We start from the raw sequence: 228,921 nt of genomic DNA, 5'->3' as shown, positions 1-228,921 counted from the left end.
CACGGCGTCCGAGCCCACCGCCCCGAAGACCTCCGCGCCCGCGAACGCCGCCGCCCCGAACACGTGGTCGAAATGGGGGTGGGTGAGCGCGAGATGAGTCACACGCGCACCCGTCAGCTCCTCGGCCTCGGCGCGCAGCCGCGCCCCTTCCGCCAGGCTGGATCCGGCGTCCACCATCAGCACCGCGCCCGCCCCGACGACCAGCCCCGCCGTGCAGTCCCAGCCCGGCAGCCGCACCCGGCCGACACCCTCCGCGAGCCGCTCCCATCCGAACTCTTCCCAAGTCACCGTCATACCGCGACGCTAGCTGCAACGCCCCGGGAAGGGCCGACCTTGCCCTGGGTGTACCCCACAGCCGTACACTGGGCCGGGGAACGCTGGCACTCGGATGTGAAGAGTGCCAGACGAGACGCCCAGGGGACTGGGGGACGAGATCTTGGAGGTGCGCGCGGATGCTGAGTGAACGCAGGCTGCAGGTTCTGCGCGCCATCGTCCAGGACTACGTCGGCACCGAGGAGCCCGTGGGGTCGAAGGCGCTCACCGAGCGTCACAACCTCGGCGTGTCCCCCGCGACGGTCCGCAACGACATGGCCGCCCTGGAGGACGAGGGGTACATCGCCCAGCCGCACACCAGCGCCGGGCGCATCCCCACGGACAAGGGCTACCGGCTGTTCGTCGACAAGCTGGCCGGCGTCAAGCCGATGACCGGCCCGGAGCGGCGGGCCATCCAGAACTTCCTCGACGGCGCCGTCGACCTCGACGACGTCGTGGCCCGCACGGTACGGCTGCTCGCACAGCTCACCCGGCAGGTCGCCGTCGTGCAGTACCCGTCCCTGACCCGTTCGACCGTGCGGCACGTGGAGCTTCTCTCGCTCGCGCCCGCGCGCCTGATGCTCGTGCTGATCACGGACACCGGGCGGGTCGAGCAGCGGATGGTGGACTGCCCGGCGCCCTTCGGCGAGTCCTCCCTGGCGGACCTGCGCGCGCGGCTCAACAGCCGGGTCGCGGGCCGCCGGTTCTCCGACGTGCCGCGTCTGGTGGAGGATCTGCCGGACGCCTTCGAGGCGGAGGACCGCGGCACGGTCACGACGGTGCTCTCCACCCTGCTGGAGACGCTCGTCGAGGAGAACGAGGAGCGGTTGATGATCGGCGGCACCGCCAATCTCACCCGCTTCGGACATGACTTTCCCCTCACCATCCGGCCCGTCCTGGAGGCGCTGGAGGAGCAGGTCGTGCTCCTCAAGCTCCTTGGCGAGGCGGGGGATTCGGGCATGACCGTACGCATCGGTCACGAGATCGCCCACGAGGGGCTCAACTCCACTTCCGTGGTGTCGGTCGGCTACGGTTCGGGCGGCGAGGCAGTCGCCAAACTGGGCGTGGTCGGACCGACCCGCATGGATTACCCGGGAACGATGGGAGCGGTACGAGCGGTGGCACGGTACGTCGGACAGATCCTGGCGGAGTCGTAAGTGGCCACGGACTACTACGCCGTCCTCGGCGTGCGCCGCGACGCGTCGCAGGAAGAGATCAAGAAGGCCTTCCGGCGGCTCGCGCGCGAGCTGCACCCGGATGTGAACCCGGACCCGAAGACCCAGGAGCGGTTCAAGGAGATCAACGCCGCTTACGAGGTGCTGTCGGACCCGCAGAAGAAGCAGGTCTACGACCTCGGCGGCGATCCGCTGTCCCAGTCGGGCGGCGGTGGCGCCGGCGGCTTCGGGGCCGGCGGCTTCGGGAACTTCTCCGACATCATGGACGCCTTCTTCGGCACGGCGTCCCAGCGCGGCCCGCGCTCGCGCACCCGCCGCGGCCAGGACGCCATGATCCGGCTGGAGATCGACCTCGAAGAGGCGGCCTTCGGCACGACCAAGGACATCCAGGTCGACACGGCGATCGTCTGCACCACGTGCAGCGGTGAGGGCGCCGCGCCGGGCACGACGGCCCAGACGTGCGACATGTGCCGCGGCCGCGGCGAGGTGTCGCAGGTGACCCGGTCCTTCCTGGGCCAGGTCATGACCTCGCGACCGTGCCCGCAGTGCCAGGGCTTCGGCACCGTCGTGCCGACCCCGTGCCCGGAGTGCGCGGGCGACGGGCGGGTCCGCTCGCGCCGCACGCTGACGGTGAAGATCCCGGCCGGCGTCGACAACGGCACCCGCATCCAGCTCGCGGGCGAGGGCGAGGTCGGCCCCGGCGGCGGCCCCGCCGGCGACCTGTACGTGGAGATCCACGAGCTGCCGCACGCCCAGTTCCAGCGGCGCGGCGACGACCTGCACTGCACGGTGACCCTCCCGATGACGGCGGCCTCCCTCGGCACGAAGGTGCCGCTGGAGACGCTGGACGGCCTGGAGGAGGTCGACATCCGGCCCGGCACCCAGTCCGGCCAGTCGATCCCGCTGCACAGCCGGGGCGTCACGCATCTGCGGGGCGGCGGCCGCGGCGACCTCATCGTGCACGTCGAGGTGCAGACGCCGACGAAGCTGGACCCGGAGCAGGAACGGCTGCTGCGCGAGCTGGCCAAGCTGCGCGGCGAGGAGCGGCCCCTGGGCCAGTTCCAGCCCGGCCAGCAGGGTCTGTTCTCCCGGCTGAAGGACGCCTTCAACGGGCGCTGAGCGGTGCCTGAAGGGCGTCGGGAACACGGTCCCGGCGCCCGCGCTGGCGGGTCGCGGGGCCGATTCGGACTTGTTCGGAGGACGTGACAACATGCCGTCATGTCCTCCGCACTGACCGATCTCCTCCCGCACCCGATCGTGCAGGCCCCCATGGCGGGCGGTGTCTCCGTGCCCCGGCTCGCCGCCGCCGTGGCCGAGGCCGGCGGACTCGGTTTCCTCGCGGCCGGGTACAAGACGGCCGACGGCATGTACCAGGAGATCAAACAGCTGCGGAGCCTGACCGGCCGTCCCTTCGGCGTGAACCTCTTCATGCCGCAGCCCGACCACCCCGGCGCGAACCCCGGCTCCCAGGCGGCGCCCGGCGCCCCCCTGCCCGCCGCCGGCGCCATAGAGGTCTACGCCCACCAGCTGACCGGCGAGGCCGCCTGGTACGAGACCGAGCTGGGCGACCCGGACAGCGGCCGCGACGACGGCTACGACGCCAAGCTCGCCGTGCTGCTGGACAACCCGGTGCCGGTGGTGTCGTTCCACTTCGGCGTCCCCGGCGGCGACACCCTGGAGGCCCTGCGGCGCGCGGGCACGTTCACGCTGGTCACGGTGACCACCGTCGAGGAGGCCGCCGCGGTGGAGCGGGCCGGCGCGGACGCGGTGATCGCGCAGGGCGTGGAGGCCGGCGGTCACCAGGGCGCCCACCGCGACAACCCGGAGACCGACGGCAGCGGCATCGGACTGCTCTCCCTGGTCGCCCAGGTCCGCGAGTCGGTGCGGCTGCCGGTCGTCGCCGCCGGCGGCCTGATGCGCGGCAGCCAGATCGCCGCCGTTCTCGCGGCGGGCGCGAGCGCGGCCCAGCTGGGCACCGCGTTCCTCGCCACGTCCGAGTCCGGCGCGCACGCCGTGCACAAGCAGGCCCTGACCAACCCGCTCTTCGTGCGCACCGAGCTGACCCGCGCGTTCTCCGGCCGCCCGGCCCGCGCCCTGGTCAACCGCTTCCTGCGCGAGCACGGCCCCTACGCGCCCGCCGCCTACCCGGAGGTCCACCACCTGACCGCGCCGCTGCGCAAGGCGGCGGCCGCGGCGGGCGACGCGCAGGGCATGGCGCTGTGGGCCGGACAGGGGCACCGGATGGCCCGCGAACTGCCCGCGGGGCGGCTCGTGGAGGTCCTGGCGGCCGAACTCGCCGAGGCGCGGACAGCGTTGTCGCGGTTCCCGGCCGGGGACGGAGGCCGCTCATGACCGCCCCTGTCTTCGTCGTCGGCGAACTGCCCGGTCCGCAGCCCGCGTTCGTGCTGGACGGTCCCGAGGGCCGGCACGCCGTCTCCGTGAAGCGGCTGCACGCCGGCGAGGAGGTCGTCCTCACCGACGGCGCCGGACGCTGGGCGCGCGGCGAGGTCGTCACGGCCGAAGGCAGGGACCGGCTGGTGGTGAGCCTCGCGGAGGTGACCGAGGAGCCCGCCGAGTCGCCCCGGATCACCGTCGTCCAGGCACTGCCCAAGGGCGACCGGGGCGAGCTGGCCGTCGAGACGATGACCGAGACCGGCGTCGACGCGATCGTGCCCTGGGCGGCCTCGCGCTGCATCACCCAGTGGAGGGGCGAGCGCGGACTGAAGGCGCTCGCCAAGTGGCGGGCCACCGCCCGCGAGGCCGGCAAGCAGTCGCGCCGGGTCCGCTTCCCCGACATCGCCGAGGCGGCGACGACCAGGCAGGTGGCGGCCCTCCTGGCGCGGGCCGACTTCGCCGCCGTCCTGCACGAGGACCGCGACTACCCCAGTGCGGCCCTGGCCACCGCCGAACTCCCCGCCTCGGGCGAGATCGTGCTCGTCGTGGGGCCCGAAGGCGGGGTCTCCCCCGAGGAGTTGACGCTGTTCGAGGAGGCGGGCGCGAGGGCCCACCGCCTCGGTCGCAGCGTGTTGCGCACCTCGACCGCCGGCACGGCGGCCACCGCCCTGCTGCTCGGCCGCACCGGCCGCTGGTCCTGACCTCGGGGGGACACCGTGGAACTCGCCCAAGTCCGGCTGCTCGTCACCGACTTCGCCGCCTGTTACCGCTTCTACGCCGACGTCCTCGGCCTCAAGCCGCAGTCGGGCGCGGTGGACGGGCCGTACGAGAAGTTCAGCCCCGTCACCGGCTCGGCCGGCATCGCGTTGCAGGATCGGGCGATGATGGCCGCCGTCCTCGGCGAAGCGGGCGACACGGCGAGCGGGCACCGCTCCCTGGTCGTGCTGCGCGTCGACGACCTGGACGCGTACTGCGCGCGGATCACCGGCCGGGGCGTGGTCCTGCTGCGGGGGCCCGCGCCGATGACCGACCGGATGCGCGTCGCCCACCTCAAGGACCCGGAGGGCAATCTGGTGGAGCTCCAGGAGTGGCTGTTGCTGCGCGGCTGAGCGCCACCGCCTCGACGACCGCCGGGAACAGCTCCCAGCCGTCCAGCTCGCCGCCCCGCCCGAGCAGTTCACGCCTGGCGGCCTCGTCGACGAAGGCGCGCACCACACCGGGCTCGTGCAGGTTGAGGTAGTGCTCGCGGTCGCTCACTCCGCCGCTGTGCCCGTACCCGCCGCCCCCCGAGGAGCGCCCTTCGCCGTCGGGGAAGACGATGCGGGTGCGCCTGCCGTCCCGGCCCAGGGTGAGGATCTCCCGGCACGGCTGCCCGTCCCCGTGGCGGTGACGGACCGTCCACACGTAGGCGGTCGTCGCATTCACGACGAGGGTTCTGCGGCGGCGGCGGTCGCTCATGCCGACACGGTAGGCCGTGCACGGAGCCGGCCGGAACCGGGTTCATGCAAGGCAACTCGAGGGAGCACGGCGGAACATGACCGCATTCGGGCTGTCGGACCGGCTGCCGGAGTGGCACGCTGCCCTCCATGGGGGCTTTGAGGCGGATTCGGCTTCTCCCGGCGGCGGCCGTGGCCGCGCTGGGCGTCGTGGCCTGCGAACCGGGCGGGCTCAGCAGCATGTCGATCGCGTACACCACCGACCAGGCGGCGACCGCGGAGATCCAGCGGCGGGACGTGAACGTGCGCTGGCTGACCTGCACGGCACGCTACGAGAACCAGGGCAGGCCGGGGGCCGTCGCCGCCGTCGACTGCCAGGGCGAGACCGGCGACGGGCGGGACATCACCGTCACCGGCAAGGTCGGCCGGGCCGTCGACGGGGCCTGTGTGCGCGGGGACCTCACCGCCGTCGTGGGCAGGAAACAGCTGTTCCGGGTGAGCGGGCTCGGCGACTGCCGCGACGCCACGCCCTCCCCGGTGGGCCGGTCGCCCGGCCGGCCCGCCAAAACCGCGCGCCCGGACGTGCGGCCCACGGTCACCGTCACGGTGACCGTCACCGAGACCGTGCGCGCGGGCGCCGACGGGAAGTGATCGAAACCCCTGACCAGCCGCCCCGCCGTTGCCTACAGTGAGGCCGTGACCCAGCCCGCGACGCCCGGCGCGTACCTCAGATTCCCGCACCTGCACGGCGAGTCGGTGGCCTTCGCCGCCGAGGACGACATCTGGCTCGCGCCCCTCGACGGCGGCCGCGCCTGGCGGGTCAGCGCCGACAACGTGCCGGTCTCCGTGCCGCGCATCTCGCCCGACGGCGCCACCGTCGCCTGGACCTCCACCCGCGACGGCGCCCCCGAGGTGCACATCGCCCCCGTCGACGGCGGCCCCTCCACCCGCCTGACGTACTGGGGGAGTTGGCAGACCCGGGTGCGCGGCTGGACACCGGACGGCCGGGTGCTCGCCGTCAGCAGCCACGACCAGGCCACCCTGCGCCGCACCTGGGCCCGCGCCGTCCCCGTCGACGGCGGCCCGGCCGAGACCCTGCCCTACGGGCCCGTCGGCGCCGTCGCCCACGGCCCGCACACCGTGCTCCAGTCCGCGCCGATGGGCCGCGAGGCCGCCCACTGGAAGCGCTACCGGGGCGGCACGGCGGGCAAGCTGTGGATCGACCGGGACGGCGACGGGGAGTTCGTCCGGCTCCACGAGGACCTCGACGGCAACATCGAGTGCCCGGTGTGGGCGGGCGGGCGGATCGCGTTCCTCTCCGACCACGAGGGCGCCGGAGCCCTCTACTCCTCCCTCGCCGACGGCTCCGACCTGCGCCGCCACACGCCGCTCGGCGGCTTCTACGCCCGCCAGGCCGCCGGCGACGGCACCCGCATCGTGTACATGTCGGCGGGCGAACTGTGGCTGCTGGACGACCTGGACGGCGCCGAGCCGCGCCGGCTCGACGTCCGCCTCGGCGGCCAGCGCGCCGACCGCCGCCCCCACCCGGTCGCCGCCTCCCGCTGGCTGGGCGGCGCCGCCCCCGACCACACCGCGCGCGGCAGCGTCGTCGAGGTGCGCGGGGCCGTCCACTGGGTCACCCACCGCAGCGGGCCCGCCCGCGCGCTCGCCGCCGAACCCGGCGTCCGCGCCCGGCTGCCGCGCGCCTTCCGCACCGAGGGCGAGGAGTGGGCGGTCTGGGTGACCGACGCGGAGGGCGAGGACGCGCTCGAGTTCGCCCCCGCCACCGGACGGATCCCGGGCGCCGCACCGCGCCGGCTCGCCGCCGGACGGCTCGGCCGGGTCCTGGAGCTGGCCATGGCGCCCGACGGCAGCCGGGCCGCCGTCGCCGCGCACGACGGACGGCTGCTGCTCGTCGAGCGGGAGAGCGGCGACGTCCGCGAGGTCGACGCCAGCCCCGACGGCGAGGTGTCCGGCCTGGTCTTCTCGCCCGACTCGGCCTGGCTGGCCTGGTCGCATCCCGGCCCGCGCCCGCTCAGCCAGCTCAAGCTCGCCAACGTCACCGACCTGTCGGTCACCGAGGCCACCCCGCTGCGCTTCCGGGACTACGCGCCCGCCTTCACCCTCGACGGCAAGCACCTCGCGTTCCTGTCCGCCCGCGCCTTCGACCCGGTCTACGACGAGCACGTCTTCGACCTGTCGTTCGTGGCCGGCGCCCGCCCGCACCTGATCACCCTCGCCGCGACGACCCCGTCCCCCTTCGGCCCGCAGCGGCACGGCAGGCCGTTCGAGGCGCCCGACAAGGACGAGACGCCCGACAGCGAGGGCGCCCCGGCCACCCGGATCGACCTCGAGGGCCTCGCCGACCGGATCGTGCCCTTCCCGGTCGAGGCCGGCCGGTACTCGGGGCTCGCCGCGGCCAGGGACGGCGTCCTGTGGCTGCGCCACCCCGTCCGCGGCGTCCTCGGCGCCTCCCGGGCCACCCCGGACGACCCCGACCCGCACACCGAGCTGGAGCGCTACGACCTCGTCCAGCGGCGCGTCGAGCACCTCGCCGCCGACGCCGACGGCTTCGAGGTCAGCGGCGACGGCAAGCGGCTGCTGCTGTGGACCGACGGCAAGCTCAAGGTCGTCCCCAGCGACCGGCGCGCCTCGGGCGACGAGGACGGCGACGGCAACGTCACCGTCGACCTCGGCCGCGTGCGCCGCGTCGTCGACCCCGCCGCCGAGTGGCGGCAGATGTACGACGAGAACGGCCGCATCATGCGGGACAACTTCTGGCGGCCCGATCTCGGCGGGGTCGACTGGGACGGCGTCCTGGACCGCTACCGGCCCGTGCTGGAGCGCGTCGCGACCCACGACGACCTCGTCGACCTGCTCTGGGAGGTGCACGGCGAACTCGGCACCTCGCACGCCTACGTCATGCCGCGCGGCGGCCACGGCCGGGGCGCCCGGCAGGGCCTGCTGGGCGCGGACCTCTCCCGGCACGAGGACGGCGTCTGGCGCATCGACCGCGTCCTGCCCTCGGAGACCTCCGACCCCGACGCCCGCTCCCCGCTCGCCGCGCCCGGCGTCGCGGTGCGGGCCGGCGACGCGATCCTCGCCGTCGGCGGGCAGCCGGTCGACCCGGTCACCGGACCCGGGCCGCTGCTCGTCGGCGCCGCGGGCAGGGTCGTGGAGCTGACCGTCTCGCCGTCCGGCGGCGGCGAGCCCCGGCACGCCGTGGTCGTGCCCGTCGCGGACGAGGAGGCGCTGCGCTACCACGCGTGGGTCTCCGACCGCCGCGCGTACGTGCACGAGACCTCGGGCGGCCGGCTGGGGTATCTGCACGTGCCCGACATGCAGGCGCCGGGCTGGGCCCAGATCCACCGGGACCTGCGGGTCGAGGTGGCGCGCGAGGGGCTGATCGTGGACGTGCGCGAGAACCGGGGCGGCCACACCTCCCAGCTCGTCGTGGAGAAACTGGCCCGGCGCGTCGTCGGCTGGGACGTCCCGCGCGGCGTGCGCGCCTCCAGCTACCCGGAGGACGCGCCGCGCGGGCCCGTGGTCGCCGTCGCCAACGAGTTCTCCGGGTCCGACGGGGACATCGTCAACGCGGCGATCAAGGCGCTCGGGATCGGTCCGGTGGTGGGCACGCGCACCTGGGGCGGGACGGTCGGGATCGACAGCCGTTACCGGCTGGTCGACGGCACGCTCGTCACCCAGCCCAAGTACGCGATCTGGCTGGAGGGTCCCGGCTGGGGCGTGGAGAACCACGGCGTCGACCCGGACGTCGAGGTCGTCTGCGCCCCCCAGGACCACGCGGCCGGCCGGGACGTCCAGCTGGACGAGGCGGTGTCACTGGCGCTGGCCGCGCTGGAGACGACTCCGGCCAGGACGCCCCCCGAGCTGCCCTGACCGCCGCGGCCCCCGGATACGATGCCCCGTACCGACCGACCGACTGTCCGAGGAGGACCCGCATGGCAGGGGAACCGCAGGACGACTGCCTGTTCTGCAAGATCGTCTCGGGGACGATCCCCGCGACGATCGTGCGGGAGACCGGCACGACCGTCGCCTTCCGGGACATCAACCCGCAGGCGCCCACCCACGTCCTGGTGATCCCGAAGGCGCACTACCAGGACGCCGCGGCCCTCGCCGCCGAGGCCCCCGAACTCGCCGCCGACGTGCTGCGCGAGACCCGTGAGGTCGCGCGGGAGGAGAAGCTGGAGAGCTACCGCACCGTCTTCAACACCGGCGCCGGCGCCGGGCAGACGGTCTGGCACGCCCACGCGCACGTCCTCGGCGGCCGCGGCCTGCACTGGCCCCCCGGATAGGCCGTTCGTGTCCGTACGCGAACTCGTCGTCCTCGGCACCGCCAGCCAGGTCCCCACCCGGCACCGCAACCACAACGGCTACTTCCTGCGCTGGGACGGCGAGGGCATCCTCTTCGACCCGGGCGAGGGCACTCAGCGCCAGATGGTGCGCGCCGGCGTCGCCGCGCACGACATCCACCGGATCTGCGTCACCCACTTCCACGGCGACCACTCCCTCGGCCTGGCCGGGGTCATCCAGCGGATCAACCTCGACCGGGTCCCGCACCCGGTCACCGCGCACTACCCGCGCTCCGGGCAGCGCTTCTTCGAGCGGCTGCGCTACTCCACCGCCTACCGCGAGACCGTCGGCGTCACCGAGGCCCCGGTGGACGGCGACGGCGTCCTGGCGACCGCCTCCTCCTACCGCCTGGAGGCCGCCCTGCTCTCGCACCCCGTCGAGTCCTACGGCTACCGGCTCGTCGAGCCCGACGGGCGCCGCATGCTGCCCGAGCTGCTGGCCGCGCACGGCGTGCGGGGGCCGGACGTGGGCCGGATCCAGCGGGAGGGCTCGGTCGGCGGGGTGTCGCTCGACGACGTCAGCGAGGTGCGCCGCGGACAGCGGTTCGCGTTCGTCATGGACACCCGGCTCTGCGAGGGGGTGCACGCCCTCGCCGAGGGCGCCGACCTGCTCGTCGTCGAGTCGACCTTCCTCGACGAGGACGAGCGGCTCGCCGTCGACCACGGGCACCTGACCGCCGGTCAGGCGGCCCGGGCGGCACGGGACGCGGGAGTGCGGCACCTCGTCCTCACGCACTTCAGCCAGCGCTACTCCGAGCCCGCGGAGTTCGAGCGGCAGGCGCGGGCCGCCGGCTTCGAGGGAGAACTGACCGTGGCGCACGACCTCCAACGAGTGCCGGTTCCGAAACGCAGCTGAAGCGGCCGTACGATGCTCTGATGCCCATCCCCAAAGCTGAACTGCACCTGCACATCGAAGGCACCCTGGAGCCCGAGCTGGCCTTCGAGCTGGCCGCCCGCAACGGGGTCGCGCTGCCGTACGCCGACACCGAGGCGCTCCGGGAGGCGTACCGGTTCGAGGACCTGCAGTCCTTCCTGAACCTGTACTACGAGCTGATGGCGGTGCTGCGCACCGAGCGGGACTTCGAGGACCTCGCGAACGCCTACCTGGCCCGGGCGGCCGCCCAGGGCGTGCGGCACGCCGAGATCTTCTTCGACCCGCAGGCCCACCTCGCGCGGGGCGTCGGCATGGGCACGGTCGTGGAGGGGCTGTGGCGGGCGCTGGGCCGCAGCGAGGACGTCCACGGCGTCTCCACCCGGCTGATCCTGTGCTTCCTGCGCGACGAGACCGCCGAGTCGGCGCTGGAGACGCTGGACGCGGCGAAGCCCTACCTCGACCGGATCACCGGCGTCGGGCTGGACTCCGCCGAGGTCGGGCATCCGCCGGCGAAGTTCCGCGAGGTGTACGCGGCGGCGGCCGCGCTCGGGCTGCGGCGGGTGGCGCACGCCGGCGAGGAGGGGCCGCCGCGCTACATCACCGAGGCGCTGGACGTCCTCGGCGTCGAGCGCGTCGACCACGGCCTGCGCTGCATGGAGGACCCGGCGCTGGTGGAGCGGCTGGTGCGGGAGCGGATCCCGCTGACCCTGTGCCCGCTGTCCAACGTCCGGCTGCGCACCGTCGACGTCCTCGCCGAACACCCGCTGCCGGCCATGCTCGACGCGGGGCTCGTCTGCACCGTCAACTCCGACGACCCCGCCTACTTCGGCGGCTACGCGGGCGACAACTTCGACGCCGTCCGCGCGAGCCTCGGCCTGAGCGAGGAGCGGCTGCGCGAACTGGCCCGCAACTCCTTCGTCGCCTCCTTCCTGGAGGACGACGAGGAGCGCCGGGCCCGGTGTCTCGCCGAGGTCGACGCCTACACCTTCTGACCCGACCGAACGCCCTGCAACGGCCCCGGAGCCCGGCTCCCGGAGCCGCGCCGGAGCCCGCGCCCGCGCCGAAGCCGGGACCGGGCGCGGCGGCCGTCGGCCGGGACCCGGCTATCGCCAGTCCGCGCCGCCGGCGGAGTCGGGCGCCGTCGACTCGATCGCGGCCCTGATCTCCCGCATCACCGCGACGATCCGCTCCTCGTGTCCGGGCGTCAGCCGGGACACCGGCACCGAGCAGCTGATCGCGTCCTGGGCGGGGACGTCGTAGCGCAGGGCGAAGCCGAAACCCACGATGCCGGGGACGCCCTCCTCGCGGTCCACGGAGTGGCCGCGCGCCCGCACCTCGGCGAGGTCGGCCAGCAGCGCCTCCCGGCTGGTGCGGGTGTGCGGGGTGAGCGCCTCGTAGGGCCCCTCGGGCAGCTCGCCGTCCGGCCGCTCCGCCAGCAGCGCCTTGCCGAGCGCGCCGGCGTGCGCGGGCAGCCGCCGTCCGACCCGGCTGAGCGTGCGCCGGTATTCGTGCGACTCGCGCGTCGCCAGATAGGCCACCCCCCGGCCGTCGAGCCGCCCGAGGTGGATCGTCTCGCCCAGCGACTCGGACGCCTCGTCGAGGAAGGGCCGCACCAGGCGCACGCGCGGATCGGAGTCGAGGTAGCCGGTGCCGGTCAGCAGGGCGTGGATGCCGATGCCGTAGAGCGAGCCGGTGACGTCCGTGCGCACCCAGCCCCGGCCGACCAGGGTCTGGAGGAGCGCGTACATCGAGCTGCGCGGCACCCCCAGCTCGTCGGCCAGCTCCTGGAGCCGCGCGGGCCGGTCCGCGCGCGCCGCGAGCAGTTCCAGCAGCTCGACCGTGCGCGCCGCGGACTTCACCTCGCGCACGCCCCCTGTCTCCGACATGCGTCGATGGTAAGCGCGGGAGCGGCCGCATTGACGAGCGACGTTCGTGTATCTAACCTCCATTTCCATACATGGATGACGTCTACATAGGGAGATGGCGAGGGTGACCCTCGAAAGAGACGCGACCGACGAGCCGGTCCGCGACACGGTCCGGCGCCTGCGGGACGGCATGGCCCGCGGGGTCCTGTCCTTCCCGCTCACCAGCTTCCACGACGACGGCTCCCTCGACCCCGACGGCTTCCGCGCCCATGTCGCGGCCCAGATCGCCACCGCCCCCGGCGCCCTCTTCCCCGCCTGCGGCACCGGAGAGTTCTTCTCCCTCGACGAGGACGAGTACCGGCAGGTCGTCACGGTCGCCGTCGAGGAGGCCGGCGGCCGCCTCCCCGTCGTCGCCGGCGTCGGCTACGGCTGGGCCCAGGCCGCCCGCTTCGCCCGCATCGCCGAAGAGGCCGGCGCCGACGCCCTCCTCGTCCTGCCGCACTACCTCGTCGCCGCCCCGCAGGACGGCCTCGTCGCCCAGCTGGAGCAGCTCGCCGCCCGCACCCGGCTGCCCCTCATCGCCTACCAGCGCGGCCAGGTCGCCTACACCGCCGCGTCCCTGAGACGCATCGCCCGCATCCCGAACGTCATCGGCCTCAAGGACGGCCACAGCGACCTCGACCGGCTCCAGCGCCTCACCCTCGCCGCCCCGGACGGCTTCCTCTTCTTCAACGGCGCCGCCACCGCCGAGGTCCAGGCCCGCGCCTACGCCGCCGTCGGCGTCCCCGCCTACTCCTCCGCCGTCCACGCCTTCGCCCCCGAGATCGCCGACGCCTTCTTCACCGCCCTGCGCGACGGCGACGGCGCCCACGGCAAGCCGGTGGAACGGCTGCTGCGCGACTTCTACGTCCCCCTCGTCGAACTCCGCGACCGCGTGCCCGGCTACGCCGTGTCCCTGGTCAAGGCGGCGGCCCGGCTGCGCGGCCGACCCGTCGGCCCCGTCCGCGCCCCGCTCACCGAGCCCTCGCCCGCCGACCTGGCCGACCTCGGAGCCCTCCTGGAAACCGGCCTCGACCTCGTGGGAGCCACCCTGTGAGCCCCGACCTCACGATCACCGACGTCCGCCTCACCCCGATCCTGGTCGCCGACCCGCCCCTGCTCAACACCCAGGGCGTCCACCAGCCCTACACCCCCCGCCTGATCGTCGAGGTCGTCACCGCGGCCGGGATCACCGGCGTCGGCGAGACCTACGGCGACACCAAGTACCTCGAACTCGCCCGCCCCTTCGCCCAACGCCTGACAGGACGCCAGGTCAGCGATGTGAACGGCCTGTTCGCGATCGCCGACGACGTCGGCGTCGACGGATCCCGGATCTCCTCCCAGGTCGACGTCGGCGGACTGCGCGGCGTGCAGACCGCCGACAAACTGCGCCTGTCCGTCGTCTCCGCCTTCGAGGTCGCCTGCCTCGACGCCCTCGGCAAGGCACTCGGCCTGCCCGTGCACGCCCTGCTCGGCGGCAAGGTGCGCGACGCCGTCGAGTACAGCGCCTACCTCTTCTACAAATGGGCCGCCCACCCCGACGGCGTCCCCGCCGAGAAGGACGACTGGGGCGCCGCCCTCGACCCGGCCTCCGTGGTCGAGCAGGCCCGCCGCTTCAAGGAGCGCCACGGCTTCACCTCCTTCAAGCTCAAGGGCGGCGTCTTCCCGCCCGACGAGGAGATCGCCGCCGTCCGCGCCCTCGCCGACGCCTTCCCCGGCCACCCCCTGCGCCTCGACCCCAACGGCGCCTGGTCCGTGGACACCTCGCTGCGCGTCGCCCGCGACATCGGCCACCTCCTCGAATACCTGGAGGACCCCGCACTCGGCACCCCGGCCATGGCCGAGGTCGCCGCCCGCACCGACGTGCCGCTCGCCACCAACATGTGCGTCACCACGTTCGCCGAGATCAAGGAGGCCTTCGCCCGCGACGCCGTCCAGGTCGTCCTCTCCGACCACCACTACTGGGGCGGACTGCGCAACACCCGCGAACTCGCCGCCGTCTGCCGCACGTTCGGCGTGGCCGTCTCCATGCACTCCAACACCCACCTCGGGATCTCACTGGCCGCGATGACCCACGTCGCCGCCACCGTCCCCGACCTCCGCCACGCCTGCGACTCCCACTACCCCTGGCAGTCCGAGGACGTCCTCACCGAACGGCTCGTCTTCGACGACGGCAGGGTCGCCGTCTCCGACGCGCCCGGCCTCGGCGTCGAACTCGACCGCGACCGGCTCGACCTCCTCCACCGCCGCTGGCTGGACGACGACGGCGCGCTGCGCGAACGCGACGACGCCGCCGCCATGCGCGTCGCCGAACCCGGATGGGTCACCCCCGCCGTCCCCCGCTGGTGACCCCCCACCACCCCGCACGCCCTCCCGCACCCTGACGCCGACCGCCGCGGGCGCCGGGCCCCGAGCCCGGGCCGCGCCCCCGGCGTGACGCACCGCCCGCTGTCGGCCCCGTGGTGCACACTGGCCGGATCGGCACCACGTCAGGGAGCGCACCGTGACCGCGTCATACGCGTCCGCCGGAGAGGGACACCACCACCGCACCGGCCAGCACCGCCCGGCCGCCCGGGTCGACCCGCTGGCCGCCCGACGCGCCCCCGACGATCCGCCCTGGGACGTCTACCTCACCGGTGACGTCTTCCTCGACATCGTCTTCACCGGCCTCGACTCCGCCCCCGTGCGCGGCACCGAGTCCTGGGCGCGCGGCATGGGATCGAGTCCCGGCGGCGTCGCCAACATGGCCACCGCCCTCGCCCGCCTCGGCCTGCGCACCTCCCTCGCCGCCGCCTTCGGCGACGACCACTACGGCGAGTACTGCTGGGACGCCCTCGAACACGGCGAGGGCATCGACCTCAGCACCTCGCGCACGGTCCCCGGCTGGCACTCCTCCGTCACCGTCTCCATGGCCTACGAGGGCGAGCGCACCATGGTCTCGCACGGCCACGAACCGCCCCCCGAGGAACCCGCGCCCGAGTTCCCCCCGCACGCCCGCGCCGCCGTCGCCTCCCTCACCCCCGGCCGCAGCGCCCCCTGGATCGCCCAGGCGGCGAGCCGCGGCACCCGCGTCTTCGCCGACGTCGGCTGGGACGACACCGGCGCCTGGGACCTGGCCGGCCTCACCGACCTCGCGCACTGCGAGGCCTTCCTGCCGAACGCGGAGGAGGCCATGCGCTACACCGGCGCCACCTGCCCCCGCGCCGCCGCCCACGCCCTCACCGCCCATGTGCCGCTCGCCGTCGTCACGCTCGGCGCGGACGGCGCGTACGCCGTCGACCGGCGCACCGGCGAGTCCGCCGAGGTCCCGGCCATCGCCGTCGAGGCCCTCGACCCCACCGGCGCCGGTGACGTCTTCGTGGCCGGCTTCGTCACCGGCACCCTGGCCGACTGGCCGCTCGCCGACCGCCTCGCCTTCGCCGGCCTCACCGCCGCCCTCTCCGTCCAGGAGTTCGGCGGCTCCCTCTCCGCCCCCGGCTGGTCCGAGATCGCCGCCTGGTGGAGCAAGGTCCAGTCGGTGCGGGGCCAGGACCCCGAGGCGCTGCGACGGTACGCCTTCCTGGACCGCCTGCTGCCTGAACTCCTCCCGAAGACGCGGGACACCGCCCCCTGGCCGCTGCGCCGGGCCGTTCCCACGATCGGTTTCGGCCGCTCGGCATGACCGCCGCGACGGTCGACCGGGCATGACAAAACCACTACGGCGTTGTCAGCCCCCTGGCGTACCCTTGAACTCGCCAGGCCGCCCTCGTGGCGAGCGAGACGCATCCGGGAGGACGCAGAGGCCTTCGGGCCGGTCTATGACTGAGACACCCACAGCTCAGACGCCCGCGCAGGGCAAGGCGAGAGCACAGTTCACCGTTCCCGCCCAGCACCCCATGGTGACCGTGCTGGGATCCGGCGACTCCCTCCTGCGCGTGATCGAGACGGCCTTCCCGGCGGCCGACATCCACGTCCGGGGCAACGAGATCAGCGCGACCGGCGACGTGCGGGAAGTCGCCCTCATCCAGCGCCTGTTCGACGAGATGATGCTGGTGCTCCGCACCGGGCAGCCGATGACGGAGGACGCAGTGGAACGCTCGATCGCCATGCTGCGGGCGAGTGAGAACGGGACGAGTGACGGCCAGGAGACCCCGGCCGAGGTTCTGACGCAGAACATCCTGTCCTCACGCGGCCGCACCATCAGACCCAAGACCCTCAACCAGAAGCGGTACGTCGACGCGATCGACAAGCACACGATCGTCTTCGGCATCGGCCCCGCGGGCACCGGCAAGACCTACCTGGCCATGGCCAAGGCGGTCCAGGCCCTCCAGTCCAAGCAGGTCAACCGCATCATCCTGACCCGCCCCGCGGTCGAGGCCGGCGAACGCCTCGGCTTCCTCCCCGGCACCCTGTACGAGAAGATCGACCCCTACCTGCGTCCCCTGTACGACGCCCTGCACGACATGCTGGACCCGGACTCGATCCCGAAGCTGATGGCGGCGGGCACCATCGAGGTCGCGCCGCTGGCGTACATGAGGGGTCGCACGCTCAATGACGCCTTCATCATCCTGGACGAGGCCCAGAACACGAGCCCCGAGCAGATGAAGATGTTCCTCACCCGGCTCGGCTTCGACTCGAAGATCGTGATCACCGGCGACGTCACGCAGGTCGACCTGCCGGGCGGCGCCAAGTCGGGTCTGCGGCAGGTCCAGGACATCCTCGAAGGCGTCGACGACGTCCACTTCTCCCGCCTGTCGTCCCAGGACGTCGTCCGGCACAAGCTGGTCGGCCGTATCGTCGACGCGTACGAGAAGTACGACAGCGACAACGGTACGGAGAACGGCGCCCACAAGGGCGGCCGCACCAAGCGGAAGTAGACAAGTCAGCACCATGTCGATCGACGTCAACAACGAGTCCGGAACCGAGGTCGACGAGCAGGCGATCCTCGACATCGCCCGCTACGCCCTCGCGCGGATGCGCATCCACCCGCTCTCCGAGCTGTCGGTGATCGTCGTGGACGCCGACGCCATGGAGCAGCTGCACATCCAGTGGATGGACCTGCCCGGCCCGACGGACGTCATGTCCTTCCCGATGGACGAGCTGCGGCCGCCGTCCAAGGACGACGACGAGCCCCCGCAGGGCCTCCTCGGCGACATCGTGCTGTGTCCCGAGGTCGCCGAGCGGCAGGGCAAGGAGGCGCCCACGGAGCACTCCATGGACGAGGAGCTGCAACTGCTCACCGTCCACGGAGTGCTGCACCTCCTCGGCTACGACCACGAGGAGCCCGACGAGAAGGCCGAGATGTTCGGCCTTCAGGCCGCCATCGTGGACGGCTGGCGTGCGGAGAAGGGTATGACCGGTCCCTCCCCGGCCCCGACCGTCTCATGAGCCCCACCCTCGTCGCCGGCGCCATCGCCCTGGTCGTCGTCGCCTGGCTCGCCGCCTGCGCGGAGGCGGGCCTCGCGCGCGTCTCCAGCTTCCGCGCCGAGGAGGCCGTGCGCTCCGGGCGGCGGGGCAGCGCCAAGCTCGCGCAGATCGCCGCCGACCCGACCCGCTACCTCAACGTGGCGCTGCTGGTCCGGGTGGCGTGCGAGATGGCGGCCGCGGCACTGGTCACCTACGCCTGCCTGCGGCAGATCGACGGCACCGCCCCGGCGCTGCTCGCGGCGATCGGCGTGATGGTCCTCGTCTCGTACGTCGCCGTCGGCGTGTCCCCGCGGACCATCGGCCGCCAGCATCCGCTGAACACCGCGACGGCGGCCGCGTACGTGCTGCTCCCGCTGGCCCGGATCATGGGCCCGATCCCGTCGCTGCTGATCCTCATCGGCAACGCGCTGACCCCCGGCAAGGGCTTCCGCCGCGGCCCTTTCGCCTCCGAGGCGGAGCTGCGCGCGCTGGTCGACCTGGCCGAGAAGGAGTCGCTGATCGAGGACGACGAGCGCCGCATGGTGCACTCCGTCTTCGAGCTGGGCGACACCCTGGTGCGCGAGGTCATGGTCCCGCGCACCGACCTCGTGGTCATCGAGCGGTTCAAGACCATCCGCCAGGCCCTGACCCTCGCCCTGCGCTCCGGGTTCTCCCGGATACCGGTGACCGGCGAGAACGAGGACGACGTCGTCGGCATCGTGTATCTGAAGGACCTGGTCCGCAAGACGCACATCAGCCGCGACGCCGAGGGCGAGCTGGTGTCGACGGCGATGCGGCCCGCCGCGTTCGTGCCGGACACCAAGAACGCCGGCGACCTGCTGCGGGAGATGCAGCAGGACCGCAACCACGTCGCCGTCGTCATCGACGAGTACGGCGGCACGGCCGGCATCGTCACCATCGAGGACATCCTGGAGGAGATCGTCGGCGAGATCACCGACGAGTACGACCGCGAGCTGCCGCCGGTGGAGGAGCTGGGCGGCGACCGCTACCGGGTCACCGCCCGTCTCGACATCACCGACCTGGGCGAGCTGTACGGCCTGGAGGAGTACGACGACGAGGACGTGGAGACCGTCGGCGGACTGCTGGCCAAGGCCCTGGGCCGGGTGCCGATCGCCGGGGCGTCCTCCGAGGTGGAGCTGCCCGACGGGCGCAAGCTGCGGCTGACGGCGGAGGCCGCGGCCGGCCGCCGCAACAAGATCGTGACGGTGCTGGTGGAGCCGGTCGATCCGGTGGATCCGCCGCAGGAGGAGACGAGTCCCGAGTGACGCCCCAGGAGCTGCGGTCCTTCTGTCTGTCCTTCAACGCGGTGACCGAGGAGTTCCCCTTCCGCCCGGAGATCCCGGTCTTCAAGGTCCTGGGCAGGATGTTCGCGCTGAGCTGGGCGGGCGAGCGGCCGCTGAAGGTCAACCTCAAGTGCGATCCCGAGGACGCGGTGCGGCTGCGCGCGGACCATCCGGACCTGATCGGCCCCGGCTACCACATGAACAAACGCCACTGGAACACCGTCACGGTCGACGGCGGCCTCCCGGACCGGCTGGTCAGGGAGCTGATCGAGGACTCCTACGACCTGGTGGTGGCGGGTCTGCCGCGGGCCGAGCGGCTGCGCCTGGACCGGTCGTGACGCGACGCCGTCCGGCGGGGGCCCGCCCACCCCGCGTCCGGTCGGGCGGCCCGCCCCTTCGTATGCTCGGGGCATGACCGACAGCAACGCGCTCGACCCCGAGGACCGCAAGATCGTCACCCTGGCCCGTTCCGCGCGGGCCCGCAACGGCGTGCCAGAGGGCGCCGCCGTGCGGGACGACACGGGACGCACCTATGTCGCCGCGACGGTGGAGCTGCCGTCCCTGCGGCTGAGCGCGCTGCGGACGGCGGTGGCGATGGCGGTGGCGTCCGGCGCGGGGTCGCTGGAGGCGGCGGCGGTGGTGACGTCGTCGGAGGAGGCGGCCGAGGACGATCTCGCCGCCGTGCGCGATCTCGGCGGCCCGGGAACCCCGGTCCTGCTCGCCGCACCGGACGGCACGGTCCGCCACACCCTCTCGGCGGGCTGACCCCCAGGAGTGGCCACCCCTCCCGGCGCGCCCAACCCCCGGAGACGGCCGCCCCTTTCCGCGGGCTGAACCCCACCGGCGGCCGTCCGGCGTGGCCCGCCGCCCGGCACGGCGGCCGTCCGGCTCGGCGGCCGTCCGGCTCGGCGGCTGACCTCACGGGCAGCCGGCCGCCGCCCAGGTCCGACGGCGCCGGCGGTCGCCCGGTCTCGCGGGCCCGCTGCCACGGGCGGCCGCCCCATTCCGCGGCCTGAACCCCACCGGCCGCCGCCCGGCACGGCGGCCGACCCGCCTGGGCCCGCTGCCACGGCGGCCGACCCGGCCTGGACCCGTCGGCATGGCCGCTGACCCGGCCTGGGCCCGCTGCCATGGCGGCTGACCCGGCCTGGGCCCGCTGCCATGGCGGCTGACCCGGCCTGGGCCCGCTGCCATGGCGGCTGACCCGGCCTGGGCCCGCTGCCATGGCGGCTGACCCGGCCTGGGCCCGTCGGCATGGCGGCTGACCCGGCCTGGGTCCGTCGGCATGGCGGCATGGCGGCCGACCCGGCCTGGGCCCGCTGCCATGGCGGCCGACCCGGCCTGGGCCCGTCGGCATGGCGGCATGGCGGCCGACCCGGCCTGGGCCCGCTGCCACGGCGGCCGACCCGCCCTGGACCCGTCGGCATGGCGGCATGGCGGCCGACCCCGCCTGGGCCCGCTGCCACGGCGGGCGACCCGCCTGTGGGATCACCGGCATGGGCACAAGCGCAGCCCTTCGGGCCGGGTGTCGTAACTAGGCCGGAAATCGGCCTTGCCGTCGCACGGTCCGGCCCGCGTCAATGAGACCGTACGTTTCCGACGGACCGTCAGATCACCCCCACCGGCACCGGTGCCCGCACCCACCCGTCCCGTTTTCGGCCGTCCGTCTCCCCACATCCGGGAAGGAGCCGGAAACACCATGAGAGGCAAACGAATCGGATCAGGTGCGGCACTGCTGGCCGGGACCCTCGCGGTCACCGGGCTGGTGTTCGCGCCCTCTGCCGCCGCCGTCACGCCGACGACGGCCACCACGACCGCGAACTGCGGTCTGTTCGGCGGCGGCGCCGCCACCCTCACGGCCACCCAGAGCGGCACCGCGGCCACCCTCACCCTGTCCTCCACCGCGATCACCGCGCCGATCCCGATCGGCGCGAACAGCATCAGTTCGACGCTCACCATGGCGAACTCGACCGGCGCCGCCCGCGTCTTCAGCGGCACGGTCAACCCCGCCATGCCCACCGGCGCCCCGATCGTGGTCGGGCCGCTCAACGGGACCGTGGCCGCCGGTGACAGCCTCGACTTCTACAAGGGCTCCCTGAAGATGGTCGTCTTCGGAATCACCGTCACCTGTACCTCCTCCGGGCCGCAGGCGCCCGGACCGTTCGTGTTCTGACCGATCGCTCCCGGGAACAGCGCCAAGGGACCGTCGGCTTCCTGCCGCAACAGGAAGCTGACGGTCCATCAGTTGACCGCGCCGTCTCCATTGACTTCTCGTGCGGCGGGCATCTCAATGCCCCCTGTCGGCGCAGAAGAGCCGCTGCGCCCGCACTCCCCGGAGGAGGGGGCAACCATGGCTTCACCCCTGAGGTCCCGAAGTACCCGAGGTCCGCGAAGACGGCGCTGGGCGTCCCTGCTCGGGGTCACCGTGCTCGCGGTGACCGCGGGGGGCGCGCTGGCGTGTCCCGCCGGCGCCGCGACCGACGTCGCTTTCCCCACGCACTGCATCCCGCCGGCGATCGCGGGCCTCCCGCCGATCGACGGCACCACCACCGCGAAGGTCACCGCGGACAAGACGAGCGCCAAGGTCGGCGACACCGTCACCGTGACGTACACGGTGGTCACGCCCGCCGCCAACAACCCCACCGATCTCGCCCTGCCGGCCGACATCATGACGCCCACGGGGAAGGTGACCCTGGGCGGCGCGCAGACCGGCAGCGTCACCGTCACCGGCCCGAAGAAGAACGACCCGGTGCCCGGCAAGGGCGTCTTCCCGTCGTTCTCCATGACCGGCACGTTCACGGTCACCGCGCCCGGCGCGATCTCCCTCTCGCCCGGCGACTACAACATCCACACCAGCTACATCCTGGAACTGGACACGCCCTGCACGGTGACCGACCCGCCGGCCCCGGTGTCGGAGACGGTCACGGCGGCCGACGACCCGCCCGCCAACGCCCGTGCCCTCTCGCTGGGTTCGGCGTCGGGCGGTCCGGGCGCGGCCGTCGCCGTCACCGGCAGCGGCTTCACCCCGGGCGCGTCGGTGACGCTGGCCGGGCGTTCCGGGGCGGCCCAGACCGCGGACACGGCGACCGTGACCGCGAACGCCCAGGGCGCGATCTCCGGCTCGCTCGTCGTCAACGACCTCACCACGACCGGTGTGGTGGCGTACGAGGGCGGCGCGTGGAGCGCGGACCTCGGCGCGGGGCCGGTCGCGTACGTCGTGATCGACGATCATCCCGTGCCGGCGGGCAGCCAGAAGGTGACCGCCACGGTCCGGGCGGGCACGCTGTCGATGTCCCAGGCCGGGGACGCCGTCCAGCTGTCCGCGGTCCAGTTCGGGCAGGGCGGCGCCTCGACCGGCGCGTTGCAGACCGTCACCGTCAAGGACTTCCGCGGCGGACCCGCGGGCTGGTCCCTGACCGGCAAGGTGACCGACTTCAGCGGCCCCGGCGCGAAGATCGACGCCGGCAAGCTGAGCTGGACGCCCGCGTGCACGACGAAGGCGGGCAGCCCGAGCACCTGTCAGGCCGGTTCCGCGGGCGCCGTCGGCTCCGCGGGGGCGACCCTGGCGTCCACGCCCGACGGCACGGCCACCGGCGGCGAGTTCACCGCCGACGCGCAACTGTCCCTCGATGTACCGGCGTTCACGCCCGCGGGCAGCTACGCCGCGGTCCTGACCCTGACGCTCACCTGAGCGTACGCATCACGTCCACCGGTGGCCGGGCGTCCCCCCACAGGGGGCCGCACCCGCCCGTCCACCCAGTCGGTGAGGGGCCCGCACCCATGCGCAAGCCGCACGCCCTCCTCCTGCCCCGCCTGCCCGTCCTGCCCCGCCTGTCCGTCCTGCCCGTGCTGTCCCTGCTCGCCTTCGCGCTCTGCCTGCTGCCGGCCGCGCCGGCCCGGGCCGCCGACAACGGCAGCTGGTCCGTCTACCCCGTCTCCTCGGCCGTCGCCGCGCGGCCCTACTTCTACGTCTCCGCCGATCCCGGGCAGACGATCGAGGACAAGGTCGTCGTCGCCAACAAAACGGCCCGCCCCCTGTCGTTCCGGCTGTACGCGGCCGACGCCTACAACACCGCGCGCGACGGCGGGTTCGCCGTGAAGTCGCCGGGCGAGCGGATGCGGGGCGTGGGCGCGTGGGCGCGGCTCTCGCGGGACCGGGTCACCGTCCCCGGCGGCAAGGCCGTCACCGTGCCGTTCACCGTCGTGGTGCCCGAGGGCGCCGAGCCCGGCGACCACCCGGGGGCGATCGTCGCCCTCGACGAGCGGGTCGACGACGGCGGCGGCTCCCTGGCGCTCGGCGTGCAGCGGGCGGTCGGCGCCCGCGTCCACCTCCAGGTCGGCGGCCCCACCCTGCCCGCCCTGGCCGTCGAGAACGTGCGGGTCGACCACCACCAGCCGGTGATCCCCGGTACCGGGGACAGCACGGCGACGATCTCCTACACGCTGCACAACACGGGCAACGTCACCCTGGAACCGGCCGTGCGGCTGACGGCGCGCGGTCTGTTCGGCCGCACCCTCCTCAGCCGGGACCTGAAGAAGGTCCCCTCCCAGCTGCTGCCGGGCCAGCGCGTGCGCCTCACCGAACGCTGGGCCGGCGCCCCCCAGCTGGACCGGACCGACGTCAGGCTGACGGCGACCGCCACGCACACGAACGAGTCGGCGACGGCGTCCTTCGTGGCGGTGCCCTGGCTGGTGGTGGCGTTCGTGGCAGCGGCGATCGCGGCCGGGGCGGGATTCCTCGTCAGACGGCGGCGTGGGCGGCGAGGGCCCGGAGGGCAGAGCCGCCGGGTGGCGCGGGGAACGGCGCGACCCGCCCCTGCGCAGCCGCAGTCGAAAGCCGGCCGGCCCGCCGGAGGCTGACGCTACAGCGCGTCCGGACCCCGCTCGCCGGTGCGCACCCGCACGACCGTCTCGACCGGCACCGCCCACACCTTGCCGTCGCCGATCTTGCCGGTGTGGGCGGCGCGCACGATCGCGTCGATGACGGGCTCGGACTCGGCGTCCTCGACGACGACCTCGATCCGGACCTTGGGCACGAGGTCGACCTGGTACTCGGCGCCCCGGTACACCTCGGTGTGGCCGCGCTGCCGGCCGTAGCCGCTGGCCTCGGTCACGGTCAGACCGTGCACGCCCAGCTCCTGCAGGGCCGTCTTCACTTCGTCGAGGCGGTAGGGCTTGACGATCGCGGTGATGAGCTTCATGCCTGTGGCTTGACCTTCTGGGCGGAGACGACGGAGTGCGCGGAGACCGGGGCGCCATGGCCCAGGACGCCGTGATCGTATGCCGTCTCGGCGTGCACCGTAAGGTCCAGCCCGGTGTGCTCGTGGTCCTCGTCCGCCCGTAGTCCGATCACCGCGTCGAGCAGTCGGCCGATGCCGTAGGTCACGGTGAAGGCGTACACGGCCACGACGGCCACCGCGACCAGCTGCCGGCCCAGCTGGGCGAGCCCGCCGCCGTACAGCAGGCCCTGCGCGCCGCCGGTCATGCCGTCCACCGCGAAGACGCCGATCAGCAGCGTGCCGATGACGCCGCCGACCAGGTGCACGCCGACCACGTCGAGGGAGTCGTCGTAGTTCAGCTTGAACTTCCAGCCCACGGCGTACGAGCAGACGACGCCGGCGGCCAGGCCCACGACCAGCGCGCCGAGCAGCGAGACGGTCCCGCACGACGGGGTGATCGCCACCAGGCCCGCGACCGCTCCGGAGGCCGCGCCCAGCGTCGTGGGGTGGCCGTCGCGCTTCTGCTCGACGAAGAGCCAGCCCAGCAGGCCGGTGCAGCCGGCGGCGAGGGTGTTGAGGAAGGCGGCGGCCGCCAGGCCGTTGGCGCCCAGGGCGGAGCCCGCGTTGAAGCCGAACCAGCCGAACCAGAGCAGACCCGCGCCCAGCATCACCATGGGCAGGTTGTGCGGGCGCATCGCGTCCTTCTTGAAGCCCAGGCGCGGGCCGAGGACCAGGCACAGGGCCAGACCGGAGGCGCCGGAGGTGATCTCGACCGGGAGGCCGCCGGCGAAGTCCAGCGCGCCGAGCCGCTCCAGAATCCAGCCGCCGGGGCCCCAGACCCAGTGCGCGACGGGAACGTATACGAGGAGCGTCCACACGGGCACGAAGACCAGCCACGCCCCGAATTTCGCCCGGTCCGCGATCGCGCCGCTGATCAGGGCGGCGGTGATGACAGCGAAGGTGAGCTGGAAGGTCGCGAACAGGAGGGTGGGGACGGTGCCGTGGAGGCTGTCCGGGCCCAGCCCCGCCATGCCGGCGTGGTCCAGGCCGCCGATCAGCCCGCCGGCGACGTCGTCGCCGAAGGCGAGGGAGTAGCCGGCCGCCAGCCACACCACGGTGACCAGAGCGATCGACACGAAGCTCATCATGAGCATGTTGAGGACGCTCTTGGTGCGGACCATGCCGCCGTAGAAGAGCGCCAGACCGGGCGTCATCAGCAGGACGAGGGCGGTGGCGGCGAGCAGCCAGGCGGTGTCACCGGTGTTCGCGTGGGCGGCGGCCAGAGTCACGGGGTCTCCAACGGTGCGGGGGCTCGTCAGAGGGTCACCGCCCCGCGTTTCCGGTTGTGTACGGACATGTTTCCGTGACGTTTCGTTGCGTGGAGGTTTCCGGGGGCTCACCGGAGGGGGCCCTGCCGCTCGTGTGTACGGCGGGGCTTCGTGAATCAGGGAGAATGGGGGCCATGAGCGTTCGCAACCTGTCATCCGAGCAGTCGGCCGAGTCCGCCCACCGTGCCGGCTTCGCCTGCTTCGTGGGCCGCCCCAACGCGGGCAAGTCCACCCTCACGAACGCTCTGGTCGGGAAGAAGGTGGCGATCACCTCGAACCGTCCGCAGACCACCCGGCACACGGTCCGGGGCATCGTGCACCGCCCCGAGGCCCAGCTGATCCTGGTGGACACCCCCGGTCTGCACAAGCCGCGCACGCTGCTCGGCGAGCGGCTGAACGACGTCGTGCGCGCCACCTGGGCCGAGGTCGACGTCATCGGTTTCTGCCTGCCGGCCAACGAGAAGCTGGGCCCCGGCGACCGGTTCATCGCCAAGGAACTGGCCGGGATCAAGCGCACCCCGAAGATCGCGGTCGTCACCAAGACGGACCTGGTGGACTCCAAGACGCTCGCCGAGCAGCTCATCGCCATCGACCAGCTCGGCAAGGAGCTGGGCATCGAGTGGGCGCAGATCGTGCCGGTGTCCGCCGTCGCGGGGGAGCAGGTCGAGCTGCTCGCCGACCTGCTGATCCCGATGCTGCCGGACAGCCCGCCGCTGTACCCCGAGGGCGACCTGACGGACGAGCCCGAGCAGGTGATGGTCGCCGAGCTGATCCGCGAGGCGGCGCTGGAGGGCGTCCGCGACGAGCTGCCGCACTCCATCGCGGTCGTCGTCGAGGAGATGCTCCCGCGCGAGGACCGTCCCGCCGACAAGCCGCTGCTGGACATCCACGCCAACATCTACATCGAGCGCCCCAGCCAGAAGGGCATCATCATCGGCCCCAAGGGCAAGCGCCTGAAGGACGTCGGCATCAAGTCCCGCAAGCAGATCGAGGCCCTGCTCGGCACGCCCGTCTTCCTGGACCTGCACGTGAAGGTCGCCAAGGACTGGCAGCGCGACCCCAAGCAGCTGCGCAAGCTGGGGTTCTAGACGCGACTGGACGGCGCGGGTTCCAGACGCGTCCTAGGCGGTCTGCGGGGACATGTCCTGGAGCCCCACCACGCGCAGCAGCCCGAGCCGCGCGTGGGCCTCGGTGCCCGGGCGGGCCGTGTGGATCACCAGGAGCTGGTGGTGCTCGTGGCTGAGCAGGACCTCGCAGTCCAGCTCCAGCAGGCCCACCACGGGGTGCAGGAAGCGTTTCGTCGCCCGGTGGCGCAGGGACACCTCGTGTTCCTCCCACAGCCGGGCGAACTCCTCGCTCCCGGAGCGGAGTTCGGCCACCAGCGCGGCCGGTTCCGGATCGTCGGGGCGTGCGGCGGTCACCGCGCGCAGGTTGGCCACGTGCACGCGGGCGTGCTCCTCCCGGTCCTCCCGCGGGAACAGATCGCGCGCCTCGCGGTCCAGGAAGTAGCGGCGGAGCAGGTTGCGCTCGCGCCGGGGGCGGGACATCACGTCGAGGGTCAGCGCCCGGGCCATCGCGTTCTGCGCCAGGACCTCGCCGCAGTCGGTCACCACCTGCGCGGGGGTGTCGTCCAGCCGGTCCAGGATCAGCAGCAGCCCGGGCGTCACGTGCCGCGACGCCGTCCCGTGGCGCGGCGGCTCCTCGCCGGCCAGGTGGAACAGGTGGTCGCGTTCGACGTCGGTGAGGCGCAGCGCACGGGCCAGCGCCGCCAGCATCTGCCGCGACGGCCGCGGTCCCCGGCACTGCTCCAGCCGCGTGTAGTAGTCCACCGACATGCCGGCCAGCTGTGCCACCTCCTCACGCCGCAGCCCCGGCGTGCGGCGCCGGGCGCCCGGGGCGAGACCCACGTCCGAGGGGGCCAGGCGGGCACGCCCGCGGCGCAGGAAGTCGGCGAGTTCGGTGCGGTTCACCTCTCCAGACTGCGCCAGGCAGCCCGTCTTATCCAGGGACCGCCGGTCCCCTGATCGACGGGTCTCTCCCGCCCCGGCCCGCTCCGTCCGAGGCTGGGAGCACCGGACAAGAGGAGTGGACGACGATGCTGACACTGGTGACGGGCACGACGGGACAGGTCGGCCGGAGGTTCGTGCCGAGGCTGCTGGCACAGGCCCGGCCGGGGGAACGGGTGCGGGTGCTGGTGCGGGACGCCGCCCGCGCGGAGCCCTTCGCGCAGCTCGGCGCCGAGGTGCTGACCGGCGATCTGCGGGACGCGGAGGCGCTCGGCAGGGCGGTGGCCGGGGCGGACGCGGTGGTGAACATCGCGGCGGCGTTCCGGGGCGTCCCGGACGACGAGGCGCGGGCCGTCAACCGGGACGCGGCCGTAGAACTCGGCCGCGCCGCGCTCGCCGCCGGCGCCCGGCGCTTCGTCCAGGTCAGCACGGGACTGGTGTACGGCCTCGGCCGGGGCCGCCCGCTGACCGAGGAGGACGAGACGCGGCCCGGCGGCGCGTGGTGGGGCGCCTACCCGGAGGCGAAGGCGCAGGCCGAGCGGCAGCTGCTCGCCCTGGAGGGCCTGGACGTGGGCGTCGCCAGGCTCCCCTTCGTCTACGGCGAGGGGGACCCGCATCTCGCCCAGGCGCTGACCTGGGCCGGGCGGTGGGCGGCGGCCCAGCGGCTGCACATGGGCCACCATGCCGACGTGGCCCAGGGCCTGCTGCGCCTCCTGCACGCGCCGGGCATCGCCGGCCGGATCTACAACGTCGCCGACGACGCCCCCGTGACCGCGGTCGAGCTGCACCAGCTGAACGGGGCCGCCGTCCCGGCCGAACTCCACGAGCGCTCCGACCCCGACCCGTTCTTCCAGGTGATGTCGACCGAGCGCATCCGCCGTGAACTCGGCTACCGCCCGCTGTACCCGAGCGTCTACGCGGCCCGCGCGGCCGGAGCCCTCTGACCGCCCGATCCCGGGTGACCGCCCGCCGGACCCCGTGTCCGGCGGGCGGACCAGCTCTAGTCCACCCCCCGGATCCGCCGCACCAGCACCGCCCCCGCGAGCCCGACGGCCGCGGCCACCAGGTACAGCGTCCGGTAGCCGCCCAGGTGGGTCACGATCGGCGCGGCGAGGGCGGGGGCCGCGACCTGGGGGAGGGAGTTGGCCACGTTGATGACGCCGAGGTCCTTGCCGCGGTCCCCGGCCGCGGGCAGCACGTCCGTCATCAGCGCGAAGTCGACCGAGGTGAACACGCCGAAGCCGATCCCCAGCACCGCCGCCGCGACGATCGCCCCCGGCCAGGTCTGCCAGACCGCCAGCGCCGCCGTCGCCACCGCCATCAGCGCCCCGGACCAGATCACGAACGGCTTGCGCCGCCCCACCCGGTCCGACCAGACGCCGCCGACGACGACCGTGGCCAGCAGCGTCAGCCCGTTCACCGCCGTCAGGACCAGCACGCCCTGCTCGGGGTCGGCGTGGTGCAGGCGGTCGCGCAGGTAGTACAGGAGGTACAGCAGCACCAGCGCGTTGCTCAGGTTCATCAGGAAGCGGGTCAGCCAGGCCCAGCCGAGGTCGGGGTGGCGGCGCGGGCTCAGCCAGAAGCCGGCCGCGAAGCCCCGCCACGACCAGGGCGGCCGGTCCGCCTCCGCCAGCCGCAGGTCCTCGTACCGCACGACGTACGGCAGCACGCCGGCCAGCGTGAACACCGCGCAGGCCGCGTACCCCGATCCGACGCCCCCGGCGACCGTGGCGAGCCCGGTGCCGCCGACCACGCCGAGGATCTGCGCCGCGCCCAGCCAGCCGCCCACCGAGCCCCGCTGGAGCCGGGGCACCTGGTCGGGCACGGCCGCCGTCACCGCGGCGAAGGACGCGTTCAGGGTCAGCTGGACCAGGCACCAGCCCAGCGCCATCGTCCACACACCGTCCGCGCCCGCGAGCAGCAGCAGGGACAGCGCGCCGCCGGCCGCCCCGGCCGCGATCCACGGGGTGCGCCGGCCCCGGCGGGACGTCGTCCGGTCCGACAGGGCGCCGAAGACCGGATTGGCGGCCAGCGAGACGACCGCGCCGGCGCCGGTCACCCAGGCCAGCATCGTCTCCTTCGACATGCCCGAGCCGGGCGCGAAGTCCTCGGCCTGGGAGGCCAGCAGGATCTGCAGCGGGCCGTACCAGCCGACCCAGATCGCCCCGTTGGCCAGCGACAGGGCCGACGTCCAGCCCCGGCCCACCCGTTCGACGGGCTCGGCCAGTGCGGCCGCCGGGGCGCTGTCCGCCGTCGTCATCCCAGAGTCCGCGCGCGCTGCGCGCGCAGCATGTCCCGCAGCCACGCGTACGACGCCTTCGGGGTCCGCTGCTGCGTCGCGAAGTCGACGTGGACCAGGCCGAAGCGGCGCGCGTACCCCTCCGCCCACTCGAAGTTGTCCAGCAGCGACCACACGAAGTAGCCGCGCACGTCGACGCCCGCCTCCAGCGCCCGGTGCAGGGCGCGGACGTGGCCGTCCAGGTAGTCGATGCGGGCCTGGTCGTCGAGGCCCTCGTAGGAGCAGCCGTTCTCGGTGATGACGACGGGCGGCAGGCGGTCGCCGTAGCGGTCCCTGAAGGTCGTCAGCAGCTCGGTGAGGCCCTCGGGGACCACCGGCCAGCCGAAGTCCGTCACCGGCACGCCCTCGATCTCCCGCACGGAGAAGGGCAGTTCGGCCGGCATGGTGATCCCGCCGAACTCGATCTCGGTGCCCTGCGGCGCGCCGACCCGGGTGGGCGCGTAGTAGTTGATCCCGTACCAGTCGAGCGGCTCGGAGATCACCTTCAGGTCGGCCGCCACGTCGCCCGGCATCAGCTCGCCGAGTCCCTCCGGGTACTCGCCCAGCAGCAGCGGCTCGGCGAACAGGCGGTTGAGCAGGACGTCGTAGAACGCCGCCGCCTCCAGGTCGGCCGGCTCCTGAGACGCGGGCCAGGTCGGGCCGTGGGAGTTGGCGATGCCGATGTCGCCGGCGCCGGCCGCGCGCAGCGCCTGCACGGCCAGGCCGTGGGCGAGGAGCTGGTGGTGGGCGACCGGCAGCGCGTCGAAGAGCAGCCGCTTGCCGGGGGCGTGGGTGCCGAGCGCGTGGCCGAGCAGGGTGTGCTCGGCGGGCTCGTTGAGGGTGATCCACTTCGTGACGCGGTCGCCCAGGCGGCCCACGACCGTCGAGACGTACTCCGCGAACCGGTACGCGGTGTCGCGTTCCAGCCAGTCCAGGTTCGCCGGCAGGTCCCAGTGGAACAGGGTGGGGACCGGCCGGACGCCGGCGGCGAGCAGTTCGTCGACGAGACGGTCGTAGAAGTCCGCTCCGCCGGGGGAGTTCACCCTCGGCCAGGAGACGGAGAAGCGGTACGCGTCCACGCCGAGCCCCGACAGGAGCGCCACGTCCTGCGGGTACCGGTGGCAGTGGTCGCAGGCCACCGCGGCCGTGGAGCCGTCCTTGACCCGGCCCGGCTCGGCGGTGAAGGCGTCCCAGACGGACGGCTCGCGGGCGTCGGCCGCGCCCTCGATCTGGTGGGCGGAGGTGGACACGCCCCAGAGGAAGTCCGCCGGGAACGGGGGGATCGGGTGGGCCGCGGCACGCGGATCGTTCGCCATGGGCGGGATCATCCTTACCGCCGGGTAAGGAAGTCAACGCCCCGGCGTGAAAAGGGCGTTCCCGCGCCCGCCGGCAACCGCTCACGCCCCTTCCCGCAGCACCCGCGAGATCAGCGTGCGCTGCTCCGCGGTGAGCCGGGGGTCGGCCGCGTAGACCCGCTCGCCGTCCACGGTGATCTCGTAGCTGAAGCCGTCCGGAACCACGGCCGGGGGCGCGCCCCGGCCGCCGGCCACCGCCTGCTCGGCCAGGGCGTGCCATTCGCCGGCGTCGGGCCGCCCCGCCGTGTCCACCTCGGCCCTGCGCTCGATGCCCGCGAACCCGCCCGTGCGCCTCACCTGAATACGCATGGGTCCCTGTGTAGTACGGAACTACAGGATCCGCACCCCGACCTGTTCCCAGGCCTTCTTGACGGCCTGGGACTCGTCGCCGCCGTCGCCGAACCGTTCGCGCGCGGCCTTGACGGTGAGCCCCGCGAAGTCGTTGAAGAGGGCCCTCTCCCCGAGTTCGCCGCCGGTCAGCACGTCGTACCAGATCTGGCCCGCCTTCTCCCAGGCGTGACCGCCCAGGGCGGTGGCGACGAGGTAGAACGCGTGGTTGGGGATGCCGGAGTTGATGTGGACGCCGCCGTTGTCGCGCCCGGTGCGGACGTAGCCGTCCATCGTCGCGGGCTGCGGGTCCTTGCCGAGGACGTCGTCGTCGTAGGCGGTTCCCGGCGCCTTCATCGAGCGCAGGGCGGAGCCGGTGACGTCCGGGGCGAGCAGGCCCGCGCCGATCAGCCAGTCCGCCTCCGCGGCCGTCTGGCCGAGCGAGTACTGCTTGATGAGCGAGCCGAACACGTCGGACATCGACTCGTTGAGCGCGCCCGGCTGGCCGTAGTAGGTCAGGTTCGCCGTGTACTGGGTGACGCCGTGGGTCAGCTCGTGCCCGATCACGTCGACGGAGTTGGTGAAGTCGAGGAAGATCTCGCCGTCGCCGTCGCCGAACACCATCTGCTCGCCGTTCCAGAAGGCGTTGTTGTAGCCCTCGTCGTAGTGGACGCTGGCGTCCAGGGGCAGGCCGTCGTCGTCGATGGAGTGACGCCGGTAGGCCTTGAGGTAGAGGTCGAAGGTGGCGCCGAGGCCGGAGTAGGCGCGGTTGACGGTCGCGTCCCGGCCCGGGTCCTGGCCCTCGGAGCGGACCTTGGCGCCGGGCAGGTCGGTGCCGTGGGCGCAGTCGTAGATCGTCCGCAGCGGCTGGTCCGACGGCGCCTTCGCGGCCGGTGCGGCGGCCAGGCGGAACTCGGTGGTCACCCGGCGGCGGCCGCGCAGCTCGCTGTCGCGCAGCAGGGTGCGCCGGGCGGGACCGGAGAGCGCGGGGTCGTCGTTGCGCGCCAGCCGGTCGAGGAGGTGCGGCGGTACGACGGTGCAGAAGACGGGCTCGGAGCCCCCGTGAGTCGTCATGTCCGGCACCCTTGCACTGCGTTACCCACCTGTCACTACAGGCAACCATGATCGGTGAAAAACGGTGACAAACGCGGCAGATCACCGGCGGTGAGTGGTATGGGACACGTTTCGTCCCCTTTCTCACTATTTCTCTGTACCTGTCTTCGGTGGTCCCGCATACTGATACGGACCCGCGCAACCGGTGCGGCTCGGCTAGGCTGCGGAGCATTATGCGTTTCGGGCTGCTTCTCCTTAGCTGCCGCGGCGAGGGCCTGTAGTCGAGGCCGACCCCCTCCCCGCGGTGCTTGGTGTTGCGCGTCGGCCGTCCTTCCGTCCGGAGAGTCTCCGGTCACCCCGAGGAGCCCACGCCCCATGGCGAACCGCCAGCAGCCCAGCCAGATGCCGATCCACAAGTACGGGCAGTACGACCAGGTCGACATCCCCGACCGCACCTGGCCGAACAACCGGATCACCGCCGCCCCCCGCTGGCTCTCCACCGACCTGCGCGACGGCAACCAGGCCCTGATCGACCCCATGTCGCCCGAGCGCAAGCGCCGGATGTTCGACCAGCTGGTCAAGATGGGCTACAAGGAGATCGAGGTCGGCTTCCCCGCCTCCGGCCAGACCGACTTCGACTTCGTGCGCTCGATCATCGAGGAAGAGGGCGCGATCCCGGACGACGTCACCATCTCCGTACTGACCCAGGCCCGTGAGGACCTGATCGAGCGGACCGTGGAGTCCCTGAAGGGCGCCCGGCGGGCGACCGTCCACCTGTACAACGCCACGGCCCCCGTCTTCCGCCGCGTGGTCTTCCGCGGCTCCAGGGACGACATCAAGCAGATCGCCGTCGACGGCACCCGCCTGGTGATGGAGTACGCGGAGAAACTGCTGGGCCCCGAGACCGAGTTCGGCTACCAGTACAGCCCCGAGATCTTCACCGACACCGAGCTGGACTTCGCCCTGGAGGTCTGCGAGGCGGTCATGGACGTCTACCAGCCCGGCCCGGGCCGCGAGATCATCCTGAACCTGCCGGCCACCGTCGAGCGCTCCACCCCCTCCACCCATGCCGACCGCTTCGAGTGGATGAGCCGCAACCTCTCCCGTCGCGAGCACGTCTGCGTCTCCGTCCACCCGCACAACGACCGCGGCACCGCCGTCGCCGCCGCCGAGCTGGCCCTGATGGCCGGCGCCGACCGCGTCGAGGGCTGCCTGTTCGGGCAGGGCGAGCGCACCGGCAACGTCGACCTGGTCACCCTGGGCATGAACCTGTTCTCCCAGGGCGTCGACCCGCAGATCGACTTCTCCGACATCGACGAGATCCGTCGCACGTGGGAGTACTGCAACCAGATGGAGGTCCACCCGCGCCACCCGTACGTGGGCGACCTGGTCTACACCTCCTTCTCCGGCTCCCACCAGGACGCCATCAAGAAGGGCTTCGACGCCATGGAGGCCGACGCGGCGGCCAAGGGCGTCACCGTCGACGACATCGAGTGGGCCGTCCCGTACCTGCCGATCGACCCGAAGGACGTCGGCCGCTCCTACGAGGCCGTCATCCGCGTCAACTCGCAGTCCGGCAAGGGCGGCATCGCGTACGTCCTGAAGAACGACCACAAGCTGGACCTGCCCCGCCGGATGCAGATCGAGTTCTCCCGGCTCATCCAGGCCAAGACGGACGCCGAGGGCGGCGAGGTCACCGGCAACGCCATCTGGTCCGTCTTCCAGGACGAGTACCTGCCGAACCCCGAGAACCCCTGGGGTCGGATCCAGGTCAGGAACGGCCAGTCGACCACCGACACCGACGGCGTGGACACCCTCAAGGTCGAGGCCACCGTCGACGGCGTGGACACCGTGCTGACCGGCTCCGGCAATGGTCCGATCTCGGCCTTCTTCGACGCCCTGCAGTCCGTCGGCATCGACGTACGGCTGCTGGACTACCAGGAGCACACGATGAGCGAGGGCGCCTCCGCGCAGGCCGCCTCGTACATCGAGTGCGCCATCGGCGACAAGGTCCTGTGGGGCATCGGCATCGACGCGAACACGACGCGTGCGTCGCTGAAGGCGGTCGTCTCGGCCGTCAACCGCGCGACGCGCTGACCATCCTGACCGGCGGTTTGAGGACCCCGTTCGCCGACCCCGGCGAGCGGGGCCCCGTCGTTTTCGGCCACTGTCCGGTGGAGGTCACGGAAAGGTCTCGTCCAGAGTGCTGACTACACCTGTCCCCTGTGGCTAACATCACGCAGACGTGGCGATGTTGCCACGGGGTTACGGAGGTGCGACGTGCTGCCAGAACGGGGACGAGACGGCCGTGTCACCCGGCTTGCCCACATCATGGGCACCCGCACCGCGTGGACGCCCGTCGGCGACGGCGAGTTCTTCTGCCCGGGCTGCGGCGGCGACCGCAACTACCTGCGGCTGACCGGACAGCGCCGCTTCACCGTCCTCGGCGTGCCGCTCGTGCCGCGCGGCGGGACCGGCCCGGTCGTCGAGTGCGCCGCCTGCCGCCGACACTTCGGCACCGACGTCCTCGACCACCCCACCACCGTGCGCTTCTCGGCGATGCTGCGCGACGCCGTCCACACGGTCGCCCTCGCGGTCCTCTCCGCCGGCGCCTGCTCCCGCACCTCCCTGGAGACCGCCGCGGGCGCGGTGCGCGCGGCCGGCTTCACCGACTGCACCGAGGAACAGCTCTCCGCACTCGTCGACGCCCTCGCCTCCGACACCGGCCGCAACTACGGCCCCTCCTACGGCCCCGGTCTCGCCATAGAGCTGCACGAGGCCCTCGACCCGCTCGCCGCCCACCTCGCCCCGGCCGGCCGCGAATCGATCCTCCTGCAAGGCGCCCGCATCGCCCTGGCCGACGGCCCCTACACCCCGGCCGAACGCGAGGCCCTCACCACCGTGGGCGCGGCCCTGACGATCTGCGCGGACGACGTGACCCGCCTCCTCGCCGCCGCCGGAACACCCTCCTGACCCCGCCCGCCCCCGCGCACCGGCCCCGCCCCTCCCGCACCCCCGTACTCCCCGGGGAGTAACGCGGCCGCCGGGTCACCCCCGGCAGTACCCGCGAACTCGCCCTCGCGCCCGACGAAGCGCCCCCCGTCCGCCGGAAGTCTGGAGAACGCATCCGGACGACCGAACCGAAGGGAGGGCCCATCTCATGGGGGCCGGGAAAAGGAAGAGCATCCCCTGGTTGATGCTCGTGCTGTGGGTGGGCGTGCTCGCGCTCGCCTCGCCGTTCGCCGCGAAACTGGGCGACGTCCAGCACGACCGCGTCACCGACTACCTGCCGGCGAGCGCCGACTCGACCAGGGCAGCCGAACTCCAGGAACAACTGCCCGGCGGCGAGAGCACCGAGCTGGTGGTCGTCTACCACCGCGACGGCGGCCTCACCGCCGCCGACCGCGCCACGGCCCGCACACAGATCGCCCGCGTCGCCGGCGCCCACGCCCTCACCGGGACCCCGCGCGCCGTCCCCTCCGCCGACGGCGCCACCCTCATGTACCCCCTCGCCACCAACGAGCCCGGAACCGACGAGACGAAACGCGACGCGCTCGTCGACGACGTCCGCCGGACCGCCCGCGGCGAGGGCGCGCTGACCGTCGAGGTGGGCGGCACCGGGGCGCTGGCCACCGACGCGGGCAAGGTCTACGAGTCCCTCGGCGGCCCCCTGCTCTACACCACCGTCGCCGTCGTCGCCCTCCTGCTGATCCTCATCTACCGCAGCCCCGTGCTGTGGCTCGTGCCGCTCGTCGTGGCCGGCGTCGCCGACTTCCTGTCCATGGCCGTCGCCTACGGCCTCCACCAGGCCTTCGGCACCTCGGTGTCCGGACAGAGCTCGGGCATCATGACCATCCTCGTCTTCGGCGCCGGCACCGACTACGCCCTGCTGCTCGTCTCCCGCTACCGGGAGGAGCTGCGGCGCGTCGAACGGCCCCTCGACGCCATGCTGGCCGCGCTGCGCGGCTGCGGACCCGCCGTGCTGGCCTCCTCCGGAACCGTCGCCGCCGGACTGCTGTGCCTGCTCGCCGCCGACCTCAACTCCAGCCGGGGCATGGGACCGCTGGGCACGGCCGGGGTGCTGTGCGCGCTGGCGGCGATGCTGACGCTGCTGCCCGCCGTCCTCGTCCTCCTGGGCCGCCGGGTGTTCTGGCCGCTGGTGCCCGCCCACGGCAGCACACCCGCGCAACGCCGGTCGCTGTTCTCCGCGATGGGCGCCTCCGCCGGACGCCGGCCGCGGACCGTCCTGACCGCCGGCGCCGTCCTGCTCGGCGCGCTCGCCCTGGGCGCGCTCAACCTGCCCGGCGCGCTCAGACAACAGGACGCCTTCGTCGACCGGCCCGACTCCGTCTCCGCCATGGCGACCCTCGCCGAGGCCTTCCCCCGGCAGTCCGCCCAGCCCATCGACGTCCTGACCCCGGCCGACCGGGCCGGCGCCACCCTCGCCGCGGTCCGCGCCACCCACGGCGTCGCCGACGCCCGCACCGGCCGCACCGGCGCCGGCTGGACCGAGATCGAGGTGACCGCCGACGCGCCGCCGCAGTCCGCGGCCGAGACGGCGACCGTCCGCGCGCTGCGCGAACGGCTCCCCGGCTCCTACGTCGGCGGCCCCAGCGCCCAGCAGCTCGACCTGGCCGACACCGACGCCCGCGACCGGCTCGTCGTCGTCCCGATCGTCCTCGCCTCCGTCCTGCTGATCCTGATCGCGCTGCTGCGCTCGCTCGTGGCGCCGCTGATGCTGGTCGCCGCCGTGGTCGCCGTGTGGGGCGCGGCGCTCGGCCTCGGCGGGCTCGTCTTCGGCCCGGTCCTCGGCTTCGAGGGCACGGACCCCGGACTCGGACTGCTGTCCTTCGTGTTCCTGGTGGCCCTCGGCGTCGACTACGGCATCTTCCTCATGCACCGGATGCGCGAGGAGTCGGTGCGCGGCGCCGAACCCGTCGCCGCCGCGCTGACCGCGCTGCGCACGACCGGCGGGGTCATCGCCTCCGCCGGTCTCGTCCTGGCCGCGACCTTCGCCGTCCTGACGAACATGGGACTGGTCCAGCTCGTCGAACTGGGCTTCGTCATCGCGGTGGGCGTGCTGCTGGACACCTTCCTCGTCCGCACCTACCTGGTGACCAGCGCGAGCGTGGCGCTGGGCCGGCGGGTGTGGTGGCCGGGCCCGCTGGCCCGCGCGCCGCAGCCCGGACCGCAGACCGGCGACCGTGCGCGCCAGCCCGTCTGACGGCCGGGGCGCCCCTCCCTCCCGGAGGGGCGCCCCGGTGCCGCAGGATGATGCCGTGCAGGCAACCACCACACCCGCCCGCCGCCGGGGCGAGCAGATCATGCGGGCGATCCACCGCGACCCCCGCGCCGCGCCCCGCCCCACCCGTACCGGCGCACTGCCGGCCGCGGCGACCGCCGTCCTCGCCGTGGCCCTCGCCCTGGCCGGCGTCGACGGGCCGCGCCCCGACGCGCTCGGCTGGACCCTCCTGCTCGCCGCGCACGTGCCCCTCGTCCGCCGCCGCCGCTCCCCGGTGGCGGTCCTGTTCGTGCTGGCCGCCTGCGTCGTCCCGTACCACGTCCTCGGCAACGCCCATGCCGCGCCCGTCCCCGCGACCATGGTGGCGCTCTACACGATCGCGGAGACCGGCCCGGCCCGCCGCACGCTGCTCACCGGCGGCGCCGTCCTCGGACTGACCCTCGTCGTCAGCGGCCTCGCCGACCCCGGCGGGGCGGCGGAGGTCCTGCGGATCTCCGGCTGGGTCGTCGCCGTCCTCTTCTGCGGCATGAGCGTCCGCTACTACCGCCAGTACGTCGGGGCCATCGTCGAACGCGCCGAACGCGCCGAACGCACCCGGGAGGAGGAGGCCCGCCGCCGCGTCGCCGAGGAACGCCTGCGCATCGCCCGCGACCTGCACGACCTCCTCGCCCACAGCATCACCCTCATCGGCGTGCAGACGTCCGTGGCCGCCCATGTGCTGGCCGCCGACCCCGACCGCCTCGACCGCGCGGCCGTCGCCAAAGCCCTCGACGACATCGCCGAGACCTGCCGCAGCGCCCGCGGCGAACTGCGCACGACACTGGAGGTGCTGCGCGAGAACGGCGTCCCCGACGGGCGCGGGCCGCTGCCCGGCCTGCACGGACTGCCCGACCTCGTGGAGAGCGCCCGGACGGCGGGGGCGCGCGCCGAACTGTCGCTGAACGCCGGGAAGGTGCCGCCCGCGGTGGGCGCGGCCGCCTACCGGATCGTGCAGGAGGCGCTGACGAACGCGGTCCGCCACGGCGGGCGGGCCGGCCTCGCGATCGCCGTACGGGTGGACGAGCGGGAGGGCGCGCTGCGGATCACGGTCACCGACGACGGCACGGGCGCCGTGAAGTACGACGGCGACGGCGACGGCGAGGAAGCCGGCGGGACCGGCGGGAACAGCCGGAGCAGCGGAACCGGTGGGATCGGCGGGGACAGCGGGGACAGCGGCGGCGCGGATGCCGGTCCGCCCGGCTTCGGGCTCACCGGCATGCGGGAGAGGGCGCGCAGTGTGGGCGGCACGCTGCGGGCGGGACCGAGGAACGGCGACGGGGAGGGGTTCGAGGTGTGTGCCGTACTGCCGACGGAGGCCGCCCGGTGAGCGGGCTCAGAATCCTGCTCGCGGACGACCAGACGCTGGTCCGGGCCGCGTTCGCGATGCTCGTGGAGTCCGCGCCGGACATGGCGGTGGTCGGCCAGGCCGGCACCGGCCGGGAAGCGGTGCGGCTGGCCCGCGAGACCCGCCCCGACCTCGTCGTGATGGACATCCGCATGCCCGACCTCGACGGCATCGAGGCGACCCGGCTGATCGCCGCCGACGACGAGCTGACCGGCGTCCGCGTCCTCGTCCTGACCACCTACGACACCGACGAGAACATCGTCGAGGCGCTGCGCGCGGGCGCCTCCGGATTCCTGGTGAAGGACACCCGCCCCGCCGACCTCCTCGACGCCATCCGCACGATCGCCGCGGGCGAGGCCCTGCTGTCGCCCGGCCCGACCGCGCGGCTGATCGCCCGGTTCCTGCGCGGCCCCGCCGGACCGCCCCCCGTGGGCGGCCCGGAAGGACTCTCCGAACGCGAGCGCGAGGTGCTCGCCCTGGTCGCCCGGGGACTGACCAACACCGAGATCGCCGAGACGCTGGGCCTCAGCCCGCTCACCGCGAAGACCCATGTCAGCCGCATCATGGGCAAGCTGGGCGCACGCGACCGGGCCCAACTGGTCATCGTGGCCTACGAGTCGGGGCTGGTGTCACCGGGAACGACCTGAACGGCACGGGCGGGCGGGCCGGGGGCCGGGCCGGGGCGGCGGCGTTACGGGCTGCGGGTCCGGGGGCTGCGAGCCCTGGGGGAGTGCCCGGCTGCCCCGCTGCCCCGCCGTCCCGCCGCCCTACGGCAGCGTCCGCTGGTACGTGCTGTCCGTGTCGGAGTCGTAGACGAGCTTGCCCGCCGTGTCGTAGCCCTTGATGTGCGGGGCGAGGGTGACCTGCCGGTTCAGCGTGCCCGCGGCGACGAACCACTCTCCGTCCAGGACGGCCGTCGTACGGCTGTCCCCGTAGGAGACGGTCACCTTGGCGACCGACGGCTCCACCGTGCCGATGACCCCCCAGCGGAACGGCAGCTTCCAGTGGCCCTTGTCGATGAACGACTGCTGGTACAGCTTGCCGCCGTTGACGTCGGGCAGGACCGGACCCGCGTCCGGCGGCCCGGCGTCGCTCGAACTGACGCTGATGCCCGAGGCCACCCCGTCCTCGAGGGTGCACACCACCCGGAAACCGGCCGGCTTCTCCTTCACCGCGACGACGTTGAAGCCGTCGCCGGGGCTGTTGGAGTCCCCGGTGCTCCTGAGCGCCAGGACGATCCGGTAGTCCTTCGCCCTGCCCAGATCACGGGCGCCGCCCGCGTGCCCGCCCTCGGCCCGCAGGCACTCCTTCAGCCCGTCCGCGGCCTGCTCGAAGGTGATCCCGTCGAGCAACTGCCCCTTCGTGGCGGGCCGCGCCGGGCCGTCCGGCGCGGGGGACGGGCTCGCCGTCCGGTCGTGCGTGGCGCTCACCGACGGGTGCGGCGCTGCCGTGTCGGCGCCCCGGCCCCCGCCCCCGCCGTTCACGGCGTACGCCCCCACCGGCACCGCGGCCAGCGCTGCCAGCGCCGCCCCGGTCACCGCCACGCGCCGCCGCCGCTCGGCCAGTCCACGCCGGCGGATCGCCGGGTAGGGCGCCGGGGCGGGCTGGATCGTGTACGCGTCCTGCGCGAGCATCTCACGCATCAGCTCCTCCAACTCTCGGTGTTCGTAAGGCTCGTTCACCTGCTGCCTCCCTGCGGCTGCGGCTGCGGCTGCGGTTGCGGCCGGGGCCGGGGCCGAGGCTCGGACGGGGGCTGCGTCCGGCTGCCGGACGCGGTGCGGCCGGCGGTCAGCCCCGGATACGAGCGCAGCTTCGCCAGCCCCTTCGACGCCTGGCTCTTGACCGTCCCCTGCGAGCAGCCCAGCACCTCGGCCACCTCCGCCTCCGACAGGTCCTCCCAGTACCGGAGCACCACCACCGCCCGCTGCTTCGGCGGGAGTTGGGCCAGTCCCGCCATCAGGGAGCCCCGCTCCTCGACCCGTCCCGCGCCCTCGTCCCGGCCCGCCCGCTCGGGCGGCGCCGCGGTCAGCGCCTCGACGACCCTGCGCTTGCGGAACCGGTCGCTGTTGCAGCTGACCAGCATCCGCCGGACGTAGGCCTCCGGGTTGTCGCTGCGCGATATCCGCCGCCACGACCGGTACGCCTTCGCCAGCGCGGTCTGCGTCAGGTCCTCCGCGTGGTGGACGTCGCCCGTGAGCAGATACGCGGTCCGCACGAGCCGGGACCAGCGCGCTCTGACGAACTCCTGGAACCGGTCCTCTTGTTCGGCCTGCATCAAGCACCCTCCTCGCCCTCCAGACCACCGGTCGGACGGAATCGGTTGCCCGGCCGCCGTGACGATGTTCGAATGGAGTGATGGAGAACCACGCGTGGGCCTGGTGCGCCGGCGACCCCGGAGTGCTGGAACTGCCGTCAGGCCGCCTGGTCCGCGGCCGCGGCCTGCGCCACCCGCTGGACCCGACGGCGCCGGCCCCGGCGTACGGCCTCTACCTGCTCGGCGCCCGCCCCGAACGCGCCCCCTGGGAGTCCCGCTGGCTGCGCTGGCCCGACTTCCGCCTCCCCGCCGACCGCCGGGACGCCCGCGCGGCCCTCACCGAGGCCTGGCGCCGCGCGGCCGGCGAACGCGTGGAGATCGCCTGCCACGGAGGCCGCGGCCGCACCGGCACGGCGCTCGCCTGCCTGGCGGTACTGGACGGCGTACCGCCCGAGAGAGCAGTGCGCTTCGTCCGCGACAACTACCACCCCCGCGCGGTGGAGACACCTTGGCAGCGGGGGTATGTGCGGCGGTTCGGCCTTACCGGCGACGGCACGGGCCGCGGCTAGACTGCCGTCCCGCGGACGCGGCGGCCACGGGGACCGCGGCCCCGACCCGAGGAGGCGACGTGCCGGCACCGGTGGTAGTGATCGGCGCGGGCGTGATCGGACTCACCACGGCGGTGCTCCTCGCGGAAGCGGGCCATGCCGTGCGGGTCGACGCCGAACTGCTCCCCGCCGACACGACCTCGGCCGCCGCGGGCGCCTCCTGGGATCCGTTCCTGGCCGAACCCGCCGACCTGGTGGAGCGCTGGAGCAGGGAAACGCTCCGGGTCCTCGTGGGGCTCGGCGCCGACGCCCGGACGGGTGTCCGTCTCGTCGAGGGCACGCACGAATCGCGTGTGCCGCGGGACGTGCCCGCCTGGGCCCCCTGGGTGGACGCCGTGCCGTGCGATCCGGGCGAGCTGCGACCGGGATACGCCGAGGGATGGCGCTACCGCGCTCCCGTCGTCGACATGCCCGCCTATCTGGCCCGTCTCGTCGACCGGTTGACCGCCGCCGGCGGCCGGTTGCGCCGGTACCGGCACGATTCGCTCGACGAGGCGCTGGCGGAGGCGCCCGTCGTCGTGAACTGCACGGGAACCGGCTCGCGCGCCCTGGCCGGCGATCCGTCCGTCCAGGCCGTGCGAGGCCAGCTCGTCGTCGTCGAGAACCCCGGCATCCGGACCTTCTTCTGCGACGACACCCCCGACGCCGAGGAACTCACCTACCTCTACCCCCAGTCCGACGTGGTGGTGCTGGGCGGCACCTCGGACTGGGGGAGCTGGGATCTGCGTCCCGACCCGGCGGCCGCCCGGGAGATCGTCCGGCGCTGTGCGGAGGTCGAACCCTCCCTGGCCGGGGCCCGGGTGGTCGGACACCGTGTGGGGCTCAGGCCGGTAAGGCCCGAGGTCCGGCTGGAGACGGAGCGCCGCGGCGACGCGCTGCTGCTGCACAACTACGGTCACGGCGGCGCCGGACTGACCCTGTCCTGGGGATGTGCCGCCGAGGCCGTCGATCTGCTCCGCGCGGCGGGGTAGCCGCCCCGGCTCACTCGCGGATCTGCCACTGCCTGCGTCCGGCCGTCCCCGCCTCGGGACCTCGCCGGTAGAGATACAGCCAGGTCCGCGCCGCCAGTGCGCAGGCAAGGGCCGCCGTCCACGGCCAACTGGTGGTCTTCGTCGCGATGATCGCCGCGCCGACGAGCGGCGAGGCCGCGGTGAACGCCATGAGGGCGACCTCGGCCGGACTGCGGCGGAAGCGGTGGGCGATGGAGAACTCGGACCACTCGTACCAGGCGAGGCCCGCGCTCAGCAGCGCGGCGAGGACCATGGTCGTCCGGGGATCTCCGCTGGCCTGGGCGTAGGTCACGGGCAGGGAGATGAGGAAGGGCAGCACACCGCCGTATTCGGAGAGGACGTTGCCGTACTTCATGATCTTCCCGAACGTGTTCGAGTGGATGCGCGCCAGCTCTCCCGAGGCGCTGGCGTAGACGATCAGGGACAGCACGGTGCTGAACGTCGCGCCGATCAGCAGGAGACGCACGTCGTCGGGGAAGCGCGTCGAGGTGAAGGCGAAGCCGAGGAGGAAGGTGATGGCCGCCAGGATCGAGCCGGAGAAGGCTATGCCGGCCGCCGCCTCACCGGACTGGAGGGTCGCGGGGTCGTCCTGTTCGAAGCGGGTGACCTCCACCGCCGGCTCCCCCCGCAGGGACACCAGGGCGGTCACGGCCTGGTCGCGGGGCGCGAGGGACTCGATCAGCTGCGCCCGCGCCCGTAAGGGCACCAAATAGCGCGTGTCGGGGTCGACGTACTCGACGCGGCTCTTGTGCTGGTAGTGCAGACAGATGCCGTCGGGTTCACGGCTGGTGCGCATGACGCGCGTGCCGATGAAGCCGCTCCGCAGCAGGAGTTTCGACAGGGCCGGCTCGGCGGTGTCGACCACGGCCGAGAACAGCGGTACCGGGCCCGGCAGTTCCGAGATCCGCTGCGACAGTGCGTCCAGGAGACGAAGGGCCACCCCCTGCCGGCGCAGGCCCGCACGGACGGCGATCACCGACAGGCGGACGTGGCCCGGTGCGGGCCGCTCCGCCACGGCGCATCCCACGATCTCACCGTCCGACTCCGCCACGCGGACCAGGTCCGCGGCGATCGACTCGGTCAGCAGGGCCGACGGCAGCACGTCCGCGGCATCGCAGGTCTCCGTCAACAGCCCTGCGACTCCCGGCAGATCGCCTGCGTGCGCCTTCCGGGTCGATAATGCGGCCACTCCGCCCGCGCCCCCTCGCTGCGTCCGGCGACGCAGGCGGGCGACAGCCCCCCGTGCGCCTTCGACGGCCCTGCTCCCCAAGCCGATTCGATCCTACCGACGGTCGCCGGCGCCGTGACCGGAACGGTTCACCCGCCCGCGCTGACCCTCAGCCCAGCGCCCCCGCCACCACCCCCGCCGTCTCCACGATCAGGGTGTGGTCGTAGGGGGCGTCGGGGGTGGGCTTGGTGAGTTGGACGGCGAGGACGATCGGGGTGCCGTCCGGGGTCCAGGCGATGCCGGCGTCGTTGTTCGCGCCGTAGGAGCCGCCGCCGGTCTTGTCGGCGATCGTCCAGGTCGGGGGGAGGCCGGCGCGGAAGCGGTTGGCGCTGGTGACCGTGCCGAGCATCCAGTCGGTCAGACGGCGCCGGTCGGGGGCGGACAGGGCGTCGCCGAGGACCAGCCGGGCGTAGGTGCGCGCGATCGCGTACGGGCTCGTGGTGTCCGTGATGCGGCCGGGCTCGGCCGAGTTGAGGTCGGGCTCCCAGCGGTCGAGGCGGGTGACGCGGTCGCCGACCGAGCGCGCGAAGCGGGTGACCGCGGCGGGGCCGCCCAGCTCGCGCAGCAGCAGGTTGCCCGCCGTGTTGTCGCTGTGCTGGATCGCCGCGGCGGACAGTTCCGCGATCGTCATGCCGTCGGCCACGTGGTTCTTGGTGATCTCCGAGTTCTCCACGACGTCGTCGGCCGTGTAGTGGACGCGCCGGTCCGGCGCCGACGCGGGCAGGTCCCGCAGGACGGCCGCCACCGCCAGCGTCTTGAACAGGGAGCAGACGGGGAAGAGCTCGTCGGCGCGGTGGCGGACCTGGCGGCGGGTGCGGACGTTGTAGGCGAAGACGCCGAGCCGGGCGCCGTGCCGGGACTCCAGGTCGCGCAGGCGGGCGACGACGGGGTCGGCCCGGTGGCCGGGGCCGGCGGCGGCCCGTGCGGGGGCGGCGGCCAGCAGGGCGGCGCCGGCGCCCGCGCCGGCGGTGAGCAGGGTGCGGCGGGTGGTCGAGGCTGAGATCGTTCTCTCCGTCCGTCGGGAACACAGAAGTCGTTTCCCTGTACACGGACGCCCCGGCCCGCACGCGCGGTTGCGCGCGCCCGCCGCGGGATCGTCGCGGGATCGCCACGGGCGGGCACACCACCCTCCCGGCGTAGGCGAGAATGGGGCCATGAGCCTGTTCCGCGACGACGGCGCCGTGCCGCGCCCCCGGCACCCGGGGGAGGCGGGGCGCGCCCTGCCGCGCCCGGGCGGCGGCCGGCGGCCCCGGCGGGCCCCCGGCGGGGGTGTGCGATGAGTCTCTTCCGGGACGACGGCATCGTCCTGCGCACCCAGAAGCTGGGCGAGGCCGACCGCATCATCACGCTGCTGACGCGCGGGCACGGGCGCGTGCGGGCCGTGGCGCGGGGGGTGCGGCGCACGAAGTCGAAGTTCGGGGCCCGTCTCGAACCGTTCTCCCACGTCGACGTGCAGTTCTTCGCACGGGGCAGCAGCGAGCTGGTCGGCCGCGGGCTGCCGCTGTGCACGCAGAGCGAGATCATCGCCCCCTACGGCGGCGGCATCGTGACCGACTACGCCCGCTACACGGCGGGCACGGCCATGCTGGAGACCGCCGAGCGGTTCACCGACCACGAGGGCGAGCCGGCCGTGCAGCAGTACCTGCTGCTCGTGGGCGCCCTGCGGACCCTCGCCCGCGGCGAGCACGCCCCCCACCTCGTCCTGGACGCGTTCCTGCTGCGGTCGCTGGCCGTCAACGGGTACGCGCCCAGCTTCGGCGACTGCGCCAGGTGCGGGATGCCCGGCCCGAACCGGTTCTTCTCCGTCGCCGCCGGCGGCTCCGTCTGCGCCGACTGCCGGGTGGCCGGCAGCGTCGTGCCCTCGCCGCAGACCCTGGTCCTCCTGGGCGCGCTGCTCACGGGAGACTGGGAGACGGCGGACGCGTGCGAGCCGCGCCACGTCCGGGAGGGCAGCGGACTGGTGTCCGCGTATCTGCACTGGCATCTGGAGCGCGGGCTGCGCTCCCTTCGGTACGTCGAGAAATAAGCAAGCGGAAGTCGAAGGAGACGAGAGGCACATGGTGGTACGCGGGTTCCTGGGGCGGCAGCGTCGGGAGTACAGGACTCCGGAGCCGCACCCGTCGGGTGCTCGCCCGCCCAGGCTTCCCGGCGAGCTGGTTCCCGAGCACGTGGCGATCGTCATGGACGGCAACGGCCGCTGGGCCAAGGAGCGCGGGCTGCCGCGCACCGAGGGCCACAAGGTCGGCGCCGAGCAGGTCCTCGACGTGCTCCAGGGCGCGGTGGAGATGGGGGTGCGCAACATCTCGCTGTACGCCTTCTCCACCGAGAACTGGAAGCGCTCGCCCGACGAGGTCCGCTTCCTGATGAACTTCAACCGCGACTTCATCCGCAAGACCCGCGACACCCTCGACGAGCTGGGCATCCGGGTGCGCTGGGTGGGCCGGATGCCCAAGCTGTGGAAGTCGGTCGCCAAGGAGCTCCAGGTCGCCCAGGAGCAGACCAAGGACAACGACCGCCTCACTCTGTACTTCTGCATGAACTACGGCGGGCGGGCGGAGATCGCGGACGCCGCGCAGGCGCTCGCGGAGGACGTGAAGGCGGGCCGGCTCGACCCGTCCAAGGTCACCGAGAAGACCCTCGCGAAGTACCTGTACTACCCGGACATGCCGGACGTCGACCTGTTCCTGCGGCCGAGCGGCGAGCAGCGCATCTCCAACTACCTGATCTGGCAGAGCGCGTACGCGGAGATGGTCTTCCAGGACGTCCTGTGGCCGGACTTCGACCGCCGCGATCTGTGGCGCGCGTGCGTGGAGTTCGCCTCCCGGGACCGCCGTTTCGGCGGCGCCACCCCCAACGAGGTGCTGCTGTCCCTGGAGGGGAACTCCTCGGAGCGGGGCGCCGCCGGTTCCTGAAGCCCCGCGGCGGGCCACGCCGCAGGTCGCGCCGCAGGCGATGTGGCAGGTCACGCGGCGGGGCGGCGGGGGTCCGCCCCGCGCGTGGGGGCCCTGCGCCCGGCCGTTACGATCACGGCTCGTCATCGCAGGGACCGGGGAGGGGCCATGGGCGAGGAGCAGGGCGTCGGAGTGCGCGAGGAGACGGTGGTGCTGGAGTACGAGCACGGTCTCGCGGACATGGAGGACGCCGTCCGGCTGGTGTCCCGCAAGAACGGCCGGGTGGGTCTGATCCACCGGCCGGTCTTCCTGGCGTGCGTCGCGCTGGCCGGAATCGCGGTCCTCGTCCTGGGCGTGCGCGGCGACGACGCGGGCGGGGTGTCGTTCGGCGTGATGTTCACGCTGTGGCCGGTGCTGATGTACTTCGCGCCGCGTCTGTCGGCCGGGCAGCTGCTGAAGGCGAACCGGCACCACGGCCGGGTCCAGGTCACCGTCGGCCCGGAGGGCGTCCGCACGCTGAGCGCCCACGCCGACCTGCGCATGGGCTGGGCCAACTACGGCAGCTACGCGGAGTCGGCGCGGGTCTTCGCCCTGCGCAGCCCCGACAAGGCCGGCCACTGCGCGATCGTCCTGGTGAAGGGGGGCGCCCGCACACCGGAGGACGTCGACCGCCTGCGCGCCCTGCTGGACAGCCGGCTGCGCCGCGTCTGACCACCGGACCGACCCGACCGGCCGACCTGACCGGCCGAACCGACCGGCCGACCTGACCGGCCGACCTGACCGGCCGAACCGACCGGCCGAACCGACCGGCCGAACCGACCGGCCGAACCGACCGGCCGAACCGACCGGCCGACCCGGTAGTCAGGCCGTGGGGGTGGCCGCGCAGTCCGCGCAGGTGCCGAAGATCTCGACGGTGTGGGCCACGTTCACGTAGCCGTGCTCGGCGGCGATGGCCTCGGCCCACTTCTCGACCGCCGGGCCCTCCACCTCCACGGCCTTGCCGCAGACCCGGCAGACGAGGTGGTGGTGGTGTTCGCCGGTGGAGCAGCGCCGGTACACGGACTCGCCGTCCGAGGTGCGCAGGACGTCGACCTCGCCCGCGTCGGCGAGGGACTGGAGGGTGCGGTAGACGGTGGTCAGGCCGACCGAGTCGCCCTTGTGCTTGAGCATGTCGTGCAGATCCTGCGCGCTGCGGAACTCGTCCACCTCGTCGAGCGCCGCCGCCACGGCGGCGCGCTGCCGGGTGGCGCGGCCCTTCACGGGCGGTCCAGCGGTCGTCACCGTTGTCTCCTCACGTCTGCGGCTTGCCGGGCCATTGTGCCAGCCCGGCCTGTGCGCGGTCAGACGCCGACTTCGTCGCCGGGGGCGCGGGTGGCCGGAATCGCGCACTCGGCGGGGTCGCCCGCGGGCTGCGCCGCGGCCAGGGCGCGGGCGCGGCGGCGGGCCAGCGGGGCGGCCAGCACGCTCAGCGCGACGAACGCGGCGATGGTCAGCAGCACGATCGTCGCGCCGGGCGGGACGTCCTGGTAGTACGAGGTGACCGTGCCGCCGATGGTGACCGTCACGCCGATGGCGACCGCGACCGCGAAGGTCGCGGCGAAGCTGCGGCTGAGCTGCTGGGCGGCGGCCACCGGGACGACCATCAGGGCCGACACCAGCAGCAGGCCCACCACGCGCATCGCCACGGTGACGGTCACCGCCGCGGTGACCGCGGTCAGCAGGTTCAGGGCGCGCACGGGCAGGCCGGTCACGCGGGCGAACTCCTCGTCCTGGCTGACGGCGAACAGCTGGCGGCGCAGGCCGAGGGTGACGAGGACGACGAAGGCCGCGAGCAGGCAGATCGCCGTCACGTCCGACTCCGACACCGTGGACAGCGAGCCGAAGAGGTACGAGGTCAGGTTGGCGTTGGAGCCGCCCGGCGCGAGGTTGATGAACATCACGCCGCCGGCCATTCCGCCGTAGAAGAGCATGGCGAGGGCGATGTCGCCGCGGGTCCTGCCGTACCAGCGGATGAGTTCCATGATCACCGCGCCCAGGACGGAGACGGCCGTGGCCATCCAGACCGGGGACCAGGAGAGCAGGAAGCCGAGGCCGACGCCGGTCATGGCGACGTGGCCGATGCCGTCGCCCATGAGGGCCTGACGGCGCTGGACGAGGTAGATGCCGACGGCGGGGGCGGTGATGCCGACGAGGACCGCGGCGAGCAGCGCCCGCTGCATGAAGGCGTAGTTCAGGAAGTCCATCAGCTCAGCAGTCCCGTGCGGATCGGTTCGGCCCCCGCGGGTGCGTGCGGGTGCACATGGTCGTGGCCGGGGAGGGCATGCTGTCCGACGGCGCGCGGGGGCGGCCCGTCGTGCAGCACGCAGCCGTCGCGCAGGACGACGGCCCGGTCGATGAGGGGCTCCAGGGGGCCCAGTTCGTGCAGGACCAGCAGGACGGTCGTGCCCGCCGCGACCTGTTCGCGCAGGGTGTGCGCCAGGACCTCCTGGCTGGCCAGGTCGACGCCGGCCATCGGCTCGTCCATGATCAGCAGTTCGGGTTCGGCGGCGAGCGCGCGGGCGATCAGCACGCGCTGGTGCTGGCCGCCGGAGAGGGAGTCGACGCCGTCCCCGGCCCGGTCGGCCATGCCGACCAGTTCCAGGGCGTGCCGGACGGCCGCGCGGTCGGCCTTGCGGAAGACGCCGAAGCGGGTGCGCGACAGCCGGCCCGAGGAGACGACCTCGGTGACCGTGGCGGGGACGCCGCCCGCGGCCGTGGTGCGCTGCGGGACGTATCCGATCCGCGCCCAGTGCCGGAACCGGCGGTGCGGGACGCCGAACAGCTCGATCTCGCCCGCGCCGATCGCCACCTGCCCGATGACGCTGCGCACGGCGGTCGACTTGCCGGAGCCGTTCGCGCCGAGCAGGGCGACGACCTCGCCGCGCCGCACGGTGAGGTCGACTCCCCGCAGGACGGGGCGCGAGCCCAGCTCGGCGCGGACCCCGCGCAGGGAGATGACGGGCTCGGCCTTCGCGTCCATGACGCCCTCCGTGGTGGTCATTTGGTTCCCAGGGCCGTCTGCAGAGCCTTGAGGTTCGCCCGCTGGACCGAGAAGTAGTCCTTGCCGCGGGACTTGTCCGTGATGCCCTCGATCGGGTCGAGGACGTCCGTCTTCAGTCCGGCGTCGCCGGCGATGGTCTTCGCGGTCTTGTCGCTGACGAGCGTCTCGTAGAACACGGTGGTGACGCCGTCGGCCCTGGTCATCTTCTCAAGCTCCCTGACGCGGGCGGCGCTGGGCTCCGACTCGGGGTCGAGGCCGTTGATGGCCTCCTCGGTCAGGCCGTAGCGCTCGGCGAGGTAGCCGAAGGCGGCGTGGGTGGTGACGAAGACCTTGGTCCGCGTGTTCGCGAGGCCCTTCTCGAACTCGGTGTTCAGGTCGCCGAGTTGCTTGACCAGGGCCGCGGTGTTGGCCTTGTAGTCGGCCGCGTGGCCGGGGTCGGCCTTCTCGAAGGCCTTGCCGACGCCCTCGGCGACCTGGGAGTACCGCACGGGGTCGAGCCAGATGTGCGGGTCGAGGCCGGACAGCTCCTCGTTCTCGTGGTCGTCGTGCTCGGCCGCGTGGCCGCCGACCTCGTTGCCGTGCTTCTCCAGCGTGGTGAGGGAAGCGGCGTCGATCCTGGTCCTGGGCCCGGACTGGGCCACGGCGTCGTCGACGGAGGGCTGGAGGTTCTTGAGGTAGAGGACCGCGTCGGACTCCTGGAGCGCGGCGGTCTGCTTGGCGCTGATCTCCAGGTCGTGCGGTTCCTGGCCGGGCTCGGTGAGGCTGGTGACGTGGACGTGGTCGCCGCCTATGCGCTCGGCGAGGAAGGCCATCGGGTAGAACGACGCGACGACGTCGAACTTGTCCGTGCCGGCCGCGGCCGCGCTGTCGGAGGAGCAGGCGGAGAGGGAGCCGAGACCGAGGGCGGTGGCCGCCGCGACGGCCGTGCCGGATATGAGTCGCCGTACGTTCATGACACTCATTTTCAACAAATATGGAAACCGTTGTCAACAAGCTGGCCGACAAGGGAGCGGCAAGGGGGCGGTAAGGGGCGGCAGGGGAGCGGCCAGGGGGTGGCAAGGGGCCGCCGAGGGAGCGCCAGGGAAGGGGTAACGGCCCGGTAAGCCCGAAGGGCTGCGGTATGGCCCCGGTGAGCGGGGGCCCGATTTGGTCGAGGGGGAGTCCCCGCCGGTACCCTGAAGTCTTCGCTGGAAGCACCTCGCTTCGTCGCCCGTCGTCGTTATGAAGAGAGCACCGTGGCCGCCGACAAGATCGACACCATCGTCAGCCTGAGCAAGCGCCGTGGCTTCGTATTCCCGTGCAGTGAGATCTACGGCGGCCAGAAGGCCGCCTGGGACTACGGACCGCTCGGTGTCGAGCTCAAGGAGAACCTGAAGCGCCAGTGGTGGCGCTACATGGTGACGTCGCGCGAGGACGTGGTCGGCATCGACTCGTCCGTCATCCTGGCCCCCGAGGTCTGGGTGGCCTCCGGTCACGTCGCCACCTTCTCCGACCCGCTGACCGAGTGCACCTCCTGCCACAAGCGGTTCCGCGCGGACCACCTGGAAGAGGCGTACGAGGCCAAGCACAACCGCCCGCCGGCCAACGGCCTGGCGGACGTGAACTGCCCCAACTGCGGCAACAAGGGCCAGTTCACCGAGCCCAAGCAGTTCTCGGGCCTGCTCTCCACCCACCTCGGCCCCACGCAGGACACCGGCTCCATCGCCTACCTGCGCCCCGAGACCGCCCAGGGCATCTTCACCAACTTCGCCCAGGTGCAGACCACTTCGCGCCGCAAGCCCCCGTTCGGCATCGCCCAGATGGGCAAGTCCTTCCGCAACGAGATCACGCCCGGCAACTTCATCTTCCGCACCCGCGAGTTCGAGCAGATGGAGATGGAGTTCTTCGTCAAGCCGGGCGAGGACGAGAAGTGGCAGGAGTACTGGATGGAGCAGCGCTGGAACTGGTACACCGGCCTGGGCATGCGCGAGGAGAACATGCGGTGGTACGACCACCCCAAGGAGAAGCTCTCCCACTACTCCAAGCGCACCGCCGACATCGAGTACCGCTTCCAGTTCGGCGGCAACGAGTGGGGTGAGCTGGAGGGCGTCGCCAACCGCACCGACTACGACCTCTCCGCCCACGCCAAGGCCTCCGGCCAGGACCTCTCCTACTTCGACCAGGAGGCCGGCGAGCGCTGGACGCCGTACGTCATCGAGCCCGCGGCCGGTGTCGGCCGCGCGATGCTGGCGTTCCTCCTCGACGCCTACATCGAGGACGAGGCCCCCAACGCCAAGGGCAAGCTGGAGAAGCGCACGGTGCTGCGCCTCGACCACCGCCTCGCCCCGGTGAAGGTCGCGGTCCTGCCGCTCTCCCGCAACCCCGAGCTGTCGCCGAAGGCCAAGGGCCTCGCCGCCGCGCTGCGCCAGAACTGGAACATCGAGTTCGACGACGCCGGCGCGATCGGCCGCCGCTATCGCCGCCAGGACGAGATCGGCACGCCGTTCTGCGTCACGGTCGACTTCGACACCCTCGACGACAACGCGGTCACCGTCCGCGAGCGCGACTCGATGAAGCAGGAGCGCGTCTCCCTCGACCAGATCGAGGGCTACCTGGCCGCCCGCCTCGTCGGCGCGTAACCGCCCACCGCGTCCGGCGACAGACCGAGGCCGGCCCCGACGGACTTCCGTCGGGGCCGGCCTCGCGCTATGCCTCGGGATGCCGCTCCCGCAGATGGGCCCTGAGCAGGACGTCGGCGTCGGTCTCCGCGCTGTAGTCGTGCGCCGCGCGCGCCTTCGCCCGACGCGACGCGAGCCCGTCGCACTCCGGACAGTCCTCGACCGGCCGGGGCGGACGGCGCAGGCCCAGCATGAACGGCCCGTCGGTGCGCGCCCGCGCGTTCGCCGCCCGCACCCCGGCGCGCAGCCGCTCCCGCTCCGTCGCCGGCCGCAGCCCGGCTGGATCGGCCTGCCACTCCCGGCCGCCGCCGACCGGCCGCAGCATCGCGTAGGGGCCGGAGCGGTCCTGGTACTCGCCGACCCTGTCCGTGGCCGGGTCGTAGAGGACAGTGCCGGGTTCGTGCTCCATGTCGTCCGCTCCTTTTACCCAACTTCCTTACTGAATGTGAAGGTTGGGATACTCTGGGTGGTGGGGGGTTGACGTCAGGATGCCTTCCGGGCAGGACGGACACGCCGTCGACGAGGGGTTCGTGGTCGTTCGGCGGCGCAAATTCCACAAATGCGGAAAGGGCGGGACGGGATGCCGGCGAGGCGGGTGGTCACAGGGCGGAGCCAGGAACCCAGGCGGCGGTTCGCGGAGGAGCTGCGCCTGCTGCGGGCGGCCAAGGGGGACAGCCTGCGGCAACTGGAGGAGGTGCTGGGCTGGACCGCGTCCACCTTCGGCAAGATGGAGGGCGGCCAGAGCCTGGGAAGCCCGGAGGTCGTGGAAGCCCTCGACCAGCACTACGGCACCGGCTCCATGCTGCTCACGCTGTGGGAACTGGCGGTCGCCGACCCTTCGCAGTTCAAGGAGCAGTATCGGCGGTACATGCTGCTTGAGGCGGAGGCGATCAGTTTGTGGCACTACGGGGGTGCCACCCTTCACGGACTGCTTCAAACGCCTGAATATGCTCGTGAGTTGCTCGCAGAGGGCGGACTGAAGGGCGAAGAACTGGAGCAGCAGGTAGAGGCGCGGGTGGGGCGGCGCAAGGTGCTGGAGGGGGGCGAAGCTCCGCCCTTTCGCGTCATTCTGTCCGAGGCGGTGCTGCGGAATTCGCTGCGCAGCCTTCCGGAGTGGCGCGGGCAGCTGGAGTACGTGCTGGCTGCCTCGAAGCAGCCGAACATCACTGTCTATGTGCTCCCCTACGGCGCTGGACTGCACGGCCTGATGGATACTCCCGTGACCTTTCTGCGACTGTTGGACGGCCGAACGGTGGCGCACACCGAGAACGTGGTCCGGGGTGAACTGGTCGAAGACGTAAGCAAGGTTGAGGGATTGCAGCGCCGATACGATGTGATTCGTGACCTGGCGATGAGCCCTGCCGAGTCGCGGACGTTCATCTTGCGGATGTTGGAGGAAGTGCCATGCGAGCCATCGACCTGAGCAGACTGACGTGGCGCAAGAGCTGCTACAGCAACTCGGACGGCGGGCAATGCTTGGAGGTCTCCGAAGACCTTCTCGGCGCTGCCTGGCGCAAGAGCAGCTACAGCAATTCCGAAGGCGGCGCATGCCTCGAGGTCGCCGACGGCGTCCCCTCCCTCGTTCCCGTGCGGGACAGCAAGGCTCCCGATCTCGCGCCGCTCCTCTTTCCGGCCTCCGTCTGGGCGGCCTTCGTCGGTGCGGTGAAGGGTGACAGCTGACAGATATTGAAATCTGTCATTCGTCATGCCAAGCTGGAGGGCATGACGACCACCACGCGTACCCTCGGCCGCACCGGACCCCAGGTCTCCGCCCTCGGCCTCGGCTGCATGGGCATGAGCGCCCTCTACGGAGAAGCGGACCGCGATGAGGCCATCGCGACCATCCACGCGGCGCTGGAGGCCGGCGTCACCCTGCTCGACACCGGCGACTTCTACGGCATGGGCCACAACGAGCTGCTGATCGGCGAGGCCCTGCGCACCGCACCGCCCGCGCGGCGCGAACAGGCGCTGACCAGCGTGAAGTTCGGCGCGCTGCGCGGGCCCGACGGCTCCTGGGCCGGGTACGACGGCCGGCCCGCCGCCGTGCGGAACTTCGTCTCCTACTCGCTCCAGCGCCTCGGCGTCGACCACATCGACGTCTACCGGATCGCCCGCGTCGACCCGGACGTCCCGATCGAGGAGACGGTCGGCGCGATCGCCGAACTGGTCGAGCAGGGATACGTCCGGCACATCGGCCTCAGCGAGGTCGGAGCGCAGACGATCCGCAGGGCCGCCGCCACCGCGCCGATCTCCGACCTCCAGATCGAGTACGGCCTGATCAGCCGCGGTATCGAGCGGTCCATCCTGCCGACCACCCGCGAGCTGGGCATCTCGATCACCGCGTACGGGGTCCTCTCGCGCGGCCTGATCTCCGGGCACTTCACCGCCGACCGCGAACTCGCCGCGAACGACTTCCGGGCCCACTCGCCCCGCTTCCAGGGCGACAACCTCCGGCACAACCTGACCCTCGTGGACGCGCTGCGGAAGATCGCCGAGGACAAGGGCGTCACCGTGGCGCAGCTCGCGATCGCCTGGGTGCTGGGCCGGGGCGAGGACATCGTCCCGCTGGTCGGCGCCCGTACCCGCGAGCGGCTCGCGGAGTCGCTGGGCGCGCTGGACGTCGTCCTCGACGCCGACGACCTCGCGGCGATCGAGGCGGCCGTGCCCGCCGACGCGGCGGCCGGCGAGCGCTACCCGGCCGCGGCCATGGAGCACCTCGACAGCGAGCGCTGACCGGCCCGCCGGGTACCGTCTCCCCATGGCACCGCAGACCTCCGAGACCCTGACCGCCGAACGCATCCTCGAGGCGACCGAGGAGGTCCTGCGGCGGCACGGCCCGGCCAAGGCGACGGTGGTCGACGTGGCCCGCGCGCTCGGCGTCAGCCACGGCAGCGTCTACCGTCACTTCCGCACCAAGGCGGCGCTGCGAGAGGCGGTCACCAAGCGCTGGCTGGACTTCACCTCGCGGACCCTGTCCGGCATCACCGCCGACGAGGGCCGCCCCCCGGAGGCCCGGCTGCGGGCCTGGCTCGCGGCGCTCTTCGAGGCCAAGCGGCGCAAGGCGGGCGACGACCCCGAACTGTTCGCCACGTACATGGTGCTGACCGCGGAGAGCGGCACGGCGGTCGGCGACCACCTCGCCGACCTCACCGGCCAGCTGACCTCCATCATCGAGGCGGGCGTGGCGTCCGGGGCCTTCACGACGGCCGACCCGGCGGCGTCCGCCCGTGCCGTCTTCCACGCCACCGGCCGCTTCCACGACCCCGGCTACTTCGAGGTCTGGGAGCGGCCGGACGTCGACGACGACTTCACGGCGGTCGTGGACCTGCTGCTGCGGGGGCTGCGCGCTCAGTCCGCGTCCTGCTGAGCGACGAGCTGCACCCGGATGTCGTCTCCGTAGGGCAGCACGACGGTCTGGTCCCGGCCTGCCCGCCACTGCGGCGTGACCAGGAACAGCCGCCCGCCCGACGCCATGAGCAGCCGGAAGCCCCGGTAGCGGTAGAGGTACGTCCGGCCGCCCCGCCCGTCGCCTCCGAGGCGGCTCTCGCGCACGCCGGTGGGCAGGGCGTCGAGCGGCTCCTTGGTGTCGACGACGACCTCGGGACGCTTGCCGAGCCCCTCCACGTCGCCCTCGCCCCGCCCCTTCCCGTAGGCCCACGCCAGCTGCGTCGACCCCCAGAACAGCCCGAAGACGCCCAGAGCGACCGCGCACATGACGCCGTTGCGGGCCAGGCGCGAGGAGAGCAGGGGGCGTCCTCGCTGACGGCCGTAGATCCAGACGCCGTACGCCACCGCCGCCGGCCCGAAGGCCAGTGACAGCGGGGTGGTGCCGAACACCACGCTGACGTCCGAGCCCTGGACGAAGATGCCGATCAGCGCCCTGCCGATCAGCAGGACGCCGACGAGGACGAAGCCGTACGCGAGGAAGGCGGCCGCCGAGGTCTCGTCCCCGGCGGTGGCGTCGCGGGAGAGGACCCACAGGGTGAGGGCGTGGATCGCGACGAGCAGCATGACCCCCAGGAAGATCATCGCCGCCGGCACGAAGACGACCTCCATGCCGTCCAGCATCAGATCCTGGTTGGAGCGGCCGGTCATCTCCACGGGGACGCCGAAGTAGGCGTAGCGCGCGCGGGTGGCGATGTAGCCGAAGTACAGCAGCAGCGCGGTCGCGAGGGTCGCGGGCCCGAGTGCCTCGGCGAGCCGCCGCAACCGCGCGGGGACGGCCGACCCGTCGTCGGCGGGAGGCGCGGGAGGCGCGGGGGGCGCGGGGGGCGCGGGGGGCTCGCGTTCCGGCGACGGCCCGCCCGTCATCCCTCCTCCGAGGCGGACGGGCTGTCGGGCTCGGGCCGGGGGGAAGGAGAGACGGGCGGCGGCGAGACCCCGCCGGGCGGGGAGGGGCTCTTGGAGGAGGAGTCGTCGGGCGAACTGCTCTGGGAGCGCGGGACCTCGATCGACGTTTCGAGGGAGCCGGACTCACCCGTGACGAGTACTGGGTGCTGTGGCGTGGGCTTCGGTCCGTGCCAGTCCTGAACTCGTCTGCACGGGTTCTTGTCGACGTTGTCGCACAGGAAGGTGGCCGTGAGCGTCCCTCGCACCTCGTAGTGGCCGCCTTCGACGTTCGACAAGGCGGCCACCCCCGCGACGCAACCCCCCTCGAGGGCCTTCAAGTGGAAGCCATCGCAGGGGTTGGCCTGCTGGTACAGCTTCCTGTGGCAGCGTGCGCCATTGTCCGACCGGAGCTTCGGCTTCTGCTTCCCGGGTCCTTCGGTCACCTTGAAGGAGACGCTTGTGACGGTCGCGGGGGTCTCCTCCATGTTCAGGACGATCGCGCAACCGTCGTTCCCGGAACCGTTGATGTTCACGCCGTTGGGGACCTTCGGCCCGTCCCTGTGTTTTCCGCTCCCGCCCGGCGACTGGCTACCGCCGTTCGACGCCTCCCCGGCGCGGGATCTTCCGCCGTCGGCCGTCACGTCTCCGCCGCCGTCCGCGTCGGCCGAGCCGTTCGACCGGACGTCGGCCGAGCCGCTCGTCGCGTCGCTCGCTGCCGTGTCTCCGCTGTCCGTCGTGGCCGAGCGGACCAGCCACACCGCCCCGAGGACCGCCACCAGGCCGAGGAGCGAGGCCATGATGCCGAGCCGGGCACGTGAAGATCGCATATTCGGAGCGTAAGGCCGTGTATGACCGCTTTCCTCCCGGATTACTCCACTTACCCCGGCCTGCCCCCGCTATCCCGCCGTGCACCGCCAGAAGTCCCGCATCAGCGGGGGCGGCGTCGGGTTCGTCATCGCCGTCTGGGTGAGGAGGATCGTGACCGTGCCCGTCCGCGGGACGACGTGCGCCGTCGTGCCCGTGCCGCCGACCCAGCCGTAGCGGCCGGGAACGTTCCACGGGTCGAGCGGTTCGACGTCGACGCTGCCGCCGTAGCCCCAGCCCTGGCCCTCCAGGAACAGCGCGCCGTTCTCGCGCTGGGCCGGCGTCAGGTGGTTCGCGGTCATCCGGCTCACCGACGCGGGCGACAGGACGCGGTGACCGCCGGCCTCGCCCCCGTGCAGCAGCATGCGGGCGAACGCCAGCCAGTCGTCGGCCGTGGACACCAGGCCGCCGCCGCCCGACGGGAACCTCGGCACGCCGCTCCACTCGCCGTCGGGGGCGTCCGCGAGCTCCAGCCCGCCCGCGCCGTCGGGGCGGTAGGCGGTGGTGAAACGGTCCCGCTTCTCCTTCGGGACCTCGAACGCCGTGTCCCGCATGCCCAGCGGCTCGAGGATCCGCTCCGCCAGGAACGCGGGGAGGGTGCGGCCCGAGGCCCGCGCGATCAGCACGCCCTGCAGATCGGACGCCGTGCCGTACAGCCAGGCCTCGCCCGGCTGGTGCAGCAGAGGGACGCGGGCCAGGTCGGCCAGCCAGACGTCAGGCTCGGGATACGCCTGCGGGGCGCGGCCGTCCTTCTGCACCTCGAAGAGAGCCTGCACGGCGGGGAGGGAGAAGTCCGGCGGAAAGCCCCAGCCGGGGCGCGAGCTGAGCAGGTCCTCGACGGTGATCGGGCGCGCCGCCGGGACCAGGTCGTCGACGGGTCCGGACGGCGTGCGGACCGCCATCGGCTCCGCCAGCTCGGGCAGCCACTCGGCGACCGGCGCGTCGAGGCCGACCGTGCCCTCCTCGACCAGCGTCAGCAGCGCGGCCGCCGTGACCGGCTTGGTGATCGAGGCGATCCGGAACAGGGAGTCGCGGGTCATCGGGGCCGTGCCGTCGGCGTCCCGCGAGCCGACGCTCACCGCCTCCACCTCGTCGCCGCGGGCCACCAGGCCCACCGCTCCGGGCACGGTGCCGTCGTCGACGTATCGCTGGAGGGTCTCACTCAGTGCGCTCATGGCCGGCCTTCCGGTGGGACTGCTGCTTCTCGGTTCACGGACACCGCTCACCGGTACGACCGCCCGGACGCCGGAAAGTCATCGCGGTAACCGGTGATCGCGGCAACCGGTAGGCGGCACGTGGCACGCGGCCGCCGCCCTCTCGTCGCGCCCCCCGCGCTCACCCCACCTTGCGGGGCAGCCGGAGGCTGAGCAGGCCCGTCAGGACCACCCCGGCCAGCTGCACGACCAGCGTGACGACGAGGGCGTCCCGCATGCCCGAACCCGGGACCAGGGAGAGGAACAGGGTGCCGAGCGTGGCCACGCCCAGGGCCAGCGAGGCCTGCTGGGTGGTCACCATGACACCGCTGCCGACGCCCGCGCGGGCCGGCGGCACCTCGGACATCACGATCCGCATGACGACGGGCAGCTGGAGCGCCTGACCCGCACCGGCGACCGCCGTGCCCGGCAGCAGCTCGACGAAGCCGACGTCCGGCCAGTCGGCGCGCACCGCCAGCAGGATGAGCACGACGCCCACGCCCTGGAGGACCGCGCCGGAGGTCACCACGCGCGCCCCGAAGCGGGTCACCAGCCGGGGCCCGGCGAGCGAGGCGAGGAAGAACGTCAGGGCCATCGGCGCGAGGGCGAGACCGGCCTGCACCGGACCCAGTCCCGCCCCGCTCTGCAGGGCCACGGCGATGACGAACATGAACCCGCTGAAGCCGACCGCGAGCGGGCCCATGATCGTCAGCCCGCGCCGCAGCGTGGTGAGCGCGAACAGGCTCGGCGGCACCAGCGGCGTACGGCCCTGTCGGTCGGCCCGCCGCTCCACCGCGTAGAACGCGCCCGTGAGCAGCGGGAACGCGGCCAGCGACAGCCATGTCCACAGCGGCCAGCCCGCGGCCCGGCCCTCGGTCAGCGGCGCGAGCAGGGCCAGCAGCGCGGCGGCCAGGAGCACGGTGCCGGGTCCGTCCACCGGCTCCGGACGCTGCGAGCGGGTCTCCGGGACGGTGCGCACGGCCAGCAGCAGGCCGACGATCACGAACGGGACGTTGACCAGGAAGACGGACCGCCAGCCGCTGCCGGCGATGTCGGCGGCGACGAGCACGCCGCCCAGGATCTGGCCCGCCACCATGGACAGTCCGGCGGTCGCTCCGTACAGGCTCATCGCCTTGGCGCGGCGCGTGCCCGCGGTGGCGGACTGGATGGTGGCCAGCACCTGCGGGACCATCGCGGCGGCCGACGCGCCCTGCGCGACGCGGGCCGCCACCAGCGTCCAGGCGTCGGGTGCGAGTCCGCAGGCCAGCGAGGTCAGGCCGAAGGCCGCCATCCCGCCCAGGAAGAGCCGCCGCCGGCCGAACAGGTCGCCGAGTCGGCCGCCGAGGACGAGGAGCACGGCGTAGGCGAGCCCGTAGCCGGCCACGACGAGTTCGAGGACGGTCTCGCTCGCGGCGAGATCGCGGCCCATGGTGGGCAGGGCGACGTTGACGATGAAGAAGTCGATGAGGGGCAGTGCCGCGCCGAGCAGCACCGTGAACAGGCCCAGCGGGCCGAGGGAGTGGGACGGCTCCGCGGTCCCGGCGCCCGGCGGGACCGAGCCCGGGGCAGCTGTGGTTGCGGCCGTCGCCGTGGTGGTGGTCGTGGTGGTGGTCGTGGGTGTCTGGGTCACGCCACCGAGCCTGCGCCGCCCGTCAGACGGGTACCAGAGTCTCCTTATCCTGGTAGAAGGAGTACCTGGCAACAGGATCCGCGAGGCGGCAGGCTGGAGGCATGACGACGATGGTCCGGCAGACGCCGCCCGCCGCGACGAGCGCGACGAGCGCCACGAAGGCGACGACCGCGGCGGCCGGGACGACCTCGGCGGCCGGGACGACCGGGACGCCTGGCGGCTCCGAGATCAGGCGGCATGAACTGGCCGCCTTCCTGCGCAGCCGCCGCGAGCGCATCACGCCCGAGCAGGTGGGGCTCCCGCGCGGAGCGCGCCGCCGCACGCCGGGGCTGCGCCGCGAGGAGGTCGCCCATCTCTCCGCGGTCGGCGTCACCTGGTACACCTGGCTCGAACAGTCACGGGACATCCACGTCTCGGTGCAGGTCCTGGACGCCCTGGCCCGCACCCTGCTGCTCGACCCCAGCGAGCGGGCCCACCTCTTCCAGCTGGCCGGCGCGACCGACCCGACCCCCGCCTCGTCCTGCACCGGCGTCACCGACGCCGTACGCGAGCTGCTGGACCAGCTCGACCCGCTGCCCGCGTGCGTCCAGAACAGCCGCTACGACATCCTGGCCTACAACCGCACCTACGCCCACCTGCTGTGCGACCTCGACGCGATCCCGCCCGAGGACCGCAACTGCATGGTGCTCATCCACACCCATCCGCAGTGGCGCGAGTCGGTCGTCCACCTCGACGCGTCGATGCGCCTGATGGCGGCCAAGCTCCGCGCCTCCATGGCCGGGCACCTCACCGAGCCCGCCTGGAAGATGCTGGTCAAGCGGCTCCAGACCGAGTCACCGGAGTTCCGTGAGAACTGGGAGCGCTACGAGGTCGTGGTGGGCCGCAGCAAGGTCAAGGAGTTCCGCAACCCGCACGTCGGCCTCCTCACGCTCACCCACACCGACCTGTGGCTGAGCCCGGAGCACGGGGCGCGCATGGTGACCTACGCACCGGAGGACGCGGAGAGCCGCGAGCGCCTGGAGAAGCTGTACGCGCACGCCCTGAGCGCCACCGCCACCGCCACCGCCGCCCGGCCCTCCGCCGGCTGACTGCGACCCCTCCGGGTCAGGCGCTGACGCCCGCGGCCTCGCGCACGTCCGGCGCCTCCAGGCGCTGTGCGGTCCGCTCCGCCGTCCGCCGGGCCCACGGGCCCGTCGTCAGCGCGCCGAGGACGAGGACGACCGCGCCGCAGCCGGTCAGGATCCACCAGCCGGGCACGGCCGCGGAGGCGAAGGTCTCGCGGTACGACGACGCGTTCACGCCCGCCGCCAGGACCGCGCCGATCACCGCGACGCCCAGCGTCTGGCCCAGCTGCCGGCTCGTGGAGGCGACCGCCGCCGCCACCCCCGCCTGGCTGCGCGGCATGCCCGACACGGCCGTGTTGGTGATCGGCGCGTTCACGAATCCGAAGCCCACCCCGAACAGCGCGTACCCGAGGAACAGCGTCGCGTCGGACGACTCGGCGTCGAACGCGGCGAACAGCACCCCGCTCGTGGTGATGGCGAGTCCGGCGATCAGCAGCGGCAGCCGCGGGCCCCGGCTGCCCACGAGCCGTCCGGACACCGGCGCGCACAGGAACGTCGGCACGGCCATCGGCAGCATCCACAGCCCGGCGTGCAGGGCGTCCAGGCCGCGCACGTTCTGCAGGTACAGGGTCGACAGGAAGAGGAAGCCGCCCAGCGCGGCGAACGCGCTGATCGCCACCACCGTCGCGCCGCTGAACGGCACCGAGCGGAAGAACCGCAGGTCGATGAGGGGTTCGTCGCGGCGCGGCTCGTACCACAGCAGGCCCAGCAGGGCCGCGAGCGCGACGGCGGCGAAGGGAACGCTGATCGCCGCGCCCGCCTCCGGCGCCTCGATGATGGCGTAGGTCAGCGAGCCGAACAGCGCGATGACGAGCAGCTGGCCGACCGGGTCGGGGCGCCGCGCCTTCGGCGCGCGGGACTCGGGGACGAAGCGCAGGGTCGCCAGCAGGGCCACCAGGCCGACGGGCAGGTTGAGCCAGAAGATCGAGCGCCAGCCCACGGACTCCACGAGCAGTCCGCCCAGCAGCGGGCCGGCGGCCATCGATATGCCCACCACCGCGCCCCACACCCCGATCGCCCGGGCCCGCTCACGCGGGTCGGTGAAGGTGTTGGTGATGATCGACATGGCGACCGGGTTCAGCATCGAGCCGCCCACGGCCTGGATCATGCGGGCCGCGATCAGCAGGTTCAGGCTCGGGGCGAGGGAACAGAGCAGGGAACCGGCCGCGAACACGACCAGGCCGGACAGGAAGACCTTCTTGCGGCCGATCCGGTCGGCGGTCGAGCCCGCGAGCATCAGCAGCGAGGCCAGGACCAGCGTGTAGGCGTCGATCGTCCACTGGAGGCCGGAGGTCGACGCGTGCAGGTCGCTCTGCATCGACGGCAGCGCGACATTGAGGACCGTGACGTCCAGGCTCACGATCAGCAGGCTCATGCAGCAGATCGCGAGGACGAGAAGGCGTCGGCGGGGGCTGAGCTCGGGCATGGGTTTCATCGTACGCCGACATCAATAGTGCGTCTAACTAATGAGTGATGCATGATCCGCCGGGGAGTGACGGGCAGGCGGCCGGGTACCCCCGCGCATACGTGACAATGGAGCAATGCCCACGCCCGTGCCCCCCTTGCAGATCGGTCCCCACACCGTCCGGCCGCCCGTCGTCCTGGCCCCGATGGCCGGGATCACGAACGCGCCCTTCCGCACCCTGTGCAGGCACTTCGCCGGAGGCGGGGCCTTCGGCGGAGGCGAAGCGAAGGACGGAGCCAGCGGCGGCAAGGGCCTGTTCGTCAGCGAGATGATCACGACGCGGGCGCTGGTCGAGCGCAACGACAAGACCATGCAGCTGATCCGCTTCGACGCGAGCGAGACCCCCCGCTCGATCCAGCTGTACGGCGTCGACCCGGCCACCGTCGGCAAGGCCGTCCGCATGATCGCGGAGGAGGGCCTCGCCGACCACATCGACCTCAACTTCGGCTGCCCGGTCCCCAAGGTGACGCGCAAGGGCGGCGGCTCCGCCCTGCCCTACAAGCGCAACCTGCTGCGCGCCATCCTGCGCGAGGCGGTGAGCGGCGCCGGCGACCTCCCGGTGACGATGAAGATGCGCAAGGGCATCGACGACGACCACCTCACCTACCTCGACGCCGGCCGCATCGCCGTCGAGGAGGGCGTGACGTCCATCGCCCTGCACGGCCGCACCGCCGCCCAGCACTACGGCGGCACGGCCGACTGGGAGGCCATCGCCCGCCTCAAGGAACACGTCCCGGAGATCCCGGTCCTCGGCAACGGCGACATCTGGTCGGCCCGGGACGCGCTGCGGATGGTGCGCGAGACCGGCTGCGACGGCGTCGTCGTCGGCCGCGGCTGCCTCGGCCGGCCGTGGCTGTTCGCCGATCTCGTCGCCGCCTTCGAGGGCCGCCCCGACGACGTCGCACAGCCGTCCCTGCGCGAGGTCGCCGACGTCATGGTCCGCCACGCCACCCTGCTCGGCGAGTGGATCGGCGACGAGTCCAAGGGCGTCGTCGACTTCCGCAAGCACGTGGCCTGGTACCTCAAGGGCTTCGCCGTCGGCAGCGAGATGCGCAAGCGCCTCGCGATCACCTCATCGCTCGCCGAACTCCGCGCCGGCCTCGACGAGCTGGACCTCGACCAGCCCTGGCCCGCCGGAGCCGACGGCCCCCGCGGCCGCACCTCCGGCAACAACCGGGTCGTCCTGCCCGACGGCTGGCTGAAGGACCCCTACGACTGCGCGGGCGTCGACGAGGAAGCCGAACAGGACACCTCCGGCGGCTGAGCGGCACGCCCGCCGGCACACCCGACGGCCCCCCGCCGGCGCTCGCGGGCGGGGGGTTGTGCGGGCGCGGGGCGTCAGCCCTTCGACGGGTGCGGGGTCGAGCCGTACGCGGTGAGGAACCTGTCGCGGAACGAACTCATCTTCCACACCGGCGCGTCGTGCGCGGGCTTCAGACCGTCGGTCCACTTCCACGAGGAGATCCTGTCGAGCACCTTCGGGTCCTTGGCGACGATCGAGACCGGCACGTCCCGGCTCGCGTTGTCGCCGCTGACCCGGGCGATGGGCTGGTGGTCGCCCAGGAAGACCAGGACCGTGTCGTCGGTGCCGTAGCGCTCCAGCCACTCGGTGAGCGCGGTCACCGAGTACGCGATGGACTTGCCGTACTCCTCCTTGGACGCGGTGCCGTCGGCGACGACGTCGGACGCCTTCCTGCCCGCCGCCTCGACGCCCTTGAAGACCGAGCCGTCGCCGAGGTCGTCCCAGCCGACCATCTTCGGGATCGGCGCCCACGGCTGGTGGCTGGAGGTGAGGATGATCTCCGACATCAGCGGCTTGTCGCGTCCCGTGCGGCCGTGCTCCAGCCGCTGGAACGCCTCGAGGGCGTACTGGTCGGGCATCGTCGACCAGCTGAACTTCGGCCCCTGGTAGCCCATCTGGAAGGCGTTGTAGACCTTGTCGAGGCCGTAGAACCCCGACTCCGGCCAGGCCTTCTGCACGCCCGGCATGACGCCGACGGTGTCCCACGCGCCGGTCTTGCGGAACGCCTTGGTCAGGGACAGGTGGTCGCTGGCCATCACCGTGCTGTACCGCTGCTGGTTGTCCACCCACAGGCCCGACAGGGTGGTGGAGTGGCCGAGCCAGCTGCTGCCGCCGTAGGTCGCCGACGTCAGCCAGCCGCTCCTGGCGTGGAAGCCCGCCTTCGCCAGGGCCTGCGTCCGGGCGGCGAGGGTCGCGTCGACGCCCGGCGCCATGATCGGGTCCTCCACGGCGCTGCGGCCGTAGCTCTCGATGAACGTGAAGATCATGTCCTTGCCCCGCAGGTCCGGCACCAGCTGGGCGGGCGGCGTGGCCCCGAACGTGTCGTAACGGGCCTCCTTGCCGAACGCGGCCTCGTCCGCGAGCGTCTGGCGCACCTGCCGGCCCTTGTTGAGCAGGGCGTCCCCGGCCCGGTAGGACGCGACGGGCACCCCGGCGTTCTGGAGGCCCACCACCGAGCACGTCACCCACACGGTCGCCGCGAGCAGCGTGACGTGGCTCGCCTTCCGGCTGTCCAGCACCAGCAGGTTGCTCACCCGGACCGTCGCCAGGGCCATCACCGCGAACAGGACGACGATCAGCACGACGAGGCCGATCGCGGCCCCGACGGCCGTCGCCCGCCCGAACGAGTCCGCGACGAAGGACTGCGCGTCGTCCAGCAGCCCCCAGTCCAGGACGAGGTTGAAGTCCCGTCCCAGATACTCCACGAACCCCATGTCGAGCAGGTCGATCACGGTCAGCGCGCCGAGGAGCATCCCGCCCAGCGCCGCGGCGACGATCCGCGGCCGCCGGGGCAGCGCCAGCAGCAGGGACGCGCCCAGGATCGCCTCGACGGGCAGCCGCGTGAACCGGTTGACCTCCAGCCCGCTGAGCCGGTTCGGCAGCAGCAGCGCCCCGAGCACGAGGACCAGTGACAGCACCGTCGCCGTCCACCACACCACCCGCGCGGCCCGCGGATGCCTCCCCCGCCAGGCCCGCAGATAAGCGCCACGAGCCCGCAGGCCCTGGGGCGAGGGACCACTCTCCGACTCCGGGGCGGGCCCGGGAGCGGCTTCGGGGGTTTCAGGGGTTCCGGGGGTTCCGGGGGCTTCGGGGGTTTCCGCCTCGGCCTCGGGGTCGGCTGCGGACGCCTCGCCGTCGGCCTGGGGTATGGGGGTCGCGGCGGCCTCAGCGGGTCCGGCGGGTTCGGTGGTCCCGGCGGCTCCAGCGGCCTCAGCGGGTTCGGTGGTCCCGGTGGTTCCAGCGGTTCCAGCGGGTTCGGTGGTCCCGGCGGTCCCGGCGGTCCCGGCGGGTTCGGTGGTCCCAGTGGTCCCGGCGGTCCCGGCGGGTTCGGTGGTCCCGGTGGTTCCAGCGGTTCCAGCGGGTTCGGTGGTCCCGGCGGTCCCGGCGGTCCCGGCGGGTTCGGTGGTCCCAGTGGTCCCGGCGGTCCCGGCGGATTCGGTGGTCCCGGTGGTTCCCTCGGTCTCGGTCCCCGTGGTTCCCTCGGTGCCGGTGGTCGCCGTCGTGTCCGCGCCGTCCGCCGTGGCCGGCGTCCGCGCGGGGTCCGCGGGGTTCGCGGTGTCGTCCTCGGGGTCCTTCGATTCAGCCTGCTGGGATGAGCGCGTGGTGACTGGCACCCGAGGGTCCTTCCGTACGAAGCCCGGCGGTTCGGCGGATCCGATGCGGGCCGGATCCGCCACAGTTTCGTACGGCCTGCTCCCGGCCCGCGTTCAGCCCCCCGGGCCAGTGCTCGGCAAACACCGCGCAAACGTCACGCCAAACCGCCCCGCCGGCCGGGCGGACGCAGCGGTCACGCGCCCCCGACCGCCGTGAGCAGCGCCAACGGAGCCGCCGCCGAGCGCGATTCCCGTACGCAAGCGTGCGGGTACGGCACCGGCCGTGCGTGGGTGTCGCGGCCGTAGCCCGCGAGGACCTCGGGGAGACGGTGGCCGGTCGCGGCCGCCGCGTCGACGAGCGCGCGGGCCACCGTGCGGGCCTCGTCGTGCAGCCCGTAGCGCGCGAGGCCCAGCGCGATCAGCGCGTTGTCGTGCGGCCACACCGAACCCCGGTGACGGGAGAGCGGATGGTACGCGGGCTGCCCGGCCGCCAGCGTGCGCACGCCCCACCCGGAGAAGAAGTCCGCCTCCAGCAGACGCCGGCCGACGGTCTCCCCGTACTCCTTGTCCAGCAGCCCGGACCACAGCAGATGACCGGCGTCCGAGGCGAGCGCGTCGACCTGCCGGCCCTCGCCGTCCAGCGCGAGCGCCGGGAAGGCGCGGTCAGGCATCCAGAAGTCCCGCTGGAAGCGGTCGCGCAGGTCGGCGGCGGCCTGTTCGAGCAGCGCCGCGTACTTCTCGTCCTCCCACACCGTGCGCGCCGTCCACGCCGTGCGGCGCAACGCGTCGTACGCGTACCCCTGGGCGCCCGCCGCCATCACGGCCCCGGTCGGGCGGACGCCGTCCGCGGAGCAGACGGCGCCGGGGGAGTCCTTCCAGTTCTGGTTGGCCAGGCCGCCCCGGTCGGCCCGGTAGACCAGGTAGCCGCGCGAGGCGAGCCCGCCGTGGTCCAGCATCCAGCCGACGGCGGCCCTCGCGTGCGGCTCGAGACGGCGGGCCAGCGCCGCGTCGCCGGTCTGCTCGACGTACGCGCCGAGGACGACGAGGAACAGCGGCGTCGCGTCCACCGAACCGTAGTAGCGGCCGTACGGGACCTGCCCGAAGTGCGCGAGTTCGCCGTGCCGCACCTCGTGCACGATCTTGCCGGGCTGGGCCACCGTCCTCGGGTCCGCCCCGGTGGCCTGGGCCGCGGCCAGCGCGAGGAGCGTCGCGGCGGCCGGACGGGGACGGTAGGGCAGCGCGAACAGCGAGGCGAGGAGCGCGTCGCGCCCCAGCAGGGTCAGGAACCAGGGAGCGCCCGCCGCCGGCACGCGCAGATCCTCGCCGTCCGGGCCGGTCGCCGGGACCTGCAACGCGGCCAGGTCCGACAGACCGCGCGCACAGGCGGCCGTCAGCTCCGGCCACCCGGCGGGCAACGCGACCCCCTCCGCGAACTCGGCCTCCCGCTCCCGCAGCCGCCCGACGACCGAGGCCGGGGAGCGGGGCACCCGCAGCGTCCGCCGCTCGCCGTGCGGCCGGGCCGTCACCCGCAGGGTCAGCTCGGCCGACCCGTGCGGCTCCAGCTCCAGCCGCCACACCAGACGGCGGGCGCCGGTGCCGGTCTCCTCGACGGCGTCCGGCGCGGGCTCGGCCGTCACCGTCGTACGGGACGTCCACTCGCCGCGCCGGTAGGCGAACTCCACGCCGTCGTCGAGGATCTCGCGGCGGCGGACGACCCCGGTCTTGGCGTAGGTGCGGTGGTCGGAGCGCAGTTCGAACTGGTCGGTGAAGTCGGCGTCGGCGGTGAGCGCGAGGCGCACCGTGGTCGGCACCGGCCGGTTGCACACGATCCGCAGCGACTCCACGAACGAGCTGTCGCCGACCGCCTGTTCACGGAAGAGCGTGCAGGACGGCGGCTCGTCGCGGCCGCCGCGCGGGACGAGCACGCAGCACGTGGTGTCCCCGTCCTCGACCGGCGAGAGCGCCTCCGGGACCGCGCCGTCGACGGTCAGCTGCCAGCGGCTGAGGTGGCGGGCGTCGCGCACGAACAGCCCCTCGGGCGACCCGGAGGCCGGCCCCGGCCCCCGCACGCCGCTGATGTCCCCGTTGTCGCCCACGGCGGCGAACGTCCCGCCGAACACGAGCAGATGATGCCGGTCCGTCATCCCAGGTCCCCTCCCTCGGTACCGCTGCCTGACACGCCCTGATGGACGAGGTCGAGCGTGAGCGCCGCCGTCCAGCCGAACCCGGTCGCCCCGCACGCCGCTCCGGTGTACGGATCGACGTACTCCGCGAAGTCCGAGCGGCCCGCGAGGTCCAGGACGGCCCGGCGCAGCGCCCCCGCCTCGGCCCGGCGGCCGTGCAGCCGCAGACCGCGCTGGAGCAGCCAGCTCGTGTTGAACCAGGCCGGGCCGCGCCAGTAGCGGTGCGGGTCGAAGGCCTCGCCGAGCAGGTCGTAGCTGGGCGCCAGCCGGGTCACGCCGCCCAGGCCGAAGTGCGGGCCGCGCAGCGTCCGCACGAGGGCGTCCACCGTCGCGCCCGGCAGGCCGGGCAGCAGCAGCGGCACCAGACCGGACACCCCCCGCTCGGGCACCAGGCCCCCGCCGCGCACGTCCCGGCAGAAGAACATGCCCCCGGCCGGGTCCCACAGGCGCTCCACGAGCGCGGCGGTGAGCCGTTCCGCACGGGCGTGACGGGCCGCGCCCGACGCGCCCAGCTCGTGCGCGATGTGCGCGAGCGCGTGCTCGGAGGCGATGAGCAGCGCGTTGAACGAGGGGTCCTCGACGGCGAACTCCCCGCGCCCGTCGGCGTATCCGCCGTCCCGGTACCGCGTCGCCAGCCGCACGTACCGCCCGTAGTCCAGGTCCGTCGGCCGGTCCTCGGCCGACCCGTGGTCGAGGTCGGCGCGGCGGAAGGAACGGGCCGGGGCGGGGGCGATCCGGGCGAGGGGGACGTCCCAGCTGGGGGCGTTGTCCATGCCCTGCTCCCACGGGTGGACGACGGACACCAGCCCGCCGCCGCCCAGGTCCCGCCGGTGCAGCAGATAGCGGTGCCAGGCGGCCAGCCGCGGATACACGCGGGCCAGGAAGCCACGCGCGCGGGACAGCACCGGGTCGGCGCGGTGCACGAGCCAGGCCGCGAGCGCGTGCACCGGTGGCTGCACGATGCCGGAGGTCTGTACGGTGCGCGGGGCGCCCGCGGTGCGCCCCGCGGTCGAGGAGCGCCAGAAGTCGGGGCTCGGGAAGTACGCGTCGAGCGGCACGGAGGGGTTGAACACGATGTGCGGCACCCGCCCGTCGCCCCACTGGGCGGCCAGCAGCGTCTCCAGCTCCGTCTGCGCCCGGTGCGGCGCGACGTGCCGCAGGCCGACGGCGATGAACGCCGAGTCCCACGACCACTGGTGCGGATACAGCTCGCGCGAGGGGACCGTGGACGTCCCCGTCCAGTTGGCGTCCAGCACGGCGACCGCCCGGCGGCGCAGCGTCTCGGCATGCGGGGCATGCGGGGCGTGCGGGGCGCGTGCGGCGGCCTCGGCGACGGCGACGTCTGCCGTACGGCCGCTGAGCTGGGCGGTCCGGTCCACTCGGGGCTCCCCGAAAACGACGGGGCCGCCTGGGCGGGCGGCGACTACCGTAGAGTTACGTCTATTTAACACGCAAAACCCACTATGTAATGCAGGGTTGGGAAACACAAGGGGGTGCGCATGACCGGGCGAGGTCAGGCTGCCGGCGCCGGTGATCTGCTCGAACTGGTGCGCAAGGGCCGCGCGACGACACGCGGCGCCCTCCAGCAGGCCACGGGCCTCTCCCGGGCGACCGTGGGCCAACGCCTGGACCGTCTCTTCCGGGCGGGCTGGCTGCGCGAGGGCGCGGGCGGACCGGTCGACTCGCCGCTGGGCGGACGTCCCTCGATCACCCTGGAGTTCGACGACGCCCACGCCGTCGTCCTCGCGGCGGACCTGGACACACGCCACGCGCGCGCGGCCGTGCTGACCCTGACCGGCGAGATCCTGGCCGAGCACGGCGGCACGCTGGTCGTGGAGGACGGCCCGGACGCCGTCCTGGGTGAACTGGGCGGTTGGTTCGCCGAACTGCTGGCCAAGGCGGGCCGCCGGCCGGACGAGGTCTGCGGCATCGGACTCGCCGTCCCCGGACCGGTGGACAGCGAGACGGGCCGGGTCGTCCAGCCGCCGATCATGCCCGGCTGGGACGGCTACGACATACGAGGACGCCTCGCGCGGGCCTTCAGAGAACGCACCGACACGGGTACGGGTACGGGAACCGGAACGGGTACGGGGGCCGGGGCGGGGGCGCGCCCGGCGGAGATCCCCGTCCTGGTGGACAACGACGCCAACCTGATGGCGTACGGCGAACAGCGCGCCGGCTACCCCGACTGCTCCGCGTTCGTGCTGGTCAAGGTGTCCACGGGCATCGGTGCGGGAGTGGTGGTCGACGGCTCGCTCTTCCGGGGCGTGGACGGCGGCGCCGGCGACATCGGGCACATCAGGGTGGGCGCGGACGCGCCGTGCCGCTGCGGCTCGCGCGGCTGCCTGGCGGCCGTCGCCAGCGGCGGGGCCGTGGCGCGCAGACTGGCGGAGTCGGGCGTCCCGGCCTCCTCCGGCTCGGACGTGCGCGACCTGCTCGCCGCCGGCCACCCCGGGGCGGCCGCGCTGGCCCGCGAGGCGGGGCGCAGCGTCGGCGACGTCCTGGCGACGGTCGTCACGCTGCTCAACCCCGGCGTCCTGATGATCGCCGGGGATCTGGCCGGAACCGCCTTCCTCACCGGCGTGCGCGAACTGCTCTACCAGCGCGCGCTGCCCCGCTCCACCGCCCGTCTCGACGTCGTGACCTCTCGGCTGGGGGAGCGGGCGGGGCTGGTGGGGGCGGGTGCGCTGGTCGTGGAGCACCTGTACGCGCCGGAGCGGGCCGAGGAGCGGTTGCTGGCGCTCGGGGTGTGAGGGACGCTCGGGTGGAGGACGCCCGTGCGCACGCGTGTGACAGGCGGGTTTCCGTCGCGCGGGCGCGTCCGCGAGTGCGTCCGCATGGTGAACTCGGACCGTGTGTGGGAGCGTGATTCTCGCCACCCCTGAGGGGCGCAGTGCTCAGATGAGCGAATCAAGGACGACTGCACTTCTCCAAAGGGTGGCACTCAGTGCCACGGCTTGATCGTTCATCGATCGAAATCAACCGTGCCACGTCACGCTCATACGAGCACAGGCGGCGTCCTGAGAGCGTCCTTGCGTTCAACAAGTGAAAACATCGGCGGCCCCACGCTTGCCAAGCCTTGACTTTCGATCCGCTGGCGGACGGTGGGTTACGTGCGCATGACGCGCAAGTGGACGTACCCAGGAGCCTTCGATCTGGGTATGTTCCTGGCCGTCAGGGCAGCCACCGCGTCCTCGAGGAGTCGAGACCCGTGTCGGATAACAAAGATCTCCGTGCAGCCGAACCGGCCACGAGCGTTGAGGGCGTGAAGTTCGTCTACGACTTCACCGAGGGCAACAAGGACCTCAAGGACCTCCTCGGCGGCAAGGGCGCGAACCTCGCCGAGATGACCAACCTCGGCCTGCCGGTCCCTCCCGGCTTCACCATCACCACCGAGGCCTGCAAGGTCTACCTCGACAGCGGCGAGGAGCCGGCGGCACTGCGTGACGAGGTGAGTGCGCACCTCGACGCCCTGGAAGAGCGCATGGGCAAGAAGCTCGGCCAGCCGGACAACCCCCTCCTCGTGTCCGTCCGCTCGGGCGCGAAGTTCTCCATGCCGGGCATGATGGACACCGTCCTGAACATCGGCCTCTCCGACAAGTCGGTCCAGGGCCTGGCCGAACAGGCCGGCGACGCCCGCTTCGCGTGGGACTCCTACCGCCGCCTCATCCAGATGTTCGGCAAGACGGTCCTCGGCGTCGACGGCGAGCTGTTCGAGGACGCGCTGGAGTCCGCCAAGGCCGCGAAGAAGGTCACGGTCGACACCGAGCTGGAGGCGGCCGACCTCAAGAAGCTGGTCACCCGCTTCAAGAAGATCGTCAAGTCCGAGGCCGGCCGCGACTTCCCGCAGGACCCGCGCGAGCAGATGGACCTCGCCATCAAGGCCGTCTTCGAATCCTGGAACGGCGACCGCGCGAAGCTCTACCGCCGCCAGGAGCGCATCCCCGGCGACCTCGGCACCGCCGTCAACGTCTGCTCGATGGTCTTCGGCAACCTCGGCCCCGACTCGGGCACCGGCGTCGCCTTCACCCGCGACCCCGCCTCCGGCCACCAGGGCGTCTACGGCGACTACCTGCAGAACGCCCAGGGCGAGGACGTCGTGGCGGGCATCCGCAACACGGTCCCGCTCGCGGAGCTGGAGCAGATCGACAAGAAGTCCTACGACCAGCTGATGCAGATCATGGAGACGCTGGAGAACCACTACAAGGACCTCTGCGACATCGAGTTCACCATCGAGCGCGGCCAGCTGTGGATGCTCCAGACCCGCGTCGGCAAGCGCACCGCGGGCGCGGCCTTCCGCATCGCCACCCAGCTCGTCGACCAGGGCCTCATCGACGAGACCGAAGCCCTCCAGCGCGTCACCGGAGCCCAGCTCGCCCAGCTGATGTTCCCGCGCTTCGACGAGGACGCGAAGGTCGAGAAGGTCGGCCGGGGCATCGCCGCCTCGCCCGGCGCGGCCGTCGGCAAGGCCGTCTTCGACTCCTACACCGCCGTCAAGTGGTCCCGCTCGGGCGAGAAGGTCATCCTCGTCCGCCGCGAGACCAACCCCGACGACCTCGACGGCATGATCGCCGCCGAGGGCATCCTCACCAGCCGCGGCGGCAAGACCTCCCACGCGGCCGTCGTCGCCCGCGGCATGGGCAAGACCTGCGTCTGCGGCGCGGAGGAACTCGAGGTCGACACCAAGCGGCGCCGCATGACGGTCCCCGGCGGCCACGTGGTGGAGGAGGGCGACGTCATCTCCATCGACGGCTCCTCCGGCAAGGTCTACCTGGGCGAGGTACCCGTCGTGCCCTCCCCGGTCGTCGAGTACTTCGAGGGCCGCATGCACGCGGGCGCCGACGACGCCGACGAACTCGTCGAGGCCGTCCACCGCATCATGGCCTTCGCCGACCGCAAGCGCCGCCTGCGCGTCCGCGCCAACGCCGACAACGCCGAGGACGCGCTGCGCGCCCGCCGCTTCGGCGCCCAGGGCATCGGCCTGTGCCGCACCGAGCACATGTTCCTCGGCGACCGCCGCGAACAGGTCGAGCGCCTGATCCTCGCGGACACGCAGGAGGAGCGCGAGGAGTCGCTCAAGCAACTGCTCCCGCTCCAGAAGAAGGACTTCGTCGAACTCTTCGAGGCCATGGACGGCCTCCCGGTGACGGTCCGTCTCCTCGACCCCCCGCTCCACGAGTTCCTGCCCGACATCACCGAGCTGTCGGTGCGCGTGGCGCTGGCCGAGTCCCGCCAGGAGTCCCACGAGAACGACCTGCGCCTGCTCCAGGCCGTGCACCGCCTGCACGAGCAGAACCCCATGCTCGGCCTGCGCGGCGTGCGCCTCGGCCTCGTCATCCCCGGCCTGTTCACGATGCAGGTCCGCGCCATCGCCGAGGCCGCGGCGGAGCGCCGCAACGCCAAGGGCGACCCGCGCGCCGAGATCATGATCCCGCTCGTCGGCACCGTGCAGGAGCTGGAGATCGTCCGCGAGGAGGCCGACCAGGTCATCGCCGAGGTCGAGGCGGCCACCGGCGTCGAGCTGAAGCTGGCGATCGGCACGATGATCGAACTCCCGCGGGCGGCCCTCACCGCCGGCCAGATCGCCGAGGCGGCGGAGTTCTTCTCCTTCGGCACGAACGACCTCACCCAGACGGTCTGGGGCTTCAGCCGCGACGACGTGGAAGCCTCCTTCTTCACGGCCTACCTGGAGAAGGGCATCTTCGGCGTCAGCCCCTTCGAGACCATCGACCGGGACGGCGTCGGCTCCCTCGTCAAGTCCGCGGCGGAGGCCGGCCGCGCCACCCGCCCCGACCTGAAGCTCGGCGTCTGCGGCGAACACGGCGGCGACCCGGAGTCCGTGCACTTCTTCCACGAGGTGGGCCTGGACTACGTCTCCTGCTCCCCGTTCCGCATCCCGGTCGCCCGCCTGGAGGCGGGCCGGGCGGCGACCCAGTCGACAGGCAGCGACCACCGCTGAGCCCCGCCCCCGCCTCCGGCGACACCTGAACCCCGGAGCCGTTACCGGTCCCCGACCCTCACCGATCGGCAACGGCCCCGGCCCACGAAAAGACGGCACCCCTGTGCGGGGGGTGCCGTCTTCTCGTTGTGGGGGCTGGGGTTGGCCGGTGGGTGACTGGCCGGAAGTCGATCACCTGATGTGGTGGATATGGGCTGCTAGATCGTTTCTGTCAACTTTCGCGCCGCTACAGTCCGTTACTCATGGCGATTACGACGTCGCCATCGGTTACGGAGGTGCGTGTGAAGAGGGCAGTGCTCAGCCTGGCGGCGCTCGGTCTGGTGTTCAGCGGGGCGGTGGCGGCGTTTGCCTCGCCGGTGGAGGGCGCCATTCCGCAGCTTGAGACTACGGGGGTGGCGTTCACCGGAGGGAAGTACGTGTTCAACAGGCCAACAGTCAATCACGGCGCATTTGAGTGGTCGGGGTGGCTGCGGGACACGATCGGCACCGACCGGCACAACGTCTATGTCGAAGTGAAGGCTCAGGGGCACGACTGGCTGCGCTACTACGGAAAGCAGCGGAGTGTCGTAAAGCTGCACCACTCCAACTGGAATGGCGCCCAGCGGTATACCGGTGAGGCTCGGTTGCGGGCATGTCGTGACCGTGGCACCTTGCGGCCGGACAACTGTCTGCAATCGAAGTTGCTCAACTACAACTGGGATCGCGGCTAAGGACCGTCTGACATCCCGAGCCCAGGTAGCACTGGGCTCGGGCTCCAGGATTGGGGAACGAAATCAATACGTCAGAGGTTCTGTCAGCCAGGGGGGTGGATCTCTTGTACGGTCAGACAATGGCCGTCCGTAACGCCGAGATCTCCCTCGGTCGGGGTGAAGTTGTGGCGATCACCGGACAAAGTGGTTCCGGGAAGTCGTCCCTGTTGTACTGCCTCGCGGGTGTTCTTCCCGTTGCTCGCGGTGAGGTTTCGTTTGAGGGCCGGTCTCTCGGTGGTCTCGACGATGAGGAACTCAGTGCGCTCCGTCGAGAGCGGTTTGGCTTCGTATTTCAGTATGGGGAGTTGTTGCCTGAACTGACCATCGAGGAGAATGCGGCGTTGCCGCTGCGACTGGCTGGGCAGCGGAAAGCTCAAGCCTTCACCGCCGCCGGCGAGGTGCTGGACAGGCTTGGCCTCGCAAAATTCCGACAACGGCGCCCCTCGCAGGTTTCAGGCGGTCAGTGTCAACGCGTTGCTGTTGCGCGGGCGTTGGTGCACAAACCTGCCGTCGTGTTTGCCGATGAGCCAACTGGATCCCTAGACAGTGCCAATGCTTCAGCGGTACTGGATGAGTTCCTCGGCTTGGCGCGCTCACAAGGAACGGCCGTCGTGCTCGTGACTCACGATTCTCAGGTTGCAGCCCGTGCTGACAATCGATATGTCATGCGCGATGGTGAGCTCACGGAACAGGTGCGTGAAGCATCGTGAACGAACTCCTCCTGGGGCTAAGGCTCCTGCTCGGCAGCGGTCGAGGAAATCGTGCACGATTTCTCCTCATGGCAACGGGCAGTGCCATCGGAGTGTGTTGCCTCGCGGTGATCCTTGCGATTCCCGGCATTTTGGCCGCGCAAGACGCTCGTAAAGCGGCTCGTGAACCGGACTGTTCAAATGGGTTGGGTATCTGTGCGTCACAGTCTGGGAGCGGTCTGGCCCTGACAAGGGTGGATCCATATGGGCTGGAACCTCTCACTCGAATCTTCGTGGCGACAGGAGTCACGCCGATTTCCGCACCGCCGGGCCTGCGTGCGCTTCCTGGCGCTGGCGAAATGATTGTTTCCCCCAGGCTGCACGACCTCCTCCGTGCGGATTCAGGCCTGGCCCATCTCCTCCCGGGCCACGAGGCAGGTGTGATCGGCCCCGAGGGGCTAGCTCATCCCGATGAGCTGTATGCGTACGTGGGTGCCAGTCGAGAAGTGCTCAAGGGAGGTGGCCATCTGTCAGAGTTTGGAAAAAAGGAAACCCGCTTCCCCACAGTGGAACCGTCAACCCTCGACATCCTCCGCTTCACGCTCGCAGGTGTCGTCTTGCTTCCCTTGGCCGTGTTTCTCTCCGTTTGCGCTCGGCTGTCCGCCGCTTCGCGGATGAGGCGACTGGCCGCACTGCGCCTGCTCGGTTTGAGTCGCAAAGGCGTACAGCGGGTCAACGCTGCTGAGACAGTTGCTGCCGCCTTACTGGGCGCGGTTCTTGGACTCGGTGGCTACTGGGTCGTCAACCAGCTGGTTTCACGGACAGGGTTGCCGGGATTCAAGTGGTACCCGGAAGACGGTTCGCTCTCCTTCAGGACCTTCCTCATCTGCCTGGTCGGTTGTCCGGCGCTCGCTTGGTTCGTGGGCAGGGCCAGCGCAAGGAAGGCGGCCGCCAACCCTCTGGCGGTGCGGCGCAGCGCGGTGGAGAAGCCGCCCCGCCTCTGGGGTCTGCTGCCCCTTCTCCCAGGGGTGGGCATCGTCTTCGGGTACTGCGTCGCTGGGGCGACCGGGCACGTTCCCACGGACACCTCGTTCTCGGCGATTCTGATGCCGCTCGCTGTCGTGCTGGTGGGCGCAGGCCTGGTGCTTTCCCTGCCGATCCTCTCGCGCCTACTGGCCCGCAGGGTTGCGCGAGCCGCGAGTTCGCTGTCCTTGGGCCTGGCAATGCGCCGCAACGAGGTCGAACCCGGTGGGGCTCTTCGCGTCGCGACCGGGCTGGTTCTGCTGGTCTACGCTGCCTCGCTCACGCAGGGCGTGCTCATCGAGTTGGACCAGGTGTCGAAGAACACCGCGCCCGTTCAGCTGTACTCGATGGCCCTCGATGGCATGACTCGCGAGACGGAAGAAGCCGTCACGAAGGTTCCCGGAGTCCAAGGGCATGCCGTTCTCGCAGATTCGTGGACCGATCCGGAGCGTGAAGAGGTGCCGAAGAGCATCAACGCAGTGATCGCGACCTGCGAGCAGTTGCGCCGGATGGCGTCGACGGTGAAGAACTGCGTGGATGGACGTCCCGCGCGGCTGATGATCTCGGGTTTCACCTATGACGAATTCAGCGAACCGGGGAAGAGCTACCCATTTCGTCTGCGGAATCCGGAAGGAAAGAGCCGGTTCGTCGATGTCCGGGTGCCGGCTGCCACCATCCAGTATCGCGACGACACGCCGGCGCAGATTCCCCGCAGTGGAACGGTGCTGCTTCCGCCCTCCGTCTTCCCGGCCGGGTTCCGCCCGGAGGGAAGGGCCACTCTCGCCCTTGTCGGCAGCTCGGCTCCCGATGCCGTGCGCGCCGTGCTGGAAGGCATCGCGGGAGTCGATCCCACGATCGAGGTCGAGACGGACAGTCTGGACGCCACAGCGCTCCAGCAGATCACCGTCATCAAGACCCTCCTCGTCGTGGGCATGATCCTCGGGCTGATCATCGGCTTGGCCGCCTACCTCGTTGCTGCGACCGACCGTGCGGTGGAACGGCGTCCGCAGGTCACGGCCCTCTCCTTGCTGGGGGCCAGGTCGCGGACGCTGCGGACCGTGCAAGTCGCCCAAGTGGTGTTGCCGTTGGCCATGGGCCTTGTACTCGCCGTGGTGACAGGGAAGATGGCCGAGTCCAGCTACCTCGTAACCGGAGGCGGAGCGGTCTTTTGGGACGGGGATGGTGTGCCCCTGTTGTTGGGGAGTGCTTTTGGGGTGGTCGTCGTGGCTGCTCTGGGGTCTCTGCCGTTGGTCGGGCGGCGGATCGATCCCGAGTTGATCCGTCGGGACTGAGCGGGTCCGGCGGGGCGGGGCAGGGGCGGCATCCCGGGGGGCGGGGTGCCGCCCTTCGGTGTGGGGGAGGGGGTCGTAGGCTGCACCGCAGACTGCGGAGGGGGTACGGCCATGGCTGGGTGGAGTGTGCGGGACATTCCTGGGCTGGGCGGGCGTGTCGCCGTCGTCACCGGGGCCAACAGCGGGCTCGGGTACGTCACTTCGCGGGAGTTGGCCCGTAGGGGGGCGCGGGTCGTGCTTGCCTGTCGCAGTGAGGCCCGGGGGTCGGAGGCCGTGGCGCGGTTGCGGGAGGACGTGCCCGGCGCGGAGGTGGAGTTCGGGCGGCTGGACCTCGGGGATCTCTCCTCGGTGCGGGAGTTCGCGAGCGCGCTGCCGTGCGAGCGGCTCGACCTCCTCGTCAACAACGCCGGGGTGATGGCCATGCCGTACGGTTCCACCGCCGACGGGTTCGAGACGCAGTTCGGGGTGAACCACCTCGGGCACTTCGCCCTCACCGGACTGCTGCTGCCGGCGCTGCTCGAAGCCGCGAAGGGCCCGGCGGGGGCGCGTGTGGTGACCGTCTCCAGCATGGCCCACCTGCTCGGCAACATCGATCCGGGCGATCTCAACTCCAAGCGGGGATACCGGCGTTGGGTGGCCTACGGCCGCTCCAAGACGGCCAACCTGCTCTTCACGCACGAACTGGCGCGCAGGCTCGAGGCGGCCGGGGCGGGGGTCGTCGCGGCCGCCGCGCACCCGGGGTACGCGGCGACGAACCTCCAGACGGCCGGGCCGCTCGCGGAGGGGCGTCGGGGCGCCGAGCGGCTGATGACGCTCGTCAACCGGGTCGTCGCCCAGCCCGCCGAGGCCGGGGCGCTGCCCACGCTCTACGCGGCGACCGCGCCCGGTGTCCGCCCGGACTCGTTCACCGGGCCGTCGGTAGCGATGTGGCGCGGGGCGCCCGCACCGTCGTGGCGGGCGCCCTGGACCCTCGACGACCGGGCCGGGCGGCGGCTGTGGACCGCCTCCGAGCGGCTGACCGGCGTGTCCTACGACGCCCTCACGCGCTGAGGGCGGGGGTGCGGGCCGCGGTGCGCACCTCGTAGACGGCGACGCGCACCGTGTCGTCGTCCAGGCACTCCCCGCTCACCAGGTCGAACCGCTGCTTGAGGAGCGGCGAGGCGACGAACGGGCGGCCCTGGTGGGCGCCGGTCAGGCCTCGGGAGAGGACCGCCGCGCCGGTGAACGGGTCGCGGTTGTCGACGGCGTACAGGGTGCCGGAGCGGTCGCGGAAGAGGGCGACCTGGCGGCCGTCGGGCAGCAGGGCGGCCACGCCGCGGCCGGGGACGAGCCGGCTCAGGTCGCAGACCGTGAACCAGTCCGGTCCGCCCTCCTCCAGCCGGAGCTGGACCTTCAGGTCGGTGGTCTCGGGTGCCAGGGTCATCGCTGGGCGCTCCCTTCCAGGGGACGGTGGCCGATGGTCAGCAGCGGCAGGTCGGGCTTGATCTGCTCGCGTTCGGGGACGAAGCCGACGACGGGGTCGGGGGTGTCCGGGGCGTTGACGAAGGACACGAACCGGGCCAGCTTCTCGGGGTCGTTGATGGTGGTCGCCCATTCGTCGGCGTAGTGCGCGACGTGCGCGGTCATCAGGGACTCCAGCTCCTCGCAGATGCCGAGGGAGTCCTCCACCACGACGTCCCGCACGTGGTCGAGGCCGCCGGGGATGCGCTCCAGCCAGGTCGAGGTGCGCTCCAGCCGGTCGGCGGTGCGGATGTAGAACATGAGGAACCGGTCGATGAGGCGGACGAGTTCGGCGTCGGACAGGTCCTGGGCGAGGAGGTCGGCGTGGCGCGGGGTGGCGCCGCCGTTGCCGCCGACGTAGAGGTTCCAGCCGTTGGAGGTGGCGATGACGCCGAAGTCCTTCGACTGGGCCTCGGCGCACTCGCGGGCGCAGCCGGAGACGGCGGACTTGAGCTTGTGCGGGGAGCGCAGGCCGCGGTAGCGCAGCTCCAGGTCGATGGCCATGCGGACGGAGTCCTGGACGCCGTAGCGGCACCAGGTCTGGCCGACGCAGGACTTCACCGTGCGCAGCGACTTGCCGTAGGCGTGGCCGGACTCGAAGCCGGCGTCCACCAAGCGGGTCCAGATCAAGGGGAGTTGCTCGACGCGTGCGCCGAACATGTCGATGCGCTGGCCGCCGGTGATCTTCGTGTAGAGACCGAAGTCGCGGGCGATCTCGCCGATCACGATCAGTCCCTCGGGGGTGATCTCGCCGCCGGGGATGCGCGGGACGACCGAGTAGGAGCCGTTCCTCTGGAGGTTGGCGAGGAAGTGGTCGTTGGTCTCCTGCAACGCGGCCTGCTCGCCGTCCAGGACGTAGCCGCTCGCGCCGATGCTCGGGGCGAGGGACGCGATGATCGAGCCGATCGCGGGCTTGCAGACGTCGCAGCCGTCGCCGCCGCGGGCGCCGTCGCGGCCGTAGCGGTCCAGCAGGTCCTGGTAGGTGTTGATGCGCAGGGCGAGGACGATCTCGTACAGCTCCTCGCGGGTCTGCGAGAAGCAGCCGCACAGGCCCTTGTCGACCTGGACGCCGCTCGCCTCCAGCTCGGCGGTCACCAGCTGGCCGAGGACCTTGACGCAACTGCCGCAGCCGGTACCGGCCTTGGTGCACTTCTTCACCTCGGGCACGGTCGTGCAGGAGTGCTCGGTGACGGCGCCGCGGATCGTGCCCTTGGACACGTTGTGGCAGGAGCAGACGATCGCCTCGTCGGGCAGCGCGGACGGGCCGAGCTGCACGGAGTCTCCCGCGCCGGCCGGCAGGACGAGCGATTCGGGGGCGACGGGCGGCACGGATCCGGTGAAGGCGCGCAGTGTGCCGTAGGCGTCGGCGTCGCCGACCAGGATGCCGCCGAGCAGGGTGCCGTCGCGGCCGATGACCAGCTTCTTGTACAGGCCGGCGCGGGAGTCGGAGTAGACGACGTCCAGGCACTCCTCGGCGGTGCCGTGCGCGTCGCCGAAGGAGGCGACGTCCACGCCGAGCAGCTTGAGCTTGGTGGAGAGGTCGGCGCCGGTGAAGGACAGCTGCTCCGACTCGTCGTCGGCGATGGCCGCGGCGGCCGTCTCGGCCTGCTCGTAGCCGGGGGCGACGAGGCCGTAGACGCGGCCGTCGGCGGCCAGGGCGCACTCGCCGATGGCGAAGACGTGCGGGTCGGTGACGGTGCGGCACTGCTCGTCGACGGTGATGCCGCCGCGTTCGCCCACGGTCAGGCCGCAGTCGCGGGCGAGCTGGTCGCGGGGGCGGACGCCGGCGCTGAACACGACGAGGTCGGTGGCGAGTTCGGAGCCGTCGGAGAGCCGCATGCCGGTGACCGCGCCGGAGTCGTCGACCACGATCTCCTGGGTGCCCACGCCCGTGTGGACGGTGAGGCCCATGTCCTCGATGGTGCGCAGCAGGGCCGCGCCGCCGCCCGCGTCGACCTGGACGGGCATGAGGCGGGGCGCGAACTCCACGATGTGGGAGGTGAGTCCGAGGCCCTTGAGGGCGCCCGCGGCCTCCAGGCCGAGCAGTCCGCCGCCTACCACGGCGCCGGTCGTCGCGGTCTCGGCGTACTTCTCGATGGCCAGCAGGTCGTCGATGGTGCGGTAGACGAAGCAGCCCTCGGCGTCCTTGTTCGGGACGGGCGGGACGAAGGGGAACGAGCCGGTGGCGAGGACGAGCGTGTCGTACGCGAAGACCCGCCCGGAGCGGGCGACGACCTTGCGCGCCTCGCGGTCGACGGTCTCGGCCGGGTCGCCGACGTACAGCTCGATGCCGTGCGTCTCGATGAACGCCATGTCGGTCATCGACAGATCTTCGGCCGTCCTGCCCGAGAAGTACGAGGTCAGCGCCACGCGGTCGTATGCCGGCCGTGGTTCCTCGCACAGCACGACCACGCGGTGGGTGGCGGTCAGGCCGCGCTCGGCGATCGCTTCGAGGAAGCGCTGGCCGACCATGCCGTGGCCGACGAGCACGATCGTGGGGGTGGCCCCCTCAGTGGCGGTCATCAGGTGCCTCCGTCGTTGGTGAGCAGGTGGAGCAGGGGGCCGCCGTCGGAGGGGAGCGGCTCTGCTCCCTCCCAGGCGCGCGCCAGCGCGCCGACGGTGCCGAGTTCGCCGACGAGGACCCCGCCGACCAGGCGGTCGTCGCGGACGACGACCTTGCGGTAGGTGCCGCGGGTGGCGTCGGCGAGCTGCACGACGTCGTCGCCGGGGCGGGGCTCGGTCTCGCCGAACGCGGCGAGGTCGAAGGCGCTGTTCCCGGCGGGGCCCGGGGCGCCGTCCCCGGTCAGGGTGAGCCGGGTGAGGGCGCGGGTGCCGGTGTAGCGGGCGTCCGGGTCGCCGGCCAGGGACGCGGCGAGCACGTCGGCCTGTTCCAGCGCGGGGGCGGCGAGACCGTACACGGTCCCGTCGTGCTGCGCGCAGTCGCCGACCGCCCGGACGTGCGGGTCGGACGTGCGCAGTTCGTCGTCGACGAGGACGCCCTTGTGGACGGCGATCCCGGCGTCCCTGGCGAGTCCGGCGCGCGGGGAGACCCCGCAGGTCAGCACCACCAGGTCGGCGTCGAGGGCGTAGCCGTCGGCCATCTCGACCGACCGGACGGCGCCGCCGAGGCAGCGCACGTCGCGCACCCGGCACTCGGTGTGCACCTCGACGCCGAGGTCCGTGAGATGCCGCCGCACCAGCCGGGAGGCGCCGGGGTCGAGCTGGCGTTCCATGAGGCGTTCGGCCTGCTGGGCGAGGACGACCTGGGCGCCGCGGACCGCGAGCGCGCGGGCCGCGGAGACGCCGAGGAGCCCGCCGCCGATGACGACGGCCCGTACGCCCGGCCGCACCGCCTTCGACAGTCCGAGGCAGTCGTCCATGGTGCGGAAGGCGTGGACGCCCTCCGGCAGGACGTGGTCGGGGGTGAACAGGCCGCGCAGGGGCGGCAGGACCGGGTTGGAGCCGGTCGCGAGGACGAGCGTGCCGTAGGCGATCTCCGAGCCGTCCGCGCAGGCGAGGACCCGCCGGTCGCGGTCGATGCCGGTGACCTTGGCGCGGACCGCTCCGGCGGGCGCGGGCAGCGCGATGACGTCGGGGGAGTAGCGGCCGGCCAGCACCTCGGCGAGCAGGACCCGGTTGTAGGGCCGGTGCTCCTCGTCGCCGACGAGCAGCGCGGGCACGCCCAGTTCGCCGAGCCGGCGGGCGAGGCGTACGCCCGCGAGGCCGGCGCCGAGCACCACCACACGCGAATTCGAGGTCATGTCCAGGAGCGTGCGGTGCGGAGGTTACCCGGCCGCATCACCGTTGTTTCCCGTGAGGAACGCTGCCCTCAGCAGGGCCCCGGCGCAGGTGTGAGGGTTCCGGCGGCTCGGCGCGGTCCTCAGCGGCTGCCGGTGAGGTGGGCGAACACGACCACGTTGCCCTGGTAGCCGGTCGCCTTCGCGTAGCCCCCGCCGCAGGTGATCACCCGCAACTCGGGCCGGTCCGCGGCCCCGTACACCTTGGCGTCGGGGAAGTCGCGGGTCCGGTAGACCTCGACGGCGTCCACGGTGAACACCGCGGTCGTTCCGTCGCGCCGGTCCACCTCCACGGTGCTGCCCTTGCGCAGGGCGCCCAGGTCGTAGAAGACGGCGGGGCCGTCGGCGTTGTCGACGTGGCCGGCGATGATCGCGGTGCCCGTCTCGCCGGGGGTGGTGCCGGCCTCGTACCAGCCGGCGAGGTTCTCCTTCTCGGCGGGCGGGACGTCGAGGCTGCCGGAGGCGGTGAGGGCGAGGCCCGTCAGGGGGGCGTCCACGTGGATGGCGGGGACGCGGACGCGGTCGGGCGCGGAGGGCGGCAGCGCCGGCGCGGACCGGCCGGACGACCGCGGGCCGTCGGAGCGGGCCTGGGCCGCGGAGGGCTGCGGCGGGGCGTGCGTCTCGGCGCCGCTGTGCAGCAGCCATGCGCCGCAGCACAGGGAGACCGCGGTGACGGCCGTTATGGCGGTGTTGCCGACCGTGCGCATGCCGCTCCCGTCTCCGTGGTCTCGAGGTCTGCGTGGATCTCCACGTCCGCATGGCTCCCGGCCCGGGGCTGCGCGGCCTCCGCTCTCGAAGTCCGGTGGCCGGGTCGGACGGGGCCCGTGCCCCCTCCGGGCCGCGAGGGGCGTCGGGCCCGGAGGGGGAGGGGACATGCGGTACCGGCTGACGGACGGCGGAGGGTGTCCGTCAGATCCCGTCGCCTCTCGCCCGGCGATGCAGGAGCCAGGTACCGCCCGCGGCGGCGACGGCGAGAGCCGCCACTCCGGCCGCGGTCTGAACGGGGTCGGGGCCCAGAGCGCCGCCGACCCCCGTCTTGACACTTCCGCGCGGGGCGACCGGCTGCCGGTCCGAGGCCAGCACGACCACCAGGTCCCCGGTGATCCGCCGTCCGTCCCCGGCGCACTGCGCGACGAGCTCGTAGGTGCCCGGCTGCGCGCTCGGCGGCACCAGGAACCGTCCGACGGCCTCGCCCTCGTGGGTGGCGGGCGCGAGCGTGAAGCGGCCGGCGCCCACCGCCCCGGCGTCGCCCGCCGCCGAACCGCCGTCCCCGCAGGCCGCGGTGTTCACCGAGACCTGTCCGCCGGGCACGGCGGTGGCGGGGTAGACCTCCAGCTGCCCGCCGGGGGAGGCGGCGCGGACGCCGGAGGCCTGTGCGGGCGCGGCGAAGCCGGCCGCCGCGACGACGGCGAGCGCGGCGCCGGCCAGTACGCGGGCGGTGCGGACGCCGGCCGGGCGGGCGGAGCGGCGGGCGGTGCGGGGGAGCGGACGACGGGCGGTACGGCGGGGGGTGTGCCGGACGGTACGGCGTCGCATCGGTGCTCCTCCGAGCTGTTCGGGAATCCCTGCCCTTCCGAGGTAAGTCGCCGCGCGGCGAGCGCGCTTGCTGAGGGTGTGTCAGGAATGGGATGAATGGGTGTCAGATCCATCGGAGCCCGGACCTCCCGCGCCGCTGTTTCGGCAGGTCAGAGGCATGGCGACGGCCGAGCGCGGAAAAGTTTCCGCGGGGCGGGTGAACGGGTGAGGCGACTGCCGGCCGCCCGCCCGCGCTCACCGTCGGGTCGGCCGGTCCCCGCCCGCGCTCACCGCCGGGTCAGCCAGTCCCCGCCCTCGATGGGCTTGCCGCGGGCCCGCAGGGCGGCGGCGACGGCGGGTGCGGCGACGTACACCCAGGCGCGCGCGGGCGCGGAGCCGTCCACGCGGACCACCTCGCGCGCGACGCGTTCGTAGAGGTTGCGCGGGTCGCCCGGCCTGTACTCCTCCAGCCGGTCCAGGTCGGCGAGCAGCCGGGCGTACTCCTCGGGGCGGGCCGTCACGAGTTCGCCGGAGACCGCCGCGCCCGCCGCGCCCGGCGCCTCGACCGCGTAGGGGTAGCCGGGTCCGTCGTACAGCAGCGCGCCCGTGAGCCGGGCCGGTTCCTCGCGGAGGGTGCGGCCGCGCAGGAGGAGGTCGTGGTTGGCCTCGCCGGGGCGGAGCGTGCCGTAGACGAAGAAGGGGAGTTCGGGGGCGATCACGGAAACGATTCTCTCCCCTCACGGGCTCCTCACCGGTCCGTTGCGCATGCGCTATGGACATGACATGTCATGCCCTCTTAAATGCCAGGACGACATCAGCGCCACCTCCACCGGCCCGGTCACGGGCCGGCCCCACACGCGCCCCCCACGGCGCCTTCCCGAGGAGACCGAGACACTGATGAGTCGGATACGGCTGCACGTCCGAGGTTCCCGTCTCGCCACCGCCGGCATCGCCGCCACCACGGCCACGCTCCTGGCCGCCGTACTCTCCCCGGCCGCCGACGCGACCGACAGACCGACCAGGGCGACCGCGCTCGACAACGCGGCGACGGCCCTCGCCGACCACGCGGCGACGCTGGACCTCAGCGCCGTGCAGGGCACGTCCGTGCGGGACGTGATCGTCGACAAGGACGGCGCCCAGCACGTGCGCTACGACCGCACCTACCGTCAACTGCCGGTCCTCGGCGGCGACTTCGTCGTCCACCTCGGCCGCGACGGCGCGTTCCGCAGCGCCGACCGGGCGACGAGGGCGGCGATCTCGCTGGCGAGCATCACCCCGAAGGTGTCCGCGCCCAAGGCCGCCGACGTCGCCGTCAACGCCCTGCGCGCGGCCAACCTGGGCACATCGCTGAAGCAGGTGAAGGCCAAGCCGGAACTGGTCGTCGACGCCCTGCACGGCGCCCCGAGACTGGCCTGGCGCACGAACGCCGTCGGCCTGGACTCGCTGGGCAACCCGGTCGCCCGCGCGGTGCTCACCGACGCCCGCACCGGCGCCCAGATCGACGCCTGGGACACGATCGAGACGGCCACCGGCGACGGCAAGTCCCTGTACAGCGGCACGGTACCGCTGGAGACGACCGCCTCGGGATCGACGTACCAGCTCAAGGACCCCACACGCGGCAACACCTACACCGGCGACGCGGCCAACAAGACCGACCTGTGCATCTTCGGCATCTGCTTCAGCCGCGCCCCCGCGACCCTGTTCACCGACGCCGACAACCACTGGGGCACCGGTGCGGCCGCCGACCGCTCCACCGCAGCCGTCGACGCCCAGTACGGCACCGACGCGACCTGGGACTACTACAAGAACGTGCACGGCCGCAACGGCATCGGCAACGACGGCAAGGGCTCCTACAACCGCGTCCACTACGGCAACAGCTACAACAACGCCTTCTGGGACGACAGTTGCTTCTGCATGACCTACGGTGACGGCGACGGCACCCAGATGGGCCCGTTGGTCGCCCTGGACGTGGCCGGACACGAGATGTCCCACGGCGTGACCTCGAAGACCGCCAAGCTGACCTACTCGGGCGAGTCGGGCGGCCTCAACGAGGCGACGTCCGACATCTTCGGCTCGCTGGTCGAGTTCCACGCGGCCAACAGCCAGGACGTCGGTGACTACCTCATCGGCGAGGAGATCGTCCGCTCCGGCTTCGGCAAGGACGCCCTGCGCTACATGGACAAGCCGAGCAGGGACGGCAAGTCGGCGGACAACTGGAGCAGTTCGGTCGGCAACCTCGACGTCCACTACTCCTCCGGCGTCGCCAACCACTTCGCCTACCTCCTCGCCGAGGGCAGCGGGGCCAAGACCGTCAACGGCGTCTCCTACAACTCCCCGACGGCGAACGGCTCCACGGTCACCGGCATCGGCCGCGACAAGCTCGGCGCGATCTGGTACCGGGCCCTGACCGTCTACATGACGTCCTCGACGAACTACGCCGGGGCCAGGGCGGCCACCCTGAACGCGGCCAAGGACCTCTACGGCGCGGGCAGCACGGAGTACAACACGGTGGCGGCGGCCTGGAGTGCCGTCAACGTGAACTGACCCGCTGACGCGAGCCGAGCCGAGCCGGCCTCCGGCGTCCGGGGGAGCGTCCCCGGCAGCCGGAGGCCGGAGCGGGCCCGGACCCCGCCGAAAGGGGCGGTCCCCGCTCGGGGGCGGGCCGCTCCCGCCCGGCCCTCGGGCTCCGCTCCCGGCGCCGCCCGGCGGGGGTGCGGAATCCCGCTTCCCCGCGGCCTGGGCACCCGTTACGCTCCCTCCGCGCGCATCCGGCGCGAGCAGGGGTCCCGGGATGCCGGGAGCACCGGGGCAATGGGGACAGTGGGGGACATGAGCGAAGAAGTTGCCGCGCCCGAAAAGGGCCCGAACCCGTGGGCTCAGGCGATAGCGGCGCTGGTGGTGGTCGGCGCGCTGGGGGGCGCGCTGTTCGTGCTCCAGAAGAACGACGCCAAGGCGGCGGACGAACCGGCGGTCTGCTCGGCCTCCGACGCGGACAAGAAGGCCGACGCGGTCGCCAAGGCGGCGCACCGCGTCTCCGGGACGCAGCTGTGCGACGCCCTGAACCGGGCGAACCTGCCGACGCTCCTCGGCACGCCGGGCGAGCACGCGAAGACGGCCTACGGCAGCGACGGCTCGGTCGGCACGGGCGGCAAGCAGATACCGACGCCCGAGGCGACCGTCCAACTCGACACCTACACCGTCCAGTTGACCCGGTCCTACGACCGCCTGCCGATCGGCGGGATGGCGGACCTGCTGAGCGAGGCGCAGCCGAAGACGATCGCGGGCCACCCCGCGGTGCTCTACTCGACCCAGACCATCGCCATCCGCTTCAACCTCGGCGGCGGCAAGTCCGAGTCCGGCCCCGGCGGCATCGCCCGGGCCCTCGTCATCGCCCCCGACGCCAAGGACCGCGGCGGCTCCTACGAGCTGACCATCTGGCGCCAGGACCGCATGCGCCCGGACGACACGGCACTGCTGCGCATCGCGCAACAGGTCCTCCCCACCATCCCGGGCTGGGCGACGGGCGGCTGACGCACGAGCGCCGGGTGACGGCCGTCTGCCCCTCACGGGCGTCTGCCCCTGACGGGCGGCTGTCCGTGACGTGTGGCTGTCCCTGACGGGCGGCCCGCGTCAGCCGCCGAAGCCGTCCCGGACGATGCGGCGGGCCACCGCGGTGCGGGCGGCGGCCAGTTCGGCGGCGACGAGCCGTTCCCGTTCGGCGTCCATCACCACCGCGGCCGTCACCGACGGGCCGGCCGTCAGGGACGTGCGCCTGAGGTGGGTGGGCGGATGGGTCGAGTCGACGCTGTGCCCGCGAAGGACGCCGACCCGGCGCTGCCGCTCGTACTCGCTCTCGGGAACGGACGCCATGTAGGCGGTGAGCCGCTCCCATATCCCGTCCGCGCCCGCCTGGGCCTCGCGGACGCCTCTTCCGCCGGCCATCGCCGCCCGGTTGGCCTCACGGCGCAGGAGAAGCCCGACCGAGTCCGTCACCAGAAGCCGGTCCATGAGTTCGACGGCCGCCGCCGTGGACCCGGCGTGCGCGGCCGTGCGGTCGGCCAGGTACTCGGCCCGCTGACTCGCCTGGAGCATCAGTCGGTCGAGCAGGAACAGCACTCCGCGCAGCAGCAGGCGCGGCCCCGCGTACAGCAGGTTGACGGCCATCTCGACGGGGGTCGGCGAGGGGGTCGGCGCGACGAAGTAGTACCAGGTGGTGAGCGAGCCCCAACAGCCGTGTCTAGTCGGCCAGTTCGACGCGTACCGCGCAGGACTTGAACTCCGGCATGCGGGAGGTGGGGTCCAGGGCGGGGTTGGTCAGGGTGTTGGCGCGGCCCTCGCCCGGCCAGTGGAACGGCATGAAGACGGTGTCCGGGCGGATGCCCGCGGTGATCCGCGCCGGGGCGACGGCGCGCCCGCGCCGGGAGACGACCGCCAGCCGGTCGCCCTCGGCTGCCCCGAGCCGCGCGGCCAGCCGGGGGTGCAGCTCCACGAACGGGCCGGGGGCGGCGGCGTTCAGCTCGTCCACGCGCCGGGTCTGCGCGCCGGACTGGTACTGCGCCACGACCCGGCCGGTGGTGAGCAGCACGGGGTAGTCGTCGTCCGGCTCCTCGGCGTTCGGGCGGTGGACGACCGGGACGAAGCGGGCGCGGCCGTCCGGTGTGGCGAACCGGTCGAGGAAGAGCCGGGGTGTGCCGGGCGCGGGCTCGTCGTCGCGCGGTTCGTCGTCGCCGGGCTCGCCGCCCCGGGCCGGGCAGGGCCAGAACACGCCGTTCTCCTCGGCGAGCCGGCGGTAGCTGATCCCGGAGTAGTCGGCGGCGCCGCCCGCGCTGGCCCGCCGCAGTTCCTCGAAGACCTCCTCGGGCTCGACCGGGAAGCCCTTATCCACGCCCAGCCGGGCCGCCAGTTCGTGCAGCACCTCCAGGTCGCTGCGCACGCCGTCCGGGGCGTCGACCGCCTGCCGGCGCAGCAGGACCCTGCCCTCCAGGCTGGTGGTGGTCCCCGTCTCCTCCGCCCACTGGGTGACCGGCAGGACGACGTCCGCGAGGGCCGCCGTCTCCGACAGGACGACGTCGCAGACGGCGAGGAAGTCCAGCGAGCCGAGGCGTTCCTCGACGTGCGAGGCGTGCGGCGCGGACACCACCGGGTTCGACCCCATGAGCAGCAGCGCGCGGATGTCCGTGCCCAGCGCGTCCAGCATCTCGTAGGCGCTGCGCCCGGGGCCGGGCAGCGAGTCGGGGTCCACGCCCCACACCCCGGCCACGTGCGCCCGCGCCGCCGGGTCGTCCAGTCTGCGGTAGCCGGGGAGCTGGTCGGCCTTCTGGCCGTGCTCGCGTCCGCCCTGTCCGTTGCCCTGGCCGGTCAGGCAGCCGTAGCCGCTGAGCGGCCGCCCCGCCCGGCCCGTCGCCAGGCACAGGTTGATCCACGCGCCGACCGTGTCGGTGCCCTTGGACTGCTGCTCGGGCCCGCGCGCGGTGAGCACCATCGCGGCCTCGGGCTCGCAGAACATCCGTACCGTCTCCCGCAGTTGCGGAACGGACACCCCCGTGATCCGCTCCACGTACTCCGGCCAGTGGGCCATGGCGGCCGCGCGGGCCTCCTCCCAGCCCACGGTCCGCTCGCGCACGTACTCCTCGTCGACCCGCCCCTCGGCGACGATCAGGTGCAGCAGGCCGAGCGCCAGCGCGAGATCGGTGCCCGGCCGGGGCGCGAGATGCAGGTCCGCCTGTTCGGCGGTCCTGGTGCGGCGCGGGTCGATCACGATCAACGTGCCGCCGTTGTCGCGCAGTTCGCCGAAGAACCGCAGAGCGGGCGGCATGGTCTCGGCGAGGTTGGAGCCGACGAGGATCACGCACCCCGTCCTCGGGATGTCCTCCAGCGGGAAGGGCAGGCCCCGGTCCAGCCCGAACGCCCTGACGCCGGCCGCCGCGGCGGACGACATGCAGAAGCGGCCGTTGTAGTCGATCTGCGAGGTGCCGAGGACGACCCGCGCGAACTTGCCGAGGGTGTACGCCTTCTCGTTGGTGAGCCCGCCCCCGCCGAACACGCCGAGCGCGTCGGCCCCGTGCTCGTCCCGGATCCGGCCCAGCCGCGAGGCGATCCGGTCCAGGGCCTCCTCCCAGGAGGCCGGCCTCAGCGAGCCGGCGTCGCGCACCAGGGGCGAGGTCAGGCGCACCGCGGAGGAGAGCACCGCGGGCGCTGTGCGGCCCTTGCCGCACAGCGCGCCGCGGTTCACCGGGAAGTCGGGCCGCTCGACCACCTCGACGCCCCCCGTGGGCAGAGGCGACAGGGCCATCCCGCACTGCAGGGCGCAGTACGGGCAGTGGGTGGGCGTCGAGGCGGTCCGCATGCGCTTCAGCGTGCGTCGGCCGTGTTACGCCCTGTGCCGTCTGCTGTTACGGCGGTGTGGTGGTGCCCTCCCCGCCGCCTCCCGGCCCTCGTGAGGTGGTCGCCGTCGCCGTCTCTGTCCCCTGCGCCGGGCCGGGGGTCACCCGGCGGAGTCGAGGGCCCGGGCCACGCCCTTCTCCTTCAGACCGAGGAAGCGGGGGTCCGGCTCGAACACCGCGTCCAGCGCCGCCTTGCCGGCCGCGAGGATCTCGCGGGCGCCCCCGTAGTACCAGGTCACGTCGTGTTTCGCCTCGACCCCGACGCCGTACGACGCCACCCCCGCCGCCTCGCACAGGGCGACGGCGCGCCGGATGTGGAAGCCCTGGCTGATCAGCACGGCCCGGTCCACGCCGAAGATCTTCTTGGCACGCACACAGGAGTCCCAGGTGTCGAACCCGGCGTAGTCGCTGACGATCCGCTCGTCGGGCACGCCGTGCCGGGTGAGGTAGACGCGCATCGCGTCGGGCTCGTCGTAGTCCTCGCGGCTGTTGTCGCCGGTGACGAGAACGACCTCGATGCGTCCCGCGCGGTACAGCTTCGCCGCCGCGTCCAGCCGGTGGGCGAGGTAGGGCGACGGCTCGCCGTCCCACAGCCCGGCGCCGAAGACCACGGCCACCTCGGTGCGCGGCGCGTCCGCGGTGGTGCCCAGCCGTCCGGCCGTGGACACGTACAGCCAGGTCGCCGGCAGCAGCGCCAGCACGCACCCGGCCATCACGGCCTGCACCGAGCGACGCCGGCCCGCGCGCGTGCGCGGCAACCGCAGCCGACGGATGTTCATACGGTGTCCCCCAGGTGTGGCGCTCCGGCAGGCCGAACGGCCCTTCGGTCCGGGAAGACGCGTCCGGCGATGCTCCGGTTCGCGCCCGCGCCGCACGTCACACCGCGCGCCGCACGTCACACCGCGCGCCGCATGTCACACCCTGCGCCGCATGTCACACCCCGCGCCGCAGTCACATCCTGCGCCGCACGTCACGCCCGCCCCCATCACGCCCCGCGCCGCACCGCGCACCCGCGCGCCCTCGATTCGCACCCGTGCCCGGTGGGCCGCCTCTCGCACTCCTCGCGCGCCGCCGTCTCACACCGGGGCCGGGGCCGCCGTGAACCGCCGGAAAACAGTCGTGACGGTCAGGCAACGGGGGTGCAACCTCGTGCCGCCAGGATCGAGGCATGAGCCAGTCAAGCCTCGTGCAGCTCGACGCCCGCCGGAACGCCTGCCCGCCCACGCTGGTCGTCGTCGCCCACGGCAGCCGCGACCCGCGCGCGCTGAGCACCGTCCGCGCCCTGCTGGACGAAGTGCGCGCCCGCCGCCCCGGCCTGCCGGTGCGCCTGGGCCACATCGAGCTGAACGAGCCGCTGCTGACGGACACCCTCGCCGACCTCGACGCCCGCGGCACCGCGGACGCCGTCCTGGCGCCCCTGCTCCTGGCCCGCGGCCACCACGTCAAGCGGGACATCCCCGAGGCGGCCGCCGCGGTCCGGGTACGCACGCGCGTGGCCGCGCCGCTGGGCCCGCACCCCCTACTCGCCGACGCCCTGCTCGCCCGGCTCGTCGAGGCGGGCTGGCGCACCGACATGACACCGGCGGAGCGCGCCGCGAGCGCGGTCGTCCTCGCCGCCGCGGGCTCGCGCGACCCCGACTCGGCCCTCGACACCCGCCGCACGGCCCGGCTCCTGGCCGGACGGCTCGGCGTCCCGGTCGTCCCCGCCTACGCGTCGACGGCGGCCCCGACGGTCACGACGGCGCTGCGCGCCCTGGCGGCGAGGGGCCGCGACAGGGTGGCGGTCGCCTCCTGCTTCACCGCTCCGGGGCGCTTCGCGACGGAGTGCGCGCAGCAGGCGCCCTGGATCGCGTCGTCACCCCTGGGCACCCACCCCGCGATGGCCGACCTGCTGCTCCACCGCTACGACCGGGCGCTCGCGGCCGGGGCCGAGAGCAGCGCGGCCTGACAGGACGCCGGACCGGACGACCCCCGCCGGCGCCGCCCCCGCACCCCGTGCCCCGCGCCCTGTGCCCTGTTGTGCCCCGGGCTCCTGACGGGGCGCCACGTCGCCCCCGTCCAGCGGCTCCACCGCGCCCGGACGAGCGACCGCAGCCACCGCACACGACTCACCCCCTGCACAGGGCATCCGACGAGTACGCCGCCCGCCGCCCGAACCGGTACGCCCCCGGAATCCGGCCGGCGTACCACCGGCACCGCCCCCGGCGGCCGAGCGACGCCCGATTGTCACCGCGGCCGCTTACTGTCGAGGCATGCCCTACGACTTGCCGTCAACGGAACGCTGGGCGGCGGAGCCCGACAAGCGGCCCGGCCGCACCGCCTTCCAGCGCGACCGCGCCCGCATCCTGCACTCCTCGGCGCTCAGGAGACTCGCCGGCAAGACCCAGGTGGTGACGCCCGGCACCCGCACGGACGCCTGGGACGCCACCCCGCGCACCCGCCTCACCCACTCCCTGGAGTGCGCCCAGGTCGGGCGGGAACTCGGCGCGGCGCTGGGCTGCGACCCCGATCTGGTCGAGGCGGCCTGTCTCTCCCACGACCTCGGTCACCCCCCGTTCGGCCACAACGGCGAACAGGCGCTCAACGACTTCGCGCGCGACTGCGGCGGCTTCGAGGGCAACGCGCAGTCGCTCAGGCTCCTCACCCGCATCGAGCCGAAGCGCTTCACGCCCGAGGGGTCGGTGGGCCTCAACCTCACCCGGGCCGCCCTCGACGCCGCGACCAAGTACCCCTGGGCCCGCGGCGCGCACCCCGCCGACCCCGCCTCGCCGAAGTTCGGCGTCTACGAGGACGACCGGCCCGTCTTCGACTGGGTCCGCAAGGAGGCCCCCGGCGCCCGCACCTGCTTCGAGGCGCAGGTCATGGACTGGGCGGACGACGTCGCGTACTCGGTGCACGACGTGGAGGACGGCCTGCACGCGGGGCACGTCGATCCCGGCTGCCTGCGCGCCGAGCCCGAGCGGCAGGAGGTCTTCCGGGTCGCCGTCGGCCGCTACGTGCCCGCCGGCACCGATCCGGCCGAACTCGCGGCCGCCCTCGACCGGCTCCAGGACCAGCCGTGGTGGCCGCACGGCTACGACGGCACGGCGGCCGCCCAGGCCCGCCTGAAGGACGCCACCAGTCAGCTCATCGGCCGCTTCTGCCTCGCCGCCGAGGGCGCCACCCGCGCGCGGCACGGCACGGGCCCCCTGACCCGCTACGACGCGGAACTCGTCGTCCCGTACGAGACGCGGCTGGAGTGCGCGGTCCTCAAGGCGGTCGCCGACCTGTACGTCATGCAGCGCGCCGAACAGGCGCTGCTGCGCGCCGACCAGCGCGTCGTCATCAGCGAGCTGGCCGACGCCCTCACCGTGCGCGCCCCCGACGGCCTCGACCCCCAGTTCCGCGCCCTGTTCGACCAGGCCCCCGACGACCGCGCCCGCAAGCGCGTCGTCGTGGACCAGATCGCGTCCCTCACCGACGCCTCGGCGCGCTCGCTGCACGCCCGCCTCACCGGGCGCACCGGACCGTGACCGGGGGCGTCGCCGGGACCGCGGGCGGGACGCGGCCGGGGCCGCGGCCGAGGGCGCGCGCGGTACGCCCGAACGGGCCCGAACGAGCGCCCGCGCGCCGTGATCGGGCACGTCCCCCTTCCCCCGCCCCGCTCCGTGCGGGACGCTCGCATGAGGCGACAAGCACAGTGTCATCCGGGGGACACCCCCCGGATCCCCGGGTAGGAGGCATCACGTGGTCGACGCGGATCAGACATTCGTCATCGTCGGAGGAGGCCTGACCGGCGCCAAGGCGGCCGAGACGCTGCGGGCGGAGGGCTTCACCGGCCGCGTGATACTGATCGGCGACGAACGCGAGCACCCCTACGAGCGGCCACCGCTGTCCAAGGGGTACCTGCTCGGCAAGGACGCGCGCGAGAGCGTCTTCGTGCACGAGCCCGCCTGGTACGCGCGAAACGACGTCGAGCTGCACCTCGGGCAGACCGTCGACGCGATCGACCGCGTCGCCAGGACGGTCCGCTTCGGGGACGACGGCACGCTCGCCCACTACGACAGACTGCTCCTCGCCACCGGCGCCGAACCGCGCCGGCTGGACGTCCCCGGCACCGACCTGGCGGGCGTGCACCATCTGCGCCGGCTCGCGCACGCCGAGCGCCTCAAGGGCGTCCTGGCCGCCCTCGGCCGCGACAACGGGCATCTGGTGATCGCCGGCGGCGGCTGGATCGGTCTGGAGGTCGCGGCCGCGGCCCGCGAGTACGGCGCCGAGGTCACCGTCGTCGAACCGGAGCCCACCCCGCTGCACGGCGTGCTCGGACCGGAGCTGGGCGCGCTCTTCGCCGACCTGCACCGCGAGCACGGCGTCCGCTTCCACTTCGGCGCCCGCCTCACGGAGATCGTCGGCCAGGACGGCATGGTCCTGGCCGCCCGCACCGACGACGGCGAGGAGCACCCCGCCCACGACGTCCTCGCGGCGATCGGCGCGGCCCCGCGCACCGCGCTCGCGGAGGCGGCCGGACTGGAGATCGCCGACCGCGCCCACGGCGGCGGCGTGGCCGTCGACGCCTCGCTGCGCACCTCCGACCCGCACGTGTACGCGGCCGGCGACGTCGCGTCGTTCCCGCACGGCCTCTTCGACACCCGGCTGCGGGTGGAGCACTGGGCCAACGCCCTCAACGGCGGACCGGCGGCCGCCCGCGCGATGCTGGGCAGGACCGTCTCCTACGACCGCGTGCCCTACTTCTTCTCCGACCAGTACGACCTGGGCATGGAGTACAGCGGCTGGGCCCCGCCCGGCACGTACGACGAGGTCGTCATCCGGGGCGACGCGGGAAAGCGCGAGTTCATCGCGTTCTGGGTCAAGGAGGGACGCGTCCTCGCCGGAATGAACGTGAACGTGTGGGACGTCACAGAGCCGATCCAGAAACTGATCGCCTCGGGGACGGCCGTGGACACCGAGGCCCTGGCCGACCCCCACGTGCCGCTGGAGACCCTCGCGGGCTAGGACCGGGGCGGGGGCGGGGTCCCGCGCCCGCCCCGGATGCCCGCCCCCCGACCCCGTGCCGTGCCCGCCCCCACCCCCGCCCCCACCCCCGCTCCCGCCTGCGCCCCCGGCCGCCGTCCGCCGTCCGCCGGGGATGTCGGCGCGCCCCCGTAGAATCGCCACGTGGCAGGACGGATCAACGACGAGGACGTGAAGGCTGTTCGGGACGCGGTCCCGATCGACGCCGTGGTGTCCGAGTACCTCCAGCTGCGCAACGCGGGCGGCGGCAACCTCAAGGGCCTGTGCCCCTTCCACGACGAGAAGTCGCCGTCCTTCCAGGTGAGCCCCGCCAAGGGCCTCTTCCACTGCTTCGGCTGCCAGGAGGGCGGCGACACCATCACGTTCGTGATGAAGGTCGACCACCTCACCTTCTCCGAGGCCGTCGAGCGCCTCGCCGCCCAGGCCGGCATCACCCTGCGCTACGAGGAGGGCGGCTACAACCCCTCCCACCAGCGCGGCGAACGCATCCGCCTGGTCGAGGCCCACAAGGTCGCCGCCGACTGGTACGCCGAACAGCTCGCGCTGAGCCCCGAGGCCGAGACCGGCCGGATCTTCCTCGCCGAGCGCGGTTTCGACCAGGCCGCCGCCGTCCACTTCGGCGTCGGCTACAGCCCCCAGGGCTGGGACCACCTCACCCGCTTCCTGCGCGGCAAGGGCTTCTCCGACAAGGAGATCCTGCTGTCGGGGCTCGCCCAGGAGGGCCGCCGGGGGCCGATCGACCGCTTCCGGGGCCGTCTGATGTGGCCCATCCGCGACATCGGCGGCGAGGTCGTCGGCTTCGGCGCGCGCAAGCTGTACGAGACGGACAACGGGCCCAAGTACCTCAACACGCCCGACACCGCGATCTACCGGAAGTCCCAGGTCCTCTACGGCATCGACCTGGCGAAGAAGGACATCGCCAAGTCGTCGCGCGCGGTCGTCGTCGAGGGCTATACGGACGTCATGGCCTGCCACCTCGCGGGCGTCACCACCGCCATCGCGACCTGCGGCACGGCCTTCGGCGGCGACCACATCAAGATCCTCCGCCGGCTGCTGATGGACAACGGCAGCGCCCGCGTCATCTTCACCTTCGACGGCGACGCCGCCGGCCAGAAAGCGGCCCTGCGCGCCTTCGAGGACGACCAGAAGTTCGCCGCCGAGACGTACATCGCGATCGCGCCGGACAACATGGACCCCTGCGACCTGCGCCTCGCCAAGGGCGACGAGGCCGTCGCCGACCTCGTCGAACCCCGCACCCCCCTCTTCGAGTTCGCGCTCCGCCAGATCGTCGTGCGCTACGACCTCGACACCCCTGCGGGCCGCGCCGCGGCGCTCGACGAGGCCGCCCCGATCGTCGCCCGCATCAAGAACAGCGGAGCCCAGCACGAGGTCGCCGTCCAGCTCGCCGGGATGCTCGGCATCCTGGACACCCAGTTCGTCGTCAAACGCGTGGCCCAGCTGGCCCGTTGGGCGCGCGACCGCGGCGGCAAGGGCCCCGCGCCGGCCGGCCGCGGCCCCCAGCCCTACGACGCCGCCCCCCGGACCGCCGCCGGCGGCCCCGCCCTCAACCTCCGCAACGCCGTCTACGCCACCGAGCGCGAACTGCTCAAACTGGCCCTGCAACGCCCCGAACTGGTCTCCCCGGCGTTCGACGCGTACGGCGTCGACGAGTTCACCGCCGCCCCCTACGCCGCCGTGCGCCAGGCCATCATGGACGCGGGCGGCGCCGAGTGGGGCGTCAAGGACGGCCCGGAGTACCTCGTCCGGGTCCGGGAGGCCGCGCCCGACGACGCGGTACGGGCGATGGTCACCGAACTCGCCGTCGAGGCGATCATGCGCAAGACGGTGGACGAGATGTACGCCGGCGCCCAGCTGGTCACGGTCCGCCGCCGCGCCGTCGAGCGCCGCATCCGCGACGTCCAGTCCCAGCTGACCCGCCTGGGCGCCGGCGACGACCCCGCCCAGGTGGCCGCCGTGCAGAACGAGCTGTGGGTGCTCCAGCAGTACGACCAGACGCTACGGGAGCACGGCGCCGCCGCCCTGTGAGGGCCCTTCGAACGTCCGGCCACCGGAGAGGGTGAGCAGGGGCTGTTCGCGCATCCGGCCCCGCGCCGGCACGATGTGCGTCGGCCCGAGACCGGCCGCCGCCGCCCAATGGCCCAGCCGCCCGCGGCTCGTCGGGGCCGGTGCGGCGCACCGTCACATGCGTTTCGTCCAGGGAAGCGGACACCGGCGCATCGTCGCAGGACACGCCGGGCGCGGGCCTTCGGGTTTCCGGGCGCGACGACGCGACGGTCACCGGACGAACGCAAAAAGTCACCGCACGCCCCTCGTGGCGAGGTTGTGTCGTACCCCACACTGGTCCCGGTGCCTGAGTCCTCGGAGCGGCCCCCCGGAGTAGCGCCGCCGCTCACCTCAGCAGCGATCATCCTGGAGGTCGCCCCCGTGCAGACCCAGACCCTGACCCAGACCGACCGCACCGCCGACAGCCCGAGCGACACCGCGGAGCCGGACGCCGACGCCGACGCCCTGGCCGCGGTCCCGCCGCAGCACCGCGCCGCGCACCACCCCGAGACCGGTCCCGGACCCGCGGCGGAGACGGACCCCGACACGGAACCGGAGCCCGGCGCCGACGCCGAGCCCGACGCCGAGCCCCCGGACCCGCCCGCCGAAGCCCTCGAAGAGGGCCCGGAACCGGAACCGGAACCCGTGCGGACCCCGCCGCGCACCCGCACCACCGACAGCGCCGGCCCCTCCTCGGACCTGTTCCGCCAGTACCTGCGCGAGATAGGCCGGATCCCGCTGCTCACCGCGGCCGAGGAGGTCGACCTCGCCCGACGGGTGGAGGCGGGCCTGTTCGCCGAGGAGAGGCTCACCGGCGCGTCCGACCTCGACAGCGAACTGGCCCTGGACCTCGACCGGCTGGTCGTCATGGGCCGGATGGCCAAACGCCGCCTCATCGAGGCGAACCTCCGCCTCGTCGTCTCCGTCGCCAAGCGCTACGTCGGCCGCGGGCTCACCATGCTCGACCTCGTGCAGGAGGGCAACCTCGGCCTCATCCGCGCCGTCGAGAAGTTCGACTACGCCCGCGGCTACAAGTTCTCCACCTACGCCACCTGGTGGATCCGCCAGGCCATGTCCCGCGCGCTGGCCGACCAGGCCCGCACCATCCGCGTCCCGGTCCACGTCGTCGAGCTGATCAACCGGGTCGTCCGCGTCCAGCGCCGCATGCTCCAGGAACGCGGCTACGAGCCCACCGCCGAAGAGGTCGCCGGCCAGCTGGACCTCCCGCCCGAACGCGTCGGCGAGGTGCTGCGCCTGGCCCAGGAACCGGTCTCCCTGCACGCCCCGGTGGGCGAGGAGGACGACGTCGCCCTCGGCGACCTCATCGAGGACGGCGACGCGGCCAGCCCCGTCGAGTCGGCTGCGTTCCTGCTGCTGCGCGAGCACCTCGACGCCGTGCTCTCCACGCTCGGCGAACGCGAGCGCAAGGTCGTCCAGCTGCGCTACGGACTGGCCGACGGCCGCCCGCGCACCCTGGAGGAGATCGGCCGCATCTTCGGCGTGACCCGCGAGCGGATCCGCCAGATCGAGTCGAAGACGCTGAACAAGCTGAGGGACCACGCCTTCGCGGACCAGCTCCGCGGCTACCTGGACTGAACCGGGCGACCCGCGGAGCCGCTCGCCGTCCCCCGACCCGAGCGGCCCCGCCCCTACGCCGGCCTCCCGGCGTGCGCGCCTAGTCCACCTCGGCCACCGCCTGGGCGAACTGCGCCTGGTACAGCCGCGCGTAGGCGCCGTCGGCCGCGAGCAGCTCGGTGTGCGCGCCCTGCTCGACGATCGAGCCGTTCTCCATCACCAGGATCGTGTCGGCGTCCCGGATGGTCGACAGCCGGTGCGCGATGACGAACGACGTGCGCCCGTGCGCCAGCTTGGCCATGGCCTTCTGGATCAGCACCTCGGTACGGGTGTCGACGGAGCTGGTGGCCTCGTCGAGCACCAGGATCACCGGATCGGACAGGAACGCCCGCGCGATGGTGATCAGCTGCTTCTCACCGGCGCTGACCCCGCTGCCCTCGTCGTCGATGACGGTGTCGTAGCCGTCGGGCAGCGTGCGCACGAACCGGTCCGCGTGCGCGGCCCGCGCCGCCTCCTCGATCTCGCCCCGCGTGACGTCCCGGGACGCGCCGTAGGCGATGTTCTCCGCGATGGTGCCGCCGAACAGCCAGGTGTCCTGGAGCACCATGCCGATCCCGGCGCGCAGTTCGTCGCGGGACATCCGCGCGATGTCCACGCCGTCGAGCGTGATGCGCCCGCCCGACACGTCGTAGAACCGCATGAGCAGGTTCACCAGCGTCGTCTTGCCGGCGCCCGTCGGCCCGACGATGGCGACCGTGTGGCCGGGCTCCACCGTCAGCGACAGGTCCTCGATCAGCGGCTTCTGCGGGTCGTAGCGGAAGGACACGCCCTCCAGCGCCACCCGCCCGCGCAGCTCCGCGGGCCGCTCCGCCGCCGCCGGGTCGGCCTCCTGCTCGTCGGCGTCGAGGAGCTCGAAGACCCGCTCGGCCGAGGCGACGCCCGACTGCACCAGGTTCGCCATCGACGCGAGCTGCGTCAGCGGCATGGAGAACTGGCGCGAGTACTGGATGAACGCCTGCACGTCGCCGATGGACAGGGAGCCCGACGCGACGCGCAGCCCGCCGACCACCGCGACCAGCACGTAGTTGATGTTCGACACGAACATCATCAGCGGCTGCATGACCCCGCTGTTGAACTGCGCCTTGAACCCGGCCTCGTACAGCGCGTCGTTCTGCTCGGCGAACTGCGCCGCCGACTCGTCCTGGCGGCCGAACACCTTCACCAGCGTGTGGCCGGTGTACATCTCCTCGATGTGGGCGTTGAGCTTGCCGGTGGTGCGCCACTGCTGCACGAAGTGCGGCTGCGACCGCTTGCCCACGCGCGTGGCGACCACCGCCGACAGCGGCACCGTCACCAGCGCGACGAGCGCCAGGATCCACGACACCCAGAACATCATCGCCAGCACGCCGATGACGGTCAGCAGCGAGTTGATCAGCTGGCCCATCGACTGCTGGAGCGTCTGCCCGATGTTGTCGATGTCGTTCGTCGCGCGGGAGAGGACCTCGCCGCGCTGGCGCTTGTCGAAGTACGACAGCGGCAGCCGCGACAGCTTCGTCTGCACGTCCTCGCGCATCCGGAACATCGTCCGGTTGACGGCCTTGTTGACCAGGCGCGTCGCCACCGCCATCAGCAGGCCGGCGATCAGGAACACCCCGAGCGCGAACAGCAGGACCCGGCCGACCGCGTCGAAGTCGATGCCCTGGCCGGGGGTGAAGTCGGTGCCGCTGAGCATGTCGGCGACACCGCCGTCGCCGCGCTCGCGCATCGAGTCGAGGACCTGCTCCTTGCTCGCCCCGGCCGGCATCTGCCGTCCGACGATGCCCGCGAACACCAGGTCGGTGGCCCGGCCGAGGATCTTCGGCCCGACCACGTTGAGGCCGACGCTCAGGACGACGCAGGACAGCATCGCGTAGAGGGTCAGCCGCTCCGGCTTGAACCGGGCGAGCAGCCGCCTGCCGGACACCTTGAAGTCCAGCGTGCGGCTCTCGGGACCGCCGCCGGCCATCATGCGCCCCATGGGCCCGGCCATCAGGCTGCCTCCGCTTCCGTGAGCTGGGAGAGCACGATCTCCCGGTAGGTCTCGTTGTCCGCCATCAGCTCGCGGTGCGAGCCCACGCCGACGACCCGGCCCTCGTCGAGGACGACGATCCGGTCGGCGTCACGGATGGTCGCCACCCGCTGGGCGACGATCACCACGGTCGCCTCGGCCGTCTCCCGGCCCAGCGCCGCCCGCAGCGCCGCGTCGGTGGCGTAGTCGAGGGCGGAGAAGGAGTCGTCGAACAGGTAGATCTCCGGCCGCTGCACGAGCGTGCGGGCGATCGCGAGCCGCTGCCGCTGGCCCCCGGAGACGTTCGTGCCGCCCTGCGCGATGGGGGAGTCGAGCCCGTTCTCCAGCTTGCTGACGAAGTCCCTGGCCTGCGCCACCTCCAGCGCGTGCCACAGCTCCTCGTCGGTGGCGTCCGGATTGCCGTAGCGCAGGTTCGTCGCGACCGTGCCCGCGAACAGGTACGGCTTCTGCGGTACGAGTCCGACGGTCCTCGCCAGCAGCGTGGGCTCGACGTCCGCCACGGGGACGCCGTCGACGAGGACCTCGCCCTCGGTGGCGTCGAACAGCCGCGGGACCATCCCCAGCAGCGTGGACTTGCCGCTGCCGGTGGAGCCGATCACGGCCGTCGTCTCACCGGGGCGGGCCACGAGGTCGATGCCCTTGAGGACGGGCTCCTCGGCACCCGGGTAGCGGAACCCGGCCCCCCGGATCTCCAGGTGCCCGTGCCGGCGCAGCTCGGTGACCGGCGCGAGCGGCGGCACCACCGACGACGAGGTGTCCAGCACCTCCTGGACGCGCTCCGCGCACACCTCCGCGCGCGGCACCATCATGAACATGAAGGTGGCCATCATCACGGACATGACGATCTGCATCAGGTAGGCCAGGAACGCCGTCAGGTCGCCGATCTGCATCCCGCCGCTGTCGATGCGGTGCGCCCCGAACCAGACGACCGCGATCGACGACAGGTTCACCGTCGTCATGACCACCGGGAACATCAGGGCCAGCAGGTTGCCGGTCCTCAGCGACATGTCGGTGAGGTCGGCGTTGGCCTTGCGGAACCGCTGCTGCTCGTACTCGTCCCGGACGAAGGCGCGGATCACCCGGTTGCCGGTGATCTGCTCGCGCAGCACCCGGTTCACGGTGTCCAGCCGCGTCTGCATGGACCGGAACAGCGGACGCAGCCGCCGCACGATCAGCGTCACGCAGATGCCCAGGGTCGGCACCACGGCGACCAGCACCCCGGACAGCGGCACGTCGAGGCCGAGCGCCAGCACGATCCCGCCCACGCACATGATGGGCGCCGACACCATCAGCGTGAACGTCATCAGGGCCAGCATCTGGATCTGCTGGACGTCGTTGGTGGTCCGGGTGATCAGCGAGGGCGCGCCGAACTGGCCGACCTCGCGGGCGGAGAAGGACTGCACCCTGTCGAACACCGCCCCCCGGATGTCGCGGCCGAGCGCGGAGGCCGTCCTCGCGCCGTAGTAGACGGCGCCGATGTTGCACACGACCTGCGCGAGCGAGACGGCGATCATCACGCCGCCGAAGGACACGATGTAGCCGGTGTCCCCCTTGACGACGCCGTCGTCGATGATGTCCGCGTTCAGCGTGGGCAGGTACAGGGTGGCGCAGGTCTGCAGCAGTTGCAGGAGCACCAGCAGGCTGATGGGTTTTCGGTAGGGCCTGAGGTAGGTCCTCAGCAGTCGTATGAGCACGCTACGTCTCTCGGAGTCGGCGGGGAGAGGCATTGGTTGCCCCTGGCCCCTATCGTCGGACACTCCCCCCGCGTTACCTCAACCGATTTAGCCGACAGCAGTGTGCATACGGCCTTCCGACCGCGCACGGCGACACCCCGGACGCGCCTGGTGACCCCGACGCTCCCCTTGCACCCCGATGCGCTCCGCACACCCCGATGCGCCCCGCCCTCCCCGGAGGCGCACGCGCGCACCTGCTTCCGCGCCGGGGGCGCTCACGTGCTCCGGCGCCGACGTGCTCCCGCCGCCAGGGCGCTCGCCCCCCTCACGCCTTCACGCCTTCACGCACTCACGCACCGAGGCACGCGGCCCGTAGGCGACCCCTACGCGTGGCCCCTACGCGCGGAACGCCCCCGGATGCGTCTGCTCCCGCACCGAGACGAACTGCTGCCGCACCGCCTGCCCCACGGCCAGTTCCTCGCCCGGGTCCAGCACCTGCGCCGCCGCACCCTGCCAGGCCGGCGGGGTCCGGGGGTCGAGCGTGCCCTGCGAGGCGCCGAGCGCCCACGCGGCCTGCCGGGCCGCCCCGATCGCCGCGTAGTCCGCGGGCTGCGGAACGACCACCTGGGCCCCGAACAGCGCGGGCGCCGCCGCCTGCACCGCGGGCAGCTCCGCCGCGGCCCCGAGCAGGAAGATCCGCCGGACGTCCACACCCCGGCCGCGCAGCACGTCCAGCGCGTCCGCGAGCCCGCACAGCATCCCCTCGAACGCGGCCCGCGCGAAGTGCTCCGGCTTCATGGACTCGCGCCGCAGCCCGGCCAGCGTCCCGGCGGTGTGCGGCAGGTTCGGCGTCCGCTCGCCCTCCAGATAGGGCAGCATGACGAGGCCGTGCGAGCCGGGCGTCGACTTCATCGCCAGGTCCGACAGCGCCTCCAGATCGGGCGCTCCCACCAGCTCCGCCGCCCCGCGCAGGGTCCGCACCGCGTTCAGCGTGGTGACGACGGGCAGATGCATCCCCGTCGCGTCGGCCAGGGAGGTGATCATCCCGCTCTGGTCGACCAGCGCCTCGGGGTGCACGGCCATCACGGAGCCGGACGCGCCGAGGGACACCACGGCGTCGCCCCGCCCGATGCCCAGTCCCAGGGCCGCGGCCATCGTCTCGCCCGTCCCGGCGGAGATCAGCAGCCCCTCGGGCGTGGTGCCGGCGGCGTCGGAGGGCCCGATCACCTCCGGCAGCATCACCTGGTGACCGAGCGCCAGCTCCACCAGCTCGGGCCGGTAACCGCCGGTGGCGGCCGACCAGTAGCCGGTCCCGGAGGCCCCGCCCCGGTCGGTGGTCCGTCTCACGGGCCGTCCGAGCAACTGCCACACCAGCCAGTCGTGGGCCTGGAGCAGCACCGCGGTCCGGGCTGCGGCCTCGGGCTCGTTCTTCGCCAGCCAGCGCAGCTTGGTCACCGGCTGGGCGGCCTGCGGCACGCATCCCACGGCCTGCGCCCATGCCTCGCGCCCGCCGAGAGCGTCCACCAGGTCCGCCGCCGCGACCTGCGCCCGTTTGTCCCCGCCGACCATCGCGGGCCGCACGGTGTTGCCCTGCGAGTCCAGGGGGACGACGGCGTTCTGCTGCGAGGACACGCCGATGGCCTGCACCCCCTCCAGCAGACCGCCGCCCGCGGCCTCGCCCAGGGACAGCAGCCAGGCCTGCGGATCGACGTCGGAGGGCCGCCCGCCGCCCTCGGCGCCCTCCACCGGATGCGGCGCGTATCCCTGCCGGAGCACGGCTCCGGTGTCCGCGTCGCAGACGACGATACGAGTGAAATCGGGCGAACTGTCCAACCCGGCGACTATCCCCATGCTGAAAATTCTGCCGCACTCTTCGCCCGGGTTCGCCCGTCGGGCGGGGCGGGACGCCGGGCGCGGGGCCGGCGCGCCCCTGTCGTGCCTGGTGACACAGCTCGCCGCGCCCTCCGAGACTGCCGAGGGCGCGGCGTTTGCGCGGCGACGGGGACGGCGGACGGACGAGCGGGGCGGGGCGAGGCGGGGCGTCGCGTGGACGGCCCGGGGGCGGACGCCGAGGCCGGCCATGGACGCACGACACCGGCCCGGCTGCGGGATCCGCCGCCGGGCGCTACTGCCGGTGTCGCCGTCGCGGGCGTCGCCGCCAGGGCCTCAGGTGTTGCTGCTGCCCCAGTCGTCGGCCCCGCCGTTGTGGGCGCTGCGGTCCTTCAGCGAGCGGACCCGGCTGGACACGGACTCGGGCATCCGGTCGCCGACCTTGTCGCTGACCGCGTGGTAGGCCTTGCCCGCGTACTGCCTGCCCTGCTGGGCGGCGGTCTCGGCGGTGTTGCGCACGGCCGGGTTCTGGGCGACCTGCCGGGCGGACTTCTTCAGCTTCTCGTAGCGCTCGCGCCCGGCACGCGTGCCGAGCACGTAACCCAGAGCCAGCCCGACGACGAACGTGAGCTTGTAGCGCATGACTGCCACCCTTCCCTCGTGTAGGTCCCTGGCACGGCGCCGGAGGGAACCGATTGGCGGAGCACCCCCCTGCTTGCGCTAATGTATGTGTCGCAGCGAGCGCGCGCCCCCTGGCGAATACCCAGGTAGCCGCGATCGATGCAACGAGGCATTCCCCTGTAGCTCAATTGGCAGAGCAGCCGGCTGTTAACCGGCAGGTTACTGGTTCGAGTCCAGTCGGGGGAGCTCGGTCCCCTGTAGCTCAATTGGCAGAGCAGCCGGCTGTTAACCGGCAGGTTACTGGTTCGAGTCCAGTCGGGGGAGCATCGTGAACGAGGACCCCATGAGGGTCCTTTTTCATGTGGTGTCACGCCGGCGGAACCGTGCAGGCCAGAGGCGCTGTCCTCGCGGCCGCGGCAAGGCAGGCCAGCCGGAGCGTGAGATCGTATGAGCGGCTATGCTGCGGCAGACGGCGCGCACACATGTACGCGACACGCCGCTATGGGGCGGTAGCTCAGCCGGTTAGAGCAGCGGACTCATAATCCGTCGGCCGTGGGTTCGAGTCCCACCCGCCCCACCTTTGCAGGCTCCTGACCTGCGGAAACGTTCATTTTGCCCTGTCGGAGCGTCAACTTCGCCTGGATGGACTGAATCCGCTGCTCGCGGGTTTGGAGTCGGGCGGCGCTCAGGGGAGCTCCAACCCCTCTGACCTGCGGCTGAGTGGATGATCGAGGGTGTCGCTCGCCGTCCGGGCGACTGCCGTGAGGGCCGATGCCAAGATCCAGGGGCCGTACAGGGGCCGGGACGGCGCAGACGTGTCCAGGCCGACGGTGTCTACAACCCGTTTGTTGTCCCGGTAGCCGGTGCGCGGCATCGGCTGCGATCCACAGCGAGGCTCGTCGGCCAATACGCGGCCACGGGCAGCCCCGGTCTGTCGGCGGCAGACACCGCGGACGTCCACCACCGGGGCGTTCCCGTCCCGCTCCGCCTAGCGGAGCGGGACGCCTTCGACGGCAGGGGGGCCTACAGCGGCTGGTCATCGAGGAAGCGCCGCAGTATGTTGCCTGTGATCTTCGCGATGTTGTTGTCGTATCCGTTGTGGGAAAGCGACCCGGTCCAGGCGATGGAGCCGACCGAGAAGAATCCGCCGCCGCCCTCCAGCGCGCAGTAGACCATGTCCGAGCGGACCGCCGGCTGCTCGGTTCCGCCCATCCCCGGGAGCATCTCGAAGATCTCCTCGGTCACCAGCAGGTAGTTGTCGGAGAAGGGCCCGGAAGTGGCCAGGACCAGGGTTCCGGGTGGCGAGCCGAGCGCCGGGTTCCAGCAGTCGATCTCGGCGCCGGCCGCGCCGCCGCCGATGATGCCGAAGTCGCCCAGGAGCTCGTTCTCGCCGACGCCTTCGAAGACGAAGGCCGCACGCGGATCCCGGCTGTCCGCGAGGCGCTCGTAGTAGGTGCAGCGGTCGAAGCCCTGGGCCGCCATGCCGACTCCCACCAGACGCTGCGGGGCCTTGCCCTTGTTGCGCCACAGGCCGCTGGCCTCGCCCGAGGTGGTGTGGCGGCGTTCGGCGAAGGGTGACTGGTGGGGGCGGGTGCCGCCGTCGGCCCGGCGCAGCTCCATCAGGTGGGGGGCGTCGGGGTCGTAGGAGACGGTCGCGAAGAACCCGTTGCCGCCCAGGTACATCAGCCGGCCGCCGTTCGCGGTGAACTCCTCAAGGGCGTCGAGCTCGCGCCGCGTGACGTATTCGGGGTGGCTTCCGGTGATCACGACGCGGTAGTCGCGCAGCAGGTCGTGGCCTTCCCGGTCGAGGTCCTCGTCTGTGAGGGCGTCGAACTCGCACTCCGCGGTCTCCAGCCAGTGCACGAGGGACAGGTCGGCGGGCAGGCCCCAGGGGCCTTCGCTCATGAACGAGGCGCGGTACCGCGGCTGCAGGCTGATCAGCGGACGGCGGACGCTGCCGAACACCACGCCGGACCCGTCGTTGTGGATCTCGTAGAGGGAACGGCCGAACTCGGGGTGGTCCTGCAGGACCAGGTCTTCCTTGTGGACGATGGGCGTGTGCCCGAGGAGCATCTCCATGCCGTCCGCCTCGAATGCGATCCTGTCGTTGGCATACGCCAAGTAGGTCGCCGTGGGGAACAGGACGGCGACGTCCTTGCGGCGGCGGCCCGGCCCTACGAGGAAGGGCACGTGCTGCTCGATGCCCTCGGCCCGCAGCCGCACCGCGTAGACGCCGCTGGGCAGGTCCTCGGGCACCTCGAAGGTGAACGCCGCGGGCCACTGGGCGTCAGCGATGTCGTCGTCGTGGAAGTGGATGGCGTCGAACTGGTCGGGCGCAAGCCGGAAGTCCTCCACGACACCTTGGAACTCGGGCCCGGTGACGCCCCGGACGGGCGTGTTGACACAGCGGCCGTGCAGCATGTGCGGCCCCTCGTCGACCACATCCCACAGCAGCAGCCCGTCGGGGCGCCGGCTACGGCCGAAATGCCAGGCAGCCACCGGCTCACGCACCTTGAGGGCGTCGTCGGTGGCGCGTTCGACGCGGACGCCACCGATCTTCCCGTTGAACGCGGTGGCCGCGAGCAGCCGGTCACCGTCTCCGCGAGCCAGCGCGCCGATACGGAACGGCATCGAGGAAGCCGTCCAGACTCCCGAGGCGGCTGCGCTCGCCTGCTCGGATACGGCGGCTGCGGCGGCCGGTGCCACCCGGTCCGCGCAGTGGTCCAACGGGGTCTGCCGCAGAGTGATCTGCCCCGCCGACCGTGGCAGTTCGACCTCCAGCCGGTACCACTGGTGGGCCGTCAGCTCCTGTTCCAGGGTGAGGGTCCGCCGCTGACCGCCCTCACTCCATACGACGGACGGCTTGCCGTCATCGAGCAGCAGGGCCCAGCCGGTCATGGTCGCCTCGTCCCAGGTGCCCATGACCGCCTGGCGCTCGCCGGTGAAACCGACGGAGCTCTGGCTGACCCGATAGGCGCCCAGGCTCCCTGAACGGTTGTCGCGCGGAAGCGTCGGGAAGACGGCGGCGCGGATGACCAGCGCGTCGGGGTTCGCCAGCAGGCCCCTCGGGTCAGGGACTTCGACGTAGGAGCCGGGCTGGCAGGCGTAGTAGTGCCCCGCGTACGTCCCATCGATGGTGGAGGAGACTTCGGTCTCCAGGAAACCCGGCCCCGCCTGCCCGTCGTAACCGTGTCGCAGGCGCACCAGGGCGGCGTCGTAGGCCGACGGGCCCTCACAGCTGATGTGGAACGACAGTTGCTCGCCGGGACGGGCGGAGAAGCGATCGGTGTAGCCGAAGACGTTCTGGGTCGTCGTGCGGCCGCTGGGGAGTGGCATGACCCTCCTCGTTTCTTTCTAGTTCTGCAGTTCCGCGACACGCGCGGTGAAGATGTACCGCATGGCGACTTCGTAGTCCTCGAAGGACTGCTCGGTCAGGAGCAGGTTGCCGGGCATGCCCAGGACGATCTGCGCCACGCGCCAGGGGCCGTCGGGTCCTTCGGAGAAGACGATGTGCTTGCCCGAGACGGGCAGGCTGCGCAGCGCCCGCAGCACGCGTTGAGTGCGGTCGTCGTGCGGTCCCAGCGGAGCCGCGTCATGGGCAGCGACGACCTCGTCGGTGCACTCCTCGCGCAGGCGTTCCTCGCTGCGCAGACGGAACGTTTCGATTAGCTCGGCCGAGCGGCCTGCACTGGTGCGCATCAGTTCACCTCCTGCTGTTGGAACACCGTTGCGGTGCGACGGGACAAGGACGATGGGCTCACGGGAGTGTGCCTTTCTTGTGCTGAAGGAGCTCGCGAGCGCCGGGCAGCGACTGAGGCATTCGCCTCGATGTGACGGTGTCTCGGGCCGATGCCTGTGCTGCCCGGCGGTATGCGCGAGTGCGGTCAGGCGTCGGAGCCACCGAGCGCACGGCCGGTGAGCTTGAAGTACGCCGCCACGCCGAGGCCGATGACGAGCCAGCACGAGCCGACGATCTTGGCGTTGGAGTCCGCGTTCCACAGCGCGACCAGGAGGAGTGCGGCGCCGAGGATCGGGGAGACCCAGTGGACGAAGAAGCGGCGGCTGCCGCCTCGGACGACGAAGTGGGTGAAGACGCTGACGTGGAGGAGGACGTAGGCAGTGATCGCGCCGAAGGTCACCAGGGTGGTCAGCAGTCCCGCCTGCTCCACGCCGAGAATGCCGACTCCCACCGACAGGAGTGCGATGAAGATCATCGCGTTGAGGGGCACCTGGTGCCTCTCGCTGACCCGCGACAGGAACTTCGGCAGCTGCCCGTCGCGGGCCATGCTGAAGACCAGGCGGGCGGATGTGGCGTTGGAAGCGATGGTGTTGGCGAAGATCGCGATCAGGGCAGCGGTCAACAGGACGACCGTTTTGAACCAGCCCGCCATGGCCGTGCCCACCACGTTGTAGAAGGCGTTGTTGACCGGGTCCCCGTCGGCGAATTCCATCCCGCTCGGGACCAGCATGCCCGCCACGAAGACCTGTACGACGAACAGCGCGGTCACCTGGTAGAGGACGATCATGGTGGCCTTGGAGACGGTCCTGCCCCCGCCCTCGGCCTCCTCGTTCAGTGTCGAGATGGCGTCGAAGCCGATGTAGCTCAGGGCGGCGACGGGGACCGCACCGAGGACCAGAGACCAGGAGCCGCCGTCGGCGGGGACGAACGGGTTGAGCGACAGATGCGCCCGGCCCTGGAGGATGAGTACGGCCGCCCAGACCAGGAACACGGCCAGCACGACCAGCTGGATGTAGAGGAAGATCTTGTTCATCGTCGCGGTGACACTGATGCCCATGATGTTGATCAGGGCGGTCGCGGCGACGAAGATCACCACCCAGATCCAGGCGGGCACCCAGGAGACCACTCCGGTCATCGCGCTGGCGGCGAAGACGCACAGCAGCGCGGGCAGCAGCAGGTAGTCGAGCAGGATGGCCCACCCGGAGACGAACCCGAGGAAGCGGTTGCTGCCCATCCGTACGTAGCTGTAGACCGAGCCGGCGACCGGGAACCGGACCGCCATCTCCTTGTAGCTGATGGCGCTGAACAGCATCGCGATCGCGGCCACCACGTACACCGCGGCGACCGCGCCGGCGGCCATGTTGTAGACGATGCCGAACACCGCGACGGGGGCGAGCGGCACCATGTAGATCAGGCCATAGATGACGACGTCGGCCAGGCTGAGCGTGCGGGCGAGTTCCTGCTCGTAACCGAGCTCGTGCAGCCGGTCGCTGTCGTCACACGCGCCGTCAGGTCTTTCGGGCACTGCTTGCGGAGCTTCTGGAACGTTCATGGCCGGGCCTCCTGAGGGATGAACGAGCCCCGGTCGGCTGTCGGTGCCGTGGGCGGCAACAGCGGGGAGGACGCGGGGGTCGGCAGCAGCCGGCTCGGCGGGTGAGGGCCGCCTTCAGCGCGGGCTTCTCTTCACCTCGAATATGGCTTTCGGCCACCTTGCGCCTCAATACGCATTCCTACCGACAGCGGTGGTCAGCGGTCCAGGCGCAGAATCCCGTCGCGCAGCGCCGACGCCACCGCGCCGGCCCGCGACGGCTGCCCCATCTTGTGCAGGATCCGCTCCACGTGCGTGGTCACCGTGCGCAGGGAGACGTCTCGCTGCGATGCCAGCTGCTGGTTCGAGAACCCCGCCGCCATCCCGTTCAGGATGTCGTACTCGCGCGGCGAGAGAGAATGGGGCAGGCCAGCGGTCGGAAGCTCCTGCACCAGTACGGCTGGTTCCGGCCGTCCCAGCGGATCGGCCACCTTCAGGACCTGCAGCGTAAGCCATCCTTCGCTCGACGCCTGCAGCCCGGTGGCGGCGACCTGCGGCGAGGCCATGAAGCGGCGCAGGAAGCCGGTGAAGTCGGGCTGCGTGGGCGCGAGCGCCGGGGCACACGACTCGACGGCCCAGGCACGGCCGGTGTGGTCGATCAGGGTGGCGTTCGCTCCCGAGGGTATGACGCATCCGGTGGTCTGCCGTCGGGTCACGTCGCACATCCGCGCCAGCGCGGGCGCCAGGGCTTTGAGGAGTTCGGCCGCGTCATCACGGAACGCGCCGCGCGCCGCCGCGGAGAAGTGCAGCATGCCCGTGTACACCCCGCTGTCCGAGAAGAGGCATGCGGTCATGCCGTCTTCGAAGCCGGCAGGTCTGAGCACCTGTCGGTACATCGGGGACACCCGGTAGTCGCCCGGCATGTCGTCGATCCGCATCGGCAGGTGCCGCTCCCGGACCGGCCGGTTCTCGGCGCTCGACGCATAGCGGTCACCCAGTGCGGCAATTGTTTCGTCGCCGTAGGTGACCGCAGCGAGCGCGCGGTGCGCATGGTCCTTCGGGTCCCAGATCATGAGGGCGCCGGCGTCGTGATGAGTCACCGGCTCGAGCAGCCTCAACACCGTCGTCGCGGCCTCGCGCCGGTCACGGGCTCCGGCTGCATAGGCAGCCTCGGCCAGGACCCGGGTGTGGGATGGCTTCATCAGCGGATCCCTCTCGAAGCTGGGCTACCCCACCCCACGATAGCAACGTCTTCTCGGGCTCTGAGGATGAGAGCCGCGGTCGCGGTGAGCGTCAGAGTGAAGGAGTCGGCCGGTCCCGCTCTGTGGGTGGGCGACGCTGCTGACTGTCGCCCGGCGAGGCGCACATTTCATCGCTGTCCGGGACGGTTCTTTCCGCGAGAACCGCTCCCTCAATATAACGTCAGTGATGTATGCTGCCAGTGTAATAAATTGCAGATGGGGATGCGTGCATGGCTTGGAAGATCGTCGTGGTCGAGCCGGCTCTTTCGTGGCTTCACAGCCTGCGCCGTACTGACCGCGACACCCTGATTCAGGTCAGCCAGGCTGTCACTGCCCTTCAGGAGGAAGGTCCCGCACTGGGCCGACCTCTGGTGGATACGATCAGGGGCTCGGCGTTGTCCAACCTCAAGGAGCTCCGCCCCGGCTCGGCAGGGGCCACGGAAGTGCGGTTGCTGTTCGTATTCGACCCGGATCGCCAGGCCGTGATCCTGGTCGGCGGTGACAAGGCGGGCAACTGGTCCGGCTGGTACCGCGTCGCGGTGCCCCAGGCGGAGCAGGCGTACGCGGAGCATCTCAAGCGAATCGATGGAGAGGACGGGGCACGATGACTGATCACCTCAAGGACCCGCAGGCCGTCTCCTGGGGAGACCTGGCCGATGATTTCGCCTTCACCGATGCCGAAAAGGATCAGATCCAGAAGGGGGCGCAGGCAATGGTCCTGGCCTCCCGTGTGCACCGCCTCGCCGAGTTGCGGAAGCGGCAGCACACCACGCAGGTCCAGGTTGCCGAAGCCATGGGTGTCACCCAGGCCCGCGTCTCACGCATCGAGAAAGGTCAGTTGGAGCGCAGCGAGGTCGACACCCTCGCTGCCTACGTCAAGGCGCTCGGCGGCAAGCTGAAGATCGTCGCTGACTTCGGTGATGAGAGCTACGTACTCGGCTGACCCGATCGACGTGCCGCTGCCCAGGTCGATGCGCAGTCCGGTGGGCGGGATCGCCTCGTGACGTCAGGGATGGTGCTCCACCCCGGTGGCCTGGGATGGAGCGTCATCGCGTCGGTAGGGGACTCCGATGCGCGAAGGGTCCAGCCCCTCGGTTGAGCAGGGCGGACGCGGCTGCTGTTGTGGCAAGCGTCCAACTCGTCGACTCCCAGGGGCCATTGAGGGGCGACAAGGACAGGAACAGACCGACAAGCACTACACAGGACTGACACGGATCAGCACGTCTGACCTGCAAGAACGGCGTGAGTCGGCAATGATCGGCAAGGGCCGCCAAGATCCTCGAAGGACTCATAATCCGTCGGCCGTGGGTTCGAGTGCGCCGACGCCCAAGGCGAGGGTACCCAGCAGGATCCGGAGCGCGGTTTCGGGTAGGAACGGTTGGAGGGAGGCGCAGAGGTAGCCGCCGGCGCACCTCGGCCGACGAGGATCGGGCCGAGCAGGGAACCGCCACCCATCCCGTAGATGCCCCCAGTGACGCCGACGGCCAGGGTGAGCTATGTCGTCGCGTCAGGTGATGACAGGCGGGTGCCGTCGGCTGGCGCTGGGTGCACGGTCCGCAGCCGCAGCCGCAGCCGCAGCCGCAGCCGCAGCCGCAGCCGCAGCCGCAGCCGCAGCCGCAGCCGCAGTCCGAGCGGCAGCGCGGCAATGAGGAGGCTGAAGATCCGGTGGAGAAGGCGCCTAACCAGGCGAGTCGGTAATGGCACGTGGAGCGCATCCGCGCCTGGCAGCACGCCTTCCACCGCATCGTCCGCTGCTACTGAGCGCCGGGCCATCGTCTTTGACGCGCTTTTCGATCTCGCTGACACCACCGATGACTTGCTGGGGACCCGAGTGACGGGTCAGACGCTGCTCAGCCAGTGACGCAGGGAGGCCGGTCGGGAAAGGGCGACGTCCCCAGGCAGGCGGCCGGACCTGCGTCCGGTGGCACGCTCCAGCACCTGACGGACCGACAGCTGACGTCCGCCTGGCGGCGTATGCGGATTGTAGTTGTTGGTGCGGAAGATACAGAAGATCCGCGGCTCGGTGGGCCTATAGGGGCCAAGGCGCTGGACGTCGACCCCACCCGAGGTGTCAGTGATGTCAAACTGGAGGTGCATGTCGTCCTGGCGGGGGTAGTTGTTGTCGTACACCCACAGTTGGACCACTTGGCCGTTCTGCTGGTACGCGTAGGCCAGCACCTGATGGTTCTTGCCGATGTCGAGTGAATCGGTCTGGATCAGTCCGATCGGTGACAGGTGCCCCGCGTCGATGTCGTCACGGATGCGCGGCCACTCATCGCGGCAGGTCACCCAGGCGCGGCCGCGGGCCAGTCCGGCAACTTGGATGAATCCTTCATCTCCATTGGGGTAGTGCGGCGAGGAGTACCCGAGCCATCGGTGCCCGGAACCGGTGATGTCGAAGCTGTCCAGGAGCCGGTCTCGGATGAACTGGAAGACCGGGTCGGCTTCGGAGTCCGGCGCCGTCATCGCGTCGGGCGGGAGTTTGCCGGCGGCGAAGTAGTCCATGGCGGCGAACGTCATTCCGCCGCACATTCCCGCACTGGCCTGAGTGAGGGGCAGCCATCCGTCATCAACCCGGGCGATGCCCAGGGCCTCGGCGGCGTCCCCGCCGAGTTCGTCGAGCAGCCGATTCCACAGGAAGCCGACGGTCATCGCGGGAAGGCCGGGACTCCAATGGTTGGAGAACTGGAACCCGTTGACCGATGGGGTGAACCCACGAACCTGGCGACGTGCGCTCTCCCGAACGCGGATGACGAGCCGAGCCTCGTGGCCCTGACCGCCGTTGTATGCCGCTTCGAAACCCGGCGGCGCCCAGACGTGGAACGTGTTTCCGTACTGCGACTCGATGAGCGGACTGTCGAAGTGTACGTACAACTGTCGCCCTGGGTCGCCGTCGAGGTTGTACCAGACTCTGCCCTCCGTACCGGACGTCGGTGCGACGAAGAGGTCCCCCTCGGCCCGCCACTCTGCGGTTGCCCCGGGGACGATGGTTCCGGTGCGGGAGGGGTACCACGGTTCGGTCCACTCTCCCGAGGTCAATTCGTCCCGGGCCCAGACGAGCGGTACGGCCGCCTCATTGCGAATCTCGACTGCCATGCGTATGCGCGACATTGCGATCGCCTCAACCCGCGGTCACCAGGACGCGAACGAGTCCACGTCCTGAAGAAAGGTCGGTGAGAGCCTTACCGATTATCGCTCCGAAGGCGCGCGACGGGTCGGTTACAACCTGGGCGTGCCCGAGCCGCCCGGAGGTGGTGAGCATGTCCCCGGCACGAACCGGATGCGTGCTGGCATCGGCCAATGCCCACACCTTTCCCATCAAGGCCACGGGCGCACCGTTATCGTGACGGTCCAGCACCAGGCTGGACTTCACGCCGCGGCCACCGGAGACGACACCGGCGACACGCGCGTCGTACTCCTTCGTGCACGGTCGGATCTGACCTGCCTCATCGAGGACGACGACCGTCCCCGGGGTCACCTCGTCGGATGCCACGGTCAGTTCCTCGGCGTAATCCGCGCCGGGCAACACCAAGTCCCCGGTGACGACGACGTCACCCTGGAAGTGCCCTGCGGGAGCGCCCTGCCCGAAGATGCCGGGCCCAGCGTTCCCCAATTGAAATCCCGCGACCCCGGCCTTGCCCGGCGCCTTGGCATGTCCCTTTACGCCGTCGCCGGAGTCCTTGCCGTCGCCCCAGATTCCTGAGGCCCCAACGTTCGGGTCGGCGTTGGTTTCCCCGTACACCCCGATCCACTTGCGGCCGACCCCGGAGACACCCACGTCTCCGTCACCGCTCACTCCGTGACCGCCGGATGTGGATGTGGTATGGCCGAACACTCCGTGCCACGTCGTCGACTCCCCAACGACTCCAGTTCCCGGGCTCTGTCCGTACACGCCGGGGCCGGCTCGCGGAGTGTCGTTGTCATTTACGCCGACGACTCCGCCCTTGTACTCGGCGTGGCTCACTCCCCGCACGCCGTCACCGATCTGCGCCTCACCCACGACGCCGGGTTCCTCTGGTTGGTCGCCTTTGCCCTGAATGCTGGTCATAGCGGTAGCCTCCTTCGGAGCAATCCCCCTTTCAGGGTCCAACTGCGCGTCGAGGCATGCAACTCGGTGCTGTGTCAGGAGGGCCGCTCTGGTTGGTGACTTAGCCGCGTCAGGCGACGGGCGGGATGGTCACGCGGTTGCAACTCCATTGATGCGGGCCCAACCTGGAGGGGAGCGGGGAGACGCGCTTCCCATTCTCCGGAGCAGGAGCGTTCGCGGCCCTGTCTCAGGGAAAAGCGACGTGACGCCCGGTGCGATGACGCTCAGTCAAGGCAGCAGCGTCGTCGGCCGCGTTTAGGTACTTCGCAACCTCATCACCCCGAGTTGAGGAGTCTGCGACCGTTACTTCCGAAGAATGTCCTCACCGCAGGTTATGACTGTGCAGAGCGCAGGAGATTACGCCGTGCAGCACCCCCTGCAAGGAGAGCATCATGAATGCAATCGAAGGTATGACATCCGATCCCGGAACTCCCGGTATCAAGGGTGACAGCACGCAGTGGAACGGCGTACTCGGGTTGAGCCATGCGGCCGGCCAGGCAGGCGTCGCCGGCGTGAACGAGGACAGCGGCAATGGGCTCTACGGTAGGGGCACGGGCAACGGCGTCTGGGGGCACGGGTTCTCCGACGTCAATGCGATCGGCGTGGTGGGAGTAAGTGATCACAACGACGGCGTCCGGGGTAACGCGTCCGAAGTTGGCAAGTCCGGAGTCACCGGTGTTCACGGCGGAGCCCAGGGCCAGGGGGTCTGGGGACAAGCCGACAACGGTACGGGGGTCGCCGGACTCAGCAAGACCGGCGCAGGGATCTACGGCCGGTCGGACAACGGCGAGGGAATACGGGGGGAGTCGCTGAACCCCAACCACGCCGGTGTCGTCGGCATCAGCTCGTCTGCGGGCGGCCACGGGGTGTTTGGCACCTGCGACCTGGGCACCGGCGTGATAGCGGTGGCCAAGAACGGAACCGGCCTGTTCGCGAGGGCGGAACAGGGCACTGCCGGGCACTTTGCAGGAAGTGTCCTCGTAGAGGGCAACATCGAAGTGCGCGGTGACCTCGTCCTGCCTGGAGCCGACTACGCGGAGGAGCTTACGGCGGGTGCTCCGTCGATCTGCCCTGGCACCGTGGTGGTCATTGACGATGAGGGTCGGATCCGTCCGTGCGAGCAGGACTACGATCCACGTGTCGCCGGGATCGTCTCAGGAGCGTGCGGGGTTCACCCGGCACTGGTCCTGGACCGTCACGAGGGAGGCGCCCCGGTCGCCCTCATGGGCAAGCTGTGGGCGCTGGCGGACGCGTCCGCCAGCCCGATCCGCTGCGGGGACAGGCTCACCACGTCCTCCAGGCCCGGCCACGCCCGTCGCGTCACCGAGCATGAACGTGCCACCGGCTCGATCGTGGGTAAGGCGCTCACCAATCTGGAGTCCGGAACCGGGATGGTCCGGGTACTCGTAAGTGCGGGCTGACGCCGCTGTGTGCGGTGTCGGACTTCGCGCCGTTCTGATTCTCTGTAGATCGGCGCAAATGATGCCGGTTGTCTGCCGCTTTGACGCACGCCAAACAGCTCCTGCGTAATCGGGCATCGACTCACGAGTCGCATCCGGACCAGGGGAGGGTTGGGTCAAGTGCCCGGAGCAGACACGGTGTGGCACGCTGCCGCACAGCTGCCATGGGTAGCCACGCATAGAAGGCCTCCTCGTATCGCCTGGTCGATGCGCTGGAAACGCCTTCCCGCCCGGCGTTTACCTGGCCGCCCGTCCGGCTGGGGCTCCGGCTCCCCAGGGGCTTCCGTTTCAGGAAATTGTGTCGCGCAGCACGGCGAAGAGCACGCCGGCTCGGTGTCCTTTTGCTCAGGCCGCAGGCGGCGCGCGGCTCAGCCGTGATGCTGCTGGGGCTTGGCCAGGTCACCGGTTTCCATGTAAATGTCCTGCACCGCCTCGACCTTAACGCCGAACCCGTGGAAACCGCTCGGTGGCGCAGTGGCAAAGAAGTCCCCGTCAGCGGTTTCCGGGGGAACCACCCGCTGGTCACGACGGTCGTTCCGGGTGAACAGTGCGTCCTCGTCGCCGCGCTCACTGTCGAGTGACTGGTACAGGGCGAAATGGATGTGCCGGCTCGCTGTGCTCGGCCGCCGCTGATCTTGTGCACAAATTCCGGAACACCGGCTCCAAGTAGTCGTCCTTCGACTGGTCAACGAGGACGTTTCGGTCCCCGGGAACGAGAACGCGGGGCATCTCGCCCACCTTCCGGCAGCTTCGACGCAGCTTGGACACCAACTGGAAGGCCACCATGGTCTTGCCACTGCCGGTCGCGAGCGTCAGCGGAATCCGCGCCTGTCGTCGAACAGGGCGAGTGCATGAACTCCCGCTCCAGCTCGGACGCGATCCCCTCGTTCTCGCAGTACCGGGTCCGGAGCTCCTCCGGCTGCGGGAAGCACGAAACCTTCTGGCGGTTGCCGCCGATCTCGATCTCCTGGATCTCCCGCCCGTTGGTCGCATAGGCCGCCGGGAGTCCGAGCCGGGTCGCGTATCGCTTGGCCTGCTCGATACCTGCGGCATGCGGCCACATCGACGCTGGTCCGCTTGGCCTCGACCACCGCGATGGTGCGTCGTCGCGGTACTCCAACACGTAGTCGCGGCAGCGCACCACAGGTCCAGGTTGCCGAAGCCATGGGCGTCACCCAGGCTCGCGTCTCACGCATCGAGAAGGGGCAACTGGAGCGCGGCGAGGTCGACGCCCTCGCTGCGTGCGTCAAGGCGCTCGGCGGCAAGCCGAAGATCGTCGCTGACTTCGGCGATGAGACCTACGTCCCCGGCTGATCCAACCGATCGGCAAGCAGTGACCCAGGTTCATGCGCAGTTCCGGGGCACGCTCGCCTCGTGAATCGGAAACGATGCCCCCGAGGCGGTTCCAGCACCCCGGGCGAAGTCCCGCTCCCGGTCCGCAGGCGGCACGCCCGACCCGTGGTCGCTGACTGTGACGAGGCGCAGGGGCACAGCTCGGCCCGCTGTGCACTGCGCCGGTTTCCCTGCGGGGCCTGGCGAGCAGCCCGCTGACCAGCCGACTCAGCAGGTCGACCAGCCGTTGTGCCCCGGCGGAAGAACCGGAAGAACCGGAAGAACCGGAAGAACCACCCGCTCCACCATCAGTCGCGATGTCGTCGGTGGCGTCCGGCTCGTGCGTCGCCTCGGCCAGAAGCTGCTCCTGCTGTCCCAGCCCCGAGTGTGAAGGCCGCGTTACGGAAGTGTTGACAGGCTCGGATGTCCGGCTTCAGGATGTCGGCCACCTCACATCCCCTTTTGCCGGGGAGGCCCGGCTTCCGCGATTGAAACGTATCAAGGACCGCGCCCATGCACGTCGCACCGTCCCACCGCAGAGCAAGAGGCCGGCGATTCTCGCTGATGGCCCTGCTCACCACGTTGCTCGCTCTCGTCGGCGGAGTGACCGTACTGACGCCCTCGGCGCAGGCCGTCACCGCCGCGCCCACGGTCCTGACCGTCGGCGGACTGGCCGCTCCCGCGGACGTCGCCCCCGGATCCGCGCCCCTCCTCGGCTGGCATGTCGGCGGCGACCGGCAGACCGCATACCAGATACAGGTCGCCACCACGTCCTCTGCCCTGACCGGGACGCCGGACATGTGGGACTCGGGTCAGGTCACCTCCGCCACCGACGGCAACGTGAGCTATGCCGGCGCGACTCTGAGCGCCTCCTCCGGCTACTACTGGCGGGTCCGTACCTGGGACTCCGCGGGTGCCGCCTCCGCCTGGTCGGCCACCGCGGCCTTCGGTACGGGGCCCGGCACCACCTGGTCGGCCGCGACCCCCATCTGGAGCGGCGCGCCCACCGCCTGGACGGATTACACCTTCCAGGGCAGCTTCGTCATCAACGCCAAGTACGCCAGCGTCACCTTCCGTGCGCAGGACACCAGCGACTACTACCTGTGGCAGTTCAAGGGCGGCGGGGTGAACACGATCGCCCCGCAGGTCCAGAAGAGCGGAACGTTCACGGCCCTCAAGACGGCTGTGGCGCTGCCGTTCGCCTTGGCCACCGGCTCGACCTACGACTTCCGTGTCGTGGCGTCCGGTTCGACCTTCACCACGTATCTGAAGGCCGCCGCCGACACCGCCTGGACGCTCGTCGACACCACCACCGACGCCACCTTCAATTCAGGCGGCATCGGCTTCCGCACGGGTCTGACCGAGCAGGCCACCTTCGACGACATCACCGTCACCGATCCCGGCGGCGGCTCCCTGTACGGCAATGACTTCAGCGACGCCGACAACGCCGACTTCGCCTGCGGCGCCGTGACCGGCGGCGCCCTGTTCGTAGACAAGGCCAAGAACTGCGTCACCGGGCTGCCCACCGCCTGGACGGACTACACCTTCCAGGGCAGCTTCGTCATCAACGCGGGCATCGCCGGCGTCACCTTCCGTGAGAAGGACACCAGCAACTTCTATCTGTGGCAGTTCAAGGGCGGCGGCGTGAACACGATCGCCCCGCAGGTCCAGAAGAGCGGAACGTTCACGGCCCTCAAGACGGCTGTGGCGCTGCCGTTCGCCTTGACCACCGGCTCGACCTACGACTTCCGTGTCGTGGCGTCCGGTTCGACCTTCACCACGTATCTGAAGGCCGCCGCCGACACCGCCTGGACCCTCGTCGACACCACCACGGACGCCACCTACTCCTCCGGTGGCATCGGGTTCCGCACCGGCAGCGCCGAGCAGGCCACCTTCGACGACATCACCGTCACCGATCCCAACGGCGGCTCCCTGTACGGCAATGACTTCAGCGACTCGTCCAACGCCGACTTCGGCTGCGGCACCGTCACCGGCGGCGCCCTGTTCGTCGACAAGGCCAAGAACTGCGGCACCGGACTGCTGACCGTGCCCAGCTGGACGTTCCTGCGCGGCACCACGAACCTGGCCTCCGGCAAGTCCGTCGCCTGGGCCCACCTGTACGCCACCGGAGCCTCCACCACCCCGGCACGCCAGTTCGTCTACAAGCTGTGGGTCAACGGCAGCTACGTCGGCGTCGGCCCCACCCGGCCGGTCGGCTCCGAGACCCGCTACGACGGCTACGACGTGACCTCCCTGCTGAACGCGGGCGCCGCCAACACCATCGGCGCCCTCGCCTACACCACCAGCGACCAGCGATTTCTGGCCCAGCTGGTGGTCCGGTACACCGACGGCACCAGCAAGACCTACGGCACCGGAGCCGGCTGGAAGGCCCTGAACGGCACGCGGATCCTGCCGAGCGCCGGCTCCATCGGCACCAGCTACTACACGGCGCCCAAGGAGAACTTCGACGCCCGCCGCTACCCGTTCGGCTTCGCCACGGCCGCCTTCAACGCCGCCGCCTGGCCGTCGGCGGTCGCCAAGAGCTCCTTCAGCAACCTGCAGCCCACGCCGACCGCCAAGGTCAGGCAGACCTCCCGGACCCCCGCCTCGGTCACCGAGTACTCCAGCGGCAACTACTTCATCGACTACGGCCGCACCTGGATCGGCGGCCTTGCCCTGACCCTGAACGGCACCGCCGGACAGGTGGTGGACATCCGCTACGGCCAGGTCACCTCCGGCACCAACACCGTCAAGTACCAGACCTCGGCGGGCAACACCTACCAGGACAAGTGGGTCCTGAAGGCGGGCAGCCAGCACCTGGAGACCTGGGGCCCGCGCGTCTTCCGGTACGTCCAGGTCATCGGCGCCCCCACCGGCCTGACCGCCGCCGACTTCACGGCGGAGGCGTACCTGTACCCGTTCGACGAGTCGGCGGGCGTCTTCAACTCCTCCGACAGCGCCCTCAACAAGGTCTGGGCGCTGTCCCGCAACACCATCGAGACCGGCAACCAGAACCTGTACGTCGACTCCTGGGAGCGTGAGCGCGGCTACTACGAGGCCGACTCCTACCTCCAGCTCCTGGGCAACCTCTACACCGGCGGCGACGCGGCGCTCGGCGACTACTCGTTGAGCCTCCTGCTCTCCAACCGGACCTGGCCCACCGAGTGGCCGATGTACACGATCCTGGCCCTGCACGACAGCTACGAGGCCACCGGAAGCACCGCGCCGCTGTCCGCCGCCTACACCACCCTCCAGGGCAAGCTCCCCGACGAGTGGTACGACTCCTCGACCGGTCTGATCCACAAGACCACCGGCAGCAACGGCGCGAGCAGTTGCAACGACTGCGACATCGTCGACTGGCCCTCCTCGCAGCGCGACGGGTACGTCTTCACCTCCTACAACACCGTCATCAACGCCATCGCCTACCGCTCCTACGCGGACATGGCCGACATCGCCACCGCACTGGGCAAGACCTCGGACGCCGCCACGTACACGGCCAAGGCCGCCGCCATCAAGTCCGCGGTCAACGCGAGGATGTGGGACTCGTCCAAGGGTGCCTACCGTGACGGACTGAACAACGACGGCACCGTGATCGACCACTACGCCGTCCAGGCCAGCGCCTTCGCCACCGCGTTCGGCCTGGCCGGCTCCTCGCAGGCCGCGCAGGTTGCCACCTATCTGGGCACCCGCGGTATGGCGTGCAGCGTCTACTGCGCCGGCTTCCTCATCCAGGCCATGTACGAGGGCAACCGGCCCGATCTCGCGTACACCCTGCTGACCTCGACCGGGACCAACAGCTGGATGAACATGATCAACCAGGGGGCGGGCGCCACCATGGAGGCCTGGACCCTCGCACAGAAGTCGAACACGACCTACTCACACCCCTGGGCGGCGGCCCCCGCCTTCAACATCCCCCAGGACATGTTCGGCATCCGGGCCACCGCACCGGGCTTCGCGACCTTCCAGATCAAGCCCCAGCCCACCTCGGTCACCTGGGCGAACGTTACGGTCCCCACCGGCCACGGCACCATCGGCGCGGCCTTCGACACCACCGGCGGCGGTCGCGTCGACATCAGCGTGAACGTCCCGGCCAACACCAGTTCCTCGGTGTACCTGCCCGGCGGCACGGAGGGCACGACCAGCGTCTTCATGGACGGCGGCAGCGTCGCCGCCGCCTACGACAACGGTTTCCTGCGCGTCGACGACGTCCAGCCCGGCTGTCACATCCTCACCACTTCCTCCGACAGCACCCCGTACAGCGACACCAAGCTCACCGGCATCTGCTAGGCCACGCCGTCAGGAAGGACTCAGGACCCACAGCCGGCCGGGCGATCCCCGGCCGGCTGCGTCCGTGAGCGGCAGGGATCTCATCGCCGACTGTGCGGCTGCGGAGGCTCTACCGCCTGAGGTCGATCGTGCGGACCGGCTGCCCCGTGGTGCGGGCGATGGCGTCGAAGTCGTGGTCGCAGTGGAGCAGTGTGAGCCCCGCTTCCTCGGCGGCGGCGGCCACCAGGAGATCGACGGGGCCCGCGCTGCGGTGCTCACCCTTGGCGGTCAGCTGTTCCTGGACGACGCGGGAGCGGCGGTAGACGCCGTCCGGCATCGGGCACCAGACGTAGTGGGCGTCGAGCGCCGCCTTCACACGCGTACGGTCTGCGGCCGAACGGGCTGAGTAGAGGACCTCGAGTTCGGTGATGTCGCAGATCGCGACGAGGCCGGCGCCGATCCTGTCATCCCAGTCGGCCGTGTTCTGGCGGAGCAGGACGCGGGCGAGCGCGGAGGTGTCGATGAGGTAATCGGCGACGGTCACTCCTGCGCTCCGGTGTCGGAGGCGGCGTCGGCTGTGCTCGTGGGCCGGTAGGTGCTCTTGTCCAGGAGAAGGTCCGTGTCCAGCGCGCCGTCTGCCACCAGCCGGCGGGCTTCGTCGAGCGCGCGCAGACGCCTGTGACGGGCCGTGACCTCCCGCAGCGCGGTGTTGACGGTCTCGCGCTTGGTGGTGGTGCCGAGTTCCTTGGCCGCTTCTTCCAAGGCCTCGTCGTCGAGGTCGATCACGGTACGACTCATGGGCGCCTCCTGCGTATATCAACTGGAGTGTATCAAGATACAAGATCTTTTGTATACGGGTGGTCGGTGGAAGGCGACAGAGGTCCTCGGTCGTGGTGTGGTCCGAGCGTGGGGCAGGTCAGGCCGCCCTTCTCGAAGGCGCGGCGCGCCATCGAACACCGCCCACGTCCGCGGCGGCGGTGCCCCGCAACCGCAGGGGGCAGGCGCCACTGTCAGACCGAGGTGGCAGCATCACCGCAGTGAACGCCCTGAGACGTCGTCAACTCTCTTTGGAAGCAGAGGAAGCGGGTGGCATTCCCCCTCGCCGCCCGGTGCCGCAGGGGCCACTGACACCTCCGACAGCAGACCTCCGACAGCAGAAAGCACATTCTCCGATGACCACACGACTCCTGCGCACCGAGCGCAGCGGTGCGCAGACCGCTTCCCTCGTGACCGGCCTGCCGTTCAAGCCTCAGCTCGTCAAGGCGGTGTTCAGGGACGTGACCTCGTTGCACGTCTCCCGGTCGGCCGCGTGGGCCGCCGCGTCGGTGACGCGGACCGTGCTGACGGAGATCATCGACGGCGCGAGAGGCGCGGCGGCCGAGCAGGCCCGGACGAGGCTGATGCCCAAGGACCTCATCTCGGCTATCGACCGGAACGTCGAGGTGGAGGTGGGGTCGGCGTGGTACCTGCACAGCCCGACCTTTCACGGCCTGATGGGCGAGCTGCGCAACGCCGACGGTGCGCTCGTGTCTCTTCGTGAGCGCCGCGGGGCGCGTACACCGAGTGGCGTGGCCGGCGCCCACCGGTTCGAGGCCGGGGTGAGAAGGCTGCTGGGGAGCCGGGGGGTGAGGGCCGTCCCGGCGCTGGTCCGCGACCTGGACGGAATCGCGAGCGTGTTCCTGACGACCCTGGCGCGTGACGCGGCCAAGGTCGTCCGCGAGGGCGGGGTCAGGCGGTTCGGGACGGTCAGTCCGGTGGTGCCGGGCGAGCCGGACCCGGCCCCGCTGCTCAAGGACCCCCTCTTCGCCCTGTCCGGCCGCCGCGGGGACGGGCGGACTGTTGGCGTGGACGACGTCCTGGCCGCCGTCACGATGCAGCTGTTCGGCGATCTCAGCCAACGCGCCATGACCGAGGCGGCCGAGATGACACGGACCACGTCGGCCGACTGACCGAGGGACTCATGATCCGTCGGCCGTGGGTTCCAGTCCCACCCCGCCACCCTGCGCAGGTTCCCTGGCCTGCGGAAACGTTCGGCTCATTCGGAGACAGGATCGGGCGGGGGGACCGGCTGGGTCGCCAGCGCGGCGGTCAGGGCGGAGATGACGGCGGCATCGGTGTCGGTCGGTATCTCGACCGCGATGTTCCCGTGCCGGAGCACCACGGGCGCGGGTGCGGGCGGCGGTTGGTCCCTGAACCAGCGGCGGACGCTCTCGATGAAGGGCGGCAGCGCCATGACGCTCGTCACGACGACGCTGATGATCTCCAGTGTGTCGCCCAGGTCGTCGAGCGGCTCCGTCGAGTCGGTCCGGCTCCGCAGCCGTACCTGGACCCCCGGCCTCAGGGACTCGTCGTGAGTCAACCAGCGGTACAGTCGGCGGGTCGTCAGGGGATTCCCGGTGCTGGTTTCGATCGCGGCGTTCTCGGCCAACGGACGGTCTCCTGTTCCTGTTCCTGTTCGCGTTTGCGTTCGCGTTCGCGTTCGCGTTCGTGAGCCTGTCCCTGTCCCTGTCCCTGTTCCGGTGCAGGTGGAGGGTCAGCGCCGGTTGCCGGACCAGCGGTTGGCGACGACGGGGATCCTGCTCCCCGCGTTCCGCACCTGGCGGCGCGGCGTCGGCCACCCCGCGTCCTCGCAGGCGGACCTGGCGCCCTCGAAGAGGGCCTCGGCGTCCAGCAGCGGAGGACCGCCGGGGAGACCGTTCGCCAGGATCTCCAGCAGCGTCCCCGTGAAGGCGGTGTGCCGCCGGCCTCTCGCCTCGCGGGACGGTTCCGTCGCCCCTGACGAGGCCATCACGAAACTGCCTTCGACGCTGGGCACGGGCAGGGCGTCGTCCAGGAGGTCCAGGGCCGCGCCGCTGTAGCAGGTGTCGAGCACGACCAGTCGCCGTACAGCGGGGCTGAGCGTGATCTGTTCGCGGACGCGGTCGAAATGAAGGTAGGTGTAGGGGGTGTGCGGCAGTGAATCCGCACACGAGAGCAGCAGGCGTCCGCTTTCGGGGTCCTGGGCGCCGTGACCGCTGTAATAGAAGAGCAGGGTGCCGCCGCTCCGGGCGGTGATCTGCCCGGCCCACTCCAGTGCCCGCAGCACCTGGCGGGGGTCCCGTGGGTTGCGCAGCAGACGGCAGTGCTGTTCCGGCAGGCCGAATTCCGCCGACCGCAGCAGCGCGCCGAGGTCGTGGACGTTGCCGGCGATCGCCGGCACGGGGCGGAGGTGATCGTAGGCGTCGACGCCGACGAGGACGGCGCACGCGTCCTGCCACTGCGGCCCGGCCGCCGGCCGAACCACCCGAGGGGCCGTCGGGGCCGAGACCGGGACCGGGGCCGAGGCCGGGGCCGATGCTCCCGGAACTCCCGGGAAGGGAGGTTCCGGGATGGGGCGCCGCGTCCCGTCGACGGCGCGCAGCAGTTGCGCCCCGGCCTCACGCTGGTCCAGTCCGCAGAGGGAGGGAGCGACCAGGGGGCGGAGCAGCGTGGGGGGCGTGGAGTCGTCGATGCGCAGGGGGATCAGGGGCCGGTCCGCCGCCAGCAGGGCGGACCAGTCGCGGCTGTTGCCGTCCGACTCGTCGAAGTAGGCCCGGGAGAACAGCGCCACGACCATTCCCTGCTCCAGTGCCTTGTTGAGCCGCAGTACGGCATTGTCGCCCGCGGCCCAGTCCCGGGACCGGAATTCCACCGGAAAGCCGTGTGCCTCCAGTTGCCAGGCCGTCCACTCGGCCCAGCCCCGGTCCGGGTCGGCGAAGCTGATGAAGAATCTTGATCGAGTCCGGCCCGCTCCGGGTGTCAAGGCATCACTCCTTCGAAGCAATTCGGGACAGTCGTCCATCCGGGCAAGTATCGTCAGGTGGTGCAGTGCGCCGGACGGTCGTTCCGGTCCTTGTCGACTCAAGGGTGTCTCAGCATGGTCCACTTGGTTCCCGCAGGCAGGCAACCCTCAGGCGCCGATTACAAGTTCGGGGACAGTGATATCGCTGCTCAACGGCTTTCCACGGTCGCCGAGGTCTTCGCCGAGAGCAGCAGATCGTTCCTCTCCCGCTGCGTTCCCGGGCCGGTCGGGCTCGCGGTCGACCTGGGCTGCGGACCAGGGCATTCGACCAGGCTGATCGCCGAAGAAGTGCGCGCGGAGCGTGTCGTGGGGCTGGACCGGTCGGTGACGTTCCTCGCCCGCGCCGAGGCGGGTGACGGCCTCCCGGTGGCGTTCCGCAGGCACGACGTCACGACCACCCCCTTCCCGGTGGCGGGGCCGGATCTCCTCTACGCGCGGCTGCTGCTCTCCCATCTGCGCGACACCGCGTCGGTGGTGGGGCGCTGGCTGGGAGCGCTCGCTCCGAACGGAAGACTGCTTCTGGACGAGGTCGACAGCGTCGAGAGCGAGCATCCCGTCGCCAGGGACTATCAGCGGGTGGTCGAGGCGATGCTTCGGGAGAACGGTCAACGGCTGGACGTCGGCCGGGTGCTCGGCGCGATGCCGGACCCGCCCGGCACTGTCTCGCGCGAGGACCATGTGGCCGAAGTCCGCCCTACGTCCCGTCAGGTGGGCCGTATGTTCGCGCTGAATCTCCGTGTGTGGAGAGGTGATCCCTTTCTGGTCGAGGAGTTCGGAACGGAATGGCTGGACAGACTTCAGCAGCGTTTGGACATGGCCGCGTCGGGAAAGATGGAGCTACCTGTCGTCTGGACCATGAGACAGATGGTTCTGGTGGTCTGAAAAGGCGCTTGCGGGGGCTTCCGCCATGGACTCGGACTGTCGAGCAGATTTCTTCATCAGCTACCACGCCGCCAACAGGCAGTGGGCCGAATGGATCGGCTCGAAACTCGAAAGCAGCTCGTATTCTGTCGTCGTCCAGGATTGGGATTTCAAGCCGGGCGAGGATTTGATCGAGCGCAAGAACCAGGCGCTGGAGACCTGCCGACGCGTCCTGGCGGTCGTCGGTCACGCCTACCTCACCGCTCCCCTGTCCAGGCAGGAATGGGCCGCGGCCTTCCTGCGGAACGAGGAGGACCACGGGCGCCTCCTGTGCCTGCGCGTCGAGGACTGCGATCTGCCCGCCATACTGCGGCCGCTGGTCATGGTCGACCTGGTCGGACTCGACGAGGTCACGGCGCTGGCGGCTTTGCGGCGCGGAGTGTCCACCGGACGTTCGCGGCCCGCTTCCGTGGTGTATCCGGGCGCCAGGAACGGCACCACGAACGGCGCCGCGAACGGCGCCAGGGACACCTCGTCCGGGCTGCTCCGGTTCCCGGCCGAACTGCCCCCGATCTTCGAAGTCCCGCCGCGGAACCATCACTTCACCGGTCGGCTGGGAGCCCTGGCGAGACTGCGGAAGCAGCTGTCCGACTCGGTGACCGTGGTCCAGGCGGCGCTGCACGGTCTGGGCGGCATCGGCAAGACGCAGATCGCCACGGAGTACTCGTACCGCAACGCAGCCTCGTACGACCTCGTCTGGTGGCTGTCGGCCGAGAAGCCGGCCATCATGCAGTCCGGCTACGCACGGCTCGCCGAAGAGCTCGGGATCGGCATGACCGCCAGTCAGCCGGGCCTGCGCGAAGCCCTGTTCAGGGAACTGAAGAGGCGCGGTCGCTGGTTGCTCGTGTACGACAACGCCGAGGAACCCGATGACGTCTACCCCCTGCCGAGCGGCGGCCATGTCCTGATCACCTCCCGCAACCCCAACTGGGAGGCCGTGGCGGCCACGATCGCCCTGGACGTCCTGTCCGGGTCGGAGGCGGAGGCCTTCCTCACCAAGAGGATCCGCAGCACAGCCGTCGGAGGAACGCGGGAGATCAGCGAACTCGCGACGCGACTCGGCCGCCTGCCGCTCGCGCTGGAACAGGCGGCGGCCTACGTCGACGCCGCGGACATCACGGTCGGGGACTACCTCGCGCTGCTCGGCGAGAGCGCCGCGGACGCCCTCGCCGCGAAGCCTCCCCTGGGCTACTCGCGCAGCGTCGTCGATACCTGGATGCTGTCCCTGGAACGGATCAGGAAGCTCTCGCCGGACGGGTACCGGCTGCTCACCTTCTGCGCCTTCCTCGGGCCGGACATGATCCCGCGCAGGCTGCTGGCCACCAGTCACCTGGCGCTGCCCCCGCACCTGGGCGCCGTGGTGGGGTCGAAGGCGCGCTATCAGGCAGCGGTGATGCATCTGCGGCGCTACTCCCTGATCACCACGTCGAGCGAGGAGATCTCGCTGCACCGCCTCGTCCAGTGGGTGGTGCGGCAGCGTGCGGCGGGGTCCGGCCGGCCGCCCGCCCACGTGGTCCAGGACGCCGTCGCCTGGCTGCTCCAGGTCTTCCCGGCGGAAAGCGGTGAGCTGGAGAACGCCGCGATGTGCGAAGCCCTGCTTCCCCATGTCCTGGCGGTCCGCGACCGCGCCGCCGAATACGACGCCCCGCGCGGCGACCTCGCGGTCCTGCTGGAGCGGGCCGCCGTCTTCCTCCACGCCCAGGCCAGGCTGGCGGCGTCGCGCGACCTGTTCGAGACGGCCTGGGAGACCGGGCGGAGCCTGCCGCGGGCGGACCCGTTCCGGATCCGCCTCCGGATGGGCTACGGGCGACTGCTCCAGGAACTCGGCCAGGTGACGGGGGCGCGCGCCGCCTATGAGGAGATCGAGGCATCGGCGCGCAGCGGGCCGGCAGCGGCGGCGCCGTTGCTGGCGACGGTGCTGATCGACATGGGCCGGCTGTTGCAGGAGGAAGGCCTCCTGGGGCCGGCGAGAGAACGGATCCAGGAGGCCCTTGACCTGATGGCCGGGTTCGACGCCCCGGTCGGCGACCGGGCCAGAGCCGAGGGCATCCTCGGGCGGATCCAGCAGGACCTGGGCAACATCCACGAGGCCCGCAGCGCGTACGAGCATGCGCTGGCACTCAGCGTCGGGGTGTTCGGCGTCCGGGACAGCCGGGTCGCACTGCGTCGCAACAACCTGGCCGGAGCCCTGCACCTGGCGGGCCGGGTGGCGGAGGCGCGAGAGCAGTTGTCCGTCGCGCTGACCACGCTCGAAGGCGTCTACGGACGCGATCACGACCGTACGGTCGCGGTGCGGCTCAACCTCGGAACCGCGCTCCACGCTCTCGGGGAGTATCCACGGGCCAGGCAGCAGTACGAGCACGCCCGAGCCATCTGTGAAGGACTGGCACTCCGCGACGACCTGCGCATCGCCATGATCAGCACGGGGCTGGGCTCCCTCTGCCACGACGACGGTGACCTGGCCGGCGCACGGATGCGACATGACGAAGCGCTGAGCGCGGGCCGCATCCTGCACGAAGCGGGCCATCCCCGCATGGTGGTGATCGCCGCGAACGCGGCGGCGACGCTGGAGCGCACCGGCGAGCTGGACAGAGCGGGCGAACTCGTGGAAACGGCGCTGGCGGCGGCAGTCAGGCTGTACGGGCAGTCCCATCCGCGGGTGGCCGCCGTGCGGAGCACCTGGGCCCTGCTGCTCGGCCGCGGCGGCGACTTCCCTTCGGCACGGGCACAGGCCGCACAGGCGCTGGCGGACTCCGAACGCGTCTACGGCAGCAGCCACCATCGCATCGCCGTGATCGAGAACAACCTCGGCTGGCTGGCCTGGCTGGAGTCGTCGGGCGCCGCCGCCTCCGTCATGGCCGCCCACTTCGGACGGGCGGTCGCGGCCGCCGAGGCTTCCTACGGCCCGGATCACCCCCGTGCGGCGGTGATCCGGGCCAATCTCACCTCGTCCATGACCGGCACGACGGACCCGGTGCCGCTGTTCGTCCCGCTGCAGATCCATCAACAGGCGACCACGATCGACCGTTGAGGCGTCGGGCGTCGGGCGTCGGGCGTCGGGCGTCGGGCGTCGGGCGTCGGGCGTCGGGCGTCAGGCGTCAGGCGTCAGGCGTGTGGCGTTCCGCGTCGTTGCCGAGGCCCGGACGGGACCGGAGGGCGGCTCTCACTGGATCAGTTCGATGTGCGGGTGGTCCGGGGAGTTCGGGCAGGCGTGGAGCTGGAGCCGGTAGCCGCCGGCGATCACCAGCATGGTGAAGTTGGCCGGGGGCTGGCCGGGCAGGGTCGGTGTCGGGTTCGCCCGCTCCTCCTCGGGGATCCAGCTCTCGGTGCCGCCGTCCCATTCGGTGCTGGCGATCGTCAGCAGCGGGACGGCGTCGGCGCCGCACTCGGAGCAGGTGCGGGGGACCGGGTCGGTGAGGCCCCAGCTGGTCCAGCCGCCGGCCTTCCAGCCGGGGGAGACGGAGAGCTGGTCCAGGTACAGCTCGTCCGGGGCGACCTCGTAGGAGGCGTCCAGGGCCGGGCCGGCCGCCTGCCACTTGCTCCAGTCGTTCAGTTCCTCCCGCAGTTCCTTGTCCAGCTCCATGGGGTTGGGGTACTCGGTGACCTGCTCCGGCGCGAGCAGGCACGGCTCCGGGAGGTAGTCGCCGAACCGCATAGCGGGTGGCTCGGGCGGTGCGCCGAGGACGTCGGTCACGGACGCGGCGGTCCGCCAGAACAGGGCCGTGGCCGGGTGCTCCGGGTGGTCGAAGGGACACCACAGGACCTGGAGCAGATCGGCTCCCGACCCGCCCGCAGGGCGCGGGAGAGGGACGTCGCGCACATACAGCTGGGCGACCGGCAGCATGGCGACCGGGCCCTCGGGCCACGGCCGGCCGGCCGACAGGCGCTTCTCGGCCTCCAGTTCCCCGGGCGTGGCCCAGGGCTCCTGCGGGCCGCGCCGCCGCCGGCTCTCCGCCGCCGCACGGTTGCGGCGCAACTGCCGCTCGTCCTCCGGCGCCAGGGGCGGGGTCACCCCGTCCCACGTGTGCGGTCCCGCGCAGTGCGGCCACGGCTCGCCGGCGGGCCAGAGCAGCGGCCCGCCGACGGAGCTGTCGTGCGGCGTGGGCGACCCGGGCCGCGGATGCAGCCGGGTCGCCGTGCGTGCCAGCGGGGCCAGTCGGGGGAAGAGCGCGGTGACGTCGAACGGCCGCGGCGGGGTCGTGAAACTCATACTGGCTCCCGAAGGCGCTAACCGGTGGTGGTGATCAGTTTCCGAGGTTGAGCAGCCCGGTGTCCGCCTTGGTGTTGGGGACGTACACGTTGGGGAACAGCTCCTCGGTCGTCCCGTTCGCGCGTTCGATGGTAGCGGTCATCGTGACGCCGGTCGGGATGGTGCTGGTGGCGTCCCTGAAGACGGGCGTCACCTGGTAGAAGATCGCGTCGTTCGGCCCGAAGCCCTGCTCCTTCACCTTGTTCTGCGCCATGGCCTCGTAGGTCCGCATGCTGGGCGTGCCGGTGTTCATGCCCGCCTGCCAGCAGGGGACGAGGTTGTTCTGCCCGCCGTCCCTGATCTGGCCCGGGCCGCCGAGGATGTTCGCGATCAGGTGACACCGGGCCTGCTCGGTCTTGGGGACGTTGCCCTCGAACTTCTGGGCGTCCTGCCAGCCGGTGATGTCTCCCTTGGCCGGCTTGCCCTCGCCGAGCGTCTTGCCCAGGCAGGCCTGCGCCGTCGACGGCCGGGTGCCGGGCGGGCCCATCGGGGTGATGGTCTTGTTGACGTGCGGGACCGGTTCGGTGGTGTTCCTGAGCCAGCCGTTGCCGGAGGGGCGCGCGCCGGTGGCGGTGGGCGGGTTCGCCAGGCACCGGGCCTGGGGGACGGCGTCCGGCGTCGTGAACGCCACCTTGAACTGCTCGCCGTCGACGACGCGCTGGGCCGTGAAGCCCTCCGTGAGCTGCGCGTCGGCGAACTGCTTGTCGGCGGGCGGGACATGGGCGCGCACGCAGGGCGTGGCCGGGTCCAGGTCCCGGCTGTCGCCGAGGACGTAGGTGTCCCAGCCGCCGCTGCTGGCGTTGGGGATCAACTCGGCGCACCGGGCGCCGTCGATGCCGCCCTCCTTGGCCTCGGCGAAGGGGAACTCACCGCAGGTGTCGTTCTCGACGAGGTCCGTGTTGGGGTCGAAGCTTCCGCAGGTGCGGCCCGTACGGTCGGCGACTCCGCTCTTCTGCCTGGTCAGCAGCTTCTTCTGGCCCCAGCCGTCGTCGAAGCGCTGCTGGGCCCACTCGTAGGCGGCCACCGCGCCGCCCGGCTGAGAACCCTGCGCGCGCATCAGCACGACGGGGGTGACGGAGGGGACGACGCAGCCCGGCGACGGGGTGCCGGCGCCGGTGGTGTCGCGGACGTCGTCGTCGCAGCGGAGCTTGCGGGGGTTGTCCCACGAGGCGTTCGGGTCGACGGCCGTGGCGCCCGGCGACGTCACGTACATCTTGTACGAGGTGGTGAACTGCACGGCGGTGCCGGCGGCGGGGGACGAGGAGTAGGCGACGGAGCCGCTGACGGACTGGCCCGGGACCAGGTCGCCGCCGTACCAGGGCGCGGTCTTCGTCGTCGTGCAGCCGCTCGTGCAGGAGGCGCGGAACTTGGCGTTGAGGGCGGTGACGTCGCCGCTCGCGCTCGTCATCCGCGCGGTGATCTGCTCCTGCCAGGCGGTGCCCTTCGCGGGAAGGGTCGCGCTCGTCGAGACCTGCACGGTGCCGCGCCCGATCTCCTTGCCGTTGCCGTCGCGCAGGACGTAGAGGACGTTCACCCCCGTCACGCAGTACTCGAAGCGGTCGTAGGTGTAGGAGCCGGGGCTGGTGATGCCGCAGGTGTCGGCCGCCGCCGCGACCGAGGAGCGGCTTCGCCGGGGCGCCGCGACGGCGGGGCTGGTGCTCACACACGCCTGTGCGGCCCCCGCCCGGCGTTCCTTCGACCCGGCCCGGGTGGGCTCGCAGTGCTCCCCGTCCGTCCGGAGCGCGGTGGTCCGGGTGAGGGGCGCGCCGGCCGGCAGGTCCGCCGCGGCCGCGGCCGCGCGCTGCGGCTGCTGCGCGGCGGTCTGCGGCTGCGCCGCGCTCATGCCGGTCGTGGTGAGCCCCAGCGCGGCCATGGTCACCAGGGCCAGCCCGGTCGACCGGGCTCGTCTTCGGGCGGGCCGTCCGGGTCGTATCGCAGGCATGCTCGTCCTACCTCTCCTCGTGGCGTGGTGCGCCGCCGGCTCGCTGCGCCGACGGCTCGGTGGTTCGGGGTGGTGGTGGGGGCGGGGGAGTGGGGGTGCGCCTTCGGCGGCCCCCGTACGGCGGATCACTGAGGGACGCCCGGGGGAACGGGGGGTCGGGGGATCGGGGACCGGCATGTCGGCGGCTGGCGTGTGTCTGCGGGACGGGCGTGTGCGGGCGGGCGTGGGCGGGACGCGCGTGCGCGTGCCAGGCGTGCGGGTGGGCGGGACGCGCGTGGGCCGGACGTGCGGGTGGGACGTGCGGGTGTTGCGGACGCTTGCGGGTGTGAGGCGGTGTCCGGCCCCCGCGGGCCGGGCGGTCGTGCGGGGCGGACCGGCCGGGCGGTCGTGCGGGGCGGACCGGCCGGGTGTGGACCGGTCAGGCCCGCGGGTTCGCCGGCGTCGTGCCCGCGCCGCCGGGGTCCGGGCCGCGGCCGTCCGGGGCGGCGCCCGCTTGCGCGGGGCCGCTCCGGACGACGGGTCCGGGCCGCGACGCGGGTCAGAAGATGGACGACAGGACCTTGGTGGCCCCGGAGACGACGTCCTCGCCGACGTCGGCGATCTTGCCGACGACGGGCTTGATGAGCTTGCCGCCGACGGCCTTGTCCGCTGCGCCGATCCACTTGGACTGGCCGAAGGTGACCAGGCTCAGGCCGGTGCCCAAGGCGGATTCGATGAACTGGCTGCTGGTGAAGCCGTGTTCGATGCCGGTGAAGAGGGTGCCGAGGGCGCCGGCGCCCATCGAGACCGCGGAGAAGAAGCCGGCCGCCGCGGCCGCCGGGGGGAACACGAAGGCGGCCAGGGCGCAGCCGGCGGCGAGGAATCCGGCGCCGACGCTGATCGCGTTGAACGCGTCGGCGTACCAGCCGGCGTCGTTCCACCACTCGTCGGAGTCCCCGCCGGTGCCGTTGGGGTTGATCTGGTCGTTGGTGTCCTTGTCGGCCGGGTTGATCCGGGCCTCCCGCTCGAGGCGGGCCTTCTCGGCGGCCGCCTCGGCCGCCGCCTTGACCTCGGCCTGGCGCTTGGCCGCGGCGATCTGCCGGGCCTCGGTGGCCGCGGCGGCCGCGGTCGCCGCGTCCTTGCCGGCCGCGATCGAGGAGGCGCGGGCGGCGGCGGCCGAGGCCTGGGCGCTGTACGACGACCGGAGGGCGGCGCGGGCGGAGTCCATGGCCTTGTTCGCCGAGTAGTTCGCCGAGCGGGCGGCGCCGCGGGCGGTCGCCGCGGCCGTGCTCGCCCGGTTCGCGGACGCCTTGGCGTCGGCGGCGGACTTGTCGGCGGCGTCCGCGTTGCGGCGGGCCTCGTCGGCGTAGTCGTCGGCCTTGGCCGCGGAGTCGAGCGCCTTGGCCGCCCACTGCTTGGCCTCGGCGGCGGCGTTGCGGGCGTCGGCGGCGGCCTTCGACGCGAGGGCGGCGTTCTCCTGCGCCTTCTCGGCGATCTTCGCGGCGGCCGCGATGGCGCCGCGGATCGCGGCGACATGGGTGGCGGTGTCGTGGTCGAGCTGGGCCGTGCGGTACTGCACCAGGGAGACGAAGTTGCGGCGCATCCAGGTGGGCCCCTCCATGGCCACCTCGGCGTACGCCTTGGTGAAGGCGCCCCCGGTGTTCATCAGCGTGAGGGTGAGGACGGCGTCGTCCTCCCGTATCGCCTCGGGGTAGTCGTGGTCGAAGAACTTCTGGAGCGCCTCGGTGGTGTTGAGGTCGAGGGCCTTGTTCGCGGCGGCTTTGACGGCCTTGCCGGGGTTCGAGCCCAGGATGCGGCCGATCGCCACCCGGTTGTCCTCGTCGGAGGCCTTCTTCATGCCGCTGGTGAGGAAGTCGCCGACCGCCTTGGACGAGGGGCTCTCCAGGGCGTCCAGGGCCGCTTCGGCGATCTTGGGGCCGGCGATCGTGGCCACGTGGAGCGTGGTCTCCCGGTCGTCCTGCCCCTGGGCCAGCACCCGGTCGAGGTCGATCCAGGCGTACACGTCGTCGTCCGAGCCGGAGAGGGCGAACTGGGCCGCCTGCCGGGTCCAGGCGCCCCTGGAGTCGAGCAGGGCGACGGCCGCCTTGCGCCCGAGGACCGCCGCGGCCGGCATGTCCCCTGCCGTCAGCGCCTGTTCGGCGCTGGCTATCAGGTCCTTGGTCGCCTGATCGGTCTGCTGGGCCTGGGCGATCTTGTTCTGGTAGGCGGCCAGTTCCTTCGCCTCGATGTCCGCGAGCTGCCTGACCTCCTCGATGGCCTGGAGTTTGTCCTGTTCGAGGGTCTCCGCCTCGGCGTTGCGCGCGTTCTGTTCCACCACCAGGGCGTCCGAGACGGCCTTGGTGGCCGTGTTGGCGGCCAGTACGGCGGCGGCCGCGGAGGCGGTGGAGCGGTTGGCGTAGTCGACGGCCTTGCCGGCGTACTTGACGGCTTCCTCGGCTGCGTCCGCCGCCTTGTCCGCGTGGTCGGCCGCGGAGTTGGCGGCGTCGCGGGCGGTGCGGGCGGCCGCGGCCGCGGTGTTGGCGAGGGCCTGTGCGGTGGAGGCGGCGTTGGTGGCCCGGTTCGCGGCGCTGGAGGCGATCGCGGCCTGGCGCTTGGCCTCCGCGGCCTCCGACTGCGCGGCCCCCGCGGCGGCGCCTGCCTGGGCTGCGGCGTTGGCGGCGGCGGCCGCGTTGCGGGCGGCTCCGGCGGCGGCGGAACCGGCGGCGGCGGCCTTGGTACCGGCGACGGCCGCCTGGTCGGCCGCCTTGGCGGCGGTGCGCGCCTTGGCGGCGGCGTTGCGGGCGGCGACCGCCGCGTTCTTGGCGGCCTCGGCCTTGCCGGCGTCCTTGGAGGCGCCGATCGCGGCGTTGTAGGCGCGGGCCGCGGCGCTGCCGGCGTTCGCGGCGGCCTGGGCGGCGCCGGTGGCGGCCCAGGAGGCGCGACGGGACGCCTGTACGGCGGCGTTGGAGGCGTTGATGGCGTTGCGGGCGGCGTCGGCCGCGCCCTTGGCGGCGGATGCCGCCTTGCGGGCCGCGGCCCCGGACTTCTGCACGTCGTCCTTGGCGGCGGAGGCCTCGGCGGCGGCCTTCTCGGCCGCCTCCTTCGCCTTCCCCGCGGCGGTCTGGGCGCGTGCGGAGGCCTCGACGGCCAGGTTCGTCTCGCGCTCGGCGCGCTTGCCCTCCCGTACGACGACGGCGACGAGTTCCTCGATCGTGGCCGACTCCTGGTCCCGGGCCCGGGCGATGTGCTGCCCGGTCTCGATGAACCACTCGATGTCGGAGGCGGTGCCGCTGAGGGCGCGGTCGGCGTACTTGCGCACCTCCGGGCCGGCCTGCGTCAGCATGGCGGTGACCTGGACCCGGGCGTCCTCGAGGCGGGCGTCGTACTGGGTGTCGGTGAGGAACTGGATCAGGGTCGACTCGGTGCCGGTGTTCAGGGCGGCGGTGGCGGCCCGCTGGACCGCCTTGTCGCCGGTGCCCGACACGATGGTGGTGGCCACCTGGAGGTCCTCGAGGACGGCCGGTCTGAAGCCGTCCTTCAGGAAGTCGGCGATGGCGGCGTCGCCGTTGTCGAGGGCGGCGACCGCGGCACGGCGCAGGCCCTTGCCCGCCCGGTCCAGGCTGCTGACGACGGCGACGCGGTTGTCCTGCACGGTCTGGGCCGGCAGCGTCTCGGCCAGGAACGTCCGGATCTCGCCGTCGGTGCCCGCCAGGGCCTGGGCGGCCGCGGCCTTGACGCCGGAACCGCCGGATATCCAGGCCTTGACGGCTCTCGCCCGGTCGGTGTCCGGCAGCGGGACCGGGTCCGGCGGCGTGCCCTCCGCCGCGGCGGCGACCGGGGCGACGAGCAGCGAAGGCGTGGAGGCTGCGGCGGCGGTGGCGGCGAGCGCACCGAGCACGCGGCGCCGGCTCCAGAAAACTGTCTGCATAGGAGAGTCGTCCTCGTGGGCTGTCGACAGGCGTGCCGGACCTCAGTGCGAGGGCATTTCCGACGTACCCGTGGGATGGAGTGCCATGGAGTGCGAAGTGGCCTGTGGGCGGCGCCAATGGTAATGCCGGACCATATCAACTGCGCTGTGAAAAAAAGCCAGTTGTGGAAGTCGATGCTTCAACAGCCTTTGAAGGAAAGGTTCCTGACCACACATCAGGGACTATCCACACGTCCTCCACATTCTTCCGGGCAACCTTCGCCGCATGTGACGGAGGTCACTGAAGCCTCATGCGGAATGTCGCGGAACGCCTGGTTTTATTCACTCGACCTCGGAGTCGCTTCATGTTGGTATGGCGACGCGGACGACGGTTACCGAGGCGGGGGGCCTCTCGACTTCGAGAGGTAAGGGGACTGTTCTACAAGGGAGTTGGGGCATTCCCCGCGGAGCGATGTCGATATCGCCTTCCTGCGCAACCGAATTCGAGTCCGGTGGCGAACGTCCGGCCGTCAGCGACGAACTTGGGGATGCGATGAGGAAATTCAGCAGGACGCCCGTCGAGCCGCGGCGGGGGCGGCTCGCGCGGCGCGCACTGGGCGTGGCCGTGGTCTGCGCCGTGGCGGGGATCGCGGTGGCCGCGGGCGTCCCCGGCGGCTCGCCGGAGCACAAGAGCCCCACCGAGCTGGTCGTGGACGGGGCTCCCGGCTACGCGGTGGAGAACTTCGACTACCCGCAGGCGGACAAGATCCTGGCCGAGAAGAAGATCGTCCTCAAGCGCGGCGACGGGCACATCACCCTGGCCGACTGCGCGGGCGGGACCGGCCTGCTGGAGCTCATGGCCCGCAACAGGACCGACCGGATCTGCTTCAAGGTGGCCGGCAACTCCGGGTGGCTGACCCTGGAGGTCCCCGCGGTCTACGCGATCAAGGGCAACGACTACACGACCGCCGTCGACATGACCGTGGGCACCGAGGAGAAGTCGTTCGACGTCGCCAAGAACACCTGGACGGCGGTGGGCGAGACCGCGGACCCGGAGGGGCGCGAGCACGTGCTCGTCGAGATCCGGTCCTCCAAGTAACCGCACGCCGACCCGACATGCCCGCCGCACGGACCGGCGCCGGCCGGCCGCGCGGCCCTCGTGACCAGGAGCCCCCACGTTCATGAACCTCTCCGGACGCCCCCGTCTCTCCGTGCTGGCCGCCGGCCTCGTCGCGGCCCCGTTCGTGCTGACCTCCGCCCCCGCCCACGCGCTCGCCGGACCCGAGGCTCCGGCCCGGCTGAACTACGTCGCGAAGATCAACGTCGGTGAGCAGAGCGCCTGCACGGGCACGCTCGTCGACCCGCAGTGGGTCCTGACGGCGGCCACCTGCTTCGCCGCCGACGGCAAGCCCCCCGCGGGCAGACCCCTCGTCCCCACCACCGTCACCGTCGGCCGCACCGACCTGACCGAGACCGGCGGCGCCGTCCTCTCGGCCGTCCGGCTCGTTCCGCACGCCGACCGCGACCTGGTGCTCGTCAAGCTCGCCGCCAAGGTCACCGACCCGGCCGTCACGCCCGTCCGGCTGGCCACCACGCCCGCCGCCGCGGGCGAGCGGCTGGAGAGCGCCGGATTCGGACGCACCAGGACGGAATGGGTGCCCGACAAGCTCCACACCGGCGCCTTCACCGTCGCCGCCACCGCGGCCACGACCGTCGACCTCGACGGCTCCGCGGACGCCACCGTCTGCCAGGGCGACGCCGGCGGCCCCGCCCTGCGCACCGTCGACGGCGTCACGGAACTCGTCGCCGTCAACTCCCGCTCCTGGCAGGGCGGATGCCTCGGCATCGACCCGGCCGAGACGCGCACCGCCGCCGTCGACACCCGGGTCGACGACCTCGGCGACTGGGTCGGACACGCCCTCTCCCGCAACCCGGACGACGTCACCGGGGACGGCAACGCCGACATCGCGGCCGTCAAGGACGACGGCATCCTGTGGATCTACCCCGGCACCGGAAAGGCGACCGGCAGCACGTTCGGCCCCCGCTTCCAGGCCGGCACCGGCTGGCAGAGCCAGGACGCCGTCACCATCGGGGATCTGAACAACGACGGCCTCGGCGACCTCCTGTCCCGGCAGGCGTCCGACGGAACGCTGTGGGTGTATCCCAACAGCGGGAAGACCGGCATGGAGACCTTCGCCACCCGCTACCAGGTCGGCACGGGGTGGAAGAGCCAGGACGTCATCCGCACCGGCGACCTCAACAATGACGGTCTCACCGACGTGCTCACCCGGCAGGCGTCCGACGGCACGCTGTGGGTCTACCCGGGCACCGGCAGGCCCGGCATGAGCACCCTCGGCACCCGCTACCAGGTCGGCACCGGCTGGAAGAGTCAGGACGTCGTCACCACCGGGGACCTCGACAACGACGGCCGCACCGACGTGCTCACCCGGCAGGCGTCCGACGGCACGCTGTGGGTCTACCCGGGCACCGGCAGGCCCGGCATGAGCACCCTCGGCACCCGCTACCAGGTCGGCACCGGCTGGAAGAGCCAGGACGTCATCCGCCCCGGGGACTTCAACGGCGACGGTCTCACCGACGTGCTCTCCCGCCAGGCGTCCGACGGCACGCTGTGGGTCTACCCCGGCACCGGCAAGCCCGGCACGACCGTCTTCGGCACCCGCCGCCAGGCCGGCACCGGCTGGGGACCGTACCGCGTCATCTGAGCGACGGAATCCGCCTCCGCCGGGATCTCCGGGAGGCGCGCGGTCCGACGGCCGTCAGGCCTGACGATCGCCGGACCGCGCGGTCGTGGGAGATGGCCGTCGGACCCGGCAGTCGTCGGACCCGGCGGTCGTCGGACCCGGCGGTCGTCCGGGCCGCCGTCCGTGTGGTGTCAGTACCCGTTGCCGCCGCCCGGCCCGCCGGTGGAGGGGCCGGTGCCGGTGATCGGGGAGCCGTCGGCCCCCAGGACGTACCAGGCGCCGCCGAAGGCCGTGCTGCCCTGGCCCGCCGTGTCGCCTGGCCGGGTGTCCTCGGCGAAGCGGTAGAGGGGGTGCCCGGCGTAGGTGACCTGGGTGGTGTGGTCGTCGCGGGGAGTCGTGGCGACCAGGGAGGCGTCCAGGCCGTGGGCGTCGGGCCGGCCCGTGGTGGTGTCGGGCGGCCAGGCCTGCGCGCAGCCGCCGTAGCAGTGCGAGGTGGATCCCGTGTCGGCCTCGAACAGGTACAGGGTCCGGCCCGATCCGTCGACGAGGATCTTGCCGAGCGAGGTGTCGCGCGTCTGGAGCGTGCCGGATCCGCCGGCGGCGGGCGCCGAGCTGCCGGCCGGCGGTGGGCTGGTGGGGGAGGACGAGGAGCCGGAGCCGCCGGAGCTTCCGCATCCGGCGGCGAAGGCCGCGACGGCGGTCGCGGCCACGGCGAGGGTGGCGGCGCGGTGCATGGCGTTCCTCTTTCCGCTGGGGTTCTTCCGGGCTTCTTCCGGGCTCGGCTTCTTCTGGACTACTTCTGGGCTTCTTCCCGACTCCGCTGGGGCCGCTGGGCCGGTCCGCGGGCCGGTCCGGGGCGGACCCGTAGGTGAATACGTGAGATATGCCCTTTTTGTTCACTTCTTCAGCGCCTCCGGCCGATCCACACGGCCGACCGGACCAGGAGGGCCTAGCCCGGCCGTGTGACGTGCCCGGACGAAGTGCGGACGCGTTGCGCGCCGGTCCGGCCCCTCGCGGGGCAGGGTGCTTTCGTCGGGAGCCGGGTATGCGACGGCTCTCGGGCCCGTCGCGGCGGGCCGGCCGACGTCCAGCCGTTCTCCGCGCGTCGTCCGGTCGCCGGGGGCCGCCGTCCGCAGGGCAGAAGGAGAGTTCGTGGTGGCAGGAAACGCCGATGACAGCCGTGGGGTGCGGTCCGCGCAGCTCCTCAAGGGGCAGAAGGCGCTGGTGACGGGCGCGAACTCCGGCATCGGGCTGGCGACCGCGGTCGCCCTGGGCCGGGCCGGCGCGGACGTCGTCGTGAACTACGTCGCCGGGGCGGGCGAGGCCGAGGACGTCGTGCGGCGGATCGAGGGCTTCGGCGTCCGCGCCTACGCCCACGAGGCCGACGTGTCCGACGAGGACCAGGTGAGCGCCATGGTCGCCCGGATGGTCGAGGAGTTCGGCACGATCGACGTCATGGTGGCCAACGCGGGCCTGCAACGGGACGCGGCCCTCACGGAGATGACGCTCGCCGAGTGGCAGAAGGTCATCGACGTCAACCTCACCGGCCAGTTCCTGTGCGCGCGGGAGGCCGCCAAGGAGTTCCTGCGGCGCGGAGTGGTGGAGGAGGTCTCCCGGTCCGCCGGGAAGATCGTCTGCATGAGCTCGGTCCACCAGATCGTCCCGTGGGCGGGGCACGTGAACTACGCGTCCTCCAAGGGCGGGGTGGGCATGCTGATGCAGACCCTCGCCCAGGAGCTGGCCCCCCACCGGATCAGGGTCAACGCGGTCGCCCCGGGAGCCATCCGCACCCCGATCAACCGCGACGCCTGGTCCACCCCCGAGGCCGAGGCCGACCTGCTGCGCCTCATCCCCTACGGCAGGGTGGGGAACCCGGACGACGTCGCCGACGCCGTCGTCGCCCTCGCGTCGGACCTGCTCGACTACGTCGTCGGCACCACCCTGTACGTCGACGGCGGCATGACGCTCTTCCCGGGATTCGCCACCGGGGGCTGATCCGCCGCTCCGGGGCCGTGTCCCGTCCGCCGGCCGGCGCCCCCGCCCCGTCCCTCCTCCGCCCCGCCGCCGCGCGGGGCAGACCATCGAGGCGCACATGCTCAGCACCGTCGCTCTGCTGGCGGACGGCACCCCGGACCGGCTCCTGCCGGCGCGGGAGCTGATGGCCTTCACCCTGGCCTCGCACATCCTGCTCGTCCCGTTCGGCGTCGCCCTGCCGTTCATCACGCTGCTCATGCACCACCGGGCGCTGCGCCGCGACGACCCCGTCGCCCTCACCCTCGCCCGGCGCTGGTCGGCGGTGATGGCCGTGCAGTTCGCCATCGGCGTCGTCACCGGCACCGTGCTGTCCTTCGAGTTCGGTCTGCTGTGGCCCGGCATGATGGGCCGCTGGGGGGACGTCTTCGGCCTCGGGTTCGGCATCGAGGCGTGGGCGTTCTTCCTGGAGGCCGTCCTGATCGCGATCTACCTCTACGGCTGGCGCCGCCTCAGGCCCTGGACCCACTTCTGGCTCGCCGTGCCGCTGCCCCTGGCCGCCCTGCTGGGGGCGTTCGGCATCATCGCGGCCAACTCGTGGATGAACACCCCGCAGGGCTTCCGGCTGGACGAACAGGGCGCGCCCGTCGACGTCGACGTGCGGCAGGCGATCTTCACGCCGATGTTCGGCCCCGAGTACTGGCACTTCGTCGTCGCGATGCTCCTCACCGCCGGATACGTCGTCGCGGGCGTGTACGCGACGGGCTGGCTGCGCGGGCGCCGCGACCGCTACCACCGGCTCGGCTTCACCGTGCCGTTCACGGTCGCCGCGGTCCTGACGCCGGTCCAGTTCGTGCTCGGCGACTCCGCCGCCCGCGCGGTCTTCCACAAGCAGCCGGTCAAGTTCGCCGCGACCGAGATCGTCTGGAAGACGGGCACCCATGTGCCCGAGTACATGTTCGGGCGGCTGAAAAGCGACGGCACGGTCTCCGGCGGCATCCGGATCCCGCAACTGGACTCGATCCTCGCCGGGTTCTCGCCGGGCACGAAGGTGACGGGGCTGACCTCGGTGCCCGCCGCCGACCGCCCCACCCCCGTGCAGGCCACCATCGCCCACTGGGCGTTCGACGTCATGGTGACCGTCGGCAGCCTGCTGATCCTCCTCGCGCTCTGGTACGCCTGGTCGTGGTGGCGGCGCCGGGACGTTCCCGCCGGTCGCTGGTTCCACCGCTGCGCCGCGCTCGCCGGGGCCGCCTGTCTGGTCACCGTCGAGTGCGGGTGGATCACCACGGAGGTCGGCCGCCAGCCCTGGATCGTCTACCGGCAGATGCGGGTCTCGGAGGCGGTGACCGGGACCCACGCCGGATCGCTGTGGGCGATGCTCGGCATCGTCGTGGTCGTGTACGCGGCCGTCTTCGGCTCCTTCCTCGCCGTCATCCTGAAGATGCGCACCCGCTGGCGCATCGCCGACCTGGGCTCGCCGGGCGGCGCCGGCCTGCCGCCGGAGGCCGACACGCCCTACGGGCCGAGAAGCGAACCCGGTCCCCCCGCCGCCGGGGCCGCGTCCGGCGGCGGGTCCGGGGACGGGTCCGGCCGGGCCTCCGGGGGCGCGTCGTGACGGCCGGTCTCGTCGCCTGGGCCATGGTCGCCGCGATCGCCGCGTACGCCTGCGCCGGCGGCACCGACTACGGCGCGGGGTTCTGGGACCTCATGGCCGGCGGCGCCGAGCGCGGCAGAGCGCCCCGGCGGCTGATCGACCGGGCCATGGCGCCCGTCTGGGAGGCCAACAACGTCTGGTTGATCTTCGTCCTGGTCGTCATGTGGACGGGCTTCCCGACGCTGTTCCAGGCCGTGTTCTCCGCGATGTGGCTGCCGCTCGCGCTGGCCGCCGTCGGCCTGGTGCTGCGCGGCGCCGGGTTCGCCCTGCGCAAGCCCGCCCACCGGCTGGCCCGGCGACGGGTCTACGGGGCGATGTTCGCCGTCTCCTCCCTGGTGACGCCGTTCTTCCTCGGGGCGGTGCTCGGCGGCGTCGCCTCCGGCCGGGTCCGCGTCGGCACGCCCGCCTCCGCGGACGCCTGGGCCAACCCGACGTCCGTCCTCACGGGGCTGCTGGCGATCGCCGCCACCGCCTTCCTCGGCGCGGTCTTCCTCTGCTCCGATGCCCGGCGGTTCGGCGCGCCCGACCTCGTCGACTACTTCCGGCTGCGGGCCGTCCTCGCCTTCGCCGCCGTCGTCGTCCTCGCGCTCGTCGCCCTGCCCGTGACCCGCGACGACGCCCGCCACGTCCGGGACGGACTGACCGGGGGACCGGGCCTGCTGCTGATCGTCGCCGCGGCGGTCTGCGGTGCGGTCACGGTCGTGCTGGTGTGGCGCCGCTCGTTCGGCTGGTCCCGGTACACGTCGGTGGCGGGCGTCGCCCTGACCGTCGGCGCCTGGGGCCTCGCGCAGCGGCCCTACGCACTGCCGACCACGCTGACGGTGGCCGAGGCGGCCGGGGCCGCCACCACCATGCGCTGGCTGATGATCGTCACGGCCGTCGCGGTCGTGCTGGTGGGACCGGCGCTGGTGCTGCTCTACCGGCTCGACACGACGGGCGAGCTGGCGGAACTCACCGACGCCGACACCGGGGCCGCCCCGGCGCCGGGCGACGACGTCTAGACGCGAGTACACGGGCGGCGACGAGGCCCGCTCGTCGGGCCCGCAGCCCTCCGGGCGAACGGTGCGCGGCGGCGGGCGGCCTGTGGCCGGGCCGGGCCGAACCGGCCGTCGGTCCGCCCGGGTTCAGCTCGGCGGCGTCGGTTCCGTGCCGCTCCAGCGCAGGGTGACGTCGAGGTGGGCGCCGACGCTCGCGCTCGTCAGGACCGCGCCGAGCTTGGCGTCCAGGACGACGCCGAAGGTGACCTCCACCTCGTCGGGCCGCCGGGTGGCGTCGCGGAACTGGCCGATCACCTCGGAGGCGGCGGAGGTGATCGGCGCGAGGGCCTCCCGCAGGCCGGTCGCCGCGCTCTCCAGGCGGGTGCCGAGGCCCACGGCGCCGGTGCCGGTGCGGGCCGCCGGGGACACGAGGACGACGCTGCCGTCGTCGAGGGTGAACTGCACGGCGTCGGGCATGGCGACTCCTGGAGGTGTCCGGAACGGGTCGGGGCGAGGTTCAGGGGGTGCCGCACAGGGGCGGCGCGGACTTCGGGCGGGCGGGGCCGAGCGCGGTCTGGACCTTGTCGAGCGCCTTCAGGAGCGGACCTTCCGCCGTGCCGTTCGCGTAGTCCAGGACCGCTCGGTAGAAGGCGGCCGAGACGTCGGGGTCCATCGCGTCGGCGGCGCTGAAGCAGAGGGTGTTCGCGGGGGTGTGGAGCATCGCGGCGATCCCGCCCTGGACGCGGTCGGTGTAGTCCGCCACCGTGACCCGCCTGTCGGCGGAGAGCGCGAAGCCGGGCTGGTTCACCCACAGCCGCTGGGCCTCGGTGCTCGCCAGGTAGGCGATGAACTCGTCGGCGCCGTCGTTGCCGGTGAACTTCCCGACGAAGTCCGCCGAGACCTGCAGTGTCCTGCCGGGCGGAGGCACGTACCGGTATCCGCCCCTCTTCACCCGGTCCGCGTCGAAGTCCATCGCGGCGAGGGTGCCGTGGCCCATGGAGCACGCCGGCATCTTCCCGGCGGCGTCCCTGAAGCCGGTCTTGGCGGCGCCTTCGAGGGCGTCGCCCATGAGGTCCCCCCACGCGGTCCACGCGCGGTGCACGGGGCCCCGGTCCCAGGGTGCGTCCCCCGACGCCCAGGCCGTGTAGGCGTCGGGGCCGTTGCGGGCGAGCAGGAGGTCCGCTATCCAGTCGGCGCCCGGCCAGCCGGAGGTCGGACCGGACTCCAGTCCCAGGCACCACGTGTCGTGGCGGGCGGGCAGATCCGCCCAGCTCCCCGGCGGGTCGGGCGTGGCGTCGACGTCGTACCAGACGAGGCTCTTGACGTCGGCCTTCAGGGGGACGGCGTACACGTCGCCGCCCTCGCCGGTCACGCCGTTCCCGCCGGTCGTGCCGAGCCCTCGGAACGGCTGCACGTAGTCGCCCGTGTCGACGTCGAGCTTTCGCAGCGCCCCCTCCTTCTGGTACTTGGCGATCGCCCCCACACTGGGCAGCACCGCCAGGTCGGGTTCCGCGTCGGCGGCCACGGCCGCGTCGAGCTGCTCGTTCAGGGCGCGGGTGACCTCGGGTTCGACCTCGATGCCGGGATGGCTCCTCTCGAAGGCCTCGACGACCGCGTAGAACGCCTGGAACTCCTTGCCGGACCAGGGGACCATGATCGTCACCTTGCTCCTGCCAGGACCGCCGCACGCGACCGCCGCCGCGAGCAGGCCGAGGGCCAGGGCGCAGCGCACGAGGGGGGCCGTCAGTCGTCTCATGGGCGCGGGAACCGGTATTCGGCGAGGCGCGGGCGGTAGGCCAGGTGGGCCAGCGCTCCGGCGGCGGCCAGCACGGGCAGGGCGATCGCCGCGTCGAGCGGGCGCAGCACGCACATCAGGACGTCGACCGTCGCGGTGGCGGACAGGGCCAGGGCGAGCGCCGGGCTGGGATACCGCCGGAAGCGCCGGGCGACGACGCGTCCGGTGGCCCAGACGAGAAGCAGCAGGACCGCCAGGGGCGTCATGAACAGCGGCCAGAGCAGACGGCGGTCGCGCCAGTCCGAGTCCCGCTGGACCTCGCGGGCGTCGCTCTCCACCTGCCGGAGGTCCAGGAGGGACTGTTCGAGGCCGCCGGTGAACCGGACGGGACGGTTCCCCGCGCGCTCCGGCCCGGCGCGCAGCGCCTCGCCGACCTTGCCGACGGCCGGGGCCCCGTCGAGAACCGCCGCGTTGGCCATCTTCACGGTCGTCGCCAACTGGCCCTGCACGAACTGGATGTGGCTCAGTCCCCGCTTCCCCGCCCCGTTGCCCTCCGTCGCCGACGTGAGATGGGAGCTGATGCGGGCGGCGGCGTTGGCGAAGTCCGCGCCGGTGCCGGTCAGCGCGATCGACACGGGGTCCCTGACCCGGGCGACGGCGTCCAGCGCCGTCCTCGCCCGTACGGCCTGCTCGTGCGCACGCGAGATGTCGTCCATGGCCCCGCGGGTGCGTTCGGAGGCGGCTATCTGGTCCCCGGCGCGGTCCTCCACCACCAGGCACAGCAGCGTCGTCACGGCCAGCACGCCCAGCACGGCCGCCCTGAGCCGGCGCAGCACCACGACCGGATGGGACGGGCGCGGCCGTCTCCCCGTCACAGGGCGTCCCTCGGCTCGCCGGCCGCGTCCGGGTCGCCGAGCCGGTGCCCGCACTCCTCGCAGAACCTGGCCCTCGGCGACGTGGACGTCGAGAGGCACCGGGGGCACGCGCGGGGCGACGGCGCGTCCTGGGGCGGCCGGTCGTGCCGCTCGGCCGGCCGTCTCACGGTCTTCGTCGAGTCCAGGCCGAGCCCGAGGATCCGGCCGCGGGCGACGTCCCGCCGCATCCGCGGCCGCCCGTCGGGGCCGTCGGCGGCGACCGCGCGCAGCGACCGCAGACGCGCGGTGTCCCCGAGGGACCGCGCGAGATCGAGCGCGAGACGCAGTTCACGGTCGGCGCGTTCGAGGTCCCCGCGCAGATGGGCGTCCGCGCAGGCGCGCATGGCCATGCCGAGTTCGCGTTCGTTCTCGACGCGGGTCAGGTCGGGGGAGCGGGCGATGCCGAAGCCGGGCGTCGAGCGGCGGCGCACCACCAGGGCGGCGCTCTCGGCGCACGGGCGGCGCGTCCCGTCGGGGTACTCGGCGTGCAGGGTGATGCGGGCGGCGCGCAGGGTCTCGTCCACGGTCAGGCTGTGGGGGTCGACGCGCAGCGATATCTGGTACTGACGGGTCTGCGGGGCCCACGCGCCGAGCGGCACGTGCGTCTCCTCCCCCCGCTGCTGACGCGCCGTCAACTCCGCTTCGACGGGACGGGTCTGCCGCACGAAGGCGAGCTGGAAACGGCTGTTGAGGCGCAAACCCAGATACACCCGGGGCACGACGACGCGCTGCGCCTCGCGCATCAGCCGGGTGAAGTCCCCGGTCAGGTCGGAGATGGTGACGACGGCCTCCGCGGAGCCGTGCAGGGCCTGCGTGACACGCAGGAGTTCGGTGTAGCGCCAGTCGTCGCCCAGGCCGCGGGCGTCGCACACGAAGTGGTCGGTGCAGGACGCGAGGACCTCGCCGAGCTGCTCGGGCGTCTCGTGCTCGTCCTTGCCGTCGGTGTACAGCACCGCGTGGCGCACCGTGGCCGGGGACTCCACCGTGGCGAACAGGCCGCGGGCCCGCTCCAGCCACCGGCCGATCGCCGTGCCGCCCTCCGGGAGCTGGCCGGCCACCCGGAGCTTGGCGTCCTCCCGGCTGCGGGCATCGACCCGGGCCAGACCGCCCGCCGCCGGGAAGACCACCTCGGCCTCGTGGTTGCCCGCGACCACGGCCAGCAGCGTTCCGTCCCGCAGCGTGTCGATGGCCGCCCACATCGCGCGCTTCGCCTCGTCCAGCTTGTGGCCCGTCATCGACAGCGAGCGGTCCATGATGAGGATCTCGGCGCTCGGCGCCCGCACGGACGGTCCGGCGGCGGAGTCCGCGGTCACGGTGATCAGGGCGTCCGCGCGCCGCTCGTCGTAGGGCAGATCCGTGGGCGCGTCCACTTCCAGGGCGAAACCGAGCCCCAACGGCGGCCTGTCCCCCACCGGCACCATCCGATCGCCTCGCCGACTGCGTCCCCTACGGTGCGTGCACGCGTTCACGACGGAACGTGCAAGGGAGCTTAGCCCGCCGGACGCCGCTCCGACACGGGAACGGCCCGTTCCGCACGCTTTCCGCGCCGCCCCCAAGTCAGCGCCGGACGCAGCCCGTTGGCCAGGTCCACCAGCGCCACGTACTCGCGCTCCGTCGGCGCGTGCGGGCCCAGCGCGCGGACCGCGTCGGACAGCTTCAGCCGGTCCCGGGTGCGCAGGAACTCCGCGTACTGGATCTCGGCCCGCAGCGCGGCCGCCGCCGCCTCGTCCACGCCGAGGCCCGGCAGGGCCGCCCGCGCCCGCGCCACGTCCTCCTCGGTCGGCGCCGGATGACCGCGTTCCGGGACGACCATGACGCGCAGCCGGACGGCCGCCACGCGCGCCTCGCGCTCGTAGCGGAACTCCCCGGCCAGCTGCTCGGCGACCGCCACCGCCCCCGCCCGCTCCCCGGCCAGCAGCAGGACGCGGGCCAGACCGAAGCCGGCCGCACCGAGCGCGGGAGTGGTGCCGAACACCATCCCGTAGTGCGACCGCGCCAGCGTCCGGTCCCCGCGCAGCTCGGCGCACAGACCGAGACCGAGGAGCGGGAGCAGCTCGCCGGGAAGGGCCCTGCGCACCTGCCCGAGCACCACGGCGGCCCGCCGCGGACAGCCGTCGGCCAGCGCGATGAGAGCGCAGTACCAGTCGGACAGCCAGTGCCAGTCGGGCAGGGCCGCCGCCCGCAGATGCGCCGCCGCCGCCCTCGCGTCCTGGCCGCGCAGGGCGAGCCGGATCTCCGCCAGCGTGCCCCCGGCCGTGGCCGTGACCGCCGGCTGGTCGGGATCGGACAGGGGAGCCGGCAGCGCGGCGGCGATGTCGCCCGGATCCGGCGAGGAGAACGGCGCGGGCATGCCCAGCAGCCCCCGCCCGTCCGGCCGCGCCGCCACCCAGTGGGCGAGGGGCCGCGCCGCGCCCAGCCCGCCGTGCAGCGAACCGGCCATCGACCCGAACAGCGCCGACGGGCGCGCCACCTGACGGCCCGTCGGCGGAGCCGCCACGACCTGCCGGATGACACCGCTGAGCTGCTCGGCGAACTGCCGGGCCGACACGAACCGCCACCACGGCCGTTCCGGGTCCGTGGCCCGGTCCAGCAGCAGGTGCAGCGAGTCGACGCCCGGCACGGAGCGGTCCGTCCAGCGCGAACGGCACACCTCGCGCAGCGTCATGCCCAGCCCGAACAGGTCGAAGCCGGGAGTGGGGCGCAGATGCTCCGGGTCGGTCTTCGGCGGCGCGTAGGCCTCCGTGTACGCCACGACCCTGCCGGTGTCCTTCGTGTGGCTGCGCACCGAGCCGAAGTCGATGAGCCGCACCCGGTCGAGCGCGCCCGCCGGGCCCTCCTCCCGGAACCGGATGATGTTCAGCGGCTTGACGTCGCAGTGCAGCAGACCCCGCGCGTGCAGGTAGTCGAGCGCCTGGAGGACGCGCACGCCGTGCGCGAGGAGGGTCTCCAGCCGGTCGCCGTCACGGGCCGAGAGCGGTTCGCCCGGCACGTACTCCAGGACGAGGTGCGGCCCCTCCGGCTCGTAGCCCAGGATGCGGACGATGCTGTCGTGCCGGAGCCCGACCAGCACGTCCCGCTCGTGCCGGGCGGTCTTGGCCACCGACCTGTGCAGCGCCTTGAGGACGACCCGGGTGGCGAGATTGCGGTCGTGGGCCAGATAGGCCGCGCCGTACGCCCCGGAGCCGAGGACGCGTTCGACCTCGTACCGTCCGGCGATGACCAGGCCGTTGGGCTGGGCGAAGTCGTAGTGCGTGCCGCACGCCGCGCAGAAACCCTCGACCCGGCCCGGCTCACCGCCCTGTCCGCGGCCGACCGGCAGCCCGCAGGGGGAGTGGGCGCAGAACCGGTGCTCCTCGGCGACGGGACCCGACGGGCTCGGCGGCACCTCCGGGGGCTGGTCGGAGCCGGCCAGGCCGAGGCCGTACCAGGGATCCGGCCGCACGTGCGCCACACCGACGCCCGCCGCGGCCCGCGCCGGCGGATCCGGCTCGGGGCGGCCCGGTCGCGGCGGCGCCGTGTCGTCCCGCGGCAGCGGCGGCCGGTCGCAGACCGGGCAGAACCCCTGGTCGTCGATCCGGCCGCGCCCGCAGTCGGGGCGGTTGCACACGGGAGCGCTCATCCCCGCCAGTCACCTTCCCCCTGGCCGTCCACCGCCGTCCGGCGGTCACCCCCCGGCTGTCCGCCGACGTCCGGCTGTCGGTCGCCGCCCGGCTGTCCGCCGAGGTTCGGCTGTCGGTCGCCCTCCGGTCGTCTGCCGTCCGGCTGTCGGTCGCCGCCCGCGTGTCCGCCGAGGTTCGGCTGTCGGTCACCGCCCGGCTGTCCGCCGAGGTTCGGCTGTCGGTCACCGCCCGGCTGTCCGCCGACGTCCGGCTGTCGGTCACCGCCCGGCTGTCCGCCGTCCGGCCGTGCGTTGCCCGGCTGTCTGCCGAGGGCTGGGCGGCTGTCGTCGTTCGGCTGTGCGTCGTCGGGCTGTTTGCCGACGGCTGGGCGTGTGCCGTCCGGCCGTCCGTAGTCCGGCTGTCTGCCGGTGTCCAGGTATCTGTCGTTATCCGTCGGCCTGCCGTCCGTCCGGCTGTCGTCGTCCGGCGGCCTGCCGTCAGGCTGTCTGCCGGCGTCCGGCCGTGCGTCGTCCGACCGTCCGCCGTCAGGCTGTCTGCCGGCGTCCCGCCGTCCGCCGGCGTCCGGTCGTCGTTCGTCCAGTCGTCGGGCGACCTCGTCGATGTAGCGTCCGACGAGGGTGCGGGCCGTGCCGAGGTCGATCGGTTCCACCTTCAGCGCGCGGAACGCCGGGGCGTGCCGGTCGGCGAGGCGCCGGTCCTCGTCGCCGAAGTAGCGCGCGGCCCGCACCCGGTGCAGCTCCAGGCGGGCGGTGAGGTCCTCGTGCGCCGAGAGCAGCCGGCGCAGGTCGCGGTCGAACCGGGCCAGGACCGCGCGGGCGGCCTCGGCCCGCTCGTGGATCACGGCGAGTTCGGGGTTGGGCTCCGTCGCCCGGGCCACGGCCAGCCGGACCCGCAGCCGGGGCGCGGCGCGGGGCGGCAGCCGGGGCGCGGCGAAGAACCGCACCCCGCGCTCCTGGTGCAGCGCGGCGGCCGCGTCCTCCTCCGCGGCGAGCTGTCCGACGACCGTGTGGACCGCCGCGGCGGTCACGGTGCGGGTGGCGTCCCCGCGCAGCGGTTCCGGGTCGAGCGACACGTCGTGGGCCAGGCCGGCCGGTGTGACGCCCTCGAAGCCGAGGACCAGGCGCACGCCGCGCGACCGGGCCCGGCGGGCCAGCTGCCCCAGCAGCTCCCCGACGAGCGCCTCCGGGTCCTGGGCCCGGTCGACGCCGGCCACCACCAGGCAGGCGGGCGGCCTGCGGCGCAGCAGTTGCCGCGCCACCTCGCGGGGGTCCCCGCCGGGGAGCCCGAACCGGCGCGTGAGATAGCCGGCGAGGTCGGCGGCCGAGCGGCCGCGCGCGTCGTAGGCCGCGTCGATGGTGCCGAGTCCGAGCACGGTGTCCCCCGGCGCGCCGGTCAGCTCGGCGTCGCTGACGGTGGCCCGCGCCGCCGGATCGGCCGTGCGCACCAGCCGGACGAGCCAGGAGTCGCCCACCGCGGTCGTGCCGCCCGTGCCGACGACGACGGTCCCGCACCAGCCGCTGTCCAGCAGCCGGGTCAGCTCCTGCGTCAGCGCGAGCCGCAGCGGGTCGCCCAGCACGTCGCCGGGCAACTCGCCGCGTGAGGGCCCCAGTTCGTCGTTGCGGTCGCCGCCGGTGAACTCCTCGATCCGCGGCAGGTACGTGAGGATCGTCTCCGTCGGCAGCATCCAGGCCGCCTTCGCGTCGCCGTGGACGTAGTCGGCCACCACGATGCCGATGACGCGCCCGTCGAACTCGCCGCCCACCGCCATCGCGCCGGCGCCCGAGTACCCGCGCTCGATCCACGGGTCGCCCTCGCGCATCCGCTTCAGCAGGCCCCACTCGCCCTGCCGGTGACCGGATCCCGCCAGCCGGGCGTCCGCCCCCATGCCGAACGGCTCGTCCTGCGGGAAGCCGTACACCTGGACCGTTCCGCCGGAGAGGGGGGCCTTCCACAGCGTGGTCCGGGTGCCGCAGCCGGCCGGCTCGTCGAGTTCGAGCAGCGCCACGTCGCCGCGCTGGGTGTCGTGGTCGTGCACCCACGTGCCCGGGGCCACCCGCGCGGTGCGGGTCCACTCCGGGCGGCACGCCACGCTGCTGACCCGCACCCCCGGCACGGCGCCGGAGCCGGGCGCGGCCCCGGCGTAGCGGACCACGTGGGCGCAGGTCAGCACGTGCCGGTCGTCGAGCAGCACGCCCGCGCCGCAGGGGTCGCCTGCCGCGTCGTCCACCCTCACGCGCCACGGACGGTCACTGTGGTGATGCAGCGCCATGGGCCCAAGGTAGGGCAACGGGCCGCAGATTGCCGGGGGTTGACGGGACGGGATCCGTTCCGGCCGCCGGGCGCCGTGCGTGGGGGAGCGGCGGAGGACGGGGCGTCGGGCGCGGGAGGAGGGCATGGGCCGGGGAGGGGGCGGGCTTGGGAGCGGCGCCCGCGCGGGGGTGGTGGACGCGGCCGTCCGGCTCGCGTGTCCGGCTCGCGTGTCGGGCTCGCGCGTCCGGCCGGGGTCCGGCGGGTCAGGTCCGGCTGGGGGCCGGCGTCCGCTCGGCGTCCTGTCGCGGGGCGGGCTCGTGCCGGGGCAGCAGGACGGGGGTGGCCAGCATGAGGACGCCGGCGACGGCGATCGCCGCGCGGGGGCCGACGGCGGCGGCGAGCAGGCCCCACAGCCCGGTCAGGGCCGCGATCGTCGCCTTGCTGGTGACCGACCACGCCGACAGGGTGCGGGCGACGCGTTCCGACGGCGTCCGGTCGAGCCGGTAGGCGGCGAACACCGGGGTGAACACGCCCGTGCAGGCGATCAGCCCGAACTCGACGACGACGACCAGGACGAGCCCGGCCGCGCCCGGCCCGATGAAGGCGAGCCACACCGACCAGCAGGCCCGCAGCGTCCCCGCGGTGCGCACGACCCGGTGCCGCCCGAAGCGGGACACGAGCGGGCGGGCCAGCCGCGAGCCGAGGATGCCGCCGAGGCACGGCAGGCCGAAGGCCAGACCGTACTGCCAGGGGGCGAACCCGAGATCGCCGAGCATGAGGACGGCCAGCAGCGGCGAGGTCGCCATGATCAGACCGCTGACCAGCACCGTGTTGAAGAACAGCGGGCGCAGGGCGGGGTGGGCCAGCACGAACCGCCACCCTTCGAGCAGCTCGCGCGGCCGGATCCGCGCGCCGGACCCGCCGGACCCGCCGGACCCGCCGGACCCGCCGGATCCCTCGGGGCGCGGCGGCCGCGGCTCGTCACCGCCGGCGGCGCGGATGCCCGCGGCCGACAGCAGATAACTGACCGCGTCGGCGAGGACGGTCGTCACCGGGCCGAACAGCCCCATCGCGGCCGTCCCGGCCGGTGGTCCGAGCAGTGTGGCGGTCCAACTGGTCGACTCGAACCGGCTGTTCGCGACGACCAGGTCCTCCGGCCGCACGAGCGCCTTCAGGAACGCGCCGCTCGCCGCGTTGAAGGCGATGTCCGCCGCCCCCACGACCACGGACACCGCCAGCAGCTGGGCGAAGGTCAGCAGACCGGCCGCGTAGGCGGCGGGGACGCTCAGCAGCGCCGCGCACCGGGTCAGGTCCATCGCGATCATCACCGGCCGCTTGCGGCGGAACTCCACCCACGGCCCGAGCGGCACCGCCACCACGGCCCCCACCGCGAGCCCCGTGGCGGCGAGCGCCGACACCTCGGCCGGCGAGGCGTGCAGCACCAGGATCGCGATCAGGCCGAACGCGTCGAACGCGAGCCGGGTGCCGAACGCGCTGACCGCGTACGCGGCCCACAGCCACCCGAACCGCCGGCCCAACGGCCTTCCGCCCACCATGTCGGCGCACCCCCTCCGCGTCCCGCCCGAACCGCCCGGCCCCGGCCCGCACCGGCCGGCCCGCGCCCGGTCCGGCCCGTGGGGGAGAGCTAAGCGAGCGGAGGGACGGCAGGTCAAACAACCGCGGCGCCCCCGGGGCACAACCACCGGTTGTGAATTAGGGTGCGTCGGCGTGGATCTCGAAGCCGTACGCACCTTCGTCGCCGTCGCGGACGCGGGCCGCTTCCAGGAGGCGGCCGCCGAGCTGGCGATCACCCAGCAGGCGGTCTCCAAGCGCGTCGCCGCGCTGGAGAAGGACCTCGCCGTGCGGCTGTTCACCCGCACGGCGCGCGGAGCCCGGCTCACCGTCGACGGGCAGGCGTTCCTGCCCCACGCCCGCGACCTCCTGCGGGCCGAGGAGCGGGCGGCCGACTCGGTGCGGCCCGGCCGCCGCGCCCTGCGCGTCGACGTGATCAACCGGCGGATCGCGCCGGCGGCCCTGCTGCGCGGCTTCCACCACGCGCATCCGGAGACGGAACTGGACGTCGTCACGCTCTTCGACGCCGACACCGCCGTCGCCGCCGTCCGGGACGGCACGATCGACGCGTCCTTCCGGGCCGTGGCCCCGTTCCCGCGACGGCTCCCCGACGACATCGCGACCGCGCGCGTCCTCGACGACCCCCTCCGCCTCCTCACCGGTCCGGCCCACGAACTCGCCGGGGCCGGGGCGGTCACCCTCGCCGCACTCGCCGGGCGGCGGATCTGGATGCCCGGCAACGCCGCCGGAACCGAGTGGACCGCCTACTACGACCGGCTCGCCGCCGAATTCGGGCTGGTCATCGACGCGACCGGTCCCAACTTCGGCTCGGACGCCCTCCTGGAGTCGATCGCCGGTTCCCCGGCGCTGGCGACCTTCGTCGGTGAGCACGACCGGCTCGTCTGGCCCGCCCACTACGACCTGCGGCGGATCGTCGTGCACGACCCGACGCCCGTGTACCCGCACTCACTGGTCTGGCGCCGCGACAACCCGCACCCCGCCCTCGCCGCCCTGCGCGCCCACCTCGACGCGACGCGCCCGGACGCCCCCGAGGACACGACCTGGACGCCCGACGAGCCGGGCCGGACGACGACGGGCTGACACTCGGCGCTCCCTCAGCCGGAGCCGTCGTCCTGGCCGACGGGCGTGCCCCACTCCAGCCGGGCGGTCAGCTCGGCGTCGCCCGGCCGGGCCGGCGGCGGGCCGCCGGACGGCCGGGGTCCGGGGGTGTGCACGCCACGGGAGATGTTGCCGCTGACGGTGGTGTTGTGTTCCACGCGGGGGCGGCGCAGCGCCTCGTAGCGGGCGAGCGCGGGCGCGAGGCCGGGGAGGTCGCGCAGGCACTTCGCGAGGATCACCGCGTCCTCCAGGGCCATCGACGCGCCCTGGCCGGTCGCCGGGGAGGCCGCGTGCGCCGCGTCGCCGATCAGCAGGGTGCGGCCGGAGCGCCAGGGGGTGCCGTTGGGCATCTCGGTCGCGTCGGTGACCAGGACGGGGGCCTCGGTGGCCGCGACGATCCCGGCGGCGGCCGTGCGGTCCGCGCGCAGCGACGCGACGAGCAGGTCACGCCAGTGGCCGGGGCCGGCGTGCGCGATCTCGTCGGCGGTGAGGGGCTCGTCGGCGCTGACGCGGGCGAACCAGAAGGTCTCCCCCTCGGGGGACGTCATATGGCCGAAGGCGGCCGCGCTGCCGCGGGTCATCGTGACGCACGCCGACTCGTCGACGCCGGTCGCCGGCGCGTCGGTGGTGTACCCGTAGAAGACGCGCTGACCCGCGTAACGCGGCCGCGCGTCGGGAGCGGTCAGCCGGCGGACGGTGGAGTTCAGCCCGTCGGCTCCCAGCACCAGGTCGCCGACGGCGGAACTCCCGTCGGCGAAACGCGCGACGACGCAGCCGGGGGCGCCGGGCCCGGCGGCGGTGTGGGATCCGGCGGGGGAGCCGAACCCGTCGCCCGTCCCGTCGTCCGCCCCGCCGCCGTCCCCGGTGTCCGCCAGGTGCTCGACGGCGGTCAGGCGGGCGCCGTGGACGACCGCAATGCCGCGGCGGGCGGCCTCCGCCTGGAGGGCCGCGTTCAGTTCGCCGCGGCGCAGGCACCGGTAGCGCAGCAGCGGGTCGGCGGCCTCGCCGAGCGGGACGTGGGCCGCCTCGGCGCCGGTCGCGTCCACGACGCGCATCGAGGTGAGCGGGAACCCGACCGAGGTCACCGCCTCGACGGCGTCGATCTGCGCCAGCGCCCGCAGCCCGTTGCTCGCCAGGGTGAGGAACGCGCCGATGTCCTCGGCCGAATCCGGATGCGCCTCGTACACGGCGACCTCCTGCCCCGCCTTCCTCAGCGCCAGGGCCGCCGCCGTGCCGGCGATCCCCCCGCCGACGACCAGTACGCGCGCCATGCCTCACCCGCTCTTCCCCGTAGGACGTGCACCGACGTGCACCGACGTGCACGGGCCGTTCCTGCCCTCGACGGCCCGCAGGGGAACGTCCGGGCGCGGTCCAGGGGTTCCGCGCCGCGCGATCAGCCCCTGATCCGGGTCAGCAGCGCCGCGAGCTGGTCCAGCGGTCCGGGTCCGACGACGCGCAGGACGACCGTCCCGGCGCCGGCGTCGTGCAGGGCGCGCACGGCGTCGGCGGCCCGGGCCGGGGTGCCGGACACGGTGAACACCTCGTCCTGGGGACGGCCGAGCCATGCGCCGTGGCCCTCGGTGTGCGGGTGCAGGAGGCGGGCGACCTCGTCCGGGTCGTCGCCCACGCAGGCGAAGGACAGCACGGTGAGGCTGTGGCCGGGGCCGGCGCCGCCCTTGACGGTCAGGGCGCGGGCGTTCTCCAGATCGCCCGGACCGTGGCCCTCGGCGATCAGCGTGCCGTCCGCGACCCGGCCGGAGAGTTCGAGCGACCGGGGCCGGACGACGCCCGCGACCACCGGCGGCGCCTGCTCCGGCGGGTGCACCAACCGCACGCCGTCCAGGCGTACTTCGCGCCCGTCCAGTGCGACCCGCTCGCCGCGCAGCAGCGCGCGCACGGAGGTGATCGTCTCCTCCAGCAGGGCCAGCGGCGACCGGGGGGCGACGCCGGCCGCCTCCATCCACTCCCGCACCCCGTGCCCGATCCCGGCCACCAGACGGCCGGGGAACACCCGTGCCAGGGTGGCGAGTTCCATCGCGAGGAGGGCCGGGCTGCGCAGGGGGGCCGGGGCGATGCCGATGCCGACCGTGAGACGTTCCGTGGCTCCCAGCGCCACGGCCGCGGCGGACACCCCGCCGTTCCATCCGAGGTCCTCGACCACCCACAGGTCGTCGACGCCGAGCGCCTCGGCCCGCCGGGCGAACCCGGGGAGTCCCTCGGGGGCCCAGTCGCGGTCGTACATGACACCGATCCGTACGTTCGTCGCATTCGTCATGAGCCGGAACCTATGCGGCGAACCGTGCGGCGATCAACGGGGTGTCGGGGCCGGCCGCACCGGGGGCTGTTCCCTCAGGAGTCCCGGGCCCGCCGAGGCGCGGGCCCGCCGGATTCAGGGCCGGCGGGCCCGCAGGTGGGGGGTGGGCTGGGGGGACGGGGAGTGGGGGGAGCCGGGGGAGCAGGGGTGCGGGAGGGAGGTGGGGTCAGTTCTTGACGGGCTTGCCGCGGCCCCAGGCCCAGGCGAGGCGGTCGGCGCCGGACTGGTTGGTGGTGGCCAGCCAGGGGCGCTCGGCGGGGCCGACGAGCTTCTGGAGGGAGTACGTGTCGTCGGTGCGCAGACCCGGCCAGTACACGGAGCCCATCTTCAGCTCGCGGAAGGTGTCGGTGACGGCCTGGACGTAGTTGACGAAGTTGTCGTCCGGCGTCTTCACGTCGTAGTTCAGGCCGGTCGTCATCGGGGCGCCGAACTCGTCCGCGACGGTGCGGTTCGCGCAGTCGCCGATGCGCACCTTCAGGTCGGCCACCCACTGGTCGTAGGTCGCGTAGTCCTTCCAGAACCCGTAGTGGTGCAGGGAGAGGTAGGTGCCCTTCAGGCGCGGGTCGGCGCAGACCGAGGTGACGTGGTCGTTGTAGCCGGCGCCGCTGACGAACACGCGGTTGCGGGGCACCTTCGCGTACGTCGACAGCCACTTCGCGGCGATGTCGGCCCACTGGGCGTCCGTGTAGCCGTGCGGCTCGTTCATCGGCTCGAAGTAGACGCGCTTGTCGTTCTTGTACGCCTTGACGACGGTGTTCCACATCGGCCAGTACGCGGCCTCGTCGTCGATGAAGCCGTCCTTCTGCGCGCCCGTGCCCTCCCAGTAGGACACGATGACCTTGAAGCCCTGGTCGGAGGCGGCGTCGATGACCGCGCGGTACGACTTCCAGTAGGCGCCGTTGACCGTGTACGGGTTGATCGGCAGCCGCACGGTGTTGGCGCCGAGGTTCGCGCGGAACGCGGCGATGATCCGGGTCGCCTTGGCGTAGGTCCGCGAGTAGCCGTCGGTGGTCTTCAGGCCGGACAGCTGGAGGTAGTCGTCGGCGAAGTTGTCCCGCGGGTCGGCCCAGTTGACGCCCTTGAACTGCGTCGTGTCGGTGGCCGGCGCGGCGGCGGAGGCCGGGGTGGCGGCGAGGGTGGTGCCGCTGACCGCGGCGACGGCGACCGCGACGAGCGCGGCACGAATGCGGGGGGACAGGGAGGCTCTGGTGGGGGACGTGCGCATCGACTTGCCCTTTCGGCTCTGATGTTTGCGTAAACATCGAAGCCTCGCGGTGGCTGATGTTTACGTAAACATGGCGGCGCCGGAATCGTGGCACCCGGCCGGGTGATCGTCAAGGTGTCGAGCGTGTTACGTGGGTAAAGCCGTGAGACGGCGGTGATCGGGAGGCCGCGGTGTGCCGGGCCGCGTGTTCCGGGGGCGGTGGCCGAGTCCGGGCGGGCGCGGGCGAGTTGGCGCGCGCTTTCGCTGATGCCGGGCGGGGGCGGCGGGGCGGCCGGGGCGGCCGGGAGTGGGTCGCTCCGGGGGTGCGGCGGGGTTGGGCCCAGATGGGGCGGGGTGCGATGGGGCCGCCCCGGTCGTGACGGGGTGCGGCGGGGGAGTGCGCTGGACCCGCCCCGGTCGGAGCGGGGTGCGGTGGGAGTGCGGCGGACCCGCCCCGGTCGGAGCGGGGTGCGGTGGGAGTGCGGCGGACCCGCCCTGGTCGTGGCGGGGTGCGCTGGGAGTGCGCCGGACCCGCCCCGGTCGGGGTGGCGGAGTGCGGCGGGGCGGGCTCGGATGTGGCGGGGTGCGGCCGGGTTGGGCCCGGATGGGTCGGAGTGCGGCGGACCCGCCCCAGTCGTGGCGGGGTGCGGCGGGGCGGGCCCGGATGGGCCGGAGTGCGGCGGGCCCGCCCCGGTCGGGGTGGCGGGTGCAGCGCGGCGGGCTCGGATGTGGCGGGTGCGGCGGGGTGGGCCCGGATGGTGCGGGGTGCGATGGGGCCGCTCCGGTCATGACGGGGTGCAGGGCGGCAAGCTCGGATGTGGCGGGTGCGGCGGGGCGGGCCCGGATGGGGGCGGGGTGTGCGGTGGGGCCGCCCCGGTCGTGGCGGAGTGCGGTGGGGCGGGCTCGGATGGTGCGGGGTGCGGTGGGGCCGCCCCGGTCGTGACGGGGTGCGGCGGGGCCGGCCGGATGGCGCCGGGCCGCCCCGGATGGCGCGGGGCCGCCGGATGGGCCGGGGTGCGGCCGGGCCGGTCTCGGCGTCGGTCGTCGCGTCAGGCGCCCAGGGGGTCCAGGGTCAGCGGCTCGATCTTGCCCTCCAGCATCGCGCCCAGGCCCTGGGCGGCGCAGATGTCGGGTCGCTCGGCGATGTGCACCGGCATGCCGGTCGCCTGGCGCAGCATCTGGTCGAAGCCGGGCAGCAGCGCCGAACCGCCGACCATCATGATGCCGCGGTCGGCGAGGTCGGCCACCAGGTCGGGCGGGCACTCGCGCAGCACCCGGCCGATGCCGTCCAGCACCGCCGTCAGCGGCGTCTCGATGGCGTCGCGGACCGCCGCGGTGTCGACCTGCACGGAGCGGGCCAGGCCGGTGGCGACGTCCCGCCCGTGGATCTCGGTGGACGCGGGCCCCTGTGGGGTGAGGCCGTTGCCGGACAGGGCGAGCTGAAGCGGGCGCACCGACTGGCTCGGCAGCATCAACTCGTGTTCGTGGCGCAGGTGCTGGACGATCGCATGGTCCACCGCCTCACCGCCCACCGGGATCCGTTCGGCGGTCACGATCGAGCCGAGGGACAGGACGGCGACCTGGGTCGCGGCGGCCCCGCACACCATGATCATCGTGGCTTCGGGGCGTTCGACGGGCAGCCCGCAGCCGACGGCGGCGGCGATGAGCGTGTCGACGAGCTCCACGCGCCGCGCACCGAGCCCCACCAGCGTCTCGATCGCGGCGCGCTGGGCGAGCGGATCGGCGTCGTGCGGCGTGCACGCGGCGGCACGCAGGAACGGCTTGCGGCGCAGCTGGCGGCGGATCCTGTCGCCGATGAGGTGGCGCAGCATGCGCTGCGCCATCTCGATGTCGACGACCGTGCCGCCCGAGACCGGGCGCACCACGCGGATGTAGTGCGGGGTGCGCCCGGTCATCTTCTCGGCGAACTCGCCGACCGCGATCAGCGCGCCGGTGCGGGTGTTCACGGCGGCGGCCGACGGCTGGTCGACGACGAGCCCGGCCCCCTTCACGTACACCCGCGTCCGCGCCGCTCCCAGGTCGACGGCGAAGTGGCAGCGGCGCAGCTGCTCCAGACTGGCGGTCATGGCGGGTCCTCCCGAGAGCACAGACCGTGGCGGCCGCCGGGCGGTCGGCCTTCTACGCATCGTGCGGGGGCGCGGGGAGGCCCGCCTTTTCTGGTGGGCCGGGCGGGGTGCGGCCGAACGGGTGGATCTTCCCGCCCGGCACCCGTCCTGTCGCTCCGTCAGCCGAAGACGCCCTGGCCCGGGACCAGGATCCCGCGCGGGTCGTAGGTGCACTTCGCCGCCGCCAGCGCCGCCCAGGCCGGGCCGAAGTGCGCACGCCAGTCGGCCGGTGTCAGGGGGATGCTGCCGACGGGGTAGTGGGTGCCGCCGGCCGCGGCCGTGGCCTCGTAGGCGGAGCGGTTGAAGGCCAGCAGGCGGTCGACGGCGGCGGTGTCGTCCGCGGGGGCGGCGCTCAGGACGTCGAAGAGGTACGAGACGTCGTCGTCGGAGGTGCGCAGCAGCGGGGCGGTGAGGCGCTCGCGCAGCAGCGGGTAGAACAGGACGACCGCGCCGGGGCCCGCCTCGGCCGGGGTGAGTCCGCCCAGGACCTTCGCGCCGAGCGCCGCCGCGGACCGGCCGGGCAGCATGAGGTTGAGCCAGGGGTGGGCGAACGACCAGATCCCGGCCTCCTTCATGGCCGCGATCACCGGGGCCAGCCGGTCGAGGAAGTCGTAGTACGGCTGGTCGGCGATCTGCGCGGACGCCGGGTCGTGGCGCAGGCCGCGCAGCAGGGCCGTGTCGTCGGGCGCGGGGCCGGCCGGCGGGCCGTAGGCCACCGCCTCCATGACGTACACGCCGAACGCGCCGGCCGCGTCCGCGTGGACCTGGCCCTCGACGTAGTCGAAGCGGCCCTCGCGGACGAGGACGCGCTGGTCGTCGAGGAAGGTCTCCAGGTCGCCGTAGGTGAGCTGGTAGCGGCGCACGGTCCGCGGCGCGGGCACCAGGCGCAGGGTGGCCTCGACGATGACGGCGCACTGGCCGAGTCCGGCCAGGACGGCGTGGAACAGGTCGGCGCGCCGGGTGGGCGAGCAGCGCACCAGCTCGCCCGCTCCGGTGACGACCCGCAGTTCGGCGACGTTGTCGACCTGCGCGCCGACCCGGTGTGCCTGACCGCCCAGCCCGCCGACGGACAAGGTGCCGCCCACGGAGAGTTCCAGGTAGTCGGTGAAGACGGGCGGGGTGAGGCCCTCGGCGAGCGTGGCGCGGGCGACCGCGCTCCACTTGGCGCCGGCGCCGACGGTGACCGTCCTGGCGGCCCTGTTCACGGGGCCGACGGCGGCCAGCGGCGTGGTCTCGACGACCAGGCCGCCCGGCGCCTGTGCCTGGCCGAAGGGGGCGTGGCCCTGGCCGCGGGGCGCGACCGGCAGGCGCTGGTCGTTGCAGAACCGGATCATGGCGACGACGTCGTGGACCGAGCCCGGGCGCAGGACGGCCGAGGGGCGTCGGTGCACGATGTGCCCGTAGTCGTCGGCGGCGGCGCTGAGCGAGGCGTGGTCCGTGACGAGCGTTCCGTCCAGGTGGGGGACCCTGGCCAGGGCGGCGCCGGAGTCCGCGGCGGACGCGGCCCAGCTCCGGGCGGCGGTGTCGAAGCCGACCACCGTCGCTCCGGTGACCGTGAGTCCGCGCAGAACGGTGCGTCTTGACGGTGTGCGAGGCATACGCGATTCCATCTCCAGATCTCCACTGAACCTTCAAATCCGCGTCAGCCTAAGGCAGTTCGTGTCCGGGCGGTACGGCACTCGGGGCGGCTCGCACCGGCCGGGCCGCGGCCGCGGCCGCCGGCGCTCGCGTCACAGGGCGCGGGCCGCCTCCAGCACCGGGGTGAGGGAGGGGACCGTGACGTCGCCGCCCGCTCGCGCGAGGCTGCGGGCCGCGGTGGGGTTGCGCGCGAGGCCGACGAAGCGCAGTCCCGCGGCCCGCGCGGCGGTCAGTTCGGCGAGCGTGGAGCCGATGAGGACGGCGCCCGCGGCGGGCGTCCCGAGCGGGCGCAGGGCGCGCAGCAGGCCCTGCGGGTTCGGCGTCAGCAGGCCGAGGTCGTCGGCGCGGCCGTGCACCCCGGCGGGCAGCGCGAGCCGGTGGAACTCCAGATGGCGGCGGACGGCGGCTTCGCAGACGTCCGTGGCGACCCCGACCCGGCGGCCGGCGGCGTGCAGGGTGCGGACGAGGACGACCGAGTGGTGCGTCGTGGGCGCGTCCGGCACCGCCGCCAGCTCCAGTTCGGCCAGCCGGTCCCGCAGGAGCGGGCCCAGCGGGTCGCGGGCGAAGGCCCGCAGCACGTCCAGCGGGTGCACGAACAGCTCCCGGCCGGCCGCGCCCGGATCGCCCGGCGGACGGCCCGCGAAGGCGTCCTCGGGATCGCGGTGCTCGGCCACGAGGGAGAGCAGGTCGAGCGCGGCGTCGCGGGCGGCCGCCGCCGTGAACAGGCGGGTCAACGGGCCGTCGAAGCCGAACAGCACCGTCTCGGCGTCGGCGAGGAGTTCCTCCAGCGGCCGGGCGGAGCCGGCGTGGGGCGTCTCGGGCGGCGGGGCGTAGTCCGGCGTGAGCGTGACCGCGCAGGTCACCGTCAGCCCCGGCACCGGCCAGCCGCCGAGCTGCGTGTCGAGCGCGCGCTGCGCGCCCGCGGCCCGGCGCACCGAGTGGTGACGGGTGACGCGGCCCCCCGCCTCCCGCACGTGCGCGAGCAGCCGCTCGGCCACTCCGGCGGTCTCGGCCCGCACGAACGCCACGGGGTCGGTCACCCGCCAGGTCAGGTCGACGACGGCGGTGAACCCGCCCTTCCCGGAGCTGGGCAGGGCGATCCGGTGGACGGCGTGCTGCGCGACGAGGTCGACCTCGTAGTAGGTCGCCGGACGCGGCGGGCGGCCCTCGTACGGATCGGCGGCGTTGAGCTGGGCGAGCGGGCCGTCGGCGCGGGCGTGGACGATCGCGGTGCGGCCCGGCGCGGGGATGCCGAGCCGGCGCAGGTCCGGGGTGAGCAGCGGCCCGCGCACCAGGTCCCGCTCCTCGTCGGCGTCGCGCGGCGCGGGCAGCGGGCAGCACCAGGCGAGCGGGGGGCCGTCCGGGGCGTCGCCGTACAGGGGGCGGAAGCGGTGCGGGCCGGCCGCGGCGGAGCTGAGCGCGAAGTCCTCGTAGAGGGCGGGCGGCACGGTGAGCAGGACGGGGGCGGCGCTCTCCGCGAGCGCGGGCGGGGGCGCGAGGGCGGGGGCGGGCGGGCCGTGCTGGAACGTGACGCGCAGCCGGGGCGGTTCGGGCAGTCCGGCGAGCGGGCCGGGGAGCCGGCGCAGGGCGGCGGCGAGGACCGGCAGCAGGTAGGCGCCGGGCCGGATCTCCACGAGGTAGCCGCTCGGGAGGACGCCGACGTCGTACTGCTGGGGCGTCAGGGCCCCGCGGGCGAGGACGTCGTGGACGGCCAGTTCGAGGGTGATGCGGGCCTCGGGGCGGGCGGCGAGGTCGCTGTCGGTCTCGAAACGCAGCACCGGCCGGGCGGTCGGCGCGGTCGCCGTGCCGTGCGGGTCGTGGGATCCGGCGTCCGGGGCGGCGTCGCCGCCCAGTCGGCGCACCGTCTCCTCGGCCACCGTCGCGAAGGCCGGGGCCGGGGCACCGGAGTCGGGGCGGGCGGTGGCGCCGGGACCGGCGGGCTCGGCGCGGGCGGTCGGCGCGGTCGCCGTGCCGTGCGGGTCGTGGGATCCGGCGTCCGGGGCGGCGTCGCCGCCCAGTCGGCGCACCGTCTCCTCGGCCACCGTCGCGAAGGCCGGGGCCGGGGCGCCGGAGTCGGGGCGGGCGGTGGCGCCGGGACCGGCGGGTTCGGCGCGGAACTCGCCGGTGGTCAGGCCGGCCCGTTCGTCGATCAGTCCGCCGACGCGGTCCAGGAGTTCGCGGGAGCGGCCGCGGGTCGTGCGCGGCAGGGTGCGCAGGAGCAACTCCCGCACGCCGGGCCGGAAGTCGTACGAGCCCGGCGGGCCGGGGGCGGTGGTGAGCATGCCGCTGAGGATCACCTCGGCCAGGTGCTGCGGGCGCGGGTCGCGGGTCACGGCGCGCTGCACGAGCCGCATGACCGGGACGGAGGGCACGGCGAGGGCCAGATGACCGGCCAGCCGGAACGCCTCCGGGGAGGCGGTGGCGCGAAACCGCAGGACCAGGTCCTGGGCGGGCAGCGTGGCCGGATCGGGGGCCTCCTGCCCGGCGGACGGCGCGGGGGCCGCCGTCAGCCAGGCCGCCGCGCCGGGGACGCGGGCGCCGCCGGGCGCGGCCACCAGCGCCGCCCAGTTGGCCAGCCAGGGTGCGCCCGGTTCCAGGACGGGCAGGGGGAGGGCCGGGGCGGGCGGCGGTGCGGCCTCGGGGTCGTACGGGGTGAACCGCAGGGCGCCGAGCGGGGCCGCCGGGCCGGCGGAGGCCAGCAGTCCGGGCTCGGCCGGCAGGGCCGTCGTGGGCCACAACCGCTCGGGCAGCGGCTGGACGACGGCCAGCGGCATCCGGGCGGCCCAGTGCCGCAGGACGGCGTGCCAGCGCTCGCCCGCCGGGCCGGGCCGCCACTGCGGGCCCATGCAGTCGCTGACGACCAGGGTGACCGTCCGCCCGTCGGCCGCGTCGGGCACCTGCCGGGCCCGCCCGTCGGGCGTCGCCGGGTGCAGGCCGACCGTGCGGAAGACGCCCGACTGGGCCAGCACGGCGTGCAGTTCACGCACCAGGGGCCGCCAGACCGGCATCGTCGGGCCCGTGTCGTGGACGAGGCTCAGGCGCAGCCAGCGGTCGCGCGCCGGGCACAGGACGGGCAGCCAGACGTCCGGATGAGCGCCGAGGCGGGCGATGCGGTCGGCCGTGGCCCGCTCGTCCAGGAGACGGGCGCGCGCCGAGGGCACCGTCCGCTTCAGCGGGCGCAGGGCGCGCTGCAACGCGAGCGGGCGCGGCAGCATCGGCGGCGCGGGGGCGAGCAGCGTCCGGCCGCCGGCGGAGCCCGGCTCACCGGGCGCCCGGGGGGCGGCGGCGGGGGAGGGCAGACGCAGCGGGATGCGGGGGGCCGGGGCGGGCGCGGGATCCGGCGGGCCGGGGGCGCCGGCCGGCGGCGCGGATCCGGCGGACGGCTCCCCCGCCGGCGGCCCGGCAGCGTCCGCCGCCGCCCGCGCGGCCGGCCCGGTGCGGGCGTCCGCCGCGTCCGGCCCGCCCGCACCCTCCGGACCGCCCGCGTCGTCCGCGCCGTCCGGGGCGGGTAACCGGCGTGCCAGCCACAGCAGTTCGGCGAGCTCGCGCGGGGTGGGCGCGGTGTCCGAGGCCGCCGTCAGCAGCCGCGTCAGCCGTTCGAGGGCGGACCGGTCACCGCCCGCCGCCTCAGAAGCCATCGCCGTCCGCCGTGGCGCCCAGATAGGGCATCAACTGCTCGGCCAGCGCGTCGCGGGACGCCACGTCCAGACCGGTGACGCCCGTGAGGTAGAGGGCGTTCAGCAACTGGTCGGTGGCGAGTTCGCCGTCGGCGGCGCGGGCCAGGAACCGGTCGATGAGATGCTCCGCCTCGCCGGGCGGGGTGTCGAGATGGGCCCGGACGATATGGGTGAGCTGCTCGCGGTCGGGGCGGCGCAGCTTCAGCCGGACGCAGCGGCGCAGGAACGCGGGCGGGAACTCGCGCTCGCCGTTGCTGGTCAGGACGACGAACGGGAAGGCCCGGCAGCGCACCCGGCCGCGGGCCACGGCGACCGGCACGTCCGAGCCGTCGGCCAGCACCTCGGCGGTGGCGTCCGCCGGGGAGAGCCGCGCCGCGCGCATCAGCTCGGGGATCTCGAACTGCCCCTCCTCCAGCACGTTCAGCAGGTCGTTCGGCAGGTCCAGGTCGCTCTTGTCGATCTCGTCGACGAGCAGCGCGCGGGGCCGGGCGTAGGGCAGCAGGGCGGTGCCCAGGGGGCCGAGCCGCAGATGGTCCTCGACCCCGCCGCGGGCGGCGTCCTCCCCGTGCTCGCGCCACGCCGCCTGCCGGGCCGCGTACAGCCGGGACAGCGGGTCGTACTGGTAGAGGCCGTCGGCCAGCGTGGACCGGCTGGTGATGTTCCAGCGCAGCACCGGGCCGAGCCCCAGCTCACGGGCGACCGCGTACGCCAGCGACGACTTGCCCGTGCCGGGCGGCCCGGTGACCAGCAGCGGACGGCGCAGCACGAGCGCGGCGTTGACGAGCTGGACGCTCTCCGCGGTGGCCACGTACGCGCGGGCCCGGTGGACGCGGTCGGGCGAGACGGCCGCCTCGTCGTCGGCGTCCCGCGGCGACGGCACGAGGGGCGCGCCGTCGAACGAGCGCCAGGGCGGCGGCTCGGGCAGCCGGTCGATGCCGTCGTGCGGCGCGCTGTTCCCGGTGTAGACGGACCAGTGGGGCATGGTTCTCCGAAACTCGGCGTGACTCGGTGCGGCGGCTCAGGCCACGGGGGAGCGGGTGTGGGCGGGCGGGTCGCCGTGCGGGTCGGCGAAGACGCGCGGGTCGTCCCACAGCAGCTGGATGTCGTGCGCCCAGTGGCCGTCCTCCGCGTCGGCCTCCTCGCGCAACGCCAGCACGAGGCGGGGGAGTTCGCCGGGCGGCACCCGCGACACACAGGCGTCCAGCTCGTCCAGGAACGCCTTGCCCGCACAGCCGTCCCCGCCCGCGCAGTCCTCGTCGGGCCCGGCGCCGCAGCCCTCGCGGGACCAGACGACCACCGGGGCGGGCGCGCTGACCGTGGTGTCGAAGTGGGAGCGGGTGCGGGAGGCGGCCGGACCGGAGCCGAACCCGGCCAGGCAGGCGTCGTCCCGCCGCAGCCGCATCCGCAGCCGGCGGGGCTCCTCGGGCCCGCCGCACTCGACCCGGTGCACCCGCGCCCCCGGCGCGGAGTCCAGCCGCTTCCACGCCCGGGCCAGCTGATGGCGCATCCCCGCCCGGCGGCGGGCCTGGTCGGTGACCACGAGCGGATACACGCAGCCGAGCGGCGTCTCGTCGTCGGGGGCGCTCGCCCACCGGTCCACCGGCAGGTCGATCCACTCCCGGGGCAGCGCGAACGCGATCAACTCGTCGCAGCCGGGCGTCAGATGACGGAAGGCCGCCTCGATCCGGTCCTGCACGTAGGCGCGCACCCCGGCCTGCGGCACGGTGTCGCAGCCGACCGGATGGCGGCGACCGTCGCTGTAGGCGCTCACCTCGACCAGGACGCGCCCGTCGCCCGCGCCGCTGCGCCGCAGGTCGACGAGGATGGGCGACCACACGGGCGCGGCGGCCGCCTCGACGGGGGCGGCGAACAGGGACTCCACATGAGCGGTGAAGCGGGCGACGGTGGCGGCCGCGTCGTCGCCGTCGACCTCGCACAGCACGAATAGGGCCGCCGCGCGCAGGGAGTCGAAGCCCTCCTCGGGGGCGTCCGGGTCCAGCGGGCCCCGGGCCGCCTCGTAGAGCCGCACCCGCCGGCCCGGATCGTCGTCCAGGCCCTCGCGGACCGCCCGCTCCACCAGCTCGCGCAGCCGGGCCCGGTCGGCACTGCGATGGTCGCAGGTGGGCACCAGCCCCTCCAGCGCGGGCCAGTGACGGGCCATGACCTCGGTCGGCATCATCCGCCCGTTGCGCACACCCCGGTCGCCCGCGGCCGCCGTGACCATGCCGACGACCTCGCCGGTGTCGGCGAGGGCGACCGCCGCGCCGCTGAACCCGGGCGCGAGCGGCTGCCCGCCCGGCTGCCAGGCCTCCAGCTGGATCCACTCGCCGTTGAGCAACTGCCGTGCGGTGATGCGGTACTCGGCGAGCGTGCCCTCGTCGAAACCGACCGGGAAGCCGTAGACGACGAGCTTGCGGGGCCGGTCCGCGCGGGGGCCGTCGGCCGCGTCCACCGGGGCCAGCGCGGCCGGGGCGGCCGCCACCGGGCGGGCCAGCTCCAGGACGGCCAGATCGCCGAGGTCGGTCGCCGCGCCGCCCCAGCCGCCGTCGGCGACCACCCTGGCCGCCACCGTGGGGAACCCGGGCAGCTCGGTGAACGTCACCGCCAGGGCGCCGGCGGCCGCGCCGTGCACGACGTGGGCGCAGGTCAGCACCGTGGTCGGGGTGACGAGGAAACCCGCCCCCGCCACCTCGCCCCCGGTCTCGATCCGGGCGTGCCACGCGGCGCTGTTCACGAATCCGCTGACGGCGACCAGGTCAGCTTCACGACGAGGTGTCCCTCCGCCGTGCCCTTGGCGATGATCGCGCCCGTCTCCGCCGACAGCTTCACCCCGAACTCGATCTCCACGCCGTCGGGCCGCAGCGTCCCCTCCCGGAACACCCGCAGCGCGGACTCGGCGGCCGCCCGCACGCCCTCCAGGGCCCCCTCGAAGGTGCGGGCCGCCTGGACCGTCCCGTCGCGGGCCACGAGCCGCGAACCCGGCCGCGCCTGCGCGACCGCCTCGACGGCCACCACGGCCCCGTCGTCGGTCTTGAACTCCACCAGTCCGTCCACGATGTCCCCCGTCGCCCCTTCCCGTCTCCTGCGGCACTGTGCGCACCCATTGTCACGGACGGTGCTCACCGTTGTCCCGCGTTCCCCGCGCGTTCGTGGCCCGGATCACCCCCAGCTCGACCAAGTCCTGCGGACGAATTCGCAGTTGGTCGGCGGTCGCCTCGGTCTGCTCGGGCGGCCGCTTGAGGATCGCCGCCGCCGCCTCCGGCGCGATCACCGAGAAGTAGCTGTCCGGCGTGGCCCAGGTCCGGCCCGGCGCCGCCAGGGCCAGCGCACCGCCCGAACCGCCCTCGCCGATCACCAGCGTCGTGACCGGCGTGCGCGCGGCGGCGACCACCCCGAACAGCTCCGCGATCGCCGCGCCCACACCCTGGCGCTCCGCCTCGGCGTCGTTGGCCGCGCCCGGCGTGTCCACCAGCGTGAGCACGGGGATGCCGAGCCGCTCGGCCAGCCGGATCAGCCGCACGGCCGTCCGGTATCCGGCGGGCCGGGTCGCCGCACCCGTCTGAGCGGCGTACGCGACGGTACGGCCCTCGTGGACGCCGAAGCCGCACAGCATCCCGTCGGGGTCGACGCCGCCGCACCGGTCGCCGGAGATCGCGAGCCGGCGCGTGAAGTAGGCGTCCAGATAGGCCCCCGCCCGCGGCCGCCCCGCCGAGCGTGCCCGCCGCACGGCATCCCACCCGGTGAGAGGCAGCCCGACCTCCCCGAGAGCGCCGGGCACGGGGGCCGGCACGACATCGCCGCCGGCGGCCGGGGCGTTGTCGGGTGACGGGCCGGCGTCGGGTGACGGACTGGCGTCGGGTGGCGGACTGGCGTCGGGCGGCGAACCGGCGTGGGGCGCCGAACTGCCGCCGGTTGCCGGGCCCTTGTCGTCCACCGGGCCGCTTTCGGTTCTCGAGCCCTCGTCGGTTCGCGAGTCCCCGTCGGCCGTCGAACCGGCGTCGGCTGCCGGGCCGCCGTCGGCCGCCGAACCGGCGTCGGCTGTCGAACCGGCGTCGGCTGTCGAACCGGCGTCGGCTGCCGGGCCGCCGTCGGCCGCCGAACCGGCGTCGGCTGCCGAACCGGCGTCGGCCGTCGAACCGGCGTCGGCCGCCGGGCCGCCGTCGAGCGGTGGACTGCCGTCCGCCGGCGTCCGGCAGTCGGTCAGGAGGCGCAGCCACAGGCCCAGTACGTCCCGCAGCTCCGCCGCGGGCACCACCGCGTCCGCCGCGCCCGCGGCGACCTGCGCCTCCGCCGTGTAGGCGGCCGGGTCCGCGTCCGGCGGGCGCACCCGTGAGCCGGCGAAGCCGACCTGGGCGCCCGGCAGCGCCAGCACCACGTCGGCGCCCGCGCCCAGGGTGGCCCAGCCGCCGCCGGTCGTGGGATCGCGCAGGACCGCCACCTGCGGCAGGCCCGCCTCCCTGGTGAGCGCCGACTCCCGTGCCACCCGCTGGAGCTGGGTGAGCGCGAGCATGCCCTCCTGCATGCGGCTGCCGCCGGTGGCGACCAACGGCACGACGGGCAGGCGGTGTTCACGGGCGTACGTGTACGCCGCGACCAGCCGGTCGCCGGTGCGCTCGCCCAGCGAGCCGCCCAGGAAGCCGAACTCGAAGGCGATCAGGACCGCCCGGACGCCCGCCACGGTCGCCGCGCCGCACACGACGGACTCCGACTCACCGGTGCGTTCGGCCGCGCGCGCACGGGCGGCGTCGTAGCCGGGCCAGCCCAGGGGGGCGTCGGGGCCGGACGGCCGCTCCTCGTGCGGGAGCGGGACGAAGTCGTCGGCGACGAGGGCGATCACCTCACGTGCGCTCACACGTCCCGTCGTCATGCCGGCAGCGCCCGCTTCATGATCTTGCCCATGTCGTTGCGGGGCAGCGCGTCGAGGTAGCGCACCGTACGGGGCCGCTTGTGCGGCGCGAGCCGCCGGGCCACGTGGTCGGCCAACTCCCCTTCCGCAGGCGGCGACTGTGGGTCGGCGGGCACGACCCACGCGACGATCCGCTCCCCGAGGTCGGCGTCCGGTTCGCCGGTGACGGCGGCCTCCCGCACCCCCGGATGCTCCAGCAGCGCGTTCTCGATCTCCCCGGCCCCGATCTTGTACCCGCCGCTCTTGATCAGGTCGGTGGCCTTGCGGCCCACGATGCGGACGTACCCGTCGGGGTCGCGCACGGCCACGTCGCCGGTGCGGAACCAGCCGTCGGTGGTGAAGGCGGCGGCCGTCGCGTCCGGCCGGTTGAGGTACTCGGTGAACAGGTTCGCGCCGCGCACCTGGATCTCCCCGACGCTCTCCCCGTCGAGGGCGTCCAGGACCGACCCGTCGTCCTCCACCAGCCGCAGCTCCACACCCGGCAGCGGCAGTCCGACGGTCCCGGCCCGGGCCTCGCCGTCGGCCCGCACGGCGGTGTTCATCAGCGTCTCCGTCATGCCGTACCGCTCGACGACCCGCCGTCCGGTCGCCGCCGCGATCCGCTCGTGGTCGTGCACGGGCAGCGCCGCCGACCCCGACACCAGCAGCCGGGCCCCGGCGAGCGCCTCGGCCAGCGCCGGGTCGCCGGGCAGCGCCTCGGCGATGCGGTGGTACATCGTCGGCACCCCGAACAGCATGGTCGCGCCGCCGCTCAGCTCCCGGCTCACGCCCTGCGGGTCGAACCGCCCGAGATGCCGCACGGACCCGCCTCGGCGCAGCGGCCCGAGGACGCCCAGGACCAGCCCGTGGACGTGGAACAGCGGCAGCCCGTGCACGAGGACGTCGTCCTCGGTCCACTGCCAGGCGTCCGCGAGCGCGTCCAGGGTGGCGACGATCGCCCGACGCGGGATGACCGCGCCCTTGGGCGGTCCGGTGGTGCCGGAGGTGTACACGACGAGGGCGGGCTCCTCCCCGCCGACGGCCGCACCGGCCCGCGCACCCGGCCCCCCGCCCACACCGGCACCGGCATCGACACCGACGCCCGCACCGGAAGCGCCGTTGCCGTCGCCCTTGCCGTCGTCGCCGCCGTCGGCCTCCGCCTCGACCTCGACGTCCACGCGCCGCAGGTCGCGCAGCGGGGCGGGCAGTTCCGCGTCCGGGGCCGCCAGCACCAGGGCGGGTGCGCTGTCGGTCAGGATGTGCCCCAGCTCCTTGTCGCCCGACTTCGGATTCAGCGGCACCGCGGCGACCCCGGCCAGCAGCACCCCCACCACGGCGACGGCGGTCTCCAGCGACGGAGTCGCCCACACCGCGACCCTCTCCGCTCCCCGCACCCGCCCGGCGACGGCGCCGGCCGCGGCCGCGAGCTGGGCGTACGTCAGGGAGCGCGCCCCGAACCGCAGGGCGGGGCGGGCGGACGGATCGTCCGTCAGGGCCGGGAAGAGAGGGGGCACGCGGGCACTCCTTGCGAACGGCGGAACGAGCACGACAGGAACCTTCCTACCCCGCCGCGCGGGCGATCGGGCCGAGCGCGGGATTGATCCGGATCACTGTGCCACCGCCCTTGTTAGCCTTCCGATGATCGGACAGTCGCACGAAGAAGGAGTCCCGTCGTGGCCCGTGTCGCGCTAGCCACCTACGACCCGCGGCCGCAGGCCGGGAAGGACGCCGATCTCCCGGTGCTGCTGGAGGCGCTGCGCGAGGCCGGCGCGGAGGCGGACGGCGTCTTCTGGGACGACGCCGACGTGGACTGGGCCTCCTACGACCTCGTCGTCATCCGCTCCACCTGGGACTACAGCTGGCGTGCGGACGAGTTCACGGCGTGGGCGCACAAGGTCGCCTCCGTCACGCGGCTGGCCAACCCGGTCGGCGTGGTGCGCTGGAACACCGACAAGCGGTACCTCGGCGAGCTGGCGGCGGCCGGGGTGCCGACCGTGCCGACGCGCTACCTCGCGCCCGGCGAGCCGGCCGAGCTGCCCGACGCCGGCGAGTACGTGATCAAGCCCGCCTCGGGCGCCGGCGCCCGGTATGCCGCCCGCTACACCCCCGAGGGGCACGAACGGGCCCTGGACCATCTCGCACGGATGCACGCCGAGGGGCTGACGGCGATGGTGCAGCCGTACCTGCGCGCCATCGACACCGGCGGCGAGCGCGCCCTGCAGTTCTTCGGCGGCCGCCTCCTGCACGCGAGCCGCAAGCGGGCCGTGCTGGCCCCGGACACCGCCTTCGACGCGGAGAAGGTCGCCCATCCCGGGCTGGAGCCCTGGACGCCGACCGCGGCCGAACTCGCCGTCGCCGAGCGCGCCCTGGCCGCCGTCCCCGACGCGCCGGAGCTGCTCTACGCCCGCGTCGACCTGGTGGACGGCGACGACGGGCGGCCGCGGGTGATGGAGCTGGAACTGGTCGAGCCGAACCTCTTCCTGTTCCTGCACCCGGAATCGACCCCGAAGGTCGTCACGGAGATCCTGGCGGCCGCGGCCGAGGCCGAGGCCCGCTGACCGAAGGCGTCCCGCCCACCAGCCGTCACCGGGCGCCACCGGGCGCCACCGGCGGCGTCCACCGGCGTCCGTCCCGGCCTCAGTCCCTCGTGGCGGTGCGCTGGAGCAGTCCCCAGGTGAACTCGGCGACCACCTCCCGGCGCACGCCCTGGCCGTCCGCAGCGGTGAACGCCAGCCCCCAGCGGTTGGGGGCCGTGCCCTCCAGGGGGCGGGCCGGGGCGAAGGCGAGGGCGGCCTCGTCGATCGTGCAGGACCAGGGCGTGAGGTCGTCGAGGGTGCTCAGGGACGGCGGCAGGGCCCCCGGGGCGCGCACCAGCCACTCGTTCCAGACGGCGCCGGTCGGGGCGAGCAGCACCTCGAAGCGCAGGTCGGGCCAGAGCGAGACCGGCCACAGCCAGGCCTCGCAGTCGAGGTCGCCGACCCGGCGGGCGGCTCTGGCCTCGGGTTCGCCGAGGACGGAGCGGTAGCGGGCGAGCGTTCCTCTGGTGTGCGGGGAGTGGACCATCGCCTGCCAGCGCTTGTTGGCCTCCCTCATCTGCGTCAGGGAGACGCCCAGGCCATGGCGGGCGTCCTCCACCAGATCCGGGTTGTGGTCGGCCATGCGGCGCAGCAGGACCAGCTGGAAATCGAGCGCCGTGAACGAGCCGGCGAGGCGTTTCTGGGTCGGCATGGGTCCCATCCTGGCCCACCGCGGGTGCCGTCCGGGGCCACCGTGCGTTTCCCGGCCATTGCCCGGCGCAACAGCGTATGACAGCCTGTGTTCGTCATGCCGATCGCCTGTTGATATCTCGAACACAGGCACCGATTCAGACGAAGGGAGGGGGCCGGTCGTGGGACGCCTCGTACCTGCCGTGACCCGAGCTCTCGACATTCTCGAGCTCTTCCTCGACGGGGACGGTTCGCTCTCCGCCCCCGACATCGTGCGCAAGCTCCAGCTTCCGCGCACCACCGTGCACGAGCTGGTGACCACGCTCTCCGCGCGGTCGTACATCGTGCCCGTCCCCGGACAACCCGGACGGTACCGCCTCGGAGTGCGTCCGTACCAGCTCGGCAGCCGCTACGCCGAGCAGCTCGACCTCGCCGCCGAGGGTCAGCAGGTCGCCCGCACCGTCGCCGAAACGTGTGACGAGACGGTCCACGTGGCGATCCTGGAGGGCACCGACGTCATCTACATCGCCAAGGTGGACTCCACGCACGCGGTCCGGATGGTGTCGGCCGCGGGCCGGCGGCTCCCGGCCCACTGCACCTCCGTCGGCAAGATGCTGCTGGCCTCGCTGCCCGACGCGGAACTGAGCGCACGCATCCCCGACGACGCCGACCTCGTGCGGATGACCCCGAACAGCATCACCGAGCCCGGTGCGCTGCGCGAGGCGCTGACCGAGATCCGGGATCGGGGCGTCGCGGTCGAGAGCCGCGAGTCCAACCCGGACGTCAGCTGTGTGGCGGCGCCGGTGCGCGACCGCACGGGACAGGTGGTGGCCGCGCTCTCCATCTCCGTGCCCATGATCCGCTGGACGGACGAGCGCCGCGTGGAGCTGGAGCAGCTCGCCGCGAAGGGCGCGGCCCAACTGTCCGAACTGCTGGGATACCGGAGCGTGGCATGACGACGTCGTACGAGGTGGCCGTGCGGGCCGAGGCGACTCTCGGCGAGGGCCCGACCTGGGACCCGGCCACCGGCCGGCTGCTCTGGATCGACATCCTCGGCTCCCGTCTGCACTCCTACGACCCCGTCACCGGCGGTCGCACGGTCCGGGTGACGGATCAGCACGTGGGCGCGGCCAAGCCCCGGGCGGGCGGCGGGCTCGTCCTCAACCTCCGGGACGGGGTGGGCCTGCTCGATCCCGACGGCGCCTTCCGCTGGCTGCGGCACGAGCCGGTGCCCGGCCGTCGCGCCAACGACGCCGCGGTCGCGCCCGACGGCTCCCTCTGGGCCGGCACGATGCGCTACGACGAGGCGCCCGGCGGCGGCACGCTGTCCCGGCTCACCGGCGACGGCTCGGCCGAGCTGGTCCTCGACGACGTGGCGGTGAGCAACGGCACCGGCTGGAGCCCGGACGGCACGCTGATGTACTACATCGACTCGCCGACGCGCCGCGTCGACGTCTTCGACTGCTCGGCGGACGGGAGGGTGAGCGGCCGTCGCCCCCTCGTCTCCGTCGAGGACGGCGCGGGCTTCCCCGACGGCCTCACCGTGGACGCGGACGGCTGCGTGTGGGTGGCCCTGTGGGACGGGGGAGCGGTGCGCCGCTACACCCCGGAGGGTGAACTGGACCGGGTGATCGCCCTGCCCACCCCGAGGGTCACCGCGTGCGCCTTCGGCGGCGCCGATCTGACGGACCTGTACGTCACCACGGCCCGCGTCGGCCTGACCGCCCCGCACCCGGTCGCCGGCTCGCTCCTGGTGATCCCGAACGCGGGCAAGGGCCTCCCCCAACCCGCCTTCACCGGCTGACCGACGCCCGACGCCGACCCGCCCGCCCGACGCCCGAGGCGCGCCCGCTCGTCCGACGGCCGAGGCGAGTCCGCTCCTCCGACCGCTGGCGCGGCCCTGCCCGTCCGGTGGCTGACGCGGTGGTCGCGCCCGTCCGACGGTCGAGGTGGGCCGCCCCGGCCGCGGGCCGGAGCCAGACGGTCCGTCGGGCGGCCGACGCGGGTCCGCTCGTCCGACGGTCGCGGCAGCCTCGCCCGTCCGACGTCCGAGGCGGGTCCGCCCGTCCGACGGCTGGCGCGGCCCTGCGCGTCCGGTGGCTGACGCGGTGGTCGCGCCCGTCCGACGGTCGAGGTGGGCCGCCCCGGCCGTGGGCCGGAGCCAGACGGTCCGTCGGGCGGCCGACGCGGGTCCGCTCGTCCGACGGCCGAGGCGGCCCCGCTCGTTCGACGGCTGAGGCGGCCCTGCGCGTCCGGTGGCTGACGCGGTGGTCGCGCCCGTCCGACGGTCGCGGCGGCCTCGCCCGTCCGACGTCCGAGGCGGGTCCGGTTGTCCAGCCGCTGACGCGGCCCTGCCCGTCCGGCGGCTGACGAGATCCCGCGCGTCCGACGGTCGAGGTGGGTCCGGTGTCCAGCCGCTGACGCGGGTCTGCCCGGCCGACGGTCGATGCGGTGGCCCGCTCGCCCGATGGGCCGAGGCTCTGCCCCTCCGGTGGTGGCGCGTGGCGCGTGTCCGCTCGGGCGACTGCCGGTGTCCGCGCGCTCGGTCACCGGCGTCGCGGGTCCTCGTGTCCAACTGCTAGCGCAGGCCCGCTCGTTCGCGTTCCGAGGGGGTCAGGGGCGGGCCGGGCAGGGGGCGTTTGAGGGGGCCGGCGGTGGCGGCCAGCAGGACCGTCGGGGTCAGCAGGACCTGCGGGCCCCGCTCCAGCGACGTCACGTCGGTCACCCGCCGGGCGATCCGGCCGCTGCCGGTGGCCGTGAGCATCAGGCGCCCCACGTACGCGGCCAGCACCCGGTCGCGGAGCGTGGGGCCGTTCTCCGTCGCGCCCGGGTAGAACACGTCCTGGCCGACCGCGAGGTCCCAGGCGGCGCCCGCCGGGCGGGCCACCGCCCGCTGGACGCGACGGGACAGTCCCGCCGAGCCCCAGCCGTGCCGCCGGACGGCGTCCCGCAGTGCGACCGCGCTCTGGGCGGCGACCGCGAGGCCGTGGCCGTAAAGCGGGTTGTAGGCGGCCAGCGCGTCCCCGAGGACGGCGAAGTTCTCCGGCCAGGCCGCCATCCGCTCGTAGTGGCTGCGGCGGTTGACGGTGGCCCGGGTGAAGGACACGTCGGAGAGCGGCTCGGCCCGCTCCAGCAGCTCGCCGATGACCGGGTGGCGCAGCTCCTCGCGGGCGAAGCGCTCGAAGTCCTCGTTGTCGGCGCTCGGTTCGCCGCCGCGGGTGCCGTTGAGGGTCACGATCCAGCGGCCGTCCTCGATGGGCAGCAGGAACCCCGCCCGGCCCGGACGGCCGTCCCGTGGGTCCGGCTGCACGTTGACGATCGGATACCCGGACCGGGCCCGCTCGGGGGCCAGGTAGAGCCGGCTCGCGTAGGCCAGCCCGGAGTCCACCTCGCGCCGCTCCACGGCGGGCAGGCCGAGGTCCTGGAGCCATCCCGCCGCCCGCGAACCCCGCCCGGTCGCGTCGACGACCAGAGCTGCGGAAACGATCCGCTCCCGGCCCTGCGGGTCGTCGCGGTCCTCCCGGTCCTCTGTTCCGCCCGCCGTGCGCACCCGCACTCCCGTGACGGCTCCCGCGTCGCCGACCAGGCCCGTCGCCTCGGTCCCCGTGAGCACCTCGACGCGCTCGTCGGCGAGGACGAGGTCGCGGACGGTCGCGTCGAGCAGATCGCGTCCGGCAAGGATCACGTGGTGGGACTCGGGCCAGCGGCGGAACCAGCCTCGTGGGCCCAGGACGACCATGTCCGTCGTGACCGGCGACCGGCGCGCGCCGGCGTCCAGCAGGGCGTCGGTGACCCCCGGCAGCAGCTCCTCCACCGCCCGCACCCCGCCCGACCACAGCATGTGGGCGTGGCGGGCCTGCGGCAGTCCCCTGCGGGGGGCGGGTCCGTCGGGCAGGACGTCCCGCTCGATCACGACGACCCGGTCGGCGAAGCCGCTCAGGGCGCGCGCGGCGAGCATGCCCGCGTGGGATCCCCCCAGCACTACGGCGGTTCTGGCGGGGTTGGACGGCTCACTCATGCGTGGACATGCTCTCTGCCGGGGCGGCCACGTGGGCGCGGACCGCCTGGAGGTCGAGGGGGTGGCGAAGGACACGGGACACGGCCTGGATCTCCCGCAGGAGGTAGGTGGTGTCCGGACCGGAGGAGGACGGCGCCGCGGAAGCCGTGGGGGAACCGGCGGCCGGGGAGACGGCGGCCTCCGAGACGGCAGCCGGGGAGACGCCGGCGGGGGAGACGGCAGCGGGGGAGACGGCGGCGGACGCTGTGCGCGCTTCGGTGCGCGGCGGGTTCACGGACGCCGTCCGGGCTTCGGTGCGCGGCGAGTTCGGGGCCGCGGGCATCCCCGGCCCCGAGGTTCCCGGCTGGGACGTGCCCGGCTGCGGAGCCCCCGGCTCGCGCCGGGACCGCTCCCTCGCCTCCACGGCGTCCAGCAGCGCGACGCCCGCCGCGAGGGCCTGCGCGCGGCCGCGTTCGAAGCCGAGGGCGACGGCGGCGTCGTAGGACCGGGCGCGCAGGTCGTCGTCCAGATGACGGGCCAGTTGCAGCAGCGCGTCGCGGATGAACGTCTCGCGGCGGATCAGCCGCAGTTCGGGGGTGGCGCGCAGGTCGAACGGCTCGCGTGCGCCGGTGACGGTCCGCACGAGCCGGGACAGCGGCTTCAGGCTCCGGTGTCTGCGGCGGACCCGCCAGCGCTCCTGGAGGTACTGGCCGGCGTGCGGCACGATGAAGCCGATCGCGACCAGCGTGGCGGCGATGCAGGCCGCCGAGGGCGCGATGCCGGTGTTCAGCCAGTCCAGGTCGTGCCCGGTCCAACGGGCCGCGACGGCCGACAGCTTGGCCGCGCTGAACACCAGGTTGGTCACATAGCCGGCCCCCAGGAAGCGCAGCCCCCAGCGCAGCCACGCGTCGAGGCCCTCGGTGCGGCTCCAGTTCCACACCAGGCGGGCGGTCACCGAGCAGGCCACCGTGTGCGCGAGCAGGTAGAGCAGGATCTCCTCGCGCATGTACGGCGTGTTGGCGTAGTACGTGTCGAGGTCCCGGATCCGTTCCACGGGCACGTCGGCCAGCGCGAAGAGCACCCACAGGGCGACCACCACCCCCGCGTAGACGGACACCACCCAGCGCGTGGCGCGCCGGGTCTGGGCCGACCGCTCGGTGCGGCCGTTGCGCCAGGCGATGATCAGCAGCAGCCAGGACGCGGACAGCGCGGTGAGCAGGGAGTACACCCAGGGCGCGGCGATGTTGGGCACGCCGGTGACCCGGTTGGTCCAGGCGATCGTCTTCGGGGCGGCGAAGACGAACACGGCGCAGGCGAACACCAGCAGACCGCCGACGGCGCGCAGCAGCGGGTCCCGCCAGAGTTTGAGGATGCTGGGCAGCTTGATGGCGAGGGCCGCGCCGAGGACGGCGGTGGGCAGCCAGAAGGAGATGTAGAGCCCGTGGTTCACCGCGCGGCGCCCCGGCGTCCCCGGTAGCCGAGGGTGCGCTGGACGGCGGACGTCTCCGCGCCCGGTCCGGCGGCGGACGGTCCCGGGCCCAGGGGCCCGGAGCCGGCGGCGTCGGGCAGATAGCGTCGGAAGCGGGCCGCGAGTCGGTGGCCGAAGTCGTCGGCCTCGGCCTCGTCGTCCGCGCGGGAGCCGTTGCGGGCGGCGACGGTCAGCGCGATGGAGTCCCAGCCGGAGCGGTCGGCGAGCACGCCCGCGGCCACCGTGCCGATGCCGTGATGGTGGTGGCGGTGCCCGGCGTGCAGGTGCCACAGCTCATGGCCGAGGATGACCAACTGCTGGACAGCCTCGGCCCGTTCCTCCACGATCACCAGGTCGAACTCCTGGAACTCGACCCACAGGCCGGTGACCTCGATCTCGTCGGGGAACCGCTCGAACCGCACCTCGACGGGCCGGCCGCCGCGCCGTGCGGACATCTCCTCGCACAGCGCCCGGCACACCTCCCGCACCCCGCAGGGCCGGCGGGGACGCGCCCGCAGCGCGGCGGAGAGATCGCCGGTCAGCTCGCGCATGGCCGGGCCGGTCCGCGTGCGCCGCAGCGCGGAGACGATCCGTGCCGCCCTTCCGCGCGCGCCCGCGCTGTCCATCCGCTCCCCCTTCCGAACCGCCCGGCGGCAGCCCGTTCGAGCCTACGCGGCCGGTTGTGCTCACGTCACGGAAAAGACGGTCGGGCGCGGTGCGGGAAAGCGCTGTCATGGATCGCGCCGAAACCATTGACGGACGCGGGCGCCGGATTTTACGGTCCCGTTCGAAGACGCGAGCATGATCCGGGATACCGAACCCCGCTCACGGGCCGGCAGGAGCACGGACCGCGGCGGGAGCGCGGCGACCAAGACCGAAAGGCCACGATGAGCACCGCTCGTTTCACCCTCGACCCCTCCTTCACCACGGGCGAGGTGAACCCCCGTCTCTTCGGCTCCTTCGTCGAACACCTCGGCCGCTGCGTCTACACGGGGGTCTTCGAGCCCGGCCACCCGGCGGCCGACGCCGACGGCCTGCGCACGGACGTCCTGGACCTCGTCCGGGAACTCGGCGTCACGGCCGTGCGCTACCCGGGCGGCAACTTCGTGTCCGGCTACCGGTGGGAGGACTCGGTCGGTCCCGTGGCCGAGCGGCCCCACCGCCTCGACCTGGCCTGGCACTCCACGGAGACGAACCGCTTCGGCCTCTCCGAGTTCATCGGCTTCCTCAGGAAGCTGGGCCCGCAGGCCGAGCCCATGATGGCCGTCAACCTCGGCACGCGCGGCGTCGCCGAGGCCCTCGCGCTCCAGGAGTACGCCAACCACGCCGGGGGCACCGCCCTGTCCGACCTCCGCGTGAGCCACGGCGACGAGGACCCCTTCGGCATCCGGCTGTGGTGCCTGGGCAACGAGATGGACGGCCCCTGGCAGACCGGCCACAAGACGGCGCAGGAGTACGGCCGGCTCGCCGCCGAGACCGCGCGGGCCATGCGTCAGCTCGACCCCGGTGTGGAACTCGTCGTCTGCGGTTCCTCCAGCCAGTCCATGCCGACGTTCGCCGAGTGGGAGGCGACGGTCCTCCAGGAGACGTACGACCTCGTCGACCACATCTCGCTGCACGCCTACTACTGGCCCGAGGACGGCGACGTCGACTCCTTCCTCGCCTCCGCCGTCGACATGGAGTCCTTCATCGAGAACGTGGTGGCGACCGCCGACCACGTCGGCGCGCGGCTGAAGTCGAAGAAGCGGATCAGCCTCTCCTTCGACGAGTGGAACGTCTGGTACCTGCCCGAGTGGGAGGAGCACGCCAAGGGCATCGACCGCGCCGACTGGCCGCAGGCCCCGCGGCTGCTGGAGGACTCCTACAGCGTCACCGACGCCGTCGTCTTCGGCTCCCTGATCATCGCGCTGCTGCGGCACGCCGACCGGGTCGCCGTGGCCTGCCTGGCCCAGCTCGTCAACGTCATCGCGCCGATCATGACCGAGCCCGGCGGCCCGGCCTGGCGGCAGACGACGTTCTTCCCGTTCGCCCAGGCCGCCCGCCACGGACGCGGCCGGGTCCTCGACGTCCGGGTGGACTCGCCGACCTACCGGACCCGCAAGTACGGCGACGCCGACCTGCTGCACGCGACCGCGGTCCGCGCCGAGGACGGGTCGGTCACCGTCTTCGCCGTCAACCGCGGCCGCACCGAGGCGCTTCCGCTGGAGGTCCGACTCAACGGCCTCGGCCTGACCTCGGTGGTGGAGCACAGCGTGCTCGCGGACGCCGACCCGGACGCCCGCAACACCCTCGCCGACCCCGAGCGGGTCGCCCCGCACGCGGCCGAGGGCACGACGCTGGCGGACGGCACGCTGACGGCGACGCTGGAGCCCCTGTCCTGGAACGTGATCCGGCTGGCCTAGACGAGCTTCACGAAGGCCGGCGACCGCCGCTCGCCGGTCACCGGCCGCAGGCCGCCCTGCCGTGGCGGGGCCGCTCGCCGGCCGACCGCACAATGGGGGCATGAGGATCTCGGCGAGGGCGGACTACGCGGTGCGGGCGGTGCTGGAACTCGCCGTGCGGCAGGACGGCGGCGACCCCGTGAAGGCGGAGTCGATCGCCGCCGAGCAGGACATCCCGCACAAGTTCCTGGAGGGCATCCTGGGCGATCTGCGGCGCGGCGGGATCGTCGACAGCCGGCGCGGCGGCGGGGGCGGCTACCGGCTGGCCCGCGACCCCGCGGCGATCACGGTCGCGGATGTCATCCGGGCGGTGGACGGCCCGATCGTCTCGGTGCGCGGCGAACGCCCGACGGGCCTGACGTACACGGGCTCGGCGCAACCCCTGCTGCCGCTGTGGATCGCGCTGCGGGCCAACGTGCGCCGCATCCTGGAGGGCGTCACGATCGCGGACATCGCGGCGGACGCGCTGCCGGTCCCGGTGAAGGAGCTGGCGGAGGAGCCCGCGGCCTGGGAGAACCCGTGACGGCGGGCCGGGTGCGCCGACGGGCGCGGACCCACGGGGTGTGAACCGGCCGGGGTGAATGGCCGGAGTTCCACCTGGGCGCGCCCCAGCGGTCTCCCTACGATGCGATCGCCCCGGTTCTTCACAGCAACTTCATTGATTCTTCACATGGTTGCTGCGCGGAGCCGGCCGCATCCACCCCCCACCGATCCCAATGAAGGGGAGAGACCATGGCTAGTGGGCTGCTCCTGGGCGGCGCTGTCGCCGCTCTCGTCACCGCGGCGATGCCCGCGCACAACCCGTCCTCGGGGTTCGTCGACCCGCCCCCGGACAAGATCGTCATCAACGTGGCCACGGTGAACGGCTCGGGCTGCCGCCCGGGCACGGCGGCGGTCGCCGTCTCCGAGGACAACACCGCCTTCACCGTGACCTACAGCGAGTACCTCGCGCAGGTCGGCGGCAACTCCGACCCGACCGCATTCCGCAAGAACTGCCAGCTGAGCCTGATCGTGCACGTCCCCTCGGGCTTCACCTACGCCATCGCCAGCGCGGACTACCGCGGCTTCGCCTCGCTCCAGGCCGGGTCCAACGGCGTGCAGCGGGCCTCCTACTACTTCCAGGGCTCGTCGCAGACGGTGTTCAAGAACCACACCTTCAACGGCGCGCTCAACGACAACTGGCAGGCGACGGACACCACGGACTGGGCGAACCTCGTCTACGCGCCCTGCGGGGTCCAGCGCAACTTCAACATCAACACCGAACTGCGCGTCAACGCGGGCTCGTCGTCCGCGTCCAAGGTCAGCTTCATGACGATGGACTCGACGGACGGCGACATCAGCACCGTCTACCACATGGCCTGGAAGGAGTGCCCGGGCAAGTAGGACGCGAGCGGGCCGAGCAGGCGCACGCCGGCCGGGCCGGGGCCGCCCACTCCTTCAGGAGCGGGCGGCCCCGGCGCGCTGACGAGCCATCAAGTGGTTGGCTCAGCAGACCGGTTCACTGGACTCGCGCCCGCACGGCGCATGGAGCCCGGCACCCTGCTTGCCGCCCTGCCGCCCTGCCGTCCCGGTTCTAGCCTGCCTGGCCCATGCCCGCCGCGTTGGGCCAGCTCTGGGCGTTGGGCCAGCCGGTGGCGGGCGCCGGGGTGAGGCCGTTGGTGCCGCGGACCTGGGCGGCGGTGAGTCCGCCGCGGGCCGGGACGCCGGGCGGGGTCGGTCCCATCGGCGGGACCGGCGCGGGGGCCATGGGCGGAGCCATGGCGGGGGACATCGGGGGTGCCATGGCCGGCGACATGGCCGCGGGCGACATGGCCGCCGGGGACATCGCCGCCGGAGCCATGGCCGCCGCCGGTGCCATCGGCGGGGCCGGTGCCATCGGCGGGGCCGGAGCGGGGGCGGGGGCGGGCGTGGGGAACGGGGTGGGGAGCGGTGTCGGGAGCGGTGTGGGGGCGGGCGCCGGGGGAGGGGTGGGGGTCGGGGCGGGCGCGGACTGGGGGAAGATCTGCGCCGCCGCGGGCATCGGCATCCCGGCGCCGTCGGACGGCGCCGACTGCGGCATCGCGGGGGCGGGCATCGCCGCGGCGACGGCCGCGGGCTGGGGGGCCGCGACCGGCCGTGGCTCCGCGGCCATGGCCTGGGCGGCCAGGCCATGGGTCCCCGCGCCGTTGGTGACCAGCCGGTCCACGGCCGCCGTGCCCGAGCTGTAGCCTGCTGCGGCGTTCAGCTCGGGCACGGCGGCTCCCCTCCTGGTCCCGTAGAGCACCTGCTCCAGGCCGGACACCAGGCGACGCACGTCGACCTGGGGGCGCACCACGAGTCTCAGGAAGCGGCTCGACGAACCGATCTTGTTGCCGCACTCGCGGACCAGGATGCGGTGCTCGGCGAGCAGCCGGTCGCGGACCACGGTGCCCTCGGCGCCGACGGGAAGGCGCACGAAGAGGAAGTTCCCCTGGGAGGGGTAGACGGTCAGACCCGGCAGCGCGGAGAGCTGGCTCGCCATGTCGAGACGGTCCCGGCGCACCTGGAGCAGGCTCTGCGCGTACTCGGGTCCGTGCTCCCTCAGCATGAACACCACGTACTCGGCGAAGGCGTTGAGGTTCCACTTCGGCAGCATCGAGCGGACCCGGCCGGCCAGCGACGGGTTGGCGACCATGTAGCCGAAGCGGATGCCGTGCAGGCCGAAGTTCTTGCCGAGGCTGCGCAGCACGATGACGTTGGGCCGGATCATCGCCTCCTGCACGACGCTGGGTTCCTGCTCGGCGTCCGCGAACTCCAGGAACGACTCGTCGACGACGATCAGGTCCAGGTCGGCCATCGCGTCCATGAACTGCACGAGCGCGTGCTTGTGCAGGAAGCCGCCGTCGGGGTTGTTCGGGTTGCAGATGACGGCGACCCGCGTGCCCCGGGTGCGGATGAACTCGGCGTACTGGGCGAGGTCCAGGGCGAAGCCGCTGGACTCCTGGAGCGGGAACATGTCGACCCGCTTGCCGGTCTCCATGGGCTGGTCGGTCCAGCGGCCGAAGGTGGGCACCGGCACGGCGAGGGACTCGCGCACCAGCAGGTGGTCGATCCAGGTGATCAGCTCGGTGGAGCCGTTGCCCATGGCGACTGCCTGCGGCGGGAGTTGGAGCAGGTTGCACAGTTCGGCGGTGATGGTGTCGGCGCTGCTCGGGTAGTACGTGATGATGTCGCGCAGCCGGGCGGCCATGGTGTCCATCATGGCCGGGGTGGGGAAGTACGGGTTGCACGGGATGCAGAAGTCCACCGGGCCGACTCCCTCGCCGCCCTCGCGTGTCAGCGCCGCCATCGACGGGCTGTGCGCCGCGTTGCGGAACAACGAGGAGACGTTGTCGGCCATGGAACCTCCGTATGGGGCGGGCCCGGCGGGGACGACCGGGCCCGTCGTCACTGGGTGGCCCGCGCGGGGGAGCGCGGGCCGCTCTTACATACGGAGGTGTCGGGGAGGCTGTTCAACCGCTGGGGAATCGGTGAGAAATTGTGGTTTAACTGTGAAGAACCCCCGTCGGCCGCAGGGATGCCGGGGCCGGCGGGGGCGGTGGGTCAGACGCCGAACGAGTGGACCGTCGTCGTCCGGTACACCTTGCCCGGCCGCAGCACGGTGCTCGGGAACCCCGGCCGGTTCGGCGAGTCAGGGAAGTGCTGGGTCTCCAGGCAGAGCGCGTCGCCCTGGCGGTAGGTGCGCCCGCCGGAGCCGACGAGACTGCCGTCGAGGAAGTTGCCCGAGTAGAACTGCAGGCCCGGCTCGGTGGTCGCGATCGTCAGCGTGCGGCCGGAGGCGGGGTCGCGCAGCACGGCGACCGGCTCGGGCCGGGCCGTGCGGCCCTTGTCGAGGACGTAGTTGTGGTCGACGCCCTTGCTGGGCAGCAGCTGCTCGTGGGCGGCCCGCAGGTCCCGGCCGACCGGCTTGGCCGTGCGGAAGTCGAAGGGGGTGCCGGCGACGTCGGCGGGCTCGCCGGTGGGGATCAGCCCCGCGTCCACGGGCAGATAGCGGGAGGCGGCGATCTCCAGCTCGTGGTCGTGCACCGGGCCGCTGCCCTCGCCGGCGAGGTTCCAGTAGACGTGACTGGTCAGGTTGACGACGGTGGCCCGGTCGGTGGTGGCCTCGTAGTCGATGCGCCAGTCCCCGTCGGCGGTGAGGGTGTACGTCACGTGCGCCCGCAGCGTGCCCGGGTAGCCCATGTCGCCGTCCGGGCTGGTCAGCGTCAGGCGCAGGCCGACGTCCGGGCCCTCGGTGAACGGCTCGACGTCCCAGACGCGCCGGTCGAAGCCCTCGGTCCCGCCGTGCAGGCTGTGCGCCCCGTCGTTGAGGGGCAGCCGGTGGGTCTCGCCGTCCAGGGTGAAGCTGCCCTCGGCGATGCGGTTGCCGAACCGGCCGATCAGCGCCCCGAAGTACGGGCTGCCGGCGACGTAGTCCTCGACGGAGCCGAATCCGAGGGAGACGTTCGCGTACCGGCCGTGCCGGTCGGGGACCTCCAGGGACTGCACGATCCCGCCGTAGTCGAGCACCGTCAGCCGGGTTCCGCCGTTCTCCAGCGACCAGCTGGAGACCTCGGCGCCGTCGGCCAGCCTGCCGAAGTGCGTCTTCACCGTTCTCACCGTCTCCACCGTCTTCCCGCCTTCCACTGCCGTCCCGCTCGTCGCTCGTCCCGCCGGTGCCGGTGCCGGTGCCGGTCCCGGTCCAGGTCCAGGTCCAGATTCAGGTCTGGTCCTGAAAACAGAGCGGGCCCCGCCTTCCGGCGGGGCCCGCTACCGGTTCAGGAACCGGACTTGCGCTTGTTCCAGACGTCGAACCCGACCGCGATCAGCAGGGCGAGGCCCTTGATGACCTGCTGCCAGTCGGAGCCGACGCTCAGGAGGTTCATGCCGTTGTTCAGCACACCGAGGACGAGACCGCCGATGATCGCGCCGAGCACGGTGCCGACGCCGCCGCTCATGGACGCGCCGCCGATGAACGACGAGGCGATCGCCTCCAGTTCGAAGCTCAGACCGGCCTTCGGCGAGGCCGCGTTCAGCCGGGAGGCGACCACCAGACCGGCCAGGGCCGCGAGCACGCCCATGTTCAGGAAGACGAAGAAGGTGACCTTCTTGTCCTTGACGCCGGACAGCTTGGCCGCCGGCAGGTTGCCGCCGATGGCGTAGATGTGCCGGCCGAAGACGGCGTTGCGCATGATGTAGCCGTAGCCCACGACCAGCACCCCGAGGATGATCAGGATGATCGGCGCGCCCTTGTAGCTGGCGAGCAGCATCGTGACCGTGAGGATCGCGGCGGCGATGGCGACGAGCTTGAGCAGGAAGAGGTTGATCGGCACCACGTCGAGCGAGAACTCCTGCTGGCGCTTGCGGTCGCGGACCTCCTGGAGGACCACGAAGGCGAGCAGGGCGAAGCCCAGCAGCAGCGTGATGTTGTGGTAGTTGGTGTTCGGGCCGACCGCGGGCAGGAAGCCGTTGCCCATCTTCTGCAGACCCTCGGGGAACGGGCCGAGGGTCTGGCCCGCCAGCAGGATCTCCGTCAGACCGCGGAAGAGCAGCATGCCCGCGAGGGTGACGATGAAGGAGGGTATGCCGAGATAGGCGATCAGGAAGCCCTGCACCGCGCCGGCCACCGCGCCCACCACCAGGCACAGCACCAGCGCGACGGGCCACGCCACGTCGTGCTGCACCGTGAGGACGGCGGCGAAGGCGCCCACGAAGGCCGTCACCGAACCGACCGACAGGTCGATGTGGCCCGCGATGATCACCAGCATCATGCCGATCGCGAGGATCAGGATGTAGCTGTTCTGCAGGACCAGGTTGGAGACGTTGCGGGGAAGCAGCAGGTCACCGCCGGTCCACACCTGGAACAGGATCACGAGCAGGCCGAGGGCGATCAGCATGCCGTACTGGCGCATGTTGCGGCGCAGGCCGTCCAGCACCAGTTGCAGCAGCCCGCCGCCGGAGGCGGAGCCCCCGCTCTTCCCGGGCGGCGCGGCCGCCGGGCTCTTGTCCGTCACGTCCGTGCTCATCGCGATACCTCTTTGTCCTTCGTCATCTGACGCATCAGCACTTCCTGCGTGGCCTCGGCCCGCGGGAACTCGCCCGTGAGCCGTCCGGCGGCCATCGTGTAGATGCGGTCGCACATGCCGAGCAGTTCGGGCAGCTCGGAGGAGATGAAGACGACCGCCTTGCCCTGGGCGGCCAGCTGGTCGATGACCGTGTAGATCTCGAACTTGGCGCCGACGTCGATGCCGCGCGTGGGCTCGTCCAGGATCAGCACGTCGGGACCCGCGAAGATCCACTTGCTGAGGACGACCTTCTGCTGGTTGCCGCCGGACAGCTTGCCCACCGGCTCGAAGACGGTCGGGGCCTTGATGTTCATGGACTTGCGGTAGCCCTCGGAGACCTGCCGCTCCTCGTGCTCGTCGACCACGCCCCGCTTGGCGACCTTGTTCAGGGCCGTCAGCGAGATGTTGCGGTTGATGGTGTCGATGAGGTTGAGGCCGTAGTGCTTGCGGTCCTCGGTGACGTAGGCGATCCCGTGCCCGATCGCCTCGGCGACCGTTTTGGTGCGGATCTCCTCGCCGTCCTTGAGGACCGTGCCGCCCGCGTGCCGGCCGTAGCTGCGCCCGAAGACGCTCATGGCCAGCTCGGTGCGGCCCGCGCCCATGAGTCCCGCGATGCCGACGATCTCCCCGCGGCGCACCTGGATCGACACGTCGTCGACCACCTTGCGCTGCTGGTCGATCGGGTGGTGCACGGTCCAGTCGCGGATCTCCAGGGCCGGAGCCGCGCCCTTCTCCGGCTCGTGCGGGGTGCGCTCGGGGAAGCGGTGGTCGAGGTCGCGGCCGACCATGCCGCTGATGATCCGGTCCTCGGTCGTCTCCTCCGACTTCACGTCGAGCGTCTCGATGGAGTGCCCGTCGCGGATGATCGTCACCGAGTCCGCGACCTTGCGGATCTCGTTGAGCTTGTGGGAGATGATGATCGAGGTGATGCCCTGCTTCTGCAACTCCAGGATGAGATCCAGGAGTTTGCCGCTGTCCTCGTCGTTCAGGGCCGCCGTCGGCTCGTCGAGGATGAGCAGCTTGACCTTCTTCGACAGCGCCTTGGCGATCTCCACGAGCTGCTGCTTGCCCACGCCGATGTCGGCGACGCGGGTCTCCGGGTGGTCGTCGAGACCGACCCGGCGCAGCAGCTCCGTGGCGTGCCGCAGGGTCTCCCGCCAGTCGATGAACCCGCTCTTGGCGTGTTCGTTGCCGAGGAAGATGTTCTCCGCCAGCGAGAGGTACGGCGACAGCGCCAGCTCCTGGTGGATGATGACGATGCCGTGCTGCTCGCTCGCCCGGATGTCCTTGAACTGGACGACCTCTCCCTCGAAGAGGATGTCGCCCTCGTAGCTGCCGTGGGGATGGACGCCGGAGAGCACCTTCATCAAGGTGGACTTCCCGGCGCCGTTCTCACCGCAGATGGCATGGACCTCGCCCTGACGGACAGTCAGTGTGACGTCCGACAGCGCTTTGACGCCGGGAAAGGTCTTGACGATCGAGCGCATTTCCAGGACGGGTCCCGCCATGGTCGTGCCTTCCAATCCGTAAGGTTCGACGCTTACTTGAGCTGGTCCGCCGTGTAGTAGCCGCCCTGGACGAGTTCCTTCTCGTAGTTCGACTTGTCGACGCTCACCGGCTGGAGCAGGTAGGCGGGGACGACCTTGGTGCCGTTGTCGTACGACTTGGTGTCGTTGATCTCGGGCTTCTTGCCGTTCAGGGTGGCGTCGACCATGTCCGTGGCGACCTGGGCGAGCTTGCGCAGGTCCTTGTAGACGGTCATCGACTGCTGGCCGGCGATGATCGACTTCACGGAGGCCAGTTCGGCGTCCTGACCGCTGATGACCGGCAGGGGCTTGGCGGCGGAGCCGTAGCCGTCGGACTTCAGCGCGGCGATGATGCCGATGGAGATGCCGTCGTAGGGCGACAGGACGGCGTCGACCCGGCCGCTCTTGTACGACGAGGTGAGGATGTCCTCCATGCGCTTCTGGGCGGTGGCGCCGTCCCAGCGCAGGGTGGTGACCTGGTTCATCTTCGTCTGGCCGGACTTGACGACGAGCTTCTTGCTGTCGATGTACGGCTGGAGCACGCTCATCGCGCCGTTGAAGAAGTACTTGGTGTTGTTGTCGTCGTTGGAGCCGGCGAACAGCTCGATGTTGAACGGGCCCTTGCCGGACGCCAGGCCCAGCTTGTCGACGATGTAGCCGGCCTGGAGCTTGCCGACCTTCTCGTTGTCGAAGGACGCGTAGTAGTCGACGTTCTTCGTGCCGAGGATCAGGCGGTCGTAGGAGATGACCGGGATCTTGGCGTCGGCGGCCTGCTGGAGCACGCTGTTCAGCGACTTGTTGTCGATGGCGGCGACGATCAGCGCCTTGACGCCCTGGGTGATCAGGTTCTCGATCTGCGAGACCTGCTGCTCGGGGTCGTCCTCGCCGAAGACCAGCTTGGTCTTGTAGCCCTTGGCCTTGAGGTCCTTCTCGACGTTCGCGCCGTCGGTGATCCAGCGCTCGGAGGACTTGGTCGGCATCGCGATGCCGATGGTCCCGCCCTTGGCGTCGCCCTTGTCCTCCTTGCTGCCGCCCTCCCCGGACTGCCCGCAGGCGGTCAGGGTCAGGGCGAGGGACGCGGCTCCGGCTATGGCGGCGAGGGCGGCTCTGCGGTTACGCATGATCATCATCCTTGATGTGTGTGCAGTGATCGGTCTCGCGCTGAGAAGGACGCTTCCGGAGCGAGCGCCGGAAAGACCGAGAAGCGATGTGTGGGATTCTGCGCGCCTGTGTCGGCTTCTGTGAAGCGAGGTTTCCGGAACGTTATGACGACGGTTCGAACCTGTTCAGCTCGCCGGGCAGTCGCGAGCCGAGCGGGGCCATGTCTCCGTCGGCTCCGTGGCGCTCGAGCAGGTCCAGGGCGAGCCGTCCGCGGCGCACCCGCTCGCGTGCGGTGGACAGCGCGAGATCGCGCATGTGGTGGCCGTAGGGATAGATCCCGGGCGCCTTGGACAGGCCGAACTTCAGGTACAGCGGCGCGCCGCGCCGGATCAGCTCGGCGACCTCGTACATGCGGATGTAGCCGCCGAGATCGTCGGGGGCCTCGATGTACATGTCCATCGGAGCGGCCGACACCCGCCGGATCTCCGTGAGGTGATCGAGCGTCAGGTCGCTGGGCACGTTGACCGAGTCCGCGCCGAGCCGCTCGTAGACCGCGTACGCGGCCGGGTTCACGGGGCCGATGAGCGCGGACACCTTCAGCGTGGTGTCGGCCGGGATGAGCCCGGCGCTCCGGGCCCGGTGCAGCGTCCACAGCACGCCCTCGTCGGCGACGAGCAGGCACTTCACGCCCAGCTCCGTCGCCCGCACCGCGTCCTCGACGCATCCGGCGACGGCGTCGTGGCCGCGGGCGCGCAGTCCGCCGCCCCGGGAGTCGGTGCGGGTCGAGCCGCCGATGTCCCAGGTGCCGCGCGGGCCGGTGAACAGGCACAGCTCGATGTCGCGCTCAGCGGTGGCGTCGACCATCTCGATGATCTCGGCGTCGGTCAGCATCCACACGCCGCTGCCCTGGCTGATCCGGTGGATCGGCACGTCGAGGCGCGAGGCCTCCTTGAGGATGACCGCCAGCGCTTCGGGGCCCTCGCACGAAGGGACCTCGGTGCGCCAGCGGCCGCCGCCCGGGAACTCATGGGGCGAGGCGTCGGCGGGGTCGAGTGCGGGCGCGCCCAGGCCGAGAGCGGTGAGCGCCCGCTCACCGGGTCGGCGGGCTGCCGTGGTGGAAGCGTCCGTGGTCACATGCCGTCCTTCGTATTCGATATTTCGGTCAAGGTTCGCGGCTCAGGTCGTGCGGGGCTTGGGTGTACGCCGGCCCGGGGACCGTCAGGTGTCCCCGTGCCGGCGTACGGCTCGTCGGGGCCTACGGCCTGAGCAGCACCTTGCCCACCTTCGGGTCGCCGGATCCCACCAGCTCGATGGCCTCGGAGAAGTCGGCCAGCGCGAGCTCGTGCGTGACCAGCGGCAGCGGATCCAGCAGTCCCGCCGCGAACACCCGGACGGTGTACGACCAGGCGTCCGGCGACGCGCCGAACACGGTGCGCACGTCCAGCTGCCGCACGACCAGGTCCGTCGGGTCGAGACCGGCGGCGCCCGGCGCCGGGATGCCGGTCAGGACCAGCCGGCCGCCGCGCCTGAGCAGCGAGGCGGCGGTCCGCGCGGCGGACGCGGACCCGGCGGTCTCGATGACGACGTCGAAGTCGTCCGGGAGCTCCTGCTCCGTGGTGCGGAAGCCGGTGGCGCCGAACTGCACGGCGAGGTCCTCCCGGTCCCGGCGCGTGCCCACCACCAGCAGCTCGGCGGGCGAGCCGGCCTTCAGGAACTGCACGGCGAACATGCCCAGCGTCCCGGTGCCGACGACGGCCGCCTTCTCGCCCGGCAGGGCGTGCGCCTTGATGGCGGCGGCCGCGATGCAGGCGGCGGGCTCCAGCAGGGCGGCGGCCGTGAGGTCCGCGTCGTCCGGGAGCATGTGCAGCAGCCGGGCCGGGAGGGTGAGGGTGGCGGCCATCGCGCCCGGCTGGGTGAAGCCGGTCTCCTCGTACCCTTCCGTGCACAGCGTCGTCTCGCCCGCGTGGCAGCGGTCGCACACCTGGCAGTTGCGGAAGCCCTCGCCCACCACCTTGCGGCCGACGATCGACGCGGGAACCCCCGCGCCGACCGCCTCGACCGTCCCGGACCACTCGTGGCCGGGGGTCAGCGGGTAACGGACGTACCCCTCGGGCCGGTTGCCCTGGTACACCTCGCGATCGCTGCCGCAGATGCCGGTGGCGTGGACGCGCACCAGCGCCTCGCCGGCCTCCGGCCGACGCGGCTCGTGCGGGACGAGCCGGTGCTCGCCCGGGCCGTCGACGACGACAGCGCTGCTCACTTGCCGCCCTTCGGCTTGCGCTGCTCCCAGCCCTCGGCCCACAGGTCGAAACGGGCCTGCTGCTGCGGGAACTCGGCGGCCGCGTCCACGTCCAGCTCGACGCCGAGGCCGGGCTTGTCGGAGAGGTGGAAGTAGCCGTCGATCACCTCGGGCGCGCCCTTGACGACCTTCTTGATGTCCGCGTCCGCGAAGTCGTTGAAGTGCTCGAGGATCTTGAAGTTCGGGGCGGTGAAGCCGACCTGAAGCGAGGCGGCGGTCAGGACCGGGCCGCCGACGTTGTGCGGGGCCACGAGCATGTAGTGGGTCTCGGCGGTCGCGGCCAGCTTGCGCGTCTCCCAGATGCCGCCGATGTGGCCGACGTCCGGCTGGATGATGTCCACGGCCTGGCTCTCGAAGAGCTCGCGGAACTCGATGCGGTCGTGGATGCGCTCACCGGTGGCGACCGGGATGTCGACCTTGGCGGCGACCTTCTCCAGCGCCTTCAGGTTCTCCGGCGGGCACGGCTCCTCCAGCCACGCGGGCTTGAAGGGCGCCAGCTCGTTGGCCAGCCGCACGGCGGTGGCGGGGGAGAAGCGGCCGTGCATCTCCAGCATCAGCTCGGCGTCCGGCCCGATGGCGTCGCGCACGGCCTCGATGAGGGAGACGGCGTACAGGGACTGCTGGTGGTCCAGCTCGAAGTGACCGGTGCCGAAGGGGTCGATCTTGAGGGCCTTGTAGCCGCGCTCCATGACGCCCTTGGCGGCCTTGTGGTAGGCCTCCGGGGTCCGCTCGGTGGTGTACCACCCGTTGGCGTAGGCCTTGACCTTGTCGGTGACCTTGCCGCCGAGCAGCTGCCAGACCGGCACGCCGAGCGCCTTGCCCTTGATGTCCCAGCAGGCCATCTCGACGACGGCGATGCCCGACATCACGATCTCGCCGGCGCGCCCGTAGTCGCCGTACTTCATCCGGCGGGCGAGGTCCTCGACAGCGAACGGGTCGGACCCGAGAATGTGATTGGTCTCGGCCTCCTTCAGGTACCCGAGCAGCGCGTCGGTGTGTCCCAGCATGCGGGTCTCGCCGACGCCCGTGATGCCTTCGTCGGTGTGCACCAGGACGTAGGTCAGGTTCCGCCACGGCGTCCCGACGACGTGCGTGCTGATTCCGGTGATGCGCACGGAAGTTACCCTTCGGATGTTCGAGATTTCGTCACACGTTCGAAATGCTGACCAGACAGTAAGGACGGGGCGAGCGGGGTGTCAATGGGTCGACCAGGTAACGGTTTCGACAGTTTCGCCGACCCTTTCGACTCTTGAGGCGACGCCATGTGGGGCAGGTCACTCGATCTGACGCGCCGTATGGCCGGTTTCCCACACAACTTTCACAGACGCGGCGGGAAAGGTGATCGTCCGGGAACTTAGTCTCTCCGCGTCATGGACTACTGCCACCCGTGCCGACGGCACCTCAACGGCGCCCTCGCCTGCCCGGGATGCGGCGCACCCGCCGAGCAGCTACGCGCGTATCAGCCGAGCGCGTACGAGCCGGAGCCGGAGCCGGAGCCGCAGTCGTACGGCCGGCAGCCCTACGACCCGCAGCCGTACGCGCCCGAACCGTACGCGCCCGAACCGTACGCGCCCGAACCGTACGCGCCGGAACCGGACGCGTACGGTCCCGGCGAGCCGGCGGTCGGACACGACACCCGCGACAGCCCCGCCGGACATCACGGCCACGACGGCGGCGACGGCGGCGACGGCGGCGACGGCGGCGAAGGTCTCGACGACGGCGGGGGCATCGGCGGGGACGCCGGCGTACGCGAGGGCGACGAGCCGCGGGGCCGGGCCGCCCGCCGTCGCGACCAGGGGCACGACGGGCGACGGGGGCCCGGCGGGGCCTCGGCCGCGCCGGACGCGAGCCGACGTGACCGCAAGGCCTCCGCGCACCGTCGCCGCCGTAAGCGCGTGGTGCTGATCGGCGTCGGCTTCGCCCTGGCGGCGGGCGGCCTCAGTCTCGCCGAACTCGGCATCGACGCACCGGGGTTCTCGTCGCCGGCCGACCCGGCGGCGGCCGGGGGCGAGTCCACCGAGCTGGACGGTTCGACGCCCGAGCCCAGCGTGTCCGCGCAGCCGCTGGACGACCGGACGGACCCCGGCTCCGCCAGTCCCTCGCCCTCTCCCGACGCCTCCGCCTCGCCGTCGGCGTCCGCGTCGCCCTCCGCGACGGACGGGACGGCCGGTCCGGGCCCGGACAAGCAGGCCCAGTCGGGCCAGGTCCCCGGTTCCTCCGGGTCGGCGCCCTCCGGTGCGGCGGACCCGTCGGACGGGGGAGGCCACGGCTCCACCCCGACCCCCCGGCCGACGGCGACGGACGCCTCCCCGCACCCCTCCCCGTCGCAGACCTGCACCCGCTTCCTGTGGTGGTGCTCCTAGGGTCATGAGCCCGTGGGTCCGTGGGCCGTGGTGCTCCCAAGGCCATGGGTCCGTGGGTCCATGAGGCCGTGGACCCGTGGGTCCGTAGGCCTCTGTGCCGTCGTGGCGGCCGGGGCTCCTCCGCGTGAGAGGGCGATCGTCCGGCGTCCCCGCGTGGACGGTTCGTCCAGTCCGGTGTGTCCGCCGTCCCGTTGGCCGGATCGCGGGTGCCCGCGTGTCCGGATCCGGTGGCGCGGCGGGCGTCGACGCGCGGATGCCGGGCCGTGTGGACGGTTCGTCCAGGGCGATGTGATCGCCGTCCCGGCGCTCGGACCTCGCCCCGGCCGTGCCCGCAACCCGCGCTCCGGCGGGCGGGCGGGCCGTCGCCGGGGCGCTGGGCGCGGCCGCCGGTATAGACCTCTCTCCTGGCGCTGGCCTGGGATTATGCCTGCGAGTGCTCCATCGCGTTATGGAACCGTGACGACGTATGGCGGCAACCCTCTTGACCGCCGTGAATTGTTAGCGCTCACAATGACCTCCGCATTCACCAGTCACGGCCCACCGCCGACGGGGGAGGAGAGAGCATCGTGCCGACATCACGCCGACTCGCCTCTTCCGCCAGTGCCGTTGGGCTCACCGGGATCCCGCAGTGACGTCGGCGGCGCGGAACCGTCCGCCCGCAGCGCAGGCCATGTCGACGAACGAGAGCCGAGAAGGAGGGGCGCCCGTGGCACACACCAGGCTTCGGCCGCCCACCATGGCCGACGTGGCGCGCCGGGCCGGCGTGTCCCACCAGACCGTGTCCCGCGTGCTGGGGGACCACCCCAACGTGCGGGAGGCGACCCGGGCCCGGGTGCTGCGTGCGATCGAGGAGATGGGCTATCGCCGCAACTTCTCCGCACGGGCGCTGGCGACCCGGCGGACCCGGACGCTGGGCGTGGTCGCCTCCGACACGACCCTGTACGGGCCGGCCAGCACGCTGTTCGCGCTGGAGGAGGCGGCGCGGGCGGAGGGCTACCTCGTCTCGACGGTCAGTCTGCGCAGACTGACCATGGAGAGTCTGGCCGAGGCCCTGGACCACCTCGCGGACGGCGGCGTCGAGGGCGTGGTCGCCATCGCCCCGCAGCGCTCGGCGGTGGACGCCCTCTCCGAACTGCGCCACCCGTTCCCCGTGGTGGTCGTGGGTGGCGGGCCCGGTGCGGACATCGCCGGGGTCTGCGTGGACCAGCATCTCGGGGCGCGGCTGGCCACCGGGCATCTTCTGGCCTCCGGCCATCGCACGGTCTGGCATCTCGCCGGGCCCGAGGCGTGGCAGGAGGCGGCCGACCGGGCCGCCGGCTGGCGCGACACCCTCGAGTCCGCGGGCGTCGAGCCGCCCATGATGCTGCGCGGCGACTGGAGTCCGCTGTCGGGCTACCGTGCGGGCCAGGAACTGGCCGGCTGGGTGGGCCGCGGGCTGACCGCGGTCTTCGTCGCCAACGACCAGATGGCGCTGGGGGTGTTGCGGGCCCTGCGCGAGGCGGGGGTGCGCACTCCCCAGGACGTGGCGGTGGTCGGCTTCGACGACATCCCCGAGGCCGAGTTCTTCGCCCCGCCGCTGACCACCGTCCGGCAGGACTTCTCGGCGGTGGGCAGGCAGGGCATCGCGCTCCTGCTGGACCTGATCGAGGGCCGGCCGCCCGCCACCGCCCCCCGGGTGGCGATCGAACCCCAGCTCGTCGTCCGCGCCAGCACCTTCCCCAGTGCCGCCCAGCCGGACGGCACGCCCCACTGACGAACCCCCCGGTCTGACCGCTCCGGCCGTCTGACCGAAATCTCGAACAATGATCGACAGGCTGGACGCAGTACAGCCGGTCTCGTCAAGTACCAGCAGGTCCGTCACCGGGCCGGCTCTTCAAAGGAGAAGAACATGCTCAGCAGAAGGAACTTCCTCACCGTGGCGGTCGGCGTGGCGGCGGCGGGCGGTCTGACGGCCTGCGCCAAGAAGGACGACGACGCCTCCGACTCCTCCTCCTCCTCGGGCGGCAGCAAGACGATCAGCCTCGGCTTCTCCCAGGTCGGCTCGGAGAGCGGCTGGCGCAGCGCCAACACCACCTCGGTGAAGGACGCGGCCAAGGAGGCGGGCTACAACCTCAAGTTCTCCGACGCGCAGCAGAAGCAGGAGAACCAGATCTCCGCGATCCGCAGCTACATCGCGCAGAAGGTCGACGTCATCGCCTTCTCGCCGGTCGTCGTCACCGGCTGGGACGCGATCCTCAAGGAGGCCAAGGCCGCGAAGATCCCGGTCGTCCTGACCGACCGCTCGGTGGAGACGTCCGACGAGTCCCTGTACGTCACGCTGGTCGGCTCCGACTTCACGGACGAGGGCCGCCGCGCCGGCAAGATCCTGGAGAAGGTGCTGGAGAAGGCCGGCCACAAGGGCCCGGTGAAGATCGCCCAGCTGGAGGGCACCACCGGCGCCGCCCCGGCGATCGAGCGCGCCAAGGGCTTCAAGGAGGTCATGGACGCCGACCACAAGGACGACTGGAAGATCGTCGTCAGCCAGACCGGTGACTTCACCCGCGCCGGCGGCAAGCAGGTCATGGCGGCCTTCCTCCAGTCCAACCCGGACGTCAACGTCCTGTTCGCGCACAACGACGACATGGCCATCGGCGCCATCCAGTCCATCGAGGCGGCGGGCAAGAAGCCCGGCAAGGACATCCTGATCGTCTCGATCGACGGCGTGAAGGACGGCTTCGTGGCCATGTCCGAGGGCAAGATCAACGCCATCGTCGAGTGCAACCCCCTCCTCGGCCCCCAGCTGATGGACACCGTGAAGAAGGTCAAGAACGGCGAGAAGGTCGAGCGCTGGATCAAGACCAAGGAGGGCGACTTCATGCAGGACCAGGCCAAGGCCGCGCTCCCGAGCCGCAAGTACTGACCGACGCACCCGCCGGCGGGGAGCCCGCGGCCGACCGAGCGCCATCGGTCGGCCGGGGCTCCCTGCGGGCCTGAACCAATCTCATGAGGAGCGCTGCCATGGCAGAGCCGCGGCCCGTCCTGGAAATGGCGGGCATAGTCAAGGAGTTTCCGGGGGTACGGGCTCTGTCGGGCGTCGACTTCCGGCTCTTCCCCGGCGAGATCCACGCCCTGATGGGCGAGAACGGAGCGGGCAAGTCCACGCTCATCAAGGTGCTCACCGGCGTCTACTCCCTGGACGGCGGCACGATCACCCTGGACGGCGAGTCCGTGCGGATCGCCAGCCCGCTACAGGCCCAGCAGGCCGGCATCAGCACGGTCTACCAGGAGGTCAACCTCTGCCCGAACCTGTCGGTGGCGGAGAACATCTTCATCGGCCGTGAACCGACCCGCATGGGCCGCATCCAGTGGAAGCGGCTGCGCCGCGAGGCCGCCGAGCTGGTGGACCGGCTCGGGCTGGACATCGACGTCAGCGCCCCCCTGTCCTCGTACCCGCTGGCCGTCCAGCAACTGGTCGCCATCGTACGGTCGTTGAACACCGGCGACGCGGACGGCGACGGGCCGGGCACCAAGGTGCTCGTCCTCGACGAGCCGACCTCCAGCCTCGACCGCGACGAGGTGCTCCAGCTCTTCGCCCTGATGCGGCGGCTGAAGGACGAAGGCGTCGCGATCCTGTTCGTCTCGCACTTCCTCGACCAGATCTACGAGGTCTGCGACCGGATGACCGTGCTGCGCAACGGCACCCTGGTCGGCGAGCACATGGTCGCCGACCTCGACCAGGTCGGCCTCGTCCAGCTCATGCTCGGCAAGGCCATGGGCCAGCTCGACGAACTCCACGAACACCAGCTGCGCTCCGACGCCGGCGACACCCTCGTGCACGCCGAGGGCCTCGGCAGGACCGGCGGCATCGAGCCGTTCGACCTGGAGATCAGGACGGGCGAGGTGATCGGGCTCGCCGGCCTGCTCGGATCGGGCCGCACCGAACTCGCCCGGCTGCTCTTCGGCGCCGACCAGCCGGACACCGGCAAGGTCACGATCGGCGGCCGGCAGGTCTCGATGAGCGCCCCCAACGACGCCATCGGCGCGGGGGTCGCGTTCTGCTCCGAGAACCGCAAGAGCGAGGGCCTGGTGCCCGACCTGACGGTGCGCGAGAACATCATCCTGGCCCTCCAGGCCTCGCGCGGCTGGACCCGGCCCATCCCGGCCGCCCAGCGCGACGAACTCGTCGCCAAGTACATCAAGGCGCTCGACATCCGCCCGGCCAACCCCGAGGCGCGGGTGGGCCAGCTCAGCGGCGGCAACCAGCAGAAGGTGCTGCTGGCCCGCTGGCTGATCACCCAGCCGAAGCTGCTGATCCTCGACGAGCCGACCCGCGGCATCGACATCGGCGCCAAGGCGGAGATCCAGAAGCTCGTCGTCTCCCTCTCCGAGGAGGGCATGTCCGTGCTGTACATCGCGGCCGAGCTGGAGGAGGTGCTCCGGCTCAGCCACACCATCGGAGTGCTGCGCGACCGCCGGCTGGTGGCGCAGATCGCCAACGGGCCCGAGATCACCACGAGCCGGATCCTGGAGACCATCGCGAGCGGAGAGCACCAGTGACCACGTCCACGACCACCTCTTCCCGGTGGCGGGCGCTGACCCGCCACCACCTGTTCTGGCCGGTGGCGGTGCTCGTGCTCCTGCTGCTCGTCAACGTCCCCTTCACCCCCGACTTCTTCTCGGTCCGGATGGCCGACGGCCACCTCTACGGCAGCCTCGTCTCGATCGTGCTGTTCGGCTCGCCCCTCATCCTGGTGGCGGTCGGCATGACCCTGGTCATCGCGACCGGCGGCATCGACCTCTCCGTGGGCGCGGTCGTCGCCATCACCGGCGCGCTGGCCTGCTCCTACATCAGCGACCAGCACGACCAGGGCGCGCTGTCCGGGGTGCTGCTCGCGATGGGCCTCGGCCTCGTGGCCGCGGTCGTCTGCGGACTGTGGAACGGCTTCCTGGTGGCCCGGATGGGCATCCAGCCGATCATCGCGACCCTGATCATCATGGTCGCCGGGCGCGGCGTCGCCCAGCTGATCACCGACGGCCAGATCATCACCATCAACAGCGAGCCGTACAAGCTGATCGGCGGCGGCTACTGGCTGACCCTGCCGTTCTCCATCTTCGTGGTGGCCGCCGTGGTCGCCGTCACCGTGGCGCTGACCCGGCGCACGGCCCTCGGCCTGCTGGTCGAGGCGGTCGGCGGCAACGCCGAGGCCAGCCGACTGGTCGGCATCAGGTCCCGGCGCATCAAGATCATGGTCTACATGTTCTGCGCGCTGTGCGCGGGCATCGCCGGACTGATGATCAGCTCCAACACCTCGGCCGCCGACGGCAACAACGCCGGCCTGTGGATCGAGCTGGACGCGATCCTCGCCGTGGTGATCGGCGGCACCTCGCTGCTGGGCGGCCGGTTCTCCATCGGCGGCACGGTGGTGGGCGCCCTCGTCATCCAGACCCTGACCACCACGATCTACACCATCGGCGTGCCCACCCAGACCAACCTGGTCTTCAAGGCCGCCGTCGTCATCGTCGTCTGCCTGTTGCAGTCCCCGAAGTTCCGCGCCAAGGTCTTCGGCGCGAAGTTCGCCGCCCGGTTCGCGGCGAAGGGCGGCGCCAAGCCGGCCGCGCCCGCCGCCGACCCCGCCGCGGCGACCGAGGCCGCTCCCAAGATGGAGGTGTCGTGATGAGCGCGACCACCCAGAGCCCCACGGCCTCCGACAGCCGTACCGCCACGCCCCCGTCCCGGGCCGCCCGGCTGCTCGGCGACCGGCGGCTGCCCGTCGCCGTGACGGCCCTGCTCTTCCTGCTGATGTACGGCGGCGGCCTGGCCCGGTACCAGTACTACGGGTTCGGCGAACCGCAGGTCTTCCTGAACCTGTTCATCGACAACGGCTATCTGCTGGTCGCCGCGGTCGGCGTCACCTTCGTCATCCTGTCGGGCGGCATCGACCTCTCCGTCGGCTCGATGATCGGCTTCACGACGATGTTCACGGCCTGGCTGGTGGAGCGCCAGGGCCTGCCCCTGCTCGTCGTGGTCCCCATGGCGCTGGCCGTGGGCGCCTTCGGCGGCTTCCTCATGGGCTACGTGATCCACAACTTCGAGATCCAGCCGTTCATCGTGACCCTCGCGGGCCTCTTCCTCTTCCGCGGTCTGTGCCTGGTCATCTCCAAGGAGTCGATCTCCATCGGCGACTCCACGGTCAGCAGCCTGGCGCAGGCGCAGGCCTCGCTGGGGGCGGGGTTCCTGTCGATCGGCGCGATCGTCTCCCTCGTCGTCCTCGCCGTGGCGTTCTACGTCCTGCACTACACGCGCTTCGGACGCCGGGTCTACGCCATCGGCGGCAACGAGAACTCGGCCATGCTGATGGGCCTCCCGCAGGGCGGCACCAAGATCGCCGTGTACACGGTGAGCGGGTTCTGCTCGGCGCTCGCCGGGCTCCTCTTCACGCTCTACATCCAGTCCGGCGACCCGCTGCACGCCACCGGCATGGAACTGGACGCGATCGCCGCGGTCGTCATCGGCGGCACCCTGCTGACGGGCGGCTCCGGCTATGTCCTGGGCACCCTGTTCGGCGTCCTCGTCCTCGGCCTGATCAAGAGCATCATCCAGTTCGAGGGCACGCTCAGCTCCTGGTGGACGAAGATCGCCACCGGTGTGCTGCTGTGCGCGTTCATCCTGGTCCAGCGCTTCATGACGACCCGCAAGAAGACCTGAGCCGCACACCGCGTCAGCAGCCGGCGTCCGTCTTGAACACCACCCACACCGTCTTGCCCACGGGATGCCCGGTGACCCCCAGGTCGTCCGACACCTCCCGGGCGAGGTGCAGCCCCCGGCCCGAGCACGCGTCCTCGGCCGGGGGCGCGGCCGGAGCGGGGTGGTCGCCGGTGTCGCGCACGGCCAGACGCAGCAGCGAACCGTCGAGCGTGAGCGTCACGCAGTACTGCCTGCCCGGCGGCACTCCGTGCAGCAGGGCGTTGGTGGCGAGCTCCGACACGCACAGCGTGACGTCGTCCAGCCGGTCGAGGCGGTCCCAGTCCGTGAGGGCCTGGCGGACGAAGGCGCGGGCGTCCCGTACCGAGGCGCGCGAGCGGGGGAAACGACGTTGCCGTGACGAGGGCACGGGGGCCACCTCCGTGGTTCAGGGGCGTCCTGCGGCAGCACCTTACTGTTGTTCGCGAAAGGCGACAAGGTGGTGCGGGGTGGCTGAGGGTGGCTGTGGGGTGGCGGTCGGCGCGCACGGCGGGTCGCCTACCGTGTAGGACGGCAGGGTCGGAAGAGCGGTCGGCCGTACAGGAGGACGTCGTGGGTGGGAGCGATTGGGTCAGCTCGTCGTTGCCGTATCTGACGCCCCGGCTCGCCGGGCAGGGCGACGCCTGGGCGGCCGAGGCCGCGGCGCGAGGGCGGCGCGGCAACCAGCGCATCCTGCACGCGGGCGAGACGCCCGCGCCCGCCGAGGTGGCGGAACTGCTCGGCGTCCCCGCCGGCGAACCCGTCGTGGTGCGCCGGCGGCTGATCCTGCTCGACGACGAGCCCAGCGAGCTGACCGACACCTACTACCCGCTCGCGATAGCCGCCGGCACCCGCCTCGCCGGCGCCGCCAAGATCCCCGGCGGCGCCCTCGCCCTGCTCGCCGAACGCGGCCACGTCGGCGCCCTCGTCCGGGAGGACGTCACGGCCGGCCTGCCCGACGAGGCGGAACGCGAGACCCTGGGCGCCGCCCCCGGCGAACCGGTCCTGCGGCTGGTACGGCTCACCCTGGACCGCGACGACCGTCCGATCCAGGTCGACCGTATGGTGATGCCTGCCCTACGGCAGAGGCTGCGCTACCAGATCAGGATCGGATGACCGTGCCCAAGGCAGACCCGGACGCCGTCGACCGCCGCTCCCTGCACGAGCGCATCGCGGCCGATCTGCGCGACGACATCATGAGCGGTGACCTCGCCCCCGGCGCCAACCTGCCCAGCACCGCCCAGCTCAAGGAACGCTTCGAGGCGTCCGGCGCGACCGTGCAGAAGGCCCTTCAGCTCCTCAAGGACGAACGCCTGGTGGTCGGCCGGGCGGGGGCCGCCGTCACCGTCCGCGAACACCGCCAGCGCACCGTGGCACCCGCCTCCCTGATGGCGCCGAACGCCCCAGGGGAGCCCTACCGCTGGCTCGCGGAGGCGGCCAAGCACGGCACGCACGCCCGCACCGAACTGCTGGACGTCACCGACACGCGCCCGCCCGCCGACGTCCGCGCCGCCCTCGGCCTGCCGCCGGACGGCACGGCCGTGCTGCGCCGGCAGATCCTCCTCGTCGACGACGAACCCGCCGAACTGGTCGAGGCCTACTACCCGCCGGACATCGCCCGGGGCACGCCCCTGGCCGAGCGGCGCAGGATCCGGGGCGGGGCCCCCGCCCTGCTGACCGCCCTGGGCCACCCGCCCCGGCGCAGCACCGACCGCGTCTCCGCGCGCGTCCCCACCCAGGACCAGTACCGGTTGCTGCGCCTCACCAGCAGCATGCCGGTGCTGCGCACGCTGCGCGTCGTGACCGGCGACGACGGCCGTCCCGTCGAGGTGACGGTGATGGTGAAGGCGGGCCACCTCTACGAGCTGCGGTACGACTTCACCGCGGAGGACGGGAACGAGGGCGGGGAAGGGAACGGGAAAGGGGCGTGAGCGTGCCCCTCCCGGCCGGTGTCCCGGTGCTCGGCGTCGTCCTCGTCCCCGGCGGCCGGGTCCGCGTCCGGCGGGCGGCGCGGGGCCACGCCCCGCGCTGAGGTCTACGGCCGGTCGCCGCCGGCCGCGAGCATGCGGTGCAGCAGCGCGCGCAGCACCAGCCGCTCCTCCTCGGTCAGCCCCGCCAGCGGCTCGCGGGCGAACCGCAGCGACTCGCGCAGCCCCCGTGCGATCCGCCGGCCCTCCTCGGTGGCCGCCGCCAGCTTCACCCGGCGGTCGGCCGGGTCGGGGCGCCGTTCGACCAGGCCGCGCGACTCCAGCCGGTCGACGATGCCGGTCACGTTCGACGGCTCGCACTTCAGCTTCTGCGCCAGCTTGCGCATCGGCAGCGGCTCCAGCGAGAGCAGGCTCAGCAGCCTGGCCTGCGCGCCGGTGAGCGAGTGGTCGGCGGCGGCGTCCTCGTAGTCCTCGTAGAAACGGGCCACGACCTCGCCGATCAGCTCGACGACCTCCAGCGTCAGAGCGTCGGGAAGGGCGGCCGGACCGGTGGGTCCGGCCGGCCGGGGGGCCGTATGCGCGGACGGATGTGAGGCGGACATGGATCCAGGGTACCCGTTTACTTGACATCATGAAATATTCAGGAGCATGGTTGTTTCAGGTAGTGAAGCATTATCTCCTGACGCAGCACATGCAGCATGGAAAGGCAGCCCCCCATGACCGACTCGGCCCTCCCCACCACCAGCCGCGAATGGCGTCTGCTCAGCCGCCCCGTCGGCTGGCCGAAGCCCGAGGACTTCGAACTCGCCGAGGCGCAGATCCGCCGCCCCGGCCCGGGTGAGGTGCTGGTGCGCAACGCGTACGTCTCCGTGGACCCGTACATGCGCGGCCGCATGAGCAGCGCCAAGTCCTACGTCGCCCCCTTCGAGCTGGGCAAGGCCATGCAGGGCGGGGCGGTCGGCGAGGTCGTCGCGTCCGAGGCCGAGGGCGTCTCGGTGGGCGACCACGTCCTGCACTTCGGCGGCTGGCGCGAGTACGCCACCTTCGACGCCGGACAGGCCGTCAAGGTGGACCCCGAGGCCGCCCCGCTCTCCGCCTACCTCGGCGTCCTCGGCATGACCGGCCTCACCGCCTACGCGGGCCTCCTGCGCACGGCCGTCTTCAAGGAGGGCGACGCCGTCTTCGTCTCGGGCGCGGCCGGCGCCGTCGGCAGCCAGGTCGGCCAGATCGCCAAGCTCAAGGGCGCCTCCCGGGTCATCGGCTCGGCGGGCTCCGACGACAAGGTCAAGCTCCTCGTCGAGGAGTACGGCTTCGACGCGGCCTTCAACTACAAGAACGGCCCCGTCGCCGAGCAGCTGCGCGCCGCCGCCCCCGACGGGATCGACGTCTACTTCGACAACGTCGGCGGGGACCACCTCGAGGCCGCCATCGGCTCCCTCAACGAGAAGGGCCGCATCGCGATCTGCGGCATGATCTCGGTCTACAACAACACCGAGCCCGCCCCCGGCCCGAAGAACCTGGCCCGCCTCATCCAGACCCGCGGCCGCATCGAGGGCCTGCTGGTCGGCGACCACTACGACCTCCAGCCGCAGTTCGTCCAGGAGGTCGGCGCCTGGGTCCGCTCCGGTGAGCTGAAGTACCGCGAGACGGTCGTCGAGGGCATCGAGAACAACCTGGAGGCGTTCCTCGGGGTCCTGCGCGGCGACAACACCGGAAAGATGATCGTCAAGCTCTGACCGCCGACGGTCCGCCCGCAGGCCGTCCGCCTGCCGGCCGCCCGCCCGAAGGCCGCCCCCCGCGCACGTTCCGCGCGGGGGCGCGGCCTTCGCCGTCGTTCAGCCCGTGGCCGTCGTTCAGCCCGTGGCCGTCGCTCAGCCCGTGGCCAGCGCCGCCCGGTGCACGGCTCGCGCCAGCCGGTCGTTCTCCGGGGCCGCCCCGCCCGGGAAGGCGCACCGCCGCCGCGTGTAGCCGTAGGCGAGTCCGCTGCGCGGGTCGGCGAAGGCCTGGCAGCCGCCCGCCCCGCTGTGCCCGAACGCGCCCACGCCCAGGAACGGGTGCCAGGTGTCCGCGGTGGCCTGGAAGCCCAGCCCGTACGCCTTGTGCGAACGCGCCACCACGTCATGGCCCACGGAGTGCAGCTGCCCGAACTCCGCCGCCGTGTCCTCCTTCAGCAGCGGCGCCTTCCCGCCGGTCTCGCTGATCGCCGCCGCGTACAGCCCGGCCAGCCCGCGCGCCGACGCGACCCCGCCCACGGAGGCGGGCCCCCTGGCCCGCACCAGCGGATCGTTCGGCAGCAGCTCCAGATCGGTCGGCTCGGCGGCGTGACGGTTGAAGGCGACGGCGGCCAGCGTGTGCGGCCCGTCGGCCGCGGAGTCCAGCAGCGCCCGCTGCCCGGCCGTCGGCGCCATCCGCTGCGCGCTGCGAAAGCGCGGCTCGTGCCGGGCCGGCAGCCCCAGGAAGAAGTCCAGCCCGTAGGGGGACCGCACCCGCTCCTCGTGCACCTCCTGGAGCGTGCGGCCCGTGGCCCGCCGGACGACCTCGCCGCTGAGCGCCCCGATGACCAGCGCGTGGTAGCCGAAGGCGCTGCCCGGCCGCCAGAACGGCCGCTGGTCGGCGAGACGTTCGGCGAGCTGGCGGTCGTCGGCCAGCTCGCGCGGGGAGAACCCGCCGTCCGTGCCGACCACGCCGGCCCGGTGGGACAGCAGCTCGCGCAGGGTCAGCGCGCCCTTGCCCTCGGCGGCGAACTCCGGCCAGTAGTAGGTGACCTTGCGGTCCAGCTCCAGCGTGCCGTCCTGGACGAGGAGCGCGACCACCAGATGCGCCGCGCCCTTGGTCGAGGAGTACACGCCGTAGAGGGAGTCGGGGCCGGCGCCGTCGCCGGACGCCCACAGGTCGACGACCCGCCGGCCGTGCACATACGCGCACAACTGGCCCTCGTAGTCGGGCTGTTCCTCCGCCACGAACGCGGCAAACTCCTCCCGTACCGCCTCGTATCCGCCGGCGACCGTGCCGTGGATCTCCTGCGCCGTCCGAGCCAAACGAGTCATCCGCTCTCCTCAACCAGCCCGCTGCTTGCCTGTGCCATGGTGATCAACGCCTGTGCGACCCGAGCCGGGGCGATCCGGGCCTGTGCGACCCGAGCCGGGGCGATCCGGGCCGGGTCGACGGCGTGGGGACGAGACCGCGGTCCGTGGAACCGGTCGTGCCCGGGTGGACGACGGCGGCGGCGCGGACGGCGGCCGGAACGGGCCGGGCGTGGGCCGGCGCTCGATGTGCGCACGTCCACCTCCTGGACTTGCCTGGATCGTTGCTTCCGGAGATCGGTACGGCAGGGTGTGCCCGATCGACTCAACTGCGGGAAGAGGGCATCGGTGTCACCGATGCCCCGGATGGCCCACGGGGCCCCGGCGGCGGCCGCGCCGTCCTGAAATGTGCACGACCGATAGAGTTCGGCCATGCGCGATCTCGGGGTGGGGTTCAGGTACCTCCTGAAGGGCCAGCGGTGGGTGGCCCGGCACGGCAGGCAGTACGGGTTCGGACTGGTCCCCGGACTGCTGACGCTCGTCCTCTACGCGGCGGCGCTGGTGGCGCTCGCGGTGTGGGGCGAGGACTTCGTGGGATGGTCCACGCCGTTCGCCGACGGCTGGCCGAACCCCTGGCTCGGCCTGTTCCGCGGCCTCCTCACCGCCGTGCTGTTCGCCCTCGGCCTCCTGCTCGCCGTCCTCACGTTCACCGCGGTCACCCTGCTCATCGGCCAGCCCTTCTACGAGAGCCTCTCCGAGCGGGTCGACCGGGACGTCTCGCCGGACGGCGCCGCCCCGGAGTCGGGGCTGCCGCTCTGGCGCGAGCTGTGGGTCTCCGCCCGCGACAGCCTGCGCGTCCTCGCACGCGCACTGGTCTGGGCGGTGCTGCTGTTCGCCCTCGGGTTCGTCCCGGTCGTCGGCCAGACGGTCGTCCCCGTGATCGGCTTCTTCGTCACCGGCTTCTTCCTCACCGAGGAACTCGTCGCCGTCGCCCTCCAGCGCCGTGACGTCGACCTGCGGGCCCGGCTCGCCCTGCTGCGCGGCCGCCGGATGCTGGTCTGGGGCTTCGGCACCCCCCTGGGCCTGGCCTTCCTGGTGCCCGTCGTCGCCGTGTTCCTGATGCCCGGCGCGGTCGCGGGCGCCACCCTGCTGGCCCGTGAGCTGCTCGGCGAGGAGATCTCCGAGGACGCCGCGGACGGCACGGCGGACCCGGACGGCGGGGCGGACCCGAACGGCGGGGCGGACCCGGCGGGTACGGCCGGCACGGCCCGTGGGGCCGGCGGGGAGAACACCGCCTGGTGAGGGAGGCCCCCGCCGTCCGTGGCAGGGAGGCCCCGACCTCCGGGTGACACCTGCGGTCCGGCTCCGGCGGACCGGCGTCAGCCCCGCGCCCGCTCCGCGGCGCCCAGCGCCGCCGCCAGGATCGCCCGCACCTGGGCGACGATGTCCAGCCGGTTGCGCACGAACTCCGCGTCGGTCACCGTCCCGGTCGCCGGGTCGGCGTTGCCGGCCGCGAACTCCAGCACGGGCGTGTGCACATGGCCGCCCGGCAGGCTGTCGTGCAGTCCCAGCCGGTCGCGCAGCAGGGTCGCCCGGTACGCGATCTCGTTGGACAGGTAGTCCCCGCCGCCCCCGGCCCGCGCCGCCGAACCGGGCGTGGGACCGTCGGGCCGCACGACGGGACCGGCGCCGCCCGCCGGGATCTCGGTGACCTCCGGGTGGTCGTACACCGGGAACCGGCCGGTGTCGGCGGCCGTGACGGCCGCGTACGGGAGGGTCGTGGTCGTCCACTGCGGCTGCGAGGCGGGGTCGGCGACCGGGATCGTCCCCGTCCGGCCGATGTTCTCGTTGTCGGCGAAGCCGCCCCGCCAGGCCCCGTTGGCGCGCTCCACGTCGAAGCGGCCGACACGGCCCTGGCTGACGGTCGCGAACAGGTCGACGAGGGGCAGCTGCGGCCGCAGGGCGCGCTCCACGGCGCCCCGCGCGAAGTCCCGCCACCGCACCGGGAACACGGCGGCCTCGACGCGCGCGGGCCCGTCCGCCGTCCGGATCACCGTGCCGTCCAGGGCGAGCGCCGCCGCCCCCGAGGGGTTGGAGATGCGGACGTCCCGGTCCAGGGTGAACGGGTCGAAGCCGGTCACCAGCACCCGCCTGAGGCCCTCGGAGCGCCGGGGGAACCGGATGTCGCCCTGGCCGCGGGACGTGCGCTCCAAGGAATCCGTGAGGGCCGCTCGCTGACGTTCCGTCACCGCGAACGGGGGCTTCCAGGCGCGCAGCCGGCTCGTCATGTCGAGCCGCGCCCAGTACAGCGGCCGGTCGTCGTCGCGGCTGAGGTCGCCGCCGGCCGGCCCGCGCCCCTGCGCCCGGTCCACCGCCCGGCGCCACAGGGCCGAGCCCTCCCGGGCGACGACCCGCCGGGCGGAGGCGTAGGACGGCGAGGCGGCCAGCAGCCGGGCGAACCGCGGGGCCGCCGTGCCGAACCCGGAGCGGGCGAGGATCTCCTGCGGGACGGCCTGTGCCAGCCGCTGCTCCTCGACGGTGGGAGGGGCGGGGGCCGGCCCGGCCGGGGCCGCCGCGGCGGGGGAGGAGAGCCCGGCCGCCAGGGCCAGACCGAGGATGCCGGCGCGAACGCGTATGCGGTGCACGGGAGTCGGGGTCCTTCCGTCGCTGTGGGGGAAGCGTGGGGTGGGACGACGGAAGTATCCTGTGCCGCGTGCCGCTCACGCCATGGAGCCTGCCCCCGGCCGTGCACCCCCGCGCGGTGCGGACCGGGGATGCGGGCGGCCGCCTCCCGCGGCGCGGCGGCGAAGGCGTCGCGGGGCCTTCGAGGCGGACCGTCGGTGGTCCTTTGTGAAAGGTTCGTACGAAATCCCGGGCGGGCCGCTCGAACGCCGACCGCGGGATCACCGCGAGGATTACCGTGTGAGCGGGCACGGCCGCCCGATCCGGCGCGGCCGCCGCCCCCCGAACAGCCCCGGCCCGGGACCTGACCCCTGGGCCGGGGCAACATCTCCCCTCGCGCCGCGGAGCGCCGCCACCCACCGCGGACCGCCTTCCCGCCGCCACCGCCTCCCCGTCCGCGGCGCGCTGTGTCCGTACGGTCGCCCGTCGCCCGTCGCCCGTCGCCGCCGCCCGTCGCCCGCTAGCGGACCGAGAAGCCGTAGACCGTCTCCGACCGGTAGACCTCGCCGGGGCGCAGCACGGTGCTCGGGAATCGGGGCTTGTTGGGGGAGTCCGGGAAGTGCTGGGTCTCCAGCGCGACGCCCGCGCCGGGCACGAACGGCTCGCCCAGGTGGTCGGCGGTGTAGAGCTGGAGCCCCGGTTCGGTCGTGGACACGGTCAGCACCCGCCCGGTCGCCGGGTCGTGCAGCTCGGCGACCTCCGCCGGCGCGTCGGTGACGCCCTTGTCAAGCACGAAGTTGTGGTCGTAGCCGGCGCCGACCTTGCGGCCCGAGCGGAAGTCGAAGCGGCCCCCGGCCACCGGCGCGAGTTCGCCCGTCGGGATCTGGTCCGCGTCGACCGGCGTGTACCGGGAGGCGGCCAGCCGCAGTTCGTGGTCGCCCGCCGTGCCGCTGCCGGGCCCGCGGAGGTTGAAGTAGCCGTGGTGGGTCAGGTTCACCACGGTGGGCGCGTCGGTGACGGCCCGGTAGGCGAACCGCAGCGCCCCCGACGCGTCCAGCGTGTACGTGGCCGAGACCTCCAGCCGTCCCGGGAAGCCCTCCTCGCCGTGCGCGGCGACCCGGCTCAGCCGCAGCCCGTGCTCGACCGGCTCCACGTCCCACACCCGCTTGTCGAACCCGCCCGGCCCGCCGTGCAGGGAGTTGGGCGCGGCGTTGGGCTCCAGCGCGTAGGTCACCCCGTCCAGCGGGAAGCGGGCGTGCGCGATCCGGTTGGCATACCGTCCGACCAGCGCGCCGAGATAGGGCTCCGGATGGGAGAGATAGCCCTCCAGGTCCGCGAACCCGAGCACCACGTCCGCCGTGTGCCCGTCCCGGTCCGGGACCTCCACGGACTGCACGATCCCGCCGTACGACAGAACACGCACCCGCGTGCCCGCCCGCTCCAGGGTCCAGCGGTGCACGGGAGTGCCGTCGGAAAGTGCTCCGAAGTGTTCGCTCATGGGCGGAACTTTAGGTCACGAGGTCTTCCCGGTGACTCCCCGATAGGCCAGCTCAGCGAGGCGCGCCTGGCCGTCCTTGCTGGGATGGAACCAGTCCCAGTGGCTCAGCTGGTCGGTGCCGAACCGGAAGTCGTACACCGCGCCGCCGTCGAAGCGGCACCGCGCGTCCTTCGCGCAGACCTCCTTCAGCACCGTGTTGTAGGCCTCCACCCGCTTCTGCACGGTGTCCCGCCGCAGGGTCGCCGCCGCGTCCAGCGCGTCCGCGTCGCCCAGCATGGACGGGCAGATGCCCAGCTTCCAGATCTGCTTGCCCAGCGCGTTCGTCCGCCCCTGCGACCACAGCCGTTTCAGGTTCGGCACGCTCGACACGTACACCTGCGTCCCCGGCAGCGCCCGGCGCAGCGTGCGCAGCGCGTCCGTGAACTGCGCGCGGAAGTCGGACACCGGCGTCATCGCCGCCGTGGACGCGCGGCACGCGTCGTTCGCGCCCGCCATCACCGTCACCAACTGCGGCTTGTGCAGCACCGCCTGGGCCATCTGGGCCGGCACGTCGGCCATCCGCGCCCCGGTCGCCGCGTGGTTCCAGCTGTGCGTGGCCGCCTTCGCGGGGCCCAGCAGCCGCACCGCGAGACTCTTCACGTCGGCGCTGTCGCCGGTCGCCCAGGACACCTGCGGACAGTCCGCGAGCACCGTACAGGCGTCGAAGCCGCGCGTGATGGAGTCGCCCACCGCCGCCACCGACGACGGGCTGGAGTCCCACAGCGGGGCCGGCGACGCGGAGGGCTTCGCGTGGCGGGCCCGCGCACCCGACGGCCCCGAACCGTCACCGCCGCCCAGGGCGTCACAGCCCGCCAGGCCCAGGACGGCCGCCGTCGTGCCCGCGAGCACGGCCCGCGCGTGCCGGTTTCGCTTCCGCATCCGCTGGTGTTCCCCTCGCTCTTCGAACAACGCTCCCCCCTAGGACAACGCACGGGAGTTCCCGGGCGGATCACACCCGCAAGATGGAACGCTTCCCACCCGTACAGGCGTCCTGCCGGGTGAAAGGCGGAGCTTTCAGGGCACCAGGACAGACGGTACGTCACACTCCTTGCGCCGCCGCACGGTAGCCTCGCCCTCAACGCGGCTGCCTGCCACCGCCGCCGTTGCCAGCCAGCAAGACTGTCCCGCTCTGCCCGGAGGTCCCGGTGACGACACGTGGAGTTCTGTACGTGCACTCCGCGCCGCGCGCGCTGTGCCCGCACGTCGAGTGGGCCGTCGCCGGGGTGCTCGGCACGCGCGTCAACCTCGACTGGATCCGGCAGCCCGCCGCGCCCGGCACCTGGCGCTCGGAGTTCTCCTGGAAGGGCGAGGCCGGCACCGCGTCCAAGCTGGCGTCGGCGCTGAGAGGCTGGCAGATGCTGCGCTTCGAGGTCACCGCCGAGCCGTGCGCCACCGCCGAGGGCGAGCGCTACAGCTGCACCCCCGACCTCGGCATCTACCACGCCGTCACCGGAATCCACGGAGACATCCTCATCCCCGAGGACCGTCTGCGGGCCGCACTGCTGCGCAGCGGGCGCGGCGAGACGGAGCTGGAGGGCGAACTCTGCAAGCTCCTCGGCAAGCCGTGGGACGACGAACTGGAGCCCTTCCGCCACGCTGGCGAGGGCGCCCCGGTGCGCTGGCTGCACCAGGTGGTCTGAGGACCGCGCCGGGCGCGACCACGCGGACCGCGCAGAGCCCGAAGGGCCCCGCCTCCCACGAGGCGGGGCCCTTCAGGCGTTCACGCGACGGCGTACGGCCGCGTCTCAGACCGAGCGGAACGCCAGGACGACGTTGTGCCCGCCGAACCCGAACGAGTCGTTCAGCGCGGCGATACGGCCCTCGACGGGCAGCTTGCGCGCCTCGCCGCGGACGACGTCCGCGTTCGCCTCGGCCTCGGGGTCGATGTTCTCGACGTTGATGGTCGGCGGAGCGACCCGGTGGTACAGCGCGAGGATCGTCGCGACGGACTCGACGCCGCCCGCGCCGCCCAGCAGATGACCGGTCATCGACTTCGTCGCCGAGACCGCCATGTGATCGGCGTCGTCGCCGAAGACCTTGCGCAGCGCCTTCAGTTCCGCGACGTCGCCGGCCGGCGTCGAGGTGGCGTGCGCGTTGACGTGCACGATCTCCGCCGGGTCCAGGTCGGTGTTGTCCAGCAGGTTCTGCAGGGCGTGCGAGATGCCGCGGCCCTCCGGCTCCGGCTGCACGATGTCGTGGGCGTCGGCCGAGATGCCCTGGCCGACGGCCTCGGCGTACACGCGGGCCCCGCGCGCGGCCGCGTGCTCGGCGGACTCCAGGACGATGACGCCGGCGCCCTCGCCCATGACGAAGCCGTCGCGGGCCGTGTCGTAGGGACGCGAGGCGCCCTGCGGGTTCTCGTTGTTCTTGGACATCGCCATCATGTTGCCGAACGCGGCGATGGGCAGCGGGTGGATCGCCGCCTCGGTGCCGCCGGCGACGACGACGTCGGCGCGGCCGGTGCGGATCATCTCGATGGCGTAGCCGATGGCCTCCGCGCCCGACGCGCACGCCGAGACCGGCGTGTGCACGCCCGCGCGGGCGCCGACCAGCAGGCCGACGTTGGCGGAGGGGCTGTTGGGCATCAGCATGGGGACGGTGTGCGGGGAGACCCGGCGCACGCCCTTGTCCTTGAGGACGTCGTACTGGTCGAGGAGGGTGGTGACGCCGCCGATGCCGGAGGCGATGACGGCGCCCAGGCGGTCGGCCTCGACGTCGCCCTCGCTGCCCTCCTCGCCGGCCTTGCCGGAGAAGCCGGCGTCCTTCCAGGCCTCCTGGGCCGCGATCAGCGCGAACTGCGCGGAACGGTCCAGCTTGCGGGCCTGCGGCCGCGGGATGACCTCAAGAGGCTCCACGGCGACACGGGCCGCGATGCGGACGGCCTGGTCGGCCGCCCACCCCTCCTCCAGGGCCCTGACACCGGACTTGCCGGCGACGAGACCCTCCCAGGTAGAGGCTGCGTCGCCACCCAGCGGTGTGGTTGCGCCGATACCGGTGACGACCACGGTGCGATTGGTCGGGATCACGGATTCTTTCTCCAACGTTACGAGGATTCAGCGGCGCCACCGCCGGGTGGCGGGGCAGTCCGGTCCAGGGGACCGGGGTGGGTCAGCCCTGGTTCTTGAGGATGTAGTCGGTCGCGTCGCCGACCGTCTTTAGGTTCTTGACGTCCTCGTCCGGGATCTTGACGTCGAAGCGCTCTTCGGCGGCGACGACGACCTCGACCATGGACAGCGAGTCGACGTCCAGGTCGTCGGTGAAGGACTTGTCCAGCTGGACGTCCTCAACCGGGATGCCGGCGATCTCGTTCACGATGTCGGCGAGACCGGCGACGATCTCTTCCTGAGTGGCGGCCATGTTGGCGCTCCTTCGTAGATATCCACAGGTGTGGCAGTGGGTGTTTCCCGCACCGGACCGATTGATCCGGCACGGAGTGCCTAGGGGAGGGTAACGACAGTGGCGGCGTACACGAGACCCGCCCCGAATCCGATGACGAGCGCGGTGTCGCCGCTCTTCGCCTGGCCGGTCGCCAGAAGCCGCTCCATCGCGAGCGGGATCGAGGCGGCCGAGGTGTTGCCGGTGGTGCGCACGTCACGGGCGACCGTGACGGACTGCGGCAGCTTGAGGGTCTTCACCATCGAGTCGATGATGCGCTCGTTGGCCTGGTGCGGGATGAAGACGTCGAGTTCGTCGGCGCTGACGCCGGCGGCGTCCAGCGCCTCCTTGGCGACCTTCGCCATCTCGAACACGGCCCAGCGGAAGACCGCCTGGCCCTCCTGCGTGATCGCGGGGAACTTGCCCGTGGAGCTGTCGTACTCCGTCCACGGCACGGTCTGCTTGATGGTCTCCGACTTGTCGCCCTCGGAGCCCCAGACCGTCGGGCCGATCGCCGGCTCCTCCGAGGGGCCGACGACGACCGCGCCCGCGCCGTCGCCGAACAGGAAGGCCGTGGCACGGTCCTCCAGGTCGGTCAGGTCGGACAGCCGCTCGACGCCGATGACGAGCACGTACTCGGCCGAACCCTCGACCACCATGCCCTTGGCGAGGGTCAGGCCGTAGCCGAAGCCCGCGCAGCCGGCCGAGATGTCGAACGCGGCCGCCTTGTCCGTGCCGAGCTTGTCGGCGATCTCGGTGGCCACGGCCGGAGTCTGCTTGAAGTGCGAGACGGTCGACACGACCACCGCGCCGATCTGCGCGGCGGAGATCCCGGCGTCGGCGATCGCCTTGCCGGACGCCTCGATCGACATGGCGGCGACGGTCTCCTCGTCGTTCGCCCAGTGCCGGGTCTCGATGCCGGAGCGGGAGCGGATCCACTCGTCGGACGAGTCGATCGTCTCCAGGATGACCTCGTTGGGCACGACCCGGACGGGCCGGTAGCCGCCGACGCCGAGGATGCGCGCGTACGGGGAGCCCTTGCTGGGCTTGATCTTCGCCATCAGGGCTCCTCAGGCGACGCCGTGCTCGGCGATGAGCTCGCGAGCGGCGTCGAGGTCGTCGGGGGTCTTCAGCGCCAGCGTCTTCACGCCGGGCAGGGCGCGCTTGGCGAGGCCGACCAGGGTGCCGCCGGGGGAGACCTCGACGAGCGCGGTCACGCCCAGCTCCTTGAAGGTCTCCATGCACAGGTCCCAGCGGACCGGGTTGGCGACCTGGCCGACCAGCCGGTCCAGGATCTCGGCCCCGGTCGCCACGGCCTGCCCGTCCTTGTTGGAGACGTAGCGGACCGTGGGGTCGGCCGGGGTGAGCTCCGCGGCCGCCTTGGCCAGGGTCTCGACGGCGGGCGCCATGTGCCGGGTGTGGAAGGCGCCGGCCACCTTCAGCGGGACGACCTTGCGGACGCCCTCGGGCTTGTCCTCGGCCAGCGCGGCGAGCTGCTCCAGCGTGCCCGCGGCGACGATCTGGCCCGCGCCGTTGATGTTGGCCGCGGTGAGCCCCAGCTTCTCCAGGTGCGCGACGGAGACCTCGGGGTCCCCGCCGAGCAGCGCGGACATGCCGGTCTCGGTGACCGCGGCGGCGTCGGCCATGGCCAGGCCGCGCTTGCGCACGAGGCCCAGCGCGACGGTGTCGTCGAGGACGCCGGCCAGCGCGGCGGCGGTGAACTCGCCGACGCTGTGGCCCGCGACCGCGGCCGGCGACGCGTCGCCGAGCGCCGTGGCGGACAGGATGCCGGCGGCGACCAGCAGCGGCTGGGCCACCGCGGTGTCACGGATCTCGTCCGCGTCGGCCTGTGTGCCGTAGTGGGCGAGGTCCAGGCCGATGGCGTCGGACCACGCGGCGACGCGGGCGGCGGCGCCGGGCAGTTCGAGCCAGGGGGTCAGGAAGCCGGGCGTCTGGGCGCCCTGGCCGGGAGCGACGAGTACGAGCACTCTCACACTCTCTCTTGGGGACGGCCGAAGCCGCCCGTGGGGACAGGGACGAAGAACGGCAGGGGGTTTTGTGGACCCCCGACAAAAGGCTAGGTCTGAGGATCTCCGTCGGCCAGACGCCCCAGGATCAGCGCGATCCGGAGCGTGAACGCGGAGCGTACATCCGACGGCGACCAGCCGGTGACGTCAGTCACACGTCGGAGCCGGTAGCGCACGGTGTTCGGGTGGACGAAGAGCATCCGGGCGGCCCCTTCGAGACTGGACGCCTGTTCGAGATAGACCGAGAGCGTCTCCAGGAGCGCGGACCCGGCCTCCTCCAGCGGTCTGTAGATCTCCTCCACCAACTGCTCGCGCGCACCGGGATCACCGGCGATGGCGCGCTCCGGCAGCAGATCGTCCGCCAGCACCGGCCGCGGAGCGTCCTGCCAGGCGGAACAGGCCTTCAGACCGGCCGCGGCGGCCTGTGCGGACCGGGTCGCGGCCAGCAGGTCGGGGACGACGGGTCCGGCCACGACGGGTCCCGCGGCGAACGGCCCGATCAGCGACTTCGCGACGGCGAGCGGGTTGTCGCTGCCGCCGGCGATCACCACCAGCCGGGTGCCGAGCACTCCGGTCAGCACCTGGAGCTTGGAATGCCGCGAGGCCCGCCGGATGGCCTCCACGGTCAGCTCCGAGTCGCCGTCCGGGGCGGTGCCCAGGACGACGCACACATGTTCCGGCGCGTTCCAGCCGAGCGCGGCGGCCCGGCTCACGGCCCCCTCGTCCGCCTCGCCGCTCAGCACGGCGTTCACCACGAGCGACTCCAGCCGCGCGTCCCAGGCGCCGCGTGCCTCGGCGGCCTGCGCGTACACCTGGGCGGTGGCGAAGGCGATCTCCCGTGCGTACACGAGGAGCGCCTCGCGCAGCACGTTCTCGTCGCCGGGGGCCGCGACCTCGTCGATCGCGGACTCCATGACCTCGATCGTGGTCCGCACCATCTCGACGGTCTGCCGCAGCGTGATCGCCCGGGTCAGCTCGCGCGGCGCCGTGCCGAACACGTCGGTGGAGATCGCCTGGGGGGCGTCGGGGCGCCGGAACCACTCGGTGAAGGCGGCGATGCCCGCCTGGGCGACCAGTCCGATCCAGGAACGGTTCTCCGGGGGCATCGCCCGGTACCAGGGCAGTGTCTCGTCCATCCGCGCGATGGCCTGGGCGGCGAGACTTCCGGAGGACTTCTCCAGCCGCTTCAGCGTGGCGGGGTGGGAGTGGACGGCGACCGCGGGCTGGGGGCGACTCGTTTCTGGTTCGGGCACATGGACAAGACTGCCTTATCGCCGCACGTGTTCGTGCCGGTGGGTCGTCTCCGCCCCGCCCGCGCCCCGCCCGTGCCCCGGCCTTCGCCCGGTCCGAGGGGCGGCCCGCCGCGCCGGGGCCCCGCGCGCGAGGGCGCGGCGGGTCTACGGTGGACCCCGTGATGGACGTACGGCGCGCAGGTGAGCGCTACCGAGGCGGGGACCCGGCCGCCGGCATCGAGTCGTGGCACGCGTTCTCCTTCGGCCCCCACTACGACCCCGGCAACCTCCGCTTCGGCCCGCTGCTCGCGTGCAACGAGGAGCGCCTCTACCCGGGCGCCGGGTTCGACGAGCACCCCCACAGCCACACGGAGATCGTCACCTGGGTCGTCGAGGGCGAGCTGACCCACCGCGACTCGGCCGGTCACGAGACCCGTGTGCGCCCCGGCGACGTGCAGCGGCTCAGCTCGGCGGGCGGCGTACGGCACGTGGAGCGCAACGGCGGCGGCGCGCCCCTGACCTTCGTCCAGATGTGGCTGGCCCCGGCGGAACCCGGCGGCGACCCGGCCTACGAGATCGTCCGCGGCATCGCCGACTCCACCCCCTACGCCGTCCCGCGGGCGGGCGCGATGCTGCACGTCCGGCGGCTGGGCGCGGGGGAGCGCACGGCGGTGCCGGACGCCCCGCTCGTCTACGTCCACGTCGTCCGCGGCGAGGTCCGCCTGGGCGACGAGGAACTGGCGCCCGGGGACGCGGCCCGCGTCACGGACGCGAAGGACCTGGAGGCGGTGGGGACGACGGCGGCGGAGCTGCTGCTGTGGGAACTGACGGGTCAGGAGCCGGCCGGTCAGGAGCCGGCCGGTCAGGAGCCGGCCGGTCAGGAGCCGGCCGGTCAGGAGCCGGCCGGTCGGGAGTCGGCCGGTCGGGAGTCGGCGGGCCGGGAGCCGGCCGGTCAGGAGTCGGCCGGCCGGGGGTCGGCCAGCCGGGAGGAGCCGGCCGGCTAGCGGATCTCCGCCAGCACCGCGTCCGTGAACGGCGGCCAGGCCTCGACCGCCCACGGGCCGAACGCCCGGTCCGCCAGCGCGACCGCGGCCGCCCCCGCGTCGGGGTCCACCCACAGGAACGTGCCGGACTGCCCGAAGTGGCCGAACGTCCGCGGCGACGACGAACTCCCGGTCCAGTGCGGGGACTTGGCGTCACGGATCTCGAAGCCCAGTCCCCAGTCGTTGGGGTTGTGGTGCCCGTACCCGGGCAGCACGCCCTTCGTCCCCGGGAACTGCACGGACATGGCCGCCGCCACCGTCCGCGGATCCAGCAGCGCGGGTGCCTGCAACTCGGCCGCGAACCGCAGCAGATCCTCGACCGTGGAGACGCCGTCCTTGGCGGGGGAGCCGTCGAGGGTCGTCGCCGTCATCCCCAGCGGCTCCAGGACCGCCTGCCGCAGGTACTCCGCGAACGGGATGTCCGTCGCCTTCGCGATGTGGTCGCCCAGCTGCTCGAACCCGGCGTTGGAGTACAGCCGGCGCTCACCCGGCGCGGCCGTCGTGCGGTGCTCGTCGAAGGCGAGACCGGAGGTGTGCGCGAGGAGGTGGCGGACCGTGGAACCGGGCGGCCCCGCGGGCTCGTTCAGCTCCACCGCGCCCTCCTCGTACGCGACGAGGGCCGCGTAGGCGGTGAGCGGCTTGGTGACCGAGGCCAGCGGGAAACGCCGGCCGACGGGGCCGTGGACGCCCGCCACCGTGCCGTCGGCCCGCACGACGCCCGCGGCGGCGGAGGGAACCGGCCAGTTCTCGATCAGCGCGAGACTCTTCAACGACATGCCCACGACCCTATGCGGCTCACAGCGGCAGCTCCATCAAGGGGTCCGGCTTGGGCCGGAAGCCCAGCGACGCGTACAGCGGGGCCGCGTCCGGGGACGCGGTGAGCTGCACCCGGACCGCGCCCCGCGCCCGGAACCAGGCCAGCAGCGCGTCCATGCCCGCGCGCGCGTACCCCCGGCGGCGCGCGTCCGGATCGGTGGCGACGGAGAAGACGTAGCCGATCGTCCCGCGCGGGTTGCCGGCGCGCCCGATGCGGTACTCGACCGTCCCGGCGACCAGCGCGGCCAGGACCCCCGGCCGCTCGGGGTGGTCGACGACGAAGGCGGCGAAGTCGCCGTCCGGCTCGGACAGCCGTCCGCGCAGCGTGGGCAGCGACTCGGCGTGCCAGTCGACGGACCCGCCGGACCCGTCGGCGGGCGACAGCGAGTCGATCATCACCTGACGCAGCCGCAGCACTTCGGCGGCGTCCTCGGGCAGGGCACGGCGTACGGGAGTCATTCCCGCACGCTAACCAATGCGATCAGGCCGAGTCCTCCGGTTTTCTCACCGGATCCGCTTGCTTGGAGCGCACTCCAAGGTCATAGCGTGGTGGTCATGACGGTGTTGCAGACCACGCCCGTGACCATCGAGCAGAACCCGGACCCCGCAGACGTCTGCGCCGCGCCCCCACCGCGGCACCCCCGGCCGGACGGCCGGGACAGCTACACGATCAGCGAGGTGGTCGCCTTCACCGGCCTGACGGCCCACACCCTGCGCTGGTACGAGCGGATCGGGCTGATGCCGCACGTCGACCGCTCGCACACCGGTCAGCGCCGCTACAGCAACCGTGACCTGGACTGGCTCGACCTCGTCGGGAAGCTGCGGCTCACCGGCATGCCGGTCGCCGACATGGTGCGGTACGCCGAACTGGTCCGCGAGGGCGCGCACACGTTCGGCGAGCGCCACGAGCTGCTGGAGAACACCCGGCGCGACGTGCGGGCCAGGATCGCCGAACTCCAGGACACGCTCGCCGTGCTCGACCGGAAGATCACGTTCTACGGGGACGCCCTGCGCGCCCGGTCCCACGACCCCCAGCTCCCCGACCAACAGCTCCCCGACCACCAGCTCCACGAAGCGGAAAGGACCGCCCGATGACGTCCAGCACGATCCCCACGGCACGACTCGGAGAGAACGGACCCGAGGTCGGCGTCCAGGGCCTCGGCTGCATGGGCATGAGCTTCGCCTACGGTCCCACGGACGCCGACGCGTCCCGCGCCGCGCTGGAACGGGCCCTGGAGCTGGGCGTCACGCTCTACGACACGGCCGACGCGTACGGCGCGGGCGAGAACGAGAAGTTCCTCGCGCCGTTCTTCAAGGCGCACCGCGACGAGGTCGTGATCGCCACCAAGTTCGCCCTGGCGATCCCCCCGGAGGACCCCTCGCGGCGGATCATCCGCAACGACGCGCCCTACATCCGCGAGGCCGTCGAGGCGAGCCTGCGGCGTCTGGACGTCGACGTCATCGACCTGTACTACATGCACCGCCGTGATGTGAACGTGCCGATCGAGGACACCGTCGGCGTGATGGCCGAGCTGGTGCGCGAGGGCAAGGTCAAGCAGCTGGGCCTGAGCGAGGTGACGGCCGCCGAGCTGCGCGCGGCGCAGGGCGTCCACCCCATCGCCGCGGTCCAGTCGGAGTGGTCGTTGTTCAGCCGCGACATCGAGGCGCAGGTGGTGCCGGCGGCCCGCGAGCTGGGGGTGAGCCTCGTCCCCTACTCGCCGCTCGGCCGGGGCTTCCTCACCGGCTCGTTCGCCGACGCCGCGACGGACCTCACCGCCGACGACTTCCGCCGTCAGCAGCCCCGCTTCAACGGCGAGAACGCGGTCGTCAACGCGGCCCTGCTGGAGCCGGTCCGCACGGTGGCCGAGGCCCACGGCGCCTCGCCCGGCCAGATCGCGCTGGCCTGGGTCCAGCAGCGCGGCGCGGTGCACGGTCTGCCGGTGATCCCCATCCCGGGCACCCGCAGGCCGGCCCGGGTGGAGGAGAACACGGCGGCGACGGCGATCGTGCTGAGCGAGGCGGAGCTGGCCCTGCTGGAGCCGATCTCGGCGAAGGTGGCCGGCGACCGGTACGCGGACATGCGGTTCGCCTCCGCGGGCCGCGAGTGACCGGCCCGCGTCCGGGGTTCTGATCCGGACGGGCGGGCCTACAGCTCGGCCAGCAGCTCGGCCTTCTTGACGGAGAACTCCTCGTCGGTGACCAGTCCGGCCTGGTGCAGCTCGCCGAGGTGGCGGATCCGGTCGGCGATGTCGGCCGGATCGCGGCGCGGCACGGTCGTGGCCGGGACGGCCGCCGAGGCCCCGCGCCCGCGGACCGCCGCCAGCACGGCCGCGGCGAACGGCAGCGACTCGTGGACGGGCCCGTAGCCGAGCCCGAAAACGACGGTCGCCGGATCCTGGTCGGGCTGCGCCGGCGCGTCCTGTCCGTTGACCAGCCGCAGGTGTCCCTCGAACACCTCCGGCGAGCGCCACTCGATGCCGCTCAGCTCGGAGACGGCGAAGCTCTGGTCGCCGGCCTTCCACTTGGCGGACGACGCCCCCGTCCAGAACCACCGGAAGCGCACCGTCCGCCCGTCGAACGAGGCCTTGCCGTCGTACGCCTTGAACGACAGCGGGGCCTCGGGGGCGTCCACCAGGAATCGTTCGGCCGGACCGGAGGCGGTCAGCTGCGACTTCAGCTCGTCGGCGTAGTACTCGGCGAGGGTCGCGCGCTCGGCGGGCAGCACCAGCCGGTAGGGGTCGCTGCCCTCCTTGAGCTGGCCGTCGGCCGCCTCCATCAGCGGGTCGGCTCCCGGGCGGGGCTCCGCGCGCAGGACGACCGTCCCGCGCTTGCCGGGCGTCAGCGTCACGCCGGCCAGGGCCGAGAGCGGGATCCGGCGTTCCCCGAGCGCGGAGAGCAGCTTGGGTGTGCGCAGCCCCCGTTCGTAGCGGATGAGGACGGAATCGGACTCGAACTCCCAGGCGGCATGAAATCCGGCCAGTACGTCACCCATGCGGCTCATCGTATGTGTGACACCCATTCTTCGTCCCCTCCCCGCGCGCACCCGCAATTGCCGCGTCTCTACGCGCGTCCGGCCTCTGTCGTGTCGGTCAAACCCGCCGTGCAGGCGTCATCATCGTGGGCGCACTCCACCGAACGGAACGCGCCGGTGCCGATCTCGGCGAAGTTGCGCAGGCTGTCCGTGCCCGGCTCGAAGTAGCCTCCGTGGCCCCGCGCCTCCCGCGCCGACAGCACGCGCGCGCCGAACTCCCGCGCCATCGGGTCCTCGCCGTGCCCGAGGCCGCCGACCTCCAGGTGCGGCACGTCCTGGATCCAGTCGTCGGCGTCGCGCATCGCCCACACGCGGGCGTCGGTGCCCAGCTCGGCCGCCTTGTCCACGCGCATCCCGGGGCTGCCGGCCACCGCGATGTCGCTGACCCGGCCCGGCAGGGAGCGCGCGGCGACCCCGCACACCACCGAGCCGTAGCTGTGGCAGAACAGCGACACCGGCGTGCGGCCGGGCAGGGCGCCGAGCAGGGCGTTCAGCCGGACGGCGCCGTTCCTGGCGCGCATCGCGGTGGCCGAGTCGATGCCCAGGCCGTCGGGCGAGGTGTAGTCGGCCCAGGCGATCACGGCCGTCCGCGTCGACGGGCTCGCCTCGTGCTCGGCCGCGTACAGGGCCTGCGCCATGCCGACGGGCGCCGAGTACCTGCGGTTGGTGCGCTGGAAGGTGAGCAGGTCGGTGTCGACGCCGGGCACGACCACGGAGATCCGCTCGGCGTCGTCGAGTCTGCCGAACACCTCGGCGGCCCGGCCGGAGCCCTCCGGGTCGAAGGCGAGGATCTGCCGGTCCGCGGTGCTCAGCGCCTGGTAGCGGTGCATGCGGCGGTCGGCCAGTTGCTGCCCGGCGGGGGTGAGCCGACTGTCGTGCAGCCGTGCGCGCTCCAGCCGGATCTGCTGCTGAAGGGCGACGCGGTTGGCGCGATAGCGCAGCTCCACGGGTGCGCCGTTCATGTTGCCCACCGCGAGCGCGTAGTCGTGCGCGAGGGCGGTGCGCTGCGGCGCGGTCAGCGCGGCGAAGAAACGGGCGAGCCGGGCGGGGGCCGAGGCGGGGTCCGGCAGCCGCCGGCCGTCGATCCGGCCGTGCTCCCACGCCGTGCGCGAGTTCTGCAGGGCGGTGGCGCCCCGGTGCTGGTGCAGGGCGGTCCAGCCGGTGGTCGTCAGCATCACGAACACCACGGCCAGGGCGGCCAGCGCGCGCCAGACGTTGAGCTGAGGGGAGGTGTCGAAGGAAGTCACTGTAAGGACACACTAGGAGAACGAGAGGGTCTCGGGTGAATCAAGTGACACGGATCACGTTTCAACCGCGGTCCGAGTGGTCATGATCCCCTTCAGGCCTGTGCGAGTTCAGGCCTGCGCGAGCCTCCCGGACCCGCTCCCGGACGCCGCGGCCCGTTCCGGCTCACGCCAGTCGCCCAGCAGCGCCGGTCCCAGCCCGTCGAGACACCGCGCCGTGATCAGCCGGATCGCCTCCGGGCCGAGTTCCCCGCCCGCGGACCACTGGCGCTCCGCCGCCCGCATCGCCCCGCTGAACACGGCCACCGCCAGCCGGGGCCGCGGATCGGCGTCCACGTCGAGCCCCTCGCGCTCGGCGATCACCCGCGCCAGGTCCTCCTCGACCTCCGCCGAGCGTCTCAGATGCGCGGCGAGCAGCACCGGCGTCTCCTCGATCACCCGGTACATGCGCAGATACAGCTCCACCGGGACGACGGACTCGACGACCTCGTTGATCGCGTACCAGCCCTCGATGACGGCCCCGCGCAGCGCCCGCATCGGCGCCTCGCCCGGCGGGCGGTCGCGGACCGCCTCGACGAACCGGGCCACCGTCATCTCCACCAGGCCCAGCGCCGCCTCGTCCTTGCCGGCGAAGTAGCGGAAGAAGGTGCGCTGGGAGACGTCGACGGCCTCGGCGATCTCGTCGACGGTCGTCCCGTCGTAGCCCTGGGACGTGAACAGCTCCGCGGCGGCCCGCAGCAGCGCGTTCCGGGTGCGCCGCTTCTTTCGTTCGCGCAGGGTGTCCATACGTGTCAGTTACCGACTTGTGAACTCGTTTGTCAATTGTCAGCGGCTGTCACTAGCCTCGAACACATGACTAGTCAGACCGCGATCGACTCGACCGGACCGGGGGGCAGGACGCCGGCGGACCCGTCCCAGGGCCCGCCCGCCGAGGGGCTGCGCGGCCACCCGTGGCTCACCCTGCTCACCGTCGCCGTCGGCGTCATGATGGTGGCCCTCGACGGCACCATCGTGGCCATCGCCAACCCGGCCATCGCCAGCGACCTGGGCGCCACCTTCGCCGAGGTCCAGTGGATCACCAACGCCTACTTCCTGGCGCTGGCGGTCTCCCTGATCACCGCGGGCAAGCTCGGCGACCGCTTCGGCCACCGCCAGACCTTCCTCATAGGCGTCGTCGGCTTCGCCGCCGCCTCGGGCGCGATCGGCCTGTCCGACAGCATCGCGCTGGTGGTCGTCTTCCGGGTCCTGCAGGGCCTGTTCGGCGCCCTGCTGATGCCGGCCGCGCTCGGTCTGCTGCGCGCGACCTTCCCGGCGGAGAAGCTCAACATGGCCATCGGCCTGTGGGGCATGGTCATCGGCGCGTCCACCGCGGGCGGCCCGATCCTCGGCGGCGTCCTCGTCGAGCACGTCAACTGGCAGTCCGTGTTCTTCATCAACGTGCCGGTGGGCGCCCTCGCCCTGGTCCTGGGCGTGCTCATCCTGCGCGACCACCGGGCCGAGAACGCTCCGCGCTCGTTCGACCTGCTCGGCATCGCCCTCCTCTCGGGCGCGATGTTCTGCCTGGTCTGGGCCCTCATCAAGGCGCCGGCCTGGGGCTGGGGCGACGGGGCGACCTGGGCGTTCGTGCTCGGCTCCGCGGCGCTCTTCGCGGCGTTCGCCTTCTGGGAGACGAAGGTCCGGGAGCCGCTGATCCCACTGGCGCTGTTCCGCTCGGTCCCGCTGTCGGCGGGCGTGATCCTCATGGTCCTGATGGCGGTCGCCTTCCTCGGCGGCCTGTTCTTCGTGACGTTCTACCTCCAGAACGTGCACGGCATGAGCCCCATCGACGCGGGCCTGCACCTCCTCCCACTCACCGGCATGATG

At 72.7% G+C, this 228,921-nt stretch carries 188 protein-coding genes, 3 tRNA genes and 2 pseudogenes (2 of these 193 cut by a window edge); 91 read left to right on the top strand and 102 right to left on the bottom strand.

Annotation, left to right across the window (positions count from 1 at the left end; all coding sequences use genetic code 11):
* Positions 1-294, bottom strand: partial view of an MBL fold metallo-hydrolase gene (locus tag OG802_RS11645; protein WP_329409748.1) — the 5' portion only. Its footprint begins 432 nt before the window's first position; only the first 294 of its 726 coding nucleotides appear in the window; the start codon lies at positions 292-294; the stop codon falls past the left edge of the window.
* A gap of 158 nt (positions 295-452) precedes the next feature.
* Here OG802_RS11645 and hrcA point away from each other — a divergent pair, with 158 nt between their 5' ends.
* The 5 genes from hrcA (at position 453) to OG802_RS11620 (ending at position 4,990) form a co-directional block, all read left to right on the top strand.
* Positions 453-1,469 carry a heat-inducible transcriptional repressor HrcA gene (gene hrcA / locus OG802_RS11640; RefSeq protein WP_329409747.1) on the top strand — a complete coding sequence of 339 codons (1,017 nt, stop codon included), beginning with the start codon at positions 453-455 and terminating at the stop codon, positions 1,467-1,469.
* Positions 1,470-2,606 carry a molecular chaperone DnaJ gene (gene dnaJ, locus OG802_RS11635; protein WP_329409745.1) on the top strand — a complete coding sequence of 379 codons (1,137 nt, stop codon included), beginning with the start codon at positions 1,470-1,472 and terminating at the stop codon, positions 2,604-2,606.
* A 99-nt stretch (positions 2,607-2,705) separates the two neighbouring features.
* Entirely contained in the window at positions 2,706-3,839 is a 1,134-nt protein-coding gene (locus tag OG802_RS11630; RefSeq protein WP_329409743.1) for a nitronate monooxygenase, read from the top strand.
* Complete coding sequence (locus OG802_RS11625; protein WP_329409741.1) at positions 3,836-4,582, top strand: 16S rRNA (uracil(1498)-N(3))-methyltransferase; 747 nt, start codon at positions 3,836-3,838, stop codon at positions 4,580-4,582. The genes OG802_RS11630 and OG802_RS11625 overlap by 4 nt, the downstream gene beginning before the upstream one ends.
* A gap of 15 nt (positions 4,583-4,597) precedes the next feature.
* Positions 4,598-4,990: a VOC family protein gene (locus tag OG802_RS11620; protein WP_329409739.1), complete on the top strand. Its 393-nt coding sequence runs from the start codon at positions 4,598-4,600 to the stop codon at positions 4,988-4,990.
* On the opposite strand, the gene OG802_RS11615 is transcribed toward OG802_RS11620, so the two are convergent.
* Positions 4,932-5,339: a hypothetical protein gene (locus OG802_RS11615; RefSeq protein WP_329409737.1), complete on the bottom strand. Its 408-nt coding sequence runs from the start codon at positions 5,337-5,339 to the stop codon at positions 4,932-4,934. The genes OG802_RS11620 and OG802_RS11615 overlap by 59 nt on opposite strands.
* Before the next feature lie 128 nt (positions 5,340-5,467).
* On the opposite strand from OG802_RS11615, the gene OG802_RS11610 reads away from it, so the two are divergent.
* The 5 genes from OG802_RS11610 (at position 5,468) to OG802_RS11590 (ending at position 11,553) form a co-directional block, all read left to right on the top strand.
* The gene (locus tag OG802_RS11610; RefSeq protein ID WP_329409736.1) at positions 5,468-5,968 is read left to right on the top strand and encodes a hypothetical protein; all 501 of its coding nucleotides are present in this window, start codon (positions 5,468-5,470) and stop codon (positions 5,966-5,968) included.
* Between the two features lie 45 nt (positions 5,969-6,013).
* Entirely contained in the window at positions 6,014-9,214 is a 3,201-nt protein-coding gene (locus tag OG802_RS11605; RefSeq protein ID WP_329409733.1) for a S41 family peptidase, read from the top strand.
* A 62-nt stretch (positions 9,215-9,276) separates the two neighbouring features.
* Positions 9,277-9,630 carry a histidine triad nucleotide-binding protein gene (locus OG802_RS11600; RefSeq protein WP_329409731.1) on the top strand — a complete coding sequence of 118 codons (354 nt, stop codon included), beginning with the start codon at positions 9,277-9,279 and terminating at the stop codon, positions 9,628-9,630.
* 7 nt (positions 9,631-9,637) lie between these two features.
* The gene (locus OG802_RS11595; RefSeq protein ID WP_329409729.1) at positions 9,638-10,543 is read left to right on the top strand and encodes a ribonuclease Z; all 906 of its coding nucleotides are present in this window, start codon (positions 9,638-9,640) and stop codon (positions 10,541-10,543) included.
* 20 nt (positions 10,544-10,563) lie between these two features.
* The gene (locus tag OG802_RS11590; RefSeq protein WP_329409728.1) at positions 10,564-11,553 is read left to right on the top strand and encodes an adenosine deaminase; all 990 of its coding nucleotides are present in this window, start codon (positions 10,564-10,566) and stop codon (positions 11,551-11,553) included.
* 111 nt (positions 11,554-11,664) lie between these two features.
* On the opposite strand, the gene OG802_RS11585 is transcribed toward OG802_RS11590, so the two are convergent.
* Entirely contained in the window at positions 11,665-12,447 is a 783-nt protein-coding gene (locus tag OG802_RS11585; protein ID WP_329409726.1) for an IclR family transcriptional regulator, read from the bottom strand.
* A 94-nt stretch (positions 12,448-12,541) separates the two neighbouring features.
* Between OG802_RS11585 and OG802_RS11580 the strand changes: the two genes are divergently transcribed.
* The 11 genes from OG802_RS11580 (at position 12,542) to OG802_RS11530 (ending at position 24,014) form a co-directional block, all read left to right on the top strand.
* Positions 12,542-13,522: a 5-dehydro-4-deoxyglucarate dehydratase gene (locus OG802_RS11580; protein WP_329409725.1), complete on the top strand. Its 981-nt coding sequence runs from the start codon at positions 12,542-12,544 to the stop codon at positions 13,520-13,522.
* Entirely contained in the window at positions 13,519-14,814 is a 1,296-nt protein-coding gene (locus OG802_RS11575) for a glucarate dehydratase family protein (RefSeq protein WP_329409723.1), read from the top strand. The genes OG802_RS11580 and OG802_RS11575 overlap by 4 nt, the downstream gene beginning before the upstream one ends.
* A gap of 154 nt (positions 14,815-14,968) precedes the next feature.
* The gene (locus OG802_RS11570) at positions 14,969-16,126 is read left to right on the top strand and encodes a carbohydrate kinase family protein (protein WP_329409721.1); all 1,158 of its coding nucleotides are present in this window, start codon (positions 14,969-14,971) and stop codon (positions 16,124-16,126) included.
* Between the two features lie 136 nt (positions 16,127-16,262).
* On the top strand, positions 16,263-17,321 hold the full coding sequence (locus OG802_RS11565) for a PhoH family protein (protein ID WP_329409720.1): 1,059 nt from the start codon (positions 16,263-16,265) through the stop codon (positions 17,319-17,321).
* A 13-nt stretch (positions 17,322-17,334) separates the two neighbouring features.
* Positions 17,335-17,832, top strand: a complete 498-nt coding sequence (ybeY, locus tag OG802_RS11560) for an rRNA maturation RNase YbeY (RefSeq protein ID WP_329409718.1) — start codon at positions 17,335-17,337, stop codon at positions 17,830-17,832.
* Positions 17,829-19,136, top strand: coding sequence for a hemolysin family protein (locus tag OG802_RS11555; RefSeq protein WP_329409717.1), 1,308 nt, complete (start codon positions 17,829-17,831; stop codon positions 19,134-19,136). Before ybeY ends, OG802_RS11555 begins: the two co-directional genes overlap by 4 nt.
* Positions 19,133-19,492, top strand: a complete 360-nt coding sequence (locus OG802_RS11550) for an MmcQ/YjbR family DNA-binding protein (protein ID WP_329409715.1) — start codon at positions 19,133-19,135, stop codon at positions 19,490-19,492. Before OG802_RS11555 ends, OG802_RS11550 begins: the two co-directional genes overlap by 4 nt.
* Before the next feature lie 73 nt (positions 19,493-19,565).
* Positions 19,566-19,919, top strand: coding sequence for a cytidine deaminase (locus tag OG802_RS11545; RefSeq protein WP_329409714.1), 354 nt, complete (start codon positions 19,566-19,568; stop codon positions 19,917-19,919).
* A gap of 934 nt (positions 19,920-20,853) precedes the next feature.
* Positions 20,854-21,327 (top strand): hypothetical protein, encoded by a 474-nt coding sequence (locus tag OG802_RS11540; RefSeq protein ID WP_329409712.1) that lies wholly within the window; start codon positions 20,854-20,856, stop codon positions 21,325-21,327.
* A gap of 177 nt (positions 21,328-21,504) precedes the next feature.
* Positions 21,505-22,845: a beta-xylosidase gene (locus OG802_RS11535; protein WP_329409711.1), complete on the top strand. Its 1,341-nt coding sequence runs from the start codon at positions 21,505-21,507 to the stop codon at positions 22,843-22,845.
* Between the two features lie 89 nt (positions 22,846-22,934).
* On the top strand, positions 22,935-24,014 hold the full coding sequence (locus tag OG802_RS11530) for a COG1470 family protein (RefSeq protein WP_329409710.1): 1,080 nt from the start codon (positions 22,935-22,937) through the stop codon (positions 24,012-24,014).
* 2 nt (positions 24,015-24,016) lie between these two features.
* On the opposite strand, the gene OG802_RS11525 is transcribed toward OG802_RS11530, so the two are convergent.
* Both OG802_RS11525 and OG802_RS11520 read right to left on the bottom strand, forming a co-directional pair.
* Positions 24,017-24,355, bottom strand: coding sequence for a P-II family nitrogen regulator (locus tag OG802_RS11525; RefSeq protein WP_329409708.1), 339 nt, complete (start codon positions 24,353-24,355; stop codon positions 24,017-24,019).
* Complete coding sequence (locus OG802_RS11520; RefSeq protein WP_329409707.1) at positions 24,352-25,662, bottom strand: ammonium transporter; 1,311 nt, start codon at positions 25,660-25,662, stop codon at positions 24,352-24,354. The genes OG802_RS11525 and OG802_RS11520 overlap by 4 nt, the downstream gene beginning before the upstream one ends.
* Before the next feature lie 173 nt (positions 25,663-25,835).
* On the opposite strand from OG802_RS11520, the gene era reads away from it, so the two are divergent.
* On the top strand, positions 25,836-26,789 hold the full coding sequence (gene era, locus OG802_RS11515) for a GTPase Era (protein WP_329409705.1): 954 nt from the start codon (positions 25,836-25,838) through the stop codon (positions 26,787-26,789).
* A 33-nt stretch (positions 26,790-26,822) separates the two neighbouring features.
* Here the strand turns inward: era and OG802_RS11510 are convergent, their stop codons facing one another.
* Positions 26,823-27,671 carry a helix-turn-helix transcriptional regulator gene (locus tag OG802_RS11510; RefSeq protein WP_329409703.1) on the bottom strand — a complete coding sequence of 283 codons (849 nt, stop codon included), beginning with the start codon at positions 27,669-27,671 and terminating at the stop codon, positions 26,823-26,825.
* Positions 27,672-27,796: 125 nt separating this feature from the next.
* On the opposite strand from OG802_RS11510, the gene OG802_RS11505 reads away from it, so the two are divergent.
* A complete protein-coding gene (locus OG802_RS11505; RefSeq protein WP_329409701.1) occupies positions 27,797-28,651 on the top strand; it encodes an NAD-dependent epimerase/dehydratase family protein in 855 nt (284 codons plus the stop codon).
* 56 nt (positions 28,652-28,707) lie between these two features.
* Here the strand turns inward: OG802_RS11505 and OG802_RS11500 are convergent, their stop codons facing one another.
* From OG802_RS11500 to OG802_RS11485, 4 genes are all read right to left on the bottom strand, one after another.
* A complete protein-coding gene (locus OG802_RS11500) occupies positions 28,708-29,967 on the bottom strand; it encodes an MFS transporter (protein WP_329409700.1) in 1,260 nt (419 codons plus the stop codon).
* Positions 29,964-31,301 carry a GH1 family beta-glucosidase gene (locus tag OG802_RS11495; RefSeq protein ID WP_329409698.1) on the bottom strand — a complete coding sequence of 446 codons (1,338 nt, stop codon included), beginning with the start codon at positions 31,299-31,301 and terminating at the stop codon, positions 29,964-29,966. The genes OG802_RS11500 and OG802_RS11495 overlap by 4 nt, the downstream gene beginning before the upstream one ends.
* Before the next feature lie 81 nt (positions 31,302-31,382).
* Positions 31,383-31,649 carry a protealysin inhibitor emfourin gene (locus OG802_RS11490; protein WP_329409697.1) on the bottom strand — a complete coding sequence of 89 codons (267 nt, stop codon included), beginning with the start codon at positions 31,647-31,649 and terminating at the stop codon, positions 31,383-31,385.
* A gap of 21 nt (positions 31,650-31,670) precedes the next feature.
* Positions 31,671-32,741: a M4 family metallopeptidase gene (locus OG802_RS11485; RefSeq protein ID WP_329409695.1), complete on the bottom strand. Its 1,071-nt coding sequence runs from the start codon at positions 32,739-32,741 to the stop codon at positions 31,671-31,673.
* A 354-nt stretch (positions 32,742-33,095) separates the two neighbouring features.
* Here OG802_RS11485 and leuA point away from each other — a divergent pair, with 354 nt between their 5' ends.
* The 5 genes from leuA (at position 33,096) to OG802_RS11460 (ending at position 39,993) form a co-directional block, all read left to right on the top strand.
* Positions 33,096-34,817: a 2-isopropylmalate synthase gene (leuA, locus tag OG802_RS11480; RefSeq protein ID WP_329409694.1), complete on the top strand. Its 1,722-nt coding sequence runs from the start codon at positions 33,096-33,098 to the stop codon at positions 34,815-34,817.
* 183 nt (positions 34,818-35,000) lie between these two features.
* Complete coding sequence (locus OG802_RS11475; RefSeq protein ID WP_329409693.1) at positions 35,001-35,693, top strand: TerB family tellurite resistance protein; 693 nt, start codon at positions 35,001-35,003, stop codon at positions 35,691-35,693.
* A gap of 187 nt (positions 35,694-35,880) precedes the next feature.
* The gene (locus OG802_RS11470) at positions 35,881-37,944 is read left to right on the top strand and encodes an MMPL family transporter (protein WP_329409691.1); all 2,064 of its coding nucleotides are present in this window, start codon (positions 35,881-35,883) and stop codon (positions 37,942-37,944) included.
* 55 nt (positions 37,945-37,999) lie between these two features.
* The gene (locus OG802_RS11465) at positions 38,000-39,328 is read left to right on the top strand and encodes a sensor histidine kinase (RefSeq protein WP_329409689.1); all 1,329 of its coding nucleotides are present in this window, start codon (positions 38,000-38,002) and stop codon (positions 39,326-39,328) included.
* The gene (locus OG802_RS11460) at positions 39,325-39,993 is read left to right on the top strand and encodes a response regulator transcription factor (RefSeq protein WP_329409687.1); all 669 of its coding nucleotides are present in this window, start codon (positions 39,325-39,327) and stop codon (positions 39,991-39,993) included. The genes OG802_RS11465 and OG802_RS11460 overlap by 4 nt, the downstream gene beginning before the upstream one ends.
* 120 nt (positions 39,994-40,113) lie before the next feature.
* On the opposite strand, the gene OG802_RS11455 is transcribed toward OG802_RS11460, so the two are convergent.
* Both OG802_RS11455 and OG802_RS11450 read right to left on the bottom strand, forming a co-directional pair.
* On the bottom strand, positions 40,114-41,028 hold the full coding sequence (locus OG802_RS11455; RefSeq protein WP_329409685.1) for a hypothetical protein: 915 nt from the start codon (positions 41,026-41,028) through the stop codon (positions 40,114-40,116).
* Positions 41,025-41,621, bottom strand: coding sequence for a SigE family RNA polymerase sigma factor (locus OG802_RS11450; protein ID WP_329409684.1), 597 nt, complete (start codon positions 41,619-41,621; stop codon positions 41,025-41,027). The genes OG802_RS11455 and OG802_RS11450 overlap by 4 nt, the downstream gene beginning before the upstream one ends.
* Before the next feature lie 80 nt (positions 41,622-41,701).
* On the opposite strand from OG802_RS11450, the gene OG802_RS11445 reads away from it, so the two are divergent.
* Both OG802_RS11445 and OG802_RS11440 read left to right on the top strand, forming a co-directional pair.
* Positions 41,702-42,169: a protein-tyrosine phosphatase family protein gene (locus OG802_RS11445; protein ID WP_329409682.1), complete on the top strand. Its 468-nt coding sequence runs from the start codon at positions 41,702-41,704 to the stop codon at positions 42,167-42,169.
* Positions 42,170-42,228: 59 nt separating this feature from the next.
* On the top strand, positions 42,229-43,179 hold the full coding sequence (locus tag OG802_RS11440; RefSeq protein WP_329409681.1) for an FAD-dependent oxidoreductase: 951 nt from the start codon (positions 42,229-42,231) through the stop codon (positions 43,177-43,179).
* 10 nt (positions 43,180-43,189) lie between these two features.
* On the opposite strand, the gene OG802_RS11435 is transcribed toward OG802_RS11440, so the two are convergent.
* Entirely contained in the window at positions 43,190-44,347 is a 1,158-nt protein-coding gene (locus tag OG802_RS11435) for a GNAT family N-acetyltransferase (RefSeq protein ID WP_329409679.1), read from the bottom strand.
* A gap of 208 nt (positions 44,348-44,555) precedes the next feature.
* A complete protein-coding gene (gene bla / locus OG802_RS11430; RefSeq protein ID WP_329409677.1) occupies positions 44,556-45,602 on the bottom strand; it encodes a class A beta-lactamase in 1,047 nt (348 codons plus the stop codon).
* A 120-nt stretch (positions 45,603-45,722) separates the two neighbouring features.
* Here bla and recO point away from each other — a divergent pair, with 120 nt between their 5' ends.
* The 3 genes from recO (at position 45,723) to OG802_RS11415 (ending at position 48,048) form a co-directional block, all read left to right on the top strand.
* A complete protein-coding gene (recO, locus tag OG802_RS11425) occupies positions 45,723-46,472 on the top strand; it encodes a DNA repair protein RecO (protein WP_057574747.1) in 750 nt (249 codons plus the stop codon).
* A 31-nt stretch (positions 46,473-46,503) separates the two neighbouring features.
* Entirely contained in the window at positions 46,504-47,358 is an 855-nt protein-coding gene (locus OG802_RS11420; protein WP_329409676.1) for an isoprenyl transferase, read from the top strand.
* 147 nt (positions 47,359-47,505) lie between these two features.
* Positions 47,506-48,048: a hypothetical protein gene (locus OG802_RS11415; protein WP_329409675.1), complete on the top strand. Its 543-nt coding sequence runs from the start codon at positions 47,506-47,508 to the stop codon at positions 48,046-48,048.
* A 150-nt stretch (positions 48,049-48,198) separates the two neighbouring features.
* On the opposite strand, the gene OG802_RS11410 is transcribed toward OG802_RS11415, so the two are convergent.
* Genes OG802_RS11410 through OG802_RS11395 form a run of 4 tightly spaced genes read right to left on the bottom strand, consistent with a single transcriptional unit; the run spans position 48,199 to position 51,330 of the window.
* Positions 48,199-48,618 carry a Fur family transcriptional regulator gene (locus OG802_RS11410; RefSeq protein ID WP_329409673.1) on the bottom strand — a complete coding sequence of 140 codons (420 nt, stop codon included), beginning with the start codon at positions 48,616-48,618 and terminating at the stop codon, positions 48,199-48,201.
* A gap of 59 nt (positions 48,619-48,677) precedes the next feature.
* Positions 48,678-49,580 carry a metal ABC transporter permease gene (locus OG802_RS11405; RefSeq protein WP_329409672.1) on the bottom strand — a complete coding sequence of 301 codons (903 nt, stop codon included), beginning with the start codon at positions 49,578-49,580 and terminating at the stop codon, positions 48,678-48,680.
* A complete protein-coding gene (locus tag OG802_RS11400; protein ID WP_329409670.1) occupies positions 49,580-50,377 on the bottom strand; it encodes a metal ABC transporter ATP-binding protein in 798 nt (265 codons plus the stop codon). Before OG802_RS11400 ends, OG802_RS11405 begins: the two co-directional genes overlap by 1 nt.
* The gene (locus tag OG802_RS11395; RefSeq protein WP_329409668.1) at positions 50,374-51,330 is read right to left on the bottom strand and encodes a metal ABC transporter substrate-binding protein; all 957 of its coding nucleotides are present in this window, start codon (positions 51,328-51,330) and stop codon (positions 50,374-50,376) included. The genes OG802_RS11400 and OG802_RS11395 overlap by 4 nt, the downstream gene beginning before the upstream one ends.
* Before the next feature lie 282 nt (positions 51,331-51,612).
* Here OG802_RS11395 and OG802_RS11390 point away from each other — a divergent pair, with 282 nt between their 5' ends.
* Entirely contained in the window at positions 51,613-52,995 is a 1,383-nt protein-coding gene (locus tag OG802_RS11390; protein ID WP_329409665.1) for a glycine--tRNA ligase, read from the top strand.
* Between the two features lie 67 nt (positions 52,996-53,062).
* Here the strand turns inward: OG802_RS11390 and OG802_RS11385 are convergent, their stop codons facing one another.
* A complete protein-coding gene (locus OG802_RS11385; RefSeq protein ID WP_329409663.1) occupies positions 53,063-53,443 on the bottom strand; it encodes a hypothetical protein in 381 nt (126 codons plus the stop codon).
* 171 nt (positions 53,444-53,614) lie between these two features.
* Here OG802_RS11385 and OG802_RS11380 point away from each other — a divergent pair, with 171 nt between their 5' ends.
* From OG802_RS11380 to OG802_RS11365, 4 genes are read left to right on the top strand one after another with little or no spacing between them, the layout of a single operon-like run.
* Entirely contained in the window at positions 53,615-54,457 is an 843-nt protein-coding gene (locus OG802_RS11380; protein WP_329417025.1) for a helix-turn-helix domain-containing protein, read from the top strand.
* Positions 54,439-54,714, top strand: a complete 276-nt coding sequence (locus OG802_RS11375) for a DUF397 domain-containing protein (RefSeq protein ID WP_329409662.1) — start codon at positions 54,439-54,441, stop codon at positions 54,712-54,714. The genes OG802_RS11380 and OG802_RS11375 overlap by 19 nt, the downstream gene beginning before the upstream one ends.
* Positions 54,715-54,756: 42 nt before the next feature.
* The gene (locus tag OG802_RS11370) at positions 54,757-55,767 is read left to right on the top strand and encodes an aldo/keto reductase (protein ID WP_329409660.1); all 1,011 of its coding nucleotides are present in this window, start codon (positions 54,757-54,759) and stop codon (positions 55,765-55,767) included.
* Positions 55,768-55,792: 25 nt separating this feature from the next.
* On the top strand, positions 55,793-56,401 hold the full coding sequence (locus OG802_RS11365; RefSeq protein ID WP_329409659.1) for a TetR family transcriptional regulator: 609 nt from the start codon (positions 55,793-55,795) through the stop codon (positions 56,399-56,401).
* Here the strand turns inward: OG802_RS11365 and OG802_RS11360 are convergent.
* The 4 genes from OG802_RS11360 to OG802_RS11345 form a co-directional block, all read right to left on the bottom strand.
* Positions 56,383-57,345, bottom strand: coding sequence for a hypothetical protein (locus OG802_RS11360; protein ID WP_329409658.1), 963 nt, complete (start codon positions 57,343-57,345; stop codon positions 56,383-56,385). The genes OG802_RS11365 and OG802_RS11360 overlap by 19 nt on opposite strands.
* Entirely contained in the window at positions 57,342-58,190 is an 849-nt protein-coding gene (locus tag OG802_RS11355; RefSeq protein WP_329409657.1) for a hypothetical protein, read from the bottom strand. Before OG802_RS11355 ends, OG802_RS11360 begins: the two co-directional genes overlap by 4 nt.
* Before the next feature lie 69 nt (positions 58,191-58,259).
* The gene (locus OG802_RS11350; protein WP_329409655.1) at positions 58,260-59,402 is read right to left on the bottom strand and encodes a serine hydrolase domain-containing protein; all 1,143 of its coding nucleotides are present in this window, start codon (positions 59,400-59,402) and stop codon (positions 58,260-58,262) included.
* A 160-nt stretch (positions 59,403-59,562) separates the two neighbouring features.
* Positions 59,563-61,050, bottom strand: coding sequence for an MFS transporter (locus OG802_RS11345; protein ID WP_329409653.1), 1,488 nt, complete (start codon positions 61,048-61,050; stop codon positions 59,563-59,565).
* Positions 61,051-61,151: 101 nt separating this feature from the next.
* Here OG802_RS11345 and OG802_RS11340 point away from each other — a divergent pair, with 101 nt between their 5' ends.
* A complete protein-coding gene (locus OG802_RS11340) occupies positions 61,152-62,138 on the top strand; it encodes a helix-turn-helix transcriptional regulator (protein WP_329409651.1) in 987 nt (328 codons plus the stop codon).
* A 16-nt stretch (positions 62,139-62,154) separates the two neighbouring features.
* Here the strand turns inward: OG802_RS11340 and OG802_RS11335 are convergent, their stop codons facing one another.
* On the bottom strand, positions 62,155-63,600 hold the full coding sequence (locus OG802_RS11335) for an MFS transporter (protein WP_329409648.1): 1,446 nt from the start codon (positions 63,598-63,600) through the stop codon (positions 62,155-62,157).
* A gap of 115 nt (positions 63,601-63,715) precedes the next feature.
* Here OG802_RS11335 and dusB point away from each other — a divergent pair, with 115 nt between their 5' ends.
* Positions 63,716-64,903, top strand: coding sequence for a tRNA dihydrouridine synthase DusB (gene dusB, locus OG802_RS11330; RefSeq protein WP_329409647.1), 1,188 nt, complete (start codon positions 63,716-63,718; stop codon positions 64,901-64,903).
* Between the two features lie 74 nt (positions 64,904-64,977).
* Here dusB and OG802_RS11325 read toward each other — a convergent pair whose 3' ends face one another.
* The 3 genes from OG802_RS11325 to OG802_RS11315 form a co-directional block, all read right to left on the bottom strand.
* Complete coding sequence (locus tag OG802_RS11325) at positions 64,978-66,579, bottom strand: CDP-alcohol phosphatidyltransferase (protein WP_443055220.1); 1,602 nt, start codon at positions 66,577-66,579, stop codon at positions 64,978-64,980.
* A gap of 869 nt (positions 66,580-67,448) precedes the next feature.
* Positions 67,449-69,398, bottom strand: coding sequence for an amylo-alpha-1,6-glucosidase (locus tag OG802_RS11320; RefSeq protein WP_329409645.1), 1,950 nt, complete (start codon positions 69,396-69,398; stop codon positions 67,449-67,451).
* Positions 69,395-70,816 carry an MGH1-like glycoside hydrolase domain-containing protein gene (locus OG802_RS11315; protein WP_329409643.1) on the bottom strand — a complete coding sequence of 474 codons (1,422 nt, stop codon included), beginning with the start codon at positions 70,814-70,816 and terminating at the stop codon, positions 69,395-69,397. Before OG802_RS11315 ends, OG802_RS11320 begins: the two co-directional genes overlap by 4 nt.
* A 120-nt stretch (positions 70,817-70,936) precedes the next feature.
* On the opposite strand from OG802_RS11315, the gene OG802_RS11310 reads away from it, so the two are divergent.
* From OG802_RS11310 to OG802_RS11285, 6 genes are all read left to right on the top strand, one after another.
* The gene (locus OG802_RS11310; protein WP_329409642.1) at positions 70,937-72,190 is read left to right on the top strand and encodes an ROK family protein; all 1,254 of its coding nucleotides are present in this window, start codon (positions 70,937-70,939) and stop codon (positions 72,188-72,190) included.
* Between the two features lie 458 nt (positions 72,191-72,648).
* Positions 72,649-75,396, top strand: a complete 2,748-nt coding sequence (ppdK, locus tag OG802_RS11305) for a pyruvate, phosphate dikinase (protein WP_443055219.1) — start codon at positions 72,649-72,651, stop codon at positions 75,394-75,396.
* A 242-nt stretch (positions 75,397-75,638) separates the two neighbouring features.
* Positions 75,639-76,106, top strand: a complete 468-nt coding sequence (locus tag OG802_RS11300; protein WP_329409639.1) for a hypothetical protein — start codon at positions 75,639-75,641, stop codon at positions 76,104-76,106.
* A 119-nt stretch (positions 76,107-76,225) separates the two neighbouring features.
* Complete coding sequence (locus OG802_RS11295) at positions 76,226-76,855, top strand: ABC transporter ATP-binding protein (RefSeq protein WP_329409636.1); 630 nt, start codon at positions 76,226-76,228, stop codon at positions 76,853-76,855.
* Positions 76,852-79,149, top strand: coding sequence for an FtsX-like permease family protein (locus OG802_RS11290; RefSeq protein ID WP_329409635.1), 2,298 nt, complete (start codon positions 76,852-76,854; stop codon positions 79,147-79,149). The genes OG802_RS11295 and OG802_RS11290 overlap by 4 nt, the downstream gene beginning before the upstream one ends.
* Positions 79,150-79,260: 111 nt before the next feature.
* Complete coding sequence (locus tag OG802_RS11285; RefSeq protein ID WP_329409633.1) at positions 79,261-80,199, top strand: oxidoreductase; 939 nt, start codon at positions 79,261-79,263, stop codon at positions 80,197-80,199.
* Here the strand turns inward: OG802_RS11285 and nirD are convergent.
* The 6 genes from nirD to OG802_RS11255 all read right to left on the bottom strand — a co-directional run bounded on the left by nirD (position 80,189) and on the right by OG802_RS11255 (position 86,680).
* Positions 80,189-80,572: a nitrite reductase small subunit NirD gene (gene nirD / locus OG802_RS11280; protein WP_329409630.1), complete on the bottom strand. Its 384-nt coding sequence runs from the start codon at positions 80,570-80,572 to the stop codon at positions 80,189-80,191. The genes OG802_RS11285 and nirD overlap by 11 nt on opposite strands.
* Positions 80,569-83,172 carry a nitrite reductase large subunit NirB gene (gene nirB, locus OG802_RS11275; RefSeq protein ID WP_329409629.1) on the bottom strand — a complete coding sequence of 868 codons (2,604 nt, stop codon included), beginning with the start codon at positions 83,170-83,172 and terminating at the stop codon, positions 80,569-80,571. The genes nirD and nirB overlap by 4 nt, the downstream gene beginning before the upstream one ends.
* Positions 83,172-84,410, bottom strand: a complete 1,239-nt coding sequence (locus OG802_RS11270; RefSeq protein ID WP_329409627.1) for an NAD(P)/FAD-dependent oxidoreductase — start codon at positions 84,408-84,410, stop codon at positions 83,172-83,174. The genes nirB and OG802_RS11270 overlap by 1 nt, the downstream gene beginning before the upstream one ends.
* Positions 84,411-84,529: 119 nt before the next feature.
* Positions 84,530-85,153 (bottom strand): class F sortase, encoded by a 624-nt coding sequence (locus OG802_RS11265; protein WP_329409626.1) that lies wholly within the window; start codon positions 85,151-85,153, stop codon positions 84,530-84,532.
* A 202-nt stretch (positions 85,154-85,355) separates the two neighbouring features.
* Positions 85,356-85,982 (bottom strand): hypothetical protein, encoded by a 627-nt coding sequence (locus OG802_RS11260; protein ID WP_329409624.1) that lies wholly within the window; start codon positions 85,980-85,982, stop codon positions 85,356-85,358.
* 266 nt (positions 85,983-86,248) lie between these two features.
* On the bottom strand, positions 86,249-86,680 hold the full coding sequence (locus OG802_RS11255) for a gamma-glutamylcyclotransferase family protein (protein ID WP_329409621.1): 432 nt from the start codon (positions 86,678-86,680) through the stop codon (positions 86,249-86,251).
* Between the two features lie 178 nt (positions 86,681-86,858).
* On the opposite strand from OG802_RS11255, the gene OG802_RS11250 reads away from it, so the two are divergent.
* Both OG802_RS11250 and OG802_RS11245 read left to right on the top strand, forming a co-directional pair.
* Positions 86,859-88,505 carry a M4 family metallopeptidase gene (locus OG802_RS11250; protein WP_329409619.1) on the top strand — a complete coding sequence of 549 codons (1,647 nt, stop codon included), beginning with the start codon at positions 86,859-86,861 and terminating at the stop codon, positions 88,503-88,505.
* Between the two features lie 285 nt (positions 88,506-88,790).
* Positions 88,791-89,492: a DUF6215 domain-containing protein gene (locus tag OG802_RS11245; protein ID WP_329409617.1), complete on the top strand. Its 702-nt coding sequence runs from the start codon at positions 88,791-88,793 to the stop codon at positions 89,490-89,492.
* 99 nt (positions 89,493-89,591) lie between these two features.
* Here the strand turns inward: OG802_RS11245 and OG802_RS11240 are convergent, their stop codons facing one another.
* The 3 genes from OG802_RS11240 to OG802_RS11230 form a co-directional block, all read right to left on the bottom strand.
* Positions 89,592-90,125: a hypothetical protein gene (locus tag OG802_RS11240; RefSeq protein ID WP_329409614.1), complete on the bottom strand. Its 534-nt coding sequence runs from the start codon at positions 90,123-90,125 to the stop codon at positions 89,592-89,594.
* A 73-nt stretch (positions 90,126-90,198) separates the two neighbouring features.
* Entirely contained in the window at positions 90,199-92,307 is a 2,109-nt protein-coding gene (locus OG802_RS11235) for a molybdopterin oxidoreductase family protein (protein WP_329409612.1), read from the bottom strand.
* A 138-nt stretch (positions 92,308-92,445) separates the two neighbouring features.
* Positions 92,446-93,123 (bottom strand): SanA/YdcF family protein, encoded by a 678-nt coding sequence (locus OG802_RS11230; protein WP_329409610.1) that lies wholly within the window; start codon positions 93,121-93,123, stop codon positions 92,446-92,448.
* A 389-nt stretch (positions 93,124-93,512) separates the two neighbouring features.
* Between OG802_RS11230 and OG802_RS11225 the strand changes: the two genes are divergently transcribed.
* From OG802_RS11225 to OG802_RS11205, 5 genes are all read left to right on the top strand, one after another.
* Positions 93,513-94,292: a sirohydrochlorin chelatase gene (locus OG802_RS11225; protein ID WP_329409608.1), complete on the top strand. Its 780-nt coding sequence runs from the start codon at positions 93,513-93,515 to the stop codon at positions 94,290-94,292.
* Positions 94,293-94,596: 304 nt separating this feature from the next.
* Positions 94,597-95,856: a deoxyguanosinetriphosphate triphosphohydrolase gene (locus OG802_RS11220; protein WP_329409606.1), complete on the top strand. Its 1,260-nt coding sequence runs from the start codon at positions 94,597-94,599 to the stop codon at positions 95,854-95,856.
* A gap of 214 nt (positions 95,857-96,070) precedes the next feature.
* On the top strand, positions 96,071-97,336 hold the full coding sequence (locus OG802_RS11215; protein WP_329409605.1) for an NAD(P)/FAD-dependent oxidoreductase: 1,266 nt from the start codon (positions 96,071-96,073) through the stop codon (positions 97,334-97,336).
* A gap of 162 nt (positions 97,337-97,498) precedes the next feature.
* Positions 97,499-99,400, top strand: coding sequence for a DNA primase (dnaG, locus tag OG802_RS11210; protein WP_329409603.1), 1,902 nt, complete (start codon positions 97,499-97,501; stop codon positions 99,398-99,400).
* A 321-nt stretch (positions 99,401-99,721) separates the two neighbouring features.
* Positions 99,722-101,014, top strand: coding sequence for an RNA polymerase sigma factor (locus OG802_RS11205; RefSeq protein WP_329409601.1), 1,293 nt, complete (start codon positions 99,722-99,724; stop codon positions 101,012-101,014).
* 79 nt (positions 101,015-101,093) lie between these two features.
* Here OG802_RS11205 and OG802_RS11200 read toward each other — a convergent pair whose 3' ends face one another.
* The 4 genes from OG802_RS11200 to OG802_RS11185 form a co-directional block, all read right to left on the bottom strand.
* The gene (locus tag OG802_RS11200) at positions 101,094-103,022 is read right to left on the bottom strand and encodes an ABC transporter ATP-binding protein (protein ID WP_329409599.1); all 1,929 of its coding nucleotides are present in this window, start codon (positions 103,020-103,022) and stop codon (positions 101,094-101,096) included.
* On the bottom strand, positions 103,022-104,755 hold the full coding sequence (locus OG802_RS11195; RefSeq protein WP_329409597.1) for an ABC transporter ATP-binding protein: 1,734 nt from the start codon (positions 104,753-104,755) through the stop codon (positions 103,022-103,024). The genes OG802_RS11200 and OG802_RS11195 overlap by 1 nt, the downstream gene beginning before the upstream one ends.
* A 375-nt stretch (positions 104,756-105,130) precedes the next feature.
* Positions 105,131-106,585, bottom strand: a complete 1,455-nt coding sequence (locus OG802_RS11190) for a xylulokinase (protein WP_329409595.1) — start codon at positions 106,583-106,585, stop codon at positions 105,131-105,133.
* Between the two features lie 315 nt (positions 106,586-106,900).
* The gene (locus OG802_RS11185; protein WP_329409593.1) at positions 106,901-107,206 is read right to left on the bottom strand and encodes a YtxH domain-containing protein; all 306 of its coding nucleotides are present in this window, start codon (positions 107,204-107,206) and stop codon (positions 106,901-106,903) included.
* A gap of 152 nt (positions 107,207-107,358) precedes the next feature.
* Here OG802_RS11185 and OG802_RS11180 point away from each other — a divergent pair.
* The 3 genes from OG802_RS11180 to OG802_RS11170 all read left to right on the top strand — a co-directional run bounded on the left by OG802_RS11180 (position 107,359) and on the right by OG802_RS11170 (position 107,762).
* Positions 107,359-107,431: transfer RNA gene (locus tag OG802_RS11180), tRNA-Asn, on the top strand.
* Between the two features lie 5 nt (positions 107,432-107,436).
* Positions 107,437-107,509, top strand: a tRNA-Asn gene (locus tag OG802_RS11175).
* A gap of 179 nt (positions 107,510-107,688) precedes the next feature.
* A tRNA-Ile gene (locus tag OG802_RS11170) sits at positions 107,689-107,762 on the top strand.
* A 446-nt stretch (positions 107,763-108,208) separates the two neighbouring features.
* On the opposite strand, the gene OG802_RS11165 is transcribed toward OG802_RS11170, so the two are convergent.
* From OG802_RS11165 to OG802_RS11150, 4 genes are all read right to left on the bottom strand, one after another.
* Positions 108,209-110,521, bottom strand: a complete 2,313-nt coding sequence (locus OG802_RS11165; RefSeq protein WP_329409591.1) for a N,N-dimethylformamidase beta subunit family domain-containing protein — start codon at positions 110,519-110,521, stop codon at positions 108,209-108,211.
* Positions 110,522-110,539: 18 nt separating this feature from the next.
* Positions 110,540-110,884: a hypothetical protein gene (locus OG802_RS11160; RefSeq protein ID WP_329409589.1), complete on the bottom strand. Its 345-nt coding sequence runs from the start codon at positions 110,882-110,884 to the stop codon at positions 110,540-110,542.
* A 185-nt stretch (positions 110,885-111,069) separates the two neighbouring features.
* Complete coding sequence (locus OG802_RS11155) at positions 111,070-112,449, bottom strand: APC family permease (RefSeq protein WP_329409587.1); 1,380 nt, start codon at positions 112,447-112,449, stop codon at positions 111,070-111,072.
* Between the two features lie 221 nt (positions 112,450-112,670).
* Complete coding sequence (locus tag OG802_RS11150; protein ID WP_329409585.1) at positions 112,671-113,654, bottom strand: response regulator transcription factor; 984 nt, start codon at positions 113,652-113,654, stop codon at positions 112,671-112,673.
* Between the two features lie 269 nt (positions 113,655-113,923).
* Between OG802_RS11150 and OG802_RS11145 the strand changes: the two genes are divergently transcribed.
* Entirely contained in the window at positions 113,924-114,301 is a 378-nt protein-coding gene (locus tag OG802_RS11145) for a type II toxin-antitoxin system RelE/ParE family toxin (protein WP_329409583.1), read from the top strand.
* Positions 114,298-114,636, top strand: coding sequence for a helix-turn-helix domain-containing protein (locus OG802_RS11140; protein WP_329409581.1), 339 nt, complete (start codon positions 114,298-114,300; stop codon positions 114,634-114,636). Before OG802_RS11145 ends, OG802_RS11140 begins: the two co-directional genes overlap by 4 nt.
* Before the next feature lie 345 nt (positions 114,637-114,981).
* On the opposite strand, the pseudogene OG802_RS11135 reads toward OG802_RS11140, so the two are convergent.
* The 3 genes and pseudogenes from OG802_RS11135 to OG802_RS11120 all read right to left on the bottom strand — a co-directional run.
* Positions 114,982-115,433 (bottom strand): annotated as a pseudogene (locus tag OG802_RS11135) (hypothetical protein); the annotation flags it as partial.
* A gap of 99 nt (positions 115,434-115,532) precedes the next feature.
* Entirely contained in the window at positions 115,533-116,789 is a 1,257-nt protein-coding gene (locus tag OG802_RS11125) for a hypothetical protein (RefSeq protein WP_329409579.1), read from the bottom strand.
* Between the two features lie 25 nt (positions 116,790-116,814).
* Positions 116,815-117,741, bottom strand: coding sequence for a hypothetical protein (locus OG802_RS11120; RefSeq protein WP_329409577.1), 927 nt, complete (start codon positions 117,739-117,741; stop codon positions 116,815-116,817).
* A gap of 431 nt (positions 117,742-118,172) precedes the next feature.
* On the opposite strand from OG802_RS11120, the gene OG802_RS11115 reads away from it, so the two are divergent.
* Entirely contained in the window at positions 118,173-119,201 is a 1,029-nt protein-coding gene (locus tag OG802_RS11115; RefSeq protein ID WP_329409575.1) for a hypothetical protein, read from the top strand.
* Between the two features lie 606 nt (positions 119,202-119,807).
* Here OG802_RS11115 and OG802_RS35935 read toward each other — a convergent pair.
* On the bottom strand, positions 119,808-120,026 hold the full coding sequence (locus OG802_RS35935; protein ID WP_443055218.1) for a hypothetical protein: 219 nt from the start codon (positions 120,024-120,026) through the stop codon (positions 119,808-119,810).
* A 309-nt stretch (positions 120,027-120,335) separates the two neighbouring features.
* On the opposite strand from OG802_RS35935, the gene OG802_RS11110 reads away from it, so the two are divergent.
* Positions 120,336-120,554 carry an XRE family transcriptional regulator gene (locus OG802_RS11110; protein ID WP_329417023.1) on the top strand — a complete coding sequence of 73 codons (219 nt, stop codon included), beginning with the start codon at positions 120,336-120,338 and terminating at the stop codon, positions 120,552-120,554.
* A 531-nt stretch (positions 120,555-121,085) separates the two neighbouring features.
* Entirely contained in the window at positions 121,086-124,859 is a 3,774-nt protein-coding gene (locus tag OG802_RS11105) for a family 78 glycoside hydrolase catalytic domain (protein ID WP_329409574.1), read from the top strand.
* Positions 124,860-124,968: 109 nt separating this feature from the next.
* Here OG802_RS11105 and OG802_RS11100 read toward each other — a convergent pair whose 3' ends face one another.
* Both OG802_RS11100 and OG802_RS11095 read right to left on the bottom strand, forming a co-directional pair.
* Positions 124,969-125,382, bottom strand: a complete 414-nt coding sequence (locus tag OG802_RS11100) for a PIN domain nuclease (RefSeq protein WP_329409572.1) — start codon at positions 125,380-125,382, stop codon at positions 124,969-124,971.
* Positions 125,379-125,636 carry a type II toxin-antitoxin system VapB family antitoxin gene (locus tag OG802_RS11095; protein WP_329409570.1) on the bottom strand — a complete coding sequence of 86 codons (258 nt, stop codon included), beginning with the start codon at positions 125,634-125,636 and terminating at the stop codon, positions 125,379-125,381. Before OG802_RS11095 ends, OG802_RS11100 begins: the two co-directional genes overlap by 4 nt.
* 374 nt (positions 125,637-126,010) lie before the next feature.
* Here OG802_RS11095 and OG802_RS11090 point away from each other — a divergent pair, with 374 nt between their 5' ends.
* Positions 126,011-126,787 carry a hypothetical protein gene (locus OG802_RS11090; protein WP_329409568.1) on the top strand — a complete coding sequence of 259 codons (777 nt, stop codon included), beginning with the start codon at positions 126,011-126,013 and terminating at the stop codon, positions 126,785-126,787.
* Between the two features lie 86 nt (positions 126,788-126,873).
* Here OG802_RS11090 and OG802_RS11085 read toward each other — a convergent pair whose 3' ends face one another.
* Both OG802_RS11085 and OG802_RS11080 read right to left on the bottom strand, forming a co-directional pair.
* A complete protein-coding gene (locus tag OG802_RS11085) occupies positions 126,874-127,266 on the bottom strand; it encodes an effector-associated constant component EACC1 (protein WP_329409566.1) in 393 nt (130 codons plus the stop codon).
* A 105-nt stretch (positions 127,267-127,371) separates the two neighbouring features.
* A complete protein-coding gene (locus tag OG802_RS11080) occupies positions 127,372-128,619 on the bottom strand; it encodes a caspase, EACC1-associated type (RefSeq protein ID WP_329409564.1) in 1,248 nt (415 codons plus the stop codon).
* Between the two features lie 114 nt (positions 128,620-128,733).
* Here OG802_RS11080 and OG802_RS11075 point away from each other — a divergent pair, with 114 nt between their 5' ends.
* A complete protein-coding gene (locus OG802_RS11075) occupies positions 128,734-129,540 on the top strand; it encodes a class I SAM-dependent methyltransferase (protein WP_329409561.1) in 807 nt (268 codons plus the stop codon).
* 25 nt (positions 129,541-129,565) lie between these two features.
* Complete coding sequence (gene fxsT / locus OG802_RS11070) at positions 129,566-132,610, top strand: FxSxx-COOH system tetratricopeptide repeat protein (protein ID WP_329409559.1); 3,045 nt, start codon at positions 129,566-129,568, stop codon at positions 132,608-132,610.
* Positions 132,611-132,742: 132 nt separating this feature from the next.
* On the opposite strand, the gene OG802_RS11065 is transcribed toward fxsT, so the two are convergent.
* The 3 genes from OG802_RS11065 to OG802_RS11055 form a co-directional block, all read right to left on the bottom strand.
* On the bottom strand, positions 132,743-133,789 hold the full coding sequence (locus tag OG802_RS11065; protein ID WP_329409557.1) for a hypothetical protein: 1,047 nt from the start codon (positions 133,787-133,789) through the stop codon (positions 132,743-132,745).
* Between the two features lie 34 nt (positions 133,790-133,823).
* Positions 133,824-135,770 carry a DNA/RNA non-specific endonuclease gene (locus OG802_RS11060; protein ID WP_329409555.1) on the bottom strand — a complete coding sequence of 649 codons (1,947 nt, stop codon included), beginning with the start codon at positions 135,768-135,770 and terminating at the stop codon, positions 133,824-133,826.
* 538 nt (positions 135,771-136,308) lie between these two features.
* Positions 136,309-139,677 carry an ALF repeat-containing protein gene (locus OG802_RS11055; protein WP_329409553.1) on the bottom strand — a complete coding sequence of 1,123 codons (3,369 nt, stop codon included), beginning with the start codon at positions 139,675-139,677 and terminating at the stop codon, positions 136,309-136,311.
* 532 nt (positions 139,678-140,209) lie between these two features.
* On the opposite strand from OG802_RS11055, the gene OG802_RS11050 reads away from it, so the two are divergent.
* Both OG802_RS11050 and OG802_RS11045 read left to right on the top strand, forming a co-directional pair.
* Positions 140,210-140,755, top strand: coding sequence for a hypothetical protein (locus tag OG802_RS11050; RefSeq protein ID WP_329409551.1), 546 nt, complete (start codon positions 140,210-140,212; stop codon positions 140,753-140,755).
* Positions 140,756-140,837: 82 nt separating this feature from the next.
* A complete protein-coding gene (locus tag OG802_RS11045; RefSeq protein ID WP_329409549.1) occupies positions 140,838-142,379 on the top strand; it encodes an FG-GAP-like repeat-containing protein in 1,542 nt (513 codons plus the stop codon).
* Positions 142,380-142,549: 170 nt separating this feature from the next.
* On the opposite strand, the gene OG802_RS11040 is transcribed toward OG802_RS11045, so the two are convergent.
* A complete protein-coding gene (locus OG802_RS11040) occupies positions 142,550-143,092 on the bottom strand; it encodes a COG4315 family predicted lipoprotein (RefSeq protein WP_329409547.1) in 543 nt (180 codons plus the stop codon).
* 421 nt (positions 143,093-143,513) lie between these two features.
* Here OG802_RS11040 and OG802_RS11035 point away from each other — a divergent pair, with 421 nt between their 5' ends.
* The 3 genes from OG802_RS11035 (at position 143,514) to OG802_RS11025 (ending at position 146,987) form a co-directional block, all read left to right on the top strand.
* Entirely contained in the window at positions 143,514-144,353 is an 840-nt protein-coding gene (locus OG802_RS11035; protein WP_329417022.1) for an SDR family oxidoreductase, read from the top strand.
* A 97-nt stretch (positions 144,354-144,450) separates the two neighbouring features.
* Entirely contained in the window at positions 144,451-145,947 is a 1,497-nt protein-coding gene (locus tag OG802_RS11030) for a cytochrome ubiquinol oxidase subunit I (protein WP_329409545.1), read from the top strand.
* A complete protein-coding gene (locus tag OG802_RS11025; protein ID WP_329409544.1) occupies positions 145,944-146,987 on the top strand; it encodes a cytochrome d ubiquinol oxidase subunit II in 1,044 nt (347 codons plus the stop codon). The genes OG802_RS11030 and OG802_RS11025 overlap by 4 nt, the downstream gene beginning before the upstream one ends.
* Positions 146,988-147,110: 123 nt before the next feature.
* On the opposite strand, the gene OG802_RS11020 is transcribed toward OG802_RS11025, so the two are convergent.
* The 7 genes from OG802_RS11020 to OG802_RS10990 all read right to left on the bottom strand — a co-directional run bounded on the left by OG802_RS11020 (position 147,111) and on the right by OG802_RS10990 (position 157,038).
* The gene (locus tag OG802_RS11020) at positions 147,111-147,440 is read right to left on the bottom strand and encodes a CU044_2847 family protein (protein WP_329409542.1); all 330 of its coding nucleotides are present in this window, start codon (positions 147,438-147,440) and stop codon (positions 147,111-147,113) included.
* Between the two features lie 40 nt (positions 147,441-147,480).
* The gene (locus OG802_RS11015) at positions 147,481-148,719 is read right to left on the bottom strand and encodes an ABC transporter substrate-binding protein (protein ID WP_329409540.1); all 1,239 of its coding nucleotides are present in this window, start codon (positions 148,717-148,719) and stop codon (positions 147,481-147,483) included.
* Complete coding sequence (locus OG802_RS11010; protein ID WP_329409538.1) at positions 148,716-149,573, bottom strand: hypothetical protein; 858 nt, start codon at positions 149,571-149,573, stop codon at positions 148,716-148,718. The genes OG802_RS11015 and OG802_RS11010 overlap by 4 nt, the downstream gene beginning before the upstream one ends.
* On the bottom strand, positions 149,570-151,024 hold the full coding sequence (locus OG802_RS11005) for a VWA domain-containing protein (protein ID WP_329409536.1): 1,455 nt from the start codon (positions 151,022-151,024) through the stop codon (positions 149,570-149,572). The genes OG802_RS11010 and OG802_RS11005 overlap by 4 nt, the downstream gene beginning before the upstream one ends.
* 77 nt (positions 151,025-151,101) lie before the next feature.
* Positions 151,102-153,231 (bottom strand): tetratricopeptide repeat protein, encoded by a 2,130-nt coding sequence (locus tag OG802_RS11000; protein ID WP_329409534.1) that lies wholly within the window; start codon positions 153,229-153,231, stop codon positions 151,102-151,104.
* Positions 153,228-155,501 carry a trypsin-like peptidase domain-containing protein gene (locus OG802_RS10995; RefSeq protein ID WP_329409533.1) on the bottom strand — a complete coding sequence of 758 codons (2,274 nt, stop codon included), beginning with the start codon at positions 155,499-155,501 and terminating at the stop codon, positions 153,228-153,230. The genes OG802_RS11000 and OG802_RS10995 overlap by 4 nt, the downstream gene beginning before the upstream one ends.
* Positions 155,502-155,745: 244 nt before the next feature.
* Entirely contained in the window at positions 155,746-157,038 is a 1,293-nt protein-coding gene (locus OG802_RS10990; RefSeq protein WP_329409531.1) for an MFS transporter, read from the bottom strand.
* A 172-nt stretch (positions 157,039-157,210) separates the two neighbouring features.
* On the opposite strand from OG802_RS10990, the gene OG802_RS10985 reads away from it, so the two are divergent.
* Positions 157,211-158,155 carry a LysR family transcriptional regulator gene (locus OG802_RS10985; protein ID WP_329409529.1) on the top strand — a complete coding sequence of 315 codons (945 nt, stop codon included), beginning with the start codon at positions 157,211-157,213 and terminating at the stop codon, positions 158,153-158,155.
* 14 nt (positions 158,156-158,169) lie between these two features.
* Here the strand turns inward: OG802_RS10985 and OG802_RS10980 are convergent, their stop codons facing one another.
* The 11 genes from OG802_RS10980 to OG802_RS10930 all read right to left on the bottom strand — a co-directional run bounded on the left by OG802_RS10980 (position 158,170) and on the right by OG802_RS10930 (position 175,531).
* On the bottom strand, positions 158,170-159,444 hold the full coding sequence (locus OG802_RS10980; protein ID WP_329409527.1) for an FAD-dependent oxidoreductase: 1,275 nt from the start codon (positions 159,442-159,444) through the stop codon (positions 158,170-158,172).
* Positions 159,445-159,566: 122 nt separating this feature from the next.
* On the bottom strand, positions 159,567-160,448 hold the full coding sequence (locus OG802_RS10975; protein ID WP_329409525.1) for an LLM class flavin-dependent oxidoreductase: 882 nt from the start codon (positions 160,446-160,448) through the stop codon (positions 159,567-159,569).
* A 205-nt stretch (positions 160,449-160,653) separates the two neighbouring features.
* A complete protein-coding gene (locus OG802_RS10970; RefSeq protein WP_329409523.1) occupies positions 160,654-161,712 on the bottom strand; it encodes a glycoside hydrolase family 5 protein in 1,059 nt (352 codons plus the stop codon).
* Positions 161,713-162,740: 1,028 nt separating this feature from the next.
* Positions 162,741-163,778 carry a rod shape-determining protein gene (locus OG802_RS10965; protein ID WP_329409522.1) on the bottom strand — a complete coding sequence of 346 codons (1,038 nt, stop codon included), beginning with the start codon at positions 163,776-163,778 and terminating at the stop codon, positions 162,741-162,743.
* 158 nt (positions 163,779-163,936) lie between these two features.
* A complete protein-coding gene (locus OG802_RS10960; RefSeq protein WP_329409520.1) occupies positions 163,937-165,415 on the bottom strand; it encodes an FAD-binding protein in 1,479 nt (492 codons plus the stop codon).
* 132 nt (positions 165,416-165,547) lie between these two features.
* Positions 165,548-169,093 carry an SAV_2336 N-terminal domain-related protein gene (locus OG802_RS10955; RefSeq protein WP_329409518.1) on the bottom strand — a complete coding sequence of 1,182 codons (3,546 nt, stop codon included), beginning with the start codon at positions 169,091-169,093 and terminating at the stop codon, positions 165,548-165,550.
* Positions 169,083-170,114 (bottom strand): AAA family ATPase, encoded by a 1,032-nt coding sequence (locus OG802_RS10950; RefSeq protein WP_329409516.1) that lies wholly within the window; start codon positions 170,112-170,114, stop codon positions 169,083-169,085. The genes OG802_RS10955 and OG802_RS10950 overlap by 11 nt, the downstream gene beginning before the upstream one ends.
* Before the next feature lie 36 nt (positions 170,115-170,150).
* A complete protein-coding gene (locus OG802_RS10945) occupies positions 170,151-171,866 on the bottom strand; it encodes a VMAP-C domain-containing protein (RefSeq protein ID WP_329409515.1) in 1,716 nt (571 codons plus the stop codon).
* Positions 171,863-172,186: a CU044_2847 family protein gene (locus tag OG802_RS10940; RefSeq protein ID WP_329409513.1), complete on the bottom strand. Its 324-nt coding sequence runs from the start codon at positions 172,184-172,186 to the stop codon at positions 171,863-171,865. The genes OG802_RS10945 and OG802_RS10940 overlap by 4 nt, the downstream gene beginning before the upstream one ends.
* A 52-nt stretch (positions 172,187-172,238) precedes the next feature.
* Entirely contained in the window at positions 172,239-173,999 is a 1,761-nt protein-coding gene (locus OG802_RS10935) for a carboxyl transferase domain-containing protein (protein WP_329409511.1), read from the bottom strand.
* A complete protein-coding gene (locus OG802_RS10930; protein WP_329409509.1) occupies positions 173,996-175,531 on the bottom strand; it encodes an acyl-CoA synthetase in 1,536 nt (511 codons plus the stop codon). The genes OG802_RS10935 and OG802_RS10930 overlap by 4 nt, the downstream gene beginning before the upstream one ends.
* 159 nt (positions 175,532-175,690) lie before the next feature.
* Here OG802_RS10930 and OG802_RS10925 point away from each other — a divergent pair, with 159 nt between their 5' ends.
* Positions 175,691-176,575: an ATP-grasp domain-containing protein gene (locus OG802_RS10925; RefSeq protein ID WP_329409507.1), complete on the top strand. Its 885-nt coding sequence runs from the start codon at positions 175,691-175,693 to the stop codon at positions 176,573-176,575.
* Positions 176,576-176,654: 79 nt separating this feature from the next.
* Here OG802_RS10925 and OG802_RS10920 read toward each other — a convergent pair whose 3' ends face one another.
* Entirely contained in the window at positions 176,655-177,254 is a 600-nt protein-coding gene (locus tag OG802_RS10920; RefSeq protein WP_443055217.1) for a hypothetical protein, read from the bottom strand.
* A 151-nt stretch (positions 177,255-177,405) separates the two neighbouring features.
* Here OG802_RS10920 and OG802_RS10915 point away from each other — a divergent pair, with 151 nt between their 5' ends.
* Together OG802_RS10915 and OG802_RS10910 are read left to right on the top strand one after the other, a co-directional pair.
* Complete coding sequence (locus tag OG802_RS10915; protein ID WP_329409503.1) at positions 177,406-178,179, top strand: IclR family transcriptional regulator; 774 nt, start codon at positions 177,406-177,408, stop codon at positions 178,177-178,179.
* Entirely contained in the window at positions 178,176-179,027 is an 852-nt protein-coding gene (locus OG802_RS10910; RefSeq protein WP_329409501.1) for an SMP-30/gluconolactonase/LRE family protein, read from the top strand. The genes OG802_RS10915 and OG802_RS10910 overlap by 4 nt, the downstream gene beginning before the upstream one ends.
* A gap of 774 nt (positions 179,028-179,801) precedes the next feature.
* Here the strand turns inward: OG802_RS10910 and OG802_RS10905 are convergent.
* From OG802_RS10905 to OG802_RS10895, 3 genes are read right to left on the bottom strand one after another with little or no spacing between them, the layout of a single operon-like run.
* On the bottom strand, positions 179,802-181,241 hold the full coding sequence (locus OG802_RS10905; RefSeq protein WP_329409500.1) for an NAD(P)/FAD-dependent oxidoreductase: 1,440 nt from the start codon (positions 181,239-181,241) through the stop codon (positions 179,802-179,804).
* Positions 181,234-182,670, bottom strand: a complete 1,437-nt coding sequence (locus tag OG802_RS10900) for an MAB_1171c family putative transporter (RefSeq protein WP_329409499.1) — start codon at positions 182,668-182,670, stop codon at positions 181,234-181,236. Before OG802_RS10900 ends, OG802_RS10905 begins: the two co-directional genes overlap by 8 nt.
* Positions 182,667-183,314, bottom strand: coding sequence for a toxin-antitoxin system, toxin component family protein (locus OG802_RS10895; protein ID WP_329409497.1), 648 nt, complete (start codon positions 183,312-183,314; stop codon positions 182,667-182,669). Before OG802_RS10895 ends, OG802_RS10900 begins: the two co-directional genes overlap by 4 nt.
* Before the next feature lie 261 nt (positions 183,315-183,575).
* On the opposite strand from OG802_RS10895, the gene arfA reads away from it, so the two are divergent.
* The 3 genes from arfA (at position 183,576) to OG802_RS10880 (ending at position 186,512) form a co-directional block, all read left to right on the top strand.
* Complete coding sequence (arfA, locus tag OG802_RS10890; RefSeq protein WP_329409495.1) at positions 183,576-185,090, top strand: arabinosylfuranosidase ArfA; 1,515 nt, start codon at positions 183,576-183,578, stop codon at positions 185,088-185,090.
* Between the two features lie 100 nt (positions 185,091-185,190).
* Positions 185,191-185,652, top strand: a complete 462-nt coding sequence (locus OG802_RS10885; protein WP_329409493.1) for an RrF2 family transcriptional regulator — start codon at positions 185,191-185,193, stop codon at positions 185,650-185,652.
* 209 nt (positions 185,653-185,861) lie between these two features.
* Positions 185,862-186,512 (top strand): DUF4360 domain-containing protein, encoded by a 651-nt coding sequence (locus OG802_RS10880; protein WP_329409491.1) that lies wholly within the window; start codon positions 185,862-185,864, stop codon positions 186,510-186,512.
* Between the two features lie 190 nt (positions 186,513-186,702).
* Here OG802_RS10880 and OG802_RS10875 read toward each other — a convergent pair whose 3' ends face one another.
* From OG802_RS10875 to OG802_RS10840, 8 genes are all read right to left on the bottom strand, one after another.
* Positions 186,703-188,487 (bottom strand): pyridoxal phosphate-dependent aminotransferase, encoded by a 1,785-nt coding sequence (locus tag OG802_RS10875; protein ID WP_329409489.1) that lies wholly within the window; start codon positions 188,485-188,487, stop codon positions 186,703-186,705.
* Positions 188,488-188,690: 203 nt separating this feature from the next.
* Positions 188,691-189,746: an aldose epimerase family protein gene (locus OG802_RS10870; RefSeq protein ID WP_443055216.1), complete on the bottom strand. Its 1,056-nt coding sequence runs from the start codon at positions 189,744-189,746 to the stop codon at positions 188,691-188,693.
* A 158-nt stretch (positions 189,747-189,904) separates the two neighbouring features.
* Positions 189,905-191,152, bottom strand: a complete 1,248-nt coding sequence (mmsB, locus tag OG802_RS10865) for a multiple monosaccharide ABC transporter permease (RefSeq protein WP_329409487.1) — start codon at positions 191,150-191,152, stop codon at positions 189,905-189,907.
* Positions 191,149-192,699 (bottom strand): multiple monosaccharide ABC transporter ATP-binding protein, encoded by a 1,551-nt coding sequence (mmsA, locus tag OG802_RS10860; RefSeq protein ID WP_329409485.1) that lies wholly within the window; start codon positions 192,697-192,699, stop codon positions 191,149-191,151. The genes mmsB and mmsA overlap by 4 nt, the downstream gene beginning before the upstream one ends.
* 32 nt (positions 192,700-192,731) lie before the next feature.
* Positions 192,732-193,838 carry a multiple monosaccharide ABC transporter substrate-binding protein gene (gene chvE, locus OG802_RS10855; protein WP_329409484.1) on the bottom strand — a complete coding sequence of 369 codons (1,107 nt, stop codon included), beginning with the start codon at positions 193,836-193,838 and terminating at the stop codon, positions 192,732-192,734.
* A 142-nt stretch (positions 193,839-193,980) separates the two neighbouring features.
* Positions 193,981-194,952, bottom strand: a complete 972-nt coding sequence (locus OG802_RS10850; RefSeq protein WP_329409482.1) for a hypothetical protein — start codon at positions 194,950-194,952, stop codon at positions 193,981-193,983.
* Between the two features lie 121 nt (positions 194,953-195,073).
* Positions 195,074-196,078, bottom strand: a complete 1,005-nt coding sequence (locus tag OG802_RS10845) for a zinc-dependent alcohol dehydrogenase (RefSeq protein ID WP_329409480.1) — start codon at positions 196,076-196,078, stop codon at positions 195,074-195,076.
* Positions 196,075-197,232 carry a mandelate racemase/muconate lactonizing enzyme family protein gene (locus OG802_RS10840; RefSeq protein WP_329409479.1) on the bottom strand — a complete coding sequence of 386 codons (1,158 nt, stop codon included), beginning with the start codon at positions 197,230-197,232 and terminating at the stop codon, positions 196,075-196,077. Before OG802_RS10840 ends, OG802_RS10845 begins: the two co-directional genes overlap by 4 nt.
* 255 nt (positions 197,233-197,487) lie before the next feature.
* Between OG802_RS10840 and OG802_RS10835 the strand changes: the two genes are divergently transcribed.
* The 6 genes from OG802_RS10835 to yjfF all read left to right on the top strand — a co-directional run bounded on the left by OG802_RS10835 (position 197,488) and on the right by yjfF (position 205,165).
* The gene (locus OG802_RS10835) at positions 197,488-198,480 is read left to right on the top strand and encodes an SCO2400 family protein (protein ID WP_329409477.1); all 993 of its coding nucleotides are present in this window, start codon (positions 197,488-197,490) and stop codon (positions 198,478-198,480) included.
* A 706-nt stretch (positions 198,481-199,186) separates the two neighbouring features.
* Entirely contained in the window at positions 199,187-200,233 is a 1,047-nt protein-coding gene (locus OG802_RS10830; protein WP_329409475.1) for a LacI family DNA-binding transcriptional regulator, read from the top strand.
* 135 nt (positions 200,234-200,368) lie between these two features.
* Positions 200,369-201,379 (top strand): ABC transporter substrate-binding protein, encoded by a 1,011-nt coding sequence (locus tag OG802_RS10825; RefSeq protein WP_329409474.1) that lies wholly within the window; start codon positions 200,369-200,371, stop codon positions 201,377-201,379.
* 98 nt (positions 201,380-201,477) lie between these two features.
* Complete coding sequence (locus OG802_RS10820) at positions 201,478-203,016, top strand: sugar ABC transporter ATP-binding protein (protein ID WP_329409473.1); 1,539 nt, start codon at positions 201,478-201,480, stop codon at positions 203,014-203,016.
* The gene (locus OG802_RS10815; RefSeq protein WP_329409471.1) at positions 203,013-204,134 is read left to right on the top strand and encodes an ABC transporter permease; all 1,122 of its coding nucleotides are present in this window, start codon (positions 203,013-203,015) and stop codon (positions 204,132-204,134) included. The genes OG802_RS10820 and OG802_RS10815 overlap by 4 nt, the downstream gene beginning before the upstream one ends.
* Positions 204,134-205,165, top strand: a complete 1,032-nt coding sequence (yjfF, locus tag OG802_RS10810) for a galactofuranose ABC transporter, permease protein YjfF (RefSeq protein ID WP_329409470.1) — start codon at positions 204,134-204,136, stop codon at positions 205,163-205,165. The genes OG802_RS10815 and yjfF overlap by 1 nt, the downstream gene beginning before the upstream one ends.
* Before the next feature lie 13 nt (positions 205,166-205,178).
* Here the strand turns inward: yjfF and OG802_RS10805 are convergent, their stop codons facing one another.
* Positions 205,179-205,571 carry an ATP-binding protein gene (locus OG802_RS10805; protein ID WP_329409468.1) on the bottom strand — a complete coding sequence of 131 codons (393 nt, stop codon included), beginning with the start codon at positions 205,569-205,571 and terminating at the stop codon, positions 205,179-205,181.
* Positions 205,572-205,753: 182 nt separating this feature from the next.
* Between OG802_RS10805 and OG802_RS10800 the strand changes: the two genes are divergently transcribed.
* The gene (locus tag OG802_RS10800) at positions 205,754-206,296 is read left to right on the top strand and encodes a GntR family transcriptional regulator (protein ID WP_329409466.1); all 543 of its coding nucleotides are present in this window, start codon (positions 205,754-205,756) and stop codon (positions 206,294-206,296) included.
* Positions 206,293-207,111, top strand: a complete 819-nt coding sequence (locus OG802_RS10795; RefSeq protein WP_329409465.1) for a GntR family transcriptional regulator — start codon at positions 206,293-206,295, stop codon at positions 207,109-207,111. Before OG802_RS10800 ends, OG802_RS10795 begins: the two co-directional genes overlap by 4 nt.
* Before the next feature lie 104 nt (positions 207,112-207,215).
* Here OG802_RS10795 and OG802_RS10790 read toward each other — a convergent pair whose 3' ends face one another.
* Positions 207,216-207,710 carry a MarR family winged helix-turn-helix transcriptional regulator gene (locus OG802_RS10790; RefSeq protein WP_443055215.1) on the bottom strand — a complete coding sequence of 165 codons (495 nt, stop codon included), beginning with the start codon at positions 207,708-207,710 and terminating at the stop codon, positions 207,216-207,218.
* Positions 207,711-207,824: 114 nt separating this feature from the next.
* Between OG802_RS10790 and OG802_RS10785 the strand changes: the two genes are divergently transcribed.
* Positions 207,825-208,844, top strand: coding sequence for an NADP-dependent oxidoreductase (locus OG802_RS10785; RefSeq protein WP_329409463.1), 1,020 nt, complete (start codon positions 207,825-207,827; stop codon positions 208,842-208,844).
* A 135-nt stretch (positions 208,845-208,979) separates the two neighbouring features.
* On the opposite strand, the gene OG802_RS10780 is transcribed toward OG802_RS10785, so the two are convergent.
* Positions 208,980-210,155 carry a serine hydrolase domain-containing protein gene (locus OG802_RS10780; RefSeq protein WP_329409461.1) on the bottom strand — a complete coding sequence of 392 codons (1,176 nt, stop codon included), beginning with the start codon at positions 210,153-210,155 and terminating at the stop codon, positions 208,980-208,982.
* Positions 210,156-210,563: 408 nt separating this feature from the next.
* Between OG802_RS10780 and OG802_RS10775 the strand changes: the two genes are divergently transcribed.
* Entirely contained in the window at positions 210,564-211,433 is an 870-nt protein-coding gene (locus OG802_RS10775; RefSeq protein ID WP_329409459.1) for an EI24 domain-containing protein, read from the top strand.
* A gap of 77 nt (positions 211,434-211,510) precedes the next feature.
* Here the strand turns inward: OG802_RS10775 and OG802_RS10770 are convergent, their stop codons facing one another.
* From OG802_RS10770 to OG802_RS10760, 3 genes are all read right to left on the bottom strand, one after another.
* The gene (locus OG802_RS10770; protein WP_329409458.1) at positions 211,511-212,776 is read right to left on the bottom strand and encodes a pyroglutamyl peptidase; all 1,266 of its coding nucleotides are present in this window, start codon (positions 212,774-212,776) and stop codon (positions 211,511-211,513) included.
* 497 nt (positions 212,777-213,273) lie between these two features.
* Positions 213,274-214,251 carry an aldose epimerase family protein gene (locus tag OG802_RS10765; protein WP_329409456.1) on the bottom strand — a complete coding sequence of 326 codons (978 nt, stop codon included), beginning with the start codon at positions 214,249-214,251 and terminating at the stop codon, positions 213,274-213,276.
* Positions 214,252-214,266: 15 nt separating this feature from the next.
* Positions 214,267-215,169, bottom strand: coding sequence for an SGNH/GDSL hydrolase family protein (locus OG802_RS10760; protein ID WP_329409455.1), 903 nt, complete (start codon positions 215,167-215,169; stop codon positions 214,267-214,269).
* A gap of 266 nt (positions 215,170-215,435) precedes the next feature.
* Between OG802_RS10760 and OG802_RS10755 the strand changes: the two genes are divergently transcribed.
* On the top strand, positions 215,436-215,930 hold the full coding sequence (locus OG802_RS10755; RefSeq protein ID WP_329409454.1) for a DUF3145 domain-containing protein: 495 nt from the start codon (positions 215,436-215,438) through the stop codon (positions 215,928-215,930).
* A gap of 105 nt (positions 215,931-216,035) precedes the next feature.
* Here the strand turns inward: OG802_RS10755 and OG802_RS10750 are convergent, their stop codons facing one another.
* From OG802_RS10750 to fasR, 5 genes are all read right to left on the bottom strand, one after another.
* Positions 216,036-217,316, bottom strand: coding sequence for a beta-ketoacyl-[acyl-carrier-protein] synthase family protein (locus OG802_RS10750; RefSeq protein ID WP_329409453.1), 1,281 nt, complete (start codon positions 217,314-217,316; stop codon positions 216,036-216,038).
* Between the two features lie 82 nt (positions 217,317-217,398).
* Complete coding sequence (locus OG802_RS10745) at positions 217,399-217,647, bottom strand: acyl carrier protein (RefSeq protein ID WP_019067091.1); 249 nt, start codon at positions 217,645-217,647, stop codon at positions 217,399-217,401.
* 80 nt (positions 217,648-217,727) lie between these two features.
* Positions 217,728-218,726 (bottom strand): ketoacyl-ACP synthase III, encoded by a 999-nt coding sequence (locus OG802_RS10740; protein ID WP_329409451.1) that lies wholly within the window; start codon positions 218,724-218,726, stop codon positions 217,728-217,730.
* Positions 218,727-218,735: 9 nt separating this feature from the next.
* The gene (locus OG802_RS10735) at positions 218,736-219,653 is read right to left on the bottom strand and encodes an ACP S-malonyltransferase (protein WP_329409449.1); all 918 of its coding nucleotides are present in this window, start codon (positions 219,651-219,653) and stop codon (positions 218,736-218,738) included.
* 89 nt (positions 219,654-219,742) lie between these two features.
* Positions 219,743-220,945, bottom strand: a complete 1,203-nt coding sequence (gene fasR, locus OG802_RS10730) for a fatty acid biosynthesis transcriptional regulator FasR (RefSeq protein WP_109001419.1) — start codon at positions 220,943-220,945, stop codon at positions 219,743-219,745.
* A 161-nt stretch (positions 220,946-221,106) separates the two neighbouring features.
* Here fasR and OG802_RS10725 point away from each other — a divergent pair.
* Positions 221,107-221,754 (top strand): annotated as a pseudogene (locus OG802_RS10725) (pirin family protein); the annotation flags it as partial.
* A gap of 170 nt (positions 221,755-221,924) precedes the next feature.
* Here the strand turns inward: OG802_RS10725 and OG802_RS10720 are convergent.
* Both OG802_RS10720 and OG802_RS10715 read right to left on the bottom strand, forming a co-directional pair.
* On the bottom strand, positions 221,925-222,743 hold the full coding sequence (locus OG802_RS10720) for a serine hydrolase domain-containing protein (protein WP_329409446.1): 819 nt from the start codon (positions 222,741-222,743) through the stop codon (positions 221,925-221,927).
* A 19-nt stretch (positions 222,744-222,762) separates the two neighbouring features.
* Positions 222,763-223,242 carry a GNAT family N-acetyltransferase gene (locus OG802_RS10715; RefSeq protein WP_329409444.1) on the bottom strand — a complete coding sequence of 160 codons (480 nt, stop codon included), beginning with the start codon at positions 223,240-223,242 and terminating at the stop codon, positions 222,763-222,765.
* Positions 223,243-223,338: 96 nt separating this feature from the next.
* On the opposite strand from OG802_RS10715, the gene OG802_RS10710 reads away from it, so the two are divergent.
* Together OG802_RS10710 and OG802_RS10705 are read left to right on the top strand one after the other, a co-directional pair.
* Positions 223,339-223,878: a MerR family transcriptional regulator gene (locus tag OG802_RS10710; protein ID WP_329409443.1), complete on the top strand. Its 540-nt coding sequence runs from the start codon at positions 223,339-223,341 to the stop codon at positions 223,876-223,878.
* Positions 223,875-224,891, top strand: coding sequence for an aldo/keto reductase (locus tag OG802_RS10705; protein WP_329409442.1), 1,017 nt, complete (start codon positions 223,875-223,877; stop codon positions 224,889-224,891). The genes OG802_RS10710 and OG802_RS10705 overlap by 4 nt, the downstream gene beginning before the upstream one ends.
* A 38-nt stretch (positions 224,892-224,929) precedes the next feature.
* On the opposite strand, the gene OG802_RS10700 is transcribed toward OG802_RS10705, so the two are convergent.
* From OG802_RS10700 to OG802_RS10690, 3 genes are all read right to left on the bottom strand, one after another.
* Positions 224,930-225,784 carry a DUF4429 domain-containing protein gene (locus OG802_RS10700; RefSeq protein ID WP_329417020.1) on the bottom strand — a complete coding sequence of 285 codons (855 nt, stop codon included), beginning with the start codon at positions 225,782-225,784 and terminating at the stop codon, positions 224,930-224,932.
* A 59-nt stretch (positions 225,785-225,843) separates the two neighbouring features.
* On the bottom strand, positions 225,844-227,061 hold the full coding sequence (locus tag OG802_RS10695) for an alpha/beta hydrolase (RefSeq protein ID WP_329409441.1): 1,218 nt from the start codon (positions 227,059-227,061) through the stop codon (positions 225,844-225,846).
* A gap of 108 nt (positions 227,062-227,169) precedes the next feature.
* Positions 227,170-227,844: a TetR family transcriptional regulator gene (locus OG802_RS10690; RefSeq protein ID WP_329409440.1), complete on the bottom strand. Its 675-nt coding sequence runs from the start codon at positions 227,842-227,844 to the stop codon at positions 227,170-227,172.
* A gap of 66 nt (positions 227,845-227,910) precedes the next feature.
* On the opposite strand from OG802_RS10690, the gene OG802_RS10685 reads away from it, so the two are divergent.
* Positions 227,911-228,921: the 5' portion of an MFS transporter gene (locus OG802_RS10685; protein ID WP_329409438.1), read on the top strand. 609 nt of this gene lie beyond the right edge of the window; 1,011 of the gene's 1,620 nt are visible here — the first part of the coding sequence; it begins with the start codon at positions 227,911-227,913; its stop codon lies off the right edge, out of view.

This window comes from Streptomyces sp. NBC_00704, assembly GCF_036226605.1.
Taxonomy (GTDB): domain Bacteria; phylum Actinomycetota; class Actinomycetes; order Streptomycetales; family Streptomycetaceae; genus Streptomyces.
This window is presented reverse-complemented; position numbering and strand designations above follow the sequence as displayed.

What these genes read in the sequence shown, in the direction of transcription:
- OG802_RS10700 (WP_329417020.1), bottom strand. Translation starts at nt 225,784, where the DNA reads ATGAGCCGCATGGGTGACGTACTGGCCGGATTTCATGCCGCCTGGGAG.
- OG802_RS35935 (WP_443055218.1), bottom strand. Translation starts at nt 120,026, where the DNA reads ATGGTGGCCTTCCAGTTGGTGTCCAAGCTGCGTCGAAGCTGCCGGAAG.
- OG802_RS11630 (WP_329409743.1), top strand. Translation starts at nt 2,706, where the DNA reads ATGTCCTCCGCACTGACCGATCTCCTCCCGCACCCGATCGTGCAGGCC.
- OG802_RS11020 (WP_329409542.1), bottom strand. Translation starts at nt 147,440, where the DNA reads ATGCCCGACGCCGTGCAGTTCACCCTCGACGACGGCAGCGTCGTCCTC.
- OG802_RS11355 (WP_329409657.1), bottom strand. Translation starts at nt 58,190, where the DNA reads ATGCGATCTTCACGTGCCCGGCTCGGCATCATGGCCTCGCTCCTCGGC.
- OG802_RS11310 (WP_329409642.1), top strand. Translation starts at nt 70,937, where the DNA reads ATGACCGGGCGAGGTCAGGCTGCCGGCGCCGGTGATCTGCTCGAACTG.
- OG802_RS11470 (WP_329409691.1), top strand. Translation starts at nt 35,881, where the DNA reads ATGGGGGCCGGGAAAAGGAAGAGCATCCCCTGGTTGATGCTCGTGCTG.
- OG802_RS11000 (WP_329409534.1), bottom strand. Translation starts at nt 153,231, where the DNA reads ATGAGCGCTCCCGTGTGCAACCGCCCCGACTGCGGGCGCGGCCGGATC.
- OG802_RS11225 (WP_329409608.1), top strand. Translation starts at nt 93,513, where the DNA reads ATGAGCCAGTCAAGCCTCGTGCAGCTCGACGCCCGCCGGAACGCCTGC.
- OG802_RS11385 (WP_329409663.1), bottom strand. Translation starts at nt 53,443, where the DNA reads ATGGAGCACGAACCCGGCACTGTCCTCTACGACCCGGCCACGGACAGG.
- OG802_RS11120 (WP_329409577.1), bottom strand. Translation starts at nt 117,741, where the DNA reads ATGACCAGCATTCAGGGCAAAGGCGACCAACCAGAGGAACCCGGCGTC.
- mmsB (WP_329409487.1), bottom strand. Translation starts at nt 191,152, where the DNA reads ATGAGCACGGACGTGACGGACAAGAGCCCGGCGGCCGCGCCGCCCGGG.
- OG802_RS10790 (WP_443055215.1), bottom strand. Translation starts at nt 207,710, where the DNA reads ATGTCCGCCTCACATCCGTCCGCGCATACGGCCCCCCGGCCGGCCGGA.
- OG802_RS10825 (WP_329409474.1), top strand. Translation starts at nt 200,369, where the DNA reads ATGCTCAGCAGAAGGAACTTCCTCACCGTGGCGGTCGGCGTGGCGGCG.
- nirD (WP_329409630.1), bottom strand. Translation starts at nt 80,572, where the DNA reads ATGACCCTGGCACCCGAGACCACCGACCTGAAGGTCCAGCTCCGGCTG.
- OG802_RS11500 (WP_329409700.1), bottom strand. Translation starts at nt 29,967, where the DNA reads ATGACGACGGCGGACAGCGCCCCGGCGGCCGCACTGGCCGAGCCCGTC.
- OG802_RS11320 (WP_329409645.1), bottom strand. Translation starts at nt 69,398, where the DNA reads ATGACGGACCGGCATCATCTGCTCGTGTTCGGCGGGACGTTCGCCGCC.
- OG802_RS11295 (WP_329409636.1), top strand. Translation starts at nt 76,226, where the DNA reads ATGGCCGTCCGTAACGCCGAGATCTCCCTCGGTCGGGGTGAAGTTGTG.
- chvE (WP_329409484.1), bottom strand. Translation starts at nt 193,838, where the DNA reads ATGCGTAACCGCAGAGCCGCCCTCGCCGCCATAGCCGGAGCCGCGTCC.
- OG802_RS11200 (WP_329409599.1), bottom strand. Translation starts at nt 103,022, where the DNA reads ATGGCCGGGCCCATGGGGCGCATGATGGCCGGCGGCGGTCCCGAGAGC.
- OG802_RS11415 (WP_329409675.1), top strand. Translation starts at nt 47,506, where the DNA reads ATGGGCGAGGAGCAGGGCGTCGGAGTGCGCGAGGAGACGGTGGTGCTG.
- mmsA (WP_329409485.1), bottom strand. Translation starts at nt 192,699, where the DNA reads ATGGCGGGACCCGTCCTGGAAATGCGCTCGATCGTCAAGACCTTTCCC.
- OG802_RS11445 (WP_329409682.1), top strand. Translation starts at nt 41,702, where the DNA reads ATGGAGAACCACGCGTGGGCCTGGTGCGCCGGCGACCCCGGAGTGCTG.
- OG802_RS11555 (WP_329409717.1), top strand. Translation starts at nt 17,829, where the DNA reads ATGAGCCCCACCCTCGTCGCCGGCGCCATCGCCCTGGTCGTCGTCGCC.
- hrcA (WP_329409747.1), top strand. Translation starts at nt 453, where the DNA reads ATGCTGAGTGAACGCAGGCTGCAGGTTCTGCGCGCCATCGTCCAGGAC.
- OG802_RS11015 (WP_329409540.1), bottom strand. Translation starts at nt 148,719, where the DNA reads ATGAGACGACTGACGGCCCCCCTCGTGCGCTGCGCCCTGGCCCTCGGC.
- OG802_RS10990 (WP_329409531.1), bottom strand. Translation starts at nt 157,038, where the DNA reads ATGGTGGGCGGAAGGCCGTTGGGCCGGCGGTTCGGGTGGCTGTGGGCC.
- OG802_RS10705 (WP_329409442.1), top strand. Translation starts at nt 223,875, where the DNA reads ATGACGTCCAGCACGATCCCCACGGCACGACTCGGAGAGAACGGACCC.
- OG802_RS10760 (WP_329409455.1), bottom strand. Translation starts at nt 215,169, where the DNA reads ATGCGGAAGCGAAACCGGCACGCGCGGGCCGTGCTCGCGGGCACGACG.
- OG802_RS11360 (WP_329409658.1), bottom strand. Translation starts at nt 57,345, where the DNA reads ATGACGGGCGGGCCGTCGCCGGAACGCGAGCCCCCCGCGCCCCCCGCG.
- OG802_RS11420 (WP_329409676.1), top strand. Translation starts at nt 46,504, where the DNA reads ATGGTGGTACGCGGGTTCCTGGGGCGGCAGCGTCGGGAGTACAGGACT.
- OG802_RS11565 (WP_329409720.1), top strand. Translation starts at nt 16,263, where the DNA reads ATGACTGAGACACCCACAGCTCAGACGCCCGCGCAGGGCAAGGCGAGA.
- OG802_RS10690 (WP_329409440.1), bottom strand. Translation starts at nt 227,844, where the DNA reads ATGGACACCCTGCGCGAACGAAAGAAGCGGCGCACCCGGAACGCGCTG.
- OG802_RS11150 (WP_329409585.1), bottom strand. Translation starts at nt 113,654, where the DNA reads ATGAAGCCATCCCACACCCGGGTCCTGGCCGAGGCTGCCTATGCAGCC.
- OG802_RS10745 (WP_019067091.1), bottom strand. Translation starts at nt 217,647, where the DNA reads ATGGCCGCCACTCAGGAAGAGATCGTCGCCGGTCTCGCCGACATCGTG.
- OG802_RS10740 (WP_329409451.1), bottom strand. Translation starts at nt 218,726, where the DNA reads ATGGCGAAGATCAAGCCCAGCAAGGGCTCCCCGTACGCGCGCATCCTC.
- bla (WP_329409677.1), bottom strand. Translation starts at nt 45,602, where the DNA reads ATGGCCCCATTCTCGCCTACGCCGGGAGGGTGGTGTGCCCGCCCGTGG.
- OG802_RS11450 (WP_329409684.1), bottom strand. Translation starts at nt 41,621, where the DNA reads ATGCAGGCCGAACAAGAGGACCGGTTCCAGGAGTTCGTCAGAGCGCGC.
- OG802_RS11615 (WP_329409737.1), bottom strand. Translation starts at nt 5,339, where the DNA reads ATGAGCGACCGCCGCCGCCGCAGAACCCTCGTCGTGAATGCGACGACC.
- OG802_RS11060 (WP_329409555.1), bottom strand. Translation starts at nt 135,770, where the DNA reads ATGCCTGCGATACGACCCGGACGGCCCGCCCGAAGACGAGCCCGGTCG.
- OG802_RS11285 (WP_329409633.1), top strand. Translation starts at nt 79,261, where the DNA reads ATGGCTGGGTGGAGTGTGCGGGACATTCCTGGGCTGGGCGGGCGTGTC.
- OG802_RS11380 (WP_329417025.1), top strand. Translation starts at nt 53,615, where the DNA reads ATGCCGGCGAGGCGGGTGGTCACAGGGCGGAGCCAGGAACCCAGGCGG.
- OG802_RS11365 (WP_329409659.1), top strand. Translation starts at nt 55,793, where the DNA reads ATGGCACCGCAGACCTCCGAGACCCTGACCGCCGAACGCATCCTCGAG.
- OG802_RS10785 (WP_329409463.1), top strand. Translation starts at nt 207,825, where the DNA reads ATGACCGACTCGGCCCTCCCCACCACCAGCCGCGAATGGCGTCTGCTC.
- OG802_RS10875 (WP_329409489.1), bottom strand. Translation starts at nt 188,487, where the DNA reads ATGGCCGACAACGTCTCCTCGTTGTTCCGCAACGCGGCGCACAGCCCG.
- OG802_RS11090 (WP_329409568.1), top strand. Translation starts at nt 126,011, where the DNA reads ATGACCACACGACTCCTGCGCACCGAGCGCAGCGGTGCGCAGACCGCT.
- OG802_RS11395 (WP_329409668.1), bottom strand. Translation starts at nt 51,330, where the DNA reads ATGAACGTACGGCGACTCATATCCGGCACGGCCGTCGCGGCGGCCACC.
- OG802_RS11145 (WP_329409583.1), top strand. Translation starts at nt 113,924, where the DNA reads ATGGCTTGGAAGATCGTCGTGGTCGAGCCGGCTCTTTCGTGGCTTCAC.
- OG802_RS11240 (WP_329409614.1), bottom strand. Translation starts at nt 90,125, where the DNA reads ATGGCCGTCAACCTGCTGTACGCGGGGCCGCGCCTGCTGCTGCGCGGA.
- OG802_RS10895 (WP_329409497.1), bottom strand. Translation starts at nt 183,314, where the DNA reads ATGGACAGCGCGGGCGCGCGCGGAAGGGCGGCACGGATCGTCTCCGCG.
- OG802_RS11185 (WP_329409593.1), bottom strand. Translation starts at nt 107,206, where the DNA reads ATGCGCTACAAGCTCACGTTCGTCGTCGGGCTGGCTCTGGGTTACGTG.
- OG802_RS11030 (WP_329409545.1), top strand. Translation starts at nt 144,451, where the DNA reads ATGCTCAGCACCGTCGCTCTGCTGGCGGACGGCACCCCGGACCGGCTC.
- OG802_RS11600 (WP_329409731.1), top strand. Translation starts at nt 9,277, where the DNA reads ATGGCAGGGGAACCGCAGGACGACTGCCTGTTCTGCAAGATCGTCTCG.
- OG802_RS10975 (WP_329409525.1), bottom strand. Translation starts at nt 160,448, where the DNA reads ATGACGAATGCGACGAACGTACGGATCGGTGTCATGTACGACCGCGAC.
- OG802_RS11400 (WP_329409670.1), bottom strand. Translation starts at nt 50,377, where the DNA reads ATGACCACCACGGAGGGCGTCATGGACGCGAAGGCCGAGCCCGTCATC.
- OG802_RS10715 (WP_329409444.1), bottom strand. Translation starts at nt 223,242, where the DNA reads ATGACTCCCGTACGCCGTGCCCTGCCCGAGGACGCCGCCGAAGTGCTG.
- OG802_RS11350 (WP_329409655.1), bottom strand. Translation starts at nt 59,402, where the DNA reads ATGAGCGCACTGAGTGAGACCCTCCAGCGATACGTCGACGACGGCACC.
- OG802_RS11260 (WP_329409624.1), bottom strand. Translation starts at nt 85,982, where the DNA reads ATGCGACGCCGTACCGTCCGGCACACCCCCCGCCGTACCGCCCGTCGT.
- OG802_RS11495 (WP_329409698.1), bottom strand. Translation starts at nt 31,301, where the DNA reads ATGGCGAACGATCCGCGTGCCGCGGCCCACCCGATCCCCCCGTTCCCG.
- OG802_RS10765 (WP_329409456.1), bottom strand. Translation starts at nt 214,251, where the DNA reads ATGAGCGAACACTTCGGAGCACTTTCCGACGGCACTCCCGTGCACCGC.
- OG802_RS11375 (WP_329409662.1), top strand. Translation starts at nt 54,439, where the DNA reads ATGCGAGCCATCGACCTGAGCAGACTGACGTGGCGCAAGAGCTGCTAC.
- OG802_RS11125 (WP_329409579.1), bottom strand. Translation starts at nt 116,789, where the DNA reads ATGGCAGTCGAGATTCGCAATGAGGCGGCCGTACCGCTCGTCTGGGCC.
- OG802_RS11230 (WP_329409610.1), bottom strand. Translation starts at nt 93,123, where the DNA reads ATGAACATCCGTCGGCTGCGGTTGCCGCGCACGCGCGCGGGCCGGCGT.
- OG802_RS11075 (WP_329409561.1), top strand. Translation starts at nt 128,734, where the DNA reads ATGGTCCACTTGGTTCCCGCAGGCAGGCAACCCTCAGGCGCCGATTAC.
- OG802_RS11530 (WP_329409710.1), top strand. Translation starts at nt 22,935, where the DNA reads ATGCGCAAGCCGCACGCCCTCCTCCTGCCCCGCCTGCCCGTCCTGCCC.
- OG802_RS11370 (WP_329409660.1), top strand. Translation starts at nt 54,757, where the DNA reads ATGACGACCACCACGCGTACCCTCGGCCGCACCGGACCCCAGGTCTCC.
- OG802_RS11590 (WP_329409728.1), top strand. Translation starts at nt 10,564, where the DNA reads ATGCCCATCCCCAAAGCTGAACTGCACCTGCACATCGAAGGCACCCTG.
- OG802_RS11245 (WP_329409617.1), top strand. Translation starts at nt 88,791, where the DNA reads ATGAGCGAAGAAGTTGCCGCGCCCGAAAAGGGCCCGAACCCGTGGGCT.
- OG802_RS11250 (WP_329409619.1), top strand. Translation starts at nt 86,859, where the DNA reads ATGAGTCGGATACGGCTGCACGTCCGAGGTTCCCGTCTCGCCACCGCC.
- OG802_RS11335 (WP_329409648.1), bottom strand. Translation starts at nt 63,600, where the DNA reads ATGCCCGAGCTCAGCCCCCGCCGACGCCTTCTCGTCCTCGCGATCTGC.
- OG802_RS10905 (WP_329409500.1), bottom strand. Translation starts at nt 181,241, where the DNA reads ATGAGTGAGCCGTCCAACCCCGCCAGAACCGCCGTAGTGCTGGGGGGA.
- nirB (WP_329409629.1), bottom strand. Translation starts at nt 83,172, where the DNA reads ATGACCGCCACTGAGGGGGCCACCCCCACGATCGTGCTCGTCGGCCAC.
- OG802_RS11050 (WP_329409551.1), top strand. Translation starts at nt 140,210, where the DNA reads ATGAGGAAATTCAGCAGGACGCCCGTCGAGCCGCGGCGGGGGCGGCTC.
- OG802_RS11545 (WP_329409714.1), top strand. Translation starts at nt 19,566, where the DNA reads ATGACCGACAGCAACGCGCTCGACCCCGAGGACCGCAAGATCGTCACC.
- OG802_RS11525 (WP_329409708.1), bottom strand. Translation starts at nt 24,355, where the DNA reads ATGAAGCTCATCACCGCGATCGTCAAGCCCTACCGCCTCGACGAAGTG.
- OG802_RS11115 (WP_329409575.1), top strand. Translation starts at nt 118,173, where the DNA reads ATGAATGCAATCGAAGGTATGACATCCGATCCCGGAACTCCCGGTATC.
- OG802_RS11040 (WP_329409547.1), bottom strand. Translation starts at nt 143,092, where the DNA reads ATGCACCGCGCCGCCACCCTCGCCGTGGCCGCGACCGCCGTCGCGGCC.
- OG802_RS10970 (WP_329409523.1), bottom strand. Translation starts at nt 161,712, where the DNA reads ATGCGCACGTCCCCCACCAGAGCCTCCCTGTCCCCCCGCATTCGTGCC.
- OG802_RS11505 (WP_329409701.1), top strand. Translation starts at nt 27,797, where the DNA reads ATGCTGACACTGGTGACGGGCACGACGGGACAGGTCGGCCGGAGGTTC.
- OG802_RS11535 (WP_329409711.1), top strand. Translation starts at nt 21,505, where the DNA reads ATGGCTTCACCCCTGAGGTCCCGAAGTACCCGAGGTCCGCGAAGACGG.
- OG802_RS11265 (WP_329409626.1), bottom strand. Translation starts at nt 85,153, where the DNA reads ATGCGCACGGTCGGCAACACCGCCATAACGGCCGTCACCGCGGTCTCC.
- OG802_RS10980 (WP_329409527.1), bottom strand. Translation starts at nt 159,444, where the DNA reads ATGGCGCGCGTACTGGTCGTCGGCGGGGGGATCGCCGGCACGGCGGCG.
- OG802_RS11190 (WP_329409595.1), bottom strand. Translation starts at nt 106,585, where the DNA reads ATGGGGATAGTCGCCGGGTTGGACAGTTCGCCCGATTTCACTCGTATC.
- OG802_RS10775 (WP_329409459.1), top strand. Translation starts at nt 210,564, where the DNA reads ATGCGCGATCTCGGGGTGGGGTTCAGGTACCTCCTGAAGGGCCAGCGG.
- OG802_RS11340 (WP_329409651.1), top strand. Translation starts at nt 61,152, where the DNA reads ATGACGACGATGGTCCGGCAGACGCCGCCCGCCGCGACGAGCGCGACG.
- OG802_RS11485 (WP_329409695.1), bottom strand. Translation starts at nt 32,741, where the DNA reads ATGACGACTCACGGGGGCTCCGAGCCCGTCTTCTGCACCGTCGTACCG.
- leuA (WP_329409694.1), top strand. Translation starts at nt 33,096, where the DNA reads ATGGCGAACCGCCAGCAGCCCAGCCAGATGCCGATCCACAAGTACGGG.
- ybeY (WP_329409718.1), top strand. Translation starts at nt 17,335, where the DNA reads ATGTCGATCGACGTCAACAACGAGTCCGGAACCGAGGTCGACGAGCAG.
- OG802_RS10920 (WP_443055217.1), bottom strand. Translation starts at nt 177,254, where the DNA reads ATGGGACCCATGCCGACCCAGAAACGCCTCGCCGGCTCGTTCACGGCG.
- OG802_RS10780 (WP_329409461.1), bottom strand. Translation starts at nt 210,155, where the DNA reads ATGACTCGTTTGGCTCGGACGGCGCAGGAGATCCACGGCACGGTCGCC.
- OG802_RS10950 (WP_329409516.1), bottom strand. Translation starts at nt 170,114, where the DNA reads ATGCCCCACTGGTCCGTCTACACCGGGAACAGCGCGCCGCACGACGGC.
- OG802_RS10710 (WP_329409443.1), top strand. Translation starts at nt 223,339, where the DNA reads ATGACGGTGTTGCAGACCACGCCCGTGACCATCGAGCAGAACCCGGAC.
- era (WP_329409705.1), top strand. Translation starts at nt 25,836, where the DNA reads ATGAGCGTTCGCAACCTGTCATCCGAGCAGTCGGCCGAGTCCGCCCAC.
- OG802_RS11065 (WP_329409557.1), bottom strand. Translation starts at nt 133,789, where the DNA reads ATGAGTTTCACGACCCCGCCGCGGCCGTTCGACGTCACCGCGCTCTTC.
- OG802_RS11165 (WP_329409591.1), bottom strand. Translation starts at nt 110,521, where the DNA reads ATGCCACTCCCCAGCGGCCGCACGACGACCCAGAACGTCTTCGGCTAC.
- OG802_RS10835 (WP_329409477.1), top strand. Translation starts at nt 197,488, where the DNA reads ATGGACTACTGCCACCCGTGCCGACGGCACCTCAACGGCGCCCTCGCC.
- OG802_RS11540 (WP_329409712.1), top strand. Translation starts at nt 20,854, where the DNA reads ATGAGAGGCAAACGAATCGGATCAGGTGCGGCACTGCTGGCCGGGACC.
- OG802_RS10795 (WP_329409465.1), top strand. Translation starts at nt 206,293, where the DNA reads ATGACCGTGCCCAAGGCAGACCCGGACGCCGTCGACCGCCGCTCCCTG.
- recO (WP_057574747.1), top strand. Translation starts at nt 45,723, where the DNA reads ATGAGTCTCTTCCGGGACGACGGCATCGTCCTGCGCACCCAGAAGCTG.
- OG802_RS11140 (WP_329409581.1), top strand. Translation starts at nt 114,298, where the DNA reads ATGACTGATCACCTCAAGGACCCGCAGGCCGTCTCCTGGGGAGACCTG.
- OG802_RS11585 (WP_329409726.1), bottom strand. Translation starts at nt 12,447, where the DNA reads ATGTCGGAGACAGGGGGCGTGCGCGAGGTGAAGTCCGCGGCGCGCACG.
- OG802_RS10935 (WP_329409511.1), bottom strand. Translation starts at nt 173,999, where the DNA reads ATGACGACGGGACGTGTGAGCGCACGTGAGGTGATCGCCCTCGTCGCC.
- OG802_RS10910 (WP_329409501.1), top strand. Translation starts at nt 178,176, where the DNA reads ATGACGACGTCGTACGAGGTGGCCGTGCGGGCCGAGGCGACTCTCGGC.
- OG802_RS11300 (WP_329409639.1), top strand. Translation starts at nt 75,639, where the DNA reads ATGGCGATTACGACGTCGCCATCGGTTACGGAGGTGCGTGTGAAGAGG.
- OG802_RS11045 (WP_329409549.1), top strand. Translation starts at nt 140,838, where the DNA reads ATGAACCTCTCCGGACGCCCCCGTCTCTCCGTGCTGGCCGCCGGCCTC.
- OG802_RS10955 (WP_329409518.1), bottom strand. Translation starts at nt 169,093, where the DNA reads ATGGCTTCTGAGGCGGCGGGCGGTGACCGGTCCGCCCTCGAACGGCTG.
- OG802_RS10960 (WP_329409520.1), bottom strand. Translation starts at nt 165,415, where the DNA reads ATGCCTCGCACACCGTCAAGACGCACCGTTCTGCGCGGACTCACGGTC.
- OG802_RS11405 (WP_329409672.1), bottom strand. Translation starts at nt 49,580, where the DNA reads ATGGACTTCCTGAACTACGCCTTCATGCAGCGGGCGCTGCTCGCCGCG.
- fxsT (WP_329409559.1), top strand. Translation starts at nt 129,566, where the DNA reads ATGGACTCGGACTGTCGAGCAGATTTCTTCATCAGCTACCACGCCGCC.
- OG802_RS10965 (WP_329409522.1), bottom strand. Translation starts at nt 163,778, where the DNA reads ATGACCGCCAGTCTGGAGCAGCTGCGCCGCTGCCACTTCGCCGTCGAC.
- arfA (WP_329409495.1), top strand. Translation starts at nt 183,576, where the DNA reads ATGAGCACCGCTCGTTTCACCCTCGACCCCTCCTTCACCACGGGCGAG.
- OG802_RS11110 (WP_329417023.1), top strand. Translation starts at nt 120,336, where the DNA reads ATGGTGCGTCGTCGCGGTACTCCAACACGTAGTCGCGGCAGCGCACCA.
- OG802_RS10720 (WP_329409446.1), bottom strand. Translation starts at nt 222,743, where the DNA reads ATGTCGTTGAAGAGTCTCGCGCTGATCGAGAACTGGCCGGTTCCCTCC.
- OG802_RS11105 (WP_329409574.1), top strand. Translation starts at nt 121,086, where the DNA reads ATGCACGTCGCACCGTCCCACCGCAGAGCAAGAGGCCGGCGATTCTCG.
- OG802_RS10880 (WP_329409491.1), top strand. Translation starts at nt 185,862, where the DNA reads ATGGCTAGTGGGCTGCTCCTGGGCGGCGCTGTCGCCGCTCTCGTCACC.
- dusB (WP_329409647.1), top strand. Translation starts at nt 63,716, where the DNA reads ATGCCCACGCCCGTGCCCCCCTTGCAGATCGGTCCCCACACCGTCCGG.
- OG802_RS10995 (WP_329409533.1), bottom strand. Translation starts at nt 155,501, where the DNA reads ATGGCGCTGCATCACCACAGTGACCGTCCGTGGCGCGTGAGGGTGGAC.
- OG802_RS11055 (WP_329409553.1), bottom strand. Translation starts at nt 139,677, where the DNA reads ATGCAGACAGTTTTCTGGAGCCGGCGCCGCGTGCTCGGTGCGCTCGCC.
- OG802_RS11160 (WP_329409589.1), bottom strand. Translation starts at nt 110,884, where the DNA reads ATGCGCACCAGTGCAGGCCGCTCGGCCGAGCTAATCGAAACGTTCCGT.
- OG802_RS10885 (WP_329409493.1), top strand. Translation starts at nt 185,191, where the DNA reads ATGAGGATCTCGGCGAGGGCGGACTACGCGGTGCGGGCGGTGCTGGAA.
- OG802_RS10820 (WP_329409473.1), top strand. Translation starts at nt 201,478, where the DNA reads ATGGCAGAGCCGCGGCCCGTCCTGGAAATGGCGGGCATAGTCAAGGAG.
- OG802_RS11220 (WP_329409606.1), top strand. Translation starts at nt 94,597, where the DNA reads ATGCCCTACGACTTGCCGTCAACGGAACGCTGGGCGGCGGAGCCCGAC.
- OG802_RS11610 (WP_329409736.1), top strand. Translation starts at nt 5,468, where the DNA reads ATGGGGGCTTTGAGGCGGATTCGGCTTCTCCCGGCGGCGGCCGTGGCC.
- OG802_RS11490 (WP_329409697.1), bottom strand. Translation starts at nt 31,649, where the DNA reads ATGCGTATTCAGGTGAGGCGCACGGGCGGGTTCGCGGGCATCGAGCGC.
- OG802_RS11270 (WP_329409627.1), bottom strand. Translation starts at nt 84,410, where the DNA reads ATGACCTCGAATTCGCGTGTGGTGGTGCTCGGCGCCGGCCTCGCGGGC.
- OG802_RS11235 (WP_329409612.1), bottom strand. Translation starts at nt 92,307, where the DNA reads ATGCGGACCGCCTCGACGCCCACCCACTGCCCGTACTGCGCCCTGCAG.
- OG802_RS11625 (WP_329409741.1), top strand. Translation starts at nt 3,836, where the DNA reads ATGACCGCCCCTGTCTTCGTCGTCGGCGAACTGCCCGGTCCGCAGCCC.
- yjfF (WP_329409470.1), top strand. Translation starts at nt 204,134, where the DNA reads ATGAGCGCGACCACCCAGAGCCCCACGGCCTCCGACAGCCGTACCGCC.
- OG802_RS11095 (WP_329409570.1), bottom strand. Translation starts at nt 125,636, where the DNA reads ATGAGTCGTACCGTGATCGACCTCGACGACGAGGCCTTGGAAGAAGCG.
- OG802_RS11580 (WP_329409725.1), top strand. Translation starts at nt 12,542, where the DNA reads ATGGCGAGGGTGACCCTCGAAAGAGACGCGACCGACGAGCCGGTCCGC.